The sequence below is a fragment of the Methanobrevibacter sp. genome (genome assembly GCF_017427765.1).
Classification (GTDB): Archaea; Methanobacteriota; Methanobacteria; order Methanobacteriales; family Methanobacteriaceae; genus Methanocatella.
On the sequence record NZ_JAFRSC010000032.1, the window covers coordinates 1 to 190,143 of the forward strand.

The following is a 190,143-nucleotide window of genomic DNA, read 5'->3' on the forward strand; positions in this document are numbered from 1 at the left end:
AAAAAATACATGAGCAAAAGATACCAAAAGACCCTTCGAACATACTGGAAATGGCAAGATAAAAAAACAAACAAAATCAAAGACACATACCACAAAATAAGCCACGACCTAGTTAAAGCTTATGATTTAATATGTATGGAAGATTTAAACATTAAAGGAATGTTCAAAAATAAATACTGGAGTCCTAAGCTTCAAAGAATAGCATTATACTCGCTGGTAGATAAAATCCGCTACAAAGCACAATGGCACAACAAAGAATTCATTCAAATCAGCCGGCGGTATCCATCAAGTAAAAATTGCCACCACTGCGGATACTACAACAAAGACTTAGAATATGAAAAAGAATGGACTTGTCCACAATGCGGAAAACATCATAACAGGGATATTAACGCCAGCAAAAACATACTACATGAAGGAATAAGGATTCTTCAAGAAAAAATAATAAAGAACCTCCGGGACGGAGGGGATAGCACGGTAAATCTAGATGCATTAGCATCTACAGCCCGTGAAGTAAGAATCCTCGAACTCCACAGCTCGAGGTAGTTCAAATTAATAATGTCTATTTAAAATTTTTTCGAGCACAAAATAGAATCGTTTATATATTTTCTTTGATATACTTCAAAACATCAAAGAAAAGGTGATTCTATGGGATTATTTGATAGATTTAAAACTCCTGACTGGAAGAATAACAACTATGATATTCGACTTAATGCTGTTAAAGAATTAAATGATCAGGAAATATTAAAAGATGTGGCAATACATGATGCCAGTCCGTTCATACGAACTGTTGCTATGTCTAAAATAAATGATGAAAAATTTATAATTGATTTGGCAGAAAATGGTTTTACATCACAACGCCCAAGTGCCATAAATGCACTTGAAAATCCGGAAGCACTATTAAGAATAGCAAGAAATGATAAAGATGAATATTGTAGTAAAAAAGCCTATGCTAGATGTTTTAAAATTAGTGTAGAAAAGGATTCGTCAGATTATTCTGAAATCGGACAAGAATTCTATAAAAAGTTTCCTGAAGATATAAGGGCTATTTCTGCCATGTTGTATACTGCATATAAAGAAAAAATACCTCTAACTGGTGAATATATGTATGAGTACAAGAATGCTTATGATAAAATGCTTTTAAATAGTAGTTCTGCAATGAATGTAATTGATATGGAATTGCAGGATTGGTATCTTGATTTGGGTAATTCAACATACAAAAAGTTATAATAGCTATTTTAATGTTATGGGGGATTTTTAAATATAATATTCAATAAAAACAAATCTAATAAATTAAAATTGAAAAAAAAGATTATATTTTTGCAAAACAGTATATAAAAGTGAGATGGATTTTATGAGAAACATTATAGTTGTTGATTGCATTTCTTCTGGAACAAATTATATTGAAGATATTGTAAATAGAGGCCATAAACCGGTCATATTGGAACTGCAGTCTGGTGAAATGAATGTAGATGAATATAAACAAAAAATGCAATCTAATTATGATAGGGTTGGATATGATTATGATCTTGTTTTTGAAAAGGACACATATGAAGGCACTGTTGAAATGATTCGTGAACTAGACCCTTTACTTATTGTGGCAGGCAGTGAGAGGGGTGTTATTCTAACAAGCAGACTATCAAATGATTTAGGATTATTGGGCACTCCCATAGAAAATTTGGATGCAATGACTCTAAAGGATAAGATGCATGAAAGGCTTGCCGAGGAAGGACTTAGACACATCAGAGGAAAGGTAGTTTCTTCAGTTGATGAAGCTGTTGAATTTTATGAATCAGAATCCCTAAATGAAGTGGTAATCAAGCCTATTTACAGTTTCTGTTCGGTTGGTGTTCGCATATGTTTGGATAAAGAAGAAATGATTGATTCTTTAAAGGAGATATTCAATAAGAATAATGCCTATGGTGATGCAAATACCGAGCTTTTGGTTCAGGAACGCATTAACGGTGAGGAATATATTGTAAACACCACATCCTGTGAAGGAATCCCACGTTTAATCTCAATGTGGAAATACGAAAAAATTAAGACTTCTGAAGGAGCAATTGTCTATGATACCATCAAATCAGTCAAGAGACTAACTCTTGGTGAAGCTGAAATGGTGGAATATGCATATGATGTAGTTCAAGCAATCGGAATTGAACACGGTCCTGTTCATGGTGAATTTAGGATAGATGAAAAAGGTCCTGTGCTGATTGAAGTAAACTGCCGTCCTGCAGGTTTAAGCATGGCATCAGAATATCTGGATATGATTTTTGCCCAGCATGACACTGATTCCATATTGGATTCCTATTTAAATCCCGAACGGTTCAACGAACAAAGAAAACAACCATACAATCCTCCTGGAAATGGGACTGTAAAGCTGTTCATTGCTCCTGAAGACATTCTTGCAAAATCTGTGCCGATATTAAACATGACTTCAAACCTCAACAGTTATTATGACAGCACATTGCATAACATTAATGAAACTGAACTTTTTGTTAAAACTGAAGATTTAAACACTACTTGTGGCGTAGTCTTTTTAGCAAGTAATGACCCAAATGCCGTTAATGAGGATGTTGAGTTTTTAAGAAGCGTTGAGAAAAATGCATTTGAACTGATTTTAAGCGACGAATCAGTTGAAACTGACAGTATAAATGAAGAAAAAATAGTTGATGAACTTCGAAAGATAATCAAATCTGTGGAAAAATATGGTCATGGTTTAATAATGACAGACCAGGAAATTGATGATGTTAATGTTTTGCAGATTACTCTGGAGAATGTTTATAGATTGCACGGACACTTTGATTACATCATCGTTAATTTAAATAAGAGTCTTATTGACATGGACGATGAACATGCAGTCAAATTAATCATTGACCTATTTTCATACATTAAAATCGGCGGTGTTGTATTTATTCCAAAAAGCACCTACGATTATCTTCCAGGGGGTCGAAAAGGAGTTGAAGCCATAATCAAAAATTCGGATTTCAACATTGAAGTTCCACCATTTGGATTTAAAAATGCAGTTATTGCATCAAAAAACTAAAGATAAGTTAAAAACTTATCTTTTTTTCTAATTTTAAGCCGACAACAGACACGATAATTGCCAGAATGCATGCAACGGCACATATAATGCATACTAATTGGGATGATTTCACAATTAAAGCATAATTGTTTGAGGTCAAATCAAGAGATCCCATAATAAGTCTGAATACTAGTGTCATTAAACTCAAACTAAGGGTCTGGCCGATAGCCCTCATTGTGAGCTGAGAAGCGGAGGCATGTGCAGCATATTTATTATCAATTGAGCTCATAATGGCATTCATATTTGGAGATGAGAAAAGACCCATTCCTATAGCTTCTAAAACCATTGCTATAACGATGATGTATAATGGGGTGCTTTTATCCATAAATAACAATATTGCAAATGCAAATACGGTAATTAACATACCGACGGTAGCTATTTTTTGAGGATGATATTTATCTGAAAGCTTACCTGCATTTGGGGAGGTAATTGTCATTACTATGGGGCTTATCAACATTATCATGCCGGTGATTTGAGGATTCCATCCTCTGACAATTTGGAAATGATAGTTGAATATTGTCGTGATTGCCATTACTGCTAAATACCCGCATAGTCCGGCAAAATTGTATAATGTAAATGAATGATTCTTAAATAACTTAACATTGAATGCAGGTGCTTTTTGCCGTAATTCATAAAATCCAAATCCGACCAACAGCATTAATCCCAGCAATACCAATATTATTGCTTTTCCGTCATATAATATTGTTATTCCATAAATGAACAGTAATATGCCCACCATGTACAATGCCATGCCTTTTAAATCAAGCTTATCGTTTTCATTGGTTTTCCATTCTCCCTTGACTTTAACCAGCATCAATATCAAACCGATTGTGTTAAAGAATATTGTAATTAAAAACAAAGATTTCCATCCGAAGTGCTGAACCAAAAACCCACAGACAACCGGAGATACTGAAGTTCCTAAATAAACTCCTGAAACGATAATTCCCAATGCTTTGCCTCTGTTTTCTTCAGATATTGCAAGAACGATTATTGCAATTTCAGCAACGTTTGCAATGGCAAGACCAATGCCTTGAAGAATTCTTGCTGAGAAAAACATTTCTGTTGAAATGGATATGCATGAGAGAACTATTCCAAATAATATTATGGCCTGCCCTATTAGTAATGACTTTTAAACCCATATTTTCCAGTAATTTGGCCTGCTGGTAATGTAAAAATAGTGGTAACAAACACCAATACTGTGGGAATCCAGTTCTGCAAAACATTATTCATTCCGAATTCTGAAGCGATAGCCGGACTTCCGATATTTATGCCTGTTGTGAGAAAAACTGTGAAAAATGAAGTGATGAAAGTAATTATTACAAAGTTTTTTTCAAAATTATCGGACATATTTTAGATTATATCTCCTTAACTAATTATACTTTTGCACTGATTTGGAAATATCCGTTAAATCCGATTCTTTTTACTTAATTATGCTCCTTATCAAGTAACAAATATGAACAAATCATGCAATAATCTCATATTTCATTTTAGACAATTGAATTACTGATTTTCAAATATTATTTGCACTATTTAAAAATTTGTCCCTGGAATTTATACACGTCGCAGCTTTCATCCATCCAGCTGTCTGCACTGATTCCTGCTTTCATACAGGTATGTTCTAAAAAGTCTTCAATTGTAAATGCATTTTCTGTTGCAACCTGTGGAAGCAAAAGACCTCTTGAATATCCTTTTTGAATAATCAGTCCGTCTGTTCCGATTTCAATTTCGTCAAAGTATTGGTCTGGGTGTGCTACAATAATCATTTCAGGTTTTGTCAGGACGGTTACTTCCAAATCAAGTATCGGAAATTCGTCTTTGGTTACTGCACTGAATCTTGGATCGTTAAATGCAGCTGCAATTGCAACTTCGATTGTTGCCTTGATTGCAGGTTCGATTGGCTCAGCATATCCGATGCAGCCTCTTAAAGTATTGTTTTTATTTAATGTGACGAAAACTCCTAATTTTTCATCCAGTTCAATCGGATAGTCGTCTGGTATTTCTAATTTTTCTTTTGTTTCTATATAATGTTCTATTGCCTGTTTAGCTATTTTTACTAAGTATTCTCCTGCTCTGTCTGTAATCATTATCCCATTCCTCCAACTAATGCGTTCAATATTCTTGTATGAGGGCCTCCGTCACCTACCGGAGCGGTCTGACCGTCTTTTCCGCAGAATCCCACACTTAATTTAAAGTCATTTCCAATAGCGTCAATATTTTTCAGTGTTTCAAGAATATTTCCGGAAAGTGAAACGTCTCTAACTGGTGTAGATAACTCTCCATTTTCAATCAGATATCCTTCAGCGGCATTGAATTGGAAAATTCCTTTTCCGGTATCAACCTGACCTCCTCTGGAGCCTTTAAGATATATTCCCTCTGGAATGTCTTCAATTAACTCTTCAAATGTGTTGTCTCCAGGCTGAAGGTAAGTATTACTCATTCTGACAATTGGCTTATCTGCAATCAGTGACCTTGCATTTCCTGATGAGGTCATGCCAAGTTGGGATGCGGTTTCTCTGGAATTGAGAAGTGAAATCAACTTTCCGTCTTTTACTAACTGATTTGGTTTTGTCTTAATTCCTTCAACATCGTACGGATAATATCCGAATCCGTCCTTTAGACTGGCATCATCAAAGATATTTACAATCTCGGAAGCTATCTTCTCGCCTACTTTGTCCTTTAGTATTGAATCGTTCTGTAAGATTAAATCTCCTTCAACGGCATGACCTAAAGCTTCATGTATTAAAACTCCGGTTAGTTCAGGGTCTGCTATTACCGGAAACTGTCCTGAAGGTGCAGGTTTGGCGTCAAGCAGTCTGACAGCTTTTTCACCAATATTTCTTCCAAACTCTTCAATATCCCTTTCGCCAATCACTTCAAAACCTTTAACTCCACCCATGCTTCCATGGCCGAACTGAATAATTTCACCGTCGGTTGCAGATGCATTTAAAGCCATTCTGACTCTTGAAGTTTTAACTTGAATTTCACTGCCTTCGCTGTTCATAAACAGCTCATTTATTTCGCTGTCTGCATAGCTTGCTGTGGTACTGTTTACTTTTTCGATTGTAGCCGCATCGGATGCGGTTTTCATAATCTCCTTTTTCTCTTCAACGGATATGTCCTTGAATGGTATTTTAACATCCACTGCAGTTTTATCTTTAATAACTTCACTTTCACTTAATTTAACGTCTCCCTTAAGTGAATTGGACAGTTTGATTGCAGTTTCAGTTATTTCATTAATTTTGGATAAGTCTGTTGTATATGCAAAACCCCATGCTCCATTATTCAACACTCTGATTCGTGCTCCAAGGCTCATTCCGGTGTTGATTTCATCTACATCTCCATCTTTCATTAATATGGATGTATTTTCACTATTTCCTGAGCGAATATCAATGTAATCTACTTTTTGGGAAGTCTTTGCAATAACTTTTTCAAATAAATCAATATAATCTTGCATAAAATCACTCATATAGATTAATCTATTAATTAGTTTGATTCACATGTTTAATAAACATTTTTTTAAATCATTTTCTTAGATTTTTAAGCCATGCTCTAACGTTATTTCGTATAATGTATTTATAGCATCAAATCCTCATTTCATTTTTTTAAACATTTTTCATTATTATTACTTTTTTTTAAAAATAGCACTATTTTTATTACATTTTTTAAAATTCATTAAAAATAATAACTTTTTTATAGTATATAATTCAATATTATTTTAGGCATGTTTTAATCTATTGGTGATTGTATGTTTGTAATTGTTGGTACTGGTGCAGGCGGAGGACTTCTTGCTCGTGAACTTGCGAAAAATGGAAAGGAAGTCACCATTATAGAAAAAGGACCATATATAGAATCAAAAGATGCATTTAATTACTACAATGAGTATGTTCCGGAAGTGGATTTGCTTGCAACAACCTGTGTCGGCGGTTCAACAGTAGTGTCCATGGCCAATATGGTAAGGGCTCTTGACAGTGAACTTCATGAATATGGCATTGACTTGTCAAAGGAATATGAATACGTTGAAGAGTTGGTTGGAGTTCATGAACTTGATGATTCCCATATAGGTAAAGGCACACAACTATTTTTAGACGCAGCCCGCGAATTGGGATTGAATACTCAAAAAATGCCAAAGGCTATCAGAGAAGAGGATTGCATTCAGTGCGGAAAATGCGCATTCGGATGTCCTGTTGATGCAAAATGGACCGCAAAGGATTTTGTTGATGAAGCGGTTGAAGCGGGAGCTACATTAATATCTGATGCGGTAGTGACTGATATCATTTTATGCAATCTTGAAGCATGTGGTGTCAAATACGTTAAGGACGGTGAAGAGTTTTTAATCAAATCCAAAAAGATAATTTTATGTGCAGGAGCTATTGAATCTGCGGTAATTTTAAAAAGTTCCGGACTGACAGGAATCGGTCGTGAACTGTTCTTTGATCCTTTTGTTACAGTTGGAGGATATCTAAAAGACATTAATTTCAACACTGAAGTCCAGATGGCAGGTTTGGTAATAGGTAAAAACTTTGTCCTGTCTCCTCACTTTTCAACATTTATATATGATGACGGTGAAGCTATTGATGCTAAGGATACCTTATCGATAATGGTTAAAACCCCTGATGAGGCAAAAGGTTACGTGCACAGTGACGGTTTCATTCAAAAAGTCAACACAATCAATGATATAAGATATCTTGCTGAAGGAGTGGCTGTTGCAGGAATGATTTTAGAAAAAGCAGGTGTTGATCCAAAAACAATTAGCTCAACTGTTTATAGGGGAGCACACCCTGGCGGAACTGCAGCAATAGGTAAAGTCGTTGACAGCAACCTGGAAACTGAAATTCCTAATTTATATGTCTGTGATGCAAGCGTATTGCCAATAGCGCCTGGAAAACCGCCTATATTAACAATACTTGCACTTTCAAAAAGATTGGCAGATTATTTAATAAGAGGATATTAAGTTTATTCGAACTGTTTTTCGATTTCTTCTGTTTTTATTAACTTTTCACAGTAATGGCACCTAACAACCGGAGGATATTTTTCAATAACATTAAATTTAGGTGTGATGGGCTCATTTTCATAATTTGTAATGCATTTCGGATTTGTACATTTAAGGATTGATGTAATCTTATCCGGAAGCCTAATCTTATCCTTTTTAACCGGTTCAAAGTTTCTGATAATATTGATTGTAGCCTGAGGAGCAATTAAAGCAACTTGATTGAGCTCTTTGTGATCCAGTTCTCTGTTTTCAATTTTTAAAATATCCTTTCTTCCGATTTCAGATGATGAAACATTCATAGCTACTGTTACGTTTTGTGTTTTGCAGTCCGGAAGACCCAAAACCTTGAGAATGTGCAGGGATTTGGTAGCAGTAATATGGTCAATTACTGTACCGTTTTCAATTGCTTTAATTTTTAATTCTGATTTGTCTTTTTTGGCCATTTAATCTACCTTTTATACATTTTTAAATCTTTAATTTCAATTGCTGCTTCAGTGTCTTTGACTAACTGTTCGGGACTTTTCCCTTTAGTTGCAAGAGTAAATGTTTCAATAACTCTAGCTCCACGCATTTTAACTTTCTCTTCAAGTCTTTCTATATTTGAATCAGCACGATTGCTGTCCATTGTAGCAAATAATACAGCATCTTTGCCCCTTAAATTCAACCTGTCAATGATTGTTAATATTGCAGGTGTCGGATTTCCTGCCCAGGTCGGTGTTCCGAAATATATTGTGTCATAATCGGTTATATCCACATTTGATGGAGTAATTTGGGTTTTGGTTTCTCTAAATGCATTTATTGATGAGAATAGTTTGCTTCCAAATCCGTCACGTTTTTTCAAATCAAGGATTCTGACTAAATCCGCATCCAAATATTTAGCTAGTGTTTTTGCAACTAAATCAGTTTTTCCTCCTTGAGAATAATATATAATTAATGTTGCCATTTCTCTCCCCCTCTTTTTGTTAATTAGGGATGAAGACCGAAGTGTGTTAAACCTGCTGTTTCGTCAATTCCAAGAAGTATATTCATGTTTTGTATGGCCTGACCTGATGCGCCTTTAACAAGATTATCGATTGCTGAAAGCATTACCAATCTTCCTGTATCGTCTATTTCAAATCCGCCAATGTGTACGAAGTTTGATCCTCTAACAGCACTTAAGTGAGGTATTTCTCCTTCATCCATAATTTTAATAAAGAATTCTTTTCCGTATTCCTTTTCGTAAAGTTTTCTAATTTCATCTGGAGTAATATCTATATTTTCATCATTTAAAAAGCTGTGGCTTGTAGTCTGAATTCCTCTTATGACTGGTACAAGATGAGGTGTAAATGAAACTTTAACGCCCTCAAAGCCTTTTAATTCCTGCTGGATTTCAGACATGTGCCTATGTGATGATATTTTATATGGATTAACATTATCAGCAATGTTTGGATAATGTGTTGTTGCTGATGGATTAACTCCGGCTCCACTAACTCCAGTTTTTGAATCAATAATTATTCTGTCTACCAAATCGTTTTTAACCAACGGGTATGATGAAAGTATCGCACCTGTTGGAAAACACCCCGGATTTGCAACAAGGTTCGCTTTTTTGATTTCATCTCTGTATAATTCAGGAAGTCCGAACGCACCTTTGTTTTTGCTGTCTGTGTGTTCCATACCATACCACTTTTCATAAACTGCAGTATCACGGTATCTGTAGTCTCCACTTAAATCCACAACTTTTGCACCGGTTTTTAGGATTTCCGGAACGATTTTCATTGATGCACCGTGAGGAGTTGCGGTAAAGACAACATCTGCATCCAATTCATCAGGATTTTTGTTTTTAAAAACAAGGCCTGAATCTCTTATGTGTGGATGAATTTTATGTGCTGGAGTTCCATCATATTGTCTTGATGTAATATCAGTAATTTCCACTTCCGGATGGTTTAAAAGCATTCTTAATAGCTCTCCACCGGTATATCCACTTGCTCCTATGATTGCTACATTAAACATTTTAATAATCTCCTAATCTTCACAGTTATCTAATATTTTTCCTTCGAAATTTGTATTTTGAATCTTTTTTATGATTTTACAGCTGCTGTCAAGTTCACAATCCCTGTATTTTTCAACACGTATTGCTTTTGCTTTCAAGCCTCTCTTGTCAATAGCTGCCTGTAATTTTGAAATGTCATGATTTTGATCAGCACCTACAGTGATGATATCCGGATTGATTTCATGAACAATTTTAAATACATCTCCATTTGCATCTCCTAGATATGCCTCATCTACAGGTTTTAACATCTTAATCAATTCTAAACGTTGGTCTTCTCCAACAATTGGCACTCTTTTTCTTCTCTCTACAGTTGAATCACGTGCCACCACGACATAAAGTTTAGCATTTTCTCCGCCCAGCTTTTTTGACTCTTCCAGATAAACGCCGTGTCCAGGGTGGAGTATATCGAATGTTCCGGTTGCCATTACCTTTTTCATCTAATTACCTCTTTTGGTATTTTAACGCTTCAGTTAAATCAATTTTATTAGTATAAAGTGCAGAACCTATTACAACGCCTTCTACACCAGTTTTATTTAATAATTTAATATCATCAATGGTTGTTACTCCTCCAGAATATACTATTGGAATATCAACTGATTTTTTCAAATCTTCTACAGGTTTAGTGTAAAAACCACCTAAAAGACCTTCCACATCAACATTTGTAAACAGTATGCTTCCCGCACCATGTTCTTTAAACTCGGCTGAAAGTTCTACAGGTGATTTGTCAATCTTTTCCTGCCATCCTTTAATGACTACTTTGTTGTCTTTGCTGTCAAGTGAAATCATAATTCTCTCGGAACCATATTCATCTGAAAGCTCTTCAATGGTTTCAGGGTGTTTAATGCCCATTGTTCCAATAATTATTCTTTCAATATCCAAATCAAGGAGCTGTTTTGCATATTCGATATCTCTTATTCCGCCGCCCACTTGGATTGGGACATTAACCTCATTTAAGATTTTTTTAATTATTGGAAAGCTGGATTTTCCATGGATTGTTCCATCCAAATCAATAACGTGGATGTTTTTTGCCCCTAAATCTTGCCAATGGCTAGCGACAAGTTCAGGATTATCAATTTCAACCATTTCGCTTCCAGGCTCACCTTGAACAAGTTGTACACATTTTCCATTCTTAATGTCTACTGCAGGCATTATTAACATTTCATCTTCTTTAAATGACATTTACATTTTTCCTGTACATTTTTATTATAATGTAATTATATGTTTTGAAATGTTTTATATGTTTCTTTGTTTGAACAAAAATCGTGTTAACCTCATTGTATAATTTTTTTTAAAGTACAAAGAATTTTTTGTATTGGAATTTAAAACAGGTTAACTGATGGTATTGTTGTGTAGTTCTTTTAAATGAAATTTAATTAGCTATAATGGTGTTGTGGGATAATTAATTGAATTTAAACTATTTTTTTTGAATATTTGTCTTATTTTTTCATAATGGTATCAGTTGTGATTTGAAGCGATAATAATTTAGGCATACCTAAATTTATATACTATGTCAAACAAAAATTCACACAACTGAATTTAGAAGGAATATTAATGAGTACAATCATAGAATTTAAAAATGTAAATAAGGAATATAGATCAGGAGATCACATTTTAAAAGCTATGGATAATGTTAATTTTACAATTGAAGAAGGAGAATTTGTTGTAATTCTTGGACCGTCTGGAGCAGGTAAATCAACACTCCTTAATCTTTTGGGAGGTCTTGACAGTGTAACTTCCGGACAAATCATTGTAAAAGGACAGAATGTTGAAAGCTTTAATGACAATCAGCTTACAGAATACAGGGCAAAAAACGTGGGATTTATTTTTCAGTTTTATAATTTGATTCCGAATTTGACTTCCCTAGAAAATGTTGAATTGATGAAGGATATAGTGGATGTTAATATCGATGGGTTAAGTGTTCTTGACTCTGTAGGTTTAAAGGATCATGCAAATCAGTTTCCATCACAATTATCTGGTGGAGAACAGCAAAGAGTATCTATTGCAAGGGCAGTAGCTAAACAGCCTGCAATGCTTTTATGTGATGAGCCGACAGGAGCACTGGATTCCAAAACAGGTGTGCTGATTTTAAGTCTGTTGCAGGATATGAGCAATAACAAAAACACAACTGTTGTAATTGTGACTCACAATGCAATACTTGCAGAAGCGGCCGATAAGGTAATAAGAATTAAAAACGGTCAGATTGAAAGTGTTGTAGTAAATGAAAACCCAAAAAAGGTTACTGATTTGGAATGGTGATGGCATGCTTTTCAAAAAGATGTTAAGAGACATCTGGAAGCATAAAACCCAATTTTTATCTATTTTTCTAATGGCGTTTCTGGGAGTTTTTGTCTTTGCAGGTGTCGGTGGGGAATCAGTTGGCCTTGAGGTCAATGTCGATAAATATTACAGCGATACAAACCTGGCTGACGGATGGATTTATTCAGCCAATCTGGATGATGATTTTGTTGATAAGGTAAATAACCTAAACCTTACAACCCAATCTGAAAGGCAGCTGGTCATAGATTCGGTTGCAGACTTTTCAAACGATCCTGAAATCACACTGCATTTCGTTGAAAACAATACCTTGTCAAAATTCCATCTGATGGATGGTGAACCTCTAAACATCAGTGATGAGGATGGTGTATGGCTTGATAAAAGCTTTGCAGATGCCAAGGATTTGAAAGTTGGAGACAACATTACATTTGAATTCAATGGACTTGAAATCGAAAAGGAAATTAGGGGAATTGGTTATTCTCCGGAATATGTTTATCATGCATCAACTGCATCAATAATTCCTGACTTTAATAAAATCGGTTTTGCATACATGTCCTATAAGGCATTTCCGGTTGATAATGTTCCATATAACGTTATGCAGGTTAAATTCAACGGAAGTGCTTCTGCATACAGTGATTTGTTATCCGATAAATTGGATGGTGATTACAATTCATTTGTGGAGCAGGCTGAACATTCAAGCGTTAATCAGTTTTCAGAAGAAATTGACCAGCACAAAATGATGGGAGATATTTTCCCGGTTGTATTTATCCTGATTGCCATGCTGATATTGCTTACAACCATGACAAGGATAATCGCACATCAGAGAACTCAAATTGGTATTCTAAAGGCCAATGGATTTTCCGATAAGTCAATAATGATTCACTATATATCCTATGGTTTCTGGTTGGTATTCGCAGGTTCTATTTTAGGTTTGATAATAGGGCCTATGGCCTTGCCGCAGCTGTTCTATCCGTCAATGAGTGCAACTTATAAGATGCCATCCTGGGATACTGCATGGAGCATGAACTTTGTTTATGTTGCTGCATTAATGATTATAATGTCTCTTGTTGTTTCATTTATTGCCGTTAGAAGCATATCAAAAGAAAAGCCGGCAGATACAATAAGACCAAAAACACCTAAGATTTCTACAACTGGTATTTTGGAGAAATTTGGATTCTGGAAAAGATTTTCATTTAATGCGCGCTGGAATTATCGTGATGCAAAAAGAAATAAGTTCAGGGCGGTAATGACAATCGTCGGTGTAATAGGATGCAGTGCACTTCTGGTATCTGCATTCGGAATGTATGATGGAATGAATGATTTAAAGGAATGGGAATATAATCAGATTAATCATTATGACTCAAAACTGGTTATTGATGAAGAAGCCAGTTTAGGTGAAATCAACGATGTGGCTGAGGAAGTTGATGGTGATAAACTAATGGAATCAGCTATTGAGATAGAAGCCGGGTCGACTAAAAAGTCAGGTTCGCTTCTGGTGCTAAACGACACAGATTTGGTAACTCCAACAGATTATGACTGGAATAAGGTGGAAATTGCAGATGATGAAGTTTCTATTTCACAAAAAATGGCTGATATGTTGGATGTTAAAGTTGGAGACACAGTAAAATGGCATATTATGGGTTCCGATAAATGGGTCAATACAACAATCGATAAAATTCACTCAGATCCGACTTCACAAGGAATTATAATGTCCGCCGATAAGCTGGAAGATTTGGATTTAAACTACTCTGCAACAAGCATTGTAACTGCTGAACATGTCGACAAGAATTACTCAGCTATTAAGGCAACAAATTCCATGAAAGAGATGACTTCAAGCTGGGATGAGCTGACAGAATCAATGTGGCTTTTAATCTACATATTAATATTCTTCGCTTCACTTTTAGCTGTTGTAGTGCTTTATAATTTGGGACTGTTGTCATTTACTGAAATCGAGCGGGAAATTGCAACTCTAAAAGTATTGGGCTTTAAGACAGGGGCCTTAAGGAAATTGCTTCTAACTCAAAACTTATGGTTTACAGCTATTGGATTCATATTGGGCCTTCCGGTAGGTTATTACATATTGGCAGTAATGTGGGAGTCTTCAGGAGATTCATTTTACATACTTCCTTCAATTTCTCCTTCAAATTTCATTTTAACTGCTGCAATAACCTTTGCATTGTCAATTCTTGTAAACCTGATGTTTTCAAGAAAGATTAAAAAGTTGGATATGGTTGAATCACTGAAAGGTGTTGAATAGGTTTTTACCTACTCACCCTTATTTGGTGACAAAATATTTAAAATAGAATAACTTCAAACTGTTATCTGGTGATACGATGGTTGAAGTTACTTGTGAATCAAAATATATGGATTTGTTGAATGAATATCCTCTTTTGAAAACAGACCTTGTTCAAAAAAACCATAAATTCAAATTTTTAGTTACTCCAATGGGAAAAATCTCTCTGTGGGAAGCTGATCTTGAAGAAGTCAGCCAACACGCTGAAATGAGTGTTGATGAGACAGTTGAATTATTTAAAGAGTTAATCAACTCTTATTAATCTTTTTTTGTATAAATACATTGCCAAGAGTTATGTAGGTTCAAATACCTCAATAGAGTTAAATTCAATTTAAGTGAGTTTTTTATATTTCATTTTTCTAATATATTATCATGTCATTATCTAAAAAAATGCTGAGGGATATAAAAATCAATAAAACACAGTTTATTGCAATATTTCTAATGGCATTTTTAGGTATTTTCGCTTACTGTGGAATATATGGGGAGTATTATGGCCTAGTGCAAACTTCCGATGAATATTACACGCAGACCAATCTGGCTGACGGCTGGATATTCAACACGGATTTCGATGATTCGGCAGTTGAAAAAATAAGCGAATTTTCTACTCAGGTGGACAGGCAATCCGTAATTCAATCGCAGGCTGATTTGGAAAACAAGCCAGATATTAAGCTGCACTTTGTTGAGAAAGCTACTGTATCCAAGTTCTATTCAACGCAGGGTGAGGACTTTAATCCTCAGGATGGTTCCGGAGTCTGGCTGGATAAACGTTTTGCTGATTCGCGAAATCTCAATGTTGGAGATAAAATCACCTTTGAGTTAGAAAATGATAATATTACAAAAGAAATTAAAGGTTTAGGATATTCTCCGGAATATATTTATGAATCTTCACCAAATTCATTAACTCCTGATTTTTCACAAATAGGTTTTGCTTACCTCTCACATAAGGCATATCCCGATGATTTAAATTATGATACAGTCCTTGTAAAATATAACTGCTCAGATAGTGAGTTTAAGGAAAAATTGGATGATTCGATAGATTATCTCTCATTCACTAAAAAGGATGACCAAATCAGTGTAGCTAAATTTTCAGATGAGATGGCTCAGCACAAGATGATTGGGGATGTTTTCCCGCTTGTATTTATTTTGGTTACCTTTTTGACACTCCTGACAACCATGACTAGAATTGTAACTCACCAGAGAACTCAGATTGGAATTCTAAAAGCGGTGGGTTATAGGGATAAAACAATCATGATGCATTATATATCTTATGGATTCTGGCCAGTTTTGGCAGGCGCCATTATTGGATTGGTTATGGGGCCTATGATAATCCCACAAATGTTTTACCCGACAATGGCTGCAACTTATAGTATGCCAAGCTGGAATCCTGGTTTTGATATAAGTTTCATATATGTTGCTTTGCTGATGGTTGTATCATCTGTTTTTGTAACTTATCTCTCATGCAGAAGAATTTCTAAAGAAAATCCTGCCAATACATTGAGGTCAAAAGCGCCAAATGTTTCTTCAAAAAGTCTGATTGAAAAATCAAAAATGTGGAATCATTTAAGTTTTAACTTTCGCTGGAATTGGAGGGATGCAAGAAGAAACAAGTTTAGAGCATTGATGGCGATAGTGGGTGTGATGGGTTGTGTTGCATTGCTGATTGCAGCATTCGGTATGGATGACAGTATGGATGAGCTGAAATCATGGGAATATGATGACATAAGCCATTTCGAATCAAAACTTCTGCTTTCAAGTGAAGCAAATCCTTTAGAGTTGCACTATATTTTAAATATCACCAACGGCAGCTTTATCATGCAGCAGTCAATCGAGATTAAAGCAAATGATATGGAGGATACGGTAACGATTTTAGTTTCAAATAATACTGATTTGATATCATATACTGATTCCAACAGAAAACCTCTTGAAATTGCAGAAGGAGATGTTTCCATTTCCAAAAAACTTGCAGATAAATTTAATTTGGCTATTGGCGATAAGATATGGTGGCATATTGTCGGAAGTGATGAGTGGGTTGACTCCGAAATAGGTCAGATTCATGCAGAACCAATTTCGCAGGGTCTGATAATGTCTCCGGATACTCTCGAAGATCAGGGTTTAAACTTCACACCAACAAATATTGTGACGAAGGACAAGTTCGACGAAGATTATGATTCCATCAAATCAGTTTCAAGCATTTCAAAACTTAAGGAAAGCTGGGACCAGATTACAACTTCTGTTATGATGATGGTTTATGTTGTGACTGTCGTTGCCGTTTCACTGGCTGTTCTGGTTTTATATAATTTGGGAATATTGTCATTTACAGAAATGGAGAGGGAAATTGCAACTTTAAAGGTTTTAGGATTTAAAACAAATGTTTTAAGAAAGCTATTATTGACACAAAACTTAATATTTACAGCAATTGGTTTTATATTGGGAATTCCTTTAGGATTTTATTTCATGACGCTGATGATGAATGCTGCAGGCGATTCTCTTTATTATATTCCGTCTCTGACATGGGGCAATATCATTTTATCTGCGATAATAACATTCACAATATCAATTGGGGTTAATTTATTGTTTTCAAGTAAAATCGATGATTTGAATATGGTGGAAGCTCTAAAGGATGTGGATTGATTTCAACAGTTTAATAAATAAGTCTTAACATATATTTATATAAGGTTTTATCTTAGGAGCAGGGTAAAATGGGTTTTTTGAAGAATTTAAAAAAGAGCATGGGCATATCTAAAGAAAAACAAAGACAAGAACCAGATGAAATACCTCAAAAAGAAGCTGATTTAAATACATCACATGAGACCATAAATTTTAATGATGCTCCTAAAACTGGTGATTTTAACCCGACTTCGGAAAAAGAAACTATTGAAAAAACCCCTAATTTCAAATATCTGGATGAACTGATTCATTCAGGTTTAAAGGAAATCACTTTAGATTCTAATATTATTTTAGATGATGGTGAAGAGGAAACTTATGAAAATGGTATTTCAGTGGATGTTGAAAATCTAATTATCAATGGAAATGATTATATAATCGATGCAAAAGAAAAGGTCCGTATTTTTAATATTGAAGCGGATAATGTTGTTTTAAAAAATATAAAATTTGAAAATGGTTTTTCAAGCTCTGATGGATCTTATGGGAAAAACGGTGGAGCGATATGTGTTGTTAAACATCCTTTAACCATTGAAAAATGCGTATTTACAAATAATTCCGCTGGAGGTAACCATTGCAGTGGTGGAGCTATCTTCAATATTAAAAGTGATTTAAATATATCCGGCACAGATTTCATTGACAATTATGTTTTTGAGGGTAGTGGTGGTGCAATTTATACGTCATTGGATGATGGCGGTCTTTTAACTTTAAATGATTGTAATTTTGAATCAAACCATATTAACTCTGGTCGTGGTGGTGCGGTTTATATCTATCAGGGCAGTTCTGTTTTTACAACATGCACCTTTGACAGCAATTTTACATATGAAGGCGATGGGGCAGCAGTTTATAATGATGGGGCGGATTTAACCTTGGAGGACTGTACATTTGAGAGCAATTCTGCTAAAACACCTTCCCTTGATAGTTATTACAAAGGATATGGGGCTTCTGTTTGTACAAAAGGATTTTTAAAATGTGATGAATGCGTTTTTAACAATAATTCTGCAATTGCTGCATCTGCAATCTGTAATTATGGCAGTCATGTGAAGATATTGGATTCCAGATTCGATGACAGTCAGTCACAATCAGCCAGCATGATTTTGCAGTTTGAAAAGGACGCTACATTATCTGTTGAAGATTCAAGGTTTAAAGTCACTTCTCCTAAAGAAAAGATAGTATATGTGGCTGAGGGATTTTGTTATATAAAAAATTCAAAATTATGTTCTAATAATTCTGAAGGCAAGGCTTATGCGGTTTACAATGATGGTGGGGATGTGACACTTGACAATGCCAGATTTTTCGATGATATCAACAATAAACTGATTTATAACAATAATACCATATGGATTTATGAAAAAGATAAATTGGAACATTTAATTGAATCAACTTTCCACTCAAACCCTATAAAATATTTAAAACAGGGGATTGATGATGATACTAAAGGATTCACATATTTACAGGAGCTTATAAATAAAAGCATTAGTGGTGATGGTTCGATTGAACTTAAATTAACTGAGGATATCACCCTAAATGAGCAGGAAAGGTCCTTTTTTGAAGGGGGTATCGAGCTTGATGTGGACAATTTCATTATTGACGGGCAGGAACACATCATTGATGCAAAAAATTTATCTCGGGTATTTTATATTACCGCAAATAATATCACTTTAAAAAATATTGTTTTTAAAAATGGGATGTATTTCAAAAATCCTCTGGACAATTATGAAACTGGTGGAGGAGCTATTTTATCAGCACATAACACTTCATTTTCCGTAATCAACTGTGAATTCATTGAAAACGAATCAAGAGTTTCTGGTGGTGCAATATTTAACAAAGGAGAACTAAAATCAATTAAGGACTGCAAATTCATTAAGAATAGTTCCAGACAAAACGGTACACTAAACAGCAGTAACTGTTCATTTTCCATAGACAATTGTGTTTTCCATGATAATCTGGCTATGCGGGGTGGAGGAGTGTATACCAATAATGGTTCGGTTAATATTATTGATTCTCACTTTACAGAAAACATTGCAAAGATGCAGGGTGGAGCCGTTTTTGTTGAAAAGTCTTCATTGAATATTAGAAAAGCAGAGTTTAAAAGAAACACTATTGATGATGGTTTGGCTGGTTCAGCGATTTATAGTGCAAATTCACCTTTAAATATTGAGGAGTCTATTTTTGAAAGAAATGTTGGATTGGGTGGAGCAATACAAATTAATGATAATAATTCGGCCAGTTATATTCGCAAATCAGATTTCATTGATAATTTGGCAAGAAGTAGTTTTTCTTATGGTACAGGTGATGCTATTCATATCATAGGTAATTTAACTGAAGATAAGTGTGTTAAACTCCTGTTTTTAGAAAATTGTACTTTTAGGGGATACCGTCCAGTTATTATAATAAATAAGTATTGCGGTATAGATATTTCCTCTTCTGATTTTGACACTCATCATATAATAGGAAATGATGATTCTGCGGTTGTAGTTCTTCATGGAAATGATATTATTGCAGAAGAGAATATAATTGATGGTAAAGTTATTATTGATAATGAAAAATAAAATAAAAAAAGAAATAATGTCATATTTCTTTTTTAACATTTTTGTGCAAGAATTCTCTGGCTTCTTTATGCCGGAGATGAATTGCACTTTGAGGGGGTATTATAATTTTTTTTCATTAAAAAATTATTACTTTTCAAATGCTCTCTTGGATAATCTCTTTTTATTGTAAGTGTATATACTTATAGTTATAGAAAAGAACAGTTATTTTAGTTCCTTTGGGTAAAAATGCAGGTTCTTTTTATGGGATCCTAAATGTATTTTTTTAGGGAGGATATGATGATGATTGTTTTTTCTTTGTCTAAAAAAATTAATTTGTGTGGATTTTGAGTTTTATGGTTGATAAGAGTTTTATTTTGACTGATAAAATTGAATTTGTTCCTGATAAGGATTTAGAAAGGGCATTAAATTTCAATTTGCGTGCCACAGGTTATGTATTCAATAAAACATTGGAATACAGTATTTACCGTGAAAACCTAGTCAAAGAATTCAATATTGGCAACCAATTTAAAGTAAATCGCAGTTACACACAAAAAATCATTAAACATCTAATAAAACGCAAACCTTTTTTGAAAAAAGCAGATTCCACATGCCTTCAAGCATCTACAGACCGTTTAATCAAAGCACATGATGGATACAACGATGGCAGAACTGGATTTCCTAAGTTCAAATCACTTAAAAAAAATCCAGTACGATCCATCACACTTAGAAACAACGAATACTCAACCAAAGATGGTATTAAAGGTACTATCAGGTGGGAGGATAATCGATTAAGGTTAAACAAACTCGGATATCTTGAAGTCAAATATAAACGGGATATTGATGGTAAAATCAAAGAAGCAACACTTTTAAAAGAAAATGGCAGATGGTTTGTTTGCATAATTTATGAAATGGAAAAAATACAACCAAAAGACAAGTTCACCAACCATGGTTTATATGTGGGTATTGATGTGGGATTAACAGACTTTTTAACATTTTCCAACGGCAAAACCGTCCCCAAACCTGACTTAAAAAGAATAAATGGCAGAATACAATCTTATCAGCAAAAACTGTCCAGGCAAAAAGAAGGGGGATCCAACTGGAAAAAAACACTAAAAAAACTCCACAAATGGATAACCAAGAAAAACAACGTAGTACTGGACTATTACCATAAAATATCCTACAATATAGTCAAACACTGCCAATTCATAGCCATGGAAACATTAAATATACGCGGAATGATTAAAAGTAATTTAAGTCGCAGCATTCATGAAATAGGATGGGGAAAACTCATAGAAATGATACGATACAAAGCCAAATGGTATGGACGTGAATTCATACAAATTGATAGATGGTTTCCTTCCAGTAAAAAATGCAATGTTTGCGGTGAAATAAATCACAATTTAGGTCGTGGAGAAAGAAAATGGGAATGTCCACATTGTCACACTGTACATAAAAGGGATGTTAATGCGGCTAAAAATATTTTAGACGAAGGTTTACGGGCCACTGGTTCAATGGTCCTATGCTTAGTAGATTTCATGCCTATTGGTCAAGGCAAATTCATATATTCATATAAATGGAAATGTTTTGACGAAACAATAGGCATGGCCTAAGAATCTCCAGCTTCTTAAAGCCGGAGAGGTTCAAAGGTTGGCTAATTTGTATGCAAATTTTATACTTCTAAGATATCCTTCAATGGTCTGGTCTCGGCTTGTATCGATGTATATTCCATTGATTCCAAAGGTTATCGCTCCACAGCTAGGCCATGAATTAACTAAAATAAGTGTTCTAAATATTATATTTCCTATGATTCCGTCAGGTGCGATAATAACGTTACAGTTGTTTTTTAAGGCCTGTTCTATAAGAATATAATAGTTTTTTACTTCAAAATCAGTATTTTCTTTAATTAATTGAGTTAATTTTTCACTTTCGTCTATAGATTTGGAAATCTTTTCGCTTCTGCCGTAATCGCCTTTCCTGCCGTCTGCAAGAACAGCAATTTTAGGTTCTTTTGACAGTTTTTTTAGAAATTCTGCGCAGTTTACGGCAATTTCTAATTTTTCATCGACAGTTGTACCTTCATCAATTCCTACAGGTGTCAATAAGAATTCTTTTCCATCTCCATTCACGTAAGTTGCTCTTGAGATGTTTGGGAAATGTTTTTTGACATTTTTTATAACATTTGATGCAGGAAGAGATCCTCTAACAACAGCATCGATTTCATTATCTAGAATTGCTTTTGCCAAATCTTCATCGTTATCAATGTAAATTATTTTTGCATCATGATTCTTTTCGAAAAGTTCGATGGCTTTTGAAATATTTTGATTTTTTCCAATTCCTATAGCGATTTTTTTCATTGTTTATTATATATCCTATTTTTATTTAATTAATTTTTTCTTTATTAATAATTTATAATTGGTATATAAAAATGTTCAAAAAATAAGATATTTCATACATAACCTTTTTAATAAATGTGAAAATAATATTATACTATGAACAATGATGAGATTTTTGAATTGGTTGGCTATATATTGGCTTCAGATTATAGAACCCGTATATTAAAAAATATTGGTGAAGATATAAAAATCCCATCTGCAATTTCTCAAGAACTTGATTTGAGAACTAATCATGTTTCTAATGTATTAAAAGATTTAAAAGATAAAAAATTAGTAGTTTGTTTAAATGAAAGAGCTAGGAAAGGTAGATTATATAAGAATACTGATTTGGCTTTGGAAGTATTGAAATATATTTAAAACTAAACAATAAATCATTAAAAATAGAAATTATGATGATTTGTTAAAATCATCAATTGCAGAATCAACTAGTTTTATAACGGATTCACTTAAAGATGGGTATGTATCATTAACAGGTACTGGAATGTTGTCACAATAGACAACTTCAAGGCCTGCTGATAATGCATCTTTTGTTGCAACATCTACAGCAGCTGCCTTAAGCTCTGTAAGCATTACGTCCGCTTGTGCCATATGTTTTTCAAGGTCCTTGCGCAGTAACGGTCTGTTTGACAGATGTGATGTTGTAGCGATTATTTCGCAGTTGTAATTGTCTTCAAGATACTCAATTAGTTTATCTTTTACATCTTCAGGTGCAGTTGTTGCAAAAAGAACTTTTTTATTGGAAATGTCTGATAACGGTTTTGGCCTGAATACTGTTGAAATAATAGTCGCATCAGGATTAATTTCACCTATAAATTCTTCTATTTTTTTCATTTTTTCATCAGAACACATTGGCTCTTCACACATTGTTAATATTACAAGATCGCCAAGTCCTATTCTGTAAGGTCCAAAATAAGTTGTTAAGTTTTCAATAGGCTGGTTTGCTCCGATAAGTGATATTTTTTTGTTTGTTTTGATTGGTGGAATTGCCGCACCGCTTCCTTCAAATATTGCAAATTTGGCATCGACTTCATTTGCAAGCTGTGCGCCTTTTTTCATATTTGTAAGAAATACTTCGCCGGCCATTCCGCCTCCGCAGCGTCTGCATCCTATGGTGAGAATTCTGCTCATAAGCGCATCTTCCCAATGGTCACTTGCTGCGTGAACGCCTTTTTCTGATTGTTCAAGTAAAAATTCAGCATTAATTTCCAGTTCTTCACCATGTACTATTTCAGGTTCTTCAGGACCGCCTCTGCCCATTGCAATAACGCATGGTTCGTAACCGTTTTTATCAATTAACCTAGCAACAAATCCTGAAACTGCAGTTTTTCCGATACGTTTTCCGGTTCCAAGTATTGTAATTGAAGGTTTTTTCATCACATCGTACTGTGAAGTAGGTTCGAATTTAAAGTCCGGTCCTTCATAGCTTATTCCTTCATTTAAAACTTTGCATGCTATTTTAAATCTTTTCGGATAGTCCAGTATTGGTTCATCACTTAAATCCATTACTGTATCGACATCAAATTCTCTAATCATATCAACAATCAGGTCATATGGAATGTCCTTGTCTTTTGCAAATTTCACGGGAACTCCGAGTTTTTCGGTGTAAGAGTCTTCTGAATCGTCTCTTAACTTTTCAGTTCCTCCAATAAAAACAGCACACACAATATCGATGTGTTCCAAATTATTTAATGTGTCTATTGCTTCTTTTGTGACTGGCAGGTAGTGTTCACCATCAACCAAACAAAGCATTTTGTTAAGGGCTTTCATAATGTTTAATATAGTTTTTATATTTAATAAGTTAAATTATAAAATATGAATTTTCAGCAGATTGATTTGGATGAAACTCATATTAGATTAACGACCGACCTGCCTAATCATGATTTGAAAAGATTTATTTTTAACATTAGACGGGATTTAAAAAATTACATTCTTAAAAACAAAGAGTTTTCACTTGCTTTGGAGCCTTTAGAAATGCCTGAAATGGAACTTGCATCTATTGTTTTTAAAATGTATGAGTCATCTGCCAAGGCTGATGTGGGGCCAATGGCATGTGTTGCGGGAACGATTTCTGAGATGTCTCTTGAGTATCTGATAAACAATGGTTCTAATTATTCAATTGTTGAAAATGGTGGAGATATTTCTCTTGTTAATGACAAAAAGGTTTTATGCGGAATCTATTCAAATAATGAGATTTTAGGTAATAATATTGCATTTGAAATTAAATCCAGAAAAAAACCTTTGGGAATTTGCACATCCTCAGCAAAAATTGGTCATTCCATTAGTTTCGGTCAATCCGACAGTGTTACGGTAATCGGTGAGTCTTCATCCGTTTGCGATGGGCTTGCAACAAGGATTGCCAATGATGTGGTTGGAGATACAAGTGAAGATAAGGTTTCGAATGCTCTTGAGTGCTGTGAAAATTTCAGGCAATACTTTTATGGTGTTCTGATTGTTTGTGATGAAAATGTGGGAACTATTGGAAAGCTTCCCAGAATTGTTGAAAGTGAAGAGTTCACTATAAAGCTTTAACTTTAAACATCGAAATATTTGAAAGATGTTAATTTAAAATAAGGATTCATCTAAAAAACATCATTTTAATTATTCAATTATTGATTGTCAATAGTTTCCAATAGAAAAATATATAGATTATTTTGTAACATGTATCTGTAAGTGGTAAGTTTAAATATTGTCGTCAAAATTAAACATAAGTTTAAAAAATAATTAAATTAAATTGAATTATAAAATTTTGTTATGTATTTTTGATGCAAAATTTAAATATGATTAGTATACAATATTATTGTATAGAATAGGGAGTTAAATTTTTAACTAAATAAAATTAGTTAATGGGTTAGATATCTATGTACAAAGACGAAATGATTCAATTACATCAATTTTTAGTATACGTTTTAAAATATTTAGCGGAAGATGACCAGATTACCAACGATTGCAGTGAGTATATCACCCTGAAAATAAGTCCTCATCATATTCATAAGACAAAAGCAGAACATAAGCATGCTATTTTTGTTTTGTGTAAAATTATTTCTCAGGTAATAGCAGACAAAGAAAACGATTCTATTCCTGAAAATGTTCGCAATTCCCTATCAGATTTAGTAACAAGATCTGAAAATGAAATCAATGCGAAATAATTCATTTCTTTTTTTAATTAATTTATACTATATGTTATTTTATTTTAATCAATTGTAATCCTCTCTTATTTTTCTAATTCTTAATAAGATTTAAATACTTTATTTTTAAATTAATAATTAAAAATTAAACTTTACTTGTGTGATATTTTGAAATCATTTGAATTTTTATCTAAAAAAAGAGAGAAAAAACCTAGAAATTGCGGAATTACCATGGTTTTAGACAAGGGTTTGGGCCTTGAGACAGCAGGCAGTTTAATGGATATTTCAGGAGAATATGTTGATTATCTTAAGTTTGGATGGGGGACATCCATTGTCCATGAACAGGACATCATCAAAGCAAAAGTTGAAATGTATAAATCTCATGACATTACTCCATACACTGGAGGAACATTATTCGAGCTGGCTTACATGAACGGAAAACTGGATGAATTTTTCAAAGAAGCCCATTATTTAGGTTTTCCTGCAATTGAAATATCAGACGGCTCAACCAATATTTCTCATGAAGATAAATTGGAATGCATTAGAAAAGCTAAAGATGACGGATTTGAAGTATTGTCTGAAGTCGGAAAAAAAGACCCTGTATTGGATAAGGAATTAACTCTGGATGAGAGAATTAAACAGATGCAGGATGAGCTTGATGCAGGTTCATCATTAATAATTGTTGAGGCAAGAGAAGGCGGAAAAAACATAGGTATTTTTGACAGCGCAGGCAAGGCAAAGGAAGATGAAATAGATTATATTCTAGATAAGATTGATGGAAATAAAATTCTTTGGGAAGCGCCAAATAAGGACCAGCAGGTATTTTTCATACTTAAGCTTGGAAATACCGTTAATTTAGGAAATGTCTCAAGTGATGATATAACTTCTCTTGAAACCTTAAGAAGGGGTTTAAGAGGAGATACTCTAGGAAAACTTTAGGGAAGTTTTAAAGTGACAAATGAAAGAACAATTAGCCAAATCAACAAAAAGATTGATGATGGCGAAGCTAATATTTACACAGCTGAAGAGTTTAAAAAGCTCATAAAAAAAGGGGAAACTCCAGCATTTGATGAAGTGGATGTAGTTACATGCGGAACATGCGGTGTAATGAGCGGAACTGCAGCAATCCTTAACTTCATAGTGTCTGAGCCTGGAGAATTCATAAGAGCACGTGAAGTTTATATGAATGGCGTTCCGGCATATTCAGGGCCTTGTCCAAATGAATGGCTAGGCTCAGTTGATGTAATTCTGCACGGTACTGCCCATTCGATTCATGATGAAAATTACGGTGGAGGATTTCTGTTAAAAGACCTTCTTGAAGGCAAAGAGGTTGATGTGGTTGTTGAAAGTGTTGACGGCAAAACAATTGAAAATACAATAACAATTGAAGATATTACTCGTGGACAAATAATTGGGGCTCGTATGGCATTTAAAAACTACACTGCATTTACAAATCCAAATAAAGATGCAGTTCCATCAATATTTGCAGCTACACCTCTTGAAGGTAATTTAAGCGGCCTTACATTTTCAGGATGCGGAGATTTAAATCCTCTTCAAAATGATATTCCTCACAATGTAATTCGGGAAGGAAAAAAGGTACTCATTAACGGTGCAATCGGTTATATTCTAGGCGACGGAACAAGGTCAAGTGCTGAAAAACCGAATCTGATGCTTTCAGGAGATTTGACAAAAATGGATCCTTACTATATTGGCGGATTTAAAACAGGTCAGGGTGGAGAGATATATGATACAGTAGCTATTCCTATACCTGTATTGAATGAAGAAAGCTACAATAATCTGTTAATAACTGATGACATGATTGACCTTCCGGTTGCAGACATTAAAGGACGCCATCTGCCTTTAGCAAATACAAATTACCATGAAATGTGGGCAAATCATGATTTAAGGCCACAATATGATAGAAATAAATGCAGGCTTTGTGATGACTGTTCAGTAGAAACCATATGTCCTACAAATGCATTTAAAAAAGGCAGCTTAAATATTGCGCACTGTTACGGATGCGGAATGTGTGCCAATTTCTGTACTCATGATGCATTTGAAATGAATACTGGTAATGTTGACTTGCGGATAGATGGTGAAGATGTCAATATACCTATTATTTGCAGACAATCAGATAGGCTTAGAGGAAATAAATTGTCTTTAAAATTAAAGAAAATGATTGAGAATAAGGAATTTGAATTATGAAGGTGGTTATTTGACTGGCCAACAAAAGATTACAGATTCACCGATAGACTTTGCAGAACAAATAATTAGGGACGTTAAAAACTCCAAGGAGGAAGGCGTTTTAAAATGTGTTCAATGTGGAATGTGCACTTCAACATGTCCTGCAGCACGTCACAGCGATTACAATCCTCGAGATATTATTGAGAGGGTTTTGGATGGTGATGAATCCATTTTGGAAGATGACAACATTTGGAATTGCTTTTATTGCTATACCTGTCACAGCGTATGTCCTGTTGGAAACAGCGTATGTGAAGTAAACCAGATTCTTAAACAGCTGGCAATATCAAATGAAATCGGATATGACAAGCTATATGAATATTTGGGATTTGCCGATTCATACTTTACAGCAGCAATTGGAGCTATTCCTGAAATATTTTTCACAGATATTGACCGTGATGTTCCGGGTTGGTGGGATTTCAGACAGAATCTTGATGAAATCAGAAATGAACTGGAACTTGACCCACCGTTAATGCCCTCAAAGGACGTTATAGATGAAGTAAGCACAATATTGACAATCACTGGTTTTAAGGATAAAATCGAAAAAATAAGAGAAACTCAGGAGGCTAATAAATGAAGTATGTTCCTGATAAAGATATTCTGCTTTTTAGGAGTTGTCTTGTAAGCGTTGAATATCCTGGAGTTGAAGCGTCAACAAAATTCGTCTTCGATAAGCTCGGAATTGACTATGCAATATCAGATAAACAGACATGCTGTACAGGTCTTGGCCATTATTCGGATGTATTCAACCAAATTGACACAACAGCTATAGGTGCAAGAAACTTCAGGATAGCCAGAGATATTGGAAGGCCAAATCTTGTAATGATGTGTGCAACATGCTATGCAATCAATAAAAAGTCAGTCAAACTCTTAAATAAGAAAGAAGATTTAAGAAATCATATTAATCAGTTATTTGATGAAAACGGTTTAAGTCATTTGAAATATGAAAAGGATGACTTAAAACCGACAGAAAACATTTTCCATGTTGTTGATATCTTATACGGTAAAAAGGATGAAATCAGAAAACATATAAAATATGATTTAAGTGATTATAAAATAGCCACTCACCACGGATGCCATTACTGTAAGGTTCACTATGAAGACACTATCGGCGGTGTGCGTGATCCGAACATTATGGATGAATTAATAGAGGAGTGCGGATGTAAAACAATCGGATGGTATGACCATAAAAGGGCAACATGCGGAACAGGTTTTAGACAGAGGTATTCAAATCCGGAACTGTCATTTACTGCTACTGCCGATAAGATGAATGCAATTGATGACGAGGATGTGGATATACTTGTCCATCTATGTCCGAACTGCCATATTCAGTTTGACAGATATCAGCATCTGATAGCTGAAAGGGAAGGAAGAAAATTTAAAGCTATTCATTTAAATATAGCTCAATTTATTGCACTTGCAATGGGTGGAGACTTGGATAAGGTCATAGGGCAAAAAGCCCATACAGTACCTATAGATTCGATTATTAAGGAGTTAAAGGAGGTTCAAAAATGAGGGATGATTTGAAAGTTGGCGTGTTTTTATGTGAATGCGGTGGAAATATCGCAGATGTTATTGACTTGGATGAAGTTAGAAAATCTTTGGACGTTGAATTTATAGGACAGTTTGAAAATTTATGTTCACTCAACGGCCGTAAGATTATTCGTGATGCAATATTTGACCATGACCTGGACAGGGTTGTAGTTGCAGCATGTTCTCCTATAAGTCATGAAAAAACCTTCCAGGACTATGTAAAACCTCTAAATCCTTATTTGATGGACATGGCAAATATAAGGGAGCAGTGTTCATGGGTGCACTCCGATAAAAAGAAAGCCACTCATAAGGCGATTACATTAATCAATGCTTCCATTGAAAAGGTCAAACAATCCGATGCGGTAGACCCGATTTATTGTCAGACTCCGGATGAAGTCGCAGTTATAGGTGGTGGTATTGCAGGAATGAATGCTGCATTGTCACTTGCAAAACAGGGAACAAAAGTAACTCTCATAGAACAGTCCCCGTCAATCGGAGGGCACATGGCTAAAATTGGTAAGGTGTTTTCACCTGTTAAAATTGCTGAAGAGTGCGGAATGTGTCTTTTAAATCCTATTTTAAATGAGCTAGTCTGGAATGAAAACATTGAAGTTTTAACAAACACCAAAGTAATTGAAGCTGAAAGAAGAGCCGGAACCTATAACTTGATTTTGGAGAAATCTCCAAGATATGTCGATACTGAAAAATGTATTGCCTGCGGAAAATGTGCAGAAGCATGTGAAGTGGAAGTTCCAAATGACTGGAATGACAATCTCTCCATGCGCAAAGCAATCTATAGGCCATTCGGACAGTCTTATCCGGAAGCTTATGTAATTGATATGGAAAACTGTGATAAATGCAGCAATTGTGTAAAGGCATGTACTATGAAGGCAATTAAACTTAGGGGAAAACCTGAAAGAATACCTCTTCAGGTCGGATCTATTGTTGTTGCTACAGGCCATAAGCTGTTTGATATGGACAAGCGTCCTGAATATGGATACTCCAGATATGATGATGTTATAACACAATCAGAGCTTGGCCGTATAACTGGTGTAAACGGTCCGACGAAAGGAAAACTTCTAAAATCAAACGGTGAAGTTCCAAAACGTGTCGTAATGATACAGTGTGTAGGTTCAAGAGATGAAAAGCCTGACGGACATAAGTATTGCTCAAAGATATGCTGTACGGTAGCTCTTAAAAACGCAAACATTATCAAACATAAATATCCTGAAACCGATGTTCTGATTTGCTATACTGATATCAGAACTCCTGGAATGTTTGAAAAATACTACAAACATACTCAGGAAAATGAGGTAAGGTTCCTGAGAGGCCGTCCTGGTGAAGTAGTTAAAAAAGGAGACAACTTCATTGTAAGAACAGAAGACACTCTTAAAGGTGAATTTGTTGAAATTGAAGCTGACATGGTAGTGCTTTCAACTGCAATGGAACCTTCAGACGGTACTTGTGAAATAGCACAAATATTGAATGTCGGAACTACAGAAGATGGTTTTATTAAAGAATCCCATCCAAAAATCAAGCCTATTGCAACTGATGTTCAGGGAATATTCGTTTGCGGAACAGCGCATGACCCGAAAGACATTACAGATTCAATCATGCAGGCAACAGCTGCAGCATCAAAAGTCAGTGAATATAACTATGGTGGTGTTGAAATTGAACCGTTCATTGCAGAAATTGATAAGGAAAAATGTATACTTTGCGGTGAATGTATAAAGCGCTGTAAATATAAGTCAATGAGCATTCAAAATGATGAATTATATATTGATCCGATGAGCTGTACCGGTTGTGGAAAATGTCTGGTAGGATGTAACCAGAGAGCTATTCATGTAAACGGTAACATTGATGAGAAAATTTTGGCCACTATTAAGGGAGTATTGTCCAAAAAACAAAAAGGCGAACGTATGATTCTCGTATTTTTAGATAATATCGGATATACTGCTGCTGATAATATTGGTGTTAACAGACTTAAGTATCCGGAATCTATCCACATCATTAAAGTTATTTCAGTAAATCGTGTCAGTCCCGACCATATTCGTTATGCACTTGATAATGGTGCTGATGGAGTATTTATCGGTGAATTCCCTGGAGATTTGATGTATGATGAAGTTGAACGTAAAATCCAAGGGGTTAAGGATAGAATCTCTGAGATGGGTGAAGATCCTGACAGAATTACATTCTCAAAAGTGTATATTCCATATTTCTCAGGCCTTGCTCGCAAATTGACTGACTTCGACAGAAAAATTGAAGAGCTGGATGAAGCTGAATTATAACTGTAAAGTAGATGCTTTGCATTTACTTTTATCTCTTTTTTTTAACTTGTCATTCCAAATCTAAATTTCTTTTTTTTAACATTTTTGTGCAAGAATTCTCCGGCTTCTTTAAGCCGGAGAGGTTCAATTGCCCATTAAAAAAATAATTAAGTTTATATATGACTTCCATAAAATTATTACGCAAGAGAGTTACTTTTTGTAACCTCTATGAGATGAAATGGATTTAATGTCTGTGGGAATATTGTGAAGGGTTTTCTTCACAATAAGACATTAAATTGAACTATTTTTTTTTAATATTTTTATTTTCTATTTTTTCATGGTTTGAAACTGTATGGAAAGTATTGCAACTTCAGTTAAGAATTATTACAAATAAGTAAAATATCTGGTGGTTCACCATGAAACAGAATTATGATAGTGTAATTCAGTTAATGTCTCTTAAATCTTTAACCACTTTTTTTTGACCGTCACTATCCATTAACATTTAGTGTGATAGTAAATAATATTTATATTCATGGCAAATGTTCGTGCAATAGTCTGCTGATGGATTTTAGTAAGTCGCATGATGATAAATAAATATTTCAATGCTGTTTAATTTTTACATTTTCAAATTCAATATTTGTCTAATAATGAAACTGAATTATTATATATTCACTATTTTTTTAAGATAATATCTATTAATCAATAATTATTTGTTTTATTTAAAATTATTTAATGATTTTTTTATTTTATTGAATAAATGTTTTTATTAATCTTAAATTTTATATTGTATGCCTAATAGATATATAAATTATATTCAATAATGAGTATAAAAATTTGATTAATGGTTGTTAAAATGAAGTTAAATAAGATTTTTTTAGTCAGCATATTCCTGCTGGCTATGGTAATGTTGGGTGCAGTAAGTGCTGCAGACGACACAAAAGATCTGGAAACCTCAATAGACAATCAGATTGTTGGTGATTCAATCGACGATGTTGGTTTGACTTCACAACAGGATGTATCTATTGTAGGTGATAGCGAATCTGAGAATGAAGATATTAGTTCTCATGAAGCTAAAAATACTACTATCAGTATTAATACTGGTAGAATAGCTATTGATGATAATGAAACTTGGCTGGTGGACATTAAAGCACCTGCTGACAGTAAATATGAAGTAACTGTTTCTGTTGGTAGTGGTGAGATTTTTAATAGTGAAAAAGATAAGTTTACTAAAGTTATTGATGACCAGGATTTAAAATATAAACATTATCAATTAACAGCTCCTAGTTTATTTGATGATATTCCAGATTATCAATTATCAGTTTATATTATGGATGGTAATGACGAAATAAATTCACTTATCGAATATGTGGATTTATATTATAGATATGAGGTTAATCTGGATAATATCAGAATCCCTGATGCTGTTAGGGCAGGCCCTGTAATGGATGATGAAGAGGGCTATCAATATGGGGTTTATTTATTCTTCGAGGATGATGCAAGCGGCAATTTCACTATTTTGGTCGATGATGTTGAAAGATTTAGTGATAAAATAAGTAACTATTATTTTTATGATGGAGTGTTTGATTTAACTGATTTGGATTTAACATATGGTACTCATAAGATTAATATAAAATACGACGGTGATAAGGATTATTATCCTTTTAATATTGAAAAGGAATTTATCTATTACTATTTCAGAGCTTATGTTTCTGATAATGTAACTTTGGGAGATGATGACGATATTTATATATACTTTTCAATTGATGCTGAAGGAAATATGACCGTTTATATTGATGATGAACACAATTATACCTATGATGTCCATTCAATGTTATATGATGAGGAAATGGATGAATACACTTCAAGAATTGTTATTCCGCTTGAAAATTTGGATTTCGGAACCTATGATTTAAAAATAACCTATTCTGGTGAAAATTATCCTAGTGCAACTTTAAGCGGAACTTTCAATATAAATGATTACCTTTTAGAAATATTTGACTGGGATTATTATCGCTATGACAGGCAATATTATTATGATATGGAAAGTATTTATTTTGAAGTAAGAGTGCCTTCAGATGCTGAAGAAGATGTATCTTTAATAATCAACGGTATTCCTCAAGATCCTATATCTGTTGAAGATGGATGGGGTAGTTTTAAATTCAGTGAATATGTTTTAGGTGACAATACAATCAATTTAACATATGGTGATGAAAAATACTTTAAAAAGACAGTTAATTATACATTACCTATTTCAGCAAGGATTAAAATGATTGATGGTTGGACAGATATTATTTACATGGATGAAAACTATAATATTACAGTTACACTGCCTTCTGATGCAAAAGGAAATCTAAGTGTATATAAATATGGTTATGATGATGAAGGTTTTCCAGCATATGATTTAATAAAAACAGAACGCCTTACAGACGGTTACGCCTCCATATCAATTTCTGATATTGCTTTAGGTGAATATGATTTGATTGCCAGATATGAAGGTTCAGATTACATTGTTGGTGAGGAATATGCTGAATGTGTTGCAATTCTTCCAAATGTCGAATACCTGTCAAAAATTTATGTAAATACAACTCAAAAGATTAATGTTACAGCATCCGACGATACTGTCGGTGACTATAATATTACTTTATGGAATTGTGAATATGATGAAGATGACTATGAACTCGGAGATTTAATCACTGTATTATATGATGGTTCTGTTGACAGTCGTGTAAGTTTTGATTTGCCTGACGGTTTGGAAGTCGGATTGTATGTAGTTAAAGTGAAATATAATTCCAGCGACTATGAACAAACTAAAAATTATCTTGTTGAAGTCACTGACATAAGCCCTAGCTGGGAAATGTATGCCACCTACCGCAAGGACGAAAGCGAATACATTTTCTCAGTACAGAACATTCCTCGTGAAGCCGACGGTATAATTACATTATATATTGATGATAAGTTTTCAGGTGAACGTATATTGGAAGATTACTATGATGATTTCTATAAATTTTTAGAACCTGGCATACACTCCTGGGAAATAACATTTACCAATGACTCATACTATGAAGATTCAAAGTATTCCGGATCTGTCATTGTATTCGATATTTCTGTTGTAAATAGAGAAACATTGGATATTGTTGAAAACGCCACCGACGCATTAGTTCGCATATACTGTTTCAGCAACATTTCCGGCGAATTTGTAGTTAAATACTGGTATGGTGACAGTTTTGAAAGAAGTCAGTATATCAAACACATAATCAATGAAAATGACTACGGCAAGAACTTGACCTGGAAATTAAATGAATTCAATATCACATCCTATGGTTTATACGGTATTGATGTTTTCTACTTTGAAGATCCTGAAAATGAATTCTATCGTGATGATAATGCATTTATCGGATGGGGTGACATTAGAATTTTTGATAACAGAGAATTCAGAGCAGAATTAATATATGAACGTTCCATTTCAATCTTTTTAGATGAAGATGTAATTGGAATATACTGTCCTGACGGTTCTTTTGAAAAAATCATAAACATCACAGTTATGGACAATAACAAGGCGATTGTAAAATCATTTTCACATGCCGTTAAAAAAGATGAAGAGAAAAATTATTTCAATCTCACATTAAATGACTTGGGCATTTCCGCTCCTGGCAAGTACATTATTAATATAACTGTTGATGGAAAAGAAATCTCCAATGAGGCAAAAGAATTTGAAGTTAGCGACCCAATAGAAATTAGCGATTGTGCTTATGTTAATGAGCTAGAAAACGAATATGAAATAATTGCCAATGTAAAAGTTCCAATTGGACTGAACGGCTGGATTGCTATTGCAATGGATGATAAATTATGTTTCAATTCATCTTTAAAAGATATTGATAATTATAATTACATAGATTGGGGTCCATTTGAAGGCCAATTCGAATATTGGGTTTATAATTCACAATTGAATGAAACATTTGATATAGGAATTCATAATGTTACCGTTTTCTGTAACGTAGAAGGCATATTCTATAATCAAAGCGGTCAGATAGAATTGGTTAAACCTGACGGTGCATCAAATGGTACTGCAAGTATTGAAATATATAATACACCAAAAGATGTATACGATGATTGGAACAAATTCATTATAATTAAAAGTGATGATGACCTTATAGTTCAAGTTCTATTAAATGGAACAAAAGTCATTGACACTAATTTATATGATAGGGATGTCATTTCATTTGATTATGAATATTGGGCATATTGCATTTATGCATATAAACTCGATCCATTGCCTGAAACATATAATATGACAGTCATTCTTTATGATGATGTTGAAGGTGAAGTAATTTTAAATGTCAGTAGCATGGTTTCATTTTATGGTGAAAAGGATGAAGATGTGAAATATAATTTTGCTGAACAGATTTCACTGGACAACAGTTCACAAGAACTTATCTTCATTTCAGGTTATCTAACCAATGAAAGCACTATTGTTATTTCAGTTGATGGTGTAGAATATCTTAACTGCACATTAAACGAACTGAAATATGTTGAAAATGAAAAAGAAATAGGATACTCATTAGTTTTATCTAATTTGACTTCCAGTTTGACTCCTGGAAAACATAAGTTAACAATCAACTATTTAGGTAAATATGAGTTCCATGATGAAGCTTCAGAAATAATTTTCGCCAGAACAACACCTGATTTAGAAATCAAACCAATAAATGATGGACTGGTAGATGAACCGATTTTAATCGAAGTGACTGCAAAAGAATCATTCAATGGTGATGTAACTGTAAAAGTAGGTGATGCAAACGTTACTGTAACATTAAATAATGGTTATGGTAATAATACTGTTTTATTGCCTGCAAAAACAAATTATAAAGCTACAATCAATTTTACTGAAAACGACGGATTCTTCGCTCAGGAAGCTGAAAGTAATGCATTTGATGTTGATAAAGCAAACTCTGAAATTAAAATTACTGTCGGTTCCAATTACACTGTAGGTGACTCATTTACTATTGTTATTACCAATAACACTGCTGTTAATGTGACTATTAATGATAAACCGTATGCTGTTAAAGCTGACGGTACTGTTGATGTAGATACTACTGCTTTGGATGCTGACACTTACAAGGTAGTTGCTTCTAATGCTGAAACTTCAATGTATAAAGCTAATTCAACTTCCAAAGAGTTTACCATTGTTAAAAAACAAAATGAAGTAACAATCACTGTAGATTCCAAATACACTGTTGGAGATAATTTCACTATTGCAGTAACCGCTAAGACTGCTGTTAATGTGACTATTAATGATGAGCCATATGCTGTTAAAGCTGACGGTACTGTTGATGTTGATACTAGCAAACTCAAAGCAGGAGAATATACTGTTGTTGCATCTGCTGTAAGTGATGGAAAATATCTTTCAGCCAATGAAACCGCTAAGTTCACCATTTCTAAATTAGCTAGTAAAATTGAATTCACTTCAGTTAATAGGGATTGTGTGATTCAGGCTAAACTGTCTGATATCACTGGTGAAATTATTGCAAATGCAAATGTTACCTACACAATCAATGGTGTAAAAAATTCAACAAAATCCAACGAAAATGGTATAATAACTATCAATGCAACTGATAACAGTGTCATTGAGATTATTTATGCTGGTGATGATTCTCTATTGTCTGTAAACGGTTCACTTACCTTGAAAAATATTAATCCGACAAGAAAAGATACAAGCATTATAGCTCAAGACTATGACACTAAGGCTATTGATTATTATGCTGGTGAGCGTGGAGGATACTTTGAAGTAACTTTAACCGACGGATCCAAACCTATTGCAAATAAAGCTGTAAAAATAGGATTCAACGGTAAAGTATACAACACAACCACTGATGATAAAGGTTTAGCAAGATTGCAAATCAACTTGGCTAAAGCTGGAACCTATACATTTGCTGTAGCATTCTTAGGTGACGATGACTACAAAGGTGCATTCGTTGTACAAAAAATCACAGTAACCAAGAAGACAACCAGCATTTCAGCTTCTGCTAAATCATACAAAGCATCTGCAAAAACCAAATCATACACAGTAACCTTAAAAACAGAAAAAGGATCATCCATCGACGGTAAAACCTACCTCAGAAATGGTAAAACTGTTAAACTTACTGTAAACGGTAAAACCTACACAGCAAAAACCAATGCAAAAGGTCAAGCTACCTTCAAATTAGATATATCTAAAAAAGGTACTTACACCGCAAACATTAACTTTGCGGGTGACGACTCATATCTTGCATCAAAAGCTAGCGCAAAAATAACAATTAACTAGAGAGATTTAAATCTCTCTAAATTTTTCTTTTTTTAAAATAAGTATAAAGATTATTTGATAGTATTCATAAATCTTTTTTTGATTTCAACTGGTTCTAAATCGATTATAGGAGCAGATGAATTTCCGGCTTCAGTATTATAAACTATAAAACTGGCATCATCACTTTTGATAATCTCTTTTAAATCAATGTCTTTAAAATCATAGCTGTTTTTAAAACCAACGCCTTTTGCAATGTCTGTCAAATCAAGCAATTGAGCATAGGTATCCTGATTTCCAGTTGAACCGTAAGCACCATTGTCGATTACAATCCAGGTTAAATTTTTTGGATTTTCAGCAAAAATTGTTACAAGGGAACCCATATTCATTAAAAGAGCTCCGTCGCCGTCAATAACAACAATGTCTTTATCCGGTCTTGCCAGTGCAAGGCCAAAACCTATTGATGATGCAAGGCCCATAGAACCGATCATATAAAAATTTTCATCTCTGTCAGCTATATCATATAACTCTCTTGAAGGAAACCCGATATTGCAAACAACAAGCTCATCATCAATATTTTTCATTATGTCTTCTATTGCTTCTCTTCTTGCCATCTTATCACCAATATTTTATTTTCAAAAGTACTGAAACTGGTTTTCCCTCTTCACAGGACAATTCCCATGCTTCTCTAATGTCCTCATAAGCGCCATCAGGTTTCGCCGGTTTGAAAAATTTAAAATCCATAGCCTCTAAAATCCTTGGTGTTGATTCACCCATTGGAACCTGTCCGCAAATGTTTTCACCTTCAGTTCCTCTATGGCTCATTATCATTAACAATGGCATTTCATATAATTCTGTAAGGGATTTCAATGCGTTTATTGAGTTTCCAAGCCCTGAATTCTGCATTAAAATGGCAGGCTTTTTACCTCCAAGATATGCTCCGGCACATATTCCGATTCCTTCCTCTTCACGTGTAACAGGAATATGGATTATTTCATCGTCATAGTCAATCATGTTTAATATTTTTGATAGGTTAACGCAGGGAACGCTTACAATGAAGTCGATTCCTACATCTTTAAGGCCATTATAAATAGCTTCACTACTATCCATCATATCACTTCAAATCTTTTTAATAATTATTATTTATCAAAAATATTATAAAAAGTTATTTAATTTCAAATATTTGGAACAAGCATATTATTTTTTCATTTTAATTAATTTAAATTTCAATAGATATGAATAACTTAATAGTAACCTTTTTATTTAACTTTAGAGTAATATAAAATCATGTTTGATAAACTGCCAATTTCTTCTAAAACAGAAAAAATCTTAACAAAATCACTTGATGAAGAGATAACTGTTGAGGAAGCCAATCATTTGATGAATATTAAAGGGGCGGATTTGTATCCGTTACTTGCAACAGCTGATTATTTAAGAGGTGAAATTGCAGGAGACAATGTAACATTCATTAACAACTGCAATATTAATTTTACAAACATCTGTACAGTCAGATGCGGTTTTTGCGCATTCGGAAAAGATGCAGATGATCCTGAAGCTTATATTTTAAATGATGAGCAGATTTTAGCTAAAGCTCAGGGTGCTGTGGAAAATGGAGCCCGTGAATTTACACTGATGGGCGGAGTACTTAAAGATGCAGATATTGACTATTACGAACATTTACTTACTTTATTAAAAGATAGTCATCCAAATGTTGATATTCATGGATTTTCACCAACAATGATTAGGGATGCATGTCTGGTTTCAGGAATTGACGTTGCAGAAGGTTTTGAAATACTTAAAAATGCTGGCCTTGACACATTGCCTGGAACTGCCGCAGAAATATTAACTGACCGTTCAAGGGAGATAATATGTCCTGAAAAGGTTAGTGTGGCAGATTGGATTGATATCATAAAAACTGCTCAGGAAGTTGGCGTTAAGGGTTCTGCAACAATAATGTACGGTCATGTTGAAACTTTAGAAGAAAGGGTAGAGCATATTGACATTATCAGACAGATTCAACAGGATACTGGTGGTTTTACAGAATTTATTCCAATGACATTTATGCATGAGTTCTCTCCAATATTTTTGGAAGGCCAATCAAATCTTGGAGCTACTGGAACTCAGGATTTAAAATTATATGCAGTTTCAAGGTTAATGCTTAGAGATTTAATCCCAAATATTCAGGTATCATGGGTAAAAATGGGTTTCAGATTTGCTCAGGTGTCACTGACTGCAGGTGCCAATGATTTGGGCGGAACTTTAGGTGGAGATGAACTGTCTGAAGCATCAGGTGCACCTGATGGGGTTGAAGCATCAATTGAAACTTTAAGCAGTATGGTAAAGGATTTGGGCAGAACTCCGATAGAGAGAAATTCAACATATACGGAATTTTATCCTATTGAGTAGCTGGTGGAAACATGAAGAAATTTATTGTTATTGATGGATTGGATGGCTCTGGAAAGGATACTCAAGTTAATATGATTGCTGATGTTTATAAAAAACAGGGTAGGGATGTTACCATTAGGTCTCATCCATGCAGTGACAATAAATATGGCAGAAAATCAAAAGAGGCGCTCCTGAAGGAAGGCAAAGTCAATCACATAAAGGCAACAATTTATTTCGGTCTTGATGCCATCAGGTCTGTTCAGATGTACTGTCACAATAAAAATACAGATGTAGTTATATTTTCAAGATATATTCTGGCTGTAATGTATCTTCCAAACGTTGTAAATTCAATCGTTTATAAGGTTGTTACTTTTGTTCTTCCGACTTCAGACTGCATGTTCTTTTTGGATGTATCTCCCGAAGAGTCACTTAGAAGAATGGCAGGCCGTGGAGATGAAAAGGAAATGTTTGAAAACATGGAAGATTTGACTAAAAATCGTTTAAGGTCACAAAAATTCACATACAATTGGAATGTGATTCCAGGTGATGATTCTGCCGAAATAATATCTGAAAAAATAGCCAGTAAATGTTTGGAATCCGATAAATTATTATCTTAATACTTATTTTCTTTCATAAACAAACTTAGGAACTGCCTTATCAAACGGATCAAAGGTTTCTCTGTCTTTAACTTCCATACATTTCATGCTGACTTTTGAGTGTAGTGAGGATGGCAGTCTTAATATTCTTTTCAGGTCAATAGTAACTTTAGCATCAATGGTTGCAAGATTAACTCTCGCCATAGCTTCAACAAGATTTTTATAACGTCTAGGACCAATATCCTTTTTAAACAGTCCCCAATTGTCATTGTCCAGGTGGTGTCTTGATGCCATAATGTCTTTCATCAGTTTCGGATTTATGCCGTCAAGCTTTTCATTTCCAACAAGGTGCTGGATGTTGAATTTAACTTTATCTGTAAATATCTTGGAATATCCTATTGGAATTGAGAAATGCTCAAAGTTAAAGCTTTGATTTGATATTTCGGAGTTGATAAATTGTGATTTTGGAACTTCAGCTCCTGCAACATACTTCAGGACTTCAGATCTAAGTTCACTATTTGCAAGCATCATCTCTTCATCGAGAATTCTTATGTGATAACCCCGGCCTGAATAAATCAGATGTATGTTTTTAAGGCCCAAATCAGATTCCAAAGTATCTATAAGGTTGTTGACGATTTCTAAAGCTTCACCAAGACAGATTTCACAAACACCATCACATTGACATGACCTGATTGGAATATCCTTTGCATCAACATCGAAAATATACTCTGCTTTTAACCAGTCTTCCCTTCTTTTAGGATTGTTATAAAAAGCAACAGAGATATACGCAGCAAATGGCGCTTTATATCTTAAGAATTTGCGTAAAGACTCGGTTCCTCTAAAGACCTTATATCTGTCGTTAGGGCCTCTTCCATTGTGGTCAAAACCGAATTCCCTTTTTTTAATGTCGGTTGCAATGAAATCGGGCAGGTCTTTTGGGTCCCATTCCTCACGGTAATATTGTCTTCGCTCTTTGATGGTTGCTTTAGAAAACATGATTATAAATTTATTTTTAAAGTATTTATTATTTGGGCATGTGCAGATTGGCACAGTTTTATATTTCATGCAAATAAATATAATCACATGAATGAATTTGTTGAAGTTATTGGGGTAGAACATTTAAAGACAGTTTTATCAAGCCTAACGCCAGAAGATATTGTAAAACCGGCTTATGACAACTGGCTGGCCTGTCAGCGAACTGGTCATACAGTCTTAAACTTGGAAACAGGTAAGGTTTATGGTTTGGGCATTGAGTTAAACCAGCTTCCATTGGCTGATGATATTTACATAGAATTATTTACAATAAAATCAAATGAAGACCCTATAAATGAACAGGAACTCTTTTCAAAAGAGGAATATGAGGAATTTCTGGAGTTCAGCAGCGATGATCCATGTGAATATATTCCTGATATCATAACTGAATTTTGTGAAATGAAAGGAATAGATGAACATGAGCGAAAGATTGGACTTTTGGCATATAACTTTGAAAAAAAGGAGCAATATAACTATAATATGTGGGAATCCAAGATTTTAAACAAGTATTATGATGCAATCTATGAAGACCACAATCCGTTTCAGTTTTCAGAATCTAGTCTTTAGGTGCTTCTTTGTCAAGCTGGAATTTCTTGCGACCATAACATGAAAGCGGATTATTTATTCCTTTGCATGATTTGTCCGGATGGCATAAGTGAGGAAGGTGAATTTTAATTTTCTCACAGCTCATTGGAGTATACCATTTGGTTTCGCCTTCATGATTAATATCTACCCTGTCATGCATTCCAAATCCTAATTTTGATATGATATTGATTTTTTCCTGAGGCTGGTCTTCAAATAATGGTGGTGTACAGTTATCTGCTGCATCAAAAATCAATGGCAGAATTTCATTTTCAGTAATTGATAAATCAGGATCCATATCTGATACCTTAACAGTTTCATCTGATGCAAATATTCTAGGATACAGTCTTGCATATGAAGCAAATGATGTTAATAACAGTACAATTGCATCGTTACGTCCGCCTGAAGATACTCCTTCAACTGTTGTCTTGATGCATGGTGGAAATGCGTCAGGGTTAAGTTTTCCAGCCTGTACTGTTCCATATATTCCGCCGCTTCCGGCATAATACTGATTGTATTTGCTGGTTTCTTCGGGGATGAATTCCTTTAGCTCTTCGCCAATCTTTAGGATTGCTGGATGGATTTCAATTCTGGCAGACATTTCTTTTATTCTTGCAATGTATTCTTCTGTTTTTTGCATAATTAATCTGGACAATATCTGTTCTTTAACGCTGTCTCCAATCAATATTCCATACATTCTCTCAGGACTTCTGTCTTGAAATTCGTTTGCAAATCTGTATAAGAAGTCATCCTGCTGGAGAATAATATCTCCATGATCTATTAATAATTCAGTTAACTTGAGTTTTTTGGATGCCACAACATCCCTTAAGGACTTCCAGTGAATGGCTCCATCAGTTTTGACTTCATCCAATACTTCGTCAATAATTTCAGCTCTTGACATTGGAGGTATTTTTGAAAGTCTTTCTAAAATAAGGGTTCCAAGAGAATCGACAAAGAGTCTTGTTTCACGTGATCCTAAATTGAACTGAATTGCGATTGCCTGGCATAATATGTGAAACGTAACTACATCCTGTGTGAAGAGGTTTTCATTTGTCAGGTATTCGAATTCAGACTGGGTGAAGTTTTTATTGTTCTTTTTTTCTATTGCCCATTGTATACGTTTAATTGCAAGGTCATGATATGATTTTGGAATTATGGAATCATCTGATATTTTCTGATTGGTTGTATGGATGATAATATCAATTAATGATTCATCTTCATCAAATATCTGATTCAAATCTCCGTATTGTCTTATAATTTGTCTTCCTTCATTTGACAATGGGTTTATATAAGAAACTTCAGCCATGTTTTAAACTTTTTATTTTATGTTTTAAATAGCTAACTCATTTTAAAAATTACTGTTGCTTTTTGTTTGAAAAGTTGGAGGGAGGGTGAAATTTGTTCCACCCTCTGAAATTCATTCTTAAATCCACAAAATATATCACACATTAAAATTCCGTTTCATCGATTTCTTTTTCATCGTTTTCTCAACTTGAAAACTATAACCTCTTTTTGTTTTTCTAAAAATTCATTTCTTTAGCAGTACTTTACTTATGGGCTAAATACCAAAAGTAACTGATGGCTAAAAAGAAAATACCATCTAATATTACTGCATTCAAGTCCAACCCTCCTAAAGAGGGAATTTTGATGTGCAATATTCATTGTTTTTATACTTCCTCTTTTTTTGATATAATTTTTATAAATTCCAGATAAATATTTATTATTACTTTTATTATAAAAAGTATTACTATTTAATATTTTTAAAAAATTTTATATATGTCTTGTTCATTAAATAATTTTATTGATGTGTAAAGATATCATTGTTTATGATACTCTTTTTAATATTGGAATGGAGTTTAAATAATTCCATTTCCTTTATTATTTAATTATTCTTTATAGATTTTTTTTTGAAATATTTTAATTTAATTTATTATTCCTATTATTTTACTAATAACAGTGTTAAAAAATAATCATTTATTATATATAAAAAACATAATTATATCATGTTTAAAATAAATAAGGGGAAAAGATAAATGTCTAAAATATTTATTTCATGTGCACTTCCTTATGCAAATGGGCCATGTCATTTGGGTCATATCCGTTCTACTTACCTTCCAGCGGATATCTATGCAAGATACAATCGTATGGTTGGAAATGACGTTCTGATGGTTTGTGCTACCGATGAGCATGGAACACCAATTGCAGTTAAGGCGGATAAAGAGAATAAAAAACCGATTGAAATTTCAAAAAGATATCATGACATGATTGTTCAGGATGTAGAATCCATGAACATATCACTGGATAATTTTACAAGAACTACTGATGAGGCTCACTACAAAATAGCTCAGAATTTCTTTAAAGACTTATATGAAAAGGGTCTAATCTACAGGCAGGATATTCAGCAGCTGTACTGTCCGAACTGTAATAAGTTCCTTCCTGACAGATATGTTGAAGGACTTTGTCCTGTTTGCGGTTCTGAAGCAAGAGGAGATCACTGTGAAAAATGCGGTAAGGCACTTGATCCGACAGAACTTGACGAACCTCACTGTATTACCTGCGGTACAACACCTGTAATAAAGGACACTTTCCAGTATGCATTTAAATTATCAGAGTTTGAAGATGACCTTAAGGAATACATATCCACTAATGAAAACCTGCCTGCTAACGTTAAAAACTATGCATCAAACTGGTTAAAAGAAGGATTGAATGACTGGACACTTACAAGAGATATGGATTGGGGTATTCCGGTACCGCTTGATGAAGCAGAAGGTAAAGTATTATACGTTTGGATTGAAGCGTTTTTAGGTTACATTTCATCAGCCAGTCAATGGTCAGCCCAGTCAGGTAAGAAATGGGAGGAATATTGGGCGGACTTTGTAGTTCATTTCATTGGAAAAGATATTATCTATCACCATTCAATATTCTGGCCGGGACTTTTAACAGCTTACGGATGCAAATTGCCTGACATGATTTATGCAGGGGAATTCTTATCCCTTGAAGGTGAAAAAATGTCCACCAGTAAAAATTGGGTTATCTGGATTGAAGACTTTGTAAAGGACTGGGAACCGGATTTGCTTAGATATTTCCTGACAATCAACGCACCATTAAATAAGGATTCAGACTTTTCATGGGATGACTTCCAGAGAAGGAATAATGATGAATTGGCTGACGTTATCGGAAACTTCCTGCACAGGACATTTACATTTACCCGAAAGTATTTTGACAACAAGATTCCCAAATATACAAATCCTTCAGCTGAAGATGAAGAATTCAGAAAAGCCATCGAAGAGTTACCTTCAAAAGCAGGTGAATACATATCTCAGTTTGAATTCAGGGAAGGTTTGCTTGAAATATTCAAAGTAGCCAAAAAAGGAAATAAATATTTCAATGACCAGGAACCTTGGAAGGCTGTAAAAGAGGATATGCAAAAGGCAGCCAACTGTTTATATTTATCCAATCAGCTAGCAAAAACATTGGCTTACACACTAAAACCATACTTACCTACAAAAGCTGATAAGATAGCTGAAATAATGAATATAGAAACTTTGGATCAATGGAAAGATGCTAGTGTGGCCTTACCTGAAGGTCATGCGATAAATAAAGCAAAACCGTTATTCAAAAAGATTGATGATGAAGTAATTGAAGCTGAAAAAGCAAAATTACAGGAAAATTTAAAACAAAATAATGAGGATGAAAATATGAGTGATTTAATCAGTATTGATGATTTTGATGAAGTTGTAATTAAAATAGGACAAGTATTGGAAGCAGAAAAAATAGAAAAATCAGATAAGTTATTAAAATTGCAGGTTGATATTGGTGAAGAAAAACCAAGACAAATCGTTGCAGGACTTGCCAAATTCTACTCTCCAGAAGAATTGGTCGACAGAAAAGTCTGTGTTGTAGCTAACTTGCAGCCAGCAAAACTATTTGGAACCTTATCAGAAGGTATGATTTTAGCAACCGGTGAATCCGGCGCATTATTATCTCCAGATGAAGCAGGAAAAGTAGGCGAAAGAATTCAATAAATATAGATTAAAATGGAAGAATCTGTCCTGGTAAATAAAGCTGAGAACTACTTAAAAGAAATTGCAAATGATACAATTATCTTGGATGATATTGAGGATTTTGATAATTTCAAAAGTCTTTACTTTAAGCTAGTTGACAGATTAGACCATTTGCAAAGCCTTAAGGATGATATGGATGCTCAGGGATACACCACCCCTTTCACATCCTTAAACCGTTATGGAACAAAAGCAGGTTCCGATGTATCTCTTGAAGAAGTCGGTGAAAACAGCCGCCATAATCAGATTTTTAGAATGAGAGCAAATTCCAAGAAAAATATCTTGGATAGGGTCAAATCAGCCATTGACTCCCACAAAATTGCAATCGGAAATTTAGAACAGTTCGGTTATGTAAAATGCAATTCCTGTTATAAGAAATATTCCATGGATGAATACCGTCAAAGACAAGCCAAATGCAGCTGCGGATCACAGGGATTTACATTTAAAGTAAATAAGGAATCAACTTACAGACTTGAAATAATTCCGTTTCTGCCGTTGTCAGGTAATTATATGGTTTTGATGGGTGAACTCAACAGCTACGGCAGAGAATCATTTAAGCAAGTGTTAAATATCTTAAAGCAGGAACGTAAAGGTGTAGTTAAAACAATTTCTTTGCTTATCAGATTCCGAGACAAGAACAACCGGCTGATAAGGAAAAATGTAACACTTGATTCTGAATATGTCAATAACTATGAAGAGGAAGTAAGGCGCATATATGGAAGAAATGTAAGAATTGAGGCATTGCGATTCCATAGAACCAAACCTGCAATCATTGACGATAAACATGCAAGAACTGCTTTGGCACTCGGTTATGTGAAATACGCCGAATCAATTATTTTTGAAATAAAAGACGACATTTTAAAAAGAAGACTGACAGATTTTAAGAGATTGAATAAATATTATGAAATCATCGCCAAATATGAAAACCAGACTCCTGATTATATTGACAAGTTTGATTTAAATGCAATTGAAGCCTGGAGGCAATCTATGATGCAGGAGGAGTTCATAAAGCTGAATTATATGGACAGATTTGGAAACATTAAAAGGTCTTTAAGCAGGGATTTAAAAATCAGGGATTCAATCTATAAGAATACATTTCAAAATATTGCATCCACATTGATAATGTGGGATATCTTCAGATATTATCTCACAACATCCAACAATTCCCGAAGAATCGTTAACGGGCCGTTTCCATATATTCGAGTAGAACTTGACCGTGAACAGAGAAAGGTTTTCCAAAATGATTATATTAAAGTGATTGATACATTAAACAGTTTTACTGACATTAAAATTATTTCCCTGGCTGAAAAGGACTTGCTTTTATATGAAAAGTTCAAGTTTGAAAAACAGTCCCGAAGTTCAAATATTAAATTCAACCATGTTGCGTTAGGTGCTGCTTTAATTCATGAAAACTCAGATATTGAACTTGAAGAGATTAGTAATGCTTTCAACATTAATGAATCAAGAGTCAAAAAGGAAATCAAGCACATTGACCAAATTAAAAATCCGAAAAGCGATAAATCAAAGAAATTTTTAGACTTAATTAAGAACTAGTGATTATATGGACGACGAGGTAACAACAATTCATATGAGTAAAACCCTTTCTTCATCTATGATTGTTGATTTGATTGAAAAATATCCGAATTTATCAGAAATTACATGCCCTCCTAGTGTATATGATCGAACATCAAAAAGATATATTGACGCATTGTCCCAGTTGGATATAGATGTTGTCAAAAAATATGACTGGGGAGCCAAATCAAGGACAATGGGTGCAGAATATGAGGCATTGAAGTTGTCAAATGATGGATTTAGCGCAGCTGAGATTTCTGAAATGATGGATATAAAGTTAAATAGAGCCTATTACCTTTTAAAGAAAAGCAAAGCTAATTTTGACAACCGCAAAAGAAAACATGACCATGAGGAAATCAGAAATCTTAAAAATGAAGGTTTGACTGCAAAGGAGATTTCCCAAAAATTGGATATGCCTCTTAGAAGTGTATATTATATCCTAAGCAAAAAATAATTACTTTTTTTAATAATGAATGTTAAATAATTAATCATGATGATTCTACCACAACTTCCTTTGTATGCAATAGCTATAATCTGTGGTTTACTTTCTTTTATTATAACCAGATTATCTATGCCGAAGATAATTAAAAAACTTGAAGATGCTGATATTGTTGGAAAAGATATACATAAATCATGGAAACCTGTTGTTGCTGAAATGGGTGGTTTCGGTATTCTTTTTGGATTTACTTTAGGAATGTTTTCCGGAATTTACATGCACGACATCATTGCATTTCCGTTAGTCATTGTTTTAGTGGTAATTCTGCTTGTAGGTATGATAGGAATACTTGATGATTTACTTGCATTGTCTTCAAAGGAAAAATTCTTTTTGCTGTTTTTAGCAGGTCTACCATTGATTTGGGCAGCACCATCAAATGTGGGATTGCTTTATTTGATTACAATTCCTATTGCACTTTCAATCGGATCCAACCTAACCAACATGCTTGCAGGTTTAAACGGAATAGAATCCGGTTTGGGCGTTATCTCAATGGCTTCCCTAACTATTGCATGTATTATTTTGGGAAAATACGATGTAACAATCATATCCATGAGTATGCTTGGAGCATTGGTAGCATTTCTATACTATAACAGATACCCTGCTAAAATTTTCCCCGGTGATACCGGAACACTGATTATTGGTGCAGCTATTGTATGTATAGCATTTATCGGTAGGGTAAAACTGATTGCTTTGATTGTTCTGATGCCTAATATTATTGATGCTGCGTTAAAGTTCTACTCTGCAGGTGTAATGAACCGTTCCCAACAAAAACCGACACAGTTGAATGAAGACGGAAAGCTGGTCAGGCCGGAAGTTGGTTTTAAATCATTAATTAGACTGATTTTAAGAAAACCGATTGCAGAAAAGGATGCAGTAAAGATAATATGGGCCATTGGAATTGTGTTTGGAATAATTGGTATTCTTGTAGCATTGATAATGCCTGGAATGATTGAAAATCAAACATTGATGAACTTTTTACAGATTAAAGAAATGTTATATCATGTAGGATGATACCATGAGACCATATGTAATACTTAATGCTGCAATGACACTGGATGGGAAAATTGCAACCCAAACAGGCAGTTCAAATATTTCCGGTGAAGAGGACCTAAAAAGAGTTCATGAAATCAGAAAGGACTGTGATGCAATTATGGTTGGAATCGGAACTGTTTTGGCAGATGACCCAAGACTGACTGTCCATAAAGTTGATACAAATCCTGAAGATAATCCCGTACGTGTGGTGGTTGACAGCAAATGCAGAACACCCGTTGCAGCAAGAATTACAAATAAGGATGCAAGAACAATCATTGCCGGAGCCAATGAATACAAACATGACTTTATTGTTTCGGATAGATATGAAACATTCAAAAAACGGGGTGTTGACTTTTTCTGGAGCGGTGATAAACGGGTAGATTTAACTGGTCTGATGAGTTACTTGCATGAAGAAGGAATTGAAAAGCTAATGCTTGAAGGGGGAGCTACCCTAAACTTTTCAATGATTAAGGCAGGGTTGATTGATGAGATAAGAATCTGTGTTGCTCCAATGGTTGTTGGAGGGGCGAATGCAAAGACTTTCTTTGATGGTGAAGGCTTTGACACCATGGATGAAGCGGTTAAATTGGAGTTGCTTGACTCTTACAGTCTTGGAAAAGATTTGATTTTAACATATAATGTTTTAAAATAGCTATTTTTTAATTTAGACAAAAAGTTGTCTGAGTATGTAAAATTGTAGTGCAAAAGAACAGAAAAATACTTAAATAATGGACTACTTATACTTAATCACTAAAAAACCATTGTTTAAGTGATAAATATGTATGTTAATATGAATGATAAGAATATATTAGAGATTAGTAGATTTGTACAAGATTTAAAAAATATTTTAGATTATATTGGTGAAAAATTTCATAATATTCATTTTAAAAAAGAAAATTCTCTGGATAATTTAGTTAGCCTTTATTCTGAAAATCAGGAATTTCTTGATAAATTAGGATTAATTAATGAATTAATGAATAATATATCTAATAAACTTGAAGGACTAGATTATTTCCAAGATGAATTCTATTTCTTTTTACCAATTTGCAGCATGATAAGTTATATTATTAATGATATTCGAAAATATATTTTATTTTCTTCTTTTGTAAGGAATTTAAGCTTATTATTCTGTGATTTGATAACTACTAAAATTTCACAAATTAAAAGTTCATCTTTAAATGAATATGAAGAGGACTTTAATTTATTTAAAAGAAATTTTTTTAATCAAAAAGAATTTTTTTATTCAAATATTTATGAATGTAGTCATCAATATGATGATTTGATTGTGGAAGTTGCAAATATTTTAAGGTGATTGAATGAACTACTTTCTTGATTCAAATGTTATTGTAGGTCATATTTTTTCATGGGACTCATTAAATGCGACTTCAAATGATTTCATTGCTTATAAAAATAATTATTTCTATTATAAAAATGTTAAAAATGAAGTGAATAATGTTTTTAATGAAAAATGTCATGAATATGACTTTTTTCTGTTGATGTTATGCAGATTTTTTGATAATTTTTCAGATAATAATTTTGTAGATTATGAAAAGGTTCATAGATATCTTAATGGAATTAATTCAATGGATAAATTTGATAAGGAGGATATGCATTATGCATTAAGTGTTATTTGGGATAGATTATGTTTTGACCAATATCATGATGCTTTTGATGTAAAAACAAAATTTGCAATTTTTCAAAAAGATTTTCAAGCAATTCATATTGAAAATAAAAAGAAAACCTTTGATTTTTTGAAAATTGTACCAAATCACACAAAAAAAGATAAGATAATTTTAGATAAAATCAAACAGGAGAATCTTAGGAGTAATCTGTTACATGGTGCTGATGAGGAAATTCTTTTTGATGCTAATGAGTTTTGCAAAAACAATCCGGATTTAAATCTGAAATTTGTTAGTGCCGATCAGGATTTTCTAAAAGCTATTGATATTTTGATGGATTTTCTATGCATTGATGAATCGATTAATTTAGTTGAATTTTCAAATAATTAAAACAGTCCTGAAAATCCTACATTTTTACAAACACAGTATCTGCAGAGTGATTTTTTATCATGAATGTATTTCACACGACCTTTGCAGTAATAGTCTTCATTGAAATAATAAACCTCATCCTGTTTATCTTCACTGAATGGATGAAGCGGTTTTTTAGCTATCAGTGCCAGGTATAGTGAAATGTATTTTGTAAATTCGCGGGTTTGCTCATCACCTGGTGCATACCTGTCGAAATAGTATCCAATATCTGCCTGGATATTTTTAATAACATTGTCTTTTATATCAAAATCATCTGAAATAACTGTCTCATATATATCATCATATACAGATGAGTTATATTTTGCAAGTTTTTTAGTAAGCGGGTCTTTGTACCTATCATCTGTAGCTTTATTTCTAAGATAATCAATAGGATAATTTTCAAGATTCTTCTGAATAATCTTTAAAAGTTTAGATGCCTTCATAATATTCCTTTGGATTTCAACAGTTCATGTGGATTATCAACAATTGCCTTCATGGCCTCGTCATGGGATAGGCCTGCACCCAGTGCAATCTGATATGATTTTTCAAATGTGATGATATTGTCCGGTGAATGTGTGTCTGTATTTACTAAAAGTTTGTTTCCGACTTCACGTGCTACATTTGCAACATGGCCGTTTCCAAGGCAGTGTCCGCTGCGTGCTGAAATTTCAAGATAGATATCATTTTCACGAGCGATTTCTGCTTCTTCAACTGTTATTAAACCGGGATGTCCTAATATGTCAATATTTTCTGATTCAACAGCTGCACGATTGGTTCCAGGAGTTACAGGTTCATTTAATGTTTCTCCATGAACAACAACAATCTTTGCCCCTAATTCTTTTGCTCTTGCAGCTATTCCGTCAATTGATTCGCATGGTGCATGTGTGACTTCAGCGCCTAAAACAACGGTAATGTCCCAGTTGGCATTAATGTCCTCAATTGCATCCTGAATTGCCGGAATTGTGTCAACATTGGACCAGTCGACATGGTCTGTAATGGCTATTGCCTCATGGTTTAACTTTAAAGCTCTTCTTGCAAGTTCGGATGGCAGTAATTCTCCATCACTGAACAGACTGTGCATATGTAAATCGATTCTTTTATTCAAAATAATATCTCCTTTTAGTAAATATAATATTATATATATTACATTTGATATAAATTTATATAACTTAAATTTTTCTAGAGGTTAATAAAATGAAAGCAAAAGCAGTAAAAATAGCTGATGGTGTTTACTGGGTCGGTGTTATTCACTGGCAAAGTAGAACTTTCCACGGATATGGAATTCCAGGTACTACCTACAATGCATATTTGGTATTTGGTGAAGAAAAGACTGTATTGATTGATAATGTCTATGGAGGATTGTCAGATCAATATTACGCAAGAGTTGAAGATGCGTTTGCTCAGGAAGGAAAAGACATTAAAATAGATGTATTTGTACAAAACCACTCTGAAATGGACCATTCAACTCACTTAAGAGAAACTATTGATAAATATAATCCTGATGCAGAAATATATGCCTCTGCTAACTGTATTAAATTTTTAGAAGCTCAATATCATAATTTTTCAGATTTGGAAATGACTGCCGTTCAGACAGGTGATGAACTTGACATTGGTGGAAGAACCTTAAAATTCATCTCAGCACCAATGCTTCACTGGCCGGACAGTATGTTTACATTACTGGCAGAAGAAGGAATATTATTCTCAAATGATGCATTCGGACAGCACGTAGCTCACTCCAAAAGATTTGATGAAGACTACTCTGTAGATTACTTACTTAGAGAAGCGCAAAAATACTACGCTAACCTTGTAACATTAGGTTCTCCAATGCTTAGAATGAAACTGCAGGAATTGACCGATACAGGTTTAATCAATGATATTAAAATGATTGCTCCATGTCACGGTCAAATCTGGAAAAACCCAGCCCCAATTGTAGAAAAATACTCCGAATGGGGATCTGGCGTTTGTAAAGACAAAATCACTGTTATTTATGATACAATGCACCACTCAACCGAAAAGCTCGCATATCAAATAGCTGAAGGTATAATGAGTGAAGGTGTAGAAGTTGCAATGTATTTCATGCAGGAAGACGGTCCTGATGATGTAATCACTGACATTTTGGACTCAAAAGCTATTGCACTTGGTGCTCCAACAATGATGAACAAACCGTTCCCTAGAATCGGAAATATGATGTACTGGCTTGACTGTGTTAACTTCAAGGGAACCGGCAGTGAGAAAAACGCTTTGATATTCTCATCTAAAGGATGGGGTGGAGGAGCTGTTAAAAAACTCCAGGAGGATTTGGAAAAAGCAGGTTTCACTGTAAGCGATACTTTAGATGTATTGTTTGTACCTGATGAGGATGTTTTAGCTGAAGCATTTGAAAAAGGAGCAGAACTTGCCCGTTCAATAAAAGAATAGTTAAATCTATTCTTATTATTTTTTTAGATTTTAAATTGTTGTAAATCTCAACATTAAGGTGATATTATGTCTGATTTGGTAATTTATTTTTCAAGAAGCGGTGAAAATTACTTTGGCGGTGAGCTTAAAAACATCGAAAAAGGAAACACTGAAGTAATTGCAGAATATATTCAACAAGAAACTGGTGCTGATTTATTTAAAGTCGAAGCAGCAGTTGATTATCCTGAAGATTATATGAAATGCATTGATATTGCAAAAAAAGAACTTGAAAGTGATGCAAGGCCTGAAATCAAACAGTCATTAGAGAGTATAGATGAATATGATACTATTTACATTGGTTTTCCTAACTGGTGGGGAACACTTCCAATGCCGATGTTTACTCAACTGGAAAAACTTGATTTTACAGGTAAAATAGTTAAACCATTTGTAACTCATGAAGGTTCAGGTTTCGGTAAAAGTAATAATGATTTGAAAAAATTATGTGAAGGTGCTGAAATCAAAAAAGGTCTTTCAATTCCTGGTGCAAATGTTTATGAAGTGCAGCAGACTGTAGTTTCATGGATAAATGATTAACATTTTTTTTAAATAAATTGGGAGTTTATTATATGAAAATTTTAGCTCTACAGGCAAGTCCTAGAAAGAAAGGAAATACAAATCGTGTTTTGGATGAAATGATTAAGGGTGCTGAGGACAATGGTCATGAGGTTGTAAAATACTATCTTCAGAATATGGACATTAATCCATGCAGCGGGTGTGAAATATGTGCTAAAGGAAAAGACTGCAGATATGAGGATGATGGTGCGGAAATCATTAACCAGTTGGCTGAAGGTGCCGGTGTTATCCTTGCTTCTCCAATATATTTCGGTCAAATGACAGCGCAGGCAAAGACAATTGTTGACAGGTTCTACTCAATATTCAACAATCCGGATAAGAAGTTCAATGGAAAAGCCGCAATGATACTAACACATGCATATCCAGGAACTGATATCTATGCAGATTATATCAGATTAACCGAAGCGCAGCCATTTAAAAACAACACCGAGCTTGAATATATTGAAACACTTGAAGTCGCAGGTGTTAAATTCATTGGTGATGCAGACAAAAAAGAAGATGACCTTAAAAAGGCCTATGAAATCGGTCAAAAATTTTAATTAAATTGAAAACAAATTATTTATTATGGCAAATTCAGTATTTGTACCAGGCCACATTACAGGTTTTTTTACAATAGAAAACCATGAAATAACTCTTAAAAACGGATCATGTGGTGCTGGTTTTTTACTTTCACAAGGCGTTAAAACCACAGTTTCTAAAGCTGATGAGTTGACTGTTAATGTCAATCAGGGTGATGAAACTGTTATTAGGGAAGTTTTGTCAATTTTGGAAATTGAAACTGATTTTAAAATTACTCAAGATATTCAGCTGCCTATTGGAGCAGGTTTTGGAACTTCAGCAGCTTCAGCTTTAAGTCTCACGTTGGCTATTAATGAATATCTGAATTTAGGTTATTCCCTTGAGCTGTGCGGTCAGATTGCACATATGGCAGAAGTTAATTTAGGCGCAGGTTTGGGGGATGTTATAGCTCAGACTGGCAAAGGTATTGTTTTAAGAACAAAACCAGGTGCTCCGGGAATAGGTGAGATAAAATCATTTACAGAGGATGTTTATATAGGATGGAAAACTTTTGGAGCAATCCAAACCGCAGACATTATCCGGGATCCTCATCACAAGGATGTCATATCATCTTCTGGTCTAAAGTATCTTGAATTATTTGAAAGCGAACCTACGCTTGAGAACTTTTTAAGTTTTTCAAATAAGTTTTCTCATGATACGAAATTAATGTCAGATGAAGTCAAAGAATTGATTGATTATTTTAATTCTTCGAGTGATATTTTAGGTAGTTCCATGGCAATGTTGGGAAATACGGTATTTGCATTTGCATATGATGAAGATGCACTCAAAAGTCTAAACATCGAAGACTTACATATAGATAAAGTTAACAACATTGGGATAGTTTATGATTAAACTTAGCTATAACATTAAAAATTACAGAAATGATCTTATGGATTTGGTCCAATCAGGCGATACCGTAATTGAATTGGGCTGTCACACCGGAGGTACTACAAAACTGTTTCCCCGAGACTGCAGAATAATTGCTGCTGATAACTCACCGGAGGCAATTGATGAAATGGCAAAACTGGGTTATGTTGACTTTATTTCGGGTGATGTGCGTTTGCATGAGGTTTTGGCTGAAATATTTAAAAAAATCCAGACATGTGATGTACTGGCTATTGATTTGGGTGGCGGATATCATCCGGATACTGTTTTTAAGGTTTTTTATATTTATTCATCAACATTTAAACCTAAACATACTGTAATAAGAAATCGTGGACTTTTGGAATTTGTTAATTCGGCAGGTATAAGTGGTGAAGATATCTCGTCTGATGACGGTTATCTTGAAACTTATCACGATTCGGGAATTCCTCCTTTGATAAAGGAATTCGATTTTTGGACTCCTTCTCTTAAAAAATAGATAATTTTATATAGTTTGTTTTTTTAAGAGCAATTTTTCAAGGTTAAAGCAATTTTAAAGAGTTAAAATTAATTAAATTTAAATAGTTTGTAGAATATAATATATTTTACAAAAAATTAATTTGAGGAAATTTATATGGCACAACCTATTGGGGATACACCAGTTTTAGAAGGTGATGAAGCTACAGAATTTTTAAATCATATGCTTGACCCTCCAACTGAAAAACAGGAAAAATTAAAAAAAGAAATGAACTCACAGAGAATAGTTTATTTTTGGGATGAACCTCCATACCAAAAATAATATTGATTTATTTTCAAATTTTTTCCAAATCTAGATATAAATAGAATTTTTTTGTTGGATCTCTTTGGGATATGAAATCAATGTTTTTTACTTTTTCATAATCTTTTTTTAAGTATTCGAACCCATTTTTTGCCACATAGAAATTGAATGCTTTAGCATAACCTTCAACAACTATGAATCGAAAACTTACATTAGTTTTTGCAATAGCTTTTAAACTATGAATAATATTTCTTAATATATGTGTGCCTAACCCTTCTCCAGAATATTTTTTCTCTATGGCCAATCTTCCAATTTTAACGGCAGGTACATTTCTATTTTTAGATTTGATTCCTAATTTGCCTTTAATTTTTAATCTTAATTTTTCATCGTTAATATTTTTCAAAATTAATGAATCTGTTAAAATTGAAGTGTATCCGATTATTTTTCCGTCAAACATTATAAGTTTTGTAATATTTAACTTCTCATTTTGTTGCTTCAATGCATCATTTTTCAAAAAGTCATTCAATTCCTCATCACCGCAATCAAAATAGCTTAAGTCATGAGTTTCATTCAAAGTTTCAAAATAATAATTATCAATAATATCTTTAATTTTCATATCTGTTCTTATTAATAGTTTAATTATTTATTTTTTACTCATATGAACTTTTAATATTGATTTAAGATTGAAATATTCTTTTTTTCATAAAAAATTGATTTATATTTAGTATTTTATATTGAAATTACATTGTATATATTTTAGAATTATTTACAATACTATTTACAAATTTTTTTCAAAACTATATTTTAATTGTTTAATTTTCATATATTGTTTTTAATAAAATTTTAAAAAACGTATAATATTTTTTAGACAATTAACATTATATATCATAATTAAGAAAAATATAATTCATAAGTAAAGAGGTTAAAAAATGATAGGTAAAAAGATTCGTTTAGAAAGAATCATAAATAGGAATACTGGTAGAACTGTAATTGCACCGATGGATCATGGTGTATCAAGCGGTCCTATTCCAGGAATCATCGACATGGATGAAACTGTTGAGGAAATCTCCCAGGGAGGAGCAGATGCAATTTTAATGCACAAAGGTATCGTACAACAGGGACACAGAGGTTACGGTAAGGATATAGGTTTAATTGTACACTTATCAGCAAGTACTTCCCTTGCACCGGATCCAAACGATAAAGTGACTGTAACAAGCGTTGAAAAAGCAATCCAATTAGGTGCAGATGCAGTATCCATTCACGTAAACTTAGGTTCAGAAACAGAAAGCCAAATGCTTCAGGAATTGGGAGCAATTGCTGAGACATGTGACTACTGGGGAATGCCACTTTTAGCGATGATGTATCCTAGAGGCCAAAAAGTTGAAAACGAACATGACGTTGAATTCGTAAAACATGCTGCACGTGTCGGGTCTGAACTTGGAGTTGACATTGTTAAAACCAATTATACTGGTGATCCGGATTCATTTAAGGAAGTTGTTGAAGGTGCAATCGTACCTGTTGTAATAGCAGGCGGTCCAAAAGTAGATACTGATGAAGACTTATTGAATATGGTAAAAGACTCACTTGAAGTTGGTGGAGCAGGTGTTGCATTTGGACGTAACTTGTTCCAGGCTGAAAACCCAGGAAAAATTACAAGAGCAATATCTGAAGTCGTTCACCATGATTTGGATGTTGATGAAGCACTTGAATTCTTAAAATAGGTGAGTTAAATGAAAAACAAATTCGCATGGATTAGTACTCCTGATGAATTGTGGGAAGATAAAAAGGAAATGATTACAACCGCACTTGAATCCGGAATTGACCATGTCCTTGACTTTGATGATATAGAAAACATCAGAAAACTGGGCAATGTAAAAATCATTGCAAACAATGATGATGCTGATATTTATCTTGTTGGCATTAACGGTGAAGGTGATGGATTTTTAGACTTAAATGATGATTTTACAGATTCAGTTGACATTTCAAATGCCAAAAAAGCAAAAAGTGAAGGAAAAACTGTATGTGCATATATAAAAATCACAGATAAGGCACACGAGCAGTTGGCTGTAAAGTTAGGTTCAATCGTAGATTATATTATTCTTGTAGGAACTGACTGGACAATCATCCCACTTGAAAACATCATTGCGGATTTACAGAAAGTAGATGTGGAAATTATTGCTGCAGTACGAGACCTTGACGGTGCCCGCGTAGCGCTGGAAACACTTGAGCACGGAACTGACGGAATAATATTTGAAGCTAATGACTTTAACCAAACCAAAAAGATAGCTGAAGAAGTCGTAAAGGCATCTCAGGTAAAATATGACCTTAAAATTGCAACAGTAACCAACGTTAAGCCATTGGGTTCAGGTGACAGGGTATGTGTAGATACTACTGACATGATGAGTCCCGGTGAAGGAATGCTGATTGGTTCATATTCAAAATCAATGTTTTTAGTACACTCCGAAAGTTTGGAAAGTGAATACGTTGCATCAAGACCATTCAGAGTAAATGCAGGTCCTGTTCAGGCTTATGTGATGGTTCCGGGAAACAAAACAAGATATCTCTCAGAACTGGTTGCAGGAGATGAAGTGCTGATTGTAAACACCGAAGGTGAAACAAGAACTGCATATGTCGGCAGAAGCAAAATCGAAAGAAGACCATTAATTTTAATTGAAGCGGAATATGGAGGAAAAACAATAAGAACCTTGCTTCAGAATGCAGAAACAATCAGAATTGTCGATGCAGATGACAATCCTCTTTCAGTAGCTGACGTAGAACCCGGCGATAAGGTCAAGGTTTACATTGAAGAAAACGCACGTCACTTCGGAATTGCAATTGATGAAACCATTATAGAACAATAGGTGATTTGATGTCGGTAGTTAGAGCATTTTTAGCTATTGATTTGGATGATGACTTAAAGCCTAAAATAAATAAGATTATTAAAGAATTTAAACAGATTGATGCCAAAATCAAATATGTTGAGCTAACAAATCTGCATTTAACTCTAAAGTTCTTTGGTGACATTGACACTAACGGTTTGGAATTGCTTGAAGATGCAATTGCGCGAGTAGTATCCGATTTCAAACCTTTTGATATAAAAATAAAAGGTTGTGGTGCTTTTCCAAACACCAATCGCATAAAGGTCATCTGGGTTGGAATCGATGATGATGCCATAATTAAAGATTTGCACGCCAGACTGGATAAGGAATTTGTAAAATTGGGCTTTGATAAGGACAAGAAATTCTCAACACATCTAACAATCGGACGTATGAAATCAGCAAAAAACAAAAATCAGGTCAAATCAACAATTGAAGATTATAGTGAATTTGAAATAGGTGAAATGAAAGTCAGTGAAATTTCTCTTAAGAAATCCACTTTAACTCCTCAAGGACCTATATATGATGATTTAAAAGTATTTGAATTGTGATAAAAATGGATTATGGGCCAATCTTAAAAGATATCAAACCAACAGAAACTGAACAGCAAGAACTTGACGAAATGTCTAAAAAACTGGTCAGTTTTATTGAGCAGACATGTCAAAAGGAAAATATCGATGCAAAAGTAGAAGTTGTGGGCTCTGTTGCCAAACACACTGCACTTAAAGGAAAATCAGACATCGATGTATTCATTGCATTTCCACTTGACGTTGATGAAAGCACTTTAAAGGATAAAGGTTTATATTTGGCTCATGAATGCAACGACCACTTTGGCGGTAAAGCTTCACATCACTTTGCATCACATCCATATGTTACATCTCAAATAGGCGACTTTGAAGTTGATTTGGTTCCATGCTATGCAATTGAAGATGGTTCCCAGCTCAAATCTGCAGTCGACAGGACAATACTTCACACCAGATACGTTAAAGGCAAGTTAACTCCTGAAGGCTGTGATGAAGTGCTTTTATTAAAGAGATTCATGGACGTGACAGGAACTTACGGTTCGGAGTTTAAGGTTGGCGGATTTGCAGGATATCTGTGTGAACTTTTAATAATCAAATACGGAAGCTTTGAAGAAACATTAAGACAGGCAACAACCTGGCAGAATGGTCATATTATTGATTTGGAAGGCTATGGTACCGGTGGAAATTTCAATGATCCTTTAATTGTCATTGACCCGACAGATGAAAACCGTAATGTAGGTGCAGCTTTAAGATTAAATAAGTTTGCAGAATTCATTCAGTCAGCAAGAAATTACCTATCATCAGATAACAAAAAGGATTATTTCTATCATTTAGATAAACCTCTCGATAAGGATGAAATTTTAAACGAGTTGGATAAAAGAGGTAGTGAATTTATAGCAATCAAATTCGATATTCCGGAAATACCTCTTGATACCCTACATCCTCAACTTAAAATGACAACAGAATCATTGGCCGAAAAGATAGATAATGAGGAGTTCAATGTATTTAAGGCAGACTATGCAAGCAATGAAGTTGACTCATCTGTAATATTGCTTGAAATGGCTTCATCCAAACTGAATGCCATTAAAGTCAATAAAGGACCTAAAGTCTATTTAAACAAGGCATGCAATAATTTTACTACAAAATATGGTGCTTCAAATTGCCATATTGAAGGTGACTTTCTGGTTCACATGCAAAAACGTGAATTCAGCAGTGTCATTGATTTTATAAAAGACATCTTTACGCAAAAAAACATTTCAAAAATCAAAGTTGGAAAAAATATCAAAGAAAATATAATTGAAACTTATGAATTTGTCACTTTGGATGAATTGGCAGGCGATGAGGATTATTTACAATTTTTAGATGATTTTATAAACCCGTCTCAGTATATTGTAAGGTGAGCAGATGCAGAAAACAGAAGATATAGATTTAATAGTTAATCATCCTAAAAAGGCGATAAACAAGCTGGCGATACCAATCATTATAAGTTACCTGTTCATGATGATGAACAATATCATTGACGGTATCTGGGTTTCAGGACTTGGCCCTCATCCTCTTGCTGCAGTCGGTTTTGTAACACCTCTGTTTTTGGCACTGGTTGGTTTTGCAAACGGTTTGGGTGCAGGTTCAAACTCACTGATTGCAAGATGCATAGGAGCTGAAGACTATCACAAGGCCGGAAACAGTGCAATACACTCAATAATGCTTTCAATAATAATGACAGTCATCTCAACTGTTGTTATTTTACTGCTTTTAAAACCTCTGCTTTTGATGATGGGTGCCGGTGAAGTAATGTCTGAAACCATGGCTTATGGAAGTATTGTCATTGGAGGTATATTTTCAGTATTCCTTCCTGCGATGATGGCGGCAATTTTCAGAGCCCAGGGTGAAGTCAAAAGAGCGTCATATCCTTTGATTTTAACAGCAATAATCAATATCATTTTAGATCCGATATTCATCTATACATTGGGTTTGGGTGTTGCCGGCGCTGCTCTTGCAACAGTGCTTGCTGGTGCTCTTGCAGCATCTCCTATGGTATATTGGATGTTTATAAAACAGGACAGTTTTCTTAAAGTTAAAATGAGCGAATATAAAACTGACTTTTCAATCTATAAAGATATCCTTGTTGTAGGTATTCCTGCAAGTCTGGAGCAGTTCATCATATCATTCGTATCAATTCTGATGAATTACTGGCTTACACTTTTAGGAGGTACCCTTGCTGTTGCTGCATATACTGCAACATGGAGACTTGTATCAATCGGAATGTCTCCATTAATTGGTATTGGAGTTGCGGCCCTTACAGTCGGCGGTGCTGCCTACGGTGCACGAAACCTTGTTAATTTAAAGACTTCTCTTAATTACGGTATTAAATTGGGTATGGTATCTTCAATAATAATATCTTCATTTTTCTTCATATTTGCAGACCCGCTGTCATTTATATTTTCATACTCAGCAGACAGTGCAGTATTGGCTTCAAGTATAGTTGAAGCATTAAGGGTATTGTGTTTCTTTATACTGTTCATGCCGTTTGGTGTTCTTGCGGGAAACATCTTCCAGTCAATGGGAAAAGGAACTACATCTTTAATAATCACTGTCCTGAGGTCATTTATCATGGAAGTAATCTTTGCAGGTCTTTTTGCATTCATTTTCGCATGGGGCGTAGTGGGGGTTTACTCAGGTCTTGTTTGCGGAATGTCTGTAGGTTCTCTTGTAGGATATGCCTACATCAACTACTACCTGAATAAACACAGGTCTTATTTCGAAGATTAATTATTAAATTTTGTTTAGCTTATATGGGGATTTATAAGCTATAAACTAAACTTTTCATCTTATTTTTGATATTATTGATTCAATAATGGAAAATTTCAAAATGTAATATGAATTTTATATAAAAATGCAGCAATAAGTTATTAATTTTAGTAAATATTTTAAAATATATTATTAATTTTATTCATTATTTTTTATTAAAACATTAAATTTAATGAATATTTTTTATTTTTGTAACATTTTTTTGTAGTAACTTTTATAATGTTTTATCTAAATAATATTAACTATGTCTGAGATAAAAAAACTCACACTTGATGTTGATGTTGAAGAGTTCTATAAAAACTATGTTGACTTTGAAAATGTTTCAAAACTCTGTATTGAAGAGCAGGAAATGCTTGGATACAACTGGAACTATCCTCCATTCGAATTCGATGTTGATGATGTTTGGAATTCATACAATAAACTAAAGATAATCGCATTTAAAATTGATTTTTCCGCCGAAGAGCTTGCCCACACTTTTGAGGACAAGGAACTTGAATACATCCTAAAACGTTTTGAAAGGATGAAAGTTAAAATGATGAACGATATTTACGCTCTTGAAAGTGAAGACGCTCTTGGATTATTTTTGGGAAAATGCAATCTGTGCATGAGATGTACAAGGGAATTTAACATGCCCTGCAAGATGCCTTTTAAAATGAGATATCCTCTCGAAGCATTGGGTGCGAAAGTGGATGAGGCTGTTAATGATCTTTTTGGTTATAAAATACAGTACGCAAAAGACGGAAAGCTGCCTGAATATCTTATATTCGTCGGTGGCTTATTATATGATAAAAAGTAGGTGATTAAATGATAGTAAGTGTAATTGGTGGAACAGGTCCTCAGGGACTTGGAATTGCAGAAAGATTGGCTATTGCCGGTGTTGATGTGATAGTGGGATCTCGTAAGGAAGAAAAAGCATTGGATGTAGTTGCAAAAGCAAAAGAAGACCTTGCAGATTATGATTTGTCAAGCATGAAAGGAATGGCAAACGAAGATGCTGCAAAAGAAGGTGATGTATTAATTATTACCGTACCTCTGGCTGCTCAAAAACCAACAATTGAAGGAATCAAGGAGTTTTGTGCAGATAAAATTGTTATGGATGCAACAGTACCTCTTGAAACAGCAATCGGTGGAAAACCGTTCAGATTCATTGACCTTATGGAAGGCTCTGCTGCTGAGAGAACCGCTTCTATTTTGGAAGGAACCGGTGCAAAAGTAATCTGCGCATTCTGTAACATCTCAAACTCACATCTTGCAAACATTCCTGAAGAAATTGACTGTGACTGTCTTATTGCAGGTGATGATGCAGATGCAAAAGCAACTGCTGCTGAGATAATTGACAAGATTCCTGGAATTAAAACAATCGACTGCGGTATTTTAGAAAAGGCAAGAATCATTGAAAAGATTACTCCATTGTTGATTGGATTAAACATCAAGTACAAATCCCACTACGGTGGACTAAGAATAACCGGAATTCCTGCACTTGATAAAGACTAGATGATTTTTATGGATTCATTTGAAGAGCTTATTGGTTTAAAAATCGATGAAGTTGATTTGGATGGATCCGATGATTTTATTTTTTCTGTAGGCTATAAGTATAAAAACTGCGGTCAGAGATATCCTGCTTTTAAATTGAAACTGTGTGATTTAGATTACTTTAATTTTATTGAATTTGCCGATTTATTTAGATATGAAGCTATTTTTTTAATCTGGTATGATATTGACTCCCGCCTGATTACAGACCTGGAGATTTACCATTTAAGCAACGATTTTGATGTTCTTTTCAGGGACTATTACTATATTTTCAGTGCAGTTCGTGACGGTAAAGCGCATCTGTTAAGGGAAGGTGACACCAAATATTTGGGTGCTTCAAGATTGGGCGAAAAAGTTGAACAACCTAACAACAAAAAGTTGGCAAATAAGCGAGAACTTGTTTTAAAAAAGAAGTATTTATCTAAAATTCTTAAAGAAATTTCTTTAAAATGTAGTTATTAGTGTTTTTCATCATTAATTATATTAAATTCATATAACAAATTTTTCTTCATGAAAAAGGTAAAAATCACTATTCTTAAAACAACACTTCAAGAAGATCTCGCAAAGGAATATGGTGTTGATGGTCTTTCGACATGTCCTTTGATGAGTGAGGGAGAAGTGTATTATGCTGATTATGCAAAACCGGATGGATTCTGTGATGAGGCATGGAAAGCAATCTATCAGTATGTTTTCGCACTGGCTCATGGAGTGCAGGAAATCTGGTATTACAGTGATTGGATTAAAACTCCAGGGGTTGCGATAGTTTCATGCAATGACGGTTTAAGGCCAGTTATTATGAAACTAGAAGCAACAGACATTGAATCAGAGGTGTTTGAATGAGAAACTGTCCTGAATGTGGTGAAGTCGTAGAAGATAATTCTGTTTTTTGTCAGAATTGTGGTTCAAAAATTGATGTGCCTGTTTCAAAACCGGTACATACTAATCATGTTTCAAATGGTTCGTATGAAAAAAATAAAATATATCTGATGATATTTATGGGTTATCTGGCCCTGTTTATACAATTTGTTGCTGTTCTTACTGCAAGATTCAACGTAAGGGTAATCAATTCAGACAGGATTATTCTATATCCTTTATTGTGTGTTTTGTTATCATTTTTCGTTGCATTCAAATTAGTTGAAAATGAAAAAACTATAATTCATGCATTTATAATTGTTCTAATTTCAACATTCCTTTTAATATTCGGAATTATTTAGGAATTTCGCTGAACTGTTTTTGGACATGTTCATAGAAATATCCTAATTCCCTGCCATTGACAAATATATGGCTAACGGTTATTGAAACAGTCATTTCATAGTTTTTATTTACCTGTCCCCATGTGATTAAAGGTTGTATTTGATTTGATTCAACTATGCAGTTTGTAATTGAATCAAAATCAACCCATGGAATACATGAAAAATTAGCTATATTTTCCTTATCTCTTAAATGCATGTCAATGCTGAAACCTTCTTTTTTTCCTGATAATATATCTTGAGATAATTGCTGTACATAATCCTGCCAAACATATATATTCTCAAAGTTTTCGGGAGGTTCAACCCTCATTTCTCTATAAATTTCTTTTTCGCTATCCATTATTGGGCAAGTTCCGTCCAAATATTCAAATTCATAGACTTTATCGTTAATGATTCTTCTTTTAAGCTCAGGAACTTTATTAACAGCATTAATCAGACAACCTAAAGACATTATAAAAAAAGATTTGTCATTTTCATGACACCAGTTCCATAATTTTTCCACATTAATTCTTGCATTCATACAGTACCTTGAAGATAAAAAATTAATAAATGGATTTTCATCTAAATTAAATTCAATTTCTCTCATATTTTAACCTAAAACCTTGTAAATAGTTACTTTTTTATATGTAAGTAATAATAAATATAATTGTTATAAATCTTATTTGGAAATGTTATAATGAAAGTAGTAATTGTAGGTGGAGGAGCTGGAGGAATCTCAACAGCTTCAAATATTCGTAAACTTGATAAGGAAATTGAAATTACAGTTCTCACAAGAGACAATAAGGTTGCATATTCACCATGTGCAATTCCTTATGTACTGTCCGGTACAATCAAATCATTTGATGATATTGTAATGAGAACTCCTGAAGATTATAAAAATAAAGATATTGATGTCATCATTGAAGCGGAAGTAACTGCTGTTGACAGCGATAAAAAAACTATTAATTATGTAAAAGACGGCAAAGAAGAATCCATGAAATGGGATAAGCTGGTTCTTGCAACCGGAGGAAATCCATTTGTACCTCCTATGGAAGGTGTGGATTTGGATGGAGTATTCAGAATCAGAAACATCGATGATGGTATTAGGGTTCAGGAAGCTATGAAAGATGCAAAAAGTGCTATTGTTACCGGTGCAGGTTTAATTGGTATTGAAATAGCTTATGCCCTTAAAAAACAGGAATTGAATGTTATTTTAAGTGAAATGTTACCTCAAATTGTTCCTAGATCACTTGATAAGGATATGTCTGATATTCTTGTAAACTATCTTGAAATGGAAGGTATCCAAGTGGTTTTAGGAAAACCGATTACCAAATTGATTGGTGAGGAAAAAGTTGAAAAGGCATGTTTCGGTGATGAGGACATTTATGACGCTGATATGGTTATTATGGCTACAGGCGTAAGGGCTGAACTTGATTTGGCCAGAATGGCTGGTTGTGAAATCGGAAGATGGGCTATTCTTGTAAACGACAGGATGGAAACTTCAGTAGAAGATGTATATGCTGTAGGTGACTGTGTTGAGTCAAAAGACCTTATTTTAGGTTCAAATACAATTTCCCAACTCGGTACCACTGCAGTACGTGAATCAAAAACATTGGCCCGTACAATATGCGGCAAAAAATCCAAATTCAATCCTGTATTAAACTCCATGGTTTCAAAAGTCGGCAAATTGGAATTCGGTGCTGTTGGTTATACTACAAGTTTTGCTCAACAGAACAGAATCAGACCTGTTGTTCAAAAGGTTGAAGCTTTAACCAGAGCACGTTACTATCCGAATGCAAAACCGATGGATATTAAAGTTATTTGTGATGGAAACGGAACCATTATAGGTTGTCAAATCATTGCAGAGGAAAGGGTAGCTGAGAGAATTGATACAATGACATTAGCTATTACTGAAGGTTTAACCTGCTTTGATTTAAGTAATATGGAATTCGCATATGCTCCTCCTGTATCAATGGTTACAGATCCTTTAATCCTTGCTGTAGAAGAAGTAAGTAAAAAATTCAATTAAATATAATATTTTGGAGATGATAAAATGGCAGAATATGGACACGGTCATCACGGTCACGGAGGCCAAATGACCCCAGAACAACAAAGGCAAATGATTGAACAGGAAATCAGGCTTGCTAAAAACCTCGGACAAATCAAACACAAAATTGTGGTTATGAGTGGAAAAGGTGGAGTCGGCAAATCTACCGTAGCAGCAAATCTTGCCGAAACCTTACAGAAACTAGGATTCAAAACTGGTATTCTTGACGCTGATATTCACGGACCTAATATTCCTAAAATGTTAGGTGTGGAGTTATACGGTGAAAACTTCAGCAACTACCAGTTTGAAGTATTTAAAGAATTGACTGAAGGAGCAATGGCAAAAGAAACATTCGAAAGTGATGAAGAGAAAGCTGAATTCATCAAAGCAAAACAGGAAGAATACAAACACTCAATGTTTCCGGTAACCATTGAAAGCGGCCTTAAAGTAATGTCAATGGCATTTTTACTTGACAGTATCGATACACCAATTATTTGGAGAGGACCTCAAAAAACAGGAGCAATCAAACAGCTGATTTCAGATGCTCACTGGGGTGAACTTGATTATCTAATCATCGATAATCCTCCGGGTACTGGAGATGAACCATTAACCGTATTGCAGACAATTCCCGATGCTGATGCTGTAATCATGGTGACAACACCGAATGTAGTATCTCAAGAGGACGTTTTGAAATGCGTCAAGATGGTTGGAATGATGAATATAGACAAGATTGGCCTTATTGAAAATATGGCTTATTATATATGTCCTCACTGTGATGAAAAACTCTATATTTTCGGTGAAGGCAATGGAAAGGCTTTTGCTGATGAAATGGAGATTACTTATTTAGGAGACCTTCCAATCGAAGAGCAGGTTGCACAATCTCCTAATAAAGAGGGTGTAATTTCAACACTTGATCCTAGTGATGAAGTTTCAAAAAGATTTGTTGAAATTGTCTCTCAAATTCAAAAAGAGTTCATAAAAGAGTAGTGTTAATAATATAACTTACTCTTGCAATATTTACGATGTATCCTAAGAAATTAGGATCTTCTTTTAATTTTTTAAAATAATCCAACTTTTCAATAATGTATTCCTTGTTTTCATCCATTACATTAAGAGAAAAGTACTGCATTCCATTGATGTATTCGGCCTCATCTGTGAATATTGGCACAAGATATTCACCGTCATTGGCATATGGAATTTTAACCGGCTTTTCATCTTCTACAGATATTATAAAATACTTGTCTTTAATATATTCTTTTATTTCTGCTTCGGTGTTTTCTATAGCTTTCTGGTTTTCGTTTTCACCATGCATATAAATCATGTTGATATGATTTTTTAACTCGGGATGTTTAATTTCTTCTAGTTTCATTGTATTACTCTTTGTTTTTATTTTTAATATATTTTTCAACTTCATCTTTTGGGATAAATTTAAGTGCATTTGAATTGATGCAGTACCTTCTGGAGCCTCCGGGACCGTCATGGAATACATGACCTAAGTGTGAGTTTGATTTGGCGCTTCTAACCTCAATGCGTGTTGTGCCGTATGAAAAGTCCCTGTTTTGTGTAATTACATCTTGTGAAACAGGTTTTGTAAATGCCGGCCAGCCGCATCCTGAGTCGAATTTGTCATCTGAACTGAAGAGAATTTCACCATCTACTACATCTACATATATACCCTCTTCAAAAAAGTTATCGTATTTGCCACTGAAAGGTGGTTCTGTTAAAGATAGCTGTGTTATTTCATACTCTTCTTTGGTCAAGTGTTTGAATTCTTCATCATCTATTAAATTTAAATCAACATGACAATATCCCTGCGGGTTTTTTTCAAGATACTTCTGGTGATAGTCTTCAGCAGGGTAGAAATTAATTATAGGACGTGCTTCAACAACTATCTTTTTGGAACTTTCCAATCTTTTTTTGGCTAAAAACTTTAAAACAATATCTCTCTGAAAATCCTCCTGCCAGTAGATTCCTGTTCTGTATTGTGTTCCAATATCCGCTCCCTGACGGTTCAGTGTGTATGGATCAATAATCTTGAAGAAATTTTCCAAAATATTTTCCAGACCGATGAATTTCGGATTGTATGTTACCTTAACCGTTTCAACGTGGCCGGTTTTTTCGCTGCAAACTTTCTCATAGGTCGGTGCCAAATCACGACCGTTGGCATAGCCCACTTCTGTATGATTTACGCCATGAAGTCTTGAGATGAATGCTTCAACACCCCAAAAACAGCCTCCTGCCAGATAGATTACCTCTAACTTTTCAAACATAATTAATAGTTCTTCTTCAAGATTAATTAATTTAGCTATTGGAAAAAAATTTTCCGTCAAAAACATTTTTTAATATAAGAATCATATATTATAATAAGTTTAATAGGAGACATGTTAGATGTTTTACAGTACTATAATGAAAATTGATTCAATTGACAGATTAAGAGATATCAGAGATGCTTTACTTGTTGAACAAGGTATTAACCCTACCCGTCAAGGTGAACAGGCAATTAAAGTTGTAGTTGAAAGAATTGATGAAATCCAAGCTACTTTAGATAAATCCGCAACAAAAAATCTAAACAGAAACAGAAAATAAGTGATTTTTGTGATAAGACGTGTTACTAGCAATAGGCGCCTTTTAAGAAAGAGAATGTATCGAGCACCACATACCAGACATAAGAATTCTACATATTATCGTGAAAACAAAAGTCAGGCAAAGCCATTTCAGAATTCATTTAAGGATATGAACGGGCCAAACATCAAACGTAAAAGAAGACCAAAAAGAGAAGTTGTGTCCGGCTTTAAAATGGCTTACAGATACAAATATTATAATGACGATAGTATAATAGAAGAGGATGAAGAAGAATTAGAATGATTCTTCCAATAACTCTTTTTTTGAAATAAACTTGTTTTTGCTGGCCAAATCCAGAATTATACCACTGAATTCATCATCATTTTCAGACAATTTTTTAAACAGTTCAGCAGATACTTCACAGGGACTATAATCGGTCAGTTTTAAATATTCAATACCTTTTTCATATTCTTCAACTGAGGAAAAAACGATTATTTTAAAATCTTCTAGAGACCCTGTAACCAGAAAGTCCCTTTCTTCATCTTCACCAATGGTTGGGCAAATGAATTTCATTAAAAATCACCGTTCCTGTTCATATTAAAATTCTGTGAGTGTGGATTAATTACAAAACCCTGAAACATCTCATCATCTTCAGCTATTTTTGAAATGTCTTCTGGAGTTATCTCTTTCATTTCAAGTTTGTCCAAAAATAGTTTGGATATTTTGGCGCTTCCAAGAGCATATTCCCTAATGTCTGTAAAAATAGGGATGATATACTGTTTTGTTGATTCTGTTAATGTCAGTCTGACAAAATCATCCTTTTCATCAACTAAAGTAAAATAGATTTCATTAGGGTATTCATTTTTGATATTGGATTTTACGGCTTCAAGCTCAATGGCATCTTCGTTTTTGAGCTTTTTTGCCATATCTGCATATACCTGAATATATTCCTTTAGCTGGCTTTTTGAAGCCTTTACATTATTATTTTTATAGTCTTCGTAATCTTTAGGATTCATAATTATTCACTGCAGTCATGAACATCTTCTGTAGCAATTACGAAGTCCCATTGAGGAGCGTTAATTGCAAGGCCAATGAAGTCTTCATCATCATGGTGGTCTGCTACAATTTCATTTCCAGATCTCTTATCGCAGATAAATTCAATGTCACCGAACTGTTGTTTGAACTCTTCAATAGCTATATTTGCTTCTTTCTCATCGGTGAATACAGGAATAACAAATTCTTCTTCCTCATCATTTTCATCGCTGATAATTAAAGCAACAACTTCCTTTTCATCACTTGAATTGTTTGAAACTATAATGAATTGCTCATGGAATACCATATGCTCGATTTCATGATATGTTTCATTTAAATCATTGATTTCATCAATATGTTCCTGTTCGAATTTTGCATAAGCTTCTTCTGATTCTTCCAATTGTTCTACCTGTTCATTTAAACTGTCGTCAAGTTCTATAAATTTTTCTATTAATTCTTTAAGTTCACTCATAATACCACATTAATGATTTAATAAAAATAAGTCTTTTAAAAACAAATGAACATTCTCTTCCTAAACACCACTAAAGGAATACAAGCGAATGCTCATTTCAACCATCACCATTGTTCATATTATAAAAAAATAGTATATAACAATATGAACAATACTATATAGATTTTCCACATATATAAAGTTTTAGTATCGATTAGGTTATCAAAAGTTACTTTCAATAGCTTTGATTAGGTTATAGATAATTTTATTTGTACTTACATCAACGTTATTGTTCTCACCTAACCTTATTACCTTGCCGTTAAGGGAATCAATTTCAGTTTTTATTTTCCTTTTAATATCCTGATGTGTTGATGAATAATGATTATATGTGTCGGGAACAAGTTTGGAGTAGAACAAATCCTTATAATCATCTGATGAATCCCAAAGGGTTTCATAACCGCTTGCTTTTATTACGTTAAATATTTCATCAATGATGCTGTTCATCATCTCTTTTGTATATTCGTTTTCGGTTAATTTTCCGTACGGCACATCTAAAATTGCACTTAATGGGTTCAACGCGCAGTTGTATAACATTTTTGCCCAAAGGTACTTATCAACTTCATATGTAATTTCACATTTAATCCCTGATGATGTTATCATGTCTGCAATAACCTGCAAATGTGAGGGATCCTCTTTTTGAAGTGATCCGATTAAAATTGGTTCTGTGTAGACAGTCACTTCACTGATATGTCTTTCGGGGCGTGTAAAACCGGTTATGAGTCTTGCTGAAAACACTTCTGATTTGTCAAAAAACCTTAAGTATGGTTCATCGTTTCCGAATCCGTTTTGGAAAATTATAATCTTGAAGTTTTCCTTTAAAATGGATTTATGGTTATTTAGATTTTCGGATATTTCGTAATTAACTGTTGTTTTTGAAGTGATGAATACATAATCAAAGGCATTTTTCGGCATTTCGCTATATCTTTCATATACATCAATCTCATCTTTAGAAAAAGAATAGTGTTCAAATAATCCTGTTCTTTTAATTCCGTTTTCCTTAATTGCCTTTGCAGTTTCTCCTCTTGCAAATATTGAAACATTTGCGTTCTGACTTAAAAGTGAACTTGCAATTCCAATTCCAACTGCTCCGGCACCTATAACTAAAATATTCATTTTGAATCCTCATTTGCATATTGTTTTTTGTGAGTTATATTTGTTTTCAGTTTTCTAACAAAAGATTTATAAATAATTAAATCTTTAATTAAATTATGAAATTTAGGTATGTCTAAATTTTTTATTTCTTAATTTTAGAGGATTATTATGGATTATTTAATCAGGCCGCAAAACACTCAGAAGGTATATTTAAGTGAAAAAACACTTGACGTAGATGATATTCTAAAAAGTAACTACGATTATATACATGATGCAATAAAAAAAGAAGGAATTATTCTAAAAGCACATGAGTGTAATCTCTTTAAGGAACTGGTTTTTGACAGTAAGATTGTGGGATTCTGCTCTTATGATTTTTCAAGGCAATTTATTACAGCAGCCTTAAACAATATCTATGTGCTGCCGGAATTTCGCGGAAACAATCTGTTTTTGAAAGAACTTAAAAAAACCATGGTTGAATATAACAAGCCCAGCATAGTCGAGCCCACAAGACTTGTTGTTGAGCTTCTCATAAGATATGGTCTTGCAGAAAAGATTAGCGACAGTCTGGTTGCAAGTTCTCTTGAATTTATAATACCAGGAGACCATGTGCTTTCAAATCATGAATATAAGTCATCAGAAGAGTTGTCAACACATTTTTACGATTTGAAAATGTCTGCAAGCATTCATTTTCTAGATATCGATGAAGGTGTAATTGCATACAGCAGTCCTCTGAATTATGATATTATCCATCATGACTGTCTTAGCGCAAGAGATGAAATGAATGAAGAGTATCTTGATGAAATCAGAGAGTTTTTCATTAAAAACGATGTTGAAATAAAGAATGCCGTCCGCAATCTGGAAGAAAATCTTCCGGTCAAATCATATTCCATTGAAGAGATAGTAGGTGTTGAAAACGAATTTTCATATTACATAGAATCACTTATTGATGATGCTCATGTAACTTATGATAAGGCATTTGAGATAAAACAGCAAATGATTGAAGAGTATGAAGAAGGAAAAATTTTAAAGGAATCTCTTTTAATAAGACTGGCTTATCTGTTTGATGAAAATAAGGATGTAACTATCAAATCCCATACTGACAAGTGCCCTCATTGCAAAATGCCGGTAGACAATCATGATAAATATTGCCATTTCTGCGGGATTAATTTGAATTATAATTCTGGTGAATCAGATTAAAAAAAATAAAAATAGAGGATAATTAGTATTATCCTACCAGCGGCTTAATTTACCTGAATCGTTATTATTGTTGTTTAATGCATCGATGATACTTTTACAATGATTTATGAAATAATCACTGTTTTCATAACTGATTCCGTTTCCGCTAATTAAGTAATTTTGGTTATTTATATTAAAGTAGATGTCTGAATCGTAAGAATCTACACCTTCCCTATATAAGAAGTATGTTGTAACACCATTTTGATCAATAGTTTGGTTTGATGTGAAACCACCTGAGTTATAGGTATTACCTGCTATACTGGAAATATCCTGACCGTTATCAATCTTATTAACTGAAATAGTCATGTTATTGGAATCAACATAATTCATTGCTGTATCATTAACTTTGGTGTCGGTGAAGTTATCTAATTTTGGAAAACCGCTATCACCTAATTCAACAGTGCCTGTATCATTTGCAACATTAGCATCAGAACCGGTTAAATTTAAATTATTTGCACCGACATTAATTCCAATATAGAGAATAATTAAAATTACTAATAATGCATAAAGTCTTTTCATTATTTATTCACCTAACTAACCATTTCTAATTTAAACTATAAATAAGTTAACACTATTTTTAATGAACCTTTTGATTTTTCACTAAAAAACATACCTTAAACATATAATTTTATGTTCGTTTTTCATTTACTACGTTTCATTTTTCAGATATTGTCTAGAAAAATATACATCTAAAATAATTTCAATATAACCGAAGGTATTATTCAACAATTGAAAAAAATCATAATTTTTTAATAAATATTTAAATAAAACAAATTAGATATATTATAATGAATTATTATTAACTTTTTAATTCAAAAATAATAATTATAGGAATTTATGGTGTGATTATGAATATAAACGACAATATGAAATTAGGTTTAATAGCAGCTATTTCAATAATAGCTCTTTTCGTATTATCTTTATGGATTTCCCAAATTCCACCTGGTGAAGACAATGCTGTTCGTTTTGGAATTTTAACCCTTTTACCACCTCTTGTGGCAATCGGTTTAGCATTCATTACAAAAGAAACAATTGTTTCCCTGTTCATCGGTGTATTTGTTGGGGAATTTATGCTATGTGTTAATGACTTAAACATTATTAGCACAGCAATCAATGCTTTTTTACAAATGGGTTCACAGATAATTTCTTGTATGGCTGATCCTTGGAATGCAGGAATTATTCTTCAATGTTTGCTTATTGGAGGTATCATCCAGTTAGTAACTAAAATGGGTGGGGCTAAAGCTCTTGCAGATGCATTTGCAAAAAGAGCTGACACTCCTAGAAAAGCACAGTTATTCACTTGGATATTAGGATTATGTGTTTTCTTCGACGATTATGCAAACTCATTAATTGTCGGTCCTATTATGAGACCTGTTATGGATAAACTCAAAGTATCCAGAGAAAAATTAGCATTTGTAGTAGACGCAACTGCAGCTCCTGTTGCTGGTATTGCAATTATTTCCACCTGGATTGGATTGGAAATAAGTTTAATTGCTGCTGGTTTCCAGTCTGTTGGAGCAACTAACGTAACTGGTTTTGGAATATTTTTACAAACAATTCCTTACAGATTCTATAACATATTTATTTTACTTTTCATTGTAATTTCCGCAATTACATTATATGAATTCGGTCCAATGAAAAAAGCAGAACAAGCTGCACGTGCCAGAAAAGATAATGAAGAAATTGTTGTCCCTGAAGCACCTGGTTTTGATGAAGTCAAACCAGTGGAAGGAATTAAACTCTCCGTTTGGAATGCTATTATTCCAATTGGTACTCTGATTGTAGGAGCACTTATTGCATTCTACTGGAGCGGATACACTACCATTTTAGGTGGAGAAGACCAAGCTCTTATTGCTATTATGCAATCTTCCCCATTATCATTCAATGGTATATTTACAGCTCTTTCACAATCCGATGCATCCGTAGCACTTTTCCAAGCTGCACTTTTAGCTTCCATTGTTGCAATTGTAATGGCAGTAGGTCAAAAAATCCTCAAACTCGAAGATGCTATCACCGAGTGGATTGGGGGTATGAAAACTATTGTTATTACTGGTGTAATCCTTCTTCTAGCATGGTCCTTAGGTGGAGTTATCGGTGAAGTAGGTACTGCTGATTATTTAGTGGGTGTTTTAAGTAATACAATACCTCAATTTATTGTACCTGCACTTATTTTCATCTTAGGTGCATTGATTTCATTTGCAACAGGTACAGCATACGGTACAATGAGTATCTTAATGCCTTTGGCAATTCCTTTGGCTTGGGCTGTAAGTACAGGTGATATGAACTTTACAATTGTCTGTACAAGTGGTGTGCTGACCGGAGCTATTTTCGGAGACCACTGTTCACCGATTTCAGATACAACAATTCTATCCTCTATGGGAACAAGCTGTAACCATATTGATCACGTTCAAACACAAATCTACTATGCAATATTTGTTGCATGTGTAGCAATATTTATCGGTTACATCCCAGCAGGATTAGGAATCCCTTGGTACATCTCTATCCCTGTCGGTGTAGTTGTAATGTTTATCGGACTTAAACTGCTTGGTGAAAAAGTAGATTTTGATGAAGTTGAGGGTGAAGCCTCATAACTTCTTTTATTTTTCTTTTTTTGTTCCTAAAAGTTTATCAGGTTTATTATTGTAACCTATTGTTTTTCCTGTTTTTTTAGCATTGATTTTTGCATTAACTGCAAGTTCATCGACTTCACGGTTGAGTTTGTCTGATGAATGTCCTTTAACTTTAGTGAATTTTAAATCATCAGTTTGATCAATTAAATTATATGTTTCTTTAATAATTTCTAAATTTTTGATTGGCTTTCCGTCGGATTTCTTCCAACCTTTCTTTTTCCAGTTTTTTGCCCATTTGGTGAATATGTCAATGCAATAACCAGAATCGGAGCAGATTTCTATACTGTCATTGGAACTATAATTATCAATGAAATCTCTAAGTGATGCATATATCGCATACAGTTCCATTTCATTGTTGGTTGTCAGAGGACATCCTCCTGATTGTTTGGATATGATTTCATTATCTTTAAGAGTTAGAAATGCCCAACCTCCGGCTTCCCGGAGATATTGGCCATTTTTCTTAATCATTGTTGCTGCGCCATCGGTATAGTAAATATATTTAGTCATCTTTTAACCTCAATTATTTGATTTTCTTAGATATACTAATTTTCAAATTACTTTAGTTAAAAGATATACTAAATGTAACATAATTATTTTTCTAAAACTGCTATATAATCCATCCTATTTCTAATGGCAGGAATCCATGTAAACAGTTTTGTAACAGGTTTATATTTGTTTACTCCGTCAAATAGGTTAACGTCACAAATCCATTTGAAGTTAGGATTTAAATCTAGCAGTTCATATCCTTTTTGAAGGCCCCATGTAAATTCTGAATTGGTTTCTTCAACAGATATTTCTTTAGTCTTTTCAACAGATGTTGGCGGCATCATTTCCATGAATATTGTACAATTTCTGAAGTTACTATTAATTATTTCCAATATATCTGAAACGTCCTTTTCCTGCAGATACATTGTCAGACCTTCAATTATTATTAGCACATTACCGCTTTCTATTTTAATTTCATGGGTCCATTTTTCATCCATTGCAGAGTAGGCTAAAGTTTTTACTCTTTCATGGTCTTCTATATATCTGAGTCTGAATTTAGCTGAGTTTTCCAAATCAACATTATACCATCTAATCAATTCGTTGTCGAGTCTGTTGAATCTTGTATCCATTCCTGATGCAATATTAATTATAGTTGAGTGCGGATGTTTTTTAATGTAATCAGACACCATATCATCAAGCACGATTGTCCTTCCGATTACTCCCATTTTCATTTTTCTATCTTTATTTGCAAGTGTGAAATCATAATCTATTTTGGATATGACTTCTATTGCCTTCTTATCATAGAATTTGTGGTTTTTTTCTTGTGAGTGCTGTGCTTTTGCAAATAATGTCAAAAGCATGGTTTTTTCTACGCCTTCTAAATTCATAACTTTTCCTCCATGAGTTATTTTGTTTTATGTAATAATTGTATGGAGCAATATATAAATTTTTAGGTATGCCTAAATTTTTATATATTTAAAAAAATAATTAAATTTACTATTATCTGAAAAAGTAAAATTCATCTTCACAAAGCTTTTTGTAGGTGCAGTATCTGCATAAATACTGCTTTTTTGCCGGAAATTCTTTCCTGTTAATTTTATCGCGAACATCATACATTGTATCGATGGCTTCATCAATCTCACAATAGCTTAAGTATTTACGTTTGTTTTCCTCTTCACATACATCCAAAAGCCTCAGACGGCCATTTTTTGTAAAAAATACTCCAACTGCAGAAACCGGCTTGTGATATACATTTTCAACAAGCAATTTATAGTAACACAATTCTAGGCGATATTTGGAAAAGGAACTTGAATTGCTTGTTTTATAATCAATAACAACCAAATGTCCATTTTCATCTTCCAATATAATATCGCAAATCCCTGAAAAGCGATGCTTTTTGTCAATCAAGTATTCTTCATTAGAATGGAATTTATAATTATTTTCAACGAATACTTCATTAAAAAATTTAGCTAAATTGTCAATGTGTTCATCCAGACCATATCCGATATCCAAATCCCTTGCAATTTCAATCAATTCATTTTGAATGTCAATACCGTCTAAATTGTCTTCAAATTTGTCTGTGAATTTCTCAGCAATCAGATGAACATCACTTCCAAGTGACATGTACTTGTTTGGTTTTGATGGAATTTCATCAATATACTGAAATTTAAATTCCTTTGGACATTTAAGATAAGTATTCACTTTTGATTTAGACAATCTCATAGTAATATTTTTGTATAATAGATTTATATATTTAATCAATTAAAATATTAATAATTAAACATTGGAGAGTAGTTAAATGAAAATTATAGCATTACAAGCAAGTCCTAGAAAAGGCGGAAACTGTGACGTATTGATGGATGAAATGATAAAAGGTATTGAAGAAAACGGCGGAGAAGTTGTTAAATACTTCCTTGAAGGCTGTGAAATCGCTCCATGTAAAGCATGCATGTATTGTGCTGAGCATCCGGAATGTGTAAGGGCAGATGATGGTAACAAAATCCTTGATGATCTTGTTGCAGCTGACGGTGTAATCTTTGCAACACCTATCTATTACGGACAAATGTCAGCACAAGGAAAATTAATCATTGATCGTTTCTATTCAATAGGTCAAAACCCTGATAAAAGCTTATCCGGAAAAGCTGCATTGATATTTACAGAAAACCAACCTGAAGGAACCTATGCAGACTACATTGAGCTTACCAAATTCTCACCATTCACATTTATGGGATATGATGTGATTGGACATATTGATGCAGGCTCAGCAGGCCCTGCAGGTATTGTAGCTGAAGAGCAAGAAGATAAGCTTAAAGAAGCTTATGAATTAGGTAAAAAGTTTTAATTTAATTTAAAACTTTTATTTTTTTATATTTTTGTGGTATTGAAATGGGTTTAGGTTCACTTTTTAAAAGAAATAAAGACAAAAAAGAGGAAATCATAGAATCTCACATTGACATTAACACAGATGATTGTGATGCATGCGAGAAATGCACAATTGCATGTCCGAACAATGTACTGATTATTGTTGATGGAGTTTCATCAGTTCGTGACCCTCAGGTTTGCAAAAGCTGTAAGGTATGTATGGCAATCTGTCCGAACGATTGCATTACAGTCAACTGATATTTTCACGAATATTATCGATAAAGCTTCTGTTTTCTAATTTAATGATTTTAGTAATCTTGTCTGATTTTTTTATCTTAATTACATCACCATTAAATACTTCAATGGGTTTTCCGTCGTATAATACATATGAATTGGTGTTTTCTCTGATTTCAGTGATTTTGATTTCTACAGTGGAGTCATCTGACAATATTATGCTTCTGTTAATTACTGTATGTGGTGCTATAGGAGTCAATGTTATTATATGTGCAGTCGGATCGACAATTGGCCCTCCGCAGGATAGATTATAGGCAGTTGAACCTGTTGGAGTACATACAAGAATGCCGTCTGCAGTATATGAATTGATTAGTTTTCCATTGACTGTGGCATCAAATCTTACAACACCAAATGTATTTTTGGAGATGGCAATTTCATTTAGACTTTCGGGAATTTTAACAGTTTCTCCGTTGGGTTTGGTTATTTCACCTTCCACCATCATTCGCTCTTCAATATGATAGTTTCCATTTTTAATATCATCTAATGACTGTTTAATTTTTTTAGGTGAAATTTCAGTAAGATAACCTAATGTTCCTGTGTTAATTCCAACAATAGGTTTTCCAGAAGATATTCTTGCTGATTTGAGAAATGTTCCATCGCCTCCAATGGAAATAATAATGTCTGCTTTTTTGATATTATCCACAACATCAATATCTAAACTTTTAGAAATTTCAAAAATTGAATCATGGACTCTGGAGGTTATTTTTTTAATATTGTCTGTGTTGATGAATATTTTCATGATAATACTATGTATTTCAGAAATATTATATTTTTTAATGTTTATGTAAAAAAATAGAATTATAGGCTGATTTCATCAGCACCTATAACTTGAATAGTCATATTTTCAACAAATTCTTCAGTCTCTTCACCGAAGTTTAAAAAGTGAGGGGAAGCCATATGTCTTTTAAGAGCATCTAAAGACTCCCATTTTTCAACAAATGTCAAACTGTCACCTTCTAAAGGTTGTAACAATTGATAATCAATATTACCTTCTTCTTGCAAAGTTTCAAAAATCAAATCATCTGCAACTTCAATAATACTGTCTTGACAACCTTCTTTAGGTTCGATTTTTGCTAGAACTAAAATGAAATCCATAACTACTCACCTAGTATTTGATAAGATTAATTATATTTTCATATTATTAAAGTTATTCTATAATTTTTTTTCAAAAACTACATTAATAAAAAAACAGATATAATTAATCAGCAAAAAATTTTGGAGAAAAATAATGATATATTCAACTGAGATAGAAAATATGTGTCCGGTTCGAAAAGGTGCTAATCATGACCCTGCTCCAATCCCTGAAGAGGGCAAATGGGTAAAAGCAAAACAGATTACAGACATTTCTGGTTTTACTCATGGTATAGGATGGTGTGCACCTCAACAAGGATGCTGTAAATTAACACTGAATGTTAAAGAGGGTATTATTGAAGAGGCATTGGTTGAAACATTAGGTTGTTCTGGTATGACTCATTCAGCGGCAATGGCCGGTGAAATTTTAGTTGGAAAAACAATCCTTGAAGCATTAAACACAGATTTGGTTTGTGATGCAATCAACACAGCAATGCGTGAATTATTCTTACAGATTGTTTACGGAAGAACCCAATCTGCATTTTCAGAAGGCGGTCTTCAAATTGGTGCGGGACTTGAAGATTTAGGTAAAGGTCACAGAAGCCAAGTAGGAACAATTTATTCAACAAAAGAGAAAGGTCCAAGATATTTGGAGTTAACTGAAGGTTACATTACTGAAATCGGCCTTGACGAAGACAATGAAATTATAGGATATAAATACATTAACTTAGGTGTAATGTTGGACTTCATCAAAGATGGTGTTGATCCTCTTGAAGCTATTGAAAAGGCTAGAGGTCAATACGGAAGATTCGATGATGCGGCTAAAAAAATAGACCCTAGAAAGGAGTGATAATATGAGTTTATTTGAAAGTTATGAAAGAAGAATCGATCAAATCATTCCTGTTTTAGAAAAATATGATATAAAAGACCTTGAAGAGGCAAAACAGATTTGTCTTGACAAAGGTTTTGACCCATATGAAATTGTAAAAGGGGTCCAGCCTATTTGTTTTGAAAATGCATGCTGGGCTTACACACTTGGAGCTGCAATTGCTGTTAAAACTGGTTGTGTGAAAGCTTCCGATGCTGCTAAAGCAATTGGTGAAGGACTTCAGGCATTCTGTATTCCTGGAAGTGTAGCTGATGACAGAAAAGTAGGTCTTGGTCATGGTAATCTTGCTTCAATGCTTTTAAGTGATGAAAGTGAATGTTTTGCATTCCTTGCAGGCCATGAAAGTTTTGCAGCTGCAGAAGGAGCTATTGGAATTGCCAACTCTGCAAATGAAGTAAGAGCTAAACCGTTAAGAGTTATTTTAAACGGTCTTGGTAAGGATGCTGCATTAATAATTTCCAGAATTAACGGATTCACCCATGTAGAAACTGAATTTGATTACTTTACAGGAGAAGTGAAAGTCGTAAAAGAAAAAGCCTACTCCGATGGAGAACGTGCAAAAGTCAGATGCTACGGTGCAGATGATGTACGTGAAGGTGTAGCAATCATGCATTTGGAAGGCGTTGATGTATCTATAACCGGTAATTCAACCAACCCTACACGTTTCCAACATCCTGTTGCTGGAACTTATAAAAAAGAATGCCTAGAACAAGGCAAAAAATACTTCTCAGTTGCATCAGGAGGGGGAACCGGAAGAACCTTGCACCCAGACAACATGGCTGCAGGACCAGCATCCTATGGTATGACAGATACTATGGGTAGAATGCACTCCGATGCCCAATTTGCAGGTTCATCATCAGTACCGGCTCACGTGGAAATGATGGGACTAATAGGTATGGGTAATAACCCTATGGTTGGTGCATCTGTTGCAGTTGCTGTAGCAGTAGAAAAGGCAATGAAAAAATAAGGGAGTTATTCCCTTTAAATTCTTTTTTTAGTGATAATATGTCAAATATGTGGGGATTGGCAGCAAAAGGAATTTGCGAGCATAATGGAAAAATTCTTCTTTTAAAAATAAGATCAAAATCATCTCATGATGCAGGTTTATGGGAAATTCCCGGAGGCAAAGTCAAAAAAGGCGAGTTTTTTGATGCTGCTTTAAAACGTGAATACAAAGAGGAAACAGGTCTAGATGTTGAAGTTGAATCCCTTTATAATGTTATTCAGAGAAATTATACTGCATGCAAAACCAATGAGGAAATCAGATCGATACAATTAATAATGAAAGTAAGCTGCTCAACAGATGAAGTTACAATAAGTGAAGAGCACGATGACTATGGGTGGTTTACAAAAAAAGAAGTCTGTGAAATGATTGATAACAATCAGCTTGCAATAGCTGCAGTAAGGGCATTTAAAAAATAGGAACTTAATAATCAAGCCCTAAAAGTTTAGATGCATTTTTATACATTATAAGCTCTCTTTCTTCTTCAGTCAAATCTATTTTATTGAAGTATTCCATTTCACTTTTGGAATCCCACATTGGATAGTCTGTACCCCATAAAACCCTATCAGCACCATAAGCATGAATTAAATCAAGTGCGGTTTCAGGACTTAAATCGTAAAGACTGGAACTTAAATCAACATAAAGGTTCGGTGTTCCTGCCAGTTTTTGTGTAGCTTCCTGCCACATGCTCCAACCTGCAAAATGAGCTCCTATAAATGTAATGTCAGGAAATTTTTCTAAAAATGGTTTAATCTGTTCCGGATTTGAATAACTGTATCTGAAATCTCCACAATGAACAAGCATAGGAACTTTACCGTTACTTACAACTTCACCAATCCTGAATGCGCGCTCATCGTCCATGGCAAACTGTTGGAAATCCGGGTGCAGTTTAACTCCTTTAAGGCCAAGTTCAATTAGATAGTCAAAATCTCCTTGTATATCATCACTGTCTGGGTGTAATGTTCCAAAACCAGTAAATAAATCTGGATAGGCATTTACAGATTCAGCAATAAATTCATTAATTGATTTGACCTGTTTTGGTGTTGTTGCAACTGAATGAACAAGGTAATGTGTTACTCCAACCTGATTTCCGTCCCTTAATAAATCATCCAATTTACCATTTAGGGACATATCCAAATCATAAAAGTCTCTAATTCCCATTACTGCTTTATCTGCTATTTTTTCCGGATAAATATGACAATGTGCGTTTACAAGTTTTTGCATATAATTAAACCACCTATTAATCTAAATAATATTTTGATTTTGAAAATATAAATATATTAATGAACACTTAACTTTTTAACATATTATCCACAAATATGCTAATATGAAAAACTGTCCGAGTTGTGGTTATGAAAACATAGATGAAGCGCTATTTTGCCGTAATTGCGGGCATGATTTAAACAGCCAAAAACCACAAAAAACAGCTGAATCAAAACTTAGCCACGTAAAAGATGAATCTATTGTAATAAAATTGTTCTATAAAACCGATAGACGTACAAATGAATTGAGATTTGCAAAATCAAAATCAATAAGTATTGCAGTATTCATTCTAATGTTTCTCTTTGGTATTTTTCAAGGATCAACAACAGTTTCATTTTTCGTAGTTATCATAGTAGCAATAGTATTCGGATTAATTTTTGCAATTCCAGTATATGTGCTTGGTTTTATTACTGGTTTGTTAATAGATAGATTTTTAAATTAAAAAAAGAAGTGAAATTAATATAACTTTTCACCGCTATATTCATTTTCTTCAGTATAGATTCTTATCAGTCTGTCTATTAAATCATCATACATTAACCTATGACCAATGGCTCCACCATTAACTGTTTTTACATTATTAATGGAATCATCTGAAAATTCACCGCTGTTGTTAATAATGTACCACATTCCATGCGGAGTATATATGAACAGTTCTCCTTCTCCATTTTCATATCCATTTTTAAAGCTGTCCTGAGGGTCATACATTTTAGTAGAATGAATAACTAATCTGGATAAGTCCTGTTTTGGTCTTGTTCCTGTTCGCTGAAAGAGCATGGTTAACCATTCATAGGATTTTTCTTTAAGGTTTGCTTTTTTGACAGGGTCTGCAAAAGCCTCTTTAACCTTATTCTGCCTTTTTTCTAAGGTGTTTGTTATGCCAAGTATTTCTTCTACTTTTGAGACATCCTTTTCCAAACATCTCCATCCTTCAGGCCGGCCGGTTACCTGAACATTACCTTCCACAAAGTCCATTCTTTTGAATTTTCTGAAATATGGCTTTACTTTTTCAAATTCCTCATCAGGTATCTTTTTATTTAATCCATAGAGATATCCATATTCATTTGCATCATAACATTTTGTTTCAAGTTTAAGCTCTTCTTCTGCCATGATATCACCTATTTTATATATAATTAATTTGTTTCAATGATATAAAACTATTGGATATAGTAAGTTATTTTTATTTAAAATTACTAATAGTAGAATATGGTTAAAGTAAGCATTATGGGATCAACTGGAATTATCGGAAAAAACGTTGCATTTACACTAGCGCGTGCTGATACCGTTGATGAAATCGTGTTATTCGCAAGACCCGAAAGTGTTGAAAAGGCTAGAGGTGAATCATTTGATATGTATGATGCTCTTGCTGCTGAGGATATAGATTGTACTTTAACACCTTCTTCAGACTATGAGGATTTAAAGGATTCGGCGATTGTACTGATTACTGCTGGAATTCCTCGTGAGGAAGGTATGAACAGACGGGATTTGGCTATTCCGAATGCCAAAATCGTCAATGAGTATTCTCGCCAAATTGCCGCTCATGCACCTGATTCTATCATTTTAATAGCTACAAATCCTGTTGATGTTATGACAACTGTTGCCTATAAAGCTTCAGGATTTAAAAAATCAAAGGTTATTGGTGTTGGAAATCACTTGGATTCTCTAAGACTTAAAGCCTATTTCTCAAGACAGATTAACATTAACAGTTCAGAAGTCCACACTAGGGTTGTTGGTGAACATGGAGATCATATGGTTCCTCTTTTGAGTTCAACCACTATTGGCGGTATCCCATTAAAATATTTCGTTAAAGCAGTTGATATGGAAGTTCCCCGTCTTGTAAACAGACTTAAAAAAGCAGGTAATACTATAATTTCTAAAAAAGGCGCAACAGAATATGGGCCATCATATGCTATTTCAAACTTAGTTTCAACAATAATTACTGACACCCATAAAGTTTTAACCGTTTCATCATATCTTGATGGTGAAATAGGTGATGTTTATGATGTATCTTTAGGTGTACCTGTTGTTTTATCTAAAAAAGGTGTTGCAATGATTGTTCCTCTACATATGAATGATTTTGAATTGCATGAATTTAAACAGGCAGCAAAGGTCGTTAAAGAAACAACTGAAGACGTTTTAAAATCACTTAATGAGTAAAGTAATTAGAGGAAATTTTATGAAATATGTGGACAAATGGACTCAGTCAAGTCTTATTTTAAAAATTATTATTGGTTTAATTATAGGTGCTATTTTAGGATTATTGGTTCCCCAATGGACAATAATCGGTTTTCCAGGTGATTTGTTTGTAAGTGCTCTTAAAGCAGTTGCTCCACTATTGGTATTTGTTTTGGTAGCTTCAGCTATTTCAAAAGCCAGAAGTGGTATTGGGGGTAGATTTAAAACAGTTATAATTCTTTATTTATTCAGTACTTTTCTATCTGCAATGGTTGCAATTATAGCAAGTACAATCTTTCCGGTTACAATTCATCTTTCAAATGCAAGTACTGCTGCAGCACCGGGCGGTATCGGTGAAGTAATGTATAATATGATTATGACAGTATTTTCAAATCCTATTGATTTATTGTCCCAGGGCCAGTATCTGGGAATACTGTTTTGGTCTATAGTATTCGGTATTGCACTTAAGATGGTTGCAAGCGATACTACTAAAGATGTTATAACCGATTGTGCAAATGCGGTTACAACAGTAGTGCGTGGAATTATACAATGCGCTCCATTCGGTATTATGGGATTGGTATTTAAATCCGTTTCTGAAAGTGGAATCGGCATATTCACTCAATATGGTCAGTTGATATTATTGCTTGTTGGCTGTATTGCATTTGTTGCTTTTGTAACAGATCCTTTGATTTCAGCATTTGCCCTAAGGCGTAACCCATATCCTCTGGTATTGACATGTTTAAGGGAAAGTGGTATAACAGCATTTTTCTCAAGAAGCTCTGCTGCAAATATTCCGGTCAACATGCAGTTATGTGAACGTTTGGGATTGGACAGAGATTTCTTTTCAATCAGTATTCCGTTAGGTGCTACAATCAATATGGAAGGAGCGGCTGTCACAATTACAGTCATGACTCTTGCAGTATGCCATACTATGGGAATTTCAGTTCCGCTGCCTGTTACAATTGTTCTCTGCATTATTTCAACAGTCGGTGCATGCGGAGCATCTGGAGTGGCGGGAGGTTCACTTTTGCTTATTCCGATGGCTTGTTCATTATTTGGAATAAGTGCTGATGTATCTATGCAAGCAGTTGCTGTAGGATTTATTATTGGTGTAATCCAGGATTCCTGTGAAACTGCATTAAACTCTGCCGGAGATGCTTTGTTTTCAGCAACAGCGGAGTATCATGACCGTTTGAAAAATGGAGAACCTATGAATTTCCTGGGGGAATTTGCAAAAAACAAAAGTTAAATTGTGATAATTTACTCACAATTTCTTTTAAACTATTTTGGAGTTAATCTAATGAAGCTTGTAGTTCAAAGAGTTACAAATGCCAGTGTGGAAGTGGAAGGTGAAATCACAGGCAAAATTGATGACGGGTTAATGGTTTTGGTTGGCTTTGGTGAAAATGATACAACACAAGAAGCTGATTATTTGGCTCGTAAAGTAGCTAAACTTAGAGTTTTTCCGGATGAAAATGGAAAAATGAACAAATCCGTTATTGACATTGGAGGTAAACTGTTATTGGTTCCCCAGTTTACATTATATGGCAAGGTTAAAAAGTACAGACCATCATTTCACAGAGCCCTTAAACCCGATAAGGCTACAGAACTCTTTGATTATTTCACTGAAAAATGCGGGGAATATATAGATGTCGAAACTGGTGTATTTGGAGCATTTATGAAAGTTGACCTTCTGAATAATGGGCCTGTTACAATTTTACTTGAAAAAGAATATGAAGAATAGAAAGTCTTTTATAATAATTTAATAAAGTACTTAATATAGATATATTAATAATATACACACATGGGAGATATAAAAAATGCCTAACGGAACTTTGAAAAATAAGGAAATAAAAAGGTTAACAACACCATTAACCTTTAAAAATTCAAAGGCTTATGACTGTGAAGGTAATCTTATAAGCTGTGTTGAAACATTATCTGATGTTAGATTCATTATTGAGCCGAAGGAAGGTATTTTAACTGAAGATGAGATAATGCAATATGCTCCAGATTCAAAAGCAGCTTCAAAAATTAGATTAAACAGAGGTTTGGGCAATATGGAAGATGTCCTTTTGGTTCACGAATCCGTTCCATGGATTTTTGGCCTGTACTATATCCTTTTAGTAAGCGTTGCATTACCTATTATCCATGCAAAAAATACTTTATTAATGATAATTCTCTTAATTTTATTTATACTTCCATTAGTCTATTCATATTACATATTCAATATTAAAAATTACGAATACAAACCTAAAAAACTTCATCCGTTGCCAAAACCGGATATTCCAAAGGCCACTAAAGAGCCGGAGGTTTCAGATGATGAAGTTGAAGTAAAACAAATTGAATCCCTTAAGGGATATGAAAGAGAAGTCAATAATCTAAAAGTATTGTTTGATGTTAAAGAGGGTGTGGTTCGTGATTTAATCAAAAAACGATTTGAGCCTCCTCAAATCACATATGATAAGTTTATTGCAATGGTTGACAGTTGCCATAACTTATTTTACACTCAAGTTGATTCAGCAACCAATATAGTAAACCTGGCTGTAGAGGATTCTCCAAGAATCAGAAAAGAACTTGACAATAAAATAACCAACATGAAAACAATCATTGATCAAATTGAAGAGCTGACAAATGAATTGGTAATCAACATCAGTTCCGAAAATGAATCTGAAGATGACGTTAATAATTTATTGAATGATATGGAAAATTTAATTGACTCTGTTAAAGAATATTAGGTGGTTAAAATGACAAAAGTGTGTCCTAACTGTGGAAAGGAAGTACCGGATGATGCTCATTTCTGTGTTGACTGCGGACATGATTTTATCAAAAAAGATTCTTCCAAAACATTTTCAAAAAATAACTCAAATAATATTTTCACCAATGGAAAAATATTTCTGGTGCTCATAGCTGTTGTTGTTATAGTTGGTGCTGCAATAATACTCAGTTTCGGGTCCGGAGGACATGGCAGTGAACCGGTTGATGAAATCAAACATGAAGTAGATTTGACAATCACAGAAGTTGACGGATGGGACGGTGACAGTTCAAGTAAAAAATCATACACGTTATATACTGAAGCAATATTTAACAAGGTTCCTTCAGATTTAAAAGGATATAATGTCAAAACGACCTATGTAGATGCAAATGGCAGTGATATCGGTTATGAAATCGAAACTTTAGATAACGTTTACTATGACAGTAACTATGCACTTAGTTTTGGACATTATACTACATATAAAAAACCAAATCCTGATCATGTTAATGTTGAAATTATTAAAGATGGTAAGACCATAGACAATTTTACTTCGAAAATTGATAAAAGCAAAATAGATTATTTAAATTAAGGTGATAAAATGGCAGAATTCTCATTAGACATTGATGAAATTAAAAATGATGTAGAAACAAGTTTAAAAGAGGAAGAAAAAAAGTTGGAAAACACTAATATTAAATCCAGAGCAGATGAAAATGCCACTGCAATTTTTGAAGCCGATTTAAAAAATCCTCAAGAAAGGGAAAGTATCTTAAAACCATTGGATAACTTCGGTATGACAGACATGTCCCGTTCAGCTTCCAGAAATGAAATGTTGGCTACAAAAGTTGTGGACTTGTCAAAAGGAGGTAAGGAATCCGAAAATATTGGTGAAAAGTTATCCGAGCTTGAAAGACAAATGAAGGATTTGGATCCAAGCAAAGTCGATTTTGCTAAAAAAGGTGTTTTAGGAAACTTGCTTAATCCTGTAAGAAAATACTTTGATAAATATGAAAAAGCTGAAGTGGCCATTTCAAACATTATCAAATCACTTGATAACAGTGCCAAAGTCCTTCAAAACGACAATACTACTCTTTTAAATGAGGAAACATATTTAAGAGAAATCACAAATAAGTTAATTGCAGACATTGAACTTGGAAAAGAAATGGATGCATCAATTGAAGCACAAATACAGGAGGCAGAAATCAACGGTGTTGAAGATGATAAAATAGCTTTCGTAAAAGAAGAAATATTATTCCCATTAAGGCAAAGAATCATGGATATGCAACAGATGATAGTTGTAAACCAGCAAGGTATCATATCATTGAATGTTATTAGAAGAAACAACAAAGAGCTTATCCGTGGTGTAAACAGGGCTAAAAATGTTACTGTTTCAGCCTTAAGAACTGGAGTAATGGTTGCAAGTGCACTATATGATCAAAAACTTGTCATGGATAAAATCAATATACTTAATGAAACTACAGAAAACATCATTGAAACAACTTCCCATATGCTTAAAGAGCAAGGAAGTGAAATACAAAAACACAGTGCAGAGGCAATGATATCACCTGATGTATTAAGAGCATCATTTGCAGAAGCCATTCAAGCTATCGAAGATGTAAGCACATATAAACAGCAAGCTCTTCCTAAGATGAAAGAGACAATTAATATGTTCTCCGATATGGCTCAAGATGGCCAAAAAGTTGTTGAAAAAATAGAAACAAGCAATAACAGTTTACTTGAGTAATATGAATACATTAGAAAAAATTAAAAATTCCTGGTGGGTAATCCTTTCATTTATAATGTTTTTAAATGGATTTGGATTCATTTACATAGGAACCAAGCATTATAACAAAAATTGGATTCTGGAAGGTATTATATACGAACTTCCATGGTTTATATATTTTGTAATTTATGCAAACTATGGGGCTCCAATAGGATTTAATATAACAGCTACATTAGTGTTTATTGCATTGATTCTCCTGTTTATAAGTATTATCCGATCCATTTGGGTTGCAGTTAAACTTGCAGATGTATATGACAACAATGAAAAATATACTATCTCATCAACTGTTTTAAAAAATCACAACGCTCCAAAAGAAAATACGGACTCTAAAAGTAAATTCGGTTGTTGTATCTGTTTAGTAATCATATTTATAATATTTATGATAATAGCACTATAGGTAATACAATGAGAAAAGCATTCAAAATTGGTATAATCGCATTTATAATAATATTTGTTGGAGGATTTTTCGTATATGCAGGCATATATTATCATGCAGATGAAACTGCAACAGATTTAATGAACGGAACAGAAAATGTAAGTGTTGTTAAAGTTTCAAACGGACTGCTTTTAGACGGTTATGGAAATGACACTGCCATAATATTTTATCCTGGCGCCAAAGTGGAATATACTTCCTATCTTCCGCTGTTTATGGATGTGGCAAGTAAAGGTTATGACTGCTATCTAGTTGAGATGCCTTTTAATCTGGCGTTTTTTAATAAGAATAGTGCAGATGAGATTTTGAAAAATTCAAGTTACAACCATTATTTCATTGCAGGCCATTCACTTGGAGGAGCCATGGCCAGTATATATGTAAACAGTACAGACAGAATGGAAGGAATAATATATCTTGCGTCACATTCACCTAATGAAATTCAGATTCCTGCTTTATCCATTTACGGTTCAAATGATGGTGTCATGAATATGGAACACTATCAGGAAGCAAAACCATTAATGAAGAATAATTACACTGAATTGATAATAAATGGTGGAAACCATGCACAGTTCGGCAATTACGGAAACCAATCCGGTGATGGCGCAGCCAATATCACTGCTGAAAGCCAGCAGGACCAAAGTGTAGATGCTATTATTAAATTCCTTGAAAATTATACTTAACTTTTTTTTATTTTTAAAATGCATTACTATGGGATTATGTGATAAATTATGAAAAATGAAGAAAAAAAATCAACACGTGAGGTCGGATCTAATTTTGATAAGTCAGATGCTGAAAAGATTTTTGATGCATTGGACAGAGTTGAAGCAAAAGAAAAAAGAGAAGTATCCGATAACATGAAAAAAGGATTGAATCAGACAAAAGAAGTTTCAGATTTAATTCAGGATGCGCAATCTTTGATGTTATCAGACAAATATGGCGAAGCTATTTCAATATTGAAAAATGCTATAGCTATCAATCCCGACAACGGAGAAGCATATATTCTTCTTGCAGATGCATATCAAATGCAGGACGACAGTGAAAATGAGATTAAAATTCTAAAAACTGCCATTTCCAATGTTAAAAGTGACACAAAGGCTAAAAATGAGCTTATGAAAAGATTAAAAGAAATGAATTAAGCTTTTCCAGAAATCCTGTTAATGTATGGAATCCTATTTAAAACCCATAAAATGGCAACTGTTATTGCTAGTGTCACCAATACATATGCTGGAATAGCTATTATTGAATTCATATAATTTGAGCCTATATTGAAATAAACAAATCTTTTAAGTTCGAATAAAACCACATAATGCGCCAAATAGATGCCATAACTGTATTTGCTCAGTTCAATGACCATATCACCATATTTGCTGTTTTCCAATTTTTTGAAAAACTGAGTTTCTGATGAATATTTAAACATTAAAAAGAAACAGATTGAAATGAACAATATTGAAATATTAAAATAGCTCAGATACATGAAATGATTATAGATAAGTGATTTTGCAACAACAAAATTGATGATATAATAGATATATGAAAATGCAAATAAAATCAATGTTATTAAAGCCAGTTTTGTTGAATCGATTCTTTTTTGGATAAAATCATTATTGGCAATAAAGTATCCTATTATTGCATAGCTAATAAATGAAATATAATATCCTAAAATCTGTTTGTAGATGGCATCAGGCAAAAAGTTAAACTGATACAGTATAATATAAACTAAAGATAAAACAGTGAGTATTTTTAAGAATTTATCTTTAAAACCTTCTGTTTTTCTATCGCCAAATTCGATTATCTTATTTATTGCAAATATTGCCAGATAAACGATGATTATCATCCATATAAACCAGAATGCAACTCCTAATGTTCCGCTTTTTCCTAAAAATATATTCAAGGCATTGTTTAAATCAATATTATGCTTGATTTTGAAGAATGAATATATTACATATATTACATACCAGAAAAGAAATGGGATAAATATTCTTGACAATCTCTTTTTAAAAAATGATATTAAAGAATCCTTTTTTCCTATAAGCAGTGCACCGCTCAGCATGACAAAAGCTGGTACGCAAAAATCTCTAAAGCAGTCAAAAAATGCTGAAAAATAAAAATTTACACTTCCAATATCCAATACGACAAATTGTGTTGATGCATGGCAAAATATTATGCCTATTATTGCAAGTGCCCTTAGAAAGTCAAAATAGAAAATTCTTTTCATTAATATTACTATGTCTTTTAACCTAAAAAATAATATCTATAAAAAATATAATTATTCATATGATTGGAAATGATTGGGATTCAGTTTTAAATGAGGAATTTGAAAAGGATTATTTTTTAAAAATTAAGGAATTTGTGGATAGGGAATATGAAACCAAAACAATTTATCCTCCTTATGAAGATATATTTAACGCTTTTAAGTTAACTCCATTAGAAAACGTTAAAGCGGTTATTTTAGGACAGGACCCTTATCATGAACCAGGTCAGGCCCACGGCCTTGCATTTTCAACACCTGACGGCAGGCCAATACCAAGATCACTTAAAAATATATTCAAAGAAATCAATGAGGAATACTCATATCCCATTCCTGAATCAGGTTGTCTTGAATCATGGGCTCGTGAGGGTGTATTTTTACTAAATACAGTTTTAACCGTTGAGAGGGGCAATGCCAATTCACACAGCAAATGCGGATGGCAGACATTCACAGACAATGTAATCAGAATACTTAATGGGCAAACAAAACCAATTGTATTTCTGCTTTGGGGAAAGCAGGCGGAAAAGAAAAAGGAACTGATTACAAATCCTAACCATCTGGTATTGGTTACATCACATCCGTCTCCATTTTCAGCAAGACGTGGATTTTTAGGCTGCAATCACTTTAAGCTTGCCAATGAATTTCTTAAGGATAATAATTTGAAAGAAATTGATTGGAAATTATAGGCTAATCTATATATTCCTGTATAAAATATTAAATTTATTTTTATGAATTCATTATTTTAATATTTACATTAATTAAATAGTGCCTTATTGTTAAAAGATATATTTTAATAAATCAATATTTTTATTATATCATAGGTTTGAATCTGACAAAAAATGCTGTAATTTGTATTATGTAATTACGCCAAAATTAATTCCATTACTTCCAAATGATACAAATGAACTGTGACCTTTATTATTTGAAGGATAATCATATCTTTGAGATTCTATCGCATCTACAATTTTATAGTTCTGGAATTCATCATTTAAAACTTTGTAAAACTCATCATGAGTGTAGTTTGATTTTGAAGCGGATTTTACAATTTCTTCAATCTCCGGAGTGATATTATTGCCTCTCCATGTAATGTAGTAAAACTCTTCACCCGCTGAAAACCATAATTTGGAATTGTTGGTTTCATCATGCCTGTCATATGTCATGAAATGAATGGCGTCATGGCCTGAAACTTCAACCTTTTTGATGTAACTGTTGTGCTCCAAAAAATACCCGTATAATTCCATTATATTAGGATTAACATATCTAATTGTAAATTCATCGATGTCCTCGCCAAACTGATACATGTGAAAGTCGCTTTTGTAGGGATTTTCATATTGGGGAGGGATTTTGAACTCTTCATATCCCACACTGGCTTTTGTCCAGTTTGAAGAATCTATACTGCTGACTGCATTCATCAATAGGAATAAAGCAAAAATAAGAATTATGAGTTTTTTAAGCATGTTGATACTATGTGCACAAAATATTAAAAATGTATCCATTTCAGATTACAATTTCAAAATCAACTTTTCTGTTTTCTCTTTTTCTTGAATCATAATCAACAAAATCATAAACCAGAGGATTTTGGATTAATATCTTCCACACGTTATAAGTTTCAATTAAAAAATCATCTCTAAATGGTATATTGTCTTCAATTATAGGACATTTATATGGAAATTCTGTATCGTCCAATACCAGATGAAACTTTCCTTTTTTGGTAATGTGGGGAACCAACGGAAATGTTCGACATTGAATCGGTCTGATTGATCTGTCACATCTTGGAGGATTTCTGCATTTTACAAGACACACATCACCTTTCCATGAGTGTGGAAATTCCAGTTCTCTTGCATCCATGTAATATAGGTCAAATTCATCTGAATCCTCATACATCAGCTCTTCGCCGGGAAGCAAAAACAGGGCAAGCTCATCATTCGGATATTCTTCACTGTCAAATACGCAGCAGACTTCACCGCATAGTTTTCCACAGTCAAAATCAACTGGAGTTACCTTGTCAAGTCTTTCATAAATCATTTGTATTGTTTCTTTCATTTCCAATTCCGTCATTTCCATATTATCTAAATAACATTATATTTTCTGAAATATATAATAATTTGTTAGTTAACTAACAGCCGTTAGTTTTATAATTACAAATATCCTAATATTAACTAACAATTGTTAGTTGATATCATGAACAACAAAGAAAAAATTTTTGAAAAATCAATTGAACTCTTCTCACAATACGGATATGATGGTGTTTCCATAAGGCAAATCGCAGGAGAAGTAGGAATCAAAGAAAGTTCAATATACAATCATTACAGCAGCAAGGAATCAATATTGGATGAAATTCTTGATTACTATATTCATGAGATGACTAAAGAGGAAATTCCACTTGCAGAAGCCGGACACAATTTGGATGTAGGTTTTGATTACTTTTATAATGCAGGATTGGACCTGTATATTACTAAATTAAGCGAACCGAAAATGATGAAAATAACCAGGATTTTTTTAATAGAGTCATATCACAATGAGAAAATCAAGAATTTTGTTAAAAAGTCAATCATTGAATATGCTTTAAAAGGATGGATTGATCTGTTTGAACTGATGAAACAAAAAAAGCTAATCAGAAGTGATTGCGATTCAAGACAGCTCGCCGAGTCATTTTATTTTTATGGGTTGTTTTTAATGATTGAACATTTTATTATAAATTATCCTGAAGATGATGAGAAGCTATTGACAGATTTAGAAATCAAATCAAAAAATCACATGAAATTAATATACGATTCAGTTAAAATAGAGTGAAAATCATGATTATACGATTAGAAAGGAAAGAAGATTATCTGGAAGTTGAAAAACTGGTTCGAGATTCCTTCTGGAATATATATCGACCTGGTGCTTTTGAACATTATATTGTCCACAATCTAAGAAATGATGGAAGTTTCATTAAAAAATTGGCGTTTGTCATTGAAAAGGACAACAAAATAATAGCACACATTAACTATTCTAAAGGAAAACTTGAATACAAAAATGGAAAAATAAGTGAAGCAATTATATTAGGTCCGATATCTGTTGATAAGATTTTTCAAAATCAGGGTTACGGCAGCAAATTAATTGAACATACCTTAGAATTAATTAAAAAGGAAGATATTCCTTACGTATTTGTTGTAGGTGACGAAAATTATTATCATAGATTCGGATTTGAAAGTGCATCGAAATACAATATCTATCTTAATGGAACAGATACCGATGAAGAATGTGAATTTTTCATGATTCTGCCATTGGATAAGCAAATACTGGGACAGGAATTGGCAATATTCCACAATCCGGATGTATTTGATGTGGATGAAAATGACGTTGATGAATTTGATAAGAGATTTGAATATAAAGAAAAAAGGATTCAGGAAGGACAGTTAAGTTAAGGTGTTAAAATGAAATATGTTATAATAAATGGTTCACCCAGAAAAAAGAACACATGGATGATGGTAAAACAGGCTCAAAAAAATATTGATGGGGAATTTGAAGAGATACATTTGTTTGAAGAGGATATACCTTTTTGTAAAGGATGTTATAACTGTATTATGCATGGTGAACAATATTGTCCTCACAAAAATCAGATCCAACCTATTGTGGATAAGTTGAAAGACTGTGACGGAATAATAATAGCATGCCCTGTTTATGCCCTAAACGTTACAGCACTGCTGAAAAATTTTTTAGACCATACTGCATATATTTATCACAGACCTGAATTTTTCACCAAAAAAGCTTTAATCATGGTTTCAACTGCAGGGGCAGGCGATAAAAAGGTTGCAAAATATCTGGATGAAACATTAAGACACTGGGGAGTAAATAAAGTATATAAAGTGAATATGGCCTGCGGCGGAAAGGACGAACTTGAAACCGAAGATATAGACAAAACATCCAGAAAGTTCAATGATGATGTAAAATCCAAAAAATTACATTCTCCAAAATTCAATGATGTGATATTCTATAACGTATGGAGGGCAATGGCAAAAAGGGAAGATGGCATTCCTGCTGATATTGAATTTTGGCATGAAACTGGTTTGGTTGAGTATGATTTTTCACCGGATATCAAACTGGGAATTATAAAAAAGATATTTGCAAAAATAATGTTTAAATTTTTTAAGAAAGTGATTTAATAAGAGATTATTTTCTCTTATTAATTTTCAGCCAATTTTATTAGTTCTTCACCAGTTAAGTGAAATACGTTCCAGTCCTTTTGTTTTGCGCCCAGTGATAAATAAAAGTCAATACTTGGCTTGTTCCAGGAAAGACATGTCCATTCAAATCTTCCATAACCTCTATCAACAACAATTTTGGCCAGTTTTTTAAGAAGTGCCTTGCCGTAGCCTTTTCCTCTATATTCAGGGTCTATGAAAAGATCTTCAAGGTGCAGATTAACATTACTTATATAAGTTGAAAAGCTTAGGAAAAATAGTGCAAATCCTATTTCCTTACCGTCTTCCAGGGCAAAAATAACTTCAGCCTGTTTTTTGTCAAAAATCCATTTTTTCAACGCTTCTTCAGTAGCTATAACTTCATCCAATCTTTTTTCATAATCTGCCAGTTTACGGATAAATTCCAAGACTAAACCAACATCTTCTTCTGTTGCATTTCTAAAAGTTAATTCGGACATAAGTTTATTTTTAGTAGTTTTAATAAATATACTACTATGTTTAGAAAAATGAGACGGCGCAAACAGGAGCTTTCAAAAGAGGAATGTATTGACATATTAACTGATGAACCCCGTGGAGTTCTGGCACTTCTCGGAGACAATGATTATCCGTATGCCCTACCGATGAGTCATGTTTATGTGGATGGAAAAATCTATTTCCATGGAGCTAAAAAGGGACATAAGGTTGATGCTGTTAAAAACCACTCCAAGGTATCCTACTGTGTTATGGATAAAGGAGTTAAAAAAGATGATGAATGGTGGTATACATTCAAAAGCGTCATCGTATTTGGAACAATCAAAACATTAACAGATAGAAATGAAAAAATTGATAAATTAACCCATTTGGGAGATAAGTTCTTTCCGAGCCATCAGGATACAATTGATGAGATTGACCGTCTTTTGGATAAAACTGAAGTCTTTGAGATTACTGTCGAACACATGAGCGGAAAGATTGTCACTGAAAAATAACCTTATCAATTCTTATTTTTTTAAAATGTCTACATTGATTAAAACTAAAAAATAAGTATTTGGTATCAAACAGATTTTTATTAAACTAATTTTCAAAAAATAGATTAAAAGACTAACTTTTGAATTTTAGAAAGTTAGTCTTATTTAAAATTATTCAGGCTTTTCTGTATTAAACTTATCACTTGATCTGATACCTACAAGTGATGCAAATACTGCCAGCATGCATGCTACAGTACATATTGCGCATATTATCTGTGATGCATTAACAATCATGGATGCATATTGGGGTGCTAATTTTAAATTGCCCATTACCCAAGCAAATATCAATGTCAAAAGTCCTAAACTCATGGTTTGACCTATTGTTCTCATTGTTGCTTGTGATGCAGATGCTGTCGGCGCATCTTTTGGAGGTACAGAACTCATGATTGCATTCATGTTCGGACTTGAGAAAAGACCCATACCGAAACCCTGCAAAATCATGGCAGCTACAACAAGATACAATGGTGTATCTTTTGTTAGAAATGTCAATATTAAAAGTGCAACTGTAGCTATTGCCATTCCTGTTGCCGCCAGCTTTTGAGGATGTATCTTATCTGAAAGTTTACCGGCATTAGGAGCCATTATTGCCATAATTATTGGTGTAATAATTAATATTAAACCGGACATCTGGGCATCCCATCCCCTAACATACTGGAAATGATAATTTAGGATTGTTGTAACAACCATTACCGCAATATAGCTGCATAATGCCGCAATATTTGATGATGTGAACTTCCTGTTTTTAAAGAGATTCATATTGAAAACAGGAGATTTCTGTCTTAGCTCATATGCTCCAAATATCACAAGTATTATCAATCCCAAAACGGTTAAAATCAGTCCGTTTGAATTAGTCAATGTTGTAAATCCGTAGATAAATGCTAAAATTCCAATTCCATATAATATTGAACCTAATTTATCAATTTTATCTTTTTCATAGGTTTTCCATTCGCCAGGGATTTTGAATATCATCAATAGAATACACAATACAAGGAACGGAATTACAAAGTAGAACATGGATCTCCATCCTAGATTATGCACTAAAAATCCGCAAAGTACAGGTGATAGGGAAGTTGCAAGATATACGCCTGTCACTGTAAAGCCCAATGCTTTTCCTCTGTTTTGCGGTTTTACTGCATGAACTACCATGGCCATGGCAGATACATTTAAAAATGCTACACCTGCACCCTGAAGAATTCTAAAGATTAAAAATGACTCTGTTGAAAATGAAAGGCAAGCACCGATTGATGCTATCAGATATACACATACTCCCATTAACAATGATTTTTTAACACCGAATTTTCCTGAAATCTGTCCTGCCGGGACTGTAAAAACAGCCACTACTAAAAAGAATATTGTAGGAACCCAATTTTGAATAACGTTATTCATTGCAAACTCCTGTGCAATAGCTGGAACCCCTATAATTATTCCATTTGATAAAAATACTGCAAAAAATGATGTAATAAATGATACAAATATTACAACAGTTTCCAAATCGAATTTCATTGTTTCACTCTCTTTTAAATTATTCTATAAGTTTCATTCCATTAATGGCAATTTCCATAATTCTTTTTTTAAGCTCATAATCATCTTCGCTAAGGCCTACCTTTTCATCCCATTCTTTAGAGATTTGTCTTATTTTGGGAACTATTTCATTGCCCTTATCGGTTGTATTCAACATATATTTGCGTCTGTTTTGAGGATTGATTTTTCTTTGGATATATCCGTCATCCTCAAATTTTTTCAATATTTTAGCAATATTGCCTTTGCTTTGGCCGAACATGTTTACCAGATCCTCCTGTGAACAGTTGGGATTATCATAGATAAACATGATATATCTGACGTTATGGTCAAAGTCAAGCTCTTCTATTCTGGATTTCATATATTTTTGCTGATTTAGAGAAATATTGTGAATCCACGCTATAAATGGTGAGTTTTCCATCAAATGCTGAGAATTTTCTCCATCCATTAAATCACCTAATCTATTATATATAAAAATAAGAATATAAATGTTTCTAATGAAACAGTTGTAAATGAAACAATGAAAAATCTAAAAAAATAAAAGAAAGATATTATTTATCTGCAAGAGTCCAATAACATCTTTTTGGAGAAACGATAGTTTCATCTTTTTTAAGTTCTTTCATGATTTTATCCACTTCTTTTTTCTCGATACCTGAAATTTCGCTGACTTTAGTAGCGTTCAGAGGGTCTTCGGAGTTTTTAAATGCTTCAATAACTTTTTCTTTGTTATCCATAATTTCACCTTGTTCAAATATATTTATGATTTAATTAATATTTTTAGTGTTTTAGAAAATTATAGATACTTCACAAACCAATATCAATAATATTGGTGGTTTTATGGGTGAAAATTTAGAAAAGTTGGCTAACCTGGAACATGAACAGTGGTGTGACTGGTCCAAATCCGTTTCACAGGATATGGAAAAACTGATAAACTTAATAGATTTAGAAAAATTAAATAATGAAGATAAGGAATTTGTTGAAAGCCAGATTAAACGCCTTGCTAGATGGCGCAGCTACTGGATAGCTTATGATGATTTGGACGATAATGTAAAAGAACAGGACAGAATCTATGCAAGAAAGGTAATTGAAGAAATCAATTCCAGATAATTATACTGTTCGTGTTTTTTTAACTTCAACGCCAACCCAGTAAATCACAAAGCAAACCAATGCTGTTAAAACAAATACAATAATCGGTGTAAAATATCCAACTTTCATGTATTCTTTGATTATCCTGAATATCAAATAGTGCAGAATATACATGGAAGTATATAGATGCCAACCGATAAAACCTATTAACTTAAAATTCAATTTTTCAGGATTTTTGATGCAAAATGCAAACATACTTACTGATAAAATTATTGTACCGGCATACAGATCTATTCTTCCAATTGCAAACATTTCGACAACAGTTAGAAAAGCGCCAAAAATCATTGCCAGTACTAATATTCTATTTGAAATATCAGTCAAAATAAATTCTTTTTCATGGAAATAATAGCCTAAAATGAAAAAAGGCAAGCCGGTGAATAAAAAGTTTCTGTAATAACATATGGCCAGATTAATGTTGTAAAAATGACTGAATTCAGCAATTATCAAAGAAAAAATGAATAATATTGGGACAAACTTATACAATTTTCTATAATCAAAATTAAGTTTTCCCATAACGTAAAAAATGATGTAGCAATATATTAAAGCTGAAATAAACCATAAATGTATTTCGGTAAATGATACATTGAAAACAATGCATTCAAACAGTTTTTTTAAAGTCATTGTATGAATATAATGTTTGCCTCCTGCAGCTAAAATATCATAAATCAGGTAAATTATATTTGATATTATAAATAGCTTAATCAGTTTGATGATTCTTGTTTTGTATTTGAAAACTGCTTTGTCATTGTCTGAAAAAAAGCTGAAATATCCTGATATCATGAAAAATACAGGTACAGCAAATCTTGAAAGGCAAGTGATAATCTCTCCTTTAGTGCCGAGATTGAAAAGTCTGCAGTGAATACAGATTACAGCAAATATACCTAAACACTTCAATACATTTAAGGAATAATTTATTTCCTTTTTAAGTTTATTTTCTGTAACTGATTGCATTAATTAACACCAATTTAAGTTATACTATGCAATATTTTATATACATTTCTAAATTATGATGTTTTTTTTTAAATACAAAACTATATTTTTAATATTATCAATAGTATATTTTAGGTGATAAAATGAATCTATTGATTATCGTATTAATAATAGTCGTTATAATCATTATAATAGCACTAATTCATATGTATAATAATCTTGTTGGACTTAGAAACCGTGTTAAAAACAGTTTAGCACAAATTGATGTCCAGCTTAAAAGAAGAAACGATTTAATTCCTAATTTAGTTGAGACAGTTAAAGGATATGCATCACATGAAAAAGAGGTTCTTGAGGAAGTTACAAAAGCAAGATCCAATGTGATGAATGCAAGTTCAATTGAAGAAACGAGTGCTGCCGATAATCAGTTGACCGGTGCTTTAAAATCTTTATTTGCTGTTGCTGAAAACTATCCTGATTTAAAGGCAAACAGTAATTTTCAACAGCTGCAATCCGAATTAAGTGAAACAGAAGATAAGATTGCCTATTCAAGACAGTTCTATAATGATGTTGTTTTAAAATATAATAATGCCTGTCAGCAATTTCCAAGCAACATTATTGCAAACATTTTCGGATTCAGTGAAGAAACATTCTTTGAAGCTCCAGAAGCTGAAAGGTCAGTTCCTAAAGTTGAATTTTAATGGTGATAACTTATGAATATAAAAAGAGCATTATGTATTGTTTTACTCTTTTTATTGTTATTTTCAACAGTCTCAATGGCGTTTGCTGATGATGACAGAAGCTACAGCATCACTCAGGCATTTATTGATTTGACTGTTGAAAGTAATGGCCTACTTCATGTAGAAGAGCAATATGATTATTCATTTGACGGGAAATTCAATGGCGTGTATAGGGACATCCCTCTAAAATCAGGTGAAAGCATTGATAATATTCAGGTATCGGCTATAGGTGCTTATCCTGTACTTAAGCAAAGCGATGATGGCGGATATAAGCACCTTAAAATATATTTATACTCTGATGCTGCACATACAAAAGGCATCAGAGACTGTGACGTGTCAGTCTTTATTAGCTATGATATGAAAAATGTTGTAACCCTTTTCAATGACGTCGGCGCTCTTCAATATAAACTGTGGGGTGAAGAATGGGACGTTGGCGTTGGAAAAATTACTGCAACAGTTAAACTGCCTGGAGAAGACGAAAATACATACTATTTAAACCCTGAAGATTATGACAAGTCAAGCAGCTTAAATGGAGATACAATAACTGCCGAGACCACTTCAATTCCAAAAGGGGAATTATATGAACTTTTAGTAATGATGCCTTTGGATGATTTCAGCGATGCAACCAATGCAAAACATGTCAATGAAAACGGTAAGGACATGATAATTAAAAATCATGAAGACAGCATAAACGGAAGGAACTTCTGGAATGCAACTTATCTTATTTTAGGTTTATTATCTGTTTTAAGCCCTATTGGAGCAATATTTACATATTTCAAATGGGGAAGGGAACCTAAAGTTAGCTATGATGGCATATATGAAAGGGATCTTCCAACCGATGATCCGCCGGAAGTAATCAATGCGTTAGTTGAAAACAAATCCAATATAGGAACACCTAATATGGAAGGATTTGAAGCTTCAATCATGAATCTAATCAATAAAAAGGTCTTAAAATTATCCACTCGGGAAAATTCAGACACAATGACAAATGATTTGATTATTAAATTCAATGAAGATGAAAATATTAAAGTAAGCAGATCCGAAAAGATTGTCTTAAAGACATTGTCCCGTTTTGCACAGGACAGCGTTTTGAATTTATCCGAACTTGAAAGCAAATTATCATCTGAAAGCGATGCAAAATGGTTTATGGAACAGTATGAAAAATGGGAAGAATCAGTTAAAAAGAAAATTGACCTTGCCTATTACTTTGATGATGCCGGTTCAACTGCCATTTCATTCATTGCAATTGGAGGAATTATTTTTGGAATAATTATTGCCGTTTTAGGTTTTTTAACAAACCTTTCAAATGGATTCTACTCATTGGTTGGCGGAATATTTCTAATAGTATTTTCAGTTGCTCTGTTGTTTTTAGATGAGGATATTTTTGGAAGATGGACTGAAAATGGAAGAGTCTTCTATCTCAAATGGAACAATTTGAGGAAATTTTTAGAAGACAACAGTTTAATTAACGAACACCCTCCAGAATCAATAGTTGTCTGGAACAAGTACTTGGTTTATGGAACCGCTCTTGGAGTAGCTGATAGCGTTTATGAAGCCATGAAACTGCAGGTTCCAAATATTTCAGAATATGATGACAGCGTATTTATGTATCACCACTATGGAGGATACTACATGATGCATCATGCATTTTCAACAGGACAATCTGCAGCCAATCCTTCATCCGATTCAGGCAGTTTCGGAGGATTCGGAGGCGGATCCGGAGGAGGTGGAGGTGGAGCATTCTAACTCCACTTTATTTTATTTTTAACACAACCAAATCACTCTAACTTTTGGGAATAAATCATTTTTAAATATGTTCACTGCAAGATATTAACGTGAAAGATTGAAGAACGCATTAAACGAGATTTAATTTATGATAAAAAGAGAATATATTCTAATTTTAATATTAATAATCATCATACTGATTTTTGGTTTTCAGATTATTAATGAAACATCACCAAAAGACAATAATTTAACCAATAATACTATTGTTCGTCAAATCATTGCAAACAGCAGCGATGAACCTGGAACTGTCGAGGTGATTAAAAATATAGGTAATCCCAACGGTAAAAAGATAGCTTATGTTGTAGGAGTTCACCCCCTTGAGCATCAGACTCATGAAACACTTGTTAAAATATTGCCTGGCATTACAAATCTGAATAATTCATATGACATATACATCATTAATGTTACTCAGGATGTAGGCCATTACGGTGACGGCTCATCGGATAACAGTCAGGGCAGACAGAACGGACAAAACCTTGCACTGAAATATGTATATCCTGCTATTTTAAATGGATCTTATGATCTTGCCATTGACGTCCACTCAAATGTGGGAGCCTATGAATATCAGACATTCGTTTTTTCACCGGTTAAGGAAGGTTTGGCAGGTGAAATCGCAATGAAAGTTGCCGATGAATGTGAAAATATCTCATATTATGCGCCAAGCTCAACTACAAGCGGACCTTACCTGACTATACCTTTAAACGAAAAGGGAATTCCTGCATTTTACTTTGAGGAATACAGTTTTGCACCGCAGAACGTTAAAGATTCACATATGATTGAACTGATTAATGCAGTTGATAATGTATAATAATTTATATGAAATCGAACAAATTACAATTAAGTGATTAACTATGGATTATGATGTAATTTATATTGGAAGCGGAAACGCCGCATGGCAGGGTGGCCGATTTTTAAGAAAAGCAGGCCTTAAAATATTAATTGTTGAAGAAAGCCTTTACGGAGGGACATGTGCAAACAGAGGATGTAACTCAAAAGCCCTTTTGGATGCACCATATGAAATAAAAGCACTTACCGACAATTTTGAGGGCGTTGGAAAAGCGGGCAATTTTGAAGTTGACTGGTCTGCACTAATGAAATTCAAGCAAAAAAGAATAGCCGGAATGTCCATATTTCTTGACAACAAATTCGATGAATATGACTTGGATGTAGCCCACGGCAAGGGCATCATATTAGATGAACATACAGTACAGGTTGGCGATAAGAAATTCACAACCGATAAAATAGTGATATGCACAGGACTTAAACCTGTCATTCCCGACATCAAAGGTAAGGAATACTTACATGACAGTACCGACTTTTTAGACATTTCCGAGCTTCCAAAACACACCATCATTATCGGTGCAGGTTTTGTGGGAATGGAATTTGCATCAATACTTGCTGAAGCAGGTCTGAGTGCAGATGTTATAATAAGAGGCAACATGGCCTTAAAATACTTCCACCAGCCATATGTCGAAAAAATCATTGAAAAACTTAAAGCCAAAGGCATCAATTTTCATTTTAATCAGACAGTTAAAGAAATCCTTTGTGATATTGAAATAGAAAATCCCGAAGCCAAGGTATCTAATGTGGTTCAGGCAATGAACGGTGATGAATATCTAAGGGATCCTGAAGCGAAAATTGACAATATTGCCCATGAAAATGCATTTACAGTAAACTGTGACAGCGGCCTGTCTCTAAAAGGAGACTATGTTATAGCAGCCATGGGAAGACAGGCTAATGTGGAAGATATCGGTCTTGAAAACGTAGGTCTGACATACACCAAAAGCGGAATTAAAGTTAACGGACACCTGCAGACTGAAGTGCCCAATATATATGCGTCAGGTGATGTAGCAGATACCGGTGTTGCAAAACTTGTAACCGTTGCGATACATCACTCAAAGTATCTTGCAAAAGAGCTGTTGGGCGAAGCAGATGAAATTACATATCCTGTAGTTCCTGCAGTCGCATATACCATTCCAAGAATAGCTACTGTCGGTGTACCGGCTTATATTGCAGAGCAAAGTGATGAATATGACGTTCACCAGATTAGATATGGAAATTCATATTCACTTGAGCTTAAAAATGACCTGACCGCTGAGGCAAAAGTGATTGTAGATAAAGATTTGCAGATTGTAGGTGCTGAGATATATGCTGCAGATGCCGAAAACGTAGCAAACATGTTCGCTTTTATTATAAATAAGAAAATTACATTGGAAGAGCTTGATTATATGATATATGCATTCCCTTCAAGCAGTTCTGTGTGTCTGTATAAACTGCATAATATCCATTATGACTTATGAATAGATATCATTAAATACTGTTAGTTACATAAATGTGTAGATATAAAGGGTGAGTTAAATGAGTGAAGAAAAGATTACTTATAGTGATGTTCAGCAATATGAAAAATTATTTTCTTTAACACCTTCATTTTTACTTGAAAGATTTGCAAAAAAGAATACTAATCTGGTTTTAAAGTTTGAATCTAAAGCCAAAAGTTTCTTATCCAACCTTTCGGACCATCAAAAGAAAAAACTGGATATTGTTTTAAACAGTGAAATCGAAGACCTTCAAGCAGTAATGCAAGACGCTTACTCACGAACAAACAAAAAACAGTACAAAATATTGGCAAATCCCAAGTATAAGGAATTCATTGAACTTAATATTGAGGAAGTTCGCAAGATGATTAATTAAGGTGATATTATGGACAATTTTGAAAATATGGATTTTTGTCAGTCATGTGCCATGCCTATGACCAGTGAAGAGATTTACGGTACAAATGCTGACGGATCCAAAAACAAGGATTACTGTATTTATTGTTTTAAAGATGGGGAATTCACATCCGATATGTCAATGGAAGAGATGATGAACTTCTGCATTGAAAAGATGGTTGAGCTTCACCCTGAAATTGACAGGGCCGAAGCAACTGCAATGATGAGTGAAACTTTTCCCAAACTAAAAAGATGGAACAAATGATTTTTGTTCTATTCATTTAATTTTTTAATATTTTTCTTAGACACACTAATTGTTATCATCTCATTTTCATAGTATTTCTGCAGTTTATGGGTGCTTGTATCAATATTAATGTGAAATATTAGGATACTTTCAATAACTTTGAAAGTTTTCATATTGATGTAGTTAATACTCCATTTTTATCAATTCTTCATAGTAAATTTTATATAAGATGTTTTTCCCACTACAATTTTACAAAATGACTTCAACAAGCCTTAAATAATTTATAGTAAATATATATTCTCTTGAAAAGCCTCAAACTATAAAATTTTTGGAAGGAGGTTGATAGACATGATAATATTCATTATCTCCAATGTTTATTTACTAATCAGACTAGTTTCCCTATATGACTTTTCTGATGTTCTTTCCATGCGTCTGAATGGAGGTGGAAAAAGTGGAGTTGGTCATCTTCCTCATAGGATTATACTGTCTAAATATCATGACACTACTGATTCTAATAAAAGATAGATGAAAATAACTCAATTTTCATCTCATCAATGGCAATGAATATAAACAAGTCAATGAAGGGCTTGAAAACTAATGTTTTCGTGAGGCTTTTTCCCTGAGATAGCTACTATTTTATTGCCTATTTTTATAAAATTAGTTAAGTTTATATATGTTATTTAATAATAGGATTATACAAGGGATTACTTTTAAGTAAACCTTTATTAAGACGCGAAATGTATTTTATTAATGTCTAATATAGGGTATTGTAGGGATTTTTCTCTACAATAAGGCATTAATCTTATTTTTTAAAACATTTAATAATTTTTTAATATAAAATTCCAAATATCTAAAGGTGATTTTATGGGATTATTTGATAGATTTAAAACTCCAAAATGGAAGGATGAGAATGCTAAAGTAAGAATGGAAGCTGTAAAGGAAATTGATGATCCTGAAATATTGATATATATGGCAAAAAATGACAAGAATCAATATATTCGCGCTGATGCAATTGAAAAAATTAGCGATGAAAGCATTTTGGCAGACATTGTAAAAAATGATGATTCAAGTCATGTTCGTGAAAAAATAGTTAAAAAGGTTGAAAAGAAGAGCACATTAACATATATTGCTAAAAATGATCCAGATAATCTTATTCGACTGGAAGCAATTAAAAAGATTGATGACAAATTTGTCTTGAAGAAAATTGCCAAAGATGATAAATATGACTTTAACCGTTTATATGCTGCCGAAAAAATCAATGAAGAATCCATATTAATAGATTTTGCTACAAATAATGCTGATAAAGAGATTCGTAAGGAAGCAATTGAACATATTGAGGATGTGAATGCCTTAAAAAAAATAGCTAAAAATGACTCTGACTGGAATCTTCGATTGTTAGCTGCACAAAGAACCAATGATGAAGTTTTTATCAATGATGTAAATAAAGAATTTAATCTTAAAATGTCAACCCAATCAAAAGAGTATTTAGAACGTTATATCAATTCAAATGTGTCAGATGCTATGACCAAAATTGAACTTAGTGATTTGGTGAATGACGGCACTATTCAATGTGAAAATGACATAGACCGGTTGGCTAAAATTTTACCTGACAAGAACATTTTAGTGACATCAGTCAAACGAAATGGTAATGAACTTGAAGTGAACTATCGTTCCATTTAACATTATTGTGCAAGAATTCTCCAACTTCTTTAAGCCGGAGATGTTCATAATTTCACTTTGGGAAATTAGAGTGTTGTGACTCACGTATTGAATCTATTGACTTTAACTTCCTATATTAAAACTAAAAAAAAGATAATTAAGAATATATCATCGATACTGTTTTCTCTGGTTCCAGATTTTTTTTAAACTGCTTAAGCCCCCACAATCCTGGTCAAATAAGTCCATATTTGTAGTCAATTCAGCAACTTTAAGACTTGCCCTGCAACCGTTTTTAATTAAACGTTTGCCTTGTGGTTTTTTCATCCTGGAAACGGCATGACTTATATCATGAGTAGATGCAACATTTATTCCCAAATCATTGGCCAAGTCATTGCTTGCATGTTGAGTATGAAAACCCAAAATCTTTACTGCAGGAACACCTAAAGCACCAGCTTCAATTGTCACTCCCATTCCGGCACAATAAATTACTCCCTGTGAAGCATTCATCAAACTGATTAAATCCACATAACCTTCAAGAACAAAAATATTGTTTTTAGTGATATGGGGAGTTATAGTGGAGGTTTCAAATCTAAATGGAATAATTAATATTGTTTTATCTATTTTTTCCACTTCTTTAATTATTTCAGGAATATCTGAAGCTCTGGTATCTCCACCTAAAAAAAGAACATAAAAATCATCATGCTGGTACTGTTCATATATTTTATCAGGTTCTGCAATTGGAACCCTGTTTACGTATTCTGCCTGAGGATATCCGCCTATATTTACTGTATTTGTAATATCATACATATCTTTTAACTGTTTTGCAGCTGTCTTATTTGGAACAGTGATTAAATCTGCATAGGCCATCATTTCTATTGGGTTATAAATGTCCTGCTCTATATGAAGTTTGGGCAGTTTTAATTTTTTTGCAGCTGCGATACCTTTACGCACATCGCCGGCATTGCCGCATGTCAATGTCAAATCGACATGATGTTTTCTTAAGGCATTATAAGTGCGGATAGTATCTTTTAAAACCAGTTTGGCAATTGTAAAATTGCTTCTTTTTTTAGTTGTGTTCCTTCGACCTTCACCTATTGAAAAGATTTCATTACTGTAAGGAGCCAGTAATTCCATTGCCCCTTCACTATGAGTTAGGGATAAAATGTCCGCATCGACTTTTTCAATTATAGGAATAATGCTTTTTGCAGGAGCTGTTTCTGCTACAATAGCTATATTCATTTATTACCCACCTTTTTAATATTAACTGCATAAATTAATATGATTATTGAAATTAAATAGAATAAAAATACGACCAGATCAGTAGGTCCGGTTTCAATCCATATTATTAAATGAGCCATCACTATTGCATACAATCCAATGAAAATACTTTTTACATTAATCTGTACTTTATAAATTAGATTCATTATAAATCCTAAAATTGTCATTTGAACTAGCATGGCATATAATCCGAAATCCAAGAGTGCCGGTCCAAAAATGGTTGATGTTGTTGAATGTGCTTTTCCTATTGTTGCTGAGCCAACAATCACCCGTGGATCTGTGGATTTAAAAAATCCCATCAGCGTATTATATAATAATTGGCCGTGAGTGCTGCCCTGCATGAATACTGCGCGGTCCAAGACCTGTAAGGTATATCCAGCCCTATAAAATAACAGTTCAATTGGAGTTGATGACCATGATTGCCATTCAATTGATTTAACCGCTATATATCCGACTACCACCAGCAAAATAAATATGGCAATTACAGATAATATCAGATATTTCCAGGCCAGATCCTTAGTATAATACAGTGTTATCAATACGCTTATTACAATAGCCATTGCGGTTGTCCTATAACCGGTAGCTACAAACAGTAATAAACCCAATAAAAACAATAAATAATATTTTTTGTCTTCATATCTTGCAATTAGAATATTGATGGAAGGCAAAAATATCAGATAACTTAAAAGCCATATCCTTGTTGCAGCACGTGCTTTAAGATAACCGCTAAATAAAGGAATTCCACCCAGATAGATTAAATTTACTATCTGAAGCAATATTCCAATTATTACCAATGATAATACTAAACGTTCGCTGAAAATTTTATCTATTTTTTCAGTATTTAAACTGATTTCCTTATTTTTAAGAAAATAATTTGATAATACAATACCTATGATATAAAATGCAATTCCTAAAAATATCACTCCAAAAGTGTATAAATCAACGCCAATTAATTTATTTATATGATAGGAAAATGCCGTTTGTGAAAATATTAAATAAACAATAACCAATAGAACAAATACCATCGGTGAAAAAATATCAAATTTTTTATAATCCATAATCATCTACCATAAAATAGTTAATTAGCCTCAAATATATATTAAATATATAATTATATTTTTAAAATGTTATATAAACATTTTATTTATTAAATTAAGTGAAGAACATGTCTAATAAGGTACTTAAAAATAGTTTCATTTTAATAATAGGTAACTTACTTTTTAGAGTAGGAGGTTACGTTAATAGACTATTGATGAGTAGAATGCTCGGACCGGAAGGATATGGATTATATGGATTAACTTTACCGTTTCAGGGAATATTTCAAATCTTATCTGCCGGCGGCCTGCCTCCGGCAATATCAAAATATGTTGCAGAATATAATGCAAAAGATGAAAAGGCATTGACCAGGCAAGTAATTTATACTGCAACCAAGTTCATGGTTTTAATGGCAATATTATTAAGCATTATCCTATTATTTTCATCAGATTTTATTGCAAACGTAATATTTCATAAGCCCCTTGTCGTATGGCCATTAAGGGCCGTTAGTCTGATAACTCCTTTTAGCGTAATTGTAGGAGCTATGAGAGGTGCATTTCAGGGAGTTTATAAAAATGAATATACTGTATATAACAGGATGGCCGAGCAGTTAGCAACAATTGTTTTTGCTGTCGTATTTGTTTATTGTGGATTATATGCTATGGGAGCCGTATTGGGAGGAGCATTCGGTTTTATTGTTTCTGCTATAACTGCAGTATTATTATATAAAAAATATATCAGCCCGATGTTTTATTCTGAAGAGTCTCTTGATTTAAGCTTTAAAGAAGAATTGAAACTATTGTGGATGTTAATCTGTTTTGCAGTACCTGTAGCTATTACCGCATTATCTGAAATGGCAATTTATGATGTCGGCACATTAGTTATAGGTGTTTTTATGCTATCAACTGATGTAGGGTTTTATAATGCCGCTGATCCCATTTCAAGAATTCCTTTAGTAATTTCACTGTCAATTTCAACAGTATTGCTTCCTGCAACAGCAGAAGCATATGTTTTAAAAAATCAAAAATTACTGCAGGAATATGTTGTAGACTGTTTAAGATACTGCATTCTCACAGTTATTCCAATGTGTGTAATTATAAGCATGTTCAGCGTGCCTATTATTCAGTTGCTATTTGGAGAAGTTTATACTCCAGGATCTGGTGTTTTAAGTATCTTAGTAATAGGAATGTCTTTTTATAGCTTATATATGATTAGCAGCAGCATACTTCAAGGTACTGGAAATCCTAGACTGCCGATGTATGTTCTGCTTTCGGGTACTGTATTAAATATTGCATTGAATGCAGTTTTTGTTAATATAATGGGCATTATAGGTGCTGCCATAGCTACAACAATAACCACAGCTATACTGATGATTATTATAATGATATTAGTAATCAGAACTACCCGAATATCAATTCCCTGGAAAAATATATTGCTGGTGTTAATCTGCAATTTAATTTTAATGGCAGTCTGTTTTGTAATTCCTAAATCATTAATTGGTTTAATCATAGGAGTTATAATAGGTAGTTTCATCTATCTTTTATCCTTAATAATGTTGAAGGTTTTAACAAAACGGGATATAAACTTTTTTAGCCAGTATATGAATAAGATTCCAATACTAAAAAAATATACTCCTAAACTAGTTGATTATATTGAAAAAAATGAACTGCTATCTAAAATAGAAGAGTAATAAAAATAATTTGTATACAAATATACAATGAATCAATTCTTTGGAAGTGATTTAGAATGACAACAACAATTCGGATAAATGAAGATGTTAAGCAATTATTGAAATTAAAAAGTGCTGAAACTGGAATAACTCAATTAGATTTAGCGAATAAGTATATTTTAAAAGGTTTAAAAGAAGATGACACTCCAACTAATATAATGAGCATTAGTGATATTGAAGCAATGTTGTCATTTGACAAACCGGAAGGAGATGAAAACTTAGAAAAATTAGATGGAGCATCTCATTCTGATTTACCAACAAACAGTGTAGAATTGAAAAAAATAGTTACAGGCAAATATGATATTTTTAGATAGCACATAATTGATAGGGTTGATGATTGATAATAATGAATAGTTTAAGAAAATTTGAGCGAAGTTTTTACACCTAATCATCCGAAATACTTAATGAAAATTTAACCACTTAATTTTAATTTATTGACTCATTTTATTAATAATCCAGAATCACAGTATTGTTTTAAAACATCATTCTTTAATATTTAATGATTGATGATAATAATATAAAAAAAGTAATTTGCTAATATATATTAACTGCAAATTAAAAAGAGAATTTAAATCACTTCAAAACCTAAAAGTTTTATTTTATTGGAAATAAGTTTTGAATCTGTATCGATTTCATCGGACAGTTTTGTAGTGATGTATTTTTTGTTGTCATCTGCAAAAACTGTAGCGATATTTAAATCATCACTATCCATCAATACACTGGCAAGGAAGTTTGCACCACTGGAAATGCCTATTCCTAATCCAAATTCTTTAGCTATTCTTTTGGACATATTGATGGCATCGCAGTCATGAATGAGAACAATATCATCGATTAAATCCTGTTCAATGATTCCAGGAATAAAGTCATCCCCAATTCCTTCTATCAAATGGGATCCTTCTTCCATTCCCATTTTAAGGATTGATAATGTTGACGGTTCAAGAGCAAATATTTTGGAATCAGGATTGTTGTCCTTTAATCTTTTGCCAACTCCCATTAAAGTTCCGCCGGTTCCAATTCCTGAAACGAATGCATTAACGTCCGGTACAGCGTCAAGAATTTCCTGGCCGGTTGTTGTATATTGTGCTTCTACATTTAATGGATTTTCAAATTGGAGTGGTCTGTATGCACCGGTTTCGTTTGCAAATTCTTCTGCAAGTTCCAGTGCTTTTTTAAATCCGCCTTCCTCTTTTGATACAAGGTGAACATGAGCACCATACATTTCTATGAGATTTCTTCTCTCAAGTGAAACCCAATCGGGCATGAAAATATGAACGTCATGGCCAAACAGAGCACCGATTGCACTGAAAGCTATTCCTGTGTTTCCGCTAGTGACTTCAACAATAGCCTGACCTTCAGACAAGTTACCATTTTCCCTTTCCTTTTGGAGAATATATAAAGCTATCCTATCTTTAATGCTTCCGGAATAATTATAATATTCAAGTTTGGTATATATACTACTCTTATTTCCTTTATATTCATAATTGATTTTTATCATTGGGGTGTTGCCAACTAACTTTTCGACATTCATACATTTCCATCCATTAAATGATATAACATGTTTATATATGGAAATTTAATTATAAAATATTTTGCAAATCATTAATTAAGAATTTTTTAAAAAATATTTAAAAGCAAAAAATATATAACACATGTTAATAAAATTTTATATGGTAATGAAAGCATAAAGGATGAAAAAATGAGTGATACAACAAAAATTTTAACAATCCAGGACATTTCATGTTTTGGGCAATGTTCAATAACAGTTGCACTGCCAATTGTTTCTGCTTTTGGAATAGAAACAGCAATACTTCCTTCAGCAGTTCTCTCCACACACACTTCAGGATTTACAGACTTCACAGTTAGAGACCTGACAGATGATTTGCCTGAAATTAGAAAACATTGGGAAAAAGAAGAAATATCCTTCGATGCCATTTATACAGGATTTATAGCATCAATAGAACAGCTGGACTACATTAAAGAAATAATCGATTCCAGACTAAAAGATGATGGAGTTGTGTTTGTCGATCCGGCTATGGCGGACCATGGTGAATTTTACAACGGATTTAACCAGGAATTTGCTGATAAGATGGGTGAACTCTGCAAACATGGAGATTATATTCTTCCAAACACAACAGAAGCATGTTTTATATTGCACAAGCCTTGGAAAGAAGAATTCAGTAGAGATGAAATGCTGGAAATGGCAAATGAACTAGCTGAATTTACAAAAAGATATGTTATCCTTAAAGGAGATACAAACGAAAAAGGCAAATTGGGAATGATTGTTTTAGACAAGCAGGAATCCACATGTGATGTTGTCTACAATGACAGAATAGATTATATATCTCATGGAACTGGAGACGTGTTTGCATCTTCATTTGTCGGCTCAACAATGATTGGAAAAACTCCAAGCCAAGCTGCAAAAATTGCAGGTGAATTTACAAAACGTGCTATCGAAAAAACAGTCGGCGATGAAAACCATAAATATGGAGTTAAATTCGAACAGGTCATATTAGACTTAAAGGAATTAATTGAATAATTTGTACTACTTTTGTAGTACCTACTATTTTTTTAAAAAAATTTTATATTAATAAAAAAGATATAATCATATATAGATTTTTTAGGTTTTGTACTCATGAATATTTTAATTTCAAATGATGATGGAGTTTTTGCTCCGGGAATACTGGCCGCAAAACAGGCAGTTGAAGATATAGCTAACGTTACTGTTGTAGCTCCTGATGTAAATAACAGCAGTGTCGGACGCAGACTGACATTATTCAAACATTTAAAAATCACCTCCTGCAAACTCGATGATGAAAGTGAGGCATATTCTGTTTCAGGAAGTCCGGCAGACTCTGTAGTGGTCGGTACAGATTATGTAATGGATGAAAGGCCGGATCTTGTGATAACCGGAATAAACCAGGGTGTAAACATAAGCTGTGATATCACATCATCAGGTACTGTCTGTGCTGCTTTAGAGGCTGTCAGTTTGGGCATTCCGGCAATTGCAGTTTCACTATTTGTAGACCCAAAAACTGCATATAAACAGGATGAAAATGGCGAATGGTATGTTGATTATGATTTTACCCTAGCAAAAAAAGTATTACATGATTTGGTATTGAAAATTAAAAATGAAGGTTTTCCCGATGAAGTAGACCTGTTTAATTTAAATGTTCCTTCAAATTATGAGTCTGAAGAAGTGGAAATTACAAATCTATCACATAAAATGCTTGATAAAAAAGTAATAGACAACACAGATAAAGAAAAAGAAGAGATATTCACTTATCCTTTAGATGAAAATCAAAATAGTGATGATTTGATAATGATTGTCTCTGATCTTGTTAAGGAATATCCTAAGGGCAGTGACGGATATGCATTGCTGTTTGAAAAAAGGCCAAGTCTAACACCCCTTAAGGTTAACATGACCTCTGAACATATAGATTGGTAATCATTGATTGAAACCTAATTTCCCATAGATTTAGGCAGGTTTATATAATTACAACAAAATATCTTATAATATGGAAAAAAAGGTGAGAATTAATAAATATGATAATCTCAGAGGACTTGCCATTTTTTTAGTTGTGTTTGCACATCTTGATGTATTGAGAGCCATGGGTCCCGCAAACGGCAATTTAATATTTTTAATTCACCTGCCAGTACTCTTCTTTGTGGCAGGATACTTTTCAAAGATAGGTCCTGATGAGCCGCTTAAAAGTTTCAAAAGGTTATTCCTTCCGTATATAATTTTTTGTACGATTACTAAACTGTTTAATTTTGTAGTGTTTGGTAAATTCAACTTGGGTTTAATCTTTTTTGAATCAGAATTTGCGTTATGGTTTTTAATTGCGTTATTTTTTATGAAAATGGCGCTTCCAATTGTTGATAAATTCAGATATCCTATAATTACCGCACTGATTTGTGCCCTTCTGGTGGGATTTGTAGATATCAGTCCTAATTATTTAGGATTGACACGAGGATTTTCATATTTCCCTATATTTTTAGTTGGATTTTACTTTAAGCAGTCAAAAGATGGATTAACTACTAGATATTCAAAAATCATTGACACGTTTAATAAACATAGGATTCTTATTTCGGTTCTGATATGTATTATCACGATTCCGGTAATCATTAAGTTTCAGGGAAAATTCTTTTTGTTTAAAACACCATATAGCGGAAATGTAGTATTTGAAATGATAAAAAAATTGATAGTACTCATTTTACAAATAGGTTGGGTAATGATGCTCGACAGTTTCATGACCAATAAGGAATGTTTCCTGACGAAATTCGGTCGAAATTCAATGGCAGTTTATATTCTTCATTGTTATGTGAGGATATATCTAAAACCTATATTGCCTGAAATTTTCGCAAATTACAATCCTATAGTATTTCTGGCGTTGATGTTTTTACTTGCTCTGGCAATTACATTCATATTATCCAGAGATATTGTAACGAAATATCTTAATAAGTTTACAGATTCTATTTATGATTTAATCGTAAAACCGATTAAATCTTAAATAACTATTTTTTTATTTTCTCAAGATGTTTCTCATATAATATATAATGGCTTTATCCATATTATGGAATTGGGATAACTCAGTGATAAAATATAAATTAATTACAGAGTATAAGGAAATGTTCAGTAAACCGGTAAAGAATCTATAGTTCTAACCAAATCTATAGCAGTTAATGTTTTATTTTCCTGAGTGTCAGCCTGAGCTGTTTCAAATAAAATTACATTATGGCCTTTTTTTGAAAGAGGTATTGTCACCCATTGTGGTGAAGTACCTGATTTGACAGGATATACTGGATAAGTAGTATTTTCACCAATCCTATTGGCATAATCCATAGTTGTGCTTGATTTATTGTCAATGACACCGACATATCTCTGTAACTCCCAGTAGTCTTCCATTTCATGAACATCTACGATGACATAAGGATCGTATTTTTCAATATCCGGAAGAACATAGTCGTAGGCTAAAAGTTCACCCATATGCCTGTTTGTATTGTAATCGCTGGTATTCATTCCGCTGTCTTTAAAATTAAGTTTAATGAAGTATACAATATACTTTTTATTAAGGCTGTTGTCTTTGGTAAACTTCATTATTGTTTCATTTGTTGCGTTATGAATGCCTCCTTCAAGACTGTGAACTCCCAATATCAAAATCGCAGTATCCTCAGATGATGCATTACCGCATGTAATTTTATAAACGGTACCGTTGGAGTTATTTCCGACAATTGTTGTGTATTCATCTAAGACATTTGCGTTTTTATGTGTAAAAGTTGCTGCTCCAGCAACTAAAATTAGTAAAATCAGTATTACCAATAAAATCTTAACTATCTTTTTCATTCTATCTATATTATATTTATTATCGAAAGTATATAAAAGTTTAAATCAATCTGAATAGTCAATTAATCATTAATCACAACATTCTAACTTTCGAATTTCAATACTCAAACAATCAAAATAATTATTACAAAATACATTAAATAATATTACTATTAATTTCTATGAAAAAATTTTTTTCGAAGTTGAAATAAAAAATTTGAAAACCCAATTTTTTTAGAAAAAATTTTCATCAAAAATCAAAATTTAACGAAATCACCATATTTCAACCGCTTGATGCATATGTCTTACTACACTTTCAACACTTCTCAAGAAAACTCCAAATTATCCAAATTTTATATATAAAGAAAACGTATATTTTATGTAATAATATACAGTTAAAAAGAAAAGATACGAAGTCTTTATATACTAATAAATTCAATAGTATAACAAGGGTTAGGTATAAAATTTTAGGAGATGGAAAAGCTTATGATTGAAGTTGATGAGCTAACAGACTACCTAGATGAATACTTAGAAGAAAAGCAAGAGGTAAAAAACTTAACTGAAGAAACCATCAAAAAACAAACCTTCAATATATCCAAATTCATAGAATATCTGGAATCTCAGGGAATTGATGAATTAAACAGCAATAATGTTAAAAAACAATTAAGACATTACCGTAGGCACTGTCTAAAACAACGTGGAAACAAAAGGACCACTGTCAAAACATATATGATGAACATTCTGGAATTCATAAACTCAGAAGATGTTCAGGAAGAAATCCAGCATGATCCAATTAAAATGAAGGATATTATTGAAGTTAAAGCAGAAGATCCTGAAACTGCCAAAAAAAGAATTGAAAAGATTAGTTTAACTTGGCAACAGAGCGATTTCTTTTTAGATACAATCCATGAAAGCGGAAACAGTAGAGATTACGCCATTTGCAGAACATTCATTGATTCCGGCATGAGGCTTAAGGAACTCGTACTTTTAAACAAGTCTGATATTCAGGTTCCTTTGGATGAGAGAGGATTTTATGAACTTCCGTCCGACCATAATGATTTCATTGACGTTAATCTGCGTGCAGAAACTACCAAAGGAGAGCTTAAGGACAGAACAACTTTTATAACCTTTGATACACTTGTAAGCCTAAATGACATGATGATGGACCGCATCACAAAGCTTAGGAAAAACACTCATGACGTTTACAGACCAGTGATTCAGAGAAACAAGGCTGCTGAAGAAGTCAACCGTGAAGAACTGTTTACAAATATTAAAGGAAACAGAATTGGCAAACGTGGTGTTCAGGATATCGTTAAAAAATATGCTCATGAATGTGACAGAAGAATAGAAAGTGAAGGAATTGACTGTCCTGTAAATTATGGCAAAAACGTCAGCGTTCACATTCTAAGACACACTGCATTATCCCATTATGCTGAAATACTTACGGTTGCAGAGGTTCAGTCAATTGCAGGCCATTCCAACTCACAGACAACAGATAAATATATCCACATTGACCGTGAGCAAATGAAACAGAAATTAAGGGCCAATAATCTTAGATTCAACCATTGAAGTTTCATATTTAAATATCATATAATCCAAATAATATAACATTGCAAGTTAATTATTGATTTATATGAATTTAAAGAGGAATTTTTTTATATTATTTATTTTTTTAATTGTTATTTCATTATGCGGCGCATATTCTGCAATTAATTATCAAAACACTGATAATCAGCAGGTTATGCATCAAAATATGAATCTGACAGATTCTTTTGGCTGCTGTTCTATTGTCTGGCAATTGGATGGTAACGAAACCATCATGTCATACAGGCGAGATTCAGATTTAGACGCTGATGTCTTCATAAAACAAGTTGATTGGCATGGAAAACAGGCAATTAAGCAATATAAGACTGATGGTGAGTACTTTTGCCATGTTATTGTAACAGATGCCGGCTGGGTAATCGGCCTTGGCGGAACAGACGACGGAATTGACAACGAAATAGCTGAAAATATCACCGCAGAAATGATTAATGACAATTATACAATTTCTGAAGAATCCTTGGCTAAAATTCAGGAAATCAAAAAGCCTTACGGTAAAGGACATGTAGTAATTAAGGCTCCAAATGGAAATTACGGTTTTGCTACCGTCGATGCATTAAAAACAGGCCAGTTATATCCTGGAAGATACATTTCCATTCCAAATGACTATTCATATTCACGTGCCAATGATATCTCTTTAGATAATGATGATAACATCAAAGTAATGAATGAACTGTCCCAGTCCGACCGTTATGGACTTGATAGGCGAGAAATAATCACTTATGACATTAATATTGGTGAGAATAATAATACTACTGATGTTTATGTCTCTAATGAGGATGGATCTCTTGTAGGTGTTGACAATTCCATTTATATTGATAATGTGTATTTCAATGATAATTTAACCAATGGTGAAGATATTCCTCTTGCTCCTGATTACAAAAAGCTTGGATCTGTATCATTCAGCAATAATTACAATCCATTTTCTAAACTTATCTATTGGATTATTATTATTTCCTTTGTAGTGTTTGTTGGAGTGCTGTCATTTACTACATATCAATTGATAAGATTTATTAAATTTAAAATCAGAGATAAAAAATAATAAATTTCATAAAATTTATTAAAAAATTACAATAATTAACGAAAATAGTGAATCTCACTAGCTTGATATATATCAAGCAGTTGATTTATATCATTTTCTCAATATTACTTGAGCATTAATGGTAAAGTATGTACTAATATATATTTCTGTAAATATGGAAATAAGTAAAATCTTTATATCTGTATAAATGGAAATAAAGATAATATATAAATAAGGATATTAGTATAATACTTAAATATAGACTTATAGATAAAATAGCTATTATACTATTAATATATAAAATACTATAACTATAATAATACCTATTAATAGATATATAAGAATAATATACGGAAATATTCTTCCGACTCATGTAATATCACACTAACAAGAATTTTACTAAAAATAAAGCATATATGGTTTTTAATTAAATAAATACGAATTATTATATACTTATTTTACTTATAACTGATTTTAAATTTGAATGATAAAGAATACATTAATATCATATGTCTATATAATAAAATCAGTTAAAAATGAGCTTTAAATTTATAAAATTTATTAATTTTTATGAAATTTAAAAAAAATTAAAAAAATCTGGAAAATCACATTCCCAGATTTGTAGTATTTGTTCCATTAATCTTATAGAAGATACATCCTCTTAAATTAAATACCTTATCAAAGTCAACATCTGTATTGTTTTCAAATTCTGACTTTTTATCGACGATTATATATATCTGTTTATCCGGATTTGAATAAACATCCTGAGGAATGTCGAAACTGGTTTTATTGAGCTTAAGTATTTTGAGATAAGGCTCCTTGTGTGTCTTGTTGTCAAATGTATATACATAATACTGTTTTGCATCATCTATTTCATTAAAGAACCTTACATATTTCTGCATTCCACTTATAATAACAATAGTATCATTATTGCTCATATTATCCAAAAATGCATTGGCTTCTACAGTCTTGGCGTAATCATCATCAATAACAGATATCTGATCTACCAAGTTAAACGCACCGAATACCAAAACGACAATCACTATTGGTATTACAAACTTCTTGAAATCGATATCAGAAACTAAAATTGAAATGCTCAGCCATATAAGTGCAATTGCCGGAACAAGATATCTCGCAAGAAGAATCGGCTTGAATGTTACAGATACGATAAATGCCAAGACTATTGTTACAATAAACACTGCAAAACCCAAAAGCAAAAAGAAGTCATCTTTTGATTTGGATTTAAGATATCTAAGAACAACAAATGCTGTTAATGCAATTACAACTACAGCTAAAATAACACCTAACATGAAATTTGAATTATTTGTAAAAACTATTGAAAATGATTCTACCATTTTTGCCAGATCGACACTTGGAATCCAATAGCTTTTATGTACCTTATTTAACTGACTGAATAATGTAAACAACCACGGAACATATAATATGACTCCAACAACAGTTGATACAAACCATTTTTTCAAATCACTTCTTTCAAATCCTAGACTTTTATTAAACAGTATGTTTACAAACAGAATCATATATAATGCAACTGATGAAATCGCTACAAAATAATGGGTATATGCCCCCAATACTGAAAATATTGCAAGTAAAATCCAGTATTTATAGTTTGATTCCTTCAGGATATAGTAAACGCAAAGGAAACTTAAAACCAAAAAGAGTATTCCCCAGTTATACATCCTTGCTGTTAAAAATACCCTAAAGAAACTTGACATTGTAATTATTGTCAGAGCGAAAAATCCTGCGCTCAGCCATCCGAAGTTTTTTCTTAAAGTGGTAGCGCTAATCCCAAGCAATATAAATAGAGGTAAAATTGACATGACTTTCATTAGAGTTACAAGATCATAGCCAATATGAAGCATTGCCAGGATTTTCATAGGTATCTTTAAAATAATATAGTATAACGGCGGATGCACATCAATTGCTGTGATATTAACCATCTGCTGGAATGACAACTGAATTATTCCTTTGGTAAACCATTCATCAGTTTCAAGGAATGGCTTTTTAAAGATAACCGCAATCATCACTCCTAAAAGGATAATGCTTAATAAAAATAAGATTTTTCCAATTAAATTCTTATCAGACAAATTTATTTTACTATTCATATAATTTAACTATATTAATATTCATATATAAATATTAGTTAGATTTAAAATTAATATTGTTTATACACTTTTTTATACATCCAATCAATTTTAACTGAAAAATGGTCATTTCAAACATTGCATTGATGTTATTATGAAAAATTTTAAACAAATGCATGATTTAGGCTATTTTTTTTAAAAATACAATAGTTTAAATAGTATATATTGGCAATATAAATATGTAACACAATTGTTATCTTTTTTATAAAAAAATTTTATTATTAGAGGATTTTATGGATTTTAAAAAGATTATATTTATATTCAGTATTATCATACTTTTTTCATCCGTTATAGCTGTCAGTGCAAGTTCTTCACAGCAGACTATTCACGACATCCAAAGCATTTTGGAAAACAACAATGAATCCGACATGACAGGGTGCTGTTCTGTTGTATTGCAGCTTGAGGGTAACGACAGTATGATGTCCTTTAGAAGGGACGCTGAGTCATATGCTGATATTTATATAGAAAAAATAAATTGGCATGGAAAAGAAGCAATTAAACAGTATAAAACCTCTGGCGGATATTTCTGTCAGGTCATTATTACCAGCGACGGATGGGTAATTGGATACGGTGGAATCGATGACGGTATCGGCAATGAAAAGATTGAAAACATTACTGCCGGAATGATTACTGACAACAACACAATTCCTGAAAGCGGTCTTGAACAGATTCAGGAAATCAAAGCAGCATACAAATTAGGTCACGTTGTTATGAAAGCGCCTAATGGAAATTATGGTGTTGCAACAGCCACAAATCACTTTACAGGAAAACTCGAACCTTACGATTACATTTCAGTGCCTAACAGGTACACATACTTCAGGTCAGGTGACGTGCTTCCAAATGCAACCGATAAAATCAAAACCATGAACAACATCGCTTTATCAGACGCATTCGGTCTTACAAGAAGAGACATTACCACATTTGTATTCACCTGTGAAAACAATACAAACGTGACTGACGTTTATCTTTCAAATGATGACGGTTCATACTGGGGAATGGAGACTGGAGGCCTTGCAGATAATGTTAATTTCACAGGAAAGGTTACCGAAGCAGGAGATATTCCAATAGCTCCAAACTACACACACATTGGAAATGTTACATTTGACAATGCAAAAGTAATCGGTTCCAACTTTAACATAAAGACATTAATGGTGTACGTCGCAATAATAGCTGTTGTTGCAGCGGTATGCTGCATATCGTATTATACTGTTAAAAAACTTAGAAAAAAATAATTGATTTGATTCAATCGCACTAAGCGATTGAAATATACTTTTTTTAAAAAAATTTTAAAACAAATCGAAATTATCATCAATATATTCAATATTTCAGATTAATTTTAAATATAATAAATAATTATCAGTTAAAAAATTAAAATAATTTGATGATTCGATAATCTTCAACAAAAATCATTTTCATTAAATATTATCATAAAATTATAATTTTTAACCGAATAAAATCCAACTTAAATCCAATATGATGAATTTCATATCGAATAATTTATAACATCATAACGATAAAAGTATTACTATAGGAAAATGAGGTGTTATATGTTAAATAAATTGTTTAAGTTAGATGAAAATAATACTGACTTTAAAACTGAAATTCTAGCAGGTATCACAACATTTCTTGCAATGTCCTATATTTTAGGTGTTAACCCAGGAATGTTGTCTGAAACCGGAATGTCACTTTCAGGCGTATTTATTGCAACTGCTCTTGCATCAGGTATTGCCTGTATTATAATGGGGTTATTATCCAATTATCCTGTTGGACTTGCTCCGGGAATGGGACTGAATGCATTATTCACCTATACTATTGTTTTGGGTATGGGTCTTTCATGGCAAGCAGCTCTCGCTGCAGTATTCTTGTCAAGTGTACTCTTTTTAATAATTACTCTTATCGGTTTAAGGGAAGCAATCCTAAACGCTATTCCTAAAGATTTGAAACTTGCGATCGGTGCAGGTATTGGTTTCTTTTTGGCCTTTTTAGGTTTGGCAAATGCAGGAATCATCGCTTCAAGTCCATCAACTCTTGTTACTTTAGGACCTTTAAGCTCCGCACCTGTATTGCTTGCATTAGTGGGTATTGCAATCACATTAATTTTATATGTACGTAAAGTTCCAGCAGCAGTATTTATCGGATTACTTATTACTGCAATCATTGGTGTAATATTATCATTAGCCGGATTAGGCTCTGCTGATGCAATATTACCTTCACTGCCAGCACAATGGGTATCCTTTGATTTGGACTTCAGCGTATTTGCAGGATTTGCATCCGGATTTGGTGAACTTTTCAAAAATATTCCTACTTTAATAATAATTTTATTCTCTCTACTCTTCGTTACATTCTTTGATACTACAGGAACCCTGATTCCTCTTGCAAAAGAATGTGGTTACGAAAAAGAAGACGGAACAACCGAAGGAATTAACAGAGCATTTATCAGTGACGCATTAGGTGGTATTGTTGGTGCAATATTCGGATCAAGTACCGTAACCGCTTATGTTGAAAGTGCAACTGGTATCGGTCTTGGTGGAAGAACCGGTATTACCGCAATTGTAACAGGTATTTTATTTATCCTTTCAGTATTCTTTGCTCCTACCGTTTTAGCTTTATTTACATCATCTGTAACTACCGCTGCATTGGTAACAGTTGGTATCTTGATGTTTGTACAAATCAAAGATATTGAATGGGATAATTTAGCTATCGTTGCTGCTGTATTTATGACTATCATTATGATGGTTTTATCATATTCAATATCATTAGGTATTGCATTTGGTTTTATAACATACACAATCGTAGCTGCTGCAACCGGTAAAGCTAAAGAATTAAGCCCTCTTGTATGGGTATTGTTCATAGTATTCTTAATATACTTGTTCTTCGGATTATAGAGGAAATTCCCTCTATTTTCACTTTTTCTTTTTTTAATTTTCAAAAATGTTTTATATTATTTGTTTTTATAATAATAACTATGAAAGATTTGTTTGATTATGCAACATTCGGCGAGTTTAAGCTTAACAGCCGTATCGTCAGAACAGGCCTTTGGGAATCTGAAAGAGAAAAATCAGGAAATTTGACTCCTGAGATATATGACAGATATGAAAATATTGCGGCAAGTGGTGTAGGGTTAATAATTACTGAATTGTACTCCCTTTATCCGAGGGATGCATTCAGCAAGTACTCAAATACTTTAAACTACAAGCAATTTGTGCGAGAGGCAAAAGATTTGACAGACCTTGTTCACCTATATGATGTTCCAATTTTTGCCCAGCTGGGTTTTGTACAGTTTCACAAGCATGCAGAGCAGAACGTGAAAATCGAGGATTTGACCATTGAAGACATAAGAAAGATTCAGACAGATTTCATCATTGCAGCTCAAAAGATTGACTATGCAGGCTTTGACGGCATTCAAATAGCTTTGGGAAACTACTATTTTTTAACAAGATTCATAAGTCCTTATTTCAATAAGCGTGAAGACAAATACGGAGGAAACACTTTCAACCGCCTGAGAATTGTCTTGGAAATCATTAAAGTAATCAAACAGAACACCAAGCTGCACATTAACTGCAGGCTGAATGCATTTGATATACAGAAAGGCGGAACGACCGTTGAAGAGACAATCGAAATAGCCAAACTTCTTGAAAAGCATGGCGTTGATTCACTTCAGATTACCCGTCCAAGGTCTCCTCAGTATTTTTCCCGTGAAAACTATCAAAAAAAGATTTTGGCAAGTGCCTGTGATTCAATTATTGAAAACGTCAATATTCCGGTGATTATGGGCGGCGGTGTTAAAACCCAAAAACAGATCAACAATATTTTAAACAAAACAAATGTCGAGTTCATTTCTATGCAGAGGCCTTTTGTTTGCGATTCAAGCTTTCTTATAGACTGGCAGCTTGAAGGTGACGGTGAGGTCAAATGCAAGACATGCAATAACTGTTACTGGAAAAAAACCTCAACCTGTTTTTTATATCCTAAAGCGACATTGAATATAGACTGATTCAGACCCCACAGACGTTTTTGATATATGGAATCTTGCTAAAGGCATATGTTAATATCCATGATGAAACCACAAGAACGATAAGAAATACCGGCAGTAATTTTATAGAATTTGTGTCTATTAATTTAAGGAACTGATTGATCAGGAAATGGGCAAAATACATCCCATAACTGCATATGCTTATTGATACAATCATCTTGCCTAGTAAATTGTTTTGAAGCTTATTGAATCCGATTGAAATTCTATCAATATATTTGATAAAAAGAAACATTCCAACTGCCTGAAATACAATCACAATATTGTGATATTTTGGAGACAATACAGGAATATAATAATAAGAGCATACCATATGGAGAGCAGTTGAGATTACCAAAATCAGGACTCCAAGACCTAACATCTTCTCATCGGATAAGCTGAACAGTTTGTTGTCAAGGTAATATCCCAAAACCACATATCCGATATATCCTGCAAAATAGCCTAACTCAAGACTATAGAACGGATATAATTGGAATGTATTCAATAGGATTGTTATTAACCAAATCGCTAAAAAGAACTCTAAACCTTTTAGTTTATACTCATTTAGAAACGAATTCAGTATTGGAATAACCAGATATACTCCGGCAAGCATCCATACATACCATGTAGGCCTGTTAATTCCAAAAACAAGTTTGAAAATCTGATCGCCATTCCAATTAAGGCAAATCACCCCGATTACAATCATCAGCACTACCTAAAAGACATATGGGTAAACAATCCTTGAAAATCTCTTTTTGAAAAAATCTCCCAATGACTGTTTTCTACCTAAAAGCAATGCTCCGGTCAGCATTAAAAATAAAGGCACTCCCATCAATCCTATATCGTTTAAAAGAAAAGGAATTGCTAATTTTAAGCTTGCTGTTGTAAACTCATATCTTCCGTCAACATGACATAATATTACTGCGATTATTGCAAACGCCCGCAAAAAGTCATAATAGAATATTCTGTTTTTAACCATAACATCACGATATAGAAAATTTATAATTTATTGAATTTGTTCAACAGTTTTCCGGATTTTGAATTCAATATTGCGTTCAGTCTGTTTTTAAGCTCTTCATTTTCATTTTTATATTTGTCCAGCTGATTTTCCAATGATTTAATCTTTTTGGATTCATATGAACTGTCGTCATTGAAAGGAATCCATTCAATATGTACATCAAGAACGTCTGAATCATTAACATCCATTTTGTATTCATAAAAATCATCAAGACATGCCAAATGATTATCGTCAAAGATTGTCTTACTGTTTATCTTGAAACTGGTAAAGTCAATATAAATTGGGAAATTGTTATTGTCCTTATCTTTGGCGTTTACTCCCCTGAGCCTTATTGACAGGGTTCCAGTTTTGATGCATCTTATTTTCAAATCAAGTTTATTTGCGCTGCTTTCAATTACATGACCTATTCCTTTATCGTCACTGAACCACTGCGGAGCATCTATTTTGGAATTCAAATCTGAAACTTCCTCAATTTCTATGGAATTTTGCGCTGTACCTCTATTTTTTAAATCAATTCTAGCTGTATTGAACCTTCTAAGCATCTGGGTAACATCAAGTGACATTTGCCTTTCAACGTAAGGTTTGTCTAAAAACGAATCGAACCACTGAGATATGCTATCCATGTTGTTTTGTCTGTTGAAGCTGATTTCATTTAGGACTTTAACAATTGAAAATGCAGGTATCGCATCCTGAAGCGGGAAATATTCATTCTCGTCAATGGATTTTGAAATCTTTTCATAAAAGACAGGGTCAATATACTTTTCAAAGTCGTCCTGGAAATTTTTGGATTTGAAAACTTCCTTTAGATGACTGTTGATTTCCTCTTCGCTAATGTAGTCATTATCAGGTTGATTTTCAATAGTTTCAGCTTCCTCAACACCTGAAATTAGTTCATATGATTTTGGTGTGAACGGCTTCAGGTCATTGATTTTTTTGGCATATTCTATTGTAGAGTCTGAGAATTTTCTGCCGCCTTCCACCTTAAAGTCAAGCAGCTTAGGACAGTATCTAAGTATAATCAATGTAATGAGAAGCAGATTGTCGTCACATTCATCTGTTGTAAGTTTCAGCTTGAAGAGATCAGGATCTATTATTGGAGATAACGTGAATCTGTTTACAAGATAAAATTCAAGGGCCAGCTTTCCGAAATGGTTTCTAAGTCTTGTCTCCTTATAATGTCTTGACTGCAATTCGCTGTCATTATATCCTTCCTGATTAATCCTCTCAATTCCCAATTCCAATATCCTTGAAACAGGTTCTTTTAATGATAAATTGTATCTTCCGGCCTGTCTTGTCATGTACTGCTTATTTTCATAAACTGTTCCAAGCGGAAATCCTCGGATGGATTCTCCTCCAAAACCGTTGATAACATATATCGGATTAATATAATAACTTGATTTAAAGTTGAACTGATTTGAAAAGCCCAATTTCAGATAGCTTGAGAGGTTGATTATATCTCCCATATCCTTAAAGTTAACGCTTTTAGCATCAATCGGCTGATTCAGCTTAAATCCAAACTCATCGGCAATCTGGGAAGCTATTTCAAAGTCTTCTTCGTGATTGTGATGCTCATCGAGAATGGAAAATACTATAATGCTGTTCATGTCAATGTTTGCAGATAAAATCAGTGCAAATATCACTCTTGTGTCGAATCCGCCTGTCAAATCAACACTGATTCTGTTGGTTTTGCTTTTTATGCTGCGGATTATATCAACCCACTTATAAAACCATCCATCCAGAATATCCAATGCTTCAACAGTATTGATTTCAACTGAATTTTCATCATAATCAATGGTCTTATAGCTTATGGATGAATCATTTTTGTTAATCTTTACAATACGGTTTCTGGGGATGCATTCTATTTCATTTACCAAAGTATCGCCGTAGACAAATGAACACAAAAGTCTAGGCATCATCAGCGCATCGGCATAATCCCTGTTAAATGTCATTTCATGGTCAAACTTTAAATATTCAACTAATTTTAGAAAGGAATTTGATATTGCAAAATAATCGTCTTTTTTATAGATATATAATCCATATGACCCCATGAAATCCTGATGAATTGTTATTTCATCATCATTTACATCAATGCCTACATAGGTCCCTAATCCGGACAGTGAATCGAAATCACTTAAATTATCTTTATTTTTGATGTCATTGTCCTGAATCGTAAATCCGTAAAAGCTCTTTTCGGTTGAATTGAGATTATCACAATCAATAATGAAAAATTCGTTTTTTAAAAAATCATCATTTTTAGAAATTATTATTCCTCCCTGACAAAATAGTTGATATTTTTAGTTTATATGGTTTTCAATATATATAATATTTGTATCTAAAAATGAATCAACATAGTGTCTAATTGGAACCATAACTTCTGAAGCTATCCAAAAAGTAGTTCATCTCCTCTTCAATCTGGGCTAATGTTACGATTGGTTTATACTCAACAAGGCTGTTAAGAGCTATTAAAAATGGAATTGCCTCACCTACACGGACATTGACGAATTCCAAATCCTGATATGTTATCCTGAAGTTGCCGTTTAGATGCTCATCGATTCTTGTACCGGCAGGAATGAAATTGATTTGGCCTTTTTCAATCAGTTCCTCTAAAAGCTTTGTTCCTTCAAGAATGTCACTGAATTCAATCTTTTCTTTTGAAAAAATTGGTTTGATGAATTCAAATTCTATGTCATAATCATATTTTGAATGGCTGTCGCTGAAATAGCTGTCAACCATCAGGTAGTTAATGTACAATTCATGATTAATTATTGAATATTTTTTGTTGTTGAGGATGAATTCCATAATTAACTATTGTTTAAATATGTTAATAAGCTTTCACCAAGAAATATTAAAAAAAAGAAATGAAGAGAATATAAAAATTCTCTTTTAAAGTTTTATTTTTTGCGATATGTGATAACCATCACCATCAATGCCAATAACATCATTGCTATCGGATTACCTGTCTGTTGGCCGTCAGCAGCCTTGGATGAAACGTGTTTTTCAGTTCTGTTTTTATCAGTATTGTTGCTGTCATGTTTGACTTTAACGGAAAATGTTGCAGAGCTTGCGTTGTAGTAGTCATTTGACTGATAATAAACATCCGCCACAGTGTCTTTTTCAGGTATTACAACATCCTTGAATGTTGCAGAGCCGTTGATGACATCTGAGGTATATGTCTTACCATCAATGGTCAATGTAGCAGTACCGTTTTTGACAGGATTGCCTTTCTCGTCAACAAATTTGACTGTAATGTCAGTTTTCTCACCGGCTTTGCCGGTGATGTCACCAGCCAAAGGAGCTTTGGTGTTCATCTTTTCGACATTAACACCAATTGAAGAGGTAGTGGAGTTATAATAGCCGTTGCCGTTATATGTAACGGTTGCATTATATTCTCCAGGATTTGGCAATTCAATACTTAATACTGCTTTACCGTTTTCAACAGTAGCATTGTATGTTTTTCCGTTTAATGTCAGTGTGACAGTTCCGTTTTCAACTGACTTGTTGTTGTGGTCTGAAACTGTAACTGTAACGTCCTTTTTATCTGTTGGTTTTCCGGATATGTCAGAGCATGAAACAGTAGTGTTGACTTTTAGAACTGTAATTGTAGATTCCCCTTGAACAGGATCAACATCTTCACCTGAATATGCCACAACATATGGGTAGATACCAGGATTAGTAAGTTTGACATTGAATGTTGCCTTACCGCCTGAAACCGGAACGGATTCATCTGCACTTAAGAGAGAATTCATGGAAGCACCAAGCACTTCTTTGTCCTCATATTTGATGGTCAAACCCGCAGTACCTTCACCAGCAGGATCACCATTCTCATATTTAAACTCGGCAGTGATGCTGATTATTTCACCAGCATATCCTGTGACAGGAGCGATAGTAATTGTAACAACATGTCTGATGTGCAGTTTGGAACTGTTTGATATAGCTGTATGGTTAGCGTCGGTGACTGTATTTAGGCTTACAGTATAATCGCCTGCAGCCAAATCAGAAACGCTGATTGCTTCACCAGGTTTTACACTACCGTTAACAACAGATTTCTTATTACTGTCAATGATTGAGTAAGATATTTCAGTTGCATTGACTGATGAAACTGCAATTGAGATGGCCTCGCCAAAATTAACGGCTACATAAGAAGCACTTACACAGGAACCAGCAGGGCTAACTGTGATTTTGGAAGCGTTTCTAACAGAAGTGTGGTTTAAATCAACACCTGTAATATAAGTTACATTATAACGGCCTGCAGACAATCCGTTAACTGTAATGTTTAAGCCGGATTCTATGATATCTGAAACAACAACAGTATTGTTTTCATCAACGATATCATAATAAAGCGCAACTGCATTGACAGTTGAAACAGGAATGACTATTTCTTCGCCGTATGTAACTTCCACATCCCCGGCACTGACATATGAACTGGCCGGATTAACTGTAATCTTAGATTTATAGTTAGAAGCAGTGAAATTGGCGTTAACCACAGTTGTCAGGTTGACTGTGTATTCATCAGCACCCAAATCAAGACCGGTAATGTTTTCACCAACATTAACAAGTCCTTCTTTAACAATAGCACCGGAACTGATAATCTGATATGAAACCTTTGTAGCATTCTTAGAGTCTACAACAACCACAATCAAATCACCATAAGTAACCTCAACATCAGTTGCACTGACAGATGAGTTTGCTTTTAAGACAGTGATTCCTGTAAAGTTGCCGGCGACATTACAGTTAGAGTTTACAGTGTTGTTATAGTAAACTGTGTAATTGCCTGCACCTAAACCGCTGATTGTTATGCTGAATCCGTCAACAACAACATTAGCATCTGCAAGTGTGCCGTCAGGGTTGCGGATGACAACGCTGGATTTGTTTATTCCAGTACAGTTTTCACCAGCAGTCACTAAAACAACATCACTTGGGTAAGTGACTGTTTTATTGCGAGCACTGATTGTAGAGTTAAATTTACTGATAGTTACAGTTCCATTGTTGAGGGTTACATTATCCAATCCGGAATATGATGCATTTACTTCATATACTCCGTAATCATCAAATGTATATTTTGTCCACCAGATTCCATTACCTGCATAACTTGCATTCACTTCATCACCGTTTGGAAGGATAAAGCGTAATTTACCTTTAATGACTTCATTTGGAATGTTTGATTTTGCAGTGATGTTAACAGTTTTATTGTTGGTTGTCTGAGAAGTAACATTCACATTGAATTTAGTGTTGTTTGAAATTATATTTAGAGCTTCAGTGTAGTATGAATCTGTGTCATGGCGAACTCCGATGTAATAATTCTCACCAGCAATTATGTCCAAAACAATCATACCATTCTCATCAGTGACTTTAACCTCTTCTAAAACAATAACATCATCAACAACTACGCCTACAGTGATGTTTTGGCCGGGTTCTTTGTTGGATCTTGTTGGTTTGATAGCGGAATTGCCAGTGTTATTGATTCCGTTTGCACTCCAATAGAATACGTTGTTAAATGTAACTTCATCATTTCTGGAATAGATTGCGTTTAAAAGGTTGTCCTGACCGGTGAAAGTAATTGTAATGTTATTTTCATTTTTGGTTACTTCTAAAGCATCCGCATTTGCTCTATTGTTTAAGAAACGAGAATTGGAAATAGTTTTGGTGGATAAAGTACTCCAAAAGTAAATAGCAGAACCTGTAGTCGCATTATTGCCAGTAAAATTACAATTTGCTATTTCACCATTACCATTTAAGAAGTAAATTGCACCGCCATCTCCAGAAGCTGTGTTGTTAACAAAATTACAATATGTTAGTTCGCCATCCCTAACAAATCCCAATGCACCACCAAAACTGGTTGCCTTATTATTATTGAAATTACAATTTTTTACAATACCCACACCATTATAAAAGCTGCAATAAACTGCACCACCAGAATATGCTGAGTTATTGGTAAAATTACAATTTGTTAGTTCACCAGTTCTATCGAAGAAAGCTGCACCACCAAAACTATAATCGCCAGTTACAGTGTTATTAACAAAATTACAATTTGTTACACTACCCGAACCCATTAAGATAGCACCACCACGACTAGCAGCGTTATTAACAAAAGTACAATTTGATGCTTCTCCATTAAACTCAAATAAAATAGCTCCACCACGATTAGCAGTGTTATTAACAAAAGTACAATTTGTTACACTACCTGAACCCATGTTGATTGCACCACCAAAACTGGTTGCCTTATTATTATTGAAATTACAGTTTGTCACATTACCATTACCATCAAAGTAAACTGCACCACCAGAATATGCAGAGTTATTAGTAAAATTACAATTTTTTAGTTCACCAGTTCTATCGAAGAAAACTGCACCACCAAAACTATAATCGCCAGTTACAGTGTTATTAACAAAATTACAATTTGTTACACTACCCGAACCCATTAAGATAGCACCACCACGACTAGCAGCGTTATTAACAAAAGTACAATTTGTTACACTACCTGAACGCATGTTGATTGCACCACCATAGCGGTTTGCAGAGTTGTTAGTAAAATTACAGTTTACCAGTCTACCAGATGACTCACTATCGAAATAGATAGCACCACCATGATCAGCAGAGTTATTATTAAAACTGCAATCTGTTACATTACCTTCAACATTTTTGTAGAAGTAAACGGCACCACCAGAAACTGCTTGGTTATCAGTAAAACTACAATTTGTCACAGTGCCGTTGAAATTAATGCAAACTGCACCACCACAACTCTCATTGCCGGTTGCTTTGTTGTGAGTAAAAACACATTTTATTACAGTACCATTGTTATTAAAGTAAACTGCACCACCGCAAACATAATCTCCGGTAACTTGGTTGTTTGTAAAATCACAACTTGTTACAGTGCCGTCCCAGGAGAAGTAAAGTGCACCACCATATTCACCTTTGTTATCAGTGAAAGTACAATTTGTTACATTACCCTCCAAATAGAAGCAAACTGCCCCTCCGTCAGAAGTCGCTGTGTTGTTTGCGAAATTACAATTTTCAATGCTGCCTGAATAAATATCGATAGCACCGGCACCACCTGAAGTTGCCTTGTTATCAATAAAATTACATTTTGCTACATTACCGGTTCCCATAAAGTGAATTGCTCCGGCATTGTATGCTGAGTTATTGGTAAAACTACAATTTTCTACTTTACCATCTACCATGATGTAAAGTGCACCACCATTTTCTGCAGAGTTATCAGTGAAATGACAGTTTGTCACATTACCATTACCATCAAAGTAAACTGCACCACCCTCACCTGACGCATTGGCGTTTGTAAAGGTAATGTTATTTAACACCACATTATCTGCAGTAACCTTGAAGATTCTGGCCTTATTAAGTGCATTGATTGTGTAGCCGTTACCGTTGATTGTAATCGGCTTGCCAATGACAATTCCGTCGGCGAGATTTTCATCCATGCCGACAGTGAATGTGTAGCTGCGGTTTAAGGTGAGCACTGAATCTGCAGCAGCCTCATTGATATACTTTTGCAATATGTTGAAATCGCCTAGGCCATTTGTAAATGTGCCGTTGCTTTCAGCATATGTGTAATAGCTGTCTTCAAAGTGATAGACATTATATCTGAATTTTCCGGTGCTTAGTTTAGCTAAGTCATATATGGCCTGACCGTTAATGTCAGTTACTAAAGTAACGTTTTCAACTAGCTTATCATCAGAATCAAAAATTTCTAAAGTGATGTTTTGACCGGCTTGCCTGTTGGATCTTGGTGGTTTGATAGGGAAATTGCCTGTGCTGTTGATTCCGTTTGCACTCCAATAGGTCACATTGGTAAAGGTAACTTCGCCATTATTTCTTGAATGGATTGCGTTTAGAAGGTTATTGTTACCTGTGAAAGTAATTGTAATGTTATTTTCATTTTTGGTTACTTCCAAAGCTTCCGCATTCGCTCTATTGTTTAAGAAAATAGAATTGGAAACAGTTTTAGTTTCTAAATTATTCCCGAAGTAAATAGCAGAACCTGTAGTCGCATTATTTCCAGTGAAATTACAATTTGTCACAGTAGAACTTAGACGAAAATGACCCTCAAAGTAAACTGCACCACCATCTTGAGTTGCGGTATTGTTAGTAAAATTACAATTTGCAACACTACCAGAAAGCATCCGGATAGCACCACCATTGGATTTTGCATTGTTAGAAATAAAACTACAATTTGTCACAGTAGAACCTCGATGATAAAAACCATTGAAGTAAACTGCACCACCATCTTGAGTTGCAGTGTTGTTAGTAAAATTACAATTTGTCACAGTACCATAATCACGGAAGTAAACTGCACCGCCATAACGAGCAGAGTTATTAACAAAATTACAATTTGTCACATTCCCAGAAAAAATCCAGATAGCACCAAAATCACCAAAAGCAGAGTTATTAACAAAATTACAATTTGTCACAGTACCGAAACCTATATTAATAGCACTACTATCAACTGAAGCGGAGTTATTAACAAAATTACAATTTGTTACAATAACATTTCCTATTAAATAAAATGCTCCGCCACGCTGAGCAGAGTTATCAATGAAATTACAGTTTGTCACAACACCATTATCATCAAAGAAAACTGCACCACCTTCACCTGAAGCATTGGCGTTTGTAAATGTAATGTTATTTAACACCACATTTTCTACAGTAACGTGAAATATTCTGGCCTTATTAAGTGCATTGATTGTGTAGCCGTTACCGTTTATAGTAATCGGCTTGTCAATGACAATTCCGTCGGCGAGATTTTCATCCACGCCTACAATGAATGTGTAGTTTTGGTATAATGTGAGCACTGAATTTGCAGCAGCCTCATTGATTTCCCTTTGCAATAGGTTGAAATCAACTAATGCATTAGTAAATGTGCCGTTGCTTTCAGCATATGTGTAATAGCTGTCATACAGATGATAAACATCATATCTGTATTTTCCGTTGCTTAGTTTAGCTAAGTCATATACTACCTGACCGTTAATGTCAGTTACTAAAGTAACGTTTTCAACTAGCTTATCATCAGAATCAAAAATTTCTAAAGTGATGTTTTGACCTGCTTCCCTATTAGATCTGGCCGGAGTGGAACTGCCCGTGTTTGCGATTCCGTTTGCACTCCAGTAAGTCACATTGGTAAATGTAACTTCACTATCGTCTCTGGAATAGATTGCATTTAAAAGGTTATCCTTACCTGTGAAAGTAATTGTAATGTTATTATAATTTTTGGTTACTTCAAATGTTTCTGCATTCGCTCTATTGTTTAAGAAAATAGAATTGGAAACAGTTTTAGTGGCTGATGTATCCCAAAAGAAAATAGCAGAACCTCTTGTCGCATTATTGCCAGTGAAATTACAATTTTCAATGCTACCCCACTCCGTATGGATTGCACCACCATACTTAGCAGAGTTATTAGTAAAATTACAATTTTCAACACTACCAGATAGCATATAGATAGCACCACTATAGACTCCACCGGAGTTATTAGTAAAATTACAATTTTCAACACTATTACCAGATATCATATAGATAGCACCACCAGTATATCCAGCAGTGTTATCAGCAAAATTACAATTTGTTACTTCACAATTATTATCTCCGAAGAAAACTGCACCACCAGTATATCCAGCAGTGTTATCAGCAAAATTACAATTTGCCACATTACCCTGACTATAGAAGAAAACTGCACCACCATTTTGAGTTGCAGTGTTGTTAACAAAATTACAATTTGCCACATTACCCTGACTATTGAAGAAAACTGCACCACCGTATTCAGTTGCAGTGTTGTTAACAAAATTACAATTTTCAACAGTACCGGAATTATCGAAGTAAATAGCTCCTCCATCACCATTAAAGTTAGCATTTTTAATGGTTAGGTTTTTAATTGTTACACCGGAATCTTCTACATAAAATGCTCGAATAGTTGATCCTGCCATATCAATTACCGCACCTTTACCATCAATAATTCTATCATAACCATTGATATGAATAGTGTCATCAGAATCAGAACATATGTAATAATCATGCTGCAATTCAACATTTCCGCCACGAGAAATCTCACGAGCTAATATAGAAAATGTGGCCTCATCAGCACCCAATTTATCCAAATCATTCGATACGCTTAAAACATCATCAGGACTTATATAGCCTTCGTTATCACATATAGATAAATCAATACTTTCGCTTGTTAGGTTTCCATCGCTGTCGGTTGCTGCAGCTGCTGAGTGAACAGAGAACAGCAATATCAACAGTAATGAAATCAACAAGATTTTAGTTTTCAACTTATCCATTTAAAATTCAACTCGCTTTTTTGATCAAAAAAAATATTTGTCAAAATTTTTTTACATAACATGTCATGTAATAAGAATTATTTGCGCATTACGTGTTTTAAATCATTACTACATATGTAAATATGATAAAATATGTTAATATATTTAATTGAAAATTCTTCAAAATAGTTTAGAAAAACGGTTGATTGTTTTTAAAAAAAATTAAAAAATATTAATCAGTTAATTCGCAATTAAACGAACAAATGAAACTTAGTTTGGCGAAAAGTTCTAGAATTAGTTTTAAAAAAGTAAATCAAATAGCCCATTGAGGACTATCTAATCGTTTTGCGGAGTATATTTTCTAATTGAAATCTGCTTGAACTTGCGTATGAAGAATTTGGCCCAGACATATCCGACTGTTCCTCCGACAAAACAACCGAACACTACTCCTGCATAAATTCCAACAACTCCCCATCCGAATACAAATCCGAACAGGTATGCAAATACACTCTCCAATATAAGTGATCTGAGAAGCGTGATTATCAAGGAATATACTCCTTTTCCCACTCCCTGAAACATCATTGATGACATTATACCGTGAGGAATAGCCAGCACAAACAATGTGAGAACTGATATAGCTGTTGCAATTTGCGGCGCTAAATCAGCGCTTGCTGCAGTGTATGAAAATATTGCTGCGATTTGAGCTGAGAATATATACATCACAATACCTATTGCAATTGAGAATAGAAAACCCAGTTTGATTGAATAGGAATGTGCAGTTTTCAGGTTTACGTGATTGTGAGCACCAAAAGCTACACCTGAAACTGTCAGGACTGCTGTTCCTATACCCAAAAGCGGTATCATCGCCAGCTGAACAATTCTCATTGAAGCTGTATATACTGCCACGGCTGTAGTGTCTGCTGCCATTACAAGCATTGTGTTGATGATAATTGCCAGAGCTGAAAATATGACGTTTTCAAGTGTTGAAGGGATTGCAACCTGAAGGGTGTCAATCATTATCCTGCTTGAATATTTGAAGTTTTTAGGTGATAAATCAAGATACAGGTCTTTTTTGCCCCATATCCAATAGCTCATTACAATACATGACATGCTTGCAGATATTACTGTCGCCCATGCCGCTCCTGCAATTCCAAGGTTTAACACGTAAATGAATATAGGGTCCAGAATAATATTTAAGATTGCTGTTACGGCTATTGCAATTGTAGCGCGCCTCATGTCACCTTCTGATCTAAATATTGCTGATGCAACACCTGAAAATACAAATACGAATAAAAATCCGAATATGATGTAGCTGTAATCCATCGCATATCCTATAGTATCGCCTGCTCCCATGAACTGCAATATAGGAACCATGAACACTTCGATTAGAATAGTAAATATTACAGAAACAATTAAAGACAGCACAACGGCATGAAGTCCTGAGTTGTTTGCAGCATCATAATTTTTTGCCCCTATGTTTCTTGCAACAAGTGAGTTTGCACCTGCACCGATACCGTTTCCAAGTCCTATAAGTACCATAAAAAGCGGTGTGATAAATCCGATAGCAGCCAATGCGTCGGCTCCAAGACCCGCTACCCATATACTGTCTGCAAGATTATAAAGCATAATCAAAAGCATTGACACCATCATCGGCCATGCCAGTTTTCTTATGGCCTTTTTCGGATCTCCCGTAATCATTTCAATATTTTTATTTTTACTCATGTTATTCTCTCTTTTTGTTTAATTCTATTGTTTTAATAGCTATCTCTTTTAAAATCTGTTGCAATAATTCCTTTGTGACATAACCTTTTTGCAAAATTACCTCATCTTCCCACATGTTAAAGATTTTGGCGGCGTCATCCAGTGTCTGCTGGCCTTTTTTTGTAAGTGAAACCTTGTTCTGTCTGCGGTTGTTTTCATCGATTTCACGTACAACCAGTCCCTTTTCCTCAAGCTTTTTAATTGACCTGGCAACGGCACCCTTGTTGATGTTGCATCTCTCAGCAATCATTTCCTGATTTATTTGACTTTGGTTTGCTATTTCAAATAGAAGATGCAGCTGTGTTGAGTTGATATCGTGCTCCTTGAGATGATGGTTAATGAATATTGTATGTCCTCTTGATATCATCGCTATTAGCTTGCCTACAGGAAGGTCTTTGGCATCCATCTGTTTGAATTCTTCTAGTGACATGTTATCAGCTACTGCAAAAATGATGATAAGTCGAATTCATTCTTTTTGACTTCTTTGGTGGTTAAAGCCAGTGTCTTTTGAGGTTTGATTCCTACCTTCTCTTCAAGCTGTGCAAATGTGGAATCAAATCCGCTGCTTCCGGCAGTTACGAAGAATTTGACATTTTCGAATTTGCCTTCATTCTGTTTAATATATGAAATTAAAGGGTTTGCGGATTTTCCGGCCCATACAGGCGCTCCAAGATAAACCATATCATAATCTTTAGGGTCATAGTTGAGAGGTTCCAAATCGATTATCTTTTCCTGGATTGCGTGTTTTCCGCCTCTGGCATAACCCAGTTTTCCCTGATAGTTAACTTTAGGTTTGATTTCTTCAACATCTGCGTTCAGCTTGCCTGCGATTTCTTCTGCAAGTTTTTTTGTAATATTTGTTCTAGAATAATATGCAACTAATGATTTCATTATTATACTTAAGTCTTCATCATATATAAATGTTGCACTGACAACTATTGTCTTTGCAACAGTTAAAAACTATTTCATGTATTTCAATCCGAACTTATGTGACCTTGCAATATAGTCTCCGATTTCAAAATAGCTGTGGGAGACATCATCATAGCATACCGGATTCAGTTTTTCATATGAGATTTTACCTTTCTCATTTAAAACATCCTCTTCGGCTTGAACGTTAACGATTTCACCTGTAATCTGTGTGTGGCTTCCGACTTCAGCCATATGGATGACCCTACATTCCAAAGATACTTTAAATTCATTAATTATTGGCGCATTTACGCATTCCGCATCCTTGAATGTAAATCCGACATCCTCAATCTTGTCTGTATCGTAACCTGAAGCTATTCCCATATAATCTATTTCGCCCACATGTTCAACGCTTGGAAATCCTATAGTGAATTCCTTAGAATGGTGAATGCTTTTTAGTGTTTTTCTTTTTAATGTGGTATTTATCGCTATCATTACTGCCGGAGGATGGTGAGAGCACATTGTCGCAAAGGCAAGTGTGCAGCAATCGGCTTTTCCGTTCTCATCATATGCGCCGGCCACAACTGCAGGAGCCGGAAACATCATGGCTTTGGGTTTTTGATTGACTTTCATAATACTTATTAATTCAAATGTCCTATAAATAAATTTATGAATAAATTAAAAATTGCCAAAAGGATTTCGGATTTGACACAACCTCCAATTATTACAATACCACTGTTTTTAGTAATCTGTGTTATTCTGTCCTTTGAAAATGGAGTTTTTGATTTTGGAAAATTCATTGTCATGGAAGTCATTTCACTTGTTTTCGCATCCATTCTTCCGATTGCAATAATATTATTCTGGGCTAAAAGGTTAAACACAGACTTTGACATTTCAAACCGCCAGGACCGTTATGCTCCCCTTGTCATTGGAATCATATCCTATTTTATCGGATTTCTGATTTGTCTGGCAGTAAATGCTGATAACTTTTTGACACTGCTTCTTTTATGCTACAGCGTAAATACAGGAGTCGTTCTAATAATAACTTCAAAATGGAAAATCAGCGTGCATACTACCGGAATAAGCGGACCTATTGCTGCACTGATTTTGCTTTTGGGTCCGGTTGGTGCAGTCATTGGTGTTATTTATCCATTGGTGATATGGTCAAGGGTTCTTTTAAAAAAGCATACCTTATCCCAGGCAATTTGCGGAGGAGTTCAGGGATTTTACCTGACCGTCATTGAGATGTACCTATACATGTACATTTTAGCCAAACCTCTTAAAGGCATTATAAGCCTTGAGATGTCCTGTCTGTTCATACTGGCAATAATATTTACTCCAGTCGTTTTGGGAATATTGAGCTATATCAATATAGAAAAATCAAAATCAGCTTTTATAATAATTGAAATAATAGGGGCTTTAATGTTTTTTATATTCACCCCTTTGAATGTGTTTTTAATATTTGTTATCCTAACTCTCGCATCTGTTTTTGTGAGCTATTTTGCAGGAGAGGATTTCATCTGGTTTAAAACTATCTTTAAACCTCATAAAACTTAACGTTGACTATTTTACCGGCATCGGTTTTGTTTAAGTCATCGAATTTCTCATCTCCCCATGCATCGACCAGATAGATTTTCTTGTCAGGATTTTGAGCTATAAGATCCTTGATGCCTGTTTCGTTTAGCTGCTTGAAGTCATACATTCCTTCAACATGGCTGTTAGGTATTCCGTAAGGGTCATTCAGCTCTACTGTATATATATCTGTATCGTTTACATAATCACCAAATTCCAGAAGCCCTACACCGGAATTGAATATTACAATATCGCCGTCATTTATCTTGCTTAAAAGATTATTGTAGCCGTTTCCGTCCTCAAGCATTTTGTCATTTGAAGTGACTGTATCAGCTACGGCGCATACGCTTAAAAGCATTATCAGCGCAAGTGAAACCAGAAGTATTCTCCTGTTTTTGATTTTACCGACAAGTATTGAGACTGCAAACCAGAGAACCGCTGATGCAGGTAAAAGATATCTTGCAACAAGAATAGGTTTAAAGACTAGTGAGAGTATGCTTCCGACAGCAAGTGTTCCCACAAACACACCAATACCGCTTAACAGGTAGTAGTTTTCACTGTCAAGAATATTGTCGCTGTTTTTGAAAAGCACTACAATAAAGAATATGAGTGCGAAGATAGCTATCAGCTGAATTATAATTGCGTCGCTATTTGTTGAAAAATACCCCAGACATTTTATGAAGGATTTTACTGTAAGATCCTTAATCCAATATGAATTATGCACCTTTGTGAGCTGTTTTACAAGCGCATAAATCCAAGGCAGATACATTACTATGCCCGCCAGAACGGAAATGAACCATTTCTTAAGTGACTGCTTGTTTAAAATCAGATATATTAGAAGCATCATATACATTACAACTGAAGATATTGCCACAAAGTAATGTGTATATGCTCCAAGAACTGAAAATACTGTGAAAAATACCCATGATCGAGTATCTGAATCCTTTAAAATATTTTTCATGAAGTAAAATGAAAGTAAAAGGAAAACAATACCCAGAGCGTACATCCTTCCCAAAATGAAATGCATGAAAAACTGGGAAAGGCATCCTAAGGCAAAAGTGAAAATACCAACGCTGAGCCATCCATAATCATCTCTGAGTTTTAAAGCAGAAAACAGAAGTATTAATCCGTATGAAATGATTGAGATAATCTTGATTAAAAATAATGAGCTGAAAGAGACGTTTAAAACACCCAGCAGTTTAGCTATTGCCTTTACGATTAGATAATAAAGTGGCGGGTGAACGTCATGAATATTGACGTTGATAATGTCTGTTACTGGAAACTTAACAACGAACAGTGTAAAAAACTCATCGGCATGGATGAAAACACTGTTTAAAGGCGTAAAAATCATTAACCCAAAAATCAACACACTTAAAGCAAATAAAACCTTTCCAAGATTATCCTTATATACATCAATATTCATTTTAATTACCTCTGTAATAATATTATATTTATTTATGTATAAAAAAATTAAGATAGATTTACGAAATCTTCGTAGTTTTCGGATTTGAGAATGTCTTCAAAAAATTTCCTTTTAACCGGACCGAGATTATCGAGATAGTCCTGATAATACTCAGTTAATCTAATCGCTTCATAGTCCTTTTTAATTAATAGATACAGTTTTTCCTTGCATTTTTCTTCTATCGCCATCAAGGCATATCTCGGACCGTTGATTTTGAATGCAAGAAGATCATATTTGTATGTATCATACCATCCGGTTTCAATAAAAATGCCCATCATTATCCGGCCGGCCTCTACGGTATCAAGGAATTTTTCATCTACGGTTTCTGTAATTGACCCTGAGTGCTTTCTTCTAATATAGAGATGGCGCCTTATGATTGAAATCCTTTCGGCATTAAGAAACGTGTAAAAGAAAAACGGCATGTCCTCAAAAAAGATTCCTTCGGGAAATCTTGCTGAAATCCTTTCTATAAATTCCCTTTTAAATATTTTCTGACATGCGCTGACTGAAATGTCAAAGAGAAATTCCTTGCAGTCAAGATGAGTGAAAACGTTATCTTCAAATTCCTCATCGAACCTGTTTAGATTAAACCAGTCATTTTTGCTGTATTCATCATTGTTGTATTTGATAATCTGGAATATGGAAATGTCTGTATCTTTTTGTTTTGCTTCACTGTAAGCTGTCATCAGTGCATCTTCTCTAAAAAAGTCATCACCGTCCAAAAACATCACATATTCCCCGCAGGCAATATCAAGAGCCCTGTTTCTTGAAGCGCCAGGTCCGAGATTTTCCTGATTAATCAGTCTGATTCTATCATCATCAAAATCGCGAATAACGTTTAATGTCCCATCGGTTGAACCGTCATTTACAATTATAAGTTCAAAATCATCGCAGGTCTGGTTGAGGACGCTTTCAATGGCATTTGCAACATATTTCTCCTCATTAAATACTGGCATTATAACTGATATTTTAGTCATTAATCTACACTCATCTGAATTAATTATTAATTATTTTGATTTTTGAATTTAAGTACTTAAATAATAATATGAAAAATATATACTATTTAATTAAATCGATACAAAATATATATGACTTAAACACTAACATAGAAAGTACAACAGAATAATCTCTACACTTTTTTTAACAATAATTGCCGTAAACTATAAATATGTTGTTTAAATGGCTACAATTTTACAAAGTGACTTCAACAACCATTAAATATAATTTAAACCATATATTTTTTAGTAAAGGCCTCAAATCAATAGATATTATGGGAGTTGAATAAACATGAAATTATTATTTTTAAGTAGTGTTTATTTTTTGTCAGTTCAGTTTTTCCCTAACTGTATTGGTCTTCTTCCTTGCATCTTCAGGAGGTGGAATGGTGGAGTTAATTATCTTCACAATTGGTTCAAATTGGTTTAATATTATTTCAATTATTAAATCTATTCGGATTCTAATTAAAGATTGGAGATAATAACTTAATTTCGCCTCATATTCAATGGTAATTAAATATTAACAATTCAATGAGGGGTTTTGAAAACTAAATTTTCCGAGGCCTTTTCCCGGAGATGGACACTATTTAATTACCTATTTAAAAATTAGTTAAATTTATATAAAACTTTAATAATAGACATATGTAGAGAATTACTTTTTAAGTAAACCTCTATTGAAGATGCAAATCTATTGAATTTTTAATGTCTAATAGGGAATATTGTAGAGATTTTTTCTCTGCAATAAGACATTAATTTGATTTTTCTAATTTTTAGAGCAATTATTTTTTTAACAAAATAAGATTAATATCAGAATACTAATCAATATTTAAATGATTTTTTACAATATATTATAGTATATGAAATCCAATAAAATTATTTCTAAAATTAAAAATGTCTTCAAGGCCAAAAAGCCTCATCTGCTTATTGCAGGCGTTGATATGAAATTCATAACTCCTGCAGTCAAATACCTTAGCGAGTTTTATGAAATTGAAGTCGTGGATTTTACCGGAAACAAGGAATTCATCAAAAGCAAGGAACTTAAGGAACTTATGAAATGGGCGGATATTGTATTTTGCGAATGGATGCTCTTTCATACCGAATGGTTTTCCAACAACGTCACCAAAAACCAGAAGCTCTTTATCAGAGCACATAAATATGAACTTACAGTGGATTTCGGTTTTAAAATCAATTTCGACAATGTCGACGGAGTGATATGCGTAAACTATTTCCATATGGAACTGTTCTCAAACATCTTCAAGATTCCCCGTGAAAAGATGTTTTATCTTGGAAACCTTGTTGAGACATCACAGTATTCAAGCAGAAAGGATGAAGGATACAGAAATAATTTAGCTATTGTTGGATACATGCCGAACTACAAGGGCCTCATGAGAGGTCTTGAGATTTTGAACTGCTTAAAAAAGCATGACGATAACTTTAAGCTCTATCTTATGGGAAAATCATATAAGGACACCCACTGGGCACGCCATGAAGAGCAGATTGAATACTTTAACGGGTGTGAGGAGTTCATCGAAAAGAATAATTTAGCAGATTCCGTTATCAACCGTGGATGGGTTGAAAGGTCCGAGATGTTTTCAAACATAGGATATGTCCTGTCTGTCAGTGATCTTGAAAGCTTTCATCTGTCACCTACCGAAGGGTTTGCGGCGTCTACAAACGCTCTTATTTTAAACTGGCACAGCAGCGAATACATATATCCCGAAGAGATTATATTTAAAAACACAGATGAAATGGCCAAATTCATATTGGATACCTATAAGGATGACGATAAGTACAATGAACTTGTCGCATCATTGAAAAGCCAGTGCATTGAAAATTACGGTGAGGAAAGGTTTGTAAGAGAATTCAACAGAATCATGAATTCAAAGACATCATCTGACACCCCGGCAGTAAATTTCAAGGATTTCAAATCAAAATATTATAATAAAAACGGCAATTTAGATAAGGACAAGCTTCTTGAAGGCTTTAAAAACAGCTTCATTGCCCAAAGCGAAGATGAAATTAAAGACATCATATCAAAAAACAATGGAAAAATCACAATATTTCTCTCACAGGACATTGAAAACATGCAGATAAACAATATCTATCAGAAATACAGAAGCGATAATGTCCTCATATATTCCCTGCACTTTTATGAGAATCTAAATGAAGCATATGAATTTATTGAAATAGCAAACGTAGCACACAGAGGCCACGGAAAACTGAACTAGTGATAATCATGTCATCGGAAGTTAAAAGCAAAATACTGATTTATGGAGACTCCAACTTAAATATAATAGACGGTTCAAGCGTCTGGATTGTCAATCTCTCAAAGCTCATTGCTCAGGACGGACAGACACAGGTCGATATATTACTGAAATTGCCTATAAAAAATGATGTCTTAAGTAGGGAACTTGAAAAATACTCAAACTTGAATCTGATTTCACCGAAAAAATATCTTAAAGGCGCCAAAATGATTAATGACGATAACGTCAGCGATATTATCGGTGAAATTGATAAAAACAGCAATTATTCAGCAGTCATAGTCCGTGGAAAAAGCGTAGTCTCAAGACTTGTAAAGACAAAACTCAAAAGCAAAATGATTCCATATCTAACCGATTTCTGCCAGAACAAAACTGAAATCACACAAAAGGAAAAGGATGAACTTTCCCTAATCTATAACAGTGTTGAAAACATGTTCATTCAGACAGAAGAGATGGTTGAATACTTCAAGGATATCCTAAACATTGACGGTGCGAAATTCACAATTTTATCTCCTATTGTTTTTCCATTACCTTCAGTTGAAAAGGAACCTAAAACATTATGCTATGCGGGAAAACTTGCGAAAGGATGGTATATCGAAGAGCTTATTGAAATCATGGCAAAATTATATGAAAAGGACCGTGAAATTAAGCTCTATTTTATCGGAAACAAGTTCAACTATGACCTTTTAGATTATAAGAATGAGGTTACAGCAAAGCTTGAAGCGGCTCCAAATATCGAATACATCCCACAGCTTCCAAACGAGGAAACCAGAAAAGTCATCAACAAATGCGAACTTGGATACGGATTTAGAAGCAGGGACATTGACAATGACGATTCACTTGAGCTTTCCACCAAATTTTTGGAATACGGATTTTTCGACATGCCTACAGTATTGCGTAAAACCAGAATGTATGTTAAAATACTGGGCGATGATTATCCGCTTTATGTTGAAAGCGTGGATGAGGCAACAGAAAAGATTTACAGCTATTTTGCAAATCCAGATGAAAAAATCACTAATATCTCTGAGAAATTCGAAGCTTTCAACAATCAAACAATATATGATAACATTAAAAAAGTACTGGACAGCTATGCGAGTGAAAAGTCCGGTTTTGGCTTTAAAAGACTTAAAAGAATATTCAGGTAAGCTATTTTTTAACCAGCTTTCCGACTTTTCTGAAGTTTTTGGTTAACTTCCAGCTGTTGGATGACAATATTTCCTCATTTTCGCTCATCAACTGTGAATTTTCCTTTTCAAGCTTTTCAATTTCTTTTTTGAGGCGTTTAATTTTATCATTGGCAATGTCAATCTGCTTTTCTTCACTTTCAATAAATGCATTGAGTCCCACAATCCTTTTTTGAACATAGACCTCACCGTCAGCTAAACTGCAGTCGTCGTCATCTAGGGAATTGTCCTTCAATATATTTATCAAAGCGTCAATATTTGATTGAAAATCGTTAATGTATGATTTATATTTGACGTCAGCTGCGTCAAGTATGCTTCCCTTTTCACATATTGCCCAAATATCAGTTTTTGAACCTATATAATCGGAGAGTTTGGAAGGACGGTAAGGATTAAGATTGAATGAATCTTTTGTTAAAAGATCATTTATAACCAGAACGTCGAATTTTGTTGTAAGATTTAAAAAGTCAAGATAATCAATTGTATCCCTGATTTCAATATTGTCTGATATCTCCAGATTCTCTGTTAATTTCATGAATAATTCTTTATTGTTTATATAAAAATGAAAAACCAGTCTGTTTTTGTATTTATGTCTCAGCACTTCAAATGCGTAAAATACATCCTCGAAATGTCTTTTGCTGTAGAGGTTTCCAAAATATCCTATATTGATTTTGGATGAATCGAGTCCTGCATCAAAATCTCTGACATGGTAGTATTCATCGCCAAGCACAGGCTGAGGGTCAATTACTGATTTTGCCATTACAAAGTCTTTGACATCAATAGGAAACTGGTCAAGCATAATCTGGCGCTGATGAGTGTTTGTAAATACGACTTCATCTGCAAAAAGATATGCCACATATTCAACAAGAACATGGAGGTTTGTGGGATTTTCCAAAAGCTTAAAGTCAGTGCCTTCACTTTTATTTAAGTTTTTGATAGCTTCATTGATTTTATCCAAATATTTTGAGTCCTTAACGTCCTTGCCCTTATCTGTGTCACGTCTTCTGTTGTGTATGTCATATAAAAGAGGATCTGAAAACTCGGCAGTCCAGTGGACTTCAGGGTGTTTGAGCTTATATTCAAGTGCAAGGAAATTGTTGGCCATTTTCCAGACTCGGGTGTATATCCTTTTATAGACTTGCCTTTTTTCAAGCTCCATCATGGATTTGTCTACAAAATCAAAGATGCAATTGGGGAAATTGGGATTGCAGTCAACATCAATTACAATCTTTTCATTGGTGTATCTGTCCACATATTTTTCAAATTCCTTATCAAGGCCGTCTTTAACGTTTGCCTGTATGACATCAAACTGTTTTTCCAAAACCATATATCTTTTAGCCAGCACCATTCCCGAAACGTCACTGGATGGCGGAAAGAGATATGATATGACCAATTCATCTGCTGATTTGTTATCGCTCATAAATACACCAAAAAGTTGTTGTTAATATTTTAAATTTAATTGTTAATAAATATTTTCAGAAAAAATTAAAAAAAAGGAAGTTTTATACTTCCCAATATGCTTAAAATGTTTGAGTTCCACTAGTTGGTGAGAGTGAAACACTTTGTGTGTCCATCAGATTGCTATTTGAATCATACAGGTTGATTGTAGCATAATCAGGGTAATAGTGATATGCATCTGCACTGCTGATGTATAGATAACCGTCTGAATGTACTGAAGCAGGAACCATATTTCCATGATTTAAAAGGTTTCCGTCCCTTGAATAGTAAATCTGAACAATAACGCTTTCACCGGCATGTGAAGTTCCCACATAAATCTGAGCATATGTCTTATCTGACTCGGCGCTTCCAGTCGAGAAACTACCTCCCAAAATTGACATTGATGAAGAGGTTTTCGGAGCTGCCTGAGTTTGAGTTGCAGTCTTTTCGGGATTGTTGTCTACCTGTGATGTGTTCTGCTGTGCGTTTGCACTGTTTGCATCACTGGAAGATCCGTTGAATGCATAAAGATAAACAAATGCTCCTGCAAGTACAATAGCGACAATGACTAAAGCGATAATAATGATTTTAGTTGTATTATCCTTTGATTTTTCTTCACTCATTGAATTAATCATGCTTTCATGACTAATTGTCTTTTTATCCAGTGGAGTTCCGCATTTTTTACAGAATTTTGCGGAATCTGAATTTTCACTTTGACAACTCGGACATTTCATTTACCTACACCTAAAAAAATATTTTTTTAGTTAATAATAGTTTATTAACAATGTTTAATAAATATATTTGAAAACTTAAAAAATCAGATAAATGTAATGTGATATGTAGATTAAGAGTTTTCAAAAATATATTTTTTATTAACTAATTAAAAATATTGATTCTAACATTGATAATTTTAATAGTTATTTATGAAAATTTAATTAAATCAATCGAAAAATAAAGTATAATAAAAGAAAAAATAGTTGATTAAATTATTGAAATTTAATCGTAAAATTTACCGAGGAAATCCTTCATCCTCTGATTGTCGGATGAGAACACTTCATCAGGAGTGCCTTCCTCTACGATTACTCCGCCATCCATAAAGATGATATGGTCTGCAACATTACGTGCAAATGCCATCTCATGGGTAACGATAACCATTGTCATTTTCTTTTCGGCCAGATCTCTGATTACCTCTAAAATCTCTCCGGTAAGTTCCGGGTCAAGCGCTGAGGTCGGTTCATCGAAAAACAGTATGTCGGGATTCATCGCCAAAGCCCTTGCAATGGAAACCCTTTGCTGCTGACCGCCTGAAAGCTCACAAGGATATGCGTCTTCCTTATCCTCAAGACCCATCTGTTTTAATAAAAGTCTTGCATGTTCAAAAACTTCCTCTTTTTTTCTTTTCTGAACACGGATTGGCGCGTTGGTAATGTTTTTCATTACTGAATGGTGCGGAAACAGATTAAAGTTCTGAAATACCAGGCCGAATGTCCCGTCAAAGTTGATTTCACCGCTGTCTTCCTGTTCCAAATCAGTGATGCATCTAAGCAGTGTGGATTTACCTGAACCTGACGGTCCGATAATGGCCAATACCTCTCCCCTTTCAACATTGAGAGAAATATCCTTTAAGACCAGATTGTCTCCAAAACTTTTTTTAAGATTTTTTATTTCAAGCAAACTCATAAAATACTCCCCCTATTCATAATAATTCATTCTGTTTTCCAAATGTTCCATTACAAATGCTACGACAATATTGAAAATGTAGTAGAATAAACCTGCAACCAAAAGCGCAGCAATTGATGAATCTGCAGCTGCAATCTGTTTAGCTACTGTAAACATTTCCGGAATTGCAATAACAAATGAAAGAGAAGTATCCTTTACAAGAGTAATTACTTCATTAGTTACTGAAGGAAGAATTACCTTAAACACTTGAGGCATGATAATTATAAAGAATGTTTCAATCTTACTGTATCCCAATACCTGAGCGGCTTCATACTGTCCGCTGTTGATTGATTCAATACCTCCCCTATAGATTTCAGCAAAGTATGCAGCATAGTTAATGGTAAATGCTATGATAACTGCTATGAATCTGTAGTCAGGAGACAAACTCATACCGAATATATAATAAGGTGCGAAAAATACTACAATTAACTGCAACATTAAAGGTGTACCCCTCATGATTGAAATGTAAATCTTCATAAGCCATCTCAATGGAGCGAACTTACTCATTCTTCCTCCGGCAATAAGTAAACCGAGAGGAAGAGAGAATAAAAGAGTAAGCAGGAATATCTCAATAGAGGTAATCATACCGCTAAGTAATTGTTCAATTACTGTACTCAATATCATATAACTAATTCTCCCTTCTTAAACTAATTTACTTATGGTTGGATTAAAGCATCTTCTGAAATACCGTATTTTTCAGCGATTTTAGCAACAGTACCGTCTTTAAACATTTCGTCTAAAGTTTTTTGTACTTGGTCTTTTAAAGCATCATTGCCTTTTTTAAATCCAATACCATATTTTTCGGTTGTGATATGCTCGCTTAAGATTGTGAAATCGTTGGAGTTATCCTTGTTTTTGATGTCGTATTCTGCAACACCAATATCCATAGCTACAGCTTGACATGCACCGGATTCTAAGTCCATGAATGCAGTGTTATAGTCAGCAACTTCAGTTAATTGTCCAAAAGTATCAGCGATAGTTTTGTTAGCATCCTGAAGAGCAGCTAAAGCTGAGGAATCTTTTTGTGTTTCTACAGTTTTACCTTTTAAATCAGCGAGGGATTTGATTCCTGAGTCTGATTTAACAACAATAATCTGTTTGTTGTCAAAGTATGGGTTGGACCATAAGTAGTCGTTTTCCCTACCGTCAATGGTAAATCCGTTCCAAATACAGTCGATAGAACCGGAATCCAATTCAGCGTCTTTTGCATCCCAATCTATAGGTTGGGCCTTGAATGTCCAGTTGTTACGTTCACAAACTTCTTTTGCTAAGTCTAAATCGAAACCAGTGTAGCTTCCATTATCATCTTTGTATCCGTATGGTGGGAACTCTGCATCGAAACCTACAATGAAAGTGTTTTCATCGTTTGCGGTTTGATTAGCGTTATTTCCCCCCAAAAAGTCAAACAAACCTGCGCTTACAGATCCTACCATCATTAAAGATACGAGGACTAAAGCTAAAATAAAACCTATCTTTTTATTCATTTTAAAACACCAAATAGTTATAACTATATCAAATAGTGTAGAAATTATCTACATTAATATTTATATAAAATTGCTATATTTATTTGTTTATATTACATTCACAAAAAAATGCAAAAACTGAACATTAATAAAAAAAGGTTATTTTTTAACAACTCTTCCAGCTTTACGTAGAGGCTTTGTTACCTTCCAGCTGGTTGAGTTCATAAGCTCGTCATTAACTTTCCTTAATGACTCGTTGCTTTTGGTGAGACTGTCTATTTTATTGTTTAATCTTTTGATTTCCTTTTTGTTGGTGTTTATCTCTTTTTTAAGGGATTTGATTTCCTTTCTTTTATCTGAAATGTCGCCGTTTAACCTGTCGACTTTATCCCTATAGTTATCAATTCTCTGCTCGTATCTCACCTTTTGCTTTTCAAGCTCTGTGTTGAGGTCCAGGACATTTATTGACAGTTCATATTCCTTATAAGTCTGTGAGTCTATTCCCTCATAAAATATCTTCCTGATTCTTTCAGGTGAATTCTGGAATACCTCATCACTGTCATATTCCTCTTTTTTGGAGTTGAAATCATCCTGGATTTTGTGGAAAAACTCATCCTTGACCTCTTCGCCCACTTCCGTGAATCTGAAAAATATGTTTCCAATAGTTTTTGCATAAAGACCTTCCCTGTAATCCTCATAAACCCCATACCTTTTGGCGATGTCAATCATCATTTCGGAAATCGGAATGTAGTCCATATAGGTTCTGTTTGTGGAAGTTGTAATTGAATTGTTGCGTATTCTTCTGTAATATAGGTATTTGTCATGGAAATATACCCTCTCGCATCTGAAAAATGATTCGACAAAAAACGGATTGTCCTCAAAAAGATATCCTTCGGGAAATCTCAAATCATCGAGAATTTCTCTTCTGTAGAATTTTGCAGGAGGTGAAACCGCAATCTTGAAAATATAGTTTGAATCAAGGTCCCTGTGTGAGAACACACTGTCACCAACAGTCTCTTTTAGAAACTTCATGTCATAGTAATCGGTTGAAAATTTTTCTCCTGTCTCGTCATTGAAGTTCATCAACTTAAAGATAATCAGATCAAGGGATTTTGCCTTGGCAATGGTATATAGATTTTTTAAGGCGAATTTGGAGAGGATATCATCTGAATCCATGAAATATATGTATTCGCCTAGGGCATTGTCCAAACCTACGTTACGTGCCCTTGAAGGACCGTTATTGTTTTGGGTAAATATTCTGAAATTAGGGTACTGGGATTCGTATTGCCTTAAAATCTCCAAAGATCTGTCAGTTGAGCCGTCATCAATGCAGATTATTTCAAAATCAATCAATGTCTGATTGACAAGACTATCCAAACATTCCTCCAGGTAGTTTTCCACATTATATACAGGTACAATAACAGACACTTTAGGCAAATCTAACACCCAATTTGATATAATTCAAATCCTAAATTCTTGATTTTTTTATCGTAAATGTTTCTTCCGTCAAATATTGCTTTTTGAGTCAGATTTTCATATAAAAAGTCATAGTCAGGGTTTCTGAATTCCTTCCATTCGGTAATAAGAATCAGCGCATCGGCACCCTCGATAGCTTCATATCTTCTTTTTGCAAATTTAACGGCTTTCAGATATTCATCATCTGTGGCCTTCATGAACTCAAAGGTTGCCTGAGGGTCATATGCATTGATTTTGGCACCTCTTTTTGCAAGCTCTGATATTACGACAATTGATGTTGCCTCCCTTACATCATCGGTTCCGGGCTTGAATGCAAGTCCCCATACTGCAAATGTCATGCCTGAAAGGTCTTCACCGAATCTCTCAACGATTTTATTTACAAGAACCATTTTCTGCTCCTTGTTTACAAGTTCAACATTGTTTAGAAGTTTCGGTTCATATCCGTTGGTCTGAGCGGTATTGATTAGGGCCTGCACGTCCTTTGGAAAACAGCTTCCCCCATAACCGCATCCTGCATAGATAAAGTCATAGCCTATTCTTCTGTCAGATCCGATTCCAAGACGGACTTTCTGAACGTCGGCACCGGTAACTTCACAGATATTAGCTATCTCATTCATGAATGAAATTTTGGTTGCAAGCATTGAGTTTGCCACATATTTTGTCATTTCAGATGATTTTATGTCCATCAATACGAATCTGTCGTGATTGAGAACAAAAGTTGAGTATAAATCCTTAAGGGTTTCAAAGACCTCATCCTCTTCGGCTCCTATTACAACCCTGTCAGGGTGAAGACAGTCCTCGATTGCATGACCTTCCTTTAAAAATTCAGGATTGGAAGCCATGCTTATTTTAACATCCGAATTGTTTTCCTCAAGGATTTTGTTAATGTGATCTTTTACCTTAAAACCTGTTCCCACAGGCACTGTGGATTTGATGACAACAAGTGAATCTTTTGTAATGTTGTTTGCAATATCTGAAGCGGCTGAAAAAATATAGTCAAGGTTTGCGCTTCCGTCTTCTGCCATAGGAGTTCCCACAGCTATAAAAATAATGTTTGTATCATCAAGAGCCTCTTTGATATCTGTGGTGAATATCAAATCACCCCTTTCCTGGCTGGTTTCAACCAATGTGTCCAAATTAGGTTCAAAAATAGGCAAAATATTATTTTTAAGTCCTTCGATTTTTTCTTCTACAATATCCACACAGTATACTTTGTTTCCCATTTTGGAAAAACAGGCTCCTGTGACAAGCCCTACATAACCAGTTCCAATAACAGTAATATTCATAATATCCCATAAAATTTAATTAATGTAATAATAAAATTATGTTTCTTTTGATTAAAAAGGTTAACTAAAATATCTTTTTTAGTTTGCTTTTAAATGATGATTGATTATTTTGGTTTGTATCAGCACTTTTCGGTGAGTTTTGCAAATCATTTAAAGTCTCATATAAAAAATCATTTTCCTTAATGAGATTTTCATAATCTTTTTGGCTGAATTCGTTTTTAAGCCTTAAGGGTGAAAGGTATCTGTAGTATTCTATTTTGTCCTTCTGGCTTGATTTTGATTTGATATATTCTTCATCAAGTCTCGCCATCATCTCATGTAAAAGTGGTCTGACTTGAGGAAGGTTTTCGGTGAAATAATCTCTTCTTTCGATATTTCTCAAATAGGCAAAAGCCCTCATGTATACCATCTGAAGGATTTTGTCTGACTTTTTGTTGTATCTGTCCACAACATCCAGATTGTCAAGCATCCTTTTAATAGGTATTGTATAGTCTCCCAGATTGTTTGTGGATGATGTTGGGTTGAATTCACGGTAATAGTAATATGGAGTGTCAGTGTATACTATTGAGCTTGCGGCAAATGCGGTTTCATAGAAAAACGGATTGTCAACCCATGCGCCTCCAGGCTCCTCTTTGAATTTGATATCGTTGTCCTTTAAAAACTGCCTTCTGTATATTCCGGCCCATATTGACGGATGAGCCTTGATAATTGCCGGATAGTCTTCAATTGTAAATGCTGAATTTTGCCTAATCATATCCTTTTTTCCAACATCCCTTTTTATTTCATCTTCAAAGACATGATAGAAGTTCGCTTTAACGACATCGATTTTGCCGTTTTGAGTGAGTGCGTAAAGTGATTCATACATATCTTTGGAAATATAGTCATCTGTTTCAACAATACCTATATATTCGCCTTGAGCATCAGCTATTGCAGCGTTCATCTGATAGCCGTAGCTTTTTTTATCCGAATGGAGTAATTTAACTCTTGAATCTGTGTTTTCATATTCCTTAAGGATTTCCAAGGTTCCGTCAGTTGAACCCGCATCTATGCAGATGATTTCAATATCCTCCAAAGTCTGGTTTAAAACACTTTCAATACACTGTGCGATGTAGTCGGCCACATCAAGTGAAGGCATTATTACTGATACTTTCGGGTTCATGTCAAACTATCCTAAAATTTCCTTATATAAACTGTAAACGTTATCCGCATTGATTTCTGAAGTCATATTATCTGCAATAAAGTATGATCCGGCTCTTGCAATCTTTTTGGACTCCTCAAGGTTGTTTACCGCATAAGACATTTTGCTTGCAAGGTCAATAACATCCCCCTGAGTGTATAAAAGACCTGTTTTTCCGTCCTTTATAAGTTCACGGGTTCCTGCTGAGTCTGCTCCTATTACGAGATTTCCTGACATCATCGCCTCGGCGGTTGTTCTTCCAAACGCTTCTGATTTGGAGCATGTAAATGAAATGTCAGCATTGCCGTAGTAGTTTTCAACATCTTCTTTGTATCCGAGATAGTGAACGTTGTCCATATTTGCGTTTTTGAATATGGTTTCAACCTTTTCTCTTACAGCCTTTTTGCCTTTTCCGACAAATGAAACCTCAAAGTTGGTAAATCCGTTTTCATAAAGCTTTACGCATGCCTTTGCAAATTCAATCTGGCCTTTATAATACTCGAATCCTCCAACCATAATGAATCTGATTTTATCCTTGCTGAAAAGATTCCTGTTTGGCTTGTAGAACTTTTTGGCATCGATACCGTTGTATATTCTAACCAGCCTGTCCTCATCGATAATGCCTGAGTACTTTTGATAGAGGCTGTCGGATATTGTAATTACTCTGTCTGCCTCGCCAATCAGTTCGTTTCCTTCAATTCTGTCCCATAGGGTATTGCTCTGGTCTTCTTCTAAAAATTCACGAAGATGCCATACGAACGGAACCCCACACTCCAGTGCGGCCAGAGCACCCACATAAGAGTAGGTGGTGTTGATATGAACAATGTCAAAGTCATTTCTTTTAATGAACTCGGATATCTTTTCGACTGCCTTTTCGTTGATTTTTTTCTTAGCTTCAACTTCTTTTTGATATTTCTCATCCCTGATTTGGTCCTGTGGAATAACCCAGTCTTTTGACGGAATTGTAATATGTTTAACGTATAATGAGTCAAGTATCTCCTCACCGGTTCCGGGATTTGGAAGGATTACATAAGGCTCTGCCTCATACTTGTTTTTGAGTTTGGCTGCAAGATAGCTCATTGAGAGAAAAGCTCCTGATGAGCGGTTATTATCTGAAGCTATAAACAGTACTCTGAATTTCTCTTTCGCTCGAAGCTGAAGAGCAGGCCTTTTGATTCTGTCGATTTTACGCTTTACCTGTCCGGCAGCCCTTAAAGGCATTGTCACCTTCCAGCTTGTGGAGGATACCAGATCGTTTGTAATCTCTTCAAGAATTGCGTTTCTTCTGATTAAATCCTCATTTGACACTTCCAAAAGACCGTTTTGAAGATGAATGTCAAACAGATAAAAGTCATCATACTTTTCAACGCAGTCATAAAATACCTTGTTTTTCTTCCACAGACAGCCCTTAAAGTCATCGTATCTCTCGTCATCCTGCATTTTCAAAAAGTCCTTTCTGATTTCCCTAAAGAAGAACTCCTTGTACTGCTCCTGTATGTTATTGTATCTTAAAAGAACCAGATTGAGCTTTCTGTTGTAGAGTCTGTGGCGATACTTTTCAAATACGCCATGGTCTATGAATATCTTGGTAATAAGATTGTTTATAATGATTGAATTGACATAACGCCTGTCTCCGGCACCTGTTGATGATGCTGAATGTCTGCGTCTTGTATATAAAAATTTCTGATAAAAGTAAATCCTTTTTGCATATAATAACGTATCCCAGAAGAATATGTTGTCATGGAAAATAAGTCCTTCGGCAAATTTGGCGCCGGTCATTTCGACGAACTTCCTGTTGTAGAACTTGCTCCACGGTGTAACTGACATCTTGAATATCAAATCTCCGATGTCTTCATAATTGAATATATCATCTCCGACTGCCTCTGCAAGCTCCGCCATAGTATAGTCCTGGGTTTCGTAATACTCTCCTGTATCTTCGGCATAGTTGATTGCCTGAAATATCAGGAAGTCCACATCCTTTTCTTCTGCAATTTCCCAGAACTCCTGAAGGGCGTTTGAGTCAAGTGCGTCATCCGCATCCATAAAGTAGATGTATTTACCTGTCGCATGAGGAAGCGCTGCATTACGGGCAGCTCCACCACCTTTATTTTCCTGGGAAAATACTCGTACACGCCTGTCCTTTTCGGCAAACTCATTGAGCATCTCAAGTGAATTGTCCACCGAACCGTCATCGACACATAAGACTTCCAGATCTGTCAGTGTCTGATTGAGTATTCCGTTTATGGACTCTTCCAGGTACTGTTCGGCATTGTATACGGGAATAATAACAGAAACTTTAACCATAATATCACCCAAACGTTAATTTCTCCTCAGTTTTTTGGTCATCTGCCAGCTGTTTGAATTTGTAAGCTGGCTGTTTAGCTTGTTCAGCCTCAAGTTCTCATTTGTCAGCCATTCATTGTCTCTTGTAAGTTCATAATTTTTAATAAGAAGTTTAAAGTCATCAAAATCCTTGGATTTGAGCACTACCTTGAATATTCTCTTGTCGTTGTTGTTTAGAGCATCATAGAAGAACTTGCAGAATCTCTCATCGCTTGCGATTCTTTCATAGTCCTTTTTCATTGCCTCATAGTAGTTAGGCTTGAATTCATCTTTTATTCCTTTATATCTTGCATATACCTTGTTTACTTTTTTGAATGCAAGTTCCTTTATGAATCTGTCAAATACGTCATGCTTGAAGCATTTCTCCCAGATCATGTCGGATATTGTAACGAAATCCACAAATCTCAAATCTCCGGCACCGGTTGATGATGCGGAGTGTCTTCTTCTTGTGTATAAACATTTCTTATAAAAGTAAATCCTTTTTGCCTGAAAGATAATGTCAAAAAAGAATATGTTGTCGTGGAAAATCAGGCCTTCTGCAAACTGGGCTCCTGATTTTATAACAAACTCCCTATTGTAGAACTTGGACCACGGAGTCACTGACATCTTGAAAAGCAAATCTCCAATGTCTTCATAACTGAATATCTTATCTCCGACCTCTTCTGCAAGTTCTGCCATCGTATAGTCTTCGGTTTCATAGTACTCTCCGGTGTCTTCAGCGTAATTTGTCGCCTGAAAGAGCAAAAAGTCAAGTTCCTTTTCTTCGGCTATATCCCAGAATTCCTTTAAGGCGGTTGTTTCTAAAATATCGTCGGCATCCATGAAGTATATGTATTTTCCAGAAGCCTTTGGAATCGCCACGTTACGGGCAGCTCCTCCGCCCCTGTTTTCCTGATGGAAATATTTGACACGTTCGTCTTTAGCTGAAATTTCTTTAAGTATTTCAAGTGACCTGTCGGTTGAGCCGTCATCGACACATAAAACCTCCAGATCATCCAAAGTCTGATTGAGAATACCGTCGATTGACTCCTCGAGATATTTTTCAGCATTGTAAACCGGAATAATAACAGAAACCTTAACCATGATTATCACATTTATTTTTTAATAGACCTTAACGGCCTGGTGATTTTCCAACTTCTTGAAGATTCGAATTCCTCAATTTTCTTTTTGAGATTCTTAATTTCCTTTTTAAGCTCATAGTTTTCCATCAAAAGAGAGAACTGCCTGTGATTGTCAGCTTCGATTGCATTTGTAAATATTGTCCTGTTTTCTCTTGTAAGCTTTTTCATGAAGTTTTTGTAGAACTCCTCATCTTCTACAATCTTTAAGTAGTCTTGCTTCATCTCGTCAAAGAAAATATCCTTAAACTCGTCATTGATGTTCTTGTACCAGTAGTAAACCGTACTGACCTTCTTGTGGTAGAGCTCTCTTTCAAAGTCCCAGAACACTCCATATTTGATGAATACCTGCCAGATTAAATCGCATATCTGTATATAATCCTTGAAGTGTCTTGCACCGGATCTTGTTGATGATGCGGAATACCATCTTCTTTTAAAGAGGTGCTTTTTTAGAAATGTGATTCTGTCTGCTGCAAAAAGAACGTCATAGAAAAATACGTTATCGTCAAATACAAGGCCTTCGGGAAAAGTGATGCTATTTTTTTCGATGAATTCCCTGTTGTAGAGTTTGGACCATGGTGTAACTGTTATGTCGAATACGTAGTCTTTAACATCCCTGTAGTCGAATACTGAATCTCCAACGTGTGCTGCAATTTCGTTCATTGAGTAGTTTTCAGCTTCGATGAGTTTTCCTGTATCCATATAGTAGTTTATTGCCTGAAATATTACAAAGTCAACATTCTTTTCTTCTGCTACATTATATGACTCTTCAAGTGCATTCAAATCAAGAATGTCATCTGAATCCATTAAAAAGAGATATTTTCCTTTTGCCAGCTTCATTCCGTTATTTGTTGCAACCGCATGGCCACCGTTTTCCTGGTCAATTACGGTGATACGTTCATCGCGTGAAGCGTATTCGTTTAAAATTTCAAGTGATTTGTCTTTTGAGCCATCATTAACACATATTATTTCAATGTCTTCCAGGGTCTGATTTGTGATGCTGTCCAGACATTCTCCCAGAAACTCTTCTACATTATAAACGGGAATAACAACAGATACTTTAACCATATAAATCCTCATTATTTATTTATGTGTAAATAAGTATTTAAAATTAAATATTATTTCAATAGCTTTTTTAACTTATATTTGGTGAAATTTTTAAGTTTCTTTTTGTTTTTAAGTTCTGAATTTTGTTGCCTTAGCTCATAATTTCGCAAAAGCAAATCAAATTCACGCTTTGTTTTTGAATTTAGGACACTTTCAAAAATGAACCTGTTTTTTGTATCCAAAAAGTCAGTAAAGTCATCGGGAGTGTTGGCGTAATCTCTTTTGAGCTCATCGTAAAACTCAGTTTTGAATTCGTCTTTTATTTCAACATATCTTGTATATGTCCACAATACCTTCTTGTTGTATAGAATGTCTTTGAAATCATTCAGCCTGTCGTATTTTTCAAACAGTCTTATGATGTTGTTTACAACGTTTATGATATTGATGTATCTTATATCGCCTGCTCCGGTTGATGAGGCAGAGTGTCTGCGCCTTGTGTAATAGGATTTGTCTATAAAATACATTCTTTTTGCGTTAAAGAGGACTTCCCAGAAAAACTGGTTGTCATGGAAAATGGATCCTTCAAGAAACTTTGCACCGCTTCTTTTAACAAAATCAAGGTTGTAGAACTTGCACCACGGTGTAACGCTTATGTTGAATATCAAATCACCCAAATCGTCAAATGAAAATACTCTGCCTGATGCGAAATTGGCAATTTTGGCCATGTTATAGTAGTCAGTTTCGAAATATTCTCCTGTATCTTCGGCATAGTTTATCGCCTTAAATATTACAAAGTCAAGGTCATGTTCTTTTGATATTTCATAAAATTCAGAAAATGCGTTTAAATCAAGCTCATCGTCGGCATCCATAAAGTAAAGGTACTCGCCTGTGGCATGCTGAAGCGCACTGTTTCTTGCAGCTCCGCCGCCACGGTTTTCCTGATGATAGACGCTTATTCGGGAGTCTTTGGAAGCTATTTTGTTTAATATTTCAAGAGAGCTGTCGGTTGACCCGTCATCTACGCAAATCATCTCCCAGTCTGTCAAAGTCTGGTTTAATATACAATCGACTGACTTTTCAAGATAGTCTTCGCCATTGTAAACCGGCATTATTACGCTAACCTTTACCATATTATCACTAACGTCTTATCTTTGATATTGCCAACTTGTGAATCGGTCTGTCCAAAAGCTCCTTTAGATGCTCGTTTTCCCTTTCAAGCTCATAGTTTTCAATCATCAAATCGAATTCCTCACGAGTTTCGGCTTCAACTGCACTTTCAAAAATGTTTTTCTGTCTTTTATCCAGGTTTTTTATGAAGTATTTGAGGAATTTCTCATCTTGAGTAATTTTTAGATAGTCGCTTTTCATTGCGAAGAAGAATTCCGGCTTGAATTCATCCTTAATGTTTTTATACCAGTAGTAAATTGTTCCTACCTTTTTTGTGAAAAGCTCCTTTCTGTAGTAGTCAAACTCGCCGTATCGGTAAAATACGTCCCATATCAGATTGCAGATATCTATATAGTTTAAAAACCTCAAATCGCCCACTCTTGTTGATGAGGTCGGATACCATCTTCTTTTAAAAAGATGCTCTTTTAAAAACGTGATTCTTTCTGCTGCAAATAAAACGTCCCAGAAAAATACGTTATCGTCAAATACAAGACCTTCGGGAAAAGTGATATTATTTTTTTCTATGAAGTCTCTTCTGTATAACTTGGACCATGGAGTTACTGTAATTTCAAATACATAGTCCCTGATGTCCCTGTAGCTGAAAACGGAATCTCCCACATAATCGGCAAGCCTGTTCATGCTGTAGTTTTCCTCTTCAATAAGCTCATCCTTGTCCATATAATAGTTTATTGCCTGAAATATTACAAAATCAACAGACTTTTCTTCTGCAAGGTTATATGTTTTTTCTAAAGCTTCAAGGTCAAGAATGTCGTCTGAATCCATTAAAAAAAGGTATTTGCCTTTGGCAAGTTTCATTCCGTTGTTTGTTGCAACAGCATGTCCGCCGTTTTCCTGGTCAATTACGGTTATACGTTCATCATTTGATGCATATTCATTTAAAATATCAAGTGACCTGTCTTTTGAGCCGTCATTGACACATATTATTTCAATGTCGGTTAATGTCTGGTTTGTTAAGCTGTCAAGACACTCTCCTAGAAACTCTTCTACATTATAAACCGGAACAACGACTGAGACCTTAACCATATAAAAAATCCTCTAAAAAAATAAATAGTGTTATCAAAGCGGATCAGTTCAATCCGTCATTAATAACCAAATTGGTAACGCTTTTAGACGGTTTGTTGAATAATGTACCATTGTAGTTGCAGTGAACTGTATAGTTACCGTTTTCAAATGTTATAAGTTCAACTGTGGCCTTACCGTTGTCATCGGTTGTTGCCTGATATTTGTTTGCCCAGCCGGAATCATCCAAAATTTTAACGTCAATAACTTCGCCCGGATAGACGTTTCTGTACTCATCGCTTAAAGTTAACTCTAAAAAATCACCGTTTTTTAAAGTAGCGTTGCTTACCACATCAATTTTTGTATTGTGGCTGTTTGCTGAGATAAATATGAATGATCCAATAGCAACTATGAGTATTATGACTATTGCAATAACTACTGCTCTTGTCCTATCCATTTTAACACCTATATTTCGTTGTTGTGAACCAGTAACACGTCAACATCTGCGGTTTTAAGTACCTTTTCGGCTACGCTTCCAATAATCAGCTTGTGAATTCCGCTTTTACCTGAAGCTGAAATGACAATAATGTCGACTCCTTCCTCTTCAACGACCTCGTTAATGGTTTCAGCCGGAAAACCAGTTCTTACCATTGCTTTGACATTCAGGGAATCATCGAATTTTGCTTCCATACTTTTGACTGCTGCCTGAGCTTCCTTAAGCATTCTTTCGTTTAATTTTTTGACTTTTTTTCTGCTTTGAAAGGCACTGGATGTCAATTTACCTGCAACAGATAAAATTATTATCTCTCCGTCATCAGCAATCAGTTTGGATACTCTGTCAACTTCCTGTTCGGCATAACCGGATCCGTCGGTGGGTAGTAAAATTTTTTGATACATCAATTTACACCTTAATATTTAGTATAATAATATATTATGCATTCATACTAAATAAATTTAAATATTTGTTGAAAGTAAAAATTTACTAACGAAGGATTGTGATTTTTAATGTCTTTTAAACATAAAGTTTTAAATTTTATAAGAAGGGTGAACGGAACAAAACAGCTGGAGGACAGAATCAATACTCTTGAGAAGAAAAACGCAGAGGTTTTGGATTCATACAATGCGCTTTTCAACAACCTTTATCTTTTCAATGAAATAACACCGACCAGACTGGTTGTCCAATCCCGTGAACTGATTTTGGAAATGCTTGATTTTATCGATAATGTCTGCAGAAAGCATGATATGCAATGGTGGCTTTACGGAGGAAGCCTTCTTGGAGCATACAGACACGGAGGATTTATTCCATGGGATGATGACTGTGACATCAACATGCTAAGATGCGATTTTGAAAAGTTTTTGGACGTTATCGGTGATGAGCTTAAAAGCAACGGACTTGAGTCAAACATCAAGGTTAAAAATTCATTTCACGTAAATGACGTTACTTTGCCATTTACAAAGCTCGACTACTGGGTCGGAAAGGACTTGATAGGCTTTGTGGATGTGTTTCCGACTGATTATATAAAATATTTCGATGAAGACATAAAAGAGACATATTTATCCGAACACAGAAAGTTTAGAGATGAAATAAAAGCCGGCGCCAAAAGAAGGGATTTGCTTGATGATATCTTTGAAAATCTCAACTTAAGCATTGAACCTACCGAGCATGTAATTACAGGCGTTGAGGATACAGACTTTTCCTTTGGAATATATGATGCAGATGAGATGTTTCCTCTCTCAACAATCAAGTTCGAATCAAGAGAATATCCGTGTCCTAAAAATCCGGTCCATTATCTGGAGAAAAGATATCCTGACTTTCTTAAGGTTCCCCAAAAGATTGACATTCATGACTTTCACCACCGTCTTTTAAAAACAGAAAACGTTCATGAAATCCTTGACGGTGAAATAAACAGATTAAAAGAAATAAATAAAAATTTTAAGTAATTGGGATAATTCCCAATTATAACAATTCTTCTATAGCTTTTTTTACATCCCCCAAATCCTCAGTCGGCTCGAATCTTCGAACGACATTGCCTTTGCGGTCTACCAAGAACTTTGTGAAATTCCATTTGATATCATCATTGTCCTTGTAGTGTCTGTCGACTGCTTTTAGGACAAGTTTCAGTTTTGTTGAACCTTTACCGGTTATTTCCTTAAAAGGCTGCTCACTTTTTAGATACTCATAAAGAGGTGAAGCGTTCTCGCCGTTTACATCAATCTTGTCGAAAATTGTGTATGGAACCATCCATTTCACACGGCAAACTTCGGTAATTTCTTCTGTTGTGCCCGGAGCCTGTTTTCCGAACTGGTTGCATGGAAAATCAAGTATTTCAAAACCCTGGGAATTAAATTCCGCATAGATTTCATTCAATTCTGTGTATTGCGGTGTAAATCCGCATTTGGTTGCTGAGTTAACAATAAGAAGGACTTTGCCTTCGTATTGGCTTAATGACTGCATGTTTCCTTCGCCGTCTTTAACTTCAAAATCATATACTGACATGTAAATACCTCCGCATTTGAATAATATATTGTAGAATGAATACATTTAAACCTTTTGAATAATTCAGTGACAAATCATTTAATAATATCAAAAACAGATATACCATCATGAAATCAAGACAGGACATTATTGTAAAAACCAGCATAATCGGAATCATTGTCAATCTAATCCTTGTGGCATTTAAGGCAACAGTAGGAATACTTGTAAATTCCATTGCAATCACATTGGATGCAGTAAACAACCTGACAGACGCATTGTCCTCAATAATTACAATCATAGGGGCCAAACTTGCAAACAGGCCGCCTGATAAAACCCACCCATACGGTTTTGGAAGAATAGAATATTTTTCTTCTGTAATTATTGTAGCTATTGTTTTATGGGCGGGTGTAACCGCATTGTGGGAATCCTGGCCGAAAATATTCAATCCGGACGTGTCAAGCTATTCTTTAGTATCTCTTATAATCATTGCTGTGGCTGTAGCGGTGAAATTTGTACTTGGAAGATACGTAAAGGGCATCGGAGAGAATGTAAACTCCCAGGCTCTTGTTGCATCCGGAAGCGACGCATATTTCGATGCTGTTTTATCCTTCGCAACATTGGTTGGAGCAATCGTTTCATACATCTGGGGAATTTCAATAGACGGAATACTCGGTGTGATAATTTCACTCGTAATTATCAAGGCAGGTATTGACATGCTTAGAGAAACTGTCGACAGCTTAATAGGTAAAAGAATTGATGCTGAGTTAAGTAAAAAAATCAAAGACTCAATCATGGAGTTTCCTGAGGTTTACGGCGTGTATGATTTGGTCTTGCACAATTACGGACCCGAACAGATGAACGGATCTGTTCACGTCAAGGTCGACGATACACTATCTGCAATAGAAATTCAGAAACTTTCACGCCAGATTGCCGGAAAGATTTTTGAGCAATTCTCGATTACTGTGACAGTTGGAGTCTATGCAAAGCATGACGGACACAAAGACATTCAGGATGATTTGGCAGAAATCTGCTCCCAATATGAAGGAATTATTGAAACACACGGATTTATTGTATATGAAGAGGACAATCTCATTACCGTCGACATGATTGTTGATTTTGATTACGACAGAGAAGAGATAAAAAGCAACGTGTTAAAAGAAATCAAAAAAAGACATCCGAAATACGACTACATCATTATTGATGACTACGATACAAGCGATATTAATAAATAAGGTTAAAATCTAATATATTAATAGGTGATATTTTATGGCACTTGATAAGAAAAACATTATTTTAGTTGCTATTGTAATATTGGTCATTGCACTAGTGGCCGTTGCAGCCTACGTCTACACTTCAGACAATACTGCAATGGACATCACCAACAATACAACAACAAAAACAGTTATAAACATCGATAAAGCTAACGATACAGTTGTTGGGGATAATTCAACTAGAGTAAATGAAACTAATAACACTAACGCAACATATAAGGTATACAACCCTCAAAGTGATTCATATGTTACCGTAATCGGTGAAAAATTCGATGAAGAAGTAAACAGATGGTACACATATGATGAAGACGGTGTAAGATACTACAACACAAGAATTAAGTAATTTTAATTCTTCTTTTTTTTATTTTTCAAAGAAAACTTCATTAATCAGATTATCACGGTATGTGGTTTCGTCTTTTAGAGATTCGATTTCATGAATTACATTAAGTTTTAAATCTTCAAGTTTTATCCTTGTTTCCATATCGTTGAAGTCCACATCAAAGAAAAACAGGTATTTGACCTCCATTTCGTAGTCGTATATTACCCAGCTCGGTCCGTTGATATCAAGAAGCTGAGTTGACCACTGTGTCATGATTTGAGAAATCTGTTTAGATACCTCATCAACGTCAAAGTCTGAGGATATGAAAACTTCATTCATTGATAGAATACCTCGGAGTCTGTTTTTGGATCCGGAATTTCGACTTCTTCACGGTTGAAAATACCAAACATCACAATTTCTGATTTTTTGATTGACATCGCCTGAGCTATGCTTTCATCCTCAATTGACACCATTGCAACATTTACCCACTCGTCATCTTCTGCAAGATACCTGCATGGCTCGAAAAGCTGATACTTGGTTATGATTGTTAAAAATACTTCAGTTATTTCAATTTCCTCGTTTTTGTATTGCCTGGAAAGTTCCAGGACCTTATCTTTAATGTTCATTTTTAACCTCCAGTAAAAATTCAAAATGATCGATTCCGTCTTCCAGATAGACATCCGAAACCTTTCTAAAGCCAAAGCTTTCATAAAACTCTCTTAGATAAGCCTGACCAGATAACCTGATTTTATCATTATCCAAATCATTTATGATAAAATCAATTGCTTTATTTATCATTTCGCGTGAAATTCCATTTCCCCGGTATTGCTTTTTTACTATAACCCGGCCGATTGCCATTTCATCATATGAAACTCCTTTAGGCAAAATCCTTAAAACCGCAACGACATCATTGTCTTTTTTTAAAAACAGATGGTATGCGCACTGGTCCTTATCGTCAAGGTCCTGATAGACGCAGTCCTGCTCGACAACGAATACTTCACTTCTAAGCTTTAAGATTCCATACAGCTCATCTAAAGACAGTTCGCTGAATTTCTTCAAATTCCAATTTATGTTATCACCACTGTGAGTCATATTCCATTAACGTATCAATATTATCCATTGAAATCGCAAATCCGTCTACAATAATCATTTTCAATGCCTGAACCATACCTCGATTGTTTAAAAGTGTGCAGTTTTCAAAGGAAAGATTTCTGTAGTCGGGACTGTCCATGACATCACGTCTGAACTGTTCTTTAATATCTTCCAGCATGTCCCTGTCTATGAATGATTCCAATATTTCCTTGATGTAGTTTGCAAAGCTGTTTCCGATTGTCTTTAACATTTCTATTTCATCCGGCTCCAAATCAATTGTCTTTTCGATACTGAGATATGATGAGTAGTCCTGATAACCAAAAAGTGTGAATCTTCCCTCAACGGTATGTGCGGCATACTCATCCATAAGACGGTTTAAGGCAGAGTATGAAAGGATAAACACCGATAGGGATTCTATTTGGGTTGTCTTTGAGCAGTCAAGGATATGGCATAGGATATGTGAGGTAATCTCTTTTATAAGAAAATGTGTAAGCTCATGAAGGATTGTAGTAATTTGAAGGGCATCGGACTGCCTGTCATCGACGTATATTTTTCCGAACTCATAATATCCGAGCTCCTCACCATATGATTTGTATTCAAGTTCAACGAATGCCTTTGAAAAAAGAGTTACCTTATCGAGAACTGACAGATATTTAAGATTGATGTCATTTTCCTTTATTGCCCCGTCAAGGCGTCTGAATGCTGTAAGTTTGATTGAATTAATTATCTCTTTTAAATCCCGGACCTTAAAGTCGAATTTTGTGATTTTTTCAAGATTTTCGCCGCTGAATATATCCTCAAAGCTATCATAATTATTTGTTTTTGTTATATCAAAGACAGGCTTTATTTTGATGTCTCGAACGTCAACTGATTTAATCTCCTTAAGGGCGATTAGACATTCAAAGCAGAAGTTTTCATCTTCCGGATATTCACGGCCACATTTCGGACAGTACTTTGTAACCTGGACGCTGTCAAAAGCAATATCCGAGTATTCCACACCCTTGGACATTAGTTTCATGGAGGATATTTTAAATGAATGATTAACGCATAAAATGTCATCTATCAGTTTTCTTTTTTCCTTATCTTCCTTTGTATATTTTGTTAAATCATTGAAGTTCATTTGAAAAACCGCTTTTTACATTAATCTTAAAACAGTCAGGGATAAAATCCACACTATTACGCCGATGGCGATTACAAAAGCTCCCTTCGCTTTTGGATTTGCCGCATTCTTTCGGGTATAAAGAACAATTCCGGCTATGATTCCAAGTAACGGAAAAATTAATGAGAGAACAATTCCTAAAATAAACAGCCAGGTGTAGTCCTTTTCTACAACCTGTGGCGTAAAGCTGTTTTGTGTTGTATTTGATTCCACATTAACATTAAGAGGCGTTCCGCAATTCCTGCAGAATTTTGCGCTGTCCACAAGCTCCTCACCGCAGTTGGCACAGTATTTTGACATGTTTCACCAATCAGAAAAGTTTCTCAATTAAAAGTTCTTCTGTTTTGTAAAAGTCAAGTTTAATTATTTGCATCAGTGTTTCGGGAGCGCCTATCAGCTGTTTCATCTCATACCATGGAATATATACCTTTTCGGCTCCCTGTTCATGGCAGACCTTAAGAATCTGAGGCAAATTTGCTGAATTTTCAACGCCAAGTATAACTATATTTTCTGCCAAAGGCTGGTTTCTTTTGATGGTTTCATTTGCAATAAGTTCCTGCACAGAATAATCGCTTGGCTCGGCTGAACCTGTCAGATTATCAACTGAAGTTTCATTATCCTCAACAGTTAGTTTGAAGACATCACCGTTATCGACAAAATAGACTTCACCCACATCAGGTGCTGTCTTTAAAAGGTCAGTGTCTTCAATTTCATCGAAAACAACTTCCTCTTTTTCCATATGAACATATCCGTCTTCACCTGCAATCTTTTTTAAAAGACGGATGATTTCCTCGTTTTGCTTTTCAATATTTTTGTTAATTTCAATTAGCTCGGATAATTCAGACATGGTTAATAGTTTATATTTTGTGATTATTAAAAATTATCATAATTCAAACAGATAATACATTGAAGCAGAGAGTTTCTCATCATTTGCAAATCTCTCAAAACCAAGCGAATAGTTTAAAAGCTTTGATCTTGGAATAAGAACATTGTCGCTTTCGGGATTAAGCACGATTCCATCCATATCCTCTGTAAGGACAAAATTGACCAGGGTTGCAAGGTTTACTATCTGGGCGTATTTGAATTTTGGCGTTTTTACGTTTTGGATTTTATCCTTTGCGGAAAATATAGTCGCATAAACGCCGCCCACATTGTCTAGAAACATGCCTGCAAGAGGGCCGGTTTTTTGCATGTCAACAATACCGTTAACCATCCGGTCTTTTAAATCAATATCCGATACCATAAGAGTTAGGATATCTGAATTTGACAGCCTTTCAAAAAGGCCTTCGTAGTCGCCGATGTTTTGGCGATTTTTTATGAACTCCTCCAGATCACTATTGTTTATCGAATCCATGATTTTTTTGAGCTCATCTGAAGTGTATGGATCGTTTGAATAAAAAAATGTTTTCGGAACGTCTTTAATCGATAGGATGAATTCCTTTTTGAAGAGATATTTTTCAGAAGAGGGATTGAGGATGTATCCTTCGATTTCTGTAGTCTTTAGGATGTTCTGGTAAAGCTCGAAGGTGTTGTTTAAAGCTTCAATTTCACCTTCTTTGAAAAATTTATGAAATTCGTCAAGGTCTGTAAAAAGGGGAGTGAATTTCATGCCCTCATCCTCATAGATTATGAAGTTAAGCTCTCCATCACTTCTTTTTGCGGGAATGTATAGATTGGAATATCTGAATTCGTTTATAAGCTTTAAAAGCAGATTTTCGGTTATCTCATTGCCGTTGAGATAAATGTCTTCAATGACCGTCCTTAAATGTTTATGTGTTATCATAATTGTTCAAAAAAAAATAAAAAAAAGGAATTTGTCTAGGACAAATTATAATTTGAATGTATATTCAAGACTGTTTGAAAGGCTTGCATCTTCTGCGACAAGTTCGATTCCGCTTGCCTGAGCTAGAAGTACGCTTCTTGGAATGATGAATTCATCGCCGTTAGGATTTATTACGACACCATCCATATCGTTTCTAAGGACAAACTCAAACAGCGCAGAAACATTGGTGATTTGAGCGTAATAGAACAAATCATCATCGATTGCGTCAGCTATTGCGTTTTTGTCAGTAAAAAGTATTGCATAGCGGCCGCCTTCATCGTCTTCAAGTGTGCAAAGGCTGAATCCGTCAACGTCTTCTGCTTTGATTATGCCGTCTTCGCCAAATTCATCTAGAGAATCCTCACTTACGACAAGGTCTAAAAGCTTTGAAGCTGATATTTCAACCATAAGTCCTTCAAAGTCGTTTGCGTTTGACTCATCTGCTATGAACTGTGATAATGATTCGTTTGAAATGCTGTCGTATATTTGCCTGATTTGTGATGCGTCCTTAGCTTCAACGTCATCTTTTTGAGCGCTGAAGTCTTCACATGCAAGTTCAATCATTTCCTTGGTTGCGATGAACTCTTCGCCTTCAGCGTCGATTATGATTGCATCGACGTCTTCTGAAATTCCTGCATATATCTCGAATTCATTGGCGATCGGTTCGTACTCTGAGTCTTCATCATAGAACTTGTAGAATTCCTCGCTGTCAGTAAAAAGCGGAAGGAAAGTCATGTCGTCTTCTTCGGAAATCAGGGTTTCGTATATTAAGTCTTCACCGTCGTCAATACCTGGAATAAGCAGGTTGGACATTTTCAATTCATTGATGAATACCATCAGTTCACTGCTGGCATCACCATCGCCTTCAAGTGCATTTTGCAAATCGATGAGTGCTTTTTTAAGATATTTGTTAGTTACATTGGAATTCATATGAACCTCTCAATTGTTAATTTCATTATTATATTATTAAATCATTTCTATTAAATGTATGTATGATAGAATAAAAATGATAATAAACCGATGCAAAACAATGTTAAACGATTAAAAACTGTTTAAACATATCAAAACGATTAATAAAGCGATATAAGTGATAATAAAGTATCTAAATACCAATGAATATAATTAATAAGCATGGCTAAACTCACACAAGAAGAATTATGGGAAATGATAGGTTTTATCAAAATCTCTCCCAGCAGATACCTGACCTTAAAAACGCTGAGCGACAGTTTCCTTATGCCCTCCGAGATAGCTCGAAAAAGCGGCATGGCAACAACGCAGGTTTCAAATGCATTATATGATTTGAAAAGAAAAGATTTGGTAGTGTGTCTGAATGAAAAATCCCACAAGGGAAGAATCTATCAAAACACTCAGCTGGCTTTGGATATTTTGGAGATTCTTGATAAGGCCGGAAGCTAAAATATGACCCTTCCAATAACGTATTCGTTTTGAAAAATAAAGAGCACTTCAACTGTTGAAGTATCTCTGATTCTGTTTTTTATCTTTGATGCGCTTTCAACGTCAAACCTTACTGTGTAGTCGCTGTTTGCAACATATCCAACGATTTGCGAATCATCCATAACAGCTATTGCATCTCTGTCATGTTCGTTTTCTGTGTCTTTTATGAGTTTAAAAACCGCATTTGGCGTGAAGGGTTCAAGGCCCTTGTAGAAATTTGTTCCTGTGATGTTTATGAGAGTTTCACCGCTGTATTTTTCAAACTGGTTTAATTCATTTTCCAACTCTTCAAGCTCTGCAATTCTACCCTCAGCCTTTAAAAAGCATTTTCTTGCCTGGATGTTATTTTCCTCACCCTGATAGATTTCACCTTTTAAAAACCATAACTCCGATGAATCTTCACCTTCCGGAAGCGATTCGAGTGCCTCGTCGATGAGATCCATTGCTTTTGATAGGTTGCCTTCTGGAAAGAATGTAATTTTAGCCCATTTGTACAGTGAATTTGCACGGTTTAGGAGTATTTCAGAATCATCACTGATTTTAAGAGATTTGTTGAAACATTCCACTGCATTTTCATAATCCTTTTTGGAATCAAAAATGAGACCTTTTATATTCCAAAAACCGGGATTGTTTTTTTCCTTTTTAATGCCGTCATCAATTACATCTAAGGCATCGTCAAATCTTTTTTCGTCCAAAAGCCTTAAAGCCTTATCTGCCGGTGAGGTTTCAACAGCAAGTTTGCTTTGGTATGTATCATTTAAGGATTTGGATTTTTGGTCTTGCATAATAACACTACAGAACAGTATTTCAGTTATTCAATCAGAAAATCTTCATAAGTCAATGTATTGAGCTCCTCATCAGTAATGTCTTCTTTTGGAGCCAGCCTGTTGGCCTGAGCTGTAAGCACCTCTTCAAAAAAGTTCCTGACACTTCGCCCATTGGCAAAGTTGGATGAGCGTGACTCATACATCTTCTCAAAATACTGCCTTACGTATTCATCGGCCGCATCATCAAGTGAGAGGCTTGCATCCTCACACATCAGCATGAAAATCTCATAAAGCTGGTTTTCATCATAATCGTCAAAGTAAATGAATTTATTGAATCTAGACTCAAGGCCGGGATTTGAGTGAAGGAAATTGTCCATCAGACCGGGATATCCAGCAACGATAACGATAAAGTCATCCCTGTGGTCCTCCATTGCCTTTAATATGGTGTTTATTGCTTCCTGACCATAGTCGTTTTCGCTTTTGGATGCAAGAGCGTAAGCCTCATCGATAAACAGTATTCCGCCTAAAGCATTCTGAATTACTTCCTGGGTTTTTATTGCGGTCTGGCCCACATAACCTCCTACCAGACTTGACCTGTCGCATTCAACAAGATGGCCCTGCGAGAGTATTCCGATTTCATGGTAAATCTTTGAAAGAAGCCTTGCAACGGTGGTCTTTCCCGTTCCGGGATTTCCTGAAAACACAAGATGCAGGCTCATCGCAGGCTGTTTGATTCCTCTGTCCTGTCTGATTTTTCTAATCTGGACAAGGTTTATCAGTGAATTTACATCCTTTTTGACGCTTTCAAGACCGACAAGCCTGTTGAGCTCATCCAGATACTCGTCAATTGAGTGGGTTTCTGTTTGCTCTGTTTGCTGCTTGATTGGAATGTTTGCCAGTTTGGTTTGAGGATTTAAATCAACACCCCTTGCATTTAAAACATTTTCGAGGTTTTTGATGTAATCTGAGTATACTGCCAGAACGTCCTCGTTTAAAGTGTTGTCGACTGTTATTAAAAACTTTCCGAAGAGTTTATAGGTGCTGAAAAGCTCATATGCGGTATTGAGGCGGTCCATGTCATAGTCCCTTCCGAATGCGTCAAGCTCGATAAGGCATTTAAAGGAAAATGGAAAATCCTCGGGTTTGGCATCTGATATGTCATCAGCGCAATACGAAGTGTTTAAAAGCTGGTTTATGAATTCAAGTTCGTTGTCTGTAATTACTGCGTCAGATGCGGCAAGATAGCTCAGCCAGTTTAGAAGGTCTTCATGCACAATATCCTCCAAAGACCCGTCAACGCCTTTAAGTGCAGGACAATAGCCTCTGAATATATCCAGAGTATTTACCAGAAAGCCCAGATTGGACAGCTGGCCTTTAAAATAATCCATATGAATTTTATCAACACTGCTTTGGCAATTTGGACAGCTAGTCTGTGAGTTATCCAAAATCTTTCCGCAATTACTGCAAATGGTCCACTCCAACATCATTACACCAAAAGTTTAATTTTTTGTCTTTAAAATATCTACTCCAGTGATATCCAAAATAACATCACGGGAGTAATTTCTCTTCTCCATTTTTCGAGCAATCTCAAGACTGCTTTCTTCTCTACCAGATTCAACGAGCTTGCGTTCATACTCCTGAATGAAATTACTTTTCATCTTAATCACATCCAACTCTTTTGAGTATCAAATAAACATTAAATTCAAGATTAAAATCTCTGAATAAAAAAATTTAAAATATAAGACTTAAAAAGCCTTATATCATTAAAATATCTACTCCAGTGATATCCAAAATAACATCACGGGTGAAATTTTTCTCCTTCATCTTTCGAGCAATCTCAAGACTGTTTTCTTCTCTACCCGATTCAAAAGCAGATTCAACGAGATTGCGTTCATACTCCTGAATGAAATTACTTTTCATCTTAATCACATCCAACTCTTTTGAGTATCAAATAAACATTAAAACATTAAATTCAAGATTAAAATCTCTGAATAAAAAAATTTAAAATATAAGACTTAAAAAGCCTTATATCTTTAAAATATCCACTCCTGTAATATCCAAAATAACATCACGGGTGAAATTTTTCTCCTTCATCTTTCGAGCAATCTCAAGACTGTTTTCTTCTCTACCCGATTCAAAAGCAGATTCAGCAGCAGATTCAACGAGATTGCGTTCATATTCCTGAATGAAATTACTTTTCATCTTAATCACATCCAACAATTCATCTTTGAGTTTTAAATCATCTATTAAAGCATTTACCCATAATATCTGGGAAAGCTTAATAATATATTTAAACTCCTGAGATATTTCATTTTCATTAACAAAATGACACAGTTCAACAATCAAATCAACTGTATCTCTTTCATAGTTAGTGAAAGGGATGATTGTGAACAGATATGCATCAGTATCTGTTAATTCTATATTGTTTTTTAATTTATTTTTAATATTACTTAAAATTTTGTCTCCATCGAAATCAATGAGAAAGGTTATAACCGGTTTGAAATTCCAACCTGGAAATATTTCAACTTCACGTATTCCCCCTTTGGTTTTGTCAGTTGAGAGAATTTGCATGTCTACAGGATGTTTAACACGTACCCGCAGATTTGCAAGATACTGAAAATTTCTAAGCAAAATTTTTTCGCTCAATGAGGTAGAATGGAATTCGAATATGATATAGTAACCACGTCTGGTCAATACACAAAAGTCCATTATTCCCCTGTCAGTTTCCTGGCTGAAAACTTCTGGATATACAATTTCCACAATTCCAGGCTCAATACCTGAAATTCTCATTATAGCATTAATGAAAACCAATGCCACTAATTTGAACAATTTGTCATATTCCTTTGACAAACTACCACCAACTTAGCGTTAGTGTCAATGAAATGTCGACATCGAAATTGACCAATTAACTATTGGTTTTCAGACAATATAAAGAGTCCAGTATCATTTAAGAGCAATTCAACTGTTTAAAATCAATATTTCATGGTGAAAACAATTTTTGAAAATTTAAATATCATTAGGAAATTTTTAAAATTATTTCCCAATGAATGTTTAGTGCTGATTGCAGATTTCCTTGTATTGGCAATACTTGCAGTCATCACACTTGCAGGAGTTGAATATTCCCTCATGAATATTTCTTGCAACTGTTTCAAGTTCCTCTTTAAGCTCCTCCATATACTCCTCATCGATTTTAAAGTCAATCATTTTTTTGGATTTGATTGCATAGACTTTAAGTTCGTTTATTTCACGTCCGCAGTACTGCTGGTTCTGGTCTCTAAGGGCAAGCACGTAGAGGTGAAGCTGCTTTTTGAACTTGTTTTTGTATTTTGACTCAAGGCGAGTGTTTTTATAATCGATTATTCCGAGATTTCCGTCAGTTTCATAAACCAAATCGATTACACCTTTAAGAGCATAGTTTTTATCCTTGAGATAGAACGGATATTCGCTGTCAAGTATCTTGAGATTTTGGCCGTAGGTTTCATAGTAATGGATTACGTTTGCTGTAATTTCATTGAGGTCATGCTCGTACTGTACGGGATCTTCTTCGTGAAGCTCCTCGTTTGACATTTCGAAAAGCTCACTGACCGTTTTTTTAACTTCCTCATTACCTATAAACACATTGCCGTTTGCCTTTATCTTTTTGTTAATGACTTCAAGTGCCTTGTGGACAAATATACCCTCATCGATTTCGCTTTTCTCTGAAATGATGAATCCAACATCATTGGCCAGTTTGTATCTGAAAGGACAGTTGTTGTAGTTTTCAAGTGCTGTGAAACTCAAATCGATGCAGTAATCGTCATTGGCCTCTTCCGGCTTTCTTGCGAGTACATCGATTTTTATGTCTGATGTGTCAATCAGCCTGCATGTATCAAGGTTTTCGTTGATTGCGTTGTGAATACGTTCAGGGCCTTTAGGAAGGCTTTCAAACTCTCCCCTTTCTAAAGCTATCTTTTTGGACGCTGATGAGTTTTCAACGATTGAGGAAAGTATTAAAGTGTCTTCGGCACGTGTCATTGCAACATAAAGCACCCTTTCCTCCTCCATCTTATGGGACTCCTCAGGTCCGTATGCCTCGTCGAATTTAGGATATTCAAGACACTCATAAGGTGTGAAGTAGGCAGGTTTTCCGAATATCCAGCCATGGTCAGGGTTCGGGTCGATGTATTTCATCGGGAACTTGTCCTTTTTAAGTGAAGGAACAATAACAATTGGGAATTCAAGACCTTTTGAAGCGTGAACTGTCATTATCTGAATTCCGTCTTCAACTTCAAGGTATCCCTCATGAGAGCCGATTACTCTGTAAATAAACCAGAACGCACCTCTGATGTCCCTTTCAAATCTCACTTCACAAAATGTTGAAAGTGAAGCGGTAATCTGTGAGAGGTTGTGAATCATCTCCTCGTTTTCAAGTATCAGATCCTCATTTAAAAATCCTGTAATGTCGGTTAAAAGTTTTAGATACACTTCAAGAACTGTAGGCCTTTCATAGAACTTGACGTCTTCTGCGTAAAGTTCGTCTTTAAACTGGTTTAGCCTTCTGAAAAATTCAAGGTCATCGGGATTTGTTATTCCGTAATCCAGAAGGTTTTCATTTGATAAAACAGGCCTTTCAACGCTTTCAAATATTCTCACTTTAAGCTCCTCGTCACGGCCAAGAACCTTTGCAAAGGTATTCATTCCGCCTTTTTTGTGGTCTTCAAGCCACAGCCTGTTTTCAGTTTCGACAACTTCAGCTTCGAATTTGTCCTGAAGTGCGTAAAGTATTTCTTTTGTTTCATCTGAAAGCTTAAATAGAATCTGGTCAGCGTAAGCTCTTAAGTTAAGCCAGCCTGCTTCCCACCTGTTAAAAAAGCTTCTGTGCGGATCATCATCTGCAACAAGATGGAAAAAAAGTGTGAGAACAGATTTAACCTCATCCTTTTCTAGGAGATTGCTGAGACCTGAAATCTGGAAATTGATGTTGTTTTCATCAAGAAGTGTTAAAAGCGGTTCAATGCATCTTGATGAACTCGGATTGACTGAACGCATAAGTATTCCGATATCTGAAAGTTTATTTATTTTGCCGTTGTCAATAAGATAGCGGATAACCTTAAATATGCTTTGGGCCTCGATTTCAGCATCTTCACTTACAAGATAATATGTATTCGAATGTGCATTTCGCCCGCAGGTTGCCTTTCCTAAAACTGAATCGGACGGTCTTTGATGCTTGATGAAATCCTCGGATATGTCTATGATTTCCTGAGTTGAGCGGAAATTGTCAGGCAGGCTTTTAAAGGCAAATTCATTTCCGTGATTGTCTGCAAGATATGTGAAAGGATTTGTGTTTGAGCCCCGAAATCCGTAGATACTCTGGTTGATGTCACCAACAACTGTAAATGATTCGGCGGTTTTCATAAGCTCCTCGAAAAGCGCCATCTGAATAGGGTCGGTATCCTGAAACTCGTCAATGAGAATATTTGTAAACTGTGTTGTGAAATCGTCCCTTTTTGCAATTTCTAAAGCGTCCTTTTGCATATGGGCATAGTCTATTGCCTTTTCACGTTTGAGGATATCTTCATAAATAGGATATGATCTGGCAATCTGGAGGTATTTGGCATTGTATTTTGACTTTTTGAATTCTTTATTATCTTTAACCTCATCATAAGGATATTTACCGTCATGTTTTTCCATATAATCACGGACAAAGGCAATATATTCCTCACTTACAGGTCTTGTCTTTTCGATATAGTCAACCAACTTGTCGGTTTTAACTCCGAATGAGCAGTATTCGTTGTATTTTGCTGAAATGTATGTGATTTCACCTGAAGACATATATGCTTCCTGGGTAAATCCGAGTTCTGCCATGTGTTTGCCTATAAATAAAAGATTTTTTTCACCTGAATCGTCTGAAATGACATTGAGACCGACATGGCCGTTTTCTTCTAAAATCCTTCCGCAGAAGGAATGGATTGTAGAAATCTGCATTTTTTGAACATCACTTTTTAAAAGATTGCCGTCAGCCAGCCTTTCCTGAAGCTCTTCGGCAGCTTTAGTGGAAAATGTGATTATCAGAAGGGTTTCAGGCTTTACTCCAAGTTCATTGACCATATATTCGACCTTTTCTGTTAAAACTCGAGTCTTTCCCGCACCGGGACCAGCCTCAATTCTTAAAAACTTTTTATCTTCATTAGTGTGGTCGTATTCAACGACCTCTCTTTGCTCTTTTGTTAGTTCAAATGCCATATGATTTACCTCACGATAGTTAATAATAATTTATCCACAATCCAATAAATAATTTTGTCTGACGGTCCAATTGAAGTATTGTAATGGTTGAATTTTCGTTTGATTAAAAGTGTATACAATAGATTTTTTATTAAAATAATTGGTTGAATTTTTAATATGCTAAAAGATTGGTTAAAAAAATAAAAATTTGAATAGGTGAGCTATATCATTCAAACAAGTTTTGAATGTCTGAAGACTTAGTCGAAATAGGACTCATCATAATAGCCAATTTCTTCAAAATCATCGTAGTTTAAATCATCATTGTCATCATCATAGTCGACACCCCAGTCAGGGCTGTCTGATAAATCAGAACCGCATTCTTCACAAGTTGCTCTTGAATGACTGTTCAAGTGTCCGCATACACTACAGGTTATCATATTATCATTTTACTCTTTTTAAATTGTTAAAGTTAATTATAATCTATTAGAATTTAATATTCTAAATGAATATTAGCAGCTTAAAAGATTCTCTATTTTAGATTGATTATAAAAAATACAATATCTTTTTAAATTAATAATGATAAAAACAGTTTATAGACAAAATATATGGTGTTTGCAATGAAAAAGCCAATGATTTTAATAACTGCCTTAATATTGTTCTTATCAATAACTACTGTTAGTGCAGGTTTATTTGGACCTCCTACTGCTGAATGCAAATTGTTTGGAATAGAAATTCCTGAAGATTATGGTACAAGTGACGGTTATGACCCTTTTGGTGAAACTGGTTTTTATGTAGTAGACTGGAATAATCAAAATGGAACTGATAGAACATTACACATATCGGAAGTGTCCTCTTTTGATGATTGGAATCATTCAGAATCAGAACAAGTAATTGAAACTTATGATGATGGTGATGTAAAAACAGAATTATGTTATGACCCAGAAAAAACTATGTATGTCTCTGAGTATAATAGTTATAAGGGAGAAGATGTTTATGGTTATAATTATACATTCACTGAATTTACCAAAGATGGTCATAATTATGTGATTATAAATGAATTTGAGGGTGATTATCATGATATTGACCTTAAAAAAGATGCGGATATAGCAAAACAAATTAAAAAATCACTTTGGCATAAATAAACTGTAACCTAATTATTTAATTATTTTTTTATATTTTTTTAATTTTATCTGAGTATAGCACCAAAAATTGTAATTGAAGAGGTTTGTTTTTTTGGTTCTAATAATAATATCTCCCCAATACGCATATAACTATTTACATAACCTTTTTTAGATTAAACTAATCTTTAAAAATACATAATAACTCTGAAAAAATATTAAACAAAAATATGGAAATACAAAAAAATATGATAATGAATCTAATCTCATTCTTTTAAAGGTTTAATTGATAATAATGTAAAAGTTATTTTTATAGTTGATATCCACAATTTGGGCAAAATTTACAATCTGAATCAATTGGATTCCCACAATTACTACAAAATTTCGCTGAAGAATCATATTTTTCTACAGATATTGGAGTTCCCATTATTTCTGCTTTTTTCAAATCAAACTCTTCTTTTGTAATTAATCCTTTTTCTAATAATTCAGCATATTTTAACAATTCATCAGCATTACTGTTATTAACATTTGTTTCGGTTGTTTCTACAACATAATTTCTGCCAGTTAAATATTGTTCAAACTTAGAAGTAATATAGTTAATATAATTCTCAGGAACATATTTTAATTGGACATATTCAGCTGATTTTAAATTAATTATTAGACTTTCACTTAAATGTAATCTTCCTCTTGCATCATAATCAATACTAGCTATATTTTCATAATATAATTTTCTATTTCCCATTTTACTTTTTAAAAACACTGACTCTTTGACAATTTCTAAATAAGCATCTTCAACGAAAACATATGCATTCTGAACATCACGAGTATTAGAATTTGTAAAAGTTGAATGTCGCATTTCTTCAATAGTACATTTACACCATACTCTATTTCTAAAAGGAATGCCAAATTTTTGTTCTAATTGAATTTCAGTTTGTTGAGCAAGTTCTACTCTTTGTTGTTCAAATTTTTCATTTGTTTCATCAACACTCATTGGTTCCCCATATTTTTCAGATAGGAGTTCAACAACACGGTTTTCAACATCTTCCTTTGTTAAACTGCCATTTTTAATCTCTTTTTCAATTTTATTAACTATTTTTTTAAAAAATCTTTGTTCTGATATACCCATCGTAGTTATACCATATCTTGGAATAATCCTCCTAAATCTAAGATAATTATCATATTTATAAGTTTTAATTTCAATTAATGCTTCTTTTTCAATTTGTTTTTCCTCAGAAGTTTTTTTATCAAATAATCCCATTTTTTCACCAAGGTATTATCACTTAAAATTATTTATAAATTTATTAGATGAAACATATATTTATTTTGAAAATATTATTTTTATTCTAATTATTTTGTTTTTATTTCGTTTTGCTGTTTTTATTAGAGTATATGTTGAAGCTACATTAGATTTAATGAATCAAACTTTTCAAATAACGTTACCAAATTTATAGAGAATATATCGCAATTTATTGGAATTGTCTTATTATTTATTTTTCCCCTAATAATGTGTTCATTATTCTAATAACTTTTTTGAGCTGATAACTATGAAAATTAATTACTCCAAATTGAAGAGTAGTCTAGATATTTATAAACGTCAAATTCAATTGAGTATTGCACCAAAAACTAGTAGAGAAGATAAAGATTACAAATACTGTATTAATTGTATTGTTCCTGTTGGAATAGCAGAAAATCCAATCTTACAGAAAATTTATTTTATAGAAACTGATAATATACATTTAGTGTGATTAAAATGGATTTAAGCGATGAAATGTTAATGGAAATCTACTACGTTAAAACCTCAAAAATCAGAAACAAAATAATGAAAACACTGAAAAGAGAGGTTAAAATTCCAAGTAAGATTTCTGATGATACAAAGATTGGAAGAAATCATGTTTCAAAAGCTTTAGGTGAGCTGAAAGATCATGGACTGGTTGAATGCATTAATCCCGAAATGAGAAAAGGCAAACTGTACAGATTAACTGAAAAAGGAAAGATAGTAAGCAGATATTTAAGCTAAATTATCCGGAACTGGTAGAGGATTAATTTACTTGCAAACTATTTAATGCTCTATAAATTCAAACTGAAGATATCCATTTTCCTATTTTCCAGATAATATTGATCAACTTTTTTGCCGGAAGAATAATAACCAGAATATTTTCAAGACCAAAACATCTAATTGTATATTATTATCTACTTCAACCACAGACCCTAGTTTTACCTCAAAAATTTTATTTTCCATATATCTTTTTTAATTTATTGATATATTTTTCAAGTTCTTCCAATTCATCACCTAATTTTTTAACTTCTTTTTCATTAATAAAATCCTTGAACTGTTCATGTTCCTCCACCCAGTTAATAAATTCTACTGTTTCTTCTTCATCACTGAATCTTCTAGAATTATACATCTGTTTTACTATGATATCTCTTTTTTCTGAAGATTCAATTTGTTTACGATAACTGTAATGCAAGTTTGAACGAATTAAATTTGGTAAGTATTCATCTAACTGGAATAACTCTTCTTGATGTTTTTCAATGTTTTTAATGTTAACAACATGATATTTGCGATATATTCTTTCTTTTTGTTTAATGTAAAATTCATCTAAAGCATGCATTATAAAATCATCACATTTTCTCTTTTGTTTAATCAATTAATATTAACTTCACAGTATCATAATCAAATTTATTAAAGCTGAATCCAATGCAGGTATCCTTTTAACAATAATACTTTATTTTCGGACACTCTTTTTGTTCAAGCGGAAATCCCTTTGGATTTTGAATCATTGGCCAGCCCACACCACCTCTTTTGATTTCAAATTTTCCGGAATATATCAGCTCCCCATTTTCGCCGTAGGCATTACCATTCCATGGTGCATTTGGCCCATAACCTCTTGTTAAGGCCCATTGGCCTTCAAAACGAAGACGGCCTGAAGGATAATATTCTTTTCCCTGAACAATTCCTTTTATATCAAATATTCCCTCCCGGTATAAATTGCCATTGGCAAAATAGGCCTTACCAAACCCATATGGAGAATAATTAAGTGTATAGCCTTCATACACCAAGTTACCATCTTCATCATGCAGTTGTCTTTCTACGATCTGGTCTCTTGGATAATAATTGACCTTATCATAGAATTTGGACTCGGAAATAATGTCACTATCCCCTACATTATCAACTGAAATGGAACAGTAGGTTTTATCAACAACGTCAATCAAAAACAATAGTCCGGAATCAGCATTGCTTTTAAATCCGTTTTCTTTTAGAAATTCAATTAATTTTAGTTTTGCTTCATTTGAAGATATTTTAACATAATATTGGCGATATTTTACTCTTGAAGTGTATTCCTTTACATGTTTTTTGAATCTCTCAATCATCGCTGGGCGTTGCAAATTATCTGATTCGATTTCCAACATCCGACTGTAACATTGCCATGCATCAACATATTTTTCCATTTCTATCAGTTGATCTATTCTTAAGCTAAGGCATGTACTAAATTCTCTTTTTATATAATTGAGATTATCTTCATCGGATATTCCTATTTTCAATATTTCCTCAAAGCATTCAACGGCTTTGCCATATTCTTCTTTAAACATGAATACGTCCGCTTTTAAAGATATAAAATAATCATTGTCCGGATACAAAATTATTGCATTATTCAAAAGGGTTAACGCTTCTTTAAATTCCTCCCGGAGATATAAGCATCTTGCTTTATATCCTATTGCCCTTTGATTATTAAAATCATGTTTTAAAATTTCATCACAAATATCTATCACTTCAGAATAGTTATTTTCATAGTATGCAGATTCACATTTATCTAATAAATCCTGTATAGTCATGTTATCACCGAATTTGGATTTTTTTTCGACAATTCAACTAAACTATATACGTTTAGGTGGTGGTCTTAATTATCATAATAAAAAAAATTTATATGAATATTGTTAATATAATGTTAATAAGTTGGGGTTTATAAATGTTTCTGTTGAAAAATTAATTTCAATAAAAGAGAACAATATTAAAATAAGAGATGATGTATAATCAAAAAAAGTTTCATAAATTCCTGAAATCCTAATTTAAAAAAGAAGACTATAATTTAAATGAACTTAAAGACTTTATCTAAAATTATCATGATAACCTATGGCTATTCATCATAGCGAAGTGTTACATTTTTGAATTTTTAGTTGTCCTTTACACCAGCATCCCCAATATTTAAATTTAACATTGAAACATCCATTTTCTTATTATTTAAATAATATTCATTCATTAATGAAACCGGAAGCATAATGACCTGAATATCTTCCAAACCCAAATTAGACAATATATCTAATTTTACATGCCCCTTATTTTCAATAACTTGTGAATAAGTCGGGAATAAAAATGCATTTTTAACGCCTTTAAAGTCATGAAATTCAATAAATTCTCTAAAAGCCAGTTCATAGAGGTATTGTTTGGTAACTGACTCCAGACCGGGCTGGCCGTCCAATACATCCTGTGTGAATTTTAAACTGTAATATTTGGCATCAAGAATAATGAATTCATTGTTGTAGAAAGTTACGATATCCGGAATAAACGTGCCTTCAGCATCTTTCGGATAAATATCCTTATAATACCATTTTGGTTTTTTAATAAGTTTTATTAATTCCTTGTTTGGTGAATATTTGGAGTTTAACTTAGTCGGCAATGTTAAATCCCTCAGTTTTTTATTTAACTTATCGGAAAATACTTTTGCACAAACTTCTTCCCAGATTTCATGATAAGCTGATGTGCCGTACAGTGTCAGGTAGTTTTCATTAGTATGTGCGTTTTTATTTGATAAATAGGAATGCATTGAGCGAAGCAGTTTAATTTTGTGAGTATTGAACTCCACATTCAGTTCTTTTTCAAGCTTTTCTAAAATCAAATCGGCATCGCCAAAATCTTCAAACTCCTTATCGGACAGTTCAACAGGAGTTAAATCAAACAGTTCCAAAAGACCTGCTTTTTGCAGGTAACCGGAACACTCCGTAATAATATACTCATGCAAAAGTCTGAAAAAATCAAATAAATCGTTGATTTTATATTTGGTTTGAAGCTCAACGTAATACGGCTTTTTGTTTTGTATGATTGCAACATTGTCGTTGACGGTTTTATTCCAGTCGATTTCACCGTTTCCGTTGGTTTGGAGGATATTCTGGATATTTGTATAAACTCCGTTTTCAAAGTAGTCCTCCAGGAAAAATAACATCATTGACAGCCGGTTGTATGAAATATCTTCAAGCTCATCGTTTTGATAGGTCAAATCATCCTTTGATTTGTTGTATTTTTTAATTACATTAATTACCTGTTTGAAATCCTCTTTAATGTTGTCTTTTGATGTGATGTATTTAGGATAAACGTTGATGACAATATTTTCAATTATAATTACTCCGACATAGTTAAACTGATAGCTGTCATTTGTGAATTTGACAATATCATATTTTAAAAGCTCATCGAGGACTTTCTGGTTGTCTTGAAGGATTTCTAAAATATCTTTTTTTGAATAATATTTTAGCTCTTTAATGTAGACATTCTTCATTTATTCACCATCATCTGTGATGAAGTTCTCTTTAATTGAGTCTGTAAATATTTCGATTCCGTTTTTGTCAAATTCATCGCAAACCTGGAAATAGGTTATGTTTTTGGCCTTGTCAACACCTGAAAACAACTGGTTTCTTTTTGATTTTGCAGCGTCTTCAAACAGATACATGATAATTTTGTTTTTGAATATATCCTTGAAGATATCTTCAGGTATTTCTTGGTTGTGATATTCATTAAATGCAAAGAACGGTCCGATAAGTTTATCCTCATTGATTTTGTATGATAATAATTCATCGTTGATTGCTTTTCTGAGGTCGTTCCAGTTGATCTCTACATTGTTTAAGGTGACTTTAGTATCTCGGATTAAATCATCATTGTTGTTTATGGAAAAATACTTGAAATCCCATCTTCTCTTAAATGCCGTATCCATCGGGAAAACTCCCTGGTCTGCTGAGTTCATGGTTGCCCAGATAAACATGTTTTGAGGAATTCTGATTTTTGATTTGTTCAGATAGGTTTTCATATCCTCTGTTGCATCAATAGGATATAATGATTCGAAATCCTGTCTGTCCAGAAGCTGGAAAACCTCACCGAAAACTGCCGCAACATTTGCCCTGTTGATTTCTTCGATTATTAACAAGTAAGGTTCACTTGGATTGTTTATTGCTTTTTTAAGAATTCTCATGAAAGGTCCCGGGACATATTTATATGTAATTGAATCTCCTATAGGAACCGGTTTATAAGTTCCAACAAAATTAGCATATGAAAAGTCTGGGTGGAAAGTTATTCTTTCATAGTTTTCTTCATAATTTTCCAGTAATATATTCTTATCTTGGTTTAAATTATAGGATTTACCAGTGCCCGGAGCCCCAAAATAGATTATATTTCGTTTAAAATTAATAATAGGTGGTTTTTTTGATACATTTTTTAAAATATCAACTTTAGCATCCTCATTAATTTCATATACGGTCGATACCAAACCTAAATGTTTTCTAGTAGATTTTTTTAAATCAAATTTTATAATTTCATCAATCCATTCAACATCTCTTACATCAAAATAATTATCATTATTATTGTCCGTTTTTGTTATTTTTTCAGACCGATAGTAATCCGAAGTAATTTTTCCTAACAAATAAGAATGATTATCCCACGTAAGAGATGTAATTACATAATCCCCAACTTTAATATCATTAACAAATTTATAAACTAGTTTAACTGATTTATAATTTTTATATTTTTTATAATATAATTGTCTAATTTCTTCAAAAGACTTATTAGTTAAATCACCCAGATTCCAACCGATAGCAACTAAATTATATTTTTTAAAATCCTCTTTTAAAAAAGCACCTGGACCTGCTCTTACCATCCACATATTTGTCATTTACTCACCAATAAAAAATGTGTTAATATTGTTAAAATTTATGTTAAAAGATATTAAAAAATTTAACCAATGAATTTCCTATGAGCAATCTTTACATTAGTTTGATTAACCATTGCGTACTGCATCGTAGTATCTATTTGAACATGACCTAAAAGTCTTTGTACTTGTTCTATAGGCATTCCTTTATCAATTGCATTTGTTGCCATTGTCCTTCTGAATTTATGAGGATGTACTTTTTTAATATTAGCTCCACGACCCAATTCACGAATTCTTCGCTCAACACCATTAATTCCCAAACGATTATGTGGTTTTTTAAATGCCACAAATAACGCAGGATTATTATCTTTTCGAGTTTCCAAATATTTTAATAAGTGAATTTTTGTTTTTGCATCAAAATAAACTGTCCTTTCAGAATCACCTTTACCCAATACTACACACTCCCTTTCATTAAATGAAACATCATCTATATTTAAGTTAACAAGTTCACCTACACGTATACCAGTTGATGCCAATAGTTCAATCATTGCCAAATCCCGAATATTTGTACAATTATCTCTTAAAACCTCAAAATTTTCATCTGAAAGAACTTCTTTAACAACTTTTCTAGTCTTAATTTTATGAATTCTACGAACAGGATTTTTTAGAATATAATCCTCATCTTCAAGCCAACTAAAAAAACTTGAAAAAACTCTTCTAATGTTATCAACCGTTGTTTTTGATGCATTATTATTGTTTTTATAATTAGCTAAATAGTTTCTCAAATCATCAGTGGAAATATTTTCAACTTTCAGTTTAACTTGATCCAGCATTTTTAAAATCGTAGTTTTATAGTAATTAATAGTTCTCTCAGAACACCCCTCAACTTGCTTAGCAGATAAAAAATTATTTAATAAATCCTGATTTTCTTTAGATTCTTTAAATGTTAATTCTTTATCTTTTTTAATAACTTCAAAATCTCTAAAAGTATTTTTTAAAGTGATATTAAGTTCTTCAATTTGTATTTCGTTTAAAAATGGTTTCATTTTAGTTTTAATTGAATTAATTAATTTAGTTTTCATGTGAATCACCGTAATAATTTATGTCATTTATATATGAGGTTATCTTGCAGCACAAAGTCTTCGATTTATGGAATGGTCAAGTAGTTGGAATAATTGTAAACTTGAAGATATTGCTGATATAGTTGGGGGAGGAACGCCTAGAACCGAAGTAGATTCTTATTGGGATGGAGATATAAAGTGGTATACTCCTTCAGAAATT

General features: G+C 34.0%; 191 protein-coding genes and 1 pseudogene. 99 read left to right on the forward strand and 93 right to left on the reverse strand.

What is annotated here, in order from left to right; all coding sequences use genetic code 11:
• The 3 genes from IJL02_RS09540 to IJL02_RS09550 all read left to right on the forward strand — a co-directional run.
• The coding region (locus tag IJL02_RS09540; RefSeq protein WP_292815674.1) for a transposase at positions 1-543 on the forward strand (543 nt) is incomplete at its 5' end.
• 102 nt (positions 544-645) lie between these two features.
• Positions 646-1,227, forward strand: coding sequence for a hypothetical protein (locus tag IJL02_RS09545; protein ID WP_292815677.1), 582 nt, complete (start codon positions 646-648; stop codon positions 1,225-1,227).
• 124 nt (positions 1,228-1,351) lie between these two features.
• Entirely contained in the window at positions 1,352-3,040 is a 1,689-nt protein-coding gene (locus tag IJL02_RS09550; protein WP_292815680.1) for an ATP-grasp domain-containing protein, read from the forward strand.
• Between the two features lie 7 nt (positions 3,041-3,047).
• On the opposite strand, the gene IJL02_RS09555 is transcribed toward IJL02_RS09550, so the two are convergent.
• The 4 genes from IJL02_RS09555 to IJL02_RS09570 all read right to left on the reverse strand — a co-directional run bounded on the left by IJL02_RS09555 (position 3,048) and on the right by IJL02_RS09570 (position 6,533).
• On the reverse strand, positions 3,048-4,196 hold the full coding sequence (locus IJL02_RS09555; RefSeq protein WP_342765187.1) for an MFS transporter: 1,149 nt from the start codon (positions 4,194-4,196) through the stop codon (positions 3,048-3,050).
• A complete protein-coding gene (locus IJL02_RS09560; protein WP_292815683.1) occupies positions 4,196-4,426 on the reverse strand; it encodes a hypothetical protein in 231 nt (76 codons plus the stop codon). The genes IJL02_RS09555 and IJL02_RS09560 overlap by 1 nt, the downstream gene beginning before the upstream one ends.
• 179 nt (positions 4,427-4,605) lie before the next feature.
• Positions 4,606-5,163, reverse strand: coding sequence for a TIGR00296 family protein (locus IJL02_RS09565; RefSeq protein ID WP_292815686.1), 558 nt, complete (start codon positions 5,161-5,163; stop codon positions 4,606-4,608).
• Entirely contained in the window at positions 5,163-6,533 is a 1,371-nt protein-coding gene (locus IJL02_RS09570) for a TldD/PmbA family protein (protein ID WP_292815689.1), read from the reverse strand. Before IJL02_RS09570 ends, IJL02_RS09565 begins: the two co-directional genes overlap by 1 nt.
• Before the next feature lie 291 nt (positions 6,534-6,824).
• Here IJL02_RS09570 and IJL02_RS09575 point away from each other — a divergent pair, with 291 nt between their 5' ends.
• Positions 6,825-8,030 carry a GMC family oxidoreductase N-terminal domain-containing protein gene (locus tag IJL02_RS09575; RefSeq protein WP_292815692.1) on the forward strand — a complete coding sequence of 402 codons (1,206 nt, stop codon included), beginning with the start codon at positions 6,825-6,827 and terminating at the stop codon, positions 8,028-8,030.
• Between the two features lie 2 nt (positions 8,031-8,032).
• Here IJL02_RS09575 and pyrI read toward each other — a convergent pair whose 3' ends face one another.
• From pyrI to hisA, 5 genes are read right to left on the reverse strand one after another with little or no spacing between them, the layout of a single operon-like run.
• A complete protein-coding gene (pyrI, locus tag IJL02_RS09580; protein ID WP_292815697.1) occupies positions 8,033-8,512 on the reverse strand; it encodes an aspartate carbamoyltransferase regulatory subunit in 480 nt (159 codons plus the stop codon).
• A gap of 5 nt (positions 8,513-8,517) precedes the next feature.
• Entirely contained in the window at positions 8,518-9,012 is a 495-nt protein-coding gene (locus IJL02_RS09585) for a flavodoxin (RefSeq protein ID WP_292815700.1), read from the reverse strand.
• A 23-nt stretch (positions 9,013-9,035) separates the two neighbouring features.
• Positions 9,036-10,058, reverse strand: a complete 1,023-nt coding sequence (argC, locus tag IJL02_RS09590) for an N-acetyl-gamma-glutamyl-phosphate reductase (protein ID WP_292815703.1) — start codon at positions 10,056-10,058, stop codon at positions 9,036-9,038.
• Between the two features lie 12 nt (positions 10,059-10,070).
• Positions 10,071-10,535: an FAD synthase gene (locus IJL02_RS09595; protein ID WP_292815708.1), complete on the reverse strand. Its 465-nt coding sequence runs from the start codon at positions 10,533-10,535 to the stop codon at positions 10,071-10,073.
• Between the two features lie 4 nt (positions 10,536-10,539).
• Positions 10,540-11,277 carry a 1-(5-phosphoribosyl)-5-[(5-phosphoribosylamino)methylideneamino]imidazole-4-carboxamide isomerase gene (hisA, locus tag IJL02_RS09600; RefSeq protein ID WP_292815711.1) on the reverse strand — a complete coding sequence of 246 codons (738 nt, stop codon included), beginning with the start codon at positions 11,275-11,277 and terminating at the stop codon, positions 10,540-10,542.
• Between the two features lie 372 nt (positions 11,278-11,649).
• On the opposite strand from hisA, the gene IJL02_RS09605 reads away from it, so the two are divergent.
• From IJL02_RS09605 to IJL02_RS09630, 6 genes are all read left to right on the forward strand, one after another.
• Entirely contained in the window at positions 11,650-12,354 is a 705-nt protein-coding gene (locus tag IJL02_RS09605; RefSeq protein ID WP_292815716.1) for an ABC transporter ATP-binding protein, read from the forward strand.
• The gene (locus tag IJL02_RS09610; protein WP_292815721.1) at positions 12,317-14,629 is read left to right on the forward strand and encodes an ABC transporter permease; all 2,313 of its coding nucleotides are present in this window, start codon (positions 12,317-12,319) and stop codon (positions 14,627-14,629) included. Before IJL02_RS09605 ends, IJL02_RS09610 begins: the two co-directional genes overlap by 38 nt.
• A gap of 76 nt (positions 14,630-14,705) precedes the next feature.
• The gene (locus IJL02_RS09615) at positions 14,706-14,927 is read left to right on the forward strand and encodes a hypothetical protein (protein WP_292815724.1); all 222 of its coding nucleotides are present in this window, start codon (positions 14,706-14,708) and stop codon (positions 14,925-14,927) included.
• A gap of 110 nt (positions 14,928-15,037) precedes the next feature.
• Entirely contained in the window at positions 15,038-17,296 is a 2,259-nt protein-coding gene (locus IJL02_RS09620) for an ABC transporter permease (RefSeq protein WP_292815729.1), read from the forward strand.
• Between the two features lie 68 nt (positions 17,297-17,364).
• A complete protein-coding gene (locus IJL02_RS09625) occupies positions 17,365-19,878 on the forward strand; it encodes a hypothetical protein (protein ID WP_292815732.1) in 2,514 nt (837 codons plus the stop codon).
• A 353-nt stretch (positions 19,879-20,231) separates the two neighbouring features.
• Entirely contained in the window at positions 20,232-21,467 is a 1,236-nt protein-coding gene (locus IJL02_RS09630; RefSeq protein ID WP_292815735.1) for a transposase, read from the forward strand.
• 30 nt (positions 21,468-21,497) lie between these two features.
• Here the strand turns inward: IJL02_RS09630 and mtxX are convergent, their stop codons facing one another.
• Positions 21,498-22,211, reverse strand: coding sequence for a methanogenesis marker protein Mmp4/MtxX (gene mtxX, locus IJL02_RS09635; protein ID WP_292815738.1), 714 nt, complete (start codon positions 22,209-22,211; stop codon positions 21,498-21,500).
• 135 nt (positions 22,212-22,346) lie between these two features.
• Between mtxX and IJL02_RS09640 the strand changes: the two genes are divergently transcribed.
• Positions 22,347-22,607, forward strand: coding sequence for a transcriptional regulator (locus IJL02_RS09640; protein WP_292815741.1), 261 nt, complete (start codon positions 22,347-22,349; stop codon positions 22,605-22,607).
• Between the two features lie 30 nt (positions 22,608-22,637).
• Here the strand turns inward: IJL02_RS09640 and IJL02_RS09645 are convergent, their stop codons facing one another.
• On the reverse strand, positions 22,638-24,017 hold the full coding sequence (locus IJL02_RS09645; protein ID WP_292815744.1) for a 2,3-diphosphoglycerate synthetase: 1,380 nt from the start codon (positions 24,015-24,017) through the stop codon (positions 22,638-22,640).
• A 45-nt stretch (positions 24,018-24,062) separates the two neighbouring features.
• On the opposite strand from IJL02_RS09645, the gene IJL02_RS09650 reads away from it, so the two are divergent.
• The 8 genes from IJL02_RS09650 (at position 24,063) to IJL02_RS09685 (ending at position 37,714) form a co-directional block, all read left to right on the forward strand.
• Complete coding sequence (locus IJL02_RS09650) at positions 24,063-24,779, forward strand: UPF0280 family protein (RefSeq protein ID WP_292815747.1); 717 nt, start codon at positions 24,063-24,065, stop codon at positions 24,777-24,779.
• 329 nt (positions 24,780-25,108) lie between these two features.
• Positions 25,109-25,396 (forward strand): UPF0058 family protein, encoded by a 288-nt coding sequence (locus IJL02_RS09655; protein WP_292815750.1) that lies wholly within the window; start codon positions 25,109-25,111, stop codon positions 25,394-25,396.
• 147 nt (positions 25,397-25,543) lie between these two features.
• Positions 25,544-26,314 (forward strand): phosphosulfolactate synthase, encoded by a 771-nt coding sequence (comA, locus tag IJL02_RS09660; RefSeq protein WP_292815753.1) that lies wholly within the window; start codon positions 25,544-25,546, stop codon positions 26,312-26,314.
• A gap of 12 nt (positions 26,315-26,326) precedes the next feature.
• Positions 26,327-27,580: a methanogenesis marker 16 metalloprotein gene (locus IJL02_RS09665; RefSeq protein ID WP_292815756.1), complete on the forward strand. Its 1,254-nt coding sequence runs from the start codon at positions 26,327-26,329 to the stop codon at positions 27,578-27,580.
• A gap of 10 nt (positions 27,581-27,590) precedes the next feature.
• Entirely contained in the window at positions 27,591-28,193 is a 603-nt protein-coding gene (gene hdrC, locus IJL02_RS09670; RefSeq protein ID WP_292815759.1) for a ferredoxin:CoB-CoM heterodisulfide reductase subunit HdrC, read from the forward strand.
• Positions 28,190-29,131 (forward strand): ferredoxin:CoB-CoM heterodisulfide reductase subunit HdrB, encoded by a 942-nt coding sequence (gene hdrB / locus IJL02_RS09675; protein ID WP_292815762.1) that lies wholly within the window; start codon positions 28,190-28,192, stop codon positions 29,129-29,131. Before hdrC ends, hdrB begins: the two co-directional genes overlap by 4 nt.
• Entirely contained in the window at positions 29,128-31,437 is a 2,310-nt protein-coding gene (gene hdrA / locus IJL02_RS09680; protein WP_292815765.1) for a ferredoxin:CoB-CoM heterodisulfide reductase subunit HdrA, read from the forward strand. Before hdrB ends, hdrA begins: the two co-directional genes overlap by 4 nt.
• An 820-nt stretch (positions 31,438-32,257) precedes the next feature.
• The gene (locus tag IJL02_RS09685; protein ID WP_292815768.1) at positions 32,258-37,714 is read left to right on the forward strand and encodes a hypothetical protein; all 5,457 of its coding nucleotides are present in this window, start codon (positions 32,258-32,260) and stop codon (positions 37,712-37,714) included.
• A 50-nt stretch (positions 37,715-37,764) separates the two neighbouring features.
• Here the strand turns inward: IJL02_RS09685 and comE are convergent, their stop codons facing one another.
• Both comE and comD read right to left on the reverse strand, forming a co-directional pair.
• Entirely contained in the window at positions 37,765-38,304 is a 540-nt protein-coding gene (comE, locus tag IJL02_RS09690; protein WP_292815771.1) for a sulfopyruvate decarboxylase subunit beta, read from the reverse strand.
• Between the two features lie 4 nt (positions 38,305-38,308).
• Positions 38,309-38,800, reverse strand: a complete 492-nt coding sequence (comD, locus tag IJL02_RS09695) for a sulfopyruvate decarboxylase subunit alpha (protein ID WP_292815774.1) — start codon at positions 38,798-38,800, stop codon at positions 38,309-38,311.
• A gap of 177 nt (positions 38,801-38,977) precedes the next feature.
• Here comD and cofH point away from each other — a divergent pair, with 177 nt between their 5' ends.
• Together cofH and IJL02_RS09705 are read left to right on the forward strand one after the other, a co-directional pair.
• Complete coding sequence (cofH, locus tag IJL02_RS09700; protein WP_292815778.1) at positions 38,978-40,096, forward strand: 5-amino-6-(D-ribitylamino)uracil--L-tyrosine 4-hydroxyphenyl transferase CofH; 1,119 nt, start codon at positions 38,978-38,980, stop codon at positions 40,094-40,096.
• 11 nt (positions 40,097-40,107) lie between these two features.
• Complete coding sequence (locus tag IJL02_RS09705; protein ID WP_292815782.1) at positions 40,108-40,692, forward strand: thymidylate kinase; 585 nt, start codon at positions 40,108-40,110, stop codon at positions 40,690-40,692.
• A gap of 3 nt (positions 40,693-40,695) precedes the next feature.
• Here IJL02_RS09705 and priS read toward each other — a convergent pair whose 3' ends face one another.
• Positions 40,696-41,667 carry a DNA primase catalytic subunit PriS gene (gene priS / locus IJL02_RS09710; protein ID WP_292815786.1) on the reverse strand — a complete coding sequence of 324 codons (972 nt, stop codon included), beginning with the start codon at positions 41,665-41,667 and terminating at the stop codon, positions 40,696-40,698.
• A gap of 87 nt (positions 41,668-41,754) precedes the next feature.
• Here priS and IJL02_RS09715 point away from each other — a divergent pair, with 87 nt between their 5' ends.
• Positions 41,755-42,270 (forward strand): hypothetical protein, encoded by a 516-nt coding sequence (locus IJL02_RS09715; protein ID WP_292815789.1) that lies wholly within the window; start codon positions 41,755-41,757, stop codon positions 42,268-42,270.
• Here IJL02_RS09715 and priL read toward each other — a convergent pair.
• Positions 42,260-43,591, reverse strand: coding sequence for a DNA primase large subunit PriL (gene priL / locus IJL02_RS09720; protein ID WP_292815792.1), 1,332 nt, complete (start codon positions 43,589-43,591; stop codon positions 42,260-42,262). The genes IJL02_RS09715 and priL overlap by 11 nt on opposite strands.
• Before the next feature lie 727 nt (positions 43,592-44,318).
• On the opposite strand from priL, the gene metG reads away from it, so the two are divergent.
• The 7 genes from metG (at position 44,319) to IJL02_RS09755 (ending at position 51,455) form a co-directional block, all read left to right on the forward strand.
• Positions 44,319-46,310 (forward strand): methionine--tRNA ligase, encoded by a 1,992-nt coding sequence (metG, locus tag IJL02_RS09725; protein WP_292815795.1) that lies wholly within the window; start codon positions 44,319-44,321, stop codon positions 46,308-46,310.
• Between the two features lie 12 nt (positions 46,311-46,322).
• Positions 46,323-47,900, forward strand: coding sequence for a DUF530 domain-containing protein (locus tag IJL02_RS09730; protein WP_292815798.1), 1,578 nt, complete (start codon positions 46,323-46,325; stop codon positions 47,898-47,900).
• Between the two features lie 7 nt (positions 47,901-47,907).
• A complete protein-coding gene (locus tag IJL02_RS09735; RefSeq protein WP_292815801.1) occupies positions 47,908-48,372 on the forward strand; it encodes a hypothetical protein in 465 nt (154 codons plus the stop codon).
• 36 nt (positions 48,373-48,408) lie between these two features.
• Positions 48,409-49,425 carry a glycosyltransferase 4 family protein gene (locus IJL02_RS09740; RefSeq protein WP_292815807.1) on the forward strand — a complete coding sequence of 339 codons (1,017 nt, stop codon included), beginning with the start codon at positions 48,409-48,411 and terminating at the stop codon, positions 49,423-49,425.
• Positions 49,426-49,429: 4 nt separating this feature from the next.
• Positions 49,430-50,098 (forward strand): 2,5-diamino-6-(ribosylamino)-4(3H)-pyrimidinone 5'-phosphate reductase, encoded by a 669-nt coding sequence (locus tag IJL02_RS09745; RefSeq protein ID WP_292815811.1) that lies wholly within the window; start codon positions 49,430-49,432, stop codon positions 50,096-50,098.
• 126 nt (positions 50,099-50,224) lie between these two features.
• Entirely contained in the window at positions 50,225-50,758 is a 534-nt protein-coding gene (locus tag IJL02_RS09750) for a hypothetical protein (RefSeq protein ID WP_292815813.1), read from the forward strand.
• A 4-nt stretch (positions 50,759-50,762) separates the two neighbouring features.
• Positions 50,763-51,455, forward strand: a complete 693-nt coding sequence (locus tag IJL02_RS09755) for a hypothetical protein (RefSeq protein ID WP_292815816.1) — start codon at positions 50,763-50,765, stop codon at positions 51,453-51,455.
• Here the strand turns inward: IJL02_RS09755 and IJL02_RS09760 are convergent.
• Positions 51,452-51,916, reverse strand: a complete 465-nt coding sequence (locus IJL02_RS09760) for a DUF2115 family protein (RefSeq protein ID WP_292815819.1) — start codon at positions 51,914-51,916, stop codon at positions 51,452-51,454. The genes IJL02_RS09755 and IJL02_RS09760 overlap by 4 nt on opposite strands.
• Positions 51,913-52,578, reverse strand: a complete 666-nt coding sequence (locus tag IJL02_RS09765; RefSeq protein ID WP_292815822.1) for a histidinol phosphate phosphatase domain-containing protein — start codon at positions 52,576-52,578, stop codon at positions 51,913-51,915. The genes IJL02_RS09760 and IJL02_RS09765 overlap by 4 nt, the downstream gene beginning before the upstream one ends.
• Before the next feature lie 89 nt (positions 52,579-52,667).
• On the opposite strand from IJL02_RS09765, the gene IJL02_RS09770 reads away from it, so the two are divergent.
• The 6 genes from IJL02_RS09770 (at position 52,668) to IJL02_RS09795 (ending at position 56,721) form a co-directional block, all read left to right on the forward strand.
• Positions 52,668-53,891, forward strand: a complete 1,224-nt coding sequence (locus IJL02_RS09770; protein ID WP_292815825.1) for an FprA family A-type flavoprotein — start codon at positions 52,668-52,670, stop codon at positions 53,889-53,891.
• A gap of 66 nt (positions 53,892-53,957) precedes the next feature.
• Positions 53,958-54,464 (forward strand): flavodoxin, encoded by a 507-nt coding sequence (locus IJL02_RS09775; protein ID WP_292815828.1) that lies wholly within the window; start codon positions 53,958-53,960, stop codon positions 54,462-54,464.
• Positions 54,465-54,496: 32 nt separating this feature from the next.
• Positions 54,497-55,042: a flavodoxin family protein gene (locus IJL02_RS09780; protein ID WP_292815831.1), complete on the forward strand. Its 546-nt coding sequence runs from the start codon at positions 54,497-54,499 to the stop codon at positions 55,040-55,042.
• 25 nt (positions 55,043-55,067) lie between these two features.
• A complete protein-coding gene (locus tag IJL02_RS09785) occupies positions 55,068-55,913 on the forward strand; it encodes a pantoate kinase (RefSeq protein ID WP_292815836.1) in 846 nt (281 codons plus the stop codon).
• Positions 55,906-56,421: a class I SAM-dependent methyltransferase gene (locus IJL02_RS09790; protein WP_292815841.1), complete on the forward strand. Its 516-nt coding sequence runs from the start codon at positions 55,906-55,908 to the stop codon at positions 56,419-56,421. The genes IJL02_RS09785 and IJL02_RS09790 overlap by 8 nt, the downstream gene beginning before the upstream one ends.
• Positions 56,422-56,556: 135 nt before the next feature.
• A complete protein-coding gene (locus tag IJL02_RS09795; RefSeq protein WP_292815844.1) occupies positions 56,557-56,721 on the forward strand; it encodes a hypothetical protein in 165 nt (54 codons plus the stop codon).
• 13 nt (positions 56,722-56,734) lie between these two features.
• Here IJL02_RS09795 and IJL02_RS09800 read toward each other — a convergent pair whose 3' ends face one another.
• Positions 56,735-57,316 (reverse strand): GNAT family N-acetyltransferase, encoded by a 582-nt coding sequence (locus IJL02_RS09800; RefSeq protein WP_292815847.1) that lies wholly within the window; start codon positions 57,314-57,316, stop codon positions 56,735-56,737.
• 313 nt (positions 57,317-57,629) lie between these two features.
• Here IJL02_RS09800 and IJL02_RS09805 point away from each other — a divergent pair, with 313 nt between their 5' ends.
• The 10 genes from IJL02_RS09805 (at position 57,630) to IJL02_RS09850 (ending at position 65,652) form a co-directional block, all read left to right on the forward strand.
• On the forward strand, positions 57,630-58,421 hold the full coding sequence (locus IJL02_RS09805) for a 2-amino-3,7-dideoxy-D-threo-hept-6-ulosonate synthase (protein WP_292815852.1): 792 nt from the start codon (positions 57,630-57,632) through the stop codon (positions 58,419-58,421).
• Between the two features lie 9 nt (positions 58,422-58,430).
• On the forward strand, positions 58,431-59,561 hold the full coding sequence (locus IJL02_RS09810; protein WP_292815855.1) for a 3-dehydroquinate synthase II: 1,131 nt from the start codon (positions 58,431-58,433) through the stop codon (positions 59,559-59,561).
• 8 nt (positions 59,562-59,569) lie between these two features.
• Positions 59,570-60,127, forward strand: coding sequence for an RNA 2',3'-cyclic phosphodiesterase (thpR, locus tag IJL02_RS09815; RefSeq protein WP_292815859.1), 558 nt, complete (start codon positions 59,570-59,572; stop codon positions 60,125-60,127).
• 5 nt (positions 60,128-60,132) lie between these two features.
• Positions 60,133-61,500: a CCA tRNA nucleotidyltransferase gene (gene cca, locus IJL02_RS09820; protein ID WP_292815862.1), complete on the forward strand. Its 1,368-nt coding sequence runs from the start codon at positions 60,133-60,135 to the stop codon at positions 61,498-61,500.
• A gap of 4 nt (positions 61,501-61,504) precedes the next feature.
• Positions 61,505-62,869 (forward strand): MATE family efflux transporter, encoded by a 1,365-nt coding sequence (locus tag IJL02_RS09825; protein WP_292815865.1) that lies wholly within the window; start codon positions 61,505-61,507, stop codon positions 62,867-62,869.
• Positions 62,870-63,152: 283 nt separating this feature from the next.
• Positions 63,153-63,704, forward strand: a complete 552-nt coding sequence (locus IJL02_RS09830; protein WP_292815868.1) for a DUF2284 domain-containing protein — start codon at positions 63,153-63,155, stop codon at positions 63,702-63,704.
• 8 nt (positions 63,705-63,712) lie between these two features.
• Positions 63,713-64,402 (forward strand): NADPH-dependent F420 reductase, encoded by a 690-nt coding sequence (npdG, locus tag IJL02_RS09835; RefSeq protein WP_292815871.1) that lies wholly within the window; start codon positions 63,713-63,715, stop codon positions 64,400-64,402.
• A 9-nt stretch (positions 64,403-64,411) separates the two neighbouring features.
• Positions 64,412-64,900, forward strand: coding sequence for a hypothetical protein (locus IJL02_RS09840; RefSeq protein WP_292815874.1), 489 nt, complete (start codon positions 64,412-64,414; stop codon positions 64,898-64,900).
• A gap of 48 nt (positions 64,901-64,948) precedes the next feature.
• The gene (locus tag IJL02_RS09845; protein WP_292815876.1) at positions 64,949-65,278 is read left to right on the forward strand and encodes a TIGR04076 family protein; all 330 of its coding nucleotides are present in this window, start codon (positions 64,949-64,951) and stop codon (positions 65,276-65,278) included.
• Entirely contained in the window at positions 65,275-65,652 is a 378-nt protein-coding gene (locus IJL02_RS09850; RefSeq protein ID WP_292815879.1) for a zinc-ribbon domain-containing protein, read from the forward strand. The genes IJL02_RS09845 and IJL02_RS09850 overlap by 4 nt, the downstream gene beginning before the upstream one ends.
• Here IJL02_RS09850 and IJL02_RS09855 read toward each other — a convergent pair.
• Complete coding sequence (locus IJL02_RS09855) at positions 65,645-66,274, reverse strand: CatA-like O-acetyltransferase (protein WP_292815882.1); 630 nt, start codon at positions 66,272-66,274, stop codon at positions 65,645-65,647. The genes IJL02_RS09850 and IJL02_RS09855 overlap by 8 nt on opposite strands.
• 90 nt (positions 66,275-66,364) lie before the next feature.
• On the opposite strand from IJL02_RS09855, the gene IJL02_RS09860 reads away from it, so the two are divergent.
• Positions 66,365-67,696 carry an FAD-dependent oxidoreductase gene (locus tag IJL02_RS09860; RefSeq protein WP_292815885.1) on the forward strand — a complete coding sequence of 444 codons (1,332 nt, stop codon included), beginning with the start codon at positions 66,365-66,367 and terminating at the stop codon, positions 67,694-67,696.
• A gap of 24 nt (positions 67,697-67,720) precedes the next feature.
• Positions 67,721-68,701, forward strand: a complete 981-nt coding sequence (locus IJL02_RS09865) for an Mrp/NBP35 family ATP-binding protein (protein ID WP_292815887.1) — start codon at positions 67,721-67,723, stop codon at positions 68,699-68,701.
• Here IJL02_RS09865 and IJL02_RS09870 read toward each other — a convergent pair.
• Complete coding sequence (locus IJL02_RS09870) at positions 68,688-69,083, reverse strand: hypothetical protein (RefSeq protein ID WP_292815890.1); 396 nt, start codon at positions 69,081-69,083, stop codon at positions 68,688-68,690. The two genes, IJL02_RS09865 and IJL02_RS09870, sit on opposite strands and share 14 nt — an antisense overlap.
• Positions 69,084-69,087: 4 nt before the next feature.
• Positions 69,088-69,984, reverse strand: coding sequence for a peptide-methionine (S)-S-oxide reductase MsrA (gene msrA / locus IJL02_RS09875; protein WP_292815894.1), 897 nt, complete (start codon positions 69,982-69,984; stop codon positions 69,088-69,090).
• Positions 69,985-70,102: 118 nt separating this feature from the next.
• Between msrA and IJL02_RS09880 the strand changes: the two genes are divergently transcribed.
• Together IJL02_RS09880 and IJL02_RS09885 are read left to right on the forward strand one after the other, a co-directional pair.
• Positions 70,103-70,300 (forward strand): hypothetical protein, encoded by a 198-nt coding sequence (locus IJL02_RS09880; RefSeq protein ID WP_292815897.1) that lies wholly within the window; start codon positions 70,103-70,105, stop codon positions 70,298-70,300.
• Positions 70,301-70,309: 9 nt separating this feature from the next.
• Complete coding sequence (locus IJL02_RS09885) at positions 70,310-70,579, forward strand: hypothetical protein (RefSeq protein ID WP_292815900.1); 270 nt, start codon at positions 70,310-70,312, stop codon at positions 70,577-70,579.
• Here the strand turns inward: IJL02_RS09885 and IJL02_RS09890 are convergent.
• The 4 genes from IJL02_RS09890 to IJL02_RS09905 form a co-directional block, all read right to left on the reverse strand.
• The gene (locus IJL02_RS09890; protein WP_292815902.1) at positions 70,571-70,849 is read right to left on the reverse strand and encodes a hypothetical protein; all 279 of its coding nucleotides are present in this window, start codon (positions 70,847-70,849) and stop codon (positions 70,571-70,573) included. The genes IJL02_RS09885 and IJL02_RS09890 overlap by 9 nt on opposite strands.
• Positions 70,849-71,292 (reverse strand): hypothetical protein, encoded by a 444-nt coding sequence (locus IJL02_RS09895; RefSeq protein ID WP_292815905.1) that lies wholly within the window; start codon positions 71,290-71,292, stop codon positions 70,849-70,851. The genes IJL02_RS09890 and IJL02_RS09895 overlap by 1 nt, the downstream gene beginning before the upstream one ends.
• 2 nt (positions 71,293-71,294) lie before the next feature.
• Positions 71,295-71,780: a hypothetical protein gene (locus IJL02_RS09900; RefSeq protein ID WP_292815907.1), complete on the reverse strand. Its 486-nt coding sequence runs from the start codon at positions 71,778-71,780 to the stop codon at positions 71,295-71,297.
• A 201-nt stretch (positions 71,781-71,981) separates the two neighbouring features.
• Positions 71,982-72,932: a ketopantoate reductase family protein gene (locus IJL02_RS09905; protein WP_292815909.1), complete on the reverse strand. Its 951-nt coding sequence runs from the start codon at positions 72,930-72,932 to the stop codon at positions 71,982-71,984.
• Between the two features lie 147 nt (positions 72,933-73,079).
• On the opposite strand from IJL02_RS09905, the gene IJL02_RS09910 reads away from it, so the two are divergent.
• Positions 73,080-74,108, forward strand: coding sequence for a hypothetical protein (locus IJL02_RS09910; RefSeq protein WP_292815911.1), 1,029 nt, complete (start codon positions 73,080-73,082; stop codon positions 74,106-74,108).
• Positions 74,109-74,141: 33 nt separating this feature from the next.
• Here IJL02_RS09910 and IJL02_RS09915 read toward each other — a convergent pair whose 3' ends face one another.
• Positions 74,142-74,666, reverse strand: coding sequence for a hypothetical protein (locus IJL02_RS09915; RefSeq protein ID WP_292815913.1), 525 nt, complete (start codon positions 74,664-74,666; stop codon positions 74,142-74,144).
• Positions 74,667-74,995: 329 nt separating this feature from the next.
• Between IJL02_RS09915 and IJL02_RS09920 the strand changes: the two genes are divergently transcribed.
• Entirely contained in the window at positions 74,996-76,738 is a 1,743-nt protein-coding gene (locus IJL02_RS09920; RefSeq protein ID WP_292815915.1) for a Na+/H+ antiporter NhaC family protein, read from the forward strand.
• Between the two features lie 6 nt (positions 76,739-76,744).
• Here the strand turns inward: IJL02_RS09920 and IJL02_RS09925 are convergent, their stop codons facing one another.
• From IJL02_RS09925 to IJL02_RS09935, 3 genes are all read right to left on the reverse strand, one after another.
• The gene (locus tag IJL02_RS09925) at positions 76,745-77,284 is read right to left on the reverse strand and encodes an RNase H family protein (RefSeq protein WP_292815917.1); all 540 of its coding nucleotides are present in this window, start codon (positions 77,282-77,284) and stop codon (positions 76,745-76,747) included.
• A gap of 83 nt (positions 77,285-77,367) precedes the next feature.
• Positions 77,368-78,150: a class I SAM-dependent methyltransferase gene (locus IJL02_RS09930; RefSeq protein ID WP_292815919.1), complete on the reverse strand. Its 783-nt coding sequence runs from the start codon at positions 78,148-78,150 to the stop codon at positions 77,368-77,370.
• Between the two features lie 112 nt (positions 78,151-78,262).
• The gene (locus tag IJL02_RS09935) at positions 78,263-78,985 is read right to left on the reverse strand and encodes a PD-(D/E)XK nuclease family protein (protein WP_292815921.1); all 723 of its coding nucleotides are present in this window, start codon (positions 78,983-78,985) and stop codon (positions 78,263-78,265) included.
• 76 nt (positions 78,986-79,061) lie between these two features.
• Here IJL02_RS09935 and IJL02_RS09940 point away from each other — a divergent pair, with 76 nt between their 5' ends.
• Positions 79,062-79,604 carry a flavodoxin family protein gene (locus IJL02_RS09940; protein ID WP_292815923.1) on the forward strand — a complete coding sequence of 181 codons (543 nt, stop codon included), beginning with the start codon at positions 79,062-79,064 and terminating at the stop codon, positions 79,602-79,604.
• A 44-nt stretch (positions 79,605-79,648) separates the two neighbouring features.
• Positions 79,649-79,882: a 4Fe-4S binding protein gene (locus IJL02_RS09945; RefSeq protein WP_292815925.1), complete on the forward strand. Its 234-nt coding sequence runs from the start codon at positions 79,649-79,651 to the stop codon at positions 79,880-79,882.
• On the opposite strand, the gene IJL02_RS09950 is transcribed toward IJL02_RS09945, so the two are convergent.
• Both IJL02_RS09950 and IJL02_RS09955 read right to left on the reverse strand, forming a co-directional pair.
• On the reverse strand, positions 79,875-80,657 hold the full coding sequence (locus tag IJL02_RS09950) for an NAD(+)/NADH kinase (protein ID WP_292815927.1): 783 nt from the start codon (positions 80,655-80,657) through the stop codon (positions 79,875-79,877). The two genes, IJL02_RS09945 and IJL02_RS09950, sit on opposite strands and share 8 nt — an antisense overlap.
• Before the next feature lie 59 nt (positions 80,658-80,716).
• On the reverse strand, positions 80,717-81,013 hold the full coding sequence (locus tag IJL02_RS09955; protein WP_292815929.1) for a putative quinol monooxygenase: 297 nt from the start codon (positions 81,011-81,013) through the stop codon (positions 80,717-80,719).
• Positions 81,014-81,146: 133 nt separating this feature from the next.
• On the opposite strand from IJL02_RS09955, the gene IJL02_RS09960 reads away from it, so the two are divergent.
• From IJL02_RS09960 to IJL02_RS09970, 3 genes are read left to right on the forward strand one after another with little or no spacing between them, the layout of a single operon-like run.
• Positions 81,147-81,839 (forward strand): iron-sulfur cluster assembly scaffold protein, encoded by a 693-nt coding sequence (locus tag IJL02_RS09960; RefSeq protein ID WP_292815931.1) that lies wholly within the window; start codon positions 81,147-81,149, stop codon positions 81,837-81,839.
• Between the two features lie 4 nt (positions 81,840-81,843).
• The gene (locus IJL02_RS09965; protein ID WP_292815934.1) at positions 81,844-82,845 is read left to right on the forward strand and encodes a GGGtGRT protein; all 1,002 of its coding nucleotides are present in this window, start codon (positions 81,844-81,846) and stop codon (positions 82,843-82,845) included.
• Between the two features lie 38 nt (positions 82,846-82,883).
• Complete coding sequence (locus tag IJL02_RS09970) at positions 82,884-83,300, forward strand: NUDIX domain-containing protein (RefSeq protein ID WP_292815936.1); 417 nt, start codon at positions 82,884-82,886, stop codon at positions 83,298-83,300.
• 4 nt (positions 83,301-83,304) lie between these two features.
• On the opposite strand, the gene IJL02_RS09975 is transcribed toward IJL02_RS09970, so the two are convergent.
• Entirely contained in the window at positions 83,305-84,105 is an 801-nt protein-coding gene (locus IJL02_RS09975) for an amidohydrolase family protein (protein ID WP_292815938.1), read from the reverse strand.
• Positions 84,106-84,208: 103 nt separating this feature from the next.
• Between IJL02_RS09975 and IJL02_RS09980 the strand changes: the two genes are divergently transcribed.
• Positions 84,209-84,586: a zinc-ribbon domain-containing protein gene (locus IJL02_RS09980; RefSeq protein WP_292815940.1), complete on the forward strand. Its 378-nt coding sequence runs from the start codon at positions 84,209-84,211 to the stop codon at positions 84,584-84,586.
• Positions 84,587-84,600: 14 nt separating this feature from the next.
• Here IJL02_RS09980 and IJL02_RS09985 read toward each other — a convergent pair whose 3' ends face one another.
• Complete coding sequence (locus IJL02_RS09985) at positions 84,601-85,251, reverse strand: hypothetical protein (protein ID WP_292815942.1); 651 nt, start codon at positions 85,249-85,251, stop codon at positions 84,601-84,603.
• Positions 85,252-85,347: 96 nt separating this feature from the next.
• Here IJL02_RS09985 and IJL02_RS09990 point away from each other — a divergent pair, with 96 nt between their 5' ends.
• The 9 genes from IJL02_RS09990 (at position 85,348) to IJL02_RS10030 (ending at position 92,417) form a co-directional block, all read left to right on the forward strand.
• Entirely contained in the window at positions 85,348-86,298 is a 951-nt protein-coding gene (locus IJL02_RS09990; RefSeq protein WP_292815944.1) for a malate dehydrogenase, read from the forward strand.
• Between the two features lie 19 nt (positions 86,299-86,317).
• Positions 86,318-87,565 carry a serine/threonine transporter SstT gene (gene sstT, locus IJL02_RS09995; RefSeq protein ID WP_292815946.1) on the forward strand — a complete coding sequence of 416 codons (1,248 nt, stop codon included), beginning with the start codon at positions 86,318-86,320 and terminating at the stop codon, positions 87,563-87,565.
• Positions 87,566-87,616: 51 nt separating this feature from the next.
• Positions 87,617-88,060 (forward strand): D-aminoacyl-tRNA deacylase, encoded by a 444-nt coding sequence (gene dtd / locus IJL02_RS10000; RefSeq protein WP_292815948.1) that lies wholly within the window; start codon positions 87,617-87,619, stop codon positions 88,058-88,060.
• Positions 88,061-88,136: 76 nt separating this feature from the next.
• Positions 88,137-89,051: a hypothetical protein gene (locus tag IJL02_RS10005; RefSeq protein WP_292815950.1), complete on the forward strand. Its 915-nt coding sequence runs from the start codon at positions 88,137-88,139 to the stop codon at positions 89,049-89,051.
• 9 nt (positions 89,052-89,060) lie between these two features.
• A complete protein-coding gene (locus IJL02_RS10010; protein WP_292815952.1) occupies positions 89,061-89,657 on the forward strand; it encodes a zinc ribbon domain-containing protein in 597 nt (198 codons plus the stop codon).
• Positions 89,658-89,666: 9 nt separating this feature from the next.
• The gene (locus tag IJL02_RS10015; protein WP_292815954.1) at positions 89,667-90,809 is read left to right on the forward strand and encodes a toxic anion resistance protein; all 1,143 of its coding nucleotides are present in this window, start codon (positions 89,667-89,669) and stop codon (positions 90,807-90,809) included.
• Between the two features lies 1 nt (position 90,810).
• Positions 90,811-91,245 carry a hypothetical protein gene (locus tag IJL02_RS10020; RefSeq protein WP_292815956.1) on the forward strand — a complete coding sequence of 145 codons (435 nt, stop codon included), beginning with the start codon at positions 90,811-90,813 and terminating at the stop codon, positions 91,243-91,245.
• A gap of 8 nt (positions 91,246-91,253) precedes the next feature.
• On the forward strand, positions 91,254-91,961 hold the full coding sequence (locus IJL02_RS10025) for an alpha/beta hydrolase (protein WP_292815958.1): 708 nt from the start codon (positions 91,254-91,256) through the stop codon (positions 91,959-91,961).
• A 48-nt stretch (positions 91,962-92,009) separates the two neighbouring features.
• On the forward strand, positions 92,010-92,417 hold the full coding sequence (locus tag IJL02_RS10030) for a tetratricopeptide repeat protein (protein WP_292815960.1): 408 nt from the start codon (positions 92,010-92,012) through the stop codon (positions 92,415-92,417).
• Here IJL02_RS10030 and IJL02_RS10035 read toward each other — a convergent pair.
• Entirely contained in the window at positions 92,414-93,496 is a 1,083-nt protein-coding gene (locus tag IJL02_RS10035; RefSeq protein WP_292815962.1) for an acyltransferase, read from the reverse strand. The two genes, IJL02_RS10030 and IJL02_RS10035, sit on opposite strands and share 4 nt — an antisense overlap.
• A gap of 59 nt (positions 93,497-93,555) precedes the next feature.
• Here IJL02_RS10035 and ung point away from each other — a divergent pair, with 59 nt between their 5' ends.
• A complete protein-coding gene (gene ung / locus IJL02_RS10040) occupies positions 93,556-94,215 on the forward strand; it encodes a uracil-DNA glycosylase (RefSeq protein ID WP_292815964.1) in 660 nt (219 codons plus the stop codon).
• Positions 94,216-94,383: 168 nt separating this feature from the next.
• Here the strand turns inward: ung and IJL02_RS10045 are convergent, their stop codons facing one another.
• Together IJL02_RS10045 and IJL02_RS10050 are read right to left on the reverse strand one after the other, a co-directional pair.
• Complete coding sequence (locus IJL02_RS10045) at positions 94,384-94,986, reverse strand: hypothetical protein (RefSeq protein WP_292815966.1); 603 nt, start codon at positions 94,984-94,986, stop codon at positions 94,384-94,386.
• A 40-nt stretch (positions 94,987-95,026) separates the two neighbouring features.
• On the reverse strand, positions 95,027-95,593 hold the full coding sequence (locus tag IJL02_RS10050; RefSeq protein ID WP_292815968.1) for a hypothetical protein: 567 nt from the start codon (positions 95,591-95,593) through the stop codon (positions 95,027-95,029).
• 117 nt (positions 95,594-95,710) lie between these two features.
• Here IJL02_RS10050 and IJL02_RS10055 point away from each other — a divergent pair, with 117 nt between their 5' ends.
• Genes IJL02_RS10055 through IJL02_RS10065 form a run of 3 tightly spaced genes read left to right on the forward strand, consistent with a single transcriptional unit; the run spans position 95,711 to position 97,677 of the window.
• Complete coding sequence (locus IJL02_RS10055) at positions 95,711-96,322, forward strand: TetR/AcrR family transcriptional regulator (RefSeq protein ID WP_292815971.1); 612 nt, start codon at positions 95,711-95,713, stop codon at positions 96,320-96,322.
• A gap of 5 nt (positions 96,323-96,327) precedes the next feature.
• Positions 96,328-96,939: a GNAT family N-acetyltransferase gene (locus tag IJL02_RS10060; RefSeq protein WP_292815974.1), complete on the forward strand. Its 612-nt coding sequence runs from the start codon at positions 96,328-96,330 to the stop codon at positions 96,937-96,939.
• Positions 96,940-96,948: 9 nt separating this feature from the next.
• On the forward strand, positions 96,949-97,677 hold the full coding sequence (locus IJL02_RS10065) for a flavodoxin family protein (protein ID WP_292815976.1): 729 nt from the start codon (positions 96,949-96,951) through the stop codon (positions 97,675-97,677).
• Between the two features lie 20 nt (positions 97,678-97,697).
• On the opposite strand, the gene IJL02_RS10070 is transcribed toward IJL02_RS10065, so the two are convergent.
• Positions 97,698-98,174, reverse strand: coding sequence for a GNAT family N-acetyltransferase (locus IJL02_RS10070; protein ID WP_292815978.1), 477 nt, complete (start codon positions 98,172-98,174; stop codon positions 97,698-97,700).
• 36 nt (positions 98,175-98,210) lie between these two features.
• Between IJL02_RS10070 and IJL02_RS10075 the strand changes: the two genes are divergently transcribed.
• Positions 98,211-98,681, forward strand: a complete 471-nt coding sequence (locus IJL02_RS10075; RefSeq protein WP_292815981.1) for a pyridoxamine 5'-phosphate oxidase family protein — start codon at positions 98,211-98,213, stop codon at positions 98,679-98,681.
• 150 nt (positions 98,682-98,831) lie between these two features.
• Here the strand turns inward: IJL02_RS10075 and IJL02_RS10080 are convergent, their stop codons facing one another.
• The 3 genes from IJL02_RS10080 to IJL02_RS10090 form a co-directional block, all read right to left on the reverse strand.
• Positions 98,832-100,223, reverse strand: coding sequence for an MFS transporter (locus tag IJL02_RS10080; protein ID WP_292815983.1), 1,392 nt, complete (start codon positions 100,221-100,223; stop codon positions 98,832-98,834).
• 19 nt (positions 100,224-100,242) lie between these two features.
• Positions 100,243-100,686 carry a MarR family winged helix-turn-helix transcriptional regulator gene (locus tag IJL02_RS10085; protein ID WP_292815985.1) on the reverse strand — a complete coding sequence of 148 codons (444 nt, stop codon included), beginning with the start codon at positions 100,684-100,686 and terminating at the stop codon, positions 100,243-100,245.
• A gap of 103 nt (positions 100,687-100,789) precedes the next feature.
• Positions 100,790-100,972: a MarR family transcriptional regulator gene (locus IJL02_RS10090; protein WP_292815987.1), complete on the reverse strand. Its 183-nt coding sequence runs from the start codon at positions 100,970-100,972 to the stop codon at positions 100,790-100,792.
• 103 nt (positions 100,973-101,075) lie between these two features.
• On the opposite strand from IJL02_RS10090, the gene IJL02_RS10095 reads away from it, so the two are divergent.
• Positions 101,076-101,345, forward strand: a complete 270-nt coding sequence (locus IJL02_RS10095; RefSeq protein WP_292815989.1) for a hypothetical protein — start codon at positions 101,076-101,078, stop codon at positions 101,343-101,345.
• Here the strand turns inward: IJL02_RS10095 and IJL02_RS10100 are convergent, their stop codons facing one another.
• The gene (locus IJL02_RS10100; protein WP_292815991.1) at positions 101,346-102,335 is read right to left on the reverse strand and encodes an acyltransferase; all 990 of its coding nucleotides are present in this window, start codon (positions 102,333-102,335) and stop codon (positions 101,346-101,348) included.
• 122 nt (positions 102,336-102,457) lie between these two features.
• Between IJL02_RS10100 and IJL02_RS10105 the strand changes: the two genes are divergently transcribed.
• The 8 genes from IJL02_RS10105 (at position 102,458) to IJL02_RS10140 (ending at position 109,468) form a co-directional block, all read left to right on the forward strand.
• Positions 102,458-103,012, forward strand: coding sequence for a LemA family protein (locus IJL02_RS10105; protein WP_292815993.1), 555 nt, complete (start codon positions 102,458-102,460; stop codon positions 103,010-103,012).
• Between the two features lie 12 nt (positions 103,013-103,024).
• Positions 103,025-104,797 (forward strand): DUF2207 domain-containing protein, encoded by a 1,773-nt coding sequence (locus tag IJL02_RS10110; RefSeq protein WP_292815995.1) that lies wholly within the window; start codon positions 103,025-103,027, stop codon positions 104,795-104,797.
• Positions 104,798-104,924: 127 nt separating this feature from the next.
• The gene (locus IJL02_RS10115) at positions 104,925-105,644 is read left to right on the forward strand and encodes a hypothetical protein (RefSeq protein ID WP_292815997.1); all 720 of its coding nucleotides are present in this window, start codon (positions 104,925-104,927) and stop codon (positions 105,642-105,644) included.
• A gap of 43 nt (positions 105,645-105,687) precedes the next feature.
• Positions 105,688-107,136, forward strand: a complete 1,449-nt coding sequence (locus IJL02_RS10120) for an NAD(P)/FAD-dependent oxidoreductase (RefSeq protein ID WP_292815999.1) — start codon at positions 105,688-105,690, stop codon at positions 107,134-107,136.
• A 58-nt stretch (positions 107,137-107,194) separates the two neighbouring features.
• The gene (locus IJL02_RS10125; protein WP_292816001.1) at positions 107,195-107,527 is read left to right on the forward strand and encodes a hypothetical protein; all 333 of its coding nucleotides are present in this window, start codon (positions 107,195-107,197) and stop codon (positions 107,525-107,527) included.
• A gap of 9 nt (positions 107,528-107,536) precedes the next feature.
• Positions 107,537-107,809 (forward strand): zinc ribbon domain-containing protein, encoded by a 273-nt coding sequence (locus tag IJL02_RS10130; RefSeq protein WP_292816003.1) that lies wholly within the window; start codon positions 107,537-107,539, stop codon positions 107,807-107,809.
• A 327-nt stretch (positions 107,810-108,136) separates the two neighbouring features.
• Entirely contained in the window at positions 108,137-108,313 is a 177-nt protein-coding gene (locus IJL02_RS10135) for a hypothetical protein (RefSeq protein WP_292816005.1), read from the forward strand.
• Between the two features lie 339 nt (positions 108,314-108,652).
• On the forward strand, positions 108,653-109,468 hold the full coding sequence (locus tag IJL02_RS10140; protein WP_292816007.1) for a hypothetical protein: 816 nt from the start codon (positions 108,653-108,655) through the stop codon (positions 109,466-109,468).
• A 147-nt stretch (positions 109,469-109,615) separates the two neighbouring features.
• Here IJL02_RS10140 and IJL02_RS10145 read toward each other — a convergent pair whose 3' ends face one another.
• Together IJL02_RS10145 and IJL02_RS10150 are read right to left on the reverse strand one after the other, a co-directional pair.
• Positions 109,616-110,686, reverse strand: a complete 1,071-nt coding sequence (locus IJL02_RS10145; protein WP_292816009.1) for a hypothetical protein — start codon at positions 110,684-110,686, stop codon at positions 109,616-109,618.
• Positions 110,683-111,783, reverse strand: coding sequence for an oligosaccharide repeat unit polymerase family protein (locus IJL02_RS10150; protein WP_292816011.1), 1,101 nt, complete (start codon positions 111,781-111,783; stop codon positions 110,683-110,685). The genes IJL02_RS10145 and IJL02_RS10150 overlap by 4 nt, the downstream gene beginning before the upstream one ends.
• A 107-nt stretch (positions 111,784-111,890) precedes the next feature.
• Between IJL02_RS10150 and IJL02_RS10155 the strand changes: the two genes are divergently transcribed.
• Entirely contained in the window at positions 111,891-113,450 is a 1,560-nt protein-coding gene (locus tag IJL02_RS10155) for a flippase (RefSeq protein WP_292816013.1), read from the forward strand.
• Between the two features lie 56 nt (positions 113,451-113,506).
• Positions 113,507-113,803 (forward strand): hypothetical protein, encoded by a 297-nt coding sequence (locus IJL02_RS10160; protein WP_292816015.1) that lies wholly within the window; start codon positions 113,507-113,509, stop codon positions 113,801-113,803.
• A gap of 254 nt (positions 113,804-114,057) precedes the next feature.
• On the opposite strand, the gene IJL02_RS10165 is transcribed toward IJL02_RS10160, so the two are convergent.
• Positions 114,058-115,017, reverse strand: a complete 960-nt coding sequence (locus IJL02_RS10165) for a PLP-dependent cysteine synthase family protein (RefSeq protein WP_292816017.1) — start codon at positions 115,015-115,017, stop codon at positions 114,058-114,060.
• 168 nt (positions 115,018-115,185) lie between these two features.
• Between IJL02_RS10165 and IJL02_RS10170 the strand changes: the two genes are divergently transcribed.
• The 3 genes from IJL02_RS10170 to IJL02_RS10180 all read left to right on the forward strand — a co-directional run bounded on the left by IJL02_RS10170 (position 115,186) and on the right by IJL02_RS10180 (position 118,000).
• On the forward strand, positions 115,186-116,025 hold the full coding sequence (locus IJL02_RS10170) for a pyridoxamine kinase (RefSeq protein ID WP_292816019.1): 840 nt from the start codon (positions 115,186-115,188) through the stop codon (positions 116,023-116,025).
• 96 nt (positions 116,026-116,121) lie between these two features.
• Positions 116,122-116,934: a 5'/3'-nucleotidase SurE gene (gene surE, locus IJL02_RS10175; protein WP_292816021.1), complete on the forward strand. Its 813-nt coding sequence runs from the start codon at positions 116,122-116,124 to the stop codon at positions 116,932-116,934.
• A gap of 70 nt (positions 116,935-117,004) precedes the next feature.
• Positions 117,005-118,000 (forward strand): acyltransferase family protein, encoded by a 996-nt coding sequence (locus IJL02_RS10180; RefSeq protein WP_292816023.1) that lies wholly within the window; start codon positions 117,005-117,007, stop codon positions 117,998-118,000.
• A 122-nt stretch (positions 118,001-118,122) separates the two neighbouring features.
• On the opposite strand, the gene IJL02_RS10185 is transcribed toward IJL02_RS10180, so the two are convergent.
• Positions 118,123-118,833: a hypothetical protein gene (locus IJL02_RS10185; protein WP_292816025.1), complete on the reverse strand. Its 711-nt coding sequence runs from the start codon at positions 118,831-118,833 to the stop codon at positions 118,123-118,125.
• 465 nt (positions 118,834-119,298) lie between these two features.
• Between IJL02_RS10185 and IJL02_RS10190 the strand changes: the two genes are divergently transcribed.
• Together IJL02_RS10190 and IJL02_RS10195 are read left to right on the forward strand one after the other, a co-directional pair.
• Entirely contained in the window at positions 119,299-120,381 is a 1,083-nt protein-coding gene (locus tag IJL02_RS10190; RefSeq protein ID WP_292816028.1) for a tyrosine-type recombinase/integrase, read from the forward strand.
• 172 nt (positions 120,382-120,553) lie between these two features.
• On the forward strand, positions 120,554-121,453 hold the full coding sequence (locus tag IJL02_RS10195; RefSeq protein WP_292816030.1) for a hypothetical protein: 900 nt from the start codon (positions 120,554-120,556) through the stop codon (positions 121,451-121,453).
• A gap of 584 nt (positions 121,454-122,037) precedes the next feature.
• On the opposite strand, the gene IJL02_RS10200 is transcribed toward IJL02_RS10195, so the two are convergent.
• Positions 122,038-123,537, reverse strand: a complete 1,500-nt coding sequence (locus tag IJL02_RS10200; RefSeq protein ID WP_292816032.1) for a hypothetical protein — start codon at positions 123,535-123,537, stop codon at positions 122,038-122,040.
• Positions 123,538-123,827: 290 nt separating this feature from the next.
• Here IJL02_RS10200 and IJL02_RS10205 point away from each other — a divergent pair, with 290 nt between their 5' ends.
• From IJL02_RS10205 to IJL02_RS10215, 3 genes are all read left to right on the forward strand, one after another.
• Positions 123,828-124,826, forward strand: coding sequence for a hypothetical protein (locus IJL02_RS10205; RefSeq protein ID WP_292816034.1), 999 nt, complete (start codon positions 123,828-123,830; stop codon positions 124,824-124,826).
• Between the two features lie 315 nt (positions 124,827-125,141).
• Positions 125,142-126,479, forward strand: coding sequence for an NCS2 family permease (locus IJL02_RS10210; RefSeq protein WP_292816036.1), 1,338 nt, complete (start codon positions 125,142-125,144; stop codon positions 126,477-126,479).
• Between the two features lie 80 nt (positions 126,480-126,559).
• The gene (locus IJL02_RS10215; RefSeq protein ID WP_292816039.1) at positions 126,560-127,588 is read left to right on the forward strand and encodes a tRNA-dihydrouridine synthase; all 1,029 of its coding nucleotides are present in this window, start codon (positions 126,560-126,562) and stop codon (positions 127,586-127,588) included.
• 1 nt (position 127,589) lies between these two features.
• Here the strand turns inward: IJL02_RS10215 and IJL02_RS10220 are convergent.
• The 8 genes and pseudogenes from IJL02_RS10220 to IJL02_RS10260 form a co-directional block, all read right to left on the reverse strand.
• Positions 127,590-128,582 (reverse strand): annotated as a pseudogene (locus IJL02_RS10220) (acyltransferase).
• Between the two features lie 20 nt (positions 128,583-128,602).
• Entirely contained in the window at positions 128,603-130,669 is a 2,067-nt protein-coding gene (locus IJL02_RS10230) for a hypothetical protein (protein ID WP_292816045.1), read from the reverse strand.
• 307 nt (positions 130,670-130,976) lie between these two features.
• A complete protein-coding gene (locus IJL02_RS10235; protein WP_292816047.1) occupies positions 130,977-131,420 on the reverse strand; it encodes a hypothetical protein in 444 nt (147 codons plus the stop codon).
• A gap of 92 nt (positions 131,421-131,512) precedes the next feature.
• On the reverse strand, positions 131,513-138,904 hold the full coding sequence (locus tag IJL02_RS10240) for a right-handed parallel beta-helix repeat-containing protein (protein ID WP_292816049.1): 7,392 nt from the start codon (positions 138,902-138,904) through the stop codon (positions 131,513-131,515).
• 315 nt (positions 138,905-139,219) lie between these two features.
• Entirely contained in the window at positions 139,220-140,605 is a 1,386-nt protein-coding gene (locus IJL02_RS10245) for an MATE family efflux transporter (RefSeq protein ID WP_292816050.1), read from the reverse strand.
• Between the two features lies 1 nt (position 140,606).
• Positions 140,607-141,074, reverse strand: coding sequence for a MarR family winged helix-turn-helix transcriptional regulator (locus IJL02_RS10250; RefSeq protein ID WP_292816051.1), 468 nt, complete (start codon positions 141,072-141,074; stop codon positions 140,607-140,609).
• 8 nt (positions 141,075-141,082) lie between these two features.
• Complete coding sequence (locus IJL02_RS10255) at positions 141,083-141,535, reverse strand: flavodoxin (RefSeq protein ID WP_292816052.1); 453 nt, start codon at positions 141,533-141,535, stop codon at positions 141,083-141,085.
• Between the two features lie 69 nt (positions 141,536-141,604).
• Positions 141,605-142,183: a flavin reductase family protein gene (locus tag IJL02_RS10260; RefSeq protein ID WP_292816053.1), complete on the reverse strand. Its 579-nt coding sequence runs from the start codon at positions 142,181-142,183 to the stop codon at positions 141,605-141,607.
• A 36-nt stretch (positions 142,184-142,219) separates the two neighbouring features.
• On the opposite strand from IJL02_RS10260, the gene IJL02_RS10265 reads away from it, so the two are divergent.
• Entirely contained in the window at positions 142,220-143,107 is an 888-nt protein-coding gene (locus IJL02_RS10265; protein WP_292816054.1) for a hypothetical protein, read from the forward strand.
• Here the strand turns inward: IJL02_RS10265 and IJL02_RS10270 are convergent.
• Both IJL02_RS10270 and IJL02_RS10275 read right to left on the reverse strand, forming a co-directional pair.
• A complete protein-coding gene (locus tag IJL02_RS10270; RefSeq protein WP_292816055.1) occupies positions 143,088-144,545 on the reverse strand; it encodes a glycosyltransferase family 39 protein in 1,458 nt (485 codons plus the stop codon). The genes IJL02_RS10265 and IJL02_RS10270 overlap by 20 nt on opposite strands.
• A 47-nt stretch (positions 144,546-144,592) precedes the next feature.
• Entirely contained in the window at positions 144,593-145,561 is a 969-nt protein-coding gene (locus tag IJL02_RS10275; RefSeq protein ID WP_292816056.1) for a glycosyltransferase family 2 protein, read from the reverse strand.
• Positions 145,562-146,436: 875 nt separating this feature from the next.
• Between IJL02_RS10275 and IJL02_RS10280 the strand changes: the two genes are divergently transcribed.
• Complete coding sequence (locus IJL02_RS10280; RefSeq protein WP_292816057.1) at positions 146,437-147,807, forward strand: hypothetical protein; 1,371 nt, start codon at positions 146,437-146,439, stop codon at positions 147,805-147,807.
• An 8-nt stretch (positions 147,808-147,815) separates the two neighbouring features.
• Positions 147,816-148,985 carry a hypothetical protein gene (locus tag IJL02_RS10285; protein WP_292816058.1) on the forward strand — a complete coding sequence of 390 codons (1,170 nt, stop codon included), beginning with the start codon at positions 147,816-147,818 and terminating at the stop codon, positions 148,983-148,985.
• A 1-nt stretch (position 148,986) separates the two neighbouring features.
• On the opposite strand, the gene IJL02_RS10290 is transcribed toward IJL02_RS10285, so the two are convergent.
• The 15 genes from IJL02_RS10290 to IJL02_RS10360 all read right to left on the reverse strand — a co-directional run bounded on the left by IJL02_RS10290 (position 148,987) and on the right by IJL02_RS10360 (position 165,171).
• Entirely contained in the window at positions 148,987-150,441 is a 1,455-nt protein-coding gene (locus tag IJL02_RS10290) for a hypothetical protein (RefSeq protein ID WP_292816059.1), read from the reverse strand.
• A 100-nt stretch (positions 150,442-150,541) separates the two neighbouring features.
• Positions 150,542-151,192 carry a zinc ribbon domain-containing protein gene (locus IJL02_RS10295; RefSeq protein WP_292816060.1) on the reverse strand — a complete coding sequence of 217 codons (651 nt, stop codon included), beginning with the start codon at positions 151,190-151,192 and terminating at the stop codon, positions 150,542-150,544.
• A gap of 262 nt (positions 151,193-151,454) precedes the next feature.
• On the reverse strand, positions 151,455-152,138 hold the full coding sequence (locus IJL02_RS10300) for an amino acid ABC transporter ATP-binding protein (protein ID WP_292816061.1): 684 nt from the start codon (positions 152,136-152,138) through the stop codon (positions 151,455-151,457).
• 12 nt (positions 152,139-152,150) lie between these two features.
• Positions 152,151-152,801: an amino acid ABC transporter permease gene (locus IJL02_RS10305; protein ID WP_292816062.1), complete on the reverse strand. Its 651-nt coding sequence runs from the start codon at positions 152,799-152,801 to the stop codon at positions 152,151-152,153.
• A gap of 32 nt (positions 152,802-152,833) precedes the next feature.
• Positions 152,834-153,661, reverse strand: a complete 828-nt coding sequence (locus tag IJL02_RS10310) for an amino acid ABC transporter substrate-binding protein (protein WP_292816063.1) — start codon at positions 153,659-153,661, stop codon at positions 152,834-152,836.
• 138 nt (positions 153,662-153,799) lie between these two features.
• Positions 153,800-155,068 (reverse strand): glycosyltransferase, encoded by a 1,269-nt coding sequence (locus IJL02_RS10315; protein WP_292816139.1) that lies wholly within the window; start codon positions 155,066-155,068, stop codon positions 153,800-153,802.
• An 11-nt stretch (positions 155,069-155,079) separates the two neighbouring features.
• Positions 155,080-156,402, reverse strand: coding sequence for a UDP-glucose/GDP-mannose dehydrogenase family protein (locus IJL02_RS10320; RefSeq protein WP_292816064.1), 1,323 nt, complete (start codon positions 156,400-156,402; stop codon positions 155,080-155,082).
• A gap of 64 nt (positions 156,403-156,466) precedes the next feature.
• Positions 156,467-157,561, reverse strand: coding sequence for a glycosyltransferase (locus IJL02_RS10325; protein ID WP_292816065.1), 1,095 nt, complete (start codon positions 157,559-157,561; stop codon positions 156,467-156,469).
• Between the two features lie 6 nt (positions 157,562-157,567).
• Positions 157,568-159,883 carry a glycosyltransferase gene (locus IJL02_RS10330; protein ID WP_292816066.1) on the reverse strand — a complete coding sequence of 772 codons (2,316 nt, stop codon included), beginning with the start codon at positions 159,881-159,883 and terminating at the stop codon, positions 157,568-157,570.
• 15 nt (positions 159,884-159,898) lie between these two features.
• Complete coding sequence (locus tag IJL02_RS10335) at positions 159,899-161,005, reverse strand: glycosyltransferase family 2 protein (protein ID WP_292816067.1); 1,107 nt, start codon at positions 161,003-161,005, stop codon at positions 159,899-159,901.
• An 11-nt stretch (positions 161,006-161,016) separates the two neighbouring features.
• On the reverse strand, positions 161,017-162,108 hold the full coding sequence (locus IJL02_RS10340; RefSeq protein ID WP_292816068.1) for a glycosyltransferase: 1,092 nt from the start codon (positions 162,106-162,108) through the stop codon (positions 161,017-161,019).
• 50 nt (positions 162,109-162,158) lie between these two features.
• Complete coding sequence (locus IJL02_RS10345) at positions 162,159-163,217, reverse strand: glycosyltransferase (RefSeq protein ID WP_292816069.1); 1,059 nt, start codon at positions 163,215-163,217, stop codon at positions 162,159-162,161.
• Positions 163,218-163,224: 7 nt separating this feature from the next.
• The gene (locus IJL02_RS10350; protein WP_292816070.1) at positions 163,225-164,298 is read right to left on the reverse strand and encodes a glycosyltransferase; all 1,074 of its coding nucleotides are present in this window, start codon (positions 164,296-164,298) and stop codon (positions 163,225-163,227) included.
• A 43-nt stretch (positions 164,299-164,341) separates the two neighbouring features.
• On the reverse strand, positions 164,342-164,731 hold the full coding sequence (locus tag IJL02_RS10355; protein WP_292816072.1) for a hypothetical protein: 390 nt from the start codon (positions 164,729-164,731) through the stop codon (positions 164,342-164,344).
• An 8-nt stretch (positions 164,732-164,739) separates the two neighbouring features.
• Positions 164,740-165,171, reverse strand: coding sequence for a universal stress protein (locus IJL02_RS10360; protein WP_292816074.1), 432 nt, complete (start codon positions 165,169-165,171; stop codon positions 164,740-164,742).
• Between the two features lie 108 nt (positions 165,172-165,279).
• Between IJL02_RS10360 and IJL02_RS10365 the strand changes: the two genes are divergently transcribed.
• Positions 165,280-166,215: a phosphorylcholine transferase LicD gene (locus tag IJL02_RS10365; protein WP_292816076.1), complete on the forward strand. Its 936-nt coding sequence runs from the start codon at positions 165,280-165,282 to the stop codon at positions 166,213-166,215.
• A gap of 16 nt (positions 166,216-166,231) precedes the next feature.
• Here IJL02_RS10365 and IJL02_RS10370 read toward each other — a convergent pair whose 3' ends face one another.
• Entirely contained in the window at positions 166,232-166,771 is a 540-nt protein-coding gene (locus tag IJL02_RS10370; RefSeq protein WP_292816078.1) for a glutathione peroxidase, read from the reverse strand.
• A gap of 107 nt (positions 166,772-166,878) precedes the next feature.
• Between IJL02_RS10370 and IJL02_RS10375 the strand changes: the two genes are divergently transcribed.
• Both IJL02_RS10375 and IJL02_RS10380 read left to right on the forward strand, forming a co-directional pair.
• Positions 166,879-167,982: a cation diffusion facilitator family transporter gene (locus IJL02_RS10375; RefSeq protein ID WP_292816081.1), complete on the forward strand. Its 1,104-nt coding sequence runs from the start codon at positions 166,879-166,881 to the stop codon at positions 167,980-167,982.
• Positions 167,983-168,016: 34 nt separating this feature from the next.
• Positions 168,017-168,364, forward strand: coding sequence for a hypothetical protein (locus IJL02_RS10380; protein WP_292816084.1), 348 nt, complete (start codon positions 168,017-168,019; stop codon positions 168,362-168,364).
• Between the two features lie 18 nt (positions 168,365-168,382).
• On the opposite strand, the gene IJL02_RS10385 is transcribed toward IJL02_RS10380, so the two are convergent.
• Genes IJL02_RS10385 through IJL02_RS10420 form a run of 8 tightly spaced genes read right to left on the reverse strand, consistent with a single transcriptional unit; the run spans position 168,383 to position 173,343 of the window.
• Positions 168,383-168,679, reverse strand: coding sequence for a hypothetical protein (locus IJL02_RS10385; RefSeq protein WP_292816086.1), 297 nt, complete (start codon positions 168,677-168,679; stop codon positions 168,383-168,385).
• Complete coding sequence (locus IJL02_RS10390; RefSeq protein WP_292816088.1) at positions 168,676-168,966, reverse strand: hypothetical protein; 291 nt, start codon at positions 168,964-168,966, stop codon at positions 168,676-168,678. The genes IJL02_RS10385 and IJL02_RS10390 overlap by 4 nt, the downstream gene beginning before the upstream one ends.
• Positions 168,956-169,399: a GNAT family N-acetyltransferase gene (locus tag IJL02_RS10395; RefSeq protein WP_292816091.1), complete on the reverse strand. Its 444-nt coding sequence runs from the start codon at positions 169,397-169,399 to the stop codon at positions 168,956-168,958. The genes IJL02_RS10390 and IJL02_RS10395 overlap by 11 nt, the downstream gene beginning before the upstream one ends.
• A gap of 16 nt (positions 169,400-169,415) precedes the next feature.
• Positions 169,416-170,552: a zinc ribbon domain-containing protein gene (locus IJL02_RS10400; RefSeq protein WP_292816093.1), complete on the reverse strand. Its 1,137-nt coding sequence runs from the start codon at positions 170,550-170,552 to the stop codon at positions 169,416-169,418.
• A 15-nt stretch (positions 170,553-170,567) separates the two neighbouring features.
• Complete coding sequence (locus IJL02_RS10405) at positions 170,568-170,891, reverse strand: zinc ribbon domain-containing protein (protein ID WP_292816095.1); 324 nt, start codon at positions 170,889-170,891, stop codon at positions 170,568-170,570.
• A 10-nt stretch (positions 170,892-170,901) separates the two neighbouring features.
• A complete protein-coding gene (locus IJL02_RS10410; RefSeq protein ID WP_292816097.1) occupies positions 170,902-171,438 on the reverse strand; it encodes a hypothetical protein in 537 nt (178 codons plus the stop codon).
• Between the two features lie 36 nt (positions 171,439-171,474).
• Positions 171,475-172,374: an SseB family protein gene (locus IJL02_RS10415; RefSeq protein ID WP_292816100.1), complete on the reverse strand. Its 900-nt coding sequence runs from the start codon at positions 172,372-172,374 to the stop codon at positions 171,475-171,477.
• Between the two features lie 45 nt (positions 172,375-172,419).
• On the reverse strand, positions 172,420-173,343 hold the full coding sequence (locus IJL02_RS10420; RefSeq protein ID WP_292816102.1) for an SseB family protein: 924 nt from the start codon (positions 173,341-173,343) through the stop codon (positions 172,420-172,422).
• 201 nt (positions 173,344-173,544) lie between these two features.
• On the opposite strand from IJL02_RS10420, the gene IJL02_RS10425 reads away from it, so the two are divergent.
• Positions 173,545-173,829 (forward strand): MarR family transcriptional regulator, encoded by a 285-nt coding sequence (locus tag IJL02_RS10425; RefSeq protein WP_292816104.1) that lies wholly within the window; start codon positions 173,545-173,547, stop codon positions 173,827-173,829.
• On the opposite strand, the gene IJL02_RS10430 is transcribed toward IJL02_RS10425, so the two are convergent.
• The 7 genes from IJL02_RS10430 to IJL02_RS10460 form a co-directional block, all read right to left on the reverse strand.
• Positions 173,826-174,653 carry an HIRAN domain-containing protein gene (locus IJL02_RS10430; RefSeq protein WP_292816106.1) on the reverse strand — a complete coding sequence of 276 codons (828 nt, stop codon included), beginning with the start codon at positions 174,651-174,653 and terminating at the stop codon, positions 173,826-173,828. The genes IJL02_RS10425 and IJL02_RS10430 overlap by 4 nt on opposite strands.
• A gap of 26 nt (positions 174,654-174,679) precedes the next feature.
• Positions 174,680-176,119, reverse strand: coding sequence for an AAA family ATPase (locus IJL02_RS10435; protein ID WP_292816108.1), 1,440 nt, complete (start codon positions 176,117-176,119; stop codon positions 174,680-174,682).
• 15 nt (positions 176,120-176,134) lie between these two features.
• Positions 176,135-176,293 (reverse strand): hypothetical protein, encoded by a 159-nt coding sequence (locus tag IJL02_RS10440; RefSeq protein WP_292816110.1) that lies wholly within the window; start codon positions 176,291-176,293, stop codon positions 176,135-176,137.
• A gap of 97 nt (positions 176,294-176,390) precedes the next feature.
• Positions 176,391-176,555, reverse strand: coding sequence for a hypothetical protein (locus IJL02_RS10445; RefSeq protein WP_292816112.1), 165 nt, complete (start codon positions 176,553-176,555; stop codon positions 176,391-176,393).
• Positions 176,556-176,660: 105 nt separating this feature from the next.
• Positions 176,661-177,485 (reverse strand): hypothetical protein, encoded by an 825-nt coding sequence (locus IJL02_RS10450; protein WP_292816114.1) that lies wholly within the window; start codon positions 177,483-177,485, stop codon positions 176,661-176,663.
• Between the two features lie 201 nt (positions 177,486-177,686).
• Positions 177,687-180,857, reverse strand: a complete 3,171-nt coding sequence (locus tag IJL02_RS10455; protein WP_292816117.1) for an ATP-dependent DNA helicase — start codon at positions 180,855-180,857, stop codon at positions 177,687-177,689.
• Between the two features lie 236 nt (positions 180,858-181,093).
• Entirely contained in the window at positions 181,094-181,273 is a 180-nt protein-coding gene (locus IJL02_RS10460; protein WP_292816119.1) for a hypothetical protein, read from the reverse strand.
• A gap of 180 nt (positions 181,274-181,453) precedes the next feature.
• Between IJL02_RS10460 and IJL02_RS10465 the strand changes: the two genes are divergently transcribed.
• On the forward strand, positions 181,454-181,978 hold the full coding sequence (locus IJL02_RS10465) for a hypothetical protein (RefSeq protein ID WP_292816121.1): 525 nt from the start codon (positions 181,454-181,456) through the stop codon (positions 181,976-181,978).
• Between the two features lie 286 nt (positions 181,979-182,264).
• On the opposite strand, the gene IJL02_RS10470 is transcribed toward IJL02_RS10465, so the two are convergent.
• On the reverse strand, positions 182,265-183,212 hold the full coding sequence (locus IJL02_RS10470) for a zinc-ribbon domain-containing protein (RefSeq protein ID WP_292816123.1): 948 nt from the start codon (positions 183,210-183,212) through the stop codon (positions 182,265-182,267).
• A 492-nt stretch (positions 183,213-183,704) separates the two neighbouring features.
• On the opposite strand from IJL02_RS10470, the gene IJL02_RS10475 reads away from it, so the two are divergent.
• Positions 183,705-183,971 (forward strand): winged helix DNA-binding protein, encoded by a 267-nt coding sequence (locus IJL02_RS10475; RefSeq protein WP_292816125.1) that lies wholly within the window; start codon positions 183,705-183,707, stop codon positions 183,969-183,971.
• Positions 183,972-184,182: 211 nt separating this feature from the next.
• On the opposite strand, the gene IJL02_RS10480 is transcribed toward IJL02_RS10475, so the two are convergent.
• From IJL02_RS10480 to xerA, 5 genes are all read right to left on the reverse strand, one after another.
• The gene (locus IJL02_RS10480) at positions 184,183-184,602 is read right to left on the reverse strand and encodes a hypothetical protein (protein ID WP_292816127.1); all 420 of its coding nucleotides are present in this window, start codon (positions 184,600-184,602) and stop codon (positions 184,183-184,185) included.
• Positions 184,603-184,666: 64 nt separating this feature from the next.
• Positions 184,667-185,788: a tetratricopeptide repeat protein gene (locus IJL02_RS10485; protein ID WP_292816129.1), complete on the reverse strand. Its 1,122-nt coding sequence runs from the start codon at positions 185,786-185,788 to the stop codon at positions 184,667-184,669.
• A gap of 338 nt (positions 185,789-186,126) precedes the next feature.
• Entirely contained in the window at positions 186,127-187,503 is a 1,377-nt protein-coding gene (locus IJL02_RS10490; protein ID WP_292816130.1) for an LlaJI family restriction endonuclease, read from the reverse strand.
• Positions 187,504-188,886: an McrB family protein gene (locus IJL02_RS10495; RefSeq protein WP_292816132.1), complete on the reverse strand. Its 1,383-nt coding sequence runs from the start codon at positions 188,884-188,886 to the stop codon at positions 187,504-187,506. It abuts the gene before it with no gap.
• A gap of 62 nt (positions 188,887-188,948) precedes the next feature.
• Positions 188,949-189,944, reverse strand: a complete 996-nt coding sequence (xerA, locus tag IJL02_RS10500; RefSeq protein ID WP_292816134.1) for a site-specific tyrosine recombinase/integron integrase — start codon at positions 189,942-189,944, stop codon at positions 188,949-188,951.
• Positions 189,945-190,143 lie beyond the last annotated feature (199 nt).

Bases quoted from the DNA above. Each gene is read 5' to 3' on its own strand.
- IJL02_RS09545 (WP_292815677.1), top strand. From the start codon at position 646: ATGGGATTATTTGATAGATTTAAAACTCCTGACTGGAAGAATAACAAC.
- IJL02_RS09550 (WP_292815680.1), top strand. From the start codon at position 1,352: ATGAGAAACATTATAGTTGTTGATTGCATTTCTTCTGGAACAAATTAT.
- IJL02_RS09560 (WP_292815683.1), bottom strand. From the start codon at position 4,426: ATGTCCGATAATTTTGAAAAAAACTTTGTAATAATTACTTTCATCACT.
- IJL02_RS09565 (WP_292815686.1), bottom strand. From the start codon at position 5,163: ATGATTACAGACAGAGCAGGAGAATACTTAGTAAAAATAGCTAAACAG.
- IJL02_RS09570 (WP_292815689.1), bottom strand. From the start codon at position 6,533: ATGCAAGATTATATTGATTTATTTGAAAAAGTTATTGCAAAGACTTCC.
- IJL02_RS09575 (WP_292815692.1), top strand. From the start codon at position 6,825: ATGTTTGTAATTGTTGGTACTGGTGCAGGCGGAGGACTTCTTGCTCGT.
- pyrI (WP_292815697.1), bottom strand. From the start codon at position 8,512: ATGGCCAAAAAAGACAAATCAGAATTAAAAATTAAAGCAATTGAAAAC.
- IJL02_RS09585 (WP_292815700.1), bottom strand. From the start codon at position 9,012: ATGGCAACATTAATTATATATTATTCTCAAGGAGGAAAAACTGATTTA.
- argC (WP_292815703.1), bottom strand. From the start codon at position 10,058: ATGTTTAATGTAGCAATCATAGGAGCAAGTGGATATACCGGTGGAGAG.
- IJL02_RS09595 (WP_292815708.1), bottom strand. From the start codon at position 10,535: ATGAAAAAGGTAATGGCAACCGGAACATTCGATATACTCCACCCTGGA.
- hisA (WP_292815711.1), bottom strand. From the start codon at position 11,277: ATGTCATTTAAAGAAGATGAAATGTTAATAATGCCTGCAGTAGACATT.
- IJL02_RS09605 (WP_292815716.1), top strand. From the start codon at position 11,650: ATGAGTACAATCATAGAATTTAAAAATGTAAATAAGGAATATAGATCA.
- IJL02_RS09610 (WP_292815721.1), top strand. From the start codon at position 12,317: ATGAAAACCCAAAAAAGGTTACTGATTTGGAATGGTGATGGCATGCTT.
- IJL02_RS09615 (WP_292815724.1), top strand. From the start codon at position 14,706: ATGGTTGAAGTTACTTGTGAATCAAAATATATGGATTTGTTGAATGAA.
- IJL02_RS09620 (WP_292815729.1), top strand. From the start codon at position 15,038: ATGTCATTATCTAAAAAAATGCTGAGGGATATAAAAATCAATAAAACA.
- IJL02_RS09625 (WP_292815732.1), top strand. From the start codon at position 17,365: ATGGGTTTTTTGAAGAATTTAAAAAAGAGCATGGGCATATCTAAAGAA.
- mtxX (WP_292815738.1), bottom strand. From the start codon at position 22,211: ATGAAAAAAATCGCTATAGGAATTGGAAAAAATCAAAATATTTCAAAA.
- IJL02_RS09640 (WP_292815741.1), top strand. From the start codon at position 22,347: ATGAACAATGATGAGATTTTTGAATTGGTTGGCTATATATTGGCTTCA.
- IJL02_RS09645 (WP_292815744.1), bottom strand. From the start codon at position 24,017: ATGAAAGCCCTTAACAAAATGCTTTGTTTGGTTGATGGTGAACACTAC.
- IJL02_RS09650 (WP_292815747.1), top strand. From the start codon at position 24,063: ATGAATTTTCAGCAGATTGATTTGGATGAAACTCATATTAGATTAACG.
- IJL02_RS09655 (WP_292815750.1), top strand. From the start codon at position 25,109: ATGTACAAAGACGAAATGATTCAATTACATCAATTTTTAGTATACGTT.
- hdrB (WP_292815762.1), top strand. From the start codon at position 28,190: ATGAAGTATGTTCCTGATAAAGATATTCTGCTTTTTAGGAGTTGTCTT.
- hdrA (WP_292815765.1), top strand. From the start codon at position 29,128: ATGAGGGATGATTTGAAAGTTGGCGTGTTTTTATGTGAATGCGGTGGA.
- IJL02_RS09685 (WP_292815768.1), top strand. From the start codon at position 32,258: ATGGTTGTTAAAATGAAGTTAAATAAGATTTTTTTAGTCAGCATATTC.
- comE (WP_292815771.1), bottom strand. From the start codon at position 38,304: ATGGCAAGAAGAGAAGCAATAGAAGACATAATGAAAAATATTGATGAT.
- comD (WP_292815774.1), bottom strand. From the start codon at position 38,800: ATGGATAGTAGTGAAGCTATTTATAATGGCCTTAAAGATGTAGGAATC.
- cofH (WP_292815778.1), top strand. From the start codon at position 38,978: ATGTTTGATAAACTGCCAATTTCTTCTAAAACAGAAAAAATCTTAACA.
- IJL02_RS09705 (WP_292815782.1), top strand. From the start codon at position 40,108: ATGAAGAAATTTATTGTTATTGATGGATTGGATGGCTCTGGAAAGGAT.
- priS (WP_292815786.1), bottom strand. From the start codon at position 41,667: ATGTTTTCTAAAGCAACCATCAAAGAGCGAAGACAATATTACCGTGAG.
- IJL02_RS09715 (WP_292815789.1), top strand. From the start codon at position 41,755: ATGAATGAATTTGTTGAAGTTATTGGGGTAGAACATTTAAAGACAGTT.
- priL (WP_292815792.1), bottom strand. From the start codon at position 43,591: ATGGCTGAAGTTTCTTATATAAACCCATTGTCAAATGAAGGAAGACAA.
- metG (WP_292815795.1), top strand. From the start codon at position 44,319: ATGTCTAAAATATTTATTTCATGTGCACTTCCTTATGCAAATGGGCCA.
- IJL02_RS09730 (WP_292815798.1), top strand. From the start codon at position 46,323: ATGGAAGAATCTGTCCTGGTAAATAAAGCTGAGAACTACTTAAAAGAA.
- IJL02_RS09735 (WP_292815801.1), top strand. From the start codon at position 47,908: ATGGACGACGAGGTAACAACAATTCATATGAGTAAAACCCTTTCTTCA.
- IJL02_RS09740 (WP_292815807.1), top strand. From the start codon at position 48,409: ATGATGATTCTACCACAACTTCCTTTGTATGCAATAGCTATAATCTGT.
- IJL02_RS09745 (WP_292815811.1), top strand. From the start codon at position 49,430: ATGAGACCATATGTAATACTTAATGCTGCAATGACACTGGATGGGAAA.
- IJL02_RS09750 (WP_292815813.1), top strand. From the start codon at position 50,225: ATGTATGTTAATATGAATGATAAGAATATATTAGAGATTAGTAGATTT.
- IJL02_RS09755 (WP_292815816.1), top strand. From the start codon at position 50,763: ATGAACTACTTTCTTGATTCAAATGTTATTGTAGGTCATATTTTTTCA.
- IJL02_RS09760 (WP_292815819.1), bottom strand. From the start codon at position 51,916: ATGAAGGCATCTAAACTTTTAAAGATTATTCAGAAGAATCTTGAAAAT.
- IJL02_RS09770 (WP_292815825.1), top strand. From the start codon at position 52,668: ATGAAAGCAAAAGCAGTAAAAATAGCTGATGGTGTTTACTGGGTCGGT.
- IJL02_RS09775 (WP_292815828.1), top strand. From the start codon at position 53,958: ATGTCTGATTTGGTAATTTATTTTTCAAGAAGCGGTGAAAATTACTTT.
- IJL02_RS09780 (WP_292815831.1), top strand. From the start codon at position 54,497: ATGAAAATTTTAGCTCTACAGGCAAGTCCTAGAAAGAAAGGAAATACA.
- IJL02_RS09785 (WP_292815836.1), top strand. From the start codon at position 55,068: ATGGCAAATTCAGTATTTGTACCAGGCCACATTACAGGTTTTTTTACA.
- IJL02_RS09790 (WP_292815841.1), top strand. From the start codon at position 55,906: ATGATTAAACTTAGCTATAACATTAAAAATTACAGAAATGATCTTATG.
- IJL02_RS09795 (WP_292815844.1), top strand. From the start codon at position 56,557: ATGGCACAACCTATTGGGGATACACCAGTTTTAGAAGGTGATGAAGCT.
- IJL02_RS09800 (WP_292815847.1), bottom strand. From the start codon at position 57,316: ATGAAAATTAAAGATATTATTGATAATTATTATTTTGAAACTTTGAAT.
- IJL02_RS09805 (WP_292815852.1), top strand. From the start codon at position 57,630: ATGATAGGTAAAAAGATTCGTTTAGAAAGAATCATAAATAGGAATACT.
- IJL02_RS09810 (WP_292815855.1), top strand. From the start codon at position 58,431: ATGAAAAACAAATTCGCATGGATTAGTACTCCTGATGAATTGTGGGAA.
- thpR (WP_292815859.1), top strand. From the start codon at position 59,570: ATGTCGGTAGTTAGAGCATTTTTAGCTATTGATTTGGATGATGACTTA.
- cca (WP_292815862.1), top strand. From the start codon at position 60,133: ATGGATTATGGGCCAATCTTAAAAGATATCAAACCAACAGAAACTGAA.
- IJL02_RS09825 (WP_292815865.1), top strand. From the start codon at position 61,505: ATGCAGAAAACAGAAGATATAGATTTAATAGTTAATCATCCTAAAAAG.
- IJL02_RS09830 (WP_292815868.1), top strand. From the start codon at position 63,153: ATGTCTGAGATAAAAAAACTCACACTTGATGTTGATGTTGAAGAGTTC.
- npdG (WP_292815871.1), top strand. From the start codon at position 63,713: ATGATAGTAAGTGTAATTGGTGGAACAGGTCCTCAGGGACTTGGAATT.
- IJL02_RS09840 (WP_292815874.1), top strand. From the start codon at position 64,412: ATGGATTCATTTGAAGAGCTTATTGGTTTAAAAATCGATGAAGTTGAT.
- IJL02_RS09845 (WP_292815876.1), top strand. From the start codon at position 64,949: ATGAAAAAGGTAAAAATCACTATTCTTAAAACAACACTTCAAGAAGAT.
- IJL02_RS09850 (WP_292815879.1), top strand. From the start codon at position 65,275: ATGAGAAACTGTCCTGAATGTGGTGAAGTCGTAGAAGATAATTCTGTT.
- IJL02_RS09855 (WP_292815882.1), bottom strand. From the start codon at position 66,274: ATGAGAGAAATTGAATTTAATTTAGATGAAAATCCATTTATTAATTTT.
- IJL02_RS09860 (WP_292815885.1), top strand. From the start codon at position 66,365: ATGAAAGTAGTAATTGTAGGTGGAGGAGCTGGAGGAATCTCAACAGCT.
- IJL02_RS09865 (WP_292815887.1), top strand. From the start codon at position 67,721: ATGGCAGAATATGGACACGGTCATCACGGTCACGGAGGCCAAATGACC.
- IJL02_RS09870 (WP_292815890.1), bottom strand. From the start codon at position 69,083: ATGAAACTAGAAGAAATTAAACATCCCGAGTTAAAAAATCATATCAAC.
- msrA (WP_292815894.1), bottom strand. From the start codon at position 69,984: ATGTTTGAAAAGTTAGAGGTAATCTATCTGGCAGGAGGCTGTTTTTGG.
- IJL02_RS09880 (WP_292815897.1), top strand. From the start codon at position 70,103: ATGTTTTACAGTACTATAATGAAAATTGATTCAATTGACAGATTAAGA.
- IJL02_RS09890 (WP_292815902.1), bottom strand. From the start codon at position 70,849: ATGAAATTCATTTGCCCAACCATTGGTGAAGATGAAGAAAGGGACTTT.
- IJL02_RS09895 (WP_292815905.1), bottom strand. From the start codon at position 71,292: ATGAATCCTAAAGATTACGAAGACTATAAAAATAATAATGTAAAGGCT.
- IJL02_RS09900 (WP_292815907.1), bottom strand. From the start codon at position 71,780: ATGAGTGAACTTAAAGAATTAATAGAAAAATTTATAGAACTTGACGAC.
- IJL02_RS09905 (WP_292815909.1), bottom strand. From the start codon at position 72,932: ATGAATATTTTAGTTATAGGTGCCGGAGCAGTTGGAATTGGAATTGCA.
- IJL02_RS09910 (WP_292815911.1), top strand. From the start codon at position 73,080: ATGGATTATTTAATCAGGCCGCAAAACACTCAGAAGGTATATTTAAGT.
- IJL02_RS09915 (WP_292815913.1), bottom strand. From the start codon at position 74,666: ATGAAAAGACTTTATGCATTATTAGTAATTTTAATTATTCTCTATATT.
- IJL02_RS09920 (WP_292815915.1), top strand. From the start codon at position 74,996: ATGAATATAAACGACAATATGAAATTAGGTTTAATAGCAGCTATTTCA.
- IJL02_RS09925 (WP_292815917.1), bottom strand. From the start codon at position 77,284: ATGACTAAATATATTTACTATACCGATGGCGCAGCAACAATGATTAAG.
- IJL02_RS09930 (WP_292815919.1), bottom strand. From the start codon at position 78,150: ATGAATTTAGAAGGCGTAGAAAAAACCATGCTTTTGACATTATTTGCA.
- IJL02_RS09935 (WP_292815921.1), bottom strand. From the start codon at position 78,985: ATGAGATTGTCTAAATCAAAAGTGAATACTTATCTTAAATGTCCAAAG.
- IJL02_RS09940 (WP_292815923.1), top strand. From the start codon at position 79,062: ATGAAAATTATAGCATTACAAGCAAGTCCTAGAAAAGGCGGAAACTGT.
- IJL02_RS09945 (WP_292815925.1), top strand. From the start codon at position 79,649: ATGGGTTTAGGTTCACTTTTTAAAAGAAATAAAGACAAAAAAGAGGAA.
- IJL02_RS09950 (WP_292815927.1), bottom strand. From the start codon at position 80,657: ATGAAAATATTCATCAACACAGACAATATTAAAAAAATAACCTCCAGA.
- IJL02_RS09955 (WP_292815929.1), bottom strand. From the start codon at position 81,013: ATGGATTTCATTTTAGTTCTAGCAAAAATCGAACCTAAAGAAGGTTGT.
- IJL02_RS09960 (WP_292815931.1), top strand. From the start codon at position 81,147: ATGATATATTCAACTGAGATAGAAAATATGTGTCCGGTTCGAAAAGGT.
- IJL02_RS09965 (WP_292815934.1), top strand. From the start codon at position 81,844: ATGAGTTTATTTGAAAGTTATGAAAGAAGAATCGATCAAATCATTCCT.
- IJL02_RS09970 (WP_292815936.1), top strand. From the start codon at position 82,884: ATGTCAAATATGTGGGGATTGGCAGCAAAAGGAATTTGCGAGCATAAT.
- IJL02_RS09975 (WP_292815938.1), bottom strand. From the start codon at position 84,105: ATGCAAAAACTTGTAAACGCACATTGTCATATTTATCCGGAAAAAATA.
- IJL02_RS09980 (WP_292815940.1), top strand. From the start codon at position 84,209: ATGAAAAACTGTCCGAGTTGTGGTTATGAAAACATAGATGAAGCGCTA.
- IJL02_RS09985 (WP_292815942.1), bottom strand. From the start codon at position 85,251: ATGGCAGAAGAAGAGCTTAAACTTGAAACAAAATGTTATGATGCAAAT.
- IJL02_RS09990 (WP_292815944.1), top strand. From the start codon at position 85,348: ATGGTTAAAGTAAGCATTATGGGATCAACTGGAATTATCGGAAAAAAC.
- sstT (WP_292815946.1), top strand. From the start codon at position 86,318: ATGAAATATGTGGACAAATGGACTCAGTCAAGTCTTATTTTAAAAATT.
- dtd (WP_292815948.1), top strand. From the start codon at position 87,617: ATGAAGCTTGTAGTTCAAAGAGTTACAAATGCCAGTGTGGAAGTGGAA.
- IJL02_RS10005 (WP_292815950.1), top strand. From the start codon at position 88,137: ATGCCTAACGGAACTTTGAAAAATAAGGAAATAAAAAGGTTAACAACA.
- IJL02_RS10010 (WP_292815952.1), top strand. From the start codon at position 89,061: ATGACAAAAGTGTGTCCTAACTGTGGAAAGGAAGTACCGGATGATGCT.
- IJL02_RS10015 (WP_292815954.1), top strand. From the start codon at position 89,667: ATGGCAGAATTCTCATTAGACATTGATGAAATTAAAAATGATGTAGAA.
- IJL02_RS10020 (WP_292815956.1), top strand. From the start codon at position 90,811: ATGAATACATTAGAAAAAATTAAAAATTCCTGGTGGGTAATCCTTTCA.
- IJL02_RS10025 (WP_292815958.1), top strand. From the start codon at position 91,254: ATGAGAAAAGCATTCAAAATTGGTATAATCGCATTTATAATAATATTT.
- IJL02_RS10030 (WP_292815960.1), top strand. From the start codon at position 92,010: ATGAAAAATGAAGAAAAAAAATCAACACGTGAGGTCGGATCTAATTTT.
- IJL02_RS10035 (WP_292815962.1), bottom strand. From the start codon at position 93,496: ATGAAAAGAATTTTCTATTTTGACTTTCTAAGGGCACTTGCAATAATA.
- ung (WP_292815964.1), top strand. From the start codon at position 93,556: ATGATTGGAAATGATTGGGATTCAGTTTTAAATGAGGAATTTGAAAAG.
- IJL02_RS10045 (WP_292815966.1), bottom strand. From the start codon at position 94,986: ATGCTTAAAAAACTCATAATTCTTATTTTTGCTTTATTCCTATTGATG.
- IJL02_RS10050 (WP_292815968.1), bottom strand. From the start codon at position 95,593: ATGGAAATGACGGAATTGGAAATGAAAGAAACAATACAAATGATTTAT.
- IJL02_RS10055 (WP_292815971.1), top strand. From the start codon at position 95,711: ATGAACAACAAAGAAAAAATTTTTGAAAAATCAATTGAACTCTTCTCA.
- IJL02_RS10060 (WP_292815974.1), top strand. From the start codon at position 96,328: ATGATTATACGATTAGAAAGGAAAGAAGATTATCTGGAAGTTGAAAAA.
- IJL02_RS10065 (WP_292815976.1), top strand. From the start codon at position 96,949: ATGAAATATGTTATAATAAATGGTTCACCCAGAAAAAAGAACACATGG.
- IJL02_RS10070 (WP_292815978.1), bottom strand. From the start codon at position 98,174: ATGTCCGAATTAACTTTTAGAAATGCAACAGAAGAAGATGTTGGTTTA.
- IJL02_RS10075 (WP_292815981.1), top strand. From the start codon at position 98,211: ATGTTTAGAAAAATGAGACGGCGCAAACAGGAGCTTTCAAAAGAGGAA.
- IJL02_RS10080 (WP_292815983.1), bottom strand. From the start codon at position 100,223: ATGAAATTCGATTTGGAAACTGTTGTAATATTTGTATCATTTATTACA.
- IJL02_RS10085 (WP_292815985.1), bottom strand. From the start codon at position 100,686: ATGGATGGAGAAAATTCTCAGCATTTGATGGAAAACTCACCATTTATA.
- IJL02_RS10090 (WP_292815987.1), bottom strand. From the start codon at position 100,972: ATGGATAACAAAGAAAAAGTTATTGAAGCATTTAAAAACTCCGAAGAC.
- IJL02_RS10095 (WP_292815989.1), top strand. From the start codon at position 101,076: ATGGGTGAAAATTTAGAAAAGTTGGCTAACCTGGAACATGAACAGTGG.
- IJL02_RS10100 (WP_292815991.1), bottom strand. From the start codon at position 102,335: ATGCAATCAGTTACAGAAAATAAACTTAAAAAGGAAATAAATTATTCC.
- IJL02_RS10105 (WP_292815993.1), top strand. From the start codon at position 102,458: ATGAATCTATTGATTATCGTATTAATAATAGTCGTTATAATCATTATA.
- IJL02_RS10110 (WP_292815995.1), top strand. From the start codon at position 103,025: ATGAATATAAAAAGAGCATTATGTATTGTTTTACTCTTTTTATTGTTA.
- IJL02_RS10115 (WP_292815997.1), top strand. From the start codon at position 104,925: ATGATAAAAAGAGAATATATTCTAATTTTAATATTAATAATCATCATA.
- IJL02_RS10120 (WP_292815999.1), top strand. From the start codon at position 105,688: ATGGATTATGATGTAATTTATATTGGAAGCGGAAACGCCGCATGGCAG.
- IJL02_RS10125 (WP_292816001.1), top strand. From the start codon at position 107,195: ATGAGTGAAGAAAAGATTACTTATAGTGATGTTCAGCAATATGAAAAA.
- IJL02_RS10130 (WP_292816003.1), top strand. From the start codon at position 107,537: ATGGACAATTTTGAAAATATGGATTTTTGTCAGTCATGTGCCATGCCT.
- IJL02_RS10135 (WP_292816005.1), top strand. From the start codon at position 108,137: ATGATAATATTCATTATCTCCAATGTTTATTTACTAATCAGACTAGTT.
- IJL02_RS10140 (WP_292816007.1), top strand. From the start codon at position 108,653: ATGGGATTATTTGATAGATTTAAAACTCCAAAATGGAAGGATGAGAAT.
- IJL02_RS10145 (WP_292816009.1), bottom strand. From the start codon at position 110,686: ATGAATATAGCTATTGTAGCAGAAACAGCTCCTGCAAAAAGCATTATT.
- IJL02_RS10150 (WP_292816011.1), bottom strand. From the start codon at position 111,783: ATGGATTATAAAAAATTTGATATTTTTTCACCGATGGTATTTGTTCTA.
- IJL02_RS10155 (WP_292816013.1), top strand. From the start codon at position 111,891: ATGTCTAATAAGGTACTTAAAAATAGTTTCATTTTAATAATAGGTAAC.
- IJL02_RS10160 (WP_292816015.1), top strand. From the start codon at position 113,507: ATGACAACAACAATTCGGATAAATGAAGATGTTAAGCAATTATTGAAA.
- IJL02_RS10165 (WP_292816017.1), bottom strand. From the start codon at position 115,017: ATGAATGTCGAAAAGTTAGTTGGCAACACCCCAATGATAAAAATCAAT.
- IJL02_RS10170 (WP_292816019.1), top strand. From the start codon at position 115,186: ATGAGTGATACAACAAAAATTTTAACAATCCAGGACATTTCATGTTTT.
- surE (WP_292816021.1), top strand. From the start codon at position 116,122: ATGAATATTTTAATTTCAAATGATGATGGAGTTTTTGCTCCGGGAATA.
- IJL02_RS10180 (WP_292816023.1), top strand. From the start codon at position 117,005: ATGGAAAAAAAGGTGAGAATTAATAAATATGATAATCTCAGAGGACTT.
- IJL02_RS10185 (WP_292816025.1), bottom strand. From the start codon at position 118,833: ATGAAAAAGATAGTTAAGATTTTATTGGTAATACTGATTTTACTAATT.
- IJL02_RS10190 (WP_292816028.1), top strand. From the start codon at position 119,299: ATGATTGAAGTTGATGAGCTAACAGACTACCTAGATGAATACTTAGAA.
- IJL02_RS10195 (WP_292816030.1), top strand. From the start codon at position 120,554: ATGCATCAAAATATGAATCTGACAGATTCTTTTGGCTGCTGTTCTATT.
- IJL02_RS10205 (WP_292816034.1), top strand. From the start codon at position 123,828: ATGGATTTTAAAAAGATTATATTTATATTCAGTATTATCATACTTTTT.
- IJL02_RS10210 (WP_292816036.1), top strand. From the start codon at position 125,142: ATGTTAAATAAATTGTTTAAGTTAGATGAAAATAATACTGACTTTAAA.
- IJL02_RS10215 (WP_292816039.1), top strand. From the start codon at position 126,560: ATGAAAGATTTGTTTGATTATGCAACATTCGGCGAGTTTAAGCTTAAC.
- IJL02_RS10230 (WP_292816045.1), bottom strand. From the start codon at position 130,669: ATGGGGTCATATGGATTATATATCTATAAAAAAGACGATTATTTTGCA.
- IJL02_RS10235 (WP_292816047.1), bottom strand. From the start codon at position 131,420: ATGGAATTCATCCTCAACAACAAAAAATATTCAATAATTAATCATGAA.
- IJL02_RS10240 (WP_292816049.1), bottom strand. From the start codon at position 138,904: ATGGATAAGTTGAAAACTAAAATCTTGTTGATTTCATTACTGTTGATA.
- IJL02_RS10245 (WP_292816050.1), bottom strand. From the start codon at position 140,605: ATGAGTAAAAATAAAAATATTGAAATGATTACGGGAGATCCGAAAAAG.
- IJL02_RS10250 (WP_292816051.1), bottom strand. From the start codon at position 141,074: ATGTCACTAGAAGAATTCAAACAGATGGATGCCAAAGACCTTCCTGTA.
- IJL02_RS10255 (WP_292816052.1), bottom strand. From the start codon at position 141,535: ATGAAATCATTAGTTGCATATTATTCTAGAACAAATATTACAAAAAAA.
- IJL02_RS10260 (WP_292816053.1), bottom strand. From the start codon at position 142,183: ATGAAAGTCAATCAAAAACCCAAAGCCATGATGTTTCCGGCTCCTGCA.
- IJL02_RS10265 (WP_292816054.1), top strand. From the start codon at position 142,220: ATGAATAAATTAAAAATTGCCAAAAGGATTTCGGATTTGACACAACCT.
- IJL02_RS10270 (WP_292816055.1), bottom strand. From the start codon at position 144,545: ATGAATATTGATGTATATAAGGATAATCTTGGAAAGGTTTTATTTGCT.
- IJL02_RS10275 (WP_292816056.1), bottom strand. From the start codon at position 145,561: ATGACTAAAATATCAGTTATAATGCCAGTATTTAATGAGGAGAAATAT.
- IJL02_RS10280 (WP_292816057.1), top strand. From the start codon at position 146,437: ATGAAATCCAATAAAATTATTTCTAAAATTAAAAATGTCTTCAAGGCC.
- IJL02_RS10285 (WP_292816058.1), top strand. From the start codon at position 147,816: ATGTCATCGGAAGTTAAAAGCAAAATACTGATTTATGGAGACTCCAAC.
- IJL02_RS10290 (WP_292816059.1), bottom strand. From the start codon at position 150,441: ATGAGCGATAACAAATCAGCAGATGAATTGGTCATATCATATCTCTTT.
- IJL02_RS10295 (WP_292816060.1), bottom strand. From the start codon at position 151,192: ATGAAATGTCCGAGTTGTCAAAGTGAAAATTCAGATTCCGCAAAATTC.
- IJL02_RS10300 (WP_292816061.1), bottom strand. From the start codon at position 152,138: ATGAGTTTGCTTGAAATAAAAAATCTTAAAAAAAGTTTTGGAGACAAT.
- IJL02_RS10305 (WP_292816062.1), bottom strand. From the start codon at position 152,801: ATGATATTGAGTACAGTAATTGAACAATTACTTAGCGGTATGATTACC.
- IJL02_RS10310 (WP_292816063.1), bottom strand. From the start codon at position 153,661: ATGAATAAAAAGATAGGTTTTATTTTAGCTTTAGTCCTCGTATCTTTA.
- IJL02_RS10320 (WP_292816064.1), bottom strand. From the start codon at position 156,402: ATGAATATTACTGTTATTGGAACTGGTTATGTAGGGCTTGTCACAGGA.
- IJL02_RS10325 (WP_292816065.1), bottom strand. From the start codon at position 157,561: ATGAACCCGAAAGTATCAGTAATAATGCCTTCACTTGATGTGGCCGAC.
- IJL02_RS10330 (WP_292816066.1), bottom strand. From the start codon at position 159,883: ATGGTTAAAGTTTCTGTTATTATTCCCGTATACAATGCCGAACAGTAC.
- IJL02_RS10335 (WP_292816067.1), bottom strand. From the start codon at position 161,005: ATGGTTAAGGTTTCTGTTATTATTCCGGTTTACAATGCTGAAAAATAT.
- IJL02_RS10340 (WP_292816068.1), bottom strand. From the start codon at position 162,108: ATGGTTAAAGTATCTGTTGTTATTCCCGTTTATAATGTAGAAGAGTTT.
- IJL02_RS10345 (WP_292816069.1), bottom strand. From the start codon at position 163,217: ATGGTAAAGGTTAGCGTAATAATGCCGGTTTACAATGGCGAAGACTAT.
- IJL02_RS10350 (WP_292816070.1), bottom strand. From the start codon at position 164,298: ATGGTTAAGGTCTCAGTCGTTGTTCCGGTTTATAATGTAGAAGAGTTT.
- IJL02_RS10355 (WP_292816072.1), bottom strand. From the start codon at position 164,731: ATGGATAGGACAAGAGCAGTAGTTATTGCAATAGTCATAATACTCATA.
- IJL02_RS10360 (WP_292816074.1), bottom strand. From the start codon at position 165,171: ATGTATCAAAAAATTTTACTACCCACCGACGGATCCGGTTATGCCGAA.
- IJL02_RS10365 (WP_292816076.1), top strand. From the start codon at position 165,280: ATGTCTTTTAAACATAAAGTTTTAAATTTTATAAGAAGGGTGAACGGA.
- IJL02_RS10370 (WP_292816078.1), bottom strand. From the start codon at position 166,771: ATGTCAGTATATGATTTTGAAGTTAAAGACGGCGAAGGAAACATGCAG.
- IJL02_RS10375 (WP_292816081.1), top strand. From the start codon at position 166,879: ATGAAATCAAGACAGGACATTATTGTAAAAACCAGCATAATCGGAATC.
- IJL02_RS10380 (WP_292816084.1), top strand. From the start codon at position 168,017: ATGGCACTTGATAAGAAAAACATTATTTTAGTTGCTATTGTAATATTG.
- IJL02_RS10385 (WP_292816086.1), bottom strand. From the start codon at position 168,679: ATGAATGAAGTTTTCATATCCTCAGACTTTGACGTTGATGAGGTATCT.
- IJL02_RS10390 (WP_292816088.1), bottom strand. From the start codon at position 168,966: ATGAACATTAAAGATAAGGTCCTGGAACTTTCCAGGCAATACAAAAAC.
- IJL02_RS10400 (WP_292816093.1), bottom strand. From the start codon at position 170,552: ATGAACTTCAATGATTTAACAAAATATACAAAGGAAGATAAGGAAAAA.
- IJL02_RS10405 (WP_292816095.1), bottom strand. From the start codon at position 170,891: ATGTCAAAATACTGTGCCAACTGCGGTGAGGAGCTTGTGGACAGCGCA.
- IJL02_RS10410 (WP_292816097.1), bottom strand. From the start codon at position 171,438: ATGTCTGAATTATCCGAGCTAATTGAAATTAACAAAAATATTGAAAAG.
- IJL02_RS10415 (WP_292816100.1), bottom strand. From the start codon at position 172,374: ATGATAACACATAAACATTTAAGGACGGTCATTGAAGACATTTATCTC.
- IJL02_RS10420 (WP_292816102.1), bottom strand. From the start codon at position 173,343: ATGAATTCCAATGTAACTAACAAATATCTTAAAAAAGCACTCATCGAT.
- IJL02_RS10425 (WP_292816104.1), top strand. From the start codon at position 173,545: ATGGCTAAACTCACACAAGAAGAATTATGGGAAATGATAGGTTTTATC.
- IJL02_RS10430 (WP_292816106.1), bottom strand. From the start codon at position 174,653: ATGCAAGACCAAAAATCCAAATCCTTAAATGATACATACCAAAGCAAA.
- IJL02_RS10435 (WP_292816108.1), bottom strand. From the start codon at position 176,119: ATGTTGGAGTGGACCATTTGCAGTAATTGCGGAAAGATTTTGGATAAC.
- IJL02_RS10440 (WP_292816110.1), bottom strand. From the start codon at position 176,293: ATGAAAAGTAATTTCATTCAGGAGTATGAACGCAAGCTCGTTGAATCT.
- IJL02_RS10445 (WP_292816112.1), bottom strand. From the start codon at position 176,555: ATGAAAAGTAATTTCATTCAGGAGTATGAACGCAATCTCGTTGAATCT.
- IJL02_RS10455 (WP_292816117.1), bottom strand. From the start codon at position 180,857: ATGGCATTTGAACTAACAAAAGAGCAAAGAGAGGTCGTTGAATACGAC.
- IJL02_RS10460 (WP_292816119.1), bottom strand. From the start codon at position 181,273: ATGATAACCTGTAGTGTATGCGGACACTTGAACAGTCATTCAAGAGCA.
- IJL02_RS10465 (WP_292816121.1), top strand. From the start codon at position 181,454: ATGAAAAAGCCAATGATTTTAATAACTGCCTTAATATTGTTCTTATCA.
- IJL02_RS10470 (WP_292816123.1), bottom strand. From the start codon at position 183,212: ATGGGATTATTTGATAAAAAAACTTCTGAGGAAAAACAAATTGAAAAA.
- IJL02_RS10475 (WP_292816125.1), top strand. From the start codon at position 183,705: ATGGATTTAAGCGATGAAATGTTAATGGAAATCTACTACGTTAAAACC.
- IJL02_RS10485 (WP_292816129.1), bottom strand. From the start codon at position 185,788: ATGACTATACAGGATTTATTAGATAAATGTGAATCTGCATACTATGAA.
- IJL02_RS10490 (WP_292816130.1), bottom strand. From the start codon at position 187,503: ATGAAGAATGTCTACATTAAAGAGCTAAAATATTATTCAAAAAAAGAT.
- IJL02_RS10495 (WP_292816132.1), bottom strand. From the start codon at position 188,886: ATGACAAATATGTGGATGGTAAGAGCAGGTCCAGGTGCTTTTTTAAAA.
- xerA (WP_292816134.1), bottom strand. From the start codon at position 189,944: ATGAAAACTAAATTAATTAATTCAATTAAAACTAAAATGAAACCATTT.